199 protein-coding genes and 2 pseudogenes (2 of these 201 running past the window's edge) are annotated in these 230,686 nt (G+C 44.5%); 125 read left to right on the top strand and 76 right to left on the bottom strand.

The genetic code is table 11. The annotated features are described in order from the left end of the window. A protein-coding gene (locus V1U08_RS04040; RefSeq protein ID WP_330469979.1) for an alpha-amylase family protein crosses the window boundary here: on the top strand, positions 1-1,104 show its 3' portion. It extends 249 nt beyond the left edge of the window; the window shows 1,104 of its 1,353 coding nt (coding positions 250-1,353); its start codon lies off the left edge, out of view; it ends in the stop codon at positions 1,102-1,104. Positions 1,105-1,196: 92 nt separating this feature from the next. Here V1U08_RS04040 and V1U08_RS04035 read toward each other — a convergent pair whose 3' ends face one another. Further along, entirely contained in the window at positions 1,197-2,201 is a 1,005-nt protein-coding gene (locus tag V1U08_RS04035) for a helix-turn-helix domain-containing protein (RefSeq protein WP_330469978.1), read from the bottom strand. 256 nt (positions 2,202-2,457) lie between these two features. Beyond that, positions 2,458-4,905, bottom strand: a complete 2,448-nt coding sequence (locus tag V1U08_RS04030; RefSeq protein ID WP_330469977.1) for a glycoside hydrolase family 3 C-terminal domain-containing protein — start codon at positions 4,903-4,905, stop codon at positions 2,458-2,460. Between the two features lie 389 nt (positions 4,906-5,294). Here V1U08_RS04030 and V1U08_RS04025 point away from each other — a divergent pair, with 389 nt between their 5' ends. Continuing rightward, positions 5,295-5,588, top strand: a complete 294-nt coding sequence (locus V1U08_RS04025) for a hypothetical protein (RefSeq protein ID WP_014234702.1) — start codon at positions 5,295-5,297, stop codon at positions 5,586-5,588. An 80-nt stretch (positions 5,589-5,668) separates the two neighbouring features. Here V1U08_RS04025 and V1U08_RS04020 read toward each other — a convergent pair whose 3' ends face one another. The 5 genes from V1U08_RS04020 to V1U08_RS04000 all read right to left on the bottom strand — a co-directional run bounded on the left by V1U08_RS04020 (position 5,669) and on the right by V1U08_RS04000 (position 11,618). Then, positions 5,669-7,627, bottom strand: coding sequence for a monovalent cation:proton antiporter-2 (CPA2) family protein (locus tag V1U08_RS04020; protein WP_330469976.1), 1,959 nt, complete (start codon positions 7,625-7,627; stop codon positions 5,669-5,671). Beyond that, positions 7,624-8,241, bottom strand: coding sequence for an NAD(P)H-dependent oxidoreductase (locus V1U08_RS04015; protein WP_065298250.1), 618 nt, complete (start codon positions 8,239-8,241; stop codon positions 7,624-7,626). Before V1U08_RS04015 ends, V1U08_RS04020 begins: the two co-directional genes overlap by 4 nt. A gap of 337 nt (positions 8,242-8,578) precedes the next feature. Further along, positions 8,579-9,334 (bottom strand): DeoR/GlpR family DNA-binding transcription regulator, encoded by a 756-nt coding sequence (locus tag V1U08_RS04010; RefSeq protein WP_014234699.1) that lies wholly within the window; start codon positions 9,332-9,334, stop codon positions 8,579-8,581. Then, the gene (pdxA, locus tag V1U08_RS04005) at positions 9,331-10,317 is read right to left on the bottom strand and encodes a 4-hydroxythreonine-4-phosphate dehydrogenase PdxA (protein ID WP_014234698.1); all 987 of its coding nucleotides are present in this window, start codon (positions 10,315-10,317) and stop codon (positions 9,331-9,333) included. Before pdxA ends, V1U08_RS04010 begins: the two co-directional genes overlap by 4 nt. After that, entirely contained in the window at positions 10,317-11,618 is a 1,302-nt protein-coding gene (locus V1U08_RS04000; RefSeq protein WP_330469975.1) for a four-carbon acid sugar kinase family protein, read from the bottom strand. The genes pdxA and V1U08_RS04000 overlap by 1 nt, the downstream gene beginning before the upstream one ends. Positions 11,619-11,825: 207 nt before the next feature. On the opposite strand from V1U08_RS04000, the gene V1U08_RS03995 reads away from it, so the two are divergent. The 7 genes from V1U08_RS03995 to V1U08_RS03965 all read left to right on the top strand — a co-directional run bounded on the left by V1U08_RS03995 (position 11,826) and on the right by V1U08_RS03965 (position 19,322). Continuing rightward, entirely contained in the window at positions 11,826-12,962 is a 1,137-nt protein-coding gene (locus V1U08_RS03995) for an iron-containing alcohol dehydrogenase (RefSeq protein WP_239949697.1), read from the top strand. A gap of 9 nt (positions 12,963-12,971) precedes the next feature. After that, complete coding sequence (locus tag V1U08_RS03990) at positions 12,972-13,847, top strand: dihydrodipicolinate synthase family protein (RefSeq protein ID WP_065298254.1); 876 nt, start codon at positions 12,972-12,974, stop codon at positions 13,845-13,847. Positions 13,848-13,880: 33 nt separating this feature from the next. Next, on the top strand, positions 13,881-14,879 hold the full coding sequence (locus V1U08_RS03985) for a TAXI family TRAP transporter solute-binding subunit (RefSeq protein WP_330469974.1): 999 nt from the start codon (positions 13,881-13,883) through the stop codon (positions 14,877-14,879). A gap of 105 nt (positions 14,880-14,984) precedes the next feature. Further along, on the top strand, positions 14,985-16,868 hold the full coding sequence (locus V1U08_RS03980; RefSeq protein ID WP_014234693.1) for a TRAP transporter permease: 1,884 nt from the start codon (positions 14,985-14,987) through the stop codon (positions 16,866-16,868). Positions 16,869-16,951: 83 nt separating this feature from the next. Then, positions 16,952-18,109, top strand: coding sequence for a sialidase family protein (locus V1U08_RS03975; RefSeq protein WP_330469973.1), 1,158 nt, complete (start codon positions 16,952-16,954; stop codon positions 18,107-18,109). Between the two features lie 62 nt (positions 18,110-18,171). Beyond that, on the top strand, positions 18,172-18,642 hold the full coding sequence (locus V1U08_RS03970) for a YhcH/YjgK/YiaL family protein (protein ID WP_330469972.1): 471 nt from the start codon (positions 18,172-18,174) through the stop codon (positions 18,640-18,642). 2 nt (positions 18,643-18,644) lie between these two features. Next, a complete protein-coding gene (locus V1U08_RS03965) occupies positions 18,645-19,322 on the top strand; it encodes an SDR family NAD(P)-dependent oxidoreductase (RefSeq protein WP_330469971.1) in 678 nt (225 codons plus the stop codon). Positions 19,323-19,449: 127 nt separating this feature from the next. Here the strand turns inward: V1U08_RS03965 and V1U08_RS03960 are convergent, their stop codons facing one another. Further along, complete coding sequence (locus tag V1U08_RS03960; protein WP_014234689.1) at positions 19,450-19,875, bottom strand: universal stress protein; 426 nt, start codon at positions 19,873-19,875, stop codon at positions 19,450-19,452. A gap of 579 nt (positions 19,876-20,454) precedes the next feature. Between V1U08_RS03960 and V1U08_RS03955 the strand changes: the two genes are divergently transcribed. After that, positions 20,455-21,579 carry an OmpP1/FadL family transporter gene (locus tag V1U08_RS03955; RefSeq protein WP_330469970.1) on the top strand — a complete coding sequence of 375 codons (1,125 nt, stop codon included), beginning with the start codon at positions 20,455-20,457 and terminating at the stop codon, positions 21,577-21,579. 100 nt (positions 21,580-21,679) lie between these two features. Here the strand turns inward: V1U08_RS03955 and speG are convergent, their stop codons facing one another. Continuing rightward, the gene (speG, locus tag V1U08_RS03950; RefSeq protein ID WP_014234687.1) at positions 21,680-22,219 is read right to left on the bottom strand and encodes a spermidine N1-acetyltransferase; all 540 of its coding nucleotides are present in this window, start codon (positions 22,217-22,219) and stop codon (positions 21,680-21,682) included. A 256-nt stretch (positions 22,220-22,475) separates the two neighbouring features. On the opposite strand from speG, the gene V1U08_RS03945 reads away from it, so the two are divergent. Next, entirely contained in the window at positions 22,476-22,628 is a 153-nt protein-coding gene (locus tag V1U08_RS03945) for a hypothetical protein (RefSeq protein WP_239949691.1), read from the top strand. A 78-nt stretch (positions 22,629-22,706) separates the two neighbouring features. Here the strand turns inward: V1U08_RS03945 and V1U08_RS03940 are convergent, their stop codons facing one another. After that, positions 22,707-23,765 (bottom strand): sensor domain-containing diguanylate cyclase, encoded by a 1,059-nt coding sequence (locus V1U08_RS03940; RefSeq protein WP_024372867.1) that lies wholly within the window; start codon positions 23,763-23,765, stop codon positions 22,707-22,709. A 300-nt stretch (positions 23,766-24,065) separates the two neighbouring features. Then, on the bottom strand, positions 24,066-24,917 hold the full coding sequence (blaCARB, locus tag V1U08_RS03935; RefSeq protein ID WP_329353881.1) for a CARB/PSE/RTG family carbenicillin-hydrolyzing class A beta-lactamase: 852 nt from the start codon (positions 24,915-24,917) through the stop codon (positions 24,066-24,068). Positions 24,918-25,128: 211 nt separating this feature from the next. Here blaCARB and V1U08_RS03930 point away from each other — a divergent pair, with 211 nt between their 5' ends. After that, positions 25,129-26,463 carry a ferredoxin reductase family protein gene (locus V1U08_RS03930; protein ID WP_330469969.1) on the top strand — a complete coding sequence of 445 codons (1,335 nt, stop codon included), beginning with the start codon at positions 25,129-25,131 and terminating at the stop codon, positions 26,461-26,463. A gap of 72 nt (positions 26,464-26,535) precedes the next feature. Here the strand turns inward: V1U08_RS03930 and copI are convergent, their stop codons facing one another. The 5 genes from copI to V1U08_RS03905 all read right to left on the bottom strand — a co-directional run bounded on the left by copI (position 26,536) and on the right by V1U08_RS03905 (position 34,037). After that, complete coding sequence (copI, locus tag V1U08_RS03925) at positions 26,536-27,102, bottom strand: copper-resistant cuproprotein CopI (protein ID WP_014234682.1); 567 nt, start codon at positions 27,100-27,102, stop codon at positions 26,536-26,538. Between the two features lie 64 nt (positions 27,103-27,166). Beyond that, positions 27,167-30,307 carry an efflux RND transporter permease subunit gene (locus tag V1U08_RS03920; RefSeq protein ID WP_330469968.1) on the bottom strand — a complete coding sequence of 1,047 codons (3,141 nt, stop codon included), beginning with the start codon at positions 30,305-30,307 and terminating at the stop codon, positions 27,167-27,169. Between the two features lie 2 nt (positions 30,308-30,309). After that, positions 30,310-32,025 carry an efflux RND transporter periplasmic adaptor subunit gene (locus tag V1U08_RS03915; RefSeq protein ID WP_330469967.1) on the bottom strand — a complete coding sequence of 572 codons (1,716 nt, stop codon included), beginning with the start codon at positions 32,023-32,025 and terminating at the stop codon, positions 30,310-30,312. 2 nt (positions 32,026-32,027) lie between these two features. Further along, a complete protein-coding gene (locus tag V1U08_RS03910; RefSeq protein WP_231113103.1) occupies positions 32,028-33,344 on the bottom strand; it encodes a TolC family protein in 1,317 nt (438 codons plus the stop codon). A gap of 297 nt (positions 33,345-33,641) precedes the next feature. Further along, the gene (locus tag V1U08_RS03905; protein ID WP_329353873.1) at positions 33,642-34,037 is read right to left on the bottom strand and encodes a hypothetical protein; all 396 of its coding nucleotides are present in this window, start codon (positions 34,035-34,037) and stop codon (positions 33,642-33,644) included. Between the two features lie 189 nt (positions 34,038-34,226). Here V1U08_RS03905 and fdhF point away from each other — a divergent pair, with 189 nt between their 5' ends. Then, positions 34,227-38,495, top strand: coding sequence for a formate dehydrogenase subunit alpha (gene fdhF / locus V1U08_RS03900; protein ID WP_330469966.1), 4,269 nt, complete (start codon positions 34,227-34,229; stop codon positions 38,493-38,495). A 224-nt stretch (positions 38,496-38,719) separates the two neighbouring features. Next, positions 38,720-39,091: a hypothetical protein gene (locus tag V1U08_RS03895; RefSeq protein ID WP_014234677.1), complete on the top strand. Its 372-nt coding sequence runs from the start codon at positions 38,720-38,722 to the stop codon at positions 39,089-39,091. Between the two features lie 25 nt (positions 39,092-39,116). On the opposite strand, the gene V1U08_RS03890 is transcribed toward V1U08_RS03895, so the two are convergent. The 7 genes from V1U08_RS03890 to V1U08_RS03860 all read right to left on the bottom strand — a co-directional run bounded on the left by V1U08_RS03890 (position 39,117) and on the right by V1U08_RS03860 (position 45,082). Beyond that, entirely contained in the window at positions 39,117-40,217 is a 1,101-nt protein-coding gene (locus tag V1U08_RS03890; RefSeq protein ID WP_014234676.1) for an ABC transporter permease, read from the bottom strand. Then, a complete protein-coding gene (locus V1U08_RS03885; protein ID WP_330469965.1) occupies positions 40,214-41,140 on the bottom strand; it encodes an ABC transporter ATP-binding protein in 927 nt (308 codons plus the stop codon). The genes V1U08_RS03890 and V1U08_RS03885 overlap by 4 nt, the downstream gene beginning before the upstream one ends. A 4-nt stretch (positions 41,141-41,144) precedes the next feature. After that, the gene (locus V1U08_RS03880; protein WP_118121060.1) at positions 41,145-42,092 is read right to left on the bottom strand and encodes an HlyD family secretion protein; all 948 of its coding nucleotides are present in this window, start codon (positions 42,090-42,092) and stop codon (positions 41,145-41,147) included. Positions 42,093-42,423: 331 nt separating this feature from the next. Next, on the bottom strand, positions 42,424-43,215 hold the full coding sequence (locus V1U08_RS03875; protein ID WP_330469964.1) for a PhzF family phenazine biosynthesis protein: 792 nt from the start codon (positions 43,213-43,215) through the stop codon (positions 42,424-42,426). A gap of 107 nt (positions 43,216-43,322) precedes the next feature. Next, on the bottom strand, positions 43,323-44,378 hold the full coding sequence (gene arsB / locus V1U08_RS03870) for an ACR3 family arsenite efflux transporter (RefSeq protein WP_065301366.1): 1,056 nt from the start codon (positions 44,376-44,378) through the stop codon (positions 43,323-43,325). 77 nt (positions 44,379-44,455) lie between these two features. Next, the gene (locus tag V1U08_RS03865; RefSeq protein ID WP_014234671.1) at positions 44,456-44,797 is read right to left on the bottom strand and encodes an ArsR/SmtB family transcription factor; all 342 of its coding nucleotides are present in this window, start codon (positions 44,795-44,797) and stop codon (positions 44,456-44,458) included. A gap of 162 nt (positions 44,798-44,959) precedes the next feature. Continuing rightward, on the bottom strand, positions 44,960-45,082 hold the full coding sequence (locus V1U08_RS03860) for a hypothetical protein (RefSeq protein WP_020335323.1): 123 nt from the start codon (positions 45,080-45,082) through the stop codon (positions 44,960-44,962). A 242-nt stretch (positions 45,083-45,324) separates the two neighbouring features. On the opposite strand from V1U08_RS03860, the gene V1U08_RS03855 reads away from it, so the two are divergent. Then, positions 45,325-47,082: an SgrR family transcriptional regulator gene (locus V1U08_RS03855; protein ID WP_065301365.1), complete on the top strand. Its 1,758-nt coding sequence runs from the start codon at positions 45,325-45,327 to the stop codon at positions 47,080-47,082. Between the two features lie 24 nt (positions 47,083-47,106). On the opposite strand, the gene V1U08_RS03850 is transcribed toward V1U08_RS03855, so the two are convergent. After that, a complete protein-coding gene (locus V1U08_RS03850; protein ID WP_065301364.1) occupies positions 47,107-47,853 on the bottom strand; it encodes a hypothetical protein in 747 nt (248 codons plus the stop codon). A gap of 65 nt (positions 47,854-47,918) precedes the next feature. Then, entirely contained in the window at positions 47,919-48,248 is a 330-nt protein-coding gene (locus V1U08_RS03845) for a helix-turn-helix domain-containing protein (protein WP_014234668.1), read from the bottom strand. Positions 48,249-48,385: 137 nt separating this feature from the next. Between V1U08_RS03845 and V1U08_RS03840 the strand changes: the two genes are divergently transcribed. The 3 genes from V1U08_RS03840 (at position 48,386) to V1U08_RS03830 (ending at position 51,121) form a co-directional block, all read left to right on the top strand. Further along, complete coding sequence (locus tag V1U08_RS03840; protein ID WP_014234667.1) at positions 48,386-48,694, top strand: hypothetical protein; 309 nt, start codon at positions 48,386-48,388, stop codon at positions 48,692-48,694. A gap of 679 nt (positions 48,695-49,373) precedes the next feature. After that, positions 49,374-50,531 (top strand): amino acid permease, encoded by a 1,158-nt coding sequence (locus V1U08_RS03835; protein WP_014234666.1) that lies wholly within the window; start codon positions 49,374-49,376, stop codon positions 50,529-50,531. Positions 50,532-50,764: 233 nt separating this feature from the next. Further along, a complete protein-coding gene (locus V1U08_RS03830) occupies positions 50,765-51,121 on the top strand; it encodes a hypothetical protein (RefSeq protein ID WP_020335318.1) in 357 nt (118 codons plus the stop codon). Positions 51,122-51,187: 66 nt separating this feature from the next. Here V1U08_RS03830 and V1U08_RS03825 read toward each other — a convergent pair whose 3' ends face one another. The 4 genes from V1U08_RS03825 to V1U08_RS03810 all read right to left on the bottom strand — a co-directional run bounded on the left by V1U08_RS03825 (position 51,188) and on the right by V1U08_RS03810 (position 56,690). Beyond that, entirely contained in the window at positions 51,188-53,059 is a 1,872-nt protein-coding gene (locus V1U08_RS03825) for a methyl-accepting chemotaxis protein (protein ID WP_330469963.1), read from the bottom strand. 421 nt (positions 53,060-53,480) lie between these two features. Further along, a complete protein-coding gene (locus tag V1U08_RS03820; protein ID WP_014234663.1) occupies positions 53,481-54,845 on the bottom strand; it encodes a YjiH family protein in 1,365 nt (454 codons plus the stop codon). A gap of 549 nt (positions 54,846-55,394) precedes the next feature. Further along, positions 55,395-56,066 (bottom strand): YoaK family protein, encoded by a 672-nt coding sequence (locus V1U08_RS03815; protein ID WP_014234662.1) that lies wholly within the window; start codon positions 56,064-56,066, stop codon positions 55,395-55,397. Between the two features lie 216 nt (positions 56,067-56,282). Next, positions 56,283-56,690: a GFA family protein gene (locus V1U08_RS03810; RefSeq protein WP_443089729.1), complete on the bottom strand. Its 408-nt coding sequence runs from the start codon at positions 56,688-56,690 to the stop codon at positions 56,283-56,285. Between the two features lie 308 nt (positions 56,691-56,998). Between V1U08_RS03810 and V1U08_RS03805 the strand changes: the two genes are divergently transcribed. Both V1U08_RS03805 and V1U08_RS03800 read left to right on the top strand, forming a co-directional pair. Then, the gene (locus V1U08_RS03805) at positions 56,999-57,631 is read left to right on the top strand and encodes a hypothetical protein (RefSeq protein ID WP_268668637.1); all 633 of its coding nucleotides are present in this window, start codon (positions 56,999-57,001) and stop codon (positions 57,629-57,631) included. Between the two features lie 120 nt (positions 57,632-57,751). Continuing rightward, positions 57,752-59,035, top strand: coding sequence for a peptidoglycan DD-metalloendopeptidase family protein (locus tag V1U08_RS03800; protein WP_014234659.1), 1,284 nt, complete (start codon positions 57,752-57,754; stop codon positions 59,033-59,035). A gap of 76 nt (positions 59,036-59,111) precedes the next feature. On the opposite strand, the gene V1U08_RS03795 is transcribed toward V1U08_RS03800, so the two are convergent. Next, the gene (locus V1U08_RS03795; RefSeq protein WP_330469961.1) at positions 59,112-60,932 is read right to left on the bottom strand and encodes a putative bifunctional diguanylate cyclase/phosphodiesterase; all 1,821 of its coding nucleotides are present in this window, start codon (positions 60,930-60,932) and stop codon (positions 59,112-59,114) included. 242 nt (positions 60,933-61,174) lie between these two features. Further along, positions 61,175-62,062: a LysR family transcriptional regulator gene (locus V1U08_RS03790; protein ID WP_330469960.1), complete on the bottom strand. Its 888-nt coding sequence runs from the start codon at positions 62,060-62,062 to the stop codon at positions 61,175-61,177. A gap of 264 nt (positions 62,063-62,326) precedes the next feature. Here V1U08_RS03790 and V1U08_RS03785 point away from each other — a divergent pair, with 264 nt between their 5' ends. Together V1U08_RS03785 and V1U08_RS03780 are read left to right on the top strand one after the other, a co-directional pair. Next, a complete protein-coding gene (locus V1U08_RS03785; RefSeq protein WP_014234656.1) occupies positions 62,327-62,674 on the top strand; it encodes a hypothetical protein in 348 nt (115 codons plus the stop codon). Positions 62,675-62,803: 129 nt separating this feature from the next. Next, entirely contained in the window at positions 62,804-62,938 is a 135-nt protein-coding gene (locus V1U08_RS03780; RefSeq protein ID WP_014234655.1) for a hypothetical protein, read from the top strand. A 127-nt stretch (positions 62,939-63,065) separates the two neighbouring features. Here V1U08_RS03780 and V1U08_RS03775 read toward each other — a convergent pair whose 3' ends face one another. Beyond that, complete coding sequence (locus V1U08_RS03775) at positions 63,066-63,680, bottom strand: glutaredoxin family protein (RefSeq protein WP_330469959.1); 615 nt, start codon at positions 63,678-63,680, stop codon at positions 63,066-63,068. A gap of 578 nt (positions 63,681-64,258) precedes the next feature. Beyond that, positions 64,259-65,227, bottom strand: a complete 969-nt coding sequence (locus tag V1U08_RS03770; RefSeq protein ID WP_330469958.1) for a porin — start codon at positions 65,225-65,227, stop codon at positions 64,259-64,261. Between the two features lie 351 nt (positions 65,228-65,578). On the opposite strand from V1U08_RS03770, the gene V1U08_RS03765 reads away from it, so the two are divergent. Next, positions 65,579-66,193: a fumarylacetoacetate hydrolase family protein gene (locus tag V1U08_RS03765; protein WP_020335309.1), complete on the top strand. Its 615-nt coding sequence runs from the start codon at positions 65,579-65,581 to the stop codon at positions 66,191-66,193. Here the strand turns inward: V1U08_RS03765 and V1U08_RS03760 are convergent. From V1U08_RS03760 to V1U08_RS03750, 3 genes are all read right to left on the bottom strand, one after another. After that, positions 66,190-66,501 carry an AzlD domain-containing protein gene (locus V1U08_RS03760; protein ID WP_014234651.1) on the bottom strand — a complete coding sequence of 104 codons (312 nt, stop codon included), beginning with the start codon at positions 66,499-66,501 and terminating at the stop codon, positions 66,190-66,192. The two genes, V1U08_RS03765 and V1U08_RS03760, sit on opposite strands and share 4 nt — an antisense overlap. Further along, entirely contained in the window at positions 66,498-67,211 is a 714-nt protein-coding gene (locus tag V1U08_RS03755) for an AzlC family ABC transporter permease (RefSeq protein ID WP_020335308.1), read from the bottom strand. Before V1U08_RS03755 ends, V1U08_RS03760 begins: the two co-directional genes overlap by 4 nt. A gap of 83 nt (positions 67,212-67,294) precedes the next feature. After that, positions 67,295-68,122 carry an AraC family transcriptional regulator gene (locus tag V1U08_RS03750; protein ID WP_020335307.1) on the bottom strand — a complete coding sequence of 276 codons (828 nt, stop codon included), beginning with the start codon at positions 68,120-68,122 and terminating at the stop codon, positions 67,295-67,297. 245 nt (positions 68,123-68,367) lie between these two features. On the opposite strand from V1U08_RS03750, the gene V1U08_RS03745 reads away from it, so the two are divergent. After that, positions 68,368-69,000, top strand: a complete 633-nt coding sequence (locus tag V1U08_RS03745; protein WP_014234648.1) for a LysE family translocator — start codon at positions 68,368-68,370, stop codon at positions 68,998-69,000. Positions 69,001-69,072: 72 nt separating this feature from the next. Here the strand turns inward: V1U08_RS03745 and V1U08_RS03740 are convergent, their stop codons facing one another. After that, positions 69,073-70,767 carry a phospho-sugar mutase gene (locus V1U08_RS03740; protein ID WP_330469957.1) on the bottom strand — a complete coding sequence of 565 codons (1,695 nt, stop codon included), beginning with the start codon at positions 70,765-70,767 and terminating at the stop codon, positions 69,073-69,075. 313 nt (positions 70,768-71,080) lie between these two features. Here V1U08_RS03740 and coxB point away from each other — a divergent pair, with 313 nt between their 5' ends. From coxB to V1U08_RS03720, 4 genes are read left to right on the top strand one after another with little or no spacing between them, the layout of a single operon-like run. Beyond that, positions 71,081-72,244 carry a cytochrome c oxidase subunit II gene (coxB, locus tag V1U08_RS03735; RefSeq protein WP_020335302.1) on the top strand — a complete coding sequence of 388 codons (1,164 nt, stop codon included), beginning with the start codon at positions 71,081-71,083 and terminating at the stop codon, positions 72,242-72,244. Beyond that, on the top strand, positions 72,241-73,881 hold the full coding sequence (gene ctaD, locus V1U08_RS03730) for a cytochrome c oxidase subunit I (RefSeq protein ID WP_330469956.1): 1,641 nt from the start codon (positions 72,241-72,243) through the stop codon (positions 73,879-73,881). Before coxB ends, ctaD begins: the two co-directional genes overlap by 4 nt. Positions 73,882-73,896: 15 nt before the next feature. Then, positions 73,897-74,439, top strand: a complete 543-nt coding sequence (locus tag V1U08_RS03725) for a cytochrome c oxidase assembly protein (protein ID WP_014234644.1) — start codon at positions 73,897-73,899, stop codon at positions 74,437-74,439. Positions 74,440-74,487: 48 nt separating this feature from the next. Then, positions 74,488-75,372, top strand: coding sequence for a cytochrome c oxidase subunit 3 (locus V1U08_RS03720; RefSeq protein WP_330469955.1), 885 nt, complete (start codon positions 74,488-74,490; stop codon positions 75,370-75,372). Between the two features lie 14 nt (positions 75,373-75,386). Here the strand turns inward: V1U08_RS03720 and V1U08_RS03715 are convergent, their stop codons facing one another. Next, a complete protein-coding gene (locus tag V1U08_RS03715) occupies positions 75,387-75,623 on the bottom strand; it encodes a DUF2909 family protein (protein ID WP_014234642.1) in 237 nt (78 codons plus the stop codon). On the opposite strand from V1U08_RS03715, the gene V1U08_RS03710 reads away from it, so the two are divergent. From V1U08_RS03710 to cyoE, 4 genes are read left to right on the top strand one after another with little or no spacing between them, the layout of a single operon-like run. After that, entirely contained in the window at positions 75,622-76,389 is a 768-nt protein-coding gene (locus V1U08_RS03710) for an SURF1 family protein (RefSeq protein ID WP_330469954.1), read from the top strand. The two genes, V1U08_RS03715 and V1U08_RS03710, sit on opposite strands and share 2 nt — an antisense overlap. Next, the gene (locus tag V1U08_RS03705) at positions 76,386-76,922 is read left to right on the top strand and encodes a cytochrome oxidase biogenesis cluster protein (protein ID WP_065303851.1); all 537 of its coding nucleotides are present in this window, start codon (positions 76,386-76,388) and stop codon (positions 76,920-76,922) included. The genes V1U08_RS03710 and V1U08_RS03705 overlap by 4 nt, the downstream gene beginning before the upstream one ends. Before the next feature lie 9 nt (positions 76,923-76,931). Continuing rightward, positions 76,932-77,951 (top strand): COX15/CtaA family protein, encoded by a 1,020-nt coding sequence (locus tag V1U08_RS03700; RefSeq protein ID WP_330469953.1) that lies wholly within the window; start codon positions 76,932-76,934, stop codon positions 77,949-77,951. Then, a complete protein-coding gene (gene cyoE, locus V1U08_RS03695; protein ID WP_268668647.1) occupies positions 77,944-78,852 on the top strand; it encodes a heme o synthase in 909 nt (302 codons plus the stop codon). Before V1U08_RS03700 ends, cyoE begins: the two co-directional genes overlap by 8 nt. Before the next feature lie 61 nt (positions 78,853-78,913). Here cyoE and V1U08_RS03690 read toward each other — a convergent pair whose 3' ends face one another. Then, positions 78,914-79,387 (bottom strand): FKBP-type peptidyl-prolyl cis-trans isomerase, encoded by a 474-nt coding sequence (locus V1U08_RS03690; protein WP_014234637.1) that lies wholly within the window; start codon positions 79,385-79,387, stop codon positions 78,914-78,916. A gap of 13 nt (positions 79,388-79,400) precedes the next feature. Continuing rightward, positions 79,401-80,033 (bottom strand): thiol:disulfide interchange protein DsbA/DsbL, encoded by a 633-nt coding sequence (locus tag V1U08_RS03685; RefSeq protein WP_065303847.1) that lies wholly within the window; start codon positions 80,031-80,033, stop codon positions 79,401-79,403. Between the two features lie 275 nt (positions 80,034-80,308). Between V1U08_RS03685 and V1U08_RS03680 the strand changes: the two genes are divergently transcribed. Further along, the gene (locus V1U08_RS03680) at positions 80,309-80,932 is read left to right on the top strand and encodes an OmpA family protein (protein ID WP_330469952.1); all 624 of its coding nucleotides are present in this window, start codon (positions 80,309-80,311) and stop codon (positions 80,930-80,932) included. Between the two features lie 84 nt (positions 80,933-81,016). Here V1U08_RS03680 and V1U08_RS03675 read toward each other — a convergent pair whose 3' ends face one another. The 4 genes from V1U08_RS03675 to V1U08_RS03660 form a co-directional block, all read right to left on the bottom strand. Then, positions 81,017-81,376: a glutaredoxin family protein gene (locus V1U08_RS03675; protein WP_014234634.1), complete on the bottom strand. Its 360-nt coding sequence runs from the start codon at positions 81,374-81,376 to the stop codon at positions 81,017-81,019. Positions 81,377-81,486: 110 nt separating this feature from the next. Then, entirely contained in the window at positions 81,487-82,029 is a 543-nt protein-coding gene (locus V1U08_RS03670) for a hypothetical protein (RefSeq protein ID WP_330469951.1), read from the bottom strand. Further along, positions 82,016-82,561 (bottom strand): YaeQ family protein, encoded by a 546-nt coding sequence (locus V1U08_RS03665; protein ID WP_014234632.1) that lies wholly within the window; start codon positions 82,559-82,561, stop codon positions 82,016-82,018. The genes V1U08_RS03670 and V1U08_RS03665 overlap by 14 nt, the downstream gene beginning before the upstream one ends. Before the next feature lie 89 nt (positions 82,562-82,650). Then, positions 82,651-82,860: a cold-shock protein gene (locus tag V1U08_RS03660; RefSeq protein ID WP_005375625.1), complete on the bottom strand. Its 210-nt coding sequence runs from the start codon at positions 82,858-82,860 to the stop codon at positions 82,651-82,653. Between the two features lie 368 nt (positions 82,861-83,228). Here V1U08_RS03660 and V1U08_RS03655 point away from each other — a divergent pair. From V1U08_RS03655 to V1U08_RS03620, 8 genes and pseudogenes are all read left to right on the top strand, one after another. Beyond that, positions 83,229-83,470: pseudogene (locus tag V1U08_RS03655) on the top strand (alternative ribosome-rescue factor A). Between the two features lie 227 nt (positions 83,471-83,697). Then, complete coding sequence (locus V1U08_RS03650; protein WP_118121078.1) at positions 83,698-84,444, top strand: outer membrane lipoprotein-sorting protein; 747 nt, start codon at positions 83,698-83,700, stop codon at positions 84,442-84,444. A gap of 32 nt (positions 84,445-84,476) precedes the next feature. Further along, complete coding sequence (locus V1U08_RS03645; RefSeq protein ID WP_330469950.1) at positions 84,477-85,706, top strand: ABC transporter permease; 1,230 nt, start codon at positions 84,477-84,479, stop codon at positions 85,704-85,706. Beyond that, positions 85,696-86,931: an ABC transporter permease gene (locus V1U08_RS03640; RefSeq protein WP_330469949.1), complete on the top strand. Its 1,236-nt coding sequence runs from the start codon at positions 85,696-85,698 to the stop codon at positions 86,929-86,931. The genes V1U08_RS03645 and V1U08_RS03640 overlap by 11 nt, the downstream gene beginning before the upstream one ends. Then, a complete protein-coding gene (locus V1U08_RS03635; RefSeq protein ID WP_330469948.1) occupies positions 86,931-87,644 on the top strand; it encodes an ABC transporter ATP-binding protein in 714 nt (237 codons plus the stop codon). The genes V1U08_RS03640 and V1U08_RS03635 overlap by 1 nt, the downstream gene beginning before the upstream one ends. Further along, the gene (locus V1U08_RS03630; protein ID WP_330469947.1) at positions 87,637-88,845 is read left to right on the top strand and encodes a hypothetical protein; all 1,209 of its coding nucleotides are present in this window, start codon (positions 87,637-87,639) and stop codon (positions 88,843-88,845) included. Before V1U08_RS03635 ends, V1U08_RS03630 begins: the two co-directional genes overlap by 8 nt. A 144-nt stretch (positions 88,846-88,989) precedes the next feature. Continuing rightward, positions 88,990-90,990, top strand: a complete 2,001-nt coding sequence (locus V1U08_RS03625; RefSeq protein ID WP_330469946.1) for a HAMP domain-containing methyl-accepting chemotaxis protein — start codon at positions 88,990-88,992, stop codon at positions 90,988-90,990. 216 nt (positions 90,991-91,206) lie between these two features. Then, positions 91,207-91,683, top strand: coding sequence for a Dps family protein (locus tag V1U08_RS03620; RefSeq protein WP_330469945.1), 477 nt, complete (start codon positions 91,207-91,209; stop codon positions 91,681-91,683). Positions 91,684-91,754: 71 nt separating this feature from the next. On the opposite strand, the gene V1U08_RS03615 is transcribed toward V1U08_RS03620, so the two are convergent. The 4 genes from V1U08_RS03615 to elbB all read right to left on the bottom strand — a co-directional run bounded on the left by V1U08_RS03615 (position 91,755) and on the right by elbB (position 95,785). After that, positions 91,755-92,378, bottom strand: coding sequence for an HAD family hydrolase (locus V1U08_RS03615; RefSeq protein WP_330469944.1), 624 nt, complete (start codon positions 92,376-92,378; stop codon positions 91,755-91,757). Between the two features lie 55 nt (positions 92,379-92,433). Continuing rightward, on the bottom strand, positions 92,434-93,510 hold the full coding sequence (locus V1U08_RS03610; RefSeq protein ID WP_330469943.1) for a PQQ-dependent sugar dehydrogenase: 1,077 nt from the start codon (positions 93,508-93,510) through the stop codon (positions 92,434-92,436). 145 nt (positions 93,511-93,655) lie between these two features. Beyond that, a complete protein-coding gene (gene yiaY, locus V1U08_RS03605; RefSeq protein WP_014234621.1) occupies positions 93,656-94,804 on the bottom strand; it encodes an L-threonine dehydrogenase in 1,149 nt (382 codons plus the stop codon). A gap of 330 nt (positions 94,805-95,134) precedes the next feature. Then, on the bottom strand, positions 95,135-95,785 hold the full coding sequence (gene elbB, locus V1U08_RS03600) for an isoprenoid biosynthesis glyoxalase ElbB (RefSeq protein WP_014234620.1): 651 nt from the start codon (positions 95,783-95,785) through the stop codon (positions 95,135-95,137). 265 nt (positions 95,786-96,050) lie between these two features. Between elbB and yddG the strand changes: the two genes are divergently transcribed. Further along, the gene (yddG, locus tag V1U08_RS03595) at positions 96,051-96,995 is read left to right on the top strand and encodes an aromatic amino acid DMT transporter YddG (protein WP_329353768.1); all 945 of its coding nucleotides are present in this window, start codon (positions 96,051-96,053) and stop codon (positions 96,993-96,995) included. A 19-nt stretch (positions 96,996-97,014) separates the two neighbouring features. Here the strand turns inward: yddG and V1U08_RS03590 are convergent, their stop codons facing one another. Next, complete coding sequence (locus V1U08_RS03590) at positions 97,015-97,905, bottom strand: cation diffusion facilitator family transporter (RefSeq protein ID WP_014234618.1); 891 nt, start codon at positions 97,903-97,905, stop codon at positions 97,015-97,017. Positions 97,906-98,080: 175 nt separating this feature from the next. Continuing rightward, the gene (locus V1U08_RS03585) at positions 98,081-98,959 is read right to left on the bottom strand and encodes a LysR family transcriptional regulator (RefSeq protein ID WP_014234617.1); all 879 of its coding nucleotides are present in this window, start codon (positions 98,957-98,959) and stop codon (positions 98,081-98,083) included. A 284-nt stretch (positions 98,960-99,243) separates the two neighbouring features. On the opposite strand from V1U08_RS03585, the gene V1U08_RS03580 reads away from it, so the two are divergent. Further along, positions 99,244-99,858 carry a class I SAM-dependent DNA methyltransferase gene (locus tag V1U08_RS03580; protein WP_327194648.1) on the top strand — a complete coding sequence of 205 codons (615 nt, stop codon included), beginning with the start codon at positions 99,244-99,246 and terminating at the stop codon, positions 99,856-99,858. Positions 99,859-99,934: 76 nt separating this feature from the next. Here V1U08_RS03580 and V1U08_RS03575 read toward each other — a convergent pair whose 3' ends face one another. Next, entirely contained in the window at positions 99,935-101,908 is a 1,974-nt protein-coding gene (locus V1U08_RS03575; RefSeq protein ID WP_330469942.1) for an acetoacetate--CoA ligase, read from the bottom strand. Between the two features lie 222 nt (positions 101,909-102,130). Between V1U08_RS03575 and phhA the strand changes: the two genes are divergently transcribed. Both phhA and V1U08_RS03565 read left to right on the top strand, forming a co-directional pair. Then, positions 102,131-102,925, top strand: coding sequence for a phenylalanine 4-monooxygenase (gene phhA, locus V1U08_RS03570; protein ID WP_330469941.1), 795 nt, complete (start codon positions 102,131-102,133; stop codon positions 102,923-102,925). After that, positions 102,915-103,253 carry a 4a-hydroxytetrahydrobiopterin dehydratase gene (locus V1U08_RS03565; protein WP_014234613.1) on the top strand — a complete coding sequence of 113 codons (339 nt, stop codon included), beginning with the start codon at positions 102,915-102,917 and terminating at the stop codon, positions 103,251-103,253. Before phhA ends, V1U08_RS03565 begins: the two co-directional genes overlap by 11 nt. A gap of 67 nt (positions 103,254-103,320) precedes the next feature. Here V1U08_RS03565 and V1U08_RS03560 read toward each other — a convergent pair whose 3' ends face one another. Next, on the bottom strand, positions 103,321-105,090 hold the full coding sequence (locus V1U08_RS03560) for a choice-of-anchor I family protein (protein WP_330469940.1): 1,770 nt from the start codon (positions 105,088-105,090) through the stop codon (positions 103,321-103,323). A gap of 205 nt (positions 105,091-105,295) precedes the next feature. Between V1U08_RS03560 and V1U08_RS03555 the strand changes: the two genes are divergently transcribed. Next, complete coding sequence (locus V1U08_RS03555; protein ID WP_014234611.1) at positions 105,296-105,640, top strand: HopJ type III effector protein; 345 nt, start codon at positions 105,296-105,298, stop codon at positions 105,638-105,640. Positions 105,641-105,658: 18 nt separating this feature from the next. Here the strand turns inward: V1U08_RS03555 and V1U08_RS03550 are convergent, their stop codons facing one another. Continuing rightward, entirely contained in the window at positions 105,659-105,967 is a 309-nt protein-coding gene (locus V1U08_RS03550; RefSeq protein WP_014234610.1) for a cysteine-rich CWC family protein, read from the bottom strand. 116 nt (positions 105,968-106,083) lie between these two features. On the opposite strand from V1U08_RS03550, the gene V1U08_RS03545 reads away from it, so the two are divergent. Beyond that, positions 106,084-106,299: a DUF3820 family protein gene (locus V1U08_RS03545; protein ID WP_005375557.1), complete on the top strand. Its 216-nt coding sequence runs from the start codon at positions 106,084-106,086 to the stop codon at positions 106,297-106,299. A 78-nt stretch (positions 106,300-106,377) separates the two neighbouring features. Here the strand turns inward: V1U08_RS03545 and trpB are convergent, their stop codons facing one another. Then, on the bottom strand, positions 106,378-107,577 hold the full coding sequence (gene trpB, locus V1U08_RS03540) for a tryptophan synthase subunit beta (protein ID WP_216826667.1): 1,200 nt from the start codon (positions 107,575-107,577) through the stop codon (positions 106,378-106,380). A gap of 194 nt (positions 107,578-107,771) precedes the next feature. Then, on the bottom strand, positions 107,772-108,020 hold the full coding sequence (locus V1U08_RS03535; protein ID WP_330469939.1) for a hypothetical protein: 249 nt from the start codon (positions 108,018-108,020) through the stop codon (positions 107,772-107,774). Positions 108,021-108,226: 206 nt separating this feature from the next. Here V1U08_RS03535 and pcp point away from each other — a divergent pair, with 206 nt between their 5' ends. The 3 genes from pcp to V1U08_RS03520 all read left to right on the top strand — a co-directional run bounded on the left by pcp (position 108,227) and on the right by V1U08_RS03520 (position 111,500). Beyond that, positions 108,227-108,865: a pyroglutamyl-peptidase I gene (gene pcp, locus V1U08_RS03530; RefSeq protein ID WP_330469938.1), complete on the top strand. Its 639-nt coding sequence runs from the start codon at positions 108,227-108,229 to the stop codon at positions 108,863-108,865. Positions 108,866-109,037: 172 nt separating this feature from the next. Beyond that, on the top strand, positions 109,038-110,024 hold the full coding sequence (locus tag V1U08_RS03525) for a CobW family GTP-binding protein (RefSeq protein ID WP_065298313.1): 987 nt from the start codon (positions 109,038-109,040) through the stop codon (positions 110,022-110,024). Between the two features lie 186 nt (positions 110,025-110,210). Continuing rightward, positions 110,211-111,500, top strand: coding sequence for a DEAD/DEAH box helicase (locus V1U08_RS03520; RefSeq protein ID WP_020335264.1), 1,290 nt, complete (start codon positions 110,211-110,213; stop codon positions 111,498-111,500). Positions 111,501-111,578: 78 nt separating this feature from the next. On the opposite strand, the gene V1U08_RS03515 is transcribed toward V1U08_RS03520, so the two are convergent. Further along, positions 111,579-112,421, bottom strand: coding sequence for an arginase family protein (locus V1U08_RS03515; RefSeq protein WP_014234604.1), 843 nt, complete (start codon positions 112,419-112,421; stop codon positions 111,579-111,581). 6 nt (positions 112,422-112,427) lie between these two features. Further along, positions 112,428-113,162: an IclR family transcriptional regulator gene (locus tag V1U08_RS03510; protein WP_014234603.1), complete on the bottom strand. Its 735-nt coding sequence runs from the start codon at positions 113,160-113,162 to the stop codon at positions 112,428-112,430. Positions 113,163-113,524: 362 nt separating this feature from the next. Between V1U08_RS03510 and V1U08_RS03505 the strand changes: the two genes are divergently transcribed. After that, complete coding sequence (locus tag V1U08_RS03505; protein ID WP_330469937.1) at positions 113,525-114,991, top strand: EAL domain-containing protein; 1,467 nt, start codon at positions 113,525-113,527, stop codon at positions 114,989-114,991. 49 nt (positions 114,992-115,040) lie between these two features. Here the strand turns inward: V1U08_RS03505 and modF are convergent, their stop codons facing one another. Continuing rightward, on the bottom strand, positions 115,041-116,495 hold the full coding sequence (gene modF, locus V1U08_RS03500) for a molybdate ABC transporter ATP-binding protein ModF (RefSeq protein WP_330469936.1): 1,455 nt from the start codon (positions 116,493-116,495) through the stop codon (positions 115,041-115,043). 237 nt (positions 116,496-116,732) lie between these two features. Between modF and V1U08_RS03495 the strand changes: the two genes are divergently transcribed. After that, a complete protein-coding gene (locus V1U08_RS03495; protein ID WP_330469935.1) occupies positions 116,733-117,386 on the top strand; it encodes a hypothetical protein in 654 nt (217 codons plus the stop codon). Between the two features lie 98 nt (positions 117,387-117,484). Here V1U08_RS03495 and V1U08_RS03490 read toward each other — a convergent pair whose 3' ends face one another. Both V1U08_RS03490 and V1U08_RS03485 read right to left on the bottom strand, forming a co-directional pair. Beyond that, positions 117,485-118,432, bottom strand: a complete 948-nt coding sequence (locus V1U08_RS03490; protein WP_330469934.1) for an LLM class oxidoreductase — start codon at positions 118,430-118,432, stop codon at positions 117,485-117,487. A 48-nt stretch (positions 118,433-118,480) separates the two neighbouring features. Continuing rightward, positions 118,481-118,936, bottom strand: coding sequence for a nuclear transport factor 2 family protein (locus V1U08_RS03485; protein ID WP_330469933.1), 456 nt, complete (start codon positions 118,934-118,936; stop codon positions 118,481-118,483). A gap of 152 nt (positions 118,937-119,088) precedes the next feature. On the opposite strand from V1U08_RS03485, the gene V1U08_RS03480 reads away from it, so the two are divergent. From V1U08_RS03480 to V1U08_RS03465, 4 genes are all read left to right on the top strand, one after another. Next, a complete protein-coding gene (locus tag V1U08_RS03480; RefSeq protein WP_330469932.1) occupies positions 119,089-120,012 on the top strand; it encodes a LysR family transcriptional regulator in 924 nt (307 codons plus the stop codon). 400 nt (positions 120,013-120,412) lie between these two features. Continuing rightward, positions 120,413-121,792 carry a PTS transporter subunit EIIC gene (locus V1U08_RS03475; RefSeq protein ID WP_330469931.1) on the top strand — a complete coding sequence of 460 codons (1,380 nt, stop codon included), beginning with the start codon at positions 120,413-120,415 and terminating at the stop codon, positions 121,790-121,792. 147 nt (positions 121,793-121,939) lie between these two features. Continuing rightward, positions 121,940-123,343: a glycoside hydrolase family 1 protein gene (locus V1U08_RS03470; RefSeq protein WP_330469930.1), complete on the top strand. Its 1,404-nt coding sequence runs from the start codon at positions 121,940-121,942 to the stop codon at positions 123,341-123,343. Positions 123,344-123,532: 189 nt separating this feature from the next. Further along, on the top strand, positions 123,533-124,963 hold the full coding sequence (locus V1U08_RS03465; RefSeq protein ID WP_330469929.1) for a carbohydrate porin: 1,431 nt from the start codon (positions 123,533-123,535) through the stop codon (positions 124,961-124,963). Positions 124,964-125,046: 83 nt separating this feature from the next. On the opposite strand, the gene V1U08_RS03460 is transcribed toward V1U08_RS03465, so the two are convergent. The 3 genes from V1U08_RS03460 to V1U08_RS03450 form a co-directional block, all read right to left on the bottom strand. Then, on the bottom strand, positions 125,047-126,078 hold the full coding sequence (locus V1U08_RS03460) for a LacI family DNA-binding transcriptional regulator (RefSeq protein WP_330469928.1): 1,032 nt from the start codon (positions 126,076-126,078) through the stop codon (positions 125,047-125,049). Positions 126,079-126,259: 181 nt separating this feature from the next. Beyond that, positions 126,260-127,414, bottom strand: coding sequence for an MBL fold metallo-hydrolase (locus V1U08_RS03455; RefSeq protein WP_330469927.1), 1,155 nt, complete (start codon positions 127,412-127,414; stop codon positions 126,260-126,262). 255 nt (positions 127,415-127,669) lie between these two features. Further along, positions 127,670-129,592 carry an oxidoreductase gene (locus tag V1U08_RS03450; protein ID WP_330469926.1) on the bottom strand — a complete coding sequence of 641 codons (1,923 nt, stop codon included), beginning with the start codon at positions 129,590-129,592 and terminating at the stop codon, positions 127,670-127,672. Positions 129,593-130,184: 592 nt separating this feature from the next. Here V1U08_RS03450 and V1U08_RS03445 point away from each other — a divergent pair. After that, on the top strand, positions 130,185-130,937 hold the full coding sequence (locus V1U08_RS03445) for an SDR family NAD(P)-dependent oxidoreductase (RefSeq protein WP_330469925.1): 753 nt from the start codon (positions 130,185-130,187) through the stop codon (positions 130,935-130,937). A gap of 91 nt (positions 130,938-131,028) precedes the next feature. Here V1U08_RS03445 and V1U08_RS03440 read toward each other — a convergent pair whose 3' ends face one another. The 3 genes from V1U08_RS03440 to V1U08_RS03430 are packed head-to-tail and all read right to left on the bottom strand — an operon-like array spanning position 131,029 to position 134,536. Then, a complete protein-coding gene (locus V1U08_RS03440; RefSeq protein ID WP_330469924.1) occupies positions 131,029-132,084 on the bottom strand; it encodes a sugar phosphate isomerase/epimerase family protein in 1,056 nt (351 codons plus the stop codon). 23 nt (positions 132,085-132,107) lie between these two features. Continuing rightward, positions 132,108-133,352: an MFS transporter gene (locus V1U08_RS03435; RefSeq protein WP_330469923.1), complete on the bottom strand. Its 1,245-nt coding sequence runs from the start codon at positions 133,350-133,352 to the stop codon at positions 132,108-132,110. Between the two features lie 50 nt (positions 133,353-133,402). Further along, complete coding sequence (locus tag V1U08_RS03430) at positions 133,403-134,536, bottom strand: Gfo/Idh/MocA family protein (protein WP_330469922.1); 1,134 nt, start codon at positions 134,534-134,536, stop codon at positions 133,403-133,405. 236 nt (positions 134,537-134,772) lie between these two features. Here V1U08_RS03430 and V1U08_RS03425 point away from each other — a divergent pair, with 236 nt between their 5' ends. From V1U08_RS03425 to V1U08_RS03410, 4 genes are all read left to right on the top strand, one after another. Continuing rightward, positions 134,773-135,759, top strand: a complete 987-nt coding sequence (locus V1U08_RS03425) for a LacI family DNA-binding transcriptional regulator (protein WP_065298331.1) — start codon at positions 134,773-134,775, stop codon at positions 135,757-135,759. Between the two features lie 187 nt (positions 135,760-135,946). After that, on the top strand, positions 135,947-136,918 hold the full coding sequence (locus tag V1U08_RS03420) for a glucokinase (RefSeq protein ID WP_330469921.1): 972 nt from the start codon (positions 135,947-135,949) through the stop codon (positions 136,916-136,918). 124 nt (positions 136,919-137,042) lie between these two features. Continuing rightward, positions 137,043-137,489, top strand: a complete 447-nt coding sequence (locus tag V1U08_RS03415; protein ID WP_330469920.1) for a MarR family winged helix-turn-helix transcriptional regulator — start codon at positions 137,043-137,045, stop codon at positions 137,487-137,489. A gap of 77 nt (positions 137,490-137,566) precedes the next feature. Next, a complete protein-coding gene (locus V1U08_RS03410; RefSeq protein ID WP_065298334.1) occupies positions 137,567-138,307 on the top strand; it encodes an SDR family NAD(P)-dependent oxidoreductase in 741 nt (246 codons plus the stop codon). An 87-nt stretch (positions 138,308-138,394) separates the two neighbouring features. Here V1U08_RS03410 and V1U08_RS03405 read toward each other — a convergent pair whose 3' ends face one another. Further along, entirely contained in the window at positions 138,395-139,594 is a 1,200-nt protein-coding gene (locus V1U08_RS03405) for an MFS transporter (protein ID WP_330469919.1), read from the bottom strand. Positions 139,595-139,968: 374 nt separating this feature from the next. Here V1U08_RS03405 and V1U08_RS03400 point away from each other — a divergent pair, with 374 nt between their 5' ends. The 10 genes from V1U08_RS03400 (at position 139,969) to V1U08_RS03355 (ending at position 151,742) form a co-directional block, all read left to right on the top strand. Beyond that, entirely contained in the window at positions 139,969-141,324 is a 1,356-nt protein-coding gene (locus tag V1U08_RS03400) for a PTS sugar transporter subunit IIC (protein ID WP_065298335.1), read from the top strand. Between the two features lie 5 nt (positions 141,325-141,329). Then, entirely contained in the window at positions 141,330-143,984 is a 2,655-nt protein-coding gene (locus V1U08_RS03395) for a family 78 glycoside hydrolase catalytic domain (RefSeq protein ID WP_330469918.1), read from the top strand. 13 nt (positions 143,985-143,997) lie between these two features. Further along, entirely contained in the window at positions 143,998-144,993 is a 996-nt protein-coding gene (locus tag V1U08_RS03390) for an AraC family transcriptional regulator (RefSeq protein WP_065298337.1), read from the top strand. Positions 144,994-145,417: 424 nt separating this feature from the next. Then, the gene (locus tag V1U08_RS03385; RefSeq protein ID WP_065298338.1) at positions 145,418-146,734 is read left to right on the top strand and encodes a carbohydrate porin; all 1,317 of its coding nucleotides are present in this window, start codon (positions 145,418-145,420) and stop codon (positions 146,732-146,734) included. A 101-nt stretch (positions 146,735-146,835) separates the two neighbouring features. Further along, the gene (locus tag V1U08_RS03380) at positions 146,836-147,795 is read left to right on the top strand and encodes an alpha/beta hydrolase fold domain-containing protein (protein WP_065298339.1); all 960 of its coding nucleotides are present in this window, start codon (positions 146,836-146,838) and stop codon (positions 147,793-147,795) included. Positions 147,796-148,134: 339 nt separating this feature from the next. Then, positions 148,135-148,440, top strand: a complete 306-nt coding sequence (locus V1U08_RS03375; protein WP_239950826.1) for a PTS sugar transporter subunit IIB — start codon at positions 148,135-148,137, stop codon at positions 148,438-148,440. A gap of 204 nt (positions 148,441-148,644) precedes the next feature. Further along, complete coding sequence (locus tag V1U08_RS03370) at positions 148,645-148,950, top strand: PTS sugar transporter subunit IIB (RefSeq protein WP_330469917.1); 306 nt, start codon at positions 148,645-148,647, stop codon at positions 148,948-148,950. Between the two features lie 60 nt (positions 148,951-149,010). After that, positions 149,011-149,319: a PTS lactose/cellobiose transporter subunit IIA gene (locus tag V1U08_RS03365; protein WP_239950822.1), complete on the top strand. Its 309-nt coding sequence runs from the start codon at positions 149,011-149,013 to the stop codon at positions 149,317-149,319. Positions 149,320-149,384: 65 nt separating this feature from the next. Next, a complete protein-coding gene (locus tag V1U08_RS03360) occupies positions 149,385-150,818 on the top strand; it encodes a 6-phospho-beta-glucosidase (protein ID WP_330469916.1) in 1,434 nt (477 codons plus the stop codon). Positions 150,819-150,914: 96 nt separating this feature from the next. Next, complete coding sequence (locus V1U08_RS03355; protein WP_330469915.1) at positions 150,915-151,742, top strand: helix-turn-helix domain-containing protein; 828 nt, start codon at positions 150,915-150,917, stop codon at positions 151,740-151,742. Positions 151,743-151,819: 77 nt separating this feature from the next. Here V1U08_RS03355 and V1U08_RS03350 read toward each other — a convergent pair whose 3' ends face one another. Then, entirely contained in the window at positions 151,820-152,110 is a 291-nt protein-coding gene (locus V1U08_RS03350) for a hypothetical protein (protein WP_239950815.1), read from the bottom strand. Between the two features lie 385 nt (positions 152,111-152,495). Between V1U08_RS03350 and V1U08_RS03345 the strand changes: the two genes are divergently transcribed. From V1U08_RS03345 to V1U08_RS03295, 11 genes are all read left to right on the top strand, one after another. Next, a complete protein-coding gene (locus tag V1U08_RS03345) occupies positions 152,496-153,638 on the top strand; it encodes an iron-containing alcohol dehydrogenase (RefSeq protein ID WP_330469914.1) in 1,143 nt (380 codons plus the stop codon). Between the two features lie 461 nt (positions 153,639-154,099). Beyond that, positions 154,100-155,209 carry an alpha/beta fold hydrolase gene (locus V1U08_RS03340; RefSeq protein WP_330469913.1) on the top strand — a complete coding sequence of 370 codons (1,110 nt, stop codon included), beginning with the start codon at positions 154,100-154,102 and terminating at the stop codon, positions 155,207-155,209. A 701-nt stretch (positions 155,210-155,910) separates the two neighbouring features. Beyond that, positions 155,911-157,044, top strand: coding sequence for a GlxA family transcriptional regulator (locus V1U08_RS03335; RefSeq protein WP_065298348.1), 1,134 nt, complete (start codon positions 155,911-155,913; stop codon positions 157,042-157,044). Between the two features lie 175 nt (positions 157,045-157,219). After that, positions 157,220-158,197, top strand: a complete 978-nt coding sequence (locus V1U08_RS03330) for a dipeptidase (RefSeq protein ID WP_065298349.1) — start codon at positions 157,220-157,222, stop codon at positions 158,195-158,197. A 70-nt stretch (positions 158,198-158,267) separates the two neighbouring features. Beyond that, positions 158,268-158,801 (top strand): DUF5943 domain-containing protein, encoded by a 534-nt coding sequence (locus tag V1U08_RS03325; RefSeq protein WP_065298350.1) that lies wholly within the window; start codon positions 158,268-158,270, stop codon positions 158,799-158,801. A gap of 82 nt (positions 158,802-158,883) precedes the next feature. Further along, positions 158,884-160,947, top strand: coding sequence for a dimethylglycine demethylation protein DgcA (dgcA, locus tag V1U08_RS03320; RefSeq protein ID WP_014234592.1), 2,064 nt, complete (start codon positions 158,884-158,886; stop codon positions 160,945-160,947). Positions 160,948-160,956: 9 nt separating this feature from the next. Further along, positions 160,957-162,912: a (Fe-S)-binding protein gene (locus V1U08_RS03315; RefSeq protein WP_065301331.1), complete on the top strand. Its 1,956-nt coding sequence runs from the start codon at positions 160,957-160,959 to the stop codon at positions 162,910-162,912. Between the two features lie 9 nt (positions 162,913-162,921). Next, positions 162,922-164,160 carry an electron transfer flavoprotein subunit alpha gene (etfA, locus tag V1U08_RS03310; RefSeq protein ID WP_330469912.1) on the top strand — a complete coding sequence of 413 codons (1,239 nt, stop codon included), beginning with the start codon at positions 162,922-162,924 and terminating at the stop codon, positions 164,158-164,160. After that, a complete protein-coding gene (etfB, locus tag V1U08_RS03305) occupies positions 164,150-164,944 on the top strand; it encodes an electron transfer flavoprotein subunit beta (RefSeq protein ID WP_065303820.1) in 795 nt (264 codons plus the stop codon). The genes etfA and etfB overlap by 11 nt, the downstream gene beginning before the upstream one ends. A 244-nt stretch (positions 164,945-165,188) precedes the next feature. Beyond that, positions 165,189-166,796 carry a BCCT family transporter gene (locus V1U08_RS03300; protein WP_014234588.1) on the top strand — a complete coding sequence of 536 codons (1,608 nt, stop codon included), beginning with the start codon at positions 165,189-165,191 and terminating at the stop codon, positions 166,794-166,796. Positions 166,797-166,920: 124 nt separating this feature from the next. Then, positions 166,921-167,163, top strand: coding sequence for a hypothetical protein (locus V1U08_RS03295; RefSeq protein ID WP_014234587.1), 243 nt, complete (start codon positions 166,921-166,923; stop codon positions 167,161-167,163). Between the two features lie 407 nt (positions 167,164-167,570). On the opposite strand, the gene V1U08_RS03290 is transcribed toward V1U08_RS03295, so the two are convergent. Continuing rightward, a complete protein-coding gene (locus V1U08_RS03290; protein ID WP_330469911.1) occupies positions 167,571-168,440 on the bottom strand; it encodes an aldo/keto reductase in 870 nt (289 codons plus the stop codon). A 287-nt stretch (positions 168,441-168,727) separates the two neighbouring features. On the opposite strand from V1U08_RS03290, the gene atpD reads away from it, so the two are divergent. From atpD to V1U08_RS03230, 12 genes and pseudogenes are all read left to right on the top strand, one after another. After that, the gene (atpD, locus tag V1U08_RS03285) at positions 168,728-170,113 is read left to right on the top strand and encodes a F0F1 ATP synthase subunit beta (RefSeq protein WP_330469910.1); all 1,386 of its coding nucleotides are present in this window, start codon (positions 168,728-168,730) and stop codon (positions 170,111-170,113) included. Continuing rightward, positions 170,110-170,514, top strand: a complete 405-nt coding sequence (locus tag V1U08_RS03280; RefSeq protein WP_020335248.1) for a F0F1 ATP synthase subunit epsilon — start codon at positions 170,110-170,112, stop codon at positions 170,512-170,514. Before atpD ends, V1U08_RS03280 begins: the two co-directional genes overlap by 4 nt. Positions 170,515-170,518: 4 nt before the next feature. After that, positions 170,519-170,788 carry an AtpZ/AtpI family protein gene (locus V1U08_RS03275; RefSeq protein WP_020335247.1) on the top strand — a complete coding sequence of 90 codons (270 nt, stop codon included), beginning with the start codon at positions 170,519-170,521 and terminating at the stop codon, positions 170,786-170,788. 52 nt (positions 170,789-170,840) lie between these two features. Next, positions 170,841-171,482 (top strand): F0F1 ATP synthase subunit A, encoded by a 642-nt coding sequence (locus tag V1U08_RS03270; RefSeq protein WP_317590800.1) that lies wholly within the window; start codon positions 170,841-170,843, stop codon positions 171,480-171,482. Continuing rightward, the gene (gene atpE, locus V1U08_RS03265; RefSeq protein ID WP_014234581.1) at positions 171,475-171,741 is read left to right on the top strand and encodes an ATP synthase F0 subunit C; all 267 of its coding nucleotides are present in this window, start codon (positions 171,475-171,477) and stop codon (positions 171,739-171,741) included. The genes V1U08_RS03270 and atpE overlap by 8 nt, the downstream gene beginning before the upstream one ends. A gap of 53 nt (positions 171,742-171,794) precedes the next feature. Beyond that, positions 171,795-172,544, top strand: coding sequence for a F0F1 ATP synthase subunit delta (locus V1U08_RS03260; protein WP_330469909.1), 750 nt, complete (start codon positions 171,795-171,797; stop codon positions 172,542-172,544). Continuing rightward, a complete protein-coding gene (locus V1U08_RS03255) occupies positions 172,531-174,027 on the top strand; it encodes a F0F1 ATP synthase subunit alpha (protein ID WP_330469908.1) in 1,497 nt (498 codons plus the stop codon). Before V1U08_RS03260 ends, V1U08_RS03255 begins: the two co-directional genes overlap by 14 nt. Next, on the top strand, positions 174,027-174,878 hold the full coding sequence (locus V1U08_RS03250; protein ID WP_330469907.1) for a F0F1 ATP synthase subunit gamma: 852 nt from the start codon (positions 174,027-174,029) through the stop codon (positions 174,876-174,878). The genes V1U08_RS03255 and V1U08_RS03250 overlap by 1 nt, the downstream gene beginning before the upstream one ends. Positions 174,879-174,981: 103 nt before the next feature. After that, positions 174,982-175,473, top strand: a complete 492-nt coding sequence (locus V1U08_RS03245) for a hypothetical protein (protein WP_330469906.1) — start codon at positions 174,982-174,984, stop codon at positions 175,471-175,473. Positions 175,474-175,621: 148 nt separating this feature from the next. Then, positions 175,622-176,374 (top strand): metallophosphoesterase, encoded by a 753-nt coding sequence (locus tag V1U08_RS03240; RefSeq protein WP_330469905.1) that lies wholly within the window; start codon positions 175,622-175,624, stop codon positions 176,372-176,374. Positions 176,375-176,489: 115 nt separating this feature from the next. Beyond that, positions 176,490-176,756 (top strand): annotated as a pseudogene (locus V1U08_RS03235) (lipase family protein); the annotation flags it as partial. A 566-nt stretch (positions 176,757-177,322) separates the two neighbouring features. Then, positions 177,323-180,718 carry a prealbumin-like fold domain-containing protein gene (locus V1U08_RS03230; RefSeq protein ID WP_330469904.1) on the top strand — a complete coding sequence of 1,132 codons (3,396 nt, stop codon included), beginning with the start codon at positions 177,323-177,325 and terminating at the stop codon, positions 180,716-180,718. A 418-nt stretch (positions 180,719-181,136) separates the two neighbouring features. Here V1U08_RS03230 and V1U08_RS03225 read toward each other — a convergent pair whose 3' ends face one another. Then, the gene (locus V1U08_RS03225) at positions 181,137-182,069 is read right to left on the bottom strand and encodes a LysR family transcriptional regulator (protein ID WP_014234572.1); all 933 of its coding nucleotides are present in this window, start codon (positions 182,067-182,069) and stop codon (positions 181,137-181,139) included. Positions 182,070-182,222: 153 nt separating this feature from the next. On the opposite strand from V1U08_RS03225, the gene V1U08_RS03220 reads away from it, so the two are divergent. The 6 genes from V1U08_RS03220 (at position 182,223) to gabT (ending at position 188,837) form a co-directional block, all read left to right on the top strand. Further along, on the top strand, positions 182,223-183,662 hold the full coding sequence (locus tag V1U08_RS03220; RefSeq protein ID WP_020335229.1) for an NAD-dependent succinate-semialdehyde dehydrogenase: 1,440 nt from the start codon (positions 182,223-182,225) through the stop codon (positions 183,660-183,662). A 323-nt stretch (positions 183,663-183,985) separates the two neighbouring features. Further along, a complete protein-coding gene (locus V1U08_RS03215) occupies positions 183,986-185,020 on the top strand; it encodes a TRAP transporter substrate-binding protein (RefSeq protein WP_330469903.1) in 1,035 nt (344 codons plus the stop codon). A gap of 103 nt (positions 185,021-185,123) precedes the next feature. Continuing rightward, entirely contained in the window at positions 185,124-185,702 is a 579-nt protein-coding gene (locus V1U08_RS03210; RefSeq protein WP_330469902.1) for a TRAP transporter small permease subunit, read from the top strand. Further along, complete coding sequence (locus V1U08_RS03205) at positions 185,699-187,021, top strand: TRAP transporter large permease (protein WP_330469901.1); 1,323 nt, start codon at positions 185,699-185,701, stop codon at positions 187,019-187,021. The genes V1U08_RS03210 and V1U08_RS03205 overlap by 4 nt, the downstream gene beginning before the upstream one ends. 1 nt (position 187,022) lies before the next feature. Then, the gene (locus V1U08_RS03200) at positions 187,023-187,460 is read left to right on the top strand and encodes a universal stress protein (protein ID WP_330469900.1); all 438 of its coding nucleotides are present in this window, start codon (positions 187,023-187,025) and stop codon (positions 187,458-187,460) included. 105 nt (positions 187,461-187,565) lie between these two features. Next, positions 187,566-188,837 (top strand): 4-aminobutyrate--2-oxoglutarate transaminase, encoded by a 1,272-nt coding sequence (gabT, locus tag V1U08_RS03195; RefSeq protein ID WP_014234566.1) that lies wholly within the window; start codon positions 187,566-187,568, stop codon positions 188,835-188,837. A 115-nt stretch (positions 188,838-188,952) separates the two neighbouring features. On the opposite strand, the gene V1U08_RS03190 is transcribed toward gabT, so the two are convergent. Beyond that, positions 188,953-190,212, bottom strand: a complete 1,260-nt coding sequence (locus V1U08_RS03190; protein ID WP_014234565.1) for an aromatic ring-hydroxylating oxygenase subunit alpha — start codon at positions 190,210-190,212, stop codon at positions 188,953-188,955. Between the two features lie 326 nt (positions 190,213-190,538). Here V1U08_RS03190 and V1U08_RS03185 point away from each other — a divergent pair, with 326 nt between their 5' ends. From V1U08_RS03185 to V1U08_RS03150, 8 genes are all read left to right on the top strand, one after another. After that, positions 190,539-191,654, top strand: coding sequence for a hybrid-cluster NAD(P)-dependent oxidoreductase (locus V1U08_RS03185; protein ID WP_020335225.1), 1,116 nt, complete (start codon positions 190,539-190,541; stop codon positions 191,652-191,654). A gap of 432 nt (positions 191,655-192,086) precedes the next feature. After that, on the top strand, positions 192,087-193,349 hold the full coding sequence (glyA, locus tag V1U08_RS03180) for a serine hydroxymethyltransferase (protein ID WP_014234563.1): 1,263 nt from the start codon (positions 192,087-192,089) through the stop codon (positions 193,347-193,349). Positions 193,350-193,390: 41 nt separating this feature from the next. Beyond that, positions 193,391-194,644, top strand: coding sequence for a sarcosine oxidase subunit beta family protein (locus tag V1U08_RS03175; RefSeq protein ID WP_330469899.1), 1,254 nt, complete (start codon positions 193,391-193,393; stop codon positions 194,642-194,644). Positions 194,645-194,657: 13 nt separating this feature from the next. Further along, positions 194,658-194,942, top strand: coding sequence for a sarcosine oxidase subunit delta (locus V1U08_RS03170; RefSeq protein ID WP_014234561.1), 285 nt, complete (start codon positions 194,658-194,660; stop codon positions 194,940-194,942). A gap of 12 nt (positions 194,943-194,954) precedes the next feature. After that, positions 194,955-197,972 (top strand): sarcosine oxidase subunit alpha, encoded by a 3,018-nt coding sequence (locus V1U08_RS03165; RefSeq protein ID WP_330469898.1) that lies wholly within the window; start codon positions 194,955-194,957, stop codon positions 197,970-197,972. After that, the gene (locus tag V1U08_RS03160; RefSeq protein ID WP_014234559.1) at positions 197,965-198,633 is read left to right on the top strand and encodes a sarcosine oxidase subunit gamma; all 669 of its coding nucleotides are present in this window, start codon (positions 197,965-197,967) and stop codon (positions 198,631-198,633) included. Before V1U08_RS03165 ends, V1U08_RS03160 begins: the two co-directional genes overlap by 8 nt. 66 nt (positions 198,634-198,699) lie before the next feature. Then, positions 198,700-199,566, top strand: a complete 867-nt coding sequence (purU, locus tag V1U08_RS03155) for a formyltetrahydrofolate deformylase (RefSeq protein ID WP_014234558.1) — start codon at positions 198,700-198,702, stop codon at positions 199,564-199,566. 15 nt (positions 199,567-199,581) lie between these two features. After that, positions 199,582-200,961: an L-serine ammonia-lyase gene (locus V1U08_RS03150; protein WP_020335220.1), complete on the top strand. Its 1,380-nt coding sequence runs from the start codon at positions 199,582-199,584 to the stop codon at positions 200,959-200,961. Between the two features lie 118 nt (positions 200,962-201,079). On the opposite strand, the gene V1U08_RS03145 is transcribed toward V1U08_RS03150, so the two are convergent. Both V1U08_RS03145 and V1U08_RS03140 read right to left on the bottom strand, forming a co-directional pair. Further along, on the bottom strand, positions 201,080-202,126 hold the full coding sequence (locus V1U08_RS03145) for a GlxA family transcriptional regulator (RefSeq protein WP_330469897.1): 1,047 nt from the start codon (positions 202,124-202,126) through the stop codon (positions 201,080-201,082). A gap of 229 nt (positions 202,127-202,355) precedes the next feature. Continuing rightward, positions 202,356-203,468, bottom strand: coding sequence for an MBL fold metallo-hydrolase (locus tag V1U08_RS03140; protein WP_014234555.1), 1,113 nt, complete (start codon positions 203,466-203,468; stop codon positions 202,356-202,358). Positions 203,469-203,930: 462 nt separating this feature from the next. Between V1U08_RS03140 and V1U08_RS03135 the strand changes: the two genes are divergently transcribed. Then, a complete protein-coding gene (locus tag V1U08_RS03135; protein ID WP_014234554.1) occupies positions 203,931-204,974 on the top strand; it encodes an NAD(P)-dependent alcohol dehydrogenase in 1,044 nt (347 codons plus the stop codon). An 82-nt stretch (positions 204,975-205,056) separates the two neighbouring features. Here V1U08_RS03135 and V1U08_RS03130 read toward each other — a convergent pair whose 3' ends face one another. Beyond that, positions 205,057-206,226 (bottom strand): iron-containing alcohol dehydrogenase, encoded by a 1,170-nt coding sequence (locus V1U08_RS03130; protein WP_014234553.1) that lies wholly within the window; start codon positions 206,224-206,226, stop codon positions 205,057-205,059. 821 nt (positions 206,227-207,047) lie between these two features. On the opposite strand from V1U08_RS03130, the gene galE reads away from it, so the two are divergent. From galE to galK, 3 genes are all read left to right on the top strand, one after another. Beyond that, entirely contained in the window at positions 207,048-208,058 is a 1,011-nt protein-coding gene (galE, locus tag V1U08_RS03125) for a UDP-glucose 4-epimerase GalE (protein WP_330469896.1), read from the top strand. Positions 208,059-208,113: 55 nt separating this feature from the next. Further along, a complete protein-coding gene (locus V1U08_RS03120; RefSeq protein ID WP_330469895.1) occupies positions 208,114-209,166 on the top strand; it encodes a UDP-glucose--hexose-1-phosphate uridylyltransferase in 1,053 nt (350 codons plus the stop codon). 210 nt (positions 209,167-209,376) lie between these two features. Further along, entirely contained in the window at positions 209,377-210,537 is a 1,161-nt protein-coding gene (galK, locus tag V1U08_RS03115; protein WP_330469894.1) for a galactokinase, read from the top strand. 127 nt (positions 210,538-210,664) lie between these two features. On the opposite strand, the gene V1U08_RS03110 is transcribed toward galK, so the two are convergent. Next, a complete protein-coding gene (locus tag V1U08_RS03110) occupies positions 210,665-211,564 on the bottom strand; it encodes a helix-turn-helix domain-containing protein (RefSeq protein ID WP_014234550.1) in 900 nt (299 codons plus the stop codon). A 293-nt stretch (positions 211,565-211,857) separates the two neighbouring features. On the opposite strand from V1U08_RS03110, the gene V1U08_RS03105 reads away from it, so the two are divergent. From V1U08_RS03105 to V1U08_RS03070, 8 genes are all read left to right on the top strand, one after another. Continuing rightward, positions 211,858-213,975 carry an alpha-galactosidase gene (locus V1U08_RS03105; RefSeq protein ID WP_330469893.1) on the top strand — a complete coding sequence of 706 codons (2,118 nt, stop codon included), beginning with the start codon at positions 211,858-211,860 and terminating at the stop codon, positions 213,973-213,975. A 91-nt stretch (positions 213,976-214,066) separates the two neighbouring features. After that, positions 214,067-215,446 (top strand): melibiose:sodium transporter MelB, encoded by a 1,380-nt coding sequence (gene melB, locus V1U08_RS03100; RefSeq protein ID WP_330469892.1) that lies wholly within the window; start codon positions 214,067-214,069, stop codon positions 215,444-215,446. Between the two features lie 301 nt (positions 215,447-215,747). Continuing rightward, entirely contained in the window at positions 215,748-216,866 is a 1,119-nt protein-coding gene (locus V1U08_RS03095) for a carbohydrate porin (RefSeq protein WP_014234547.1), read from the top strand. A 744-nt stretch (positions 216,867-217,610) separates the two neighbouring features. Next, positions 217,611-219,671, top strand: coding sequence for an ABC transporter substrate-binding protein (locus V1U08_RS03090; protein WP_014234546.1), 2,061 nt, complete (start codon positions 217,611-217,613; stop codon positions 219,669-219,671). A gap of 49 nt (positions 219,672-219,720) precedes the next feature. Beyond that, positions 219,721-220,719, top strand: coding sequence for an ABC transporter permease (locus tag V1U08_RS03085; protein WP_038884521.1), 999 nt, complete (start codon positions 219,721-219,723; stop codon positions 220,717-220,719). 9 nt (positions 220,720-220,728) lie between these two features. Next, positions 220,729-221,808 carry an ABC transporter permease gene (locus V1U08_RS03080; RefSeq protein ID WP_014234544.1) on the top strand — a complete coding sequence of 360 codons (1,080 nt, stop codon included), beginning with the start codon at positions 220,729-220,731 and terminating at the stop codon, positions 221,806-221,808. Between the two features lie 22 nt (positions 221,809-221,830). Then, entirely contained in the window at positions 221,831-223,486 is a 1,656-nt protein-coding gene (locus V1U08_RS03075) for an ABC transporter ATP-binding protein (protein ID WP_330469891.1), read from the top strand. Between the two features lie 177 nt (positions 223,487-223,663). Continuing rightward, the gene (locus tag V1U08_RS03070) at positions 223,664-225,115 is read left to right on the top strand and encodes a glycoside hydrolase family 32 protein (protein WP_330469890.1); all 1,452 of its coding nucleotides are present in this window, start codon (positions 223,664-223,666) and stop codon (positions 225,113-225,115) included. Positions 225,116-225,262: 147 nt separating this feature from the next. On the opposite strand, the gene V1U08_RS03065 is transcribed toward V1U08_RS03070, so the two are convergent. Further along, the gene (locus V1U08_RS03065; RefSeq protein ID WP_014234541.1) at positions 225,263-226,174 is read right to left on the bottom strand and encodes an AraC family transcriptional regulator; all 912 of its coding nucleotides are present in this window, start codon (positions 226,172-226,174) and stop codon (positions 225,263-225,265) included. 425 nt (positions 226,175-226,599) lie between these two features. Here V1U08_RS03065 and V1U08_RS03060 point away from each other — a divergent pair, with 425 nt between their 5' ends. The 5 genes from V1U08_RS03060 to V1U08_RS03040 form a co-directional block, all read left to right on the top strand. Beyond that, positions 226,600-227,229, top strand: coding sequence for a carboxymuconolactone decarboxylase family protein (locus tag V1U08_RS03060; RefSeq protein WP_330470229.1), 630 nt, complete (start codon positions 226,600-226,602; stop codon positions 227,227-227,229). Between the two features lie 364 nt (positions 227,230-227,593). Then, the gene (locus V1U08_RS03055; RefSeq protein WP_330469889.1) at positions 227,594-228,487 is read left to right on the top strand and encodes a DUF3737 family protein; all 894 of its coding nucleotides are present in this window, start codon (positions 227,594-227,596) and stop codon (positions 228,485-228,487) included. After that, positions 228,487-229,653 (top strand): MalY/PatB family protein, encoded by a 1,167-nt coding sequence (locus V1U08_RS03050; RefSeq protein ID WP_330469888.1) that lies wholly within the window; start codon positions 228,487-228,489, stop codon positions 229,651-229,653. Before V1U08_RS03055 ends, V1U08_RS03050 begins: the two co-directional genes overlap by 1 nt. Before the next feature lie 161 nt (positions 229,654-229,814). Further along, positions 229,815-230,165 carry a cyclophilin-like fold protein gene (locus V1U08_RS03045; protein ID WP_239949363.1) on the top strand — a complete coding sequence of 117 codons (351 nt, stop codon included), beginning with the start codon at positions 229,815-229,817 and terminating at the stop codon, positions 230,163-230,165. 408 nt (positions 230,166-230,573) lie between these two features. Then, positions 230,574-230,686, top strand: partial view of a carboxymuconolactone decarboxylase family protein gene (locus V1U08_RS03040; RefSeq protein ID WP_330469887.1) — the start only. 604 nt of this gene lie beyond the right edge of the window; 113 of the gene's 717 nt are visible here — the first part of the coding sequence; the start codon lies at positions 230,574-230,576; its stop codon lies off the right edge, out of view.

The following is a 230,686-nucleotide window of genomic DNA, read 5'->3' as shown; positions in this document are numbered from 1 at the left end:
CTGGGCCGTTTTGGTGTACTTGTGTACGCAGACGTTGTGTTCAACCATATGGCGAATGAAGCGCACATGCGCCCAGATCTGCAATACCCAAGCAAAGAAATTTTACAGGAATACCAAACGAATCCAGAGAAATACCAAGCGCTCAAGCTGTTTGGGGACCTATCTGAGCCGCTATTCACTGAAGAAGATTTTGTGAAAGCGTTCGGTATTAAGAACTGGAAAGACAAATGGCAAGTACAAAATGGCCGAATTACTGGAGGACCAGCGGATCCCGGTTTACCGACTTTGCGTGTTTGTGAGCATGTTGTTGAGCAGCAACGAGCCTATTTAAAAGCACTGAAAATGATCGGGGTGAAAGGGTTCCGTATTGATGCGGCTAAACATATGACCCTTGAGCATCTTAAGCTAGTCTGGACCGACGATATTACCCAAGATGTGCACATTTTTGGCGAGATCATTACAGATGGCGGGGCGACCGTCGAAGAGTATCAGCTGTTTCTAGAGCCATATTTACAAGAAACTCGCTTAGGTGCTTATGACTTCCCGTTGTTTACCACCATTTTTAAAGCGTTTTCTAAAAACGGCAGTTTTAAGACGTTAATTGATCCGTATTGTTTCGGTGAGGCACTGTCTCCGGGGCGAGCCATTACTTTTGCTGTGACGCACGACATTCCAAATAACGATGTTTTCCTCGACTTAGTTATGGATGAAGAAGACGAATGGCTGGCGTATGCGTATATATTGGGTCGAGATGGCGGTGTGCCTCTGGTTTACACCGATTTAGACACCAGTGGCATTAAAGGTAAAAATGGCAAACCAAGATGGAAAGGCGCATGGAGTGATCCTCGGATGGCCACCATGATTAAGTTCCACAACGCCGTTCATGGTCAACCTATGAAGGTTCTCGAAGGTAACGACGACATGCTGGTGTTAGAGCGAGGGGATCAAGGTATTGTGGTCCTCAATAAATCATCTCGCCCGCAGTCTTTGTCGCTTGCAACAGAAGGAAATTGGTTAGATATGATGACTGGAAACTTAGTTTCGTCGCAAGATGAGATCAAGGTACCGGCCAAGTCGTCGATGCTACTTTTGGCCCAGTTGTAGTGCTTTAAGCTTGTTTAACGTCGATTAATCAAGGCGTTAAACAAGCTATCTATGTGTTGTGATTGCTTCGAACAACAGTATCGTGCCTTAGCTCAGGCGTGACGAGCTTGTTTTCGGTACTGGTTAGGCGACATATTGGTGTGCGAACGGAAAAATCTGGAAAATACTGATTGAGAAGAGAATCGAGTCAGTTCACTGATCTCGTTCATGCTCTTATTGGTTTCGGTGAGAAGTTTGACGGCTCTATCTAACCGGACTTTATTAAAAATATCGGTAAAACACGTATTTTCTATCGCTAACTTTTTATTAAGTGTCCAGCGACTCATTTTTAATTTGTCGCAAACATTATCCAAAATTTTTTGATCGCAAAAAACCAGTTGTTCAGATACTAAAGAACTCACAATATCTTCAACAATGAATGAAAACTTACTTTGATTAATTTCATAATTGACTTTATCTAAATTTATTTTTTGTAGCCTGTAGAGGTTCTCGTTAAAAAAGGCATTTCTTTTTTTAATTTGCGGAGATTTTACAATTAAGTAGTTTTCGTTTTGGCCAAACAAGCATTTAGTATCGAGTTTTTCGTTTGCTGTATGATGCGGAATCAAATTCGTATGAGTTAATCCTACAGAGTATTTTCCATCTGAAATATACTGGCTAATAATTTCACGAATAAAGACAAAGTTTGATAATGCACTGGAAATCATTTTATTCGGCCCAGTATCAGTATATTTTATCTTCATCGTATCTTGATCTACTTGTACTTCGCACCGGTCGCAACTGCCAATGACGGCGCGGTACTGAATATAGCTACTCATAGCCGACTCTGCAGAAGACTCATTAATGCATAAACTAAATAAATCAGGGAATAATGAATACATGCCCTCTAACCCAGAATCTTTAAAGAATCGCTTTTGATAAGGCATAAACGTTTCAAGAAGAGCATAATGCGCAGCCGAAGAGATTCGTCCATTCTTTTTATTGAGTTCATATTTGTTAATACCGCAACTTTGTATAATTTTATCTGTATCATGCCCTAATACAGATAGTTGTTGAAGCATTGTAGATGTTAATACATTAGAGACACTGCCATTCATTATTCGTCCTTTATTAATATTATAAATGAACAAAACCCAATCATTAACATGGTATATCTCTTTTGATATTTTTCCGTTACGGAAAAATGAATTAGTGATCTACTGCTAAAAATATATTTTACTTCGTGAAAAAATAGGAATCGAGATCAGATTCTTACTTCTGATGATCGATTGATGTGGATAGGTAACGTATGGACAACATAAGAACTAAAAAAAGCCCGAAATAAAATTTCGGGCTTTGATCGGTAAACGTGAATTACTCTTTAATAGTCAGAAGATCTTCTTTTGTGACGCCTTCTTCTAATGCAAGCGCGTTCGGAGTTGTTTGACTTACAACAATCTCACTGCTCACAGTAAATTGTACTGATGGTGCTTCGGTGCCAGTCACATCTGAAGACGGCGCGACATAGACGGTGTAAGCGCCTGGTTCAACGATCCATTGATTGTTTTCCGCATCAAAGCTAGCGAGGGTCTGAGCTGGGATATTGAAAGTCAATGTCTCAGACTGACCAGCGTTCAACAGATCTGTCTTATTGAAGGCTTTAAGCTCGATGGTTGGTTTTTTCAGCTTCACTTCTGGTGCATTTACGTAAACCTGAGCCGCTTCTTTACCAGCCACACTACCGGTATTTGTAATTGTGGCGCTGATGGTAATAGAGCCTGATGCACCACCTTTGGTCAACGTATTGGAGACAATCGATGGGTTGCTGTACTCAAAGTTCGTGTATGACAGGCCGTAACCAAATGGGTATGCCGGAGCCTTATCAAACGAAGAGTAATAGCGGTAGCCGACGTAGATACCTTCGTTATATAGAGACTCATCTTCTAGACCGTCCCCATCGGTATCAGCGCCTGGGAACGTATCTGCTGATGGAACATCTGCGTAGTTTACTGGCATAGTTTGCGCAAGTTTACCGCTTGGGTTAACGGCACCAGATAGTATATCAGCGACTGCATTACCGGTTTCCTGGCCACCCATGTAGGCAAGAACAATAGAGTCTACTTTCTCTGACCAACCAGTCGTTTCAACAAGGCCGTTTACATTGAGGACCACTGTGACCGTTTTGCCTTGTTCGTGGAATGCTGTGGATACGGCATCAATGATCGCCAACTCTTCATTTGTCAGGCGGTAATCACCTTGTTCTGCACTTCGGTCACCACCTTCACCAGCCTGACGGCCAATTGTGATAACGGCTGCGTCATCATTTTCAGCCGCGGCGTCGACACGTGCTTGCAAGCTAGCATCAACTTCTGGCTCTAAACAGAATTCAAAAGCACCGATTAGCGCTCCTGTCGATTGTTTGTTGGCTTCGAAGTAGTCGCTGTAGTAGTTTGTAAGTCCTTGGTTAAGCTCAAACTTGTTCGCTAGCGCCGAGGCAATATCTACGATGTAAGCAGCATTCACATCACCACTACCCGTTCCTCCTTTGAGGGTATTCACTTGAGTGGTACCAAATGAAGCCACTTTACTACCTGACGCAAGTGGAAGGGCAGAATCTGTATTTTTAAGTAGAATCATACCTTCTGCGGCGGCTTGTCTGGCTAATGCCGCATGAGCATCAAGATCCGGTGCATCGGAGTAGTTGTAGTTATTGTAAGAAGGGGTTTTCTGCACTTGCGCAAGAATTGCCACAACGCTGTTATCGATCTCTTCTAGTGTCAGCGTACTGTTATTATAAGAGTTAAGAAGATCCGTTTTTACACCGCCTGGTTCAATCAAATCGTTGCCAGCTTTCACTTGCTTGGCCGCTGACTCTACATCTCGTCCGCCCTCGACTTGGCCGGTGAAGTCACTTCTCAATCCAGATACATTACCTGCAAACCAGTCTGACATTGCCAGTCCTTTGAAGCCCCATTCACCTCTCAGGATATCAGTCATCAGATCTTTACGCTGGTTAGCGTAAGTACCATTAACCAGATTGTATGAGCTCATGATTGCCCATGGTTGCGCTTCTTCCACGGCAATCTGGAAACCTCTCAGATAGATTTCACGTAGGGTTCGTGGATCAGCCACTGTGTTATTGAAAAATCGGTTGGTCTCGGCATTGTTTGCGACAAAGTGTTTAATGGTCGCACCAATATTGTTGGACTGGAGCCCGTTCACCATCGCCGCTGCGATTTTGCCTGATAAGACTGGGTCTTCTGAATAGTACTCAAAGTTACGACCAAGAAGTGGGTTACGCTGAATATTCATGCCTGGTGCTAACAAAAAGTCGACGCCATATTCTTTGACTTCGTTACCTTCAGCTTGACCTACTTTTTGAACCAGTCCGGTATCCCATGTTGAAGCAAGCAAAGAGCCAATTGGCCACGCGGTTGCGTAATACGTGTTGCTGTCACCATCACGTAATGGTTGAATTCTTAAACCAGCAGGACCATCAGCCAGTTTCACTGCTGGAATATCCAATTTCTTGTTTTTAACACCGTTGATGTAGCCAGCTACACCTGTCACATCTTTTTCAGGATCGAGATTAATCGCGTCCTGACCTTGATAGGTGGTTAAGTCCATACCCGGGCCAGACAAGATATCCAGTTTTTCGCTGAGGCTAAGTTTTTTCAGCATGGATTCTGCTTTTTTAGTGTACTTAACGCCACTGTCCTGAATTTGTAGATTGTCTTTGGTGTTAGCTGCAGTCGCAGTACCTGCTAACCCCAGTGCGACAGCAACGGTGATTAGCTTTGGTAGAGTTTTAAAGTCAGACATAGGGTTTCCTTGTTGTTATTTGAGGTTTCTTACCTAATGAACCTAAGAACACAGTTGTAAGATGGTTCTGACAGATGACTTTAAAGATTTCAGCGCGTCGACACTTTGCATTTCGGAGAAATATTGTGCATTTTGGGGAAGCATTGAGAAATGTGATATTTATACCAGTTCAGCGAGTAGCGTTTTCATCCTTATCGGTTTAATCACAAGCGCAGCCAGAATTTCGCTTTCATCGCCCGTGCATTCGGAGAGTTTCATGCCGATATTTTGGTTTGGGAGAAAACTTGTTTGATCTGATGAGACAGATCAATCTTAACCATTTTTTCACCTGTCGGTCACATTAGGTCATCTACACTTATTGTTGAATCGGCAGGCACAAGGAGACGGCTATGATTGCAGTTCATCGAGACTATTGTTTATCCAGACGCCCGGATTTACACGCGCATATAGAAGTAAACCCAGTCGGTAAATTAAAAGTCGAAATCGTCGAACTTCAAGAGTGTCACTCGACCGCGTTTGACGATTTGTCTTTTGAAAGCCGCGGCAACGAGACGCGAATTTGCGGTAAAGACAACGCGACTCCTTGGCAATTCAAGCTTGCGGTTTCTGACGCTAGAGAGCTTTCTCATTTAGTCGAGGAAGCGAGTGAAGAATATGAGATTTTAATGAATGATCTTATGTGATTTCGACTTCTAGCGGCGTGTAGTGGTGTTCTAAATATTAAAAACCTCCCTAAATCAGGGAGGTTTTTTTGTTTAGCAAACTACTGGGTTTCTTCCTTGGGAAGGTGCAGTTCGTGAACGTTTTCACCTTCAAAAGTATCTGCATACTCTTTAGGTGGCGGAGTCCAACCACGCTCAGAACGAGAAAGATTGTCGTGGCGGTCTTTGCCCATTTCCTCTGCCATCTTTTCCTCTAACTGAATAAATAGAAGGCGATAGTTGTTATCAAAGCGTTTGCCTTCCGAGTCGTCCTCCCAGGCTTTGTACAGCATTTCTGATTTACGTTCCTCAACGCGTTTGTAGGTCGCTTTTTGCTGTTCGACATAGAAAGGGTGAATGCCGAGAACATTCATTGTTTGCCCTCCCAATTCTAACGCTGAGTGATAAGTTTCTGACTCAATGATATCTGCTCCCGCCTGCCTCAGAAGGTAGCCATGGCCTCGGTCGAAAGCGCGCGCGAGAATTTTTACCTTCGGGTAGGTGTGTTTTACGTATTTGACTAACTCAACACTGGCTTCTCGATTGTCGATAGCGACGACAAATGCTGCTGCTTCTTCGATGCCTGCGGTATGAAGCATGTCTGGACGAGTTGCATCACCAAAATAGGCACGAGTACCGATTTGGCGCAGGTTATCAACTTGATCGGCTTGGTGGTCCAGCACCACGGTATTGACCCCATTGGACACCAATAAGCGATTCACTATTTGCCCGAAGCGCCCGATTCCCGCAATAATTACCGTTCCTTTTTCTTCAATCGTGTCACTTTCTCGTTGATTAGACTGACTCTCGAATCGAGGCAGAATGACCTTATCAAACAAAATAAACAGTCCTGGCGTCAGGAACATGGATATCGCGACAACAAGAGACAGGGTTTGTGATAACTCATAAGGGATCACGTGGTTTTGTACTGAGAAGCTGAGTAGTACAAAACCGAACTCACCGGCTTGAGCCAAGCTCAGAGTGAACAACCAGCGGTTACTGCCTTTAACTCGGAAGATGATCCCAAGGCTAAACAGCACTAAGGCTTTTAACACCATGACGCTAAGTGTCAGAGCCAAAATTAGCCAGAACTCACCAAACAAAACGGAAAAGTTAATTCCCGCGCCAACGGTGATAAAAAACAAGCCCAGCAATAGTCCTTTAAATGGTTCGATGTTGGATTCAAGCTCATGGCGGAACTCGCTGTTGGCTAACACTACTCCGGCCAAGAAGGTTCCCAGCGCAGGCGATAGGCCAACCAAGCTCATCAGTGCAGCGATACCGATCACTAACATCAGGGCGGTGGCGGTAAAGATTTCGCGCAGCCCTGAGCTGGCAACGTAACTGAGTAGAGGACGGCTCAAATAGTGTCCGCCAACAACGACGATAGCAATCGAAGCGGTTATCACCAGCCCGTACGCCCAGCCTGGTAAATCGGCGACGAGATTTAAATCGTCGTGGTGCTGCGCTGCAGTTTGAGCAGTTTGTTGAGCGAGCTCCACGAGTTCAGGTAATGCGAGAAGTGGAATGAAAGCCAGCATTGGGATAACGGCAATATCTTGAAAAAGAAGCACGGAAAATGCGTTTTTCCCACCATCACTTTTCGTTAAACCTTTTTCGCTGAAAGTTTGCAGTACGATCGCCGTGGAAGAAAGGGCAAAAATCAAACCTATCGCCAGGGAAATGGTCCATGGCTGGTCAAAGTACAAGGCAATCGCCATGATAGCGCCTGTGGTTCCTACAACCTGAAGGCCACCTAAACCCATTAAGCGATTACGCATTGCCCAAAGCATTTTAGGTTCGAGTTCCAGGCCGACTAAGAACAACATCATCACGACGCCAAATTCAGCGAAGTGCTGTATGGTCGTTGTTTCTTCTCCAACTAAACCAATAATTGGGCCGATGACAACGCCCGCGATTAAATAGCCTAAGACGGAACCGAGACCAAACCGCTTAGCGAGCGGTACAGCGATGACTGAGGCAAAAAGGTAGACAAAAGCCTGTAAAAATATTCCTGTCATGAGGCTTCCTTAATCAGTTCAGGCAGAGCACTGTTGAGTTTAATCAGTGAAGCAGCTGCATCAATATCAAGCCTGTCTTCAACCAATGCGGTTAATAGCTTTCTGTAGCGTTCCACATGCCGAGGTATCCGGCCTTCTTCTGCTGCCGTGCGTGCTCCAAACATTGCCAGAGGGGCGACGTAGTTCATACCCGTCAGAGCGGACATTTGTTCAATAGGAGCCAGCAGCTCACGAATCGTGAAATGGTTATAGCCTTCCGCTTTGTAGGCTTCTTCTTTGCCGCCAGCAGAAAGCACACAAAGCATGGTTTTGCCTTGTAACTCAGTACCATCGGTCCCGTAAGCAAAACCATATTCTAAAACCAGATCTTGCCACTCTTTTAGAATCGATGGGGTAGAGTACCAATATAGAGGAAACTGAAAAATCACCACGTCATGGTCGCGCAAGCGCTGTTGTTCACGATCGATATTGATATTAAATCGCGGATATTCACCATAAAGATCAACACATGTTACGCCATGTATTTTTTGAGCTTCTTTAAATAGCTTTATATTCACTTCTGAACGATGTTGAGAAGGGTGAGCAAAGAGAATTAATACTTTTTTATTGGTCATGGGGATCCTTGCCAGCTGCTTAACCTAACTGGCTACGAGGAACAGTTAGGCGTGGGTCATGTAAAAATGTAACCCATATAGAATAGCGTTGCTAGGCAGCGATATAGTGCTGTTAGGCAAAACGGATGAGAGTCTCGATCAAGGCGCACTTAAAGCACTCTCTTGGAGTGCGTTTAGGCTTGATATAAAACTAAAAAGCCAGTAGTGATTTAGCTACTGGCTTTCTTTTTGAAGAGTCGATGTTCGTCCATATGTTGAGATAGGTTAGCTATGAAATTAAGGACAAACCTGCAGTCTAATGATTGATGATAACGCACTGTTTAAGGCTTAAATTGTTTTAAACAGTAATGAGTTCGATACCTTTTGCTCGAATTTGGGATTGAGTATCGGCTTCGAGACTGCTATCGGTGATGATATGCGTGGTATCGACTAAATCACAGGCTTTATAGAGCGAATAAGCTCCGTACTTTGAACTGTCCGCAATCAACACCTTTCTGTTGGCGTTTAGAATTATGTCTCTTTTCAAAGACGCCTTTTCTTCGGTTGGTGTTGTGACACCTTTTTCCAAGCTCCAGCTGTTACAAGTTAGGAAGGCAATATCTGGATGAATAGAGCGGAGTAGCTGTTTACCATGCTCACCAATGGTTGACTGGCTGCTATGGTCCACAGCGCCTCCGGTAACAATGACTTCTATCTGTTTAAACTCAGACAGAAACAACGCGATGTGCAGATCAACCGTAATAACTCGAAGTGGTAGATGAGTAAGGTTTTTGACCAACGCCATTGACGTGGTCCCGGCATCCAACACGATGGAATCTCCAGCCTGAACTAATTCCGCTGCTCTGTCTGCGATGTGTTGCTTTTCTCGCATACTGCGTAGCATTTTTTCATTAGTAGTTGGCTGATTGGCGACAAATCGATTTAAAGATACGCCACCATGAGTTCGGGTGATGACACCTTGCTCATCCAGTTTGATCAGGTCTCGTCTAATCGTGGCAGGTGATGCTGCCACGACTTTGACCAAATCATCCACGGTCACCAGGTTATGGTGTTTGAGATACTCAGTTATTTGCTCAACGCGGTGTTTTTTCATACATTGCTCAATTTAACCGCCAATTCGACGGACTTAATCATACTTTCAGGGTTAGCTTTACCTGACCATGCAATATCAAATGCAGTACCATGGTCTGCAGAGGTGCGGAAAAACGGCAAACCAGCGGTAATATTAACACCGTCGTAGAAGCCCATCAATTTCAGAGGGATATGTCCTTGATCGTGGTACATGGCAACGACAATATCATATTGGCCTTGTGACGCTTGTAGGAAGACAGTGTCTGGTGGGCATGGGCCATAAACGTCAACGCCTTCTTTTTTCATTGTTTCGATACATGGGTTCAGAACTTCAATCTCTTCGGTACCGAACAAACCGTTTTCGCCAGCATGAGGGTTAACGCCTGCAACTGCAATTCTAGGGGTTTCGAAACCGGCTTTTTTCATAAACTCGTCAGCGATCTTAATCACAGTGTTTACGCGGTTCTGATTCAGAGTCTCCAAGAATTTTAGCAACGCGATGTGTGTGGTTACATGGATAACACGTAGTGTATCGGTGTAAAGCACCATGGCGTAATCTTTAGTATCCGTAAGCTTCGCCAGTAACTCTGTGTGACCAGGGTAATTATGGCCTGCCAAGTGCAACGCTTCTTTATTCAGAGGCGCTGTGGCAATTGCGCTGATTTCACCATCTAGGGCTAGCGAAGTTGCTACTTCGATACAACGGTAGGCAAGGTCACCTGCTTGGGCTTGCACTGTGCCGATCTTAAATGAACCGATGTCTTCCAGTGGAATATCGATAACATTCACAACGCCAGTACTAAAATTAGCTTCACTAACCTTGTTAATAACATTGATTTCTTGAGATGGGGCAAGATCTTGCTTAAGCACTTCCTCAAGAACTTCAACACTACCGATTACCACACAGTTTGTTCCAGATAGCGAATCTTCGGCTAGTGCTTTAAGAATGATTTCCGGGCCGATACCTGCAGGGTCGCCCATTGTAATACCAATTACACCTTTCATTATTTGACCTCTTTATTTAAATGCTGAATAACTTTAGAGAAAGTGCTAGCGTCGCCAAACCCGCCTGCTTTCGTGAAGATAGGAAATTGGGTTAATTCGCTATCAAGTGTTCCCCATGGCACGCAATCAGCGACAATACCGCCGATGTTGTAGGTAGGGGCGTTCAATTTCTGCGCGGTAGCTATGGCAATGTCACCCCCGCAAAGAATCATGCCTCCGAGCTTTTGAGTGGACTCGGTTATTGCAATAATTTGTGTCGCTAACTCCGCCAAGCAGTTACGAACATGCTCAGCCAGTGCTTTTTGAGATAAATTGTGTTGCGCTGCTATCGCGCTGAGTTCATGTCGAATCTCAGGGTCTTTGCAGCTTCTTATTACGCAGTTGTGATTACTGTTCAGCCATTGGATGGCTTCTGATGATTTTGCTTGTAAGTACGACTCAAACTCAGAAGACAACAACGCTTCTATTTCCAGTTCAACAACTTGCGCGATTTCATTTTCAATTAGGAACTGTGTTTGTTTGAAAGTGGTTTGGCTCATCGACCCAATTATCGCCAACACAGGCCCTTGAGTGTGATTCGTTTCTGGCGTTGGAGTGCTTGTATTGTCGACGATTGCCTGGGTCAGTTCCCCCGTGGTGACAAAGACCGTTGGTATCGATAACTTCGCCGCTGCCTGATAGAGATCAAGCAAATTTTTGTTTGAATTTGCGTCACAGACAACAATTCTGGTACCGCTTTCATAAAATTTATTGAAATGTTGATGGTGAGGATCATTATTGTGATCTGACTGAAGATATTCACTCATTTCACTGGTAGTTTGTGAGCCCAAGATATCGACGATTCTTGAGGAAGTAATCGGCGATTTCGGATCAGAAGCAAACTCTGTCTCTGACAGTGGAGTGTCGTTGACATAACAAAGGCCGTTAACCGTTTTTCTTTTAGCGATTGGGGCGGCGATTGCGACGATGGCTAAATCATAACCGGTGTCAATTAATGCTTCGATTTCGCTTCCAACATTGCCACGCAAAGTTGAATCGACTTTCTTTATAAGCAGTGGTTGATGTTCAGCTAGATGAAAGCGTTTTGATATCTGAGCGAGCTCAGCTTTCGCGTCTTGCTTATCTAGATCTCGGGAGTCAGTACAAATGATGCGAACGGCAGTGCCTTTATCACTAAGTACTTCAGGAGTAAGCAGAACTTGCGTTTCTACTCCTGATGAAGCTAATGCGACACCTACATCGTTTGCGCCAGTGAAATCGTCAGCAACAATGTAAACAGGTTTCTCTATTCCTTCCTTCATGACGAAATTCTTACTCCAAGATTTGCAACTAAAATTATTGTAATCAAAAAATCGCTCAAATAAAGAACTTTTTGATTAAATTTAATCAAAATGATTATTTGTGAGCTAAATCTCGTCGATGGTCAGAATTTTTATGTATAAATATATCAAGTTTAATAACGGCGATGATTGAAAATAATCAGTCCTAGCGAAAGATAAGGGAAGTGAATGAATATTTTTACAACTGTGATAAGTGGTGGCATCGAACAGATGTTTCAGGTGTTATCAAGTGAACAGAATCTGTTAATAATGACAGACAGCAACGTTATTAAGCTGGACAAGGTTCAGTCGTTTGTTTCTTCACTTGATAAGCAGGGATACCACTATACGTTAGTCAGCGACTTACCTGCAGAGCCGACCAACCTTGATGTCGAAAGCCTACTCGATACATTGCCAGAGAGCGTAGATGCTGTTGTTGGTATCGGCGGCGGTAGTGTCCTTGATATTTCGAAACTGATTTCGGTGCTTTACGCATCACCTTCAGAGAACCTTGCGTGCTTTAACCGCTTATTAGAAGGTGAAACACCAGAGTCACGAATTCCTTTAGTGCTTGTTCCTACTACAGCAGGTACTGGTGCAGAAGCAACGCCAAACTCAATCATCGCGATCCCAGAGCGTGCAACAAAAGTGGGCATCATTTCTCCAGTGATGCTTCCTGATTATGTTGCTTTGGTGCCTGAGTTGACCACTTCTATGCCAGTGCACATTACTGCTTCAACGGGGATTGATGCGCTATGTCACTTAATCGAGTGTTACACCGCGAGCGTAGCGAACCCAGTTGGCGATAACTACGCGCTGATCGGCATGCAGAAGTTTTTCGCGAATATTGAGCAAGTGATTGAAACACCAGAAGACTTAATGGTTCGACTTAACCTTTTGTGGGCTTCGTACTACGGCGGGGCATCCATTTCTCATTCTGGTACCCACCTTGTGCATGCGTTGTCTTACCCACTTGGCGGCAAATATAAAATTCCACATGGTCTGGCGAACTCACTGTTGCTAGTGCCAGTTATGAAGCATATCTACAGTCACTGCGAAGAAAAGTTAGCGAATGTCTACCGACTACTGCCTTCTGCCAACCTTGAGTTGTCCGAAGCAGAAATGGCATCCGCGTTGGTAGATTACTTAGAAAACCTAGTACAAAAGCTAGGCCTACCTACTTACCTCAATGACATTGGCATTGAGCGCGAACAGTTGCCTGAGTTGGCAGCGAGCGCAATGCAAGTGACCCGTTTACTTAACCATTCACCAGTTAAAGTTTCTGAACAAGATGTTTTGGAGCTTTATCAGAGCATCACTAAGTAAGGACAAACTATGACCAGCCCAATAACAGGTCCACACGTTGCTGTTGTCACCCCTTTCGACAGTCAAGGTACATTGGACGAAGCTGCGCTAAGAGCACAAGTTCGCAGACAGCTATCAAACGGTAATAAGATTTTCTGTAATGGAACGAATGGCGAATTTTTTGTCTTGAGTGATTACGAAAAGCGTCGAGTAACAGAAATCTGTCTTGATGAAGCAAAAGATAGCAGCCTGGTTGTTACTCATATTGGTGAAACGAACCTTGCTCAAACCATTCAACATGGTAAAGACGTTGCAGCGATGGGTATTAAGGCTGTATCCGTGATTACGCCTTGGTTCTCAGCGTTACGTCCACAAGAGCTAGTTCGCTATTTCCAACAAGTTGCAGATGCGGTGCCGGTACCTGTTTACCTGTACAACATTCCTGCTCGCACCGGAAACACGATCACGCCAGAGATTGCTGCCGAGTTGGCGAAGCATCCAAACATTTATGGCATCAAAGACAGCGCAGGTTCATTGGAAAGCCTACAGGGATTTCTTGCTGTTAGTGAAGAAGCGGAAAACTTTGATGTACTGACTGGTCCGGACTCACTGATTCTGACTGGTTACAACCTTGGTGCTGTTGGTTGTATTTCGGGTATCGCGAATATTGTGCCTGAGCTTGTTAACCAGGTTTATCAAGGTTTCGTACAAGACGACCAAGAGTTAGCAAATCAAGCACAAGAAAAGATAAATCATTTACGTGCGACCCTATACCCAATTGCATTTGCTCCTGCTGTTGTTAAGAAAACGATGAATTTACTCGGTGAAAAAGTCGGAGAGAGCCGTTACCCGGTCTATTTCACTCAGGAAGATACCGACAAGATATTGTCTATTGTCAAGGCATAGCCAGACGTATACTTATAATAAGGATCCCCAGTAATGTTTAACAAAAACCTTAAATCTGCACTCAAAACCGCTGTATTGTGTTCAACTCTTGTTGCTGCAGGCGTACAAGCTGCCTCTACCGCAAGTATTATTTCTCAGCCACCAGGCAACGGCTGGTACACGTATGGCACGACATTTTCACAATTAATTCCTCGTGCTACTAACGATGAGTACAAAATCAAACTTATCCCTCGTGGCGGCGGTATGACAAACCCTGTTGTTGTAAACCAAGAGAAAGCTGACTTTGGTTTCGCAACATCTAACGCTGCTGTTTGGGCTCGCGATGGTCTGACAGACATCTATAAAGGCCGCACGAACAAAGAACTGCGTATGGTTCTAGATAATGTTCAACAAGCGTACACCATCACTGTGGCTCGTAAAGCATGGGTTGATCAGACTGGTAACGATACTTGGGAAAAAATCATCAACGCCGATAAAGTCATTATCGCGATGAAGCCAACAGGTTCTCAGGTTCCTATCATTGCTGATTACATCTTTGAATCTTTAGGTACCGATTTCGAGACCTTAAAGAAAGAAGGTAAGATTGTTCAAATGGGCAGTGGTCAAGCAAGCCAAATGATGCGTGATAACGCAATCGATGTTTATATTGATAACGTTCCAGCGATGCACCCTAACTTGACTGAAATGACACTAACAAGTGATGTAACTTATATCCCTTACTCTGATAAGACGCTTAAAGATTTGGCGAAAGTTGGTCTGCCAACAGGCACGATGCCTTCTGGTACTTATGATGGCCAAACGGCAGATTACGTTAACCCAGTTAGTGCTACTGTATTTTTAACTAACTCGAAAGTGAGTGATGACGTTGTTTATAACGTAACTAAATCACTGGTTGAAAATCAGGCTGAAATTAAGAAGTCACACTCACCTCTAAAATTCTGGCACCCAGAAGAGATTGGTCAAGCAGAGCAACTAGTTGAGCTACACCCAGGCGCAGCTAAATATTACAAAGAACAAGGCTGGATTAAATAAGTCTAGTTTGAGTAAGACAGATGCATATATAAATAATATATGCATCTGTTTCTCTAAAGCTTTAATTAAGCTTTGCTTAATGAGTTTAGTAAGTAGGGTATTGTTATGAACTACAAAAACTTTATGAAAGCACTAACTGCGGTAATTGGTATCGCATATATCGTGTTTTTACTTCGACAGTTTTTTTATCCGCTATCACCTTTAACGGCTGCAAGTATTCATGTCTTTACGGCGACAGCTTTAGTTTTATGTTTTCAACCTCTTGAGTTTAAAAACCGCGCGTTTTTATATCTCGGTAGAATAATTAATCTTATTTTTATCGGATTAACATTGTCGGTGGTCTACCACTATTATACGTCAATCCCAAGGTTAGAAACTCGCCTGGAAATGATCGACGATGTATTATTCTCTGATAAATACGCGTTTATTGTTGGCTGTTTGATGCTATTTGAAGCAGTTCGACGTTCAGTAGGCTTCTCTCTTCTCTCTGTTGTTATTGTCTTTGTTGCCTACGGTTTCTTAGGTCCATACTTCCCAGGCTGGACTGCGTTTGAAGGCTTTTCTTTAGATACAATGACAGAGTTAATCAGTATGCAAGCTGATGGTCTGTTCGGTATCACTGCAAGTACCGCTGTTAACTTTGTATTCTTCTTCGTTATGTTTGGTAGTGTGTTCACCATGACTGGCGGCGGCAGCGTATTTATTGACTTAGCAATGAAGGCCACTGCATCTCTTACTGGTGGCGCAGCAAAAATGTCACTACTTGGCTCTGCTTTGTTTGGTATGGTGAGCGGCTCTGCGGTTGCAAATACAACCTCGACAGGTGTACTTACGATTCCTATCATGAAGCGCTCTGGCTACAGTAAAGAACAAGCTGCAGCGACAGAAGCGATTGCTTCAACTGGTGGTCAGCTGATGCCGCCTATCATGGGTATCGCCGCGTTTGTTATGGCTGACATGCTTGGCATTCCTTACGCTGAGATTGCTGCTGCAGGTATTATTCCGGCTGCTGCGTTTTACTTTGCACTGTTCATTATCATCGATCTACGTGCGAGAAAAACAGGTACAGGTAATATCTCTAAAGAAGATCTACAATTTGAGCCGATTCTTCCACGCCTGCACTTATTGATCTCTCCAGCGTTCTTGGTGATTGCTCTGATTTCTGGATACTCTGCACCATACGCGGCTTTCATCGGTACGGTGTTTGCTCTGATTGCACCATTATTCAGAAAGCATACTCGCTACAGCTATAAGATTATTTACCCGATGATCATGGATGTGGCTAAGCAAATGTCTTGGGTTTCTGTGCCTCTTGCATCTGTTGGTATCATCATGGTGTTGGCTACTCAATCAAACCTAGCGTTTAAATTCGTAGAAATACTGAGTTCTGTTGGTGAGAACAACCTTTACCTATCGCTGGTTATGGTGATTGTTGGTTGTATTATCATGGGCATGGGCTTGCCTACGGTTGCGGCATACATCATCGGTTCAATTATCTTTGCTCCGGCAATGATTTCAATGGGTGTTGATGTGCTGGCTGCAAACATGTTCATCATGTACTACTGCGTACTGTCAATGGTGACGCCACCAGTTGCGCTATGTGCTTACGCGGCATCAGCAATCGGTCATAGTGACTCGTCGAAAACTGGCTTTATCGCATTCTCTTATGCACTGGTTATTTTCTTAGTACCGTTTAGCTTTATTACAGACCCTGTCGTGCTTTGGAAAGGTAGTTGGTATCTCATTCTGATTGCTTTCATGGGTATGCTTATGGCGACATTCTGCTGGGCTGTATTCCTACAAGGCTGGCTGAAGAAAAACCTGAATATTGTGGAAAGATTACTGTTCTTAGTTGCTAGCTTAGGTATTGTGTTAGATAACTCTGCATCACCGTTCTGGTTCTTCTTTATCGGTATGGCGACCATGTTAATTCTATGGTGCTGGAAGTCTTCTGCAAAAAAGGTTAGTTCAGCAACGACCCTCGCATAACTCCTCGGTTACGAATATAGCTCTCTAACAACAGAGAGCTGTATTTACTCAAGTTTTAAATTTTAATTTATAGGGCAAATTCAATGAATCAAGAAGCTATTACTGTAGAACGTGACGGTAAAGTAGTGCCAGTTGAGCATCGTGAGCAATACTATAACGCGATGCTACCTTCAGACTATCCTCAAAACCACGCATCGAATTTGCTTGTTTTACCAAATGGTGACTTGCTATGTACCTGGTTTGCAGGAACTCAGGAAGGGGTGTCTGATATTTCTATTTTGTGCTCACGCTTACGTAAAGATTCGAATGAGTGGGAACCGGCAGTCAAACTGTCTAATGACCCAGAGCGTTCTGAACAAAACCCAGTATTATTCTTGGATCCAGACAACACACTTTGGTTGCTTTGGACAGCTCAACTTGCGGGTAACCAAGATACAGCTATCGTGCGTTACCGTAAGTCTTTTGATTTGGGTGAAACCTGGCAAGATATCGATGTGTTAATCGACAAGCCTGGAACGTTTATCCGTCAGCCTATTGTTGTTTTACCTAATGGTAACTGGTTACTTCCAATATTTAACTGCACGATCAAACCGGGCGAGAAATGGGTGGGTAACTACGACACCAGCAGCGTGAAGATCTCGGAAGACAAGGGTCAAACGTGGAGAGACGTAGACGTACCAGAAAGCTTGGGTTGCGTGCACATGTCGGTAGCGTTTTTGAAAAATGGCTCTCTAATCGCGGTATACCGTAGTCGTTGGGCTGACTCCATTTACCAAAGCTACTCCCACGATAATGGTGAGACCTGGAGTGCGCCAGTTCCGACTGAGCTGCCAAACAATAACTCTTCGATTCAGCTTACCGCGTTGAACAACGGTGACCTGGCGATGGTCTTTAATAATATGAGTGCTGAAGGTGCAACGGATCGTCGTAGCTCCTTGTATGATGAAATTGAAGACGATAGCGATGCAAAAGAACCTGAAATTATCGATGGAAAAAGTGCATTCTGGGGAGCACCTCGTGCACCAATGTCACTGGCTATCTCTAAAGATGACGGCGCAAGCTGGCAAATCGTTGCGAACCTCGACGAGGGTGATGGCTTCTGTATGACCAACAATTCACAAGAAAAACTCAATCGTGAATTCTCATACCCGACGATTACTCAATCTAGCGACGGCGCTATTCATATTGCCTATACATATTTCCGCCAAGCAATTAAATATGTACGTATCAATCACCTATAAAATAGACGCAACTAAAACGGTAGCCTGATATATCGAGCTACCGGCTATTAAGAGATACTATTATGATATGTGGAAATCTATTATCACTAAACACTGCTGGTTTGCCGAAAACGTTTAAAGATATTTTATCTCATCCAGAATGCTTATTTGATTCGCTTATTCAATCAGATGACGGAAAAGTTCAATTATCTGATCAAGAGTGGTTCGTTAATATTGGTCCGGCGCAAACACAAAAACAAGAAGTAAGACACACAGAGTTTCATCATCTGTATGCCGATATACAGGTTGTATTGGAAGGTGAAGAAATTATTAATTACGGTGTTGTTGATTGTTCAGATGAAGAAGCGGAAGAAAAGAAACCGGATTTATTAATTTTAACAAATCCAACGCTGGCTCAATCGGTGCACCTCAAACCGGGCGACTTCGCTATTTTCATGCCAGGTGAGCCTCATCAGGCTTTGTGTATGGTTTCAGAGCCTAAGCAAATCCGAAAAGCCGTTTTCAAAGTCCCTCTATCTATCTTGGGAGAATGATCATGAGTCGTCATGCCGTCGTTACAGGCGCAAGCTCTGGTATCGGACAAGCAATTGCTGAAAAGTTACTTTCCGAAGGATGGAAGGTTACTGGGTTAAGCCGTTCCAAAGTTGAACATGAGAATCCTAATTTTGTCAGTCAGACCGTCGATTTGTTTGACACTGATAGCTTAATTAGTCGCTTGGAAAACTTACCTCCAGTTGATGCGGTTATCCATGCCGCGGGGAAAATGGTCGCAGCCCCTTTAGGTGAGTTGAATATCGAAGAGAGCCAGTCTGTCTGGCACCTTCACGTACACGTAGCAGAAATATTAGCCAACCACTTTGCGACAAAACTGGGCGATGGTGGGCGAATTGTGATTATTGGCAGCCGCACGTCGAAAGGGGTTGCTGGTCGTTCGCAATACGTCGCGACTAAATCTGCTTTATTTGGCATGGTACGCAGTTGGGCTGCTGAATTAGCGCCGAAAGGTATTACCGCCAACATCATTGCTCCTGGCGCGACAGAAACGCCGATGCTGCTAAACCCAGACAGAAAGTCATCCCCACCAAAGCTTCCACCAATGGGGCGATTTATTTCTCCTTACGAAGTGGCAGAGTACGTGAAGTTTATTCTTTCACCGCATGCTAGCGCGATTACAGGTCAGGAACTGGTCATGTGCGGAGGAGCGTCTCTCTAGAGGGATCGGATCTGCTTAGTCGATAGAATCAAGGTTATGTGGATGTACTTAATAAAAAGCCAGTAGTTTAAAACTACTGGCTTTTGTTTTATGCATCGTACATATCCGCGCTGGAACTTTGAAAATACTAGTCGTGAATAGGCACAACCAGAATATCGACTGGTGACTTATTTATTAGATGACGAGAGTAGGAGATAAGTTTGCTCCACAAATCCTGATGGTGACCACAGATCAGTAAGTCGACTTCTTGCTCTTTTATGGTTGTTTCTAGTTTGTCAGCTAAATCGCCAGTACCCACAAAGAAGTGTTTTAGTGGGTAGTCCATATAATCGCTGAACGTTTTTAGACACTCCATCGAATGCTCATTTAGCGGTACATGATCTGGGTTAGCTTTAATATCCACGAGCTCGCGATAAATTTCACCATGAGTACCATCCACATGGATGAATGAAATGTCGGAGTCGAGGTAGTTTGCCATTTCTACTGCTCTATCAATCAGCACTGTGCTTTCATCAGCAAGTTCTAGTGCGACAAGAATATGTTTGTATTTCATAACCACGCCCTTAAGTGGATTATATTCACCCTAAGCATAGTATGGCTTGACAAAAAATTGTGTCGACAAGATCGCGAAACCAGTTAAATGTGTAAATAAAGATCAATAAAAGTAATGAGTTGGAGTGATTTGTTAGTATTGACTGTTCGCTCACTAATTTTGCTTTCGACGATGCACTGAGCCTCATGATAGCTGCTTATTCACGGTTTAGTCGGAAAGAGCGTGAGGCGGAGGCACAGAGTGCTTTCATGTGTATAAATATTGAGACAGAAATTGATTTTTGTCGCTGTGTTTACTCTTCACTAGTAAATAGCAAATGAAAATAGACTGGCTTTAAACGGCCAGAGTAGGACCGTTTTTTACACTGACAATCTTATAGGGCATGCAGTTTCATCGCGTGTCCTTATACCAATATGAGTAAGGTTTGGGAGAGCAAAAGTAAATCTGGACTATCGATTCAATACTTTCTTCGCGCTCTACTTCATTGAGACCTATGCTTTGTAACAACGGCAGTGTTTTTCAATAACCTACATCGGTTCACTGTGGCATAGGTTCTATCTAAAAATAATAGGCTTTGTTATGAAAAATCTATCAAAAATCATCGTTGCAGGCTCGCTATTAAGCTGCGCGACGGTTCAAGCAGCTGGTTTGTACTTATACGAAACGAATACAACGGACATCGGTCTCGCATCTGCAGGGATGGCTGCAAGAGCACAGGATGCGTCAGTTATGGCAGCAAACCCTGCTGGTTTGGCAAATGTTTCAGGTCAATCTTTCTCTGGTCACTTAATCAGTCTTTATGGCGATGCACAGCTGGATACATTAGCGGGAGATGCGGGTAACGTAATTGGTTTTGTTCCTATGGGCTCTGCATTTTATAGTCAGAAAGTGAACGAAAAATGGACGTTGGGTATTGGTCTATATGGAAACTATGGTCTTGGACTGGGCTACGAAGGGTTGGTGGACAGAACCGTTGCTAAACTAGATATTCCTACCGCGATTACGCAAGCGGTAACTGTCCAGCCGAGTGCTGCTTATCGAATTAATGACCGGTGGTCGGTGGGGGCTGCGCTTGGCATTCAGTATGGTAAATATCAAGTGGAAGCGAACGCCAGCTCGGCAAATAATAATTTCTCATTCGAAGATGATGATACCGATGTTCAGGTCAATGGTCGCTTTGGGGTTCTGTACGAGTTGGTTCCAGGGACGCGTTTCGGCCTATCTTACTCGAGCGAGACTAAGTTTGAGTTTGAAAACTCAGAATCTGTTGCACCTCAACAAGTGATCTTCAGTATTTATCAGCAGATAAATGATAAGTTTGCGTGGATGGGTAACGTGAACTGGCAAGACTGGAGCGAGTACCAAACCACGTTGAATGTCGATACTCAGGATACTTATCAGGTCGCTTTTGGTACTCAGTATGAGGTGAATAGCAAAGTGATGTGGAATGCTGGTGTGGCGTTTGATAGCAGTATGTATGAGGATCAGTCGAAGGGCGACATTACTGTTCCTACTGGTGATGCATACCGACTAGGCACAGGCGTTGATTACAAGTGGGATGAGAAAAATATAGTAAGCGTCGCATTTGAAGCTGTCATCATTGACTCGTCGGAATCGACGTTGGCGAATGGTACGAAGCTAGCCGGATACAAAGACCCTACGTTGTACTTCCTAAGCTTCGGCTATAGCTGGAAAAATCAATAATAAGAATTAATCGGTACCCCGAGTTTAGATGAAATAAAAACGCAGTGATTGAACTGCGTTTTTATTTATAGCTGATTGGGGAGGCTGAAGCTGCGACGAATTAATTGCTCTCTTTCTTTTCTTCCATCGACTTTTGATATTGATGCTTCAGAATATACATACGCTTAACGTCTCGATAACCACCATTAATGAAATACTCTTCAATTAAGTGGCCTTCTTCTATAAACCCACACTTTTTATATAAGTGGATAGCAATTTCATTTTCTACTGCGACCAATAGATAAATTTTACGTAGATTGAGGATAGAAAATGAATAGTCTAACGCTCTGTGTATCATCTCCATGGCGTAGCCACGGCCTTGGTGCTCCGGCGCAATGATGATCTGAAACTCTGCGCTTCGGTGGATGTAGTTTATCTCGATAAGCTCAACTAAGCCGATAACAATACCGTCAATATCCTCTACAACGAAGCGCCTTTCTGCATCGTCATGAATGTGCTTCCGGTACAGTTCCTCTAGCTCATCGTAAGATTCGTAAGGTTCTTCAAACCAGTAAGCCATAATATTGCGGTTGTTATTTAGCTCGTGGATAAAACGAAGGTCCGATCGTTCTAACGCACGCATTTTAAGCCCTTTCGTCATGATACTTCTCCAATGGGAGCAGGTGTTGCTCCTATTCTTATGTGTGAAAATATTAACTTACTATACGGAATTTTATTACTTGTTTTTTTATGATTTAGTGAAGTTTATCCGTGTCGAAAAATAGCAAGGAGAGGGGGGGAGAAATAGTAAAAAACTTAATCCTAACGACAAAAAAGCTGATTAGGTAAACGATGCTATTTCATATTAAATACCTCGCATTGACTCATTGTCTAAATCTGAATAAAAGGTATTTTATATGTTTTCAATCGGCGAAGAAGTAGTTGCAACTAAGGGTGTTGACCTAGGTAAAATGGTCGTTACAGGTGTGAGCGGTGGCGGTGCCTACACTCACGTAAAAGTAGAAGGCGCGGCTTTGACTTACCCAACTAGAGATCTTAAGAAAGCATAATTGAATCTGCTCCTCTCGCTGGTGCCTGAGTAAGTCTGGAGTCAGCGCGAGTAGGGATAAAGGTAGCGTTTTAGGTCGCTACCTTTTTTTATTTTGGGCTTCATGGTTTATTTCAACGCGGTTTCTACCCGTTTCTTTTGCTTTATATAACGCTAAGTCAGCTCTTTTAATTAGTGGCTCAAACGAATTATCAACACTGCACACTTGAGTAACCCCAATACTGGCAGTTATCGGCATTTCAAGGCCAGAGTGTTTCATGACGGTGCTTTCTAGTGCGTTGCGGATGGTCTCTAATGTATCAAGTGCTTCCTGAGATGAACGTCGTCTAAGGACAATCGCAAATTCTTCGCCTCCAACTCGCGCAAGTAAATCGTAGTCACGCAAATGACCCTTTATGGTATTAACTACGTGAATCAGCGATTTATCGCCAGCATCGTGCCCATACTTGTCATTTAACTTCTTGAAGTGATCTAAATCCAGAATAGCTACGTGGAACTTGATTCCCTGAGTACGGTAGTCTGAAAGGCGGTTTTCAATCTCACGCATGAACTCTCTGCGGTTTGGTATTCCCGTAAGATCATCCGTTTTCGCAAGATGCTCCATTTTCATGACCTGAATATGTAAAGCGATATTCAATGCAATCCAGTTCGCGATACATTGCAGCTGCGAGGCTTGTTCTTTAGTGTAAAAGTGGGTTTGATTGTGGGCGACATTCAGCGTACCCAAACAAGCCTTGCCGTGCATCAAGGGCGCATCCATACACGTCCCCATTCCGCTTGAAGACAGCATGACACAATCGATTTCATCGGATTGGCTTAAGTCGTCACAAATGATCAATTGCTGAGTATCAAAAGCTCGGCCAACGAAAGACTGGGCAATTGGCACGAGAAAATCTGTCGGGATCGCTTTGTTTCCAGAAAAAGAGTAGACCTTCAAGAAGTCACTATTTTCATACAAAGTAATACTTGCACGATCAGACTCAAAGATTCGGTGAATCCACTCTGCGACGGTATCAAGTACCTGCTGTAAGGTTTGTGACTGAGCCAAAAAGTGAACAAAGCCGATCGGCAAACATATCGGACTTTCCATGTTTTGCGTCGATAGGTCAGTGGGGGCAAATGTTCTTTCAAGTCTCAATAGCCATCTCCTCGGGCATTCCCTTAATATAAACAATAAGTAACGCTTAGATATTTTCAAGAAAAATATTAACGCTGAATAACATGCGATTAATTTGTCGCCTATTTCACCCTAGTGTTAACGCAAAGTGAGAACTAAATCACTTTATCTGGTGATAGGAATTAATAACCCGAAAGATGTATACAGTAGGAGTAGAGTGACTGTAAATACTACTAAGAAGGTAGACGTAGGAGAAATCTTGGATAGCTTAGCGTAAAAAGTGCCCTTGTTAAGGGAGGGAAGGGCACTGCATTTTCGTTGCTAGATGTTTCGGTACTTATACAAAATTAGTTGGCTAATTTGGGCGATGAGTTGCTCTCTTGCCTGAAGCGACAGCTCGGTTTCGGCCAGATAGATACTGATGTATACCGGTTTATGGTTTTCTTTCCAGATGATGGCGTTAAAGCCAAGTGAACCGTTGCCACCTGCTCCCGAGCGATCGGCAATAGACCAACCCGACGGTAAAACGGAACGCATGAGTGGATCAGACACTTTACTGTCTTGCATCCAAATTTTTAATTGAATGCGAGATTCATAAGAGAGCGCATCACCATCGATCAGTGTTTCAAGAGTGTTTACCATAGCGTTAGGCGTTGTCGTGTCATGCTTATCGCCCGGCATAGCTTCGTTGACGCTCGGTTCCGCGCTGTCGAGTCTGGTGGCTTTGTCTCCAATGGTACGCAGGAAAAGCATGACCGACTTAGGCCCGCCGATTTCACTCAGTACGAGATTCGTCGCCGTGTTATCGTTCATCAACATCGCGGCTTCGCAGGCATGCTCGATACGGACATTCTGCCCAGCCAGTTTATCCATGATGGGAGACCACATCACCATATCTCGTTTTTCTACAGTCGCGGTGGCATTTTTTTTGAGGATACCGGTATCCATCTCACTCAGCATGGTTGCGCAAGCTAGCGTTTTGAAGGTACCGACTAAAGGAAATCGTTCGTCACCACGATAAGCCCAGTGTTTATCGGTCTGAGTATCCCAGACGGCGATCCCAATGCGTCCGGAGATCTGTTGCTCAAGAAGAGAAACGTCTTCATGTAGTTTCGATGCGTGACTTAAAGGTGAGGCGACCATCAGCGCAAGCAAAAAAAATAACTTTTTCATGAGTGATTATCTTTATTAATTTTTCTGGTTCGCATTGATGCGAAATCAACCGTGACTATAGCGATGGAGTGCGCTAACGACTGTTAAATCCCTGTAGATTTTTTGTAGAATTCCTCTCAAGTGATGCGTTTTTCTCTGCTTTACCTTTGTTTACGTTGCTTTACGTAAGGTGCACTAAACTAGAATTGTCGTCAGTGGTGGAGTAGTGAACATGAAAACAGTACGGAATTCTATATGTCTAGTGATTGCAGTTGTTTCGGTCATATGGTGTTTGAGTGAACCACAGCTGCTTTCATCAACTCAGTTTTTCTATTGGCGCTCAGCGCTGATTCAGTATTCTGGTGTTGTATCACTCGCCTTAATGTCTATTGCTATGGTGCTAGCACTGCGCTTACCTGTTGTAGAAAAATGGGTGAATGGTATGGATAAAGCCTACCGGGTTCATAAGTGGTTGGGTATTTCGGGAGTGAGTTTAGGCATTGTGCATTGGCTGCTTTATCAAGTGCCCAAATGGTTAGTCCAGTCTGGAATGCTGGAAAAACCGCTTAAACATACCGGGGAAGGGCCTAGTGGGAATAACTTAACCGCGTTGGAATCCTGGATTGTTGACTTGCGTGATGTTGGCCTTAGTCTTGGCGAATGGGGCTTCTATTTATTAGTTGTGCTATTTGTTATTTCCCTCTGGACTGTCGTGAAGTACAAGCCCTTTAAAGTCTCGCATCGTATGATGGCGGCGGTCTATTTGATGATTGCGGTTCACTCTGTGTTGTTGATCAAGCGAGCCTATTGGGGGGAGCCGATTTACTATATTTCTATCGCATTCGCCTTAATTGGCAGCGCTGCGGCTATCTATAGCTTGTTGGGTTTAGTTGGCCGAGTTAACCGTCACAATATGAAAGTGAAATCGACGCGCTTTTTCCCACAGGCTCGAGTCATGGAATTAGTACTCACCCCAACAGATTCTTGGCAGGGGCATAAAGCAGGACAATTCGCCTATATACGATTTGGCGATGAAGACCCGCATCCGTTTACCATCGCCTCCGCTAATGGTGAACCAGAGTTACGTTTCTTGATCAAAGAGTTAGGTGACTTTACGACAGGTTTATGTGAAAGGGTAAAAGCAGGCGATGAAGTCACTCTGGAAGGGCCTTATGGTCGATTAGAGTTTGATGTATCCATACCTCAGATCTGGATAGCGGGTGGTGTTGGTATTGCGGTCTTTTTTGCAATACTCGCTTCATTAAAAGAGCGTAAATCGCATCAGCCAGTACATTTATTCTATTGCACGCGAGGATTGGATAGTCAACTAGTGGATGAGTTATGGCGTTGTGCTCATCACGCGGACGTTGAATTGAGTGTTATTGATACTCAGGTTTCGCCAAGACTTAACGCACAACACATCGTTAAGCAGTGTGGTAATTTGGCAGACTATGAGCTTTATTTCTGCGGGCCTGAAGCATTTTCTTCAGCATTGAAGCAACAGTTGATGGAGTATCGATTCGACACCGAGCATCACTATCATGAAGAGCTATTTGTGATGAGGTAAGAATCCGTTTGAAAGAATAAAAGGAGCGGCAATCCGCTCCTTTTGTTTTATGGATGGTCACGTCACTGAAGGTTATAACTTCAGTTTTTTCACCATGCCAGCTTCTGCATGGCCCGGGATGTTACACGCAAACTCGACATTGTTGTCGCCGTGGAAGTGCCACAAGAGTTGCTTAGCTTTGCCTGGTTCAACCGTTACGGCATTATCAGAATCATGCATATGATTGCCAGACATGTTTTTCATCATTTCACGGTGCTCTAGCTGCTCTTTGGCTGAGCCAATGGTGAACTCATGATTTATTTTACCCGTGTTCATCACCACAAATTGGACAACGTCATTGGGTTCGATCTTCACTTCTTTTTTAAAGGTGATTTTCATGTCATCACTTAAAAGAACGTGCACGACTTTATCCGGTTTCGCTCCATTTGCAGGCATGCCGACGGCAGACGTTGCTACCATGCCTCCCATACTAGAATGATCCATGTTGGAATGGTCCATAGGCATGCTGTCGTTCTGCGCATGTTCCATAGGCATAGAGCCGTGATCCATGTTGTCATGGTTCATGGTTGAATTATCCATCTGAGCAAATACACTGCCAGAGGCTAAGGTCAGAGCAAGAGTGATCAGTGTCTTTTTCATATCGGTTTCCTTTATCGTCAATGAGGTAGTGCGCTATGGTCATCGGAACCATAGCGCTTTATGTTTATTTCTCTGTGTTTTTGTTAGGTTTTACTTCGCGCTGTTTCCAGAGCATAAAAATCGCTGGCAGTACCAGTAGAGTTAGCAGTAAGGCAGATGCCATACCACCGATCATCGGGGCAGCGATACGTTGCATTACCTGTGAGCCTGTACCGTCGCCATACATGATTGGAATCAGACCAATAATGACGGTGAGTACGGTCATCATCACTGGACGCACACGTAGACCAGCCCCTTCGCGTATCGCATTGGTCAAATCATCTAAGCGCAGTGGCTGGCGTTTTTCTTCTGCATCCAGTTTTTTGTGGTGCCATGCTTGGTTGAGGTAAACCAGCATAATGACCCCAATCTCAACAGCGACACCCGCAAGGGCAATAAAGCCAACCCCGACAGCAATCGAGAAGTTGTAACTGAGGCTGTACATTAACCACAAGCCTCCCACCATCGCCAATGGCAGCGTCGCCATGATGATCAAGACTTCTCCGATGCGACGGAAACTGAAGTAGAGCAACATCATGATGATCACCAAAGTGATCGGCACGACCACACTGAGTCGGTCTTTCGCGCGTTCCATGTACTCATACTGCCCCGACCAAGCAATAGAATAGCCTGTAGGTAAAACCAGCTGATCCGCGACGGCTTGCTGTGCTTCAATCACGTACGAACCAAGATCTCGTCCGTCGATATCAACAAACACCCAGCCATTTGGACGCGCGTTTTCTGTTTTGATCATCGGTGGACCATCTTCGTAGCGGATATCGGCCACATCAGCGAGTGCGATACGTGCACCGTTTGGTGTTACTAGTGGTAGGTTCTGCAGTTTCACCACCGAATCACGGTAGTCTTGCGGGTAACGAACGTTGATCGGGTAGCGTTCCAGACCTTCGATAGTTTCACCGACATTCATGCCTCCCACTGCGGTGGAAATCACCTGTTGAACATCTTTGATATTCAGACCGTAACGCGCAGCAACACGGCGTTTGATATCGATGGTGACGTAGCGACCGCCAGCAACACGCTCAGCGTAAACCGATGAGGTGCCAGAGACGTTATTAAGAATTGGCTCTATTTGCGCACCAATTTTCTCGATCTCTTTCAGGTCAGGGCCGGCGATTTTTATCCCGATTGGGGTTTTGATGCCAGTTGCCAGCATGTCGATACGAGTCTTAATCGGCATAACCCAGGCGTTGGTTAATCCAGGGAATTGCACCAGCTGGTCAAACTCTTTGCGCAAAGATTCTGTTGTCACGCCTTCACGCCATTCTTCACGTGGTTTAAATTGAATAACCGTTTCGATCATCGTCAGCGGGGCAGGGTCGGTTGCCGTATCTGCACGACCAATTTTCCCCCAAACCGTTTTCACTTCCGGTACGGTCTTGATCAACTTATTGGTTTGTTGGAGCAATTCACGTGCTTTACCGATAGATATACCCGGATAGGTGGTCGGCATGTACATCAAATCGCCTTCATCCAGAGGCGGAATGAATTCACTGCCCAGTTTACTGGTCGGGTAGTAGGCCGATGCCATTAGCCCAAGAGCCAGCACGATCATCGCTTTTGGATACTTCAAACTCAGGTTCAGCAGTGGACGGTAAAGTGCCACCAAGCTGCGGTTAACCGGGTTTTTGTGTTCAGGAAGTACCTTACCGCGAATAAAGTAACCCATTAATACTGGCACTAGCGTGATAGCCAAAGCCGCCGCCGAGGCCATCGCGTACGTTTTAGTAAAGGCGAGAGGCGAGAACATTTTGCCTTCTTGCCCTTCCAGCGCGAACACCGGCACAAAGCTCAATGTAATGATGAGGAGCGAGAAGAATAGGGGAGCACCCACTTCTTCGGCTGCTTTACCAATTACCTGCCAACGGTTTTTGTTTGTAAGTGGCGTCCGTTCGATGTGTTTATGGACGTTTTCTATCATCACAATTGCGCCGTCCACCATCGCCCCGATGGCAATAGCTATCCCACCGAGTGACATGATATTGGCATTAATGCCTTGATAGTGCATCACAATAAAGGCAGCCAAAATACCCACTGGCAAGCTAAGTGCAATGACTAAAGAAGAGCGGATATGGAACAAGAACAAGGCACAAACAATCGCTACCACGATGAACTCTTCGGCGAGTTTTTTCCATAAGTTGTCTACTGCTGCGTTGATCAACGTTGAGCGATCGTAAGTTGATACGATTTCTACGCCATCAGGCAGGCTTCGCTGCAAATCATCCAGCTTCTCTTTGACCTTACTGATGACTTCGCTGGCATTTTCACCGTAGCGCATCACAATCACGCCGCCGACGGCTTCCCCTTCACCATTTAGCTCAGAGATACCGCGACGCATTTGCGGGCCGAGATTGATGTCTGCGATGTCTCCAAGTAGGAGCGGCGTACCTTTGTCGGTCACTTTGATTGGCAGAGATTCAATATCTTCGATGCTGGTTAAGTAGCCAGTTGTGCGAACCATGTGTTCCGCTTCTGCCACTTCCACAACGGACGCCCCCGTTTCCTGGTTGCCGTTCTGGATAGCCATGTTGACTTGCTGCAGAGTGAGGTTGTACGCGCGCAGTTTGGCCGGGTCGATCTGGACTTGGTATTGTTTGACCATCCCGCCAACAGTGGCGACCTCAGAAACCCCATCAACGGTTTGAAGTTCGTATTTTAAGAACCAGTCCTGAAAACTACGAAGCTCAGCAAGGTCGTGTTGCCCTGTTTTGTCTTGCAGTACATAGCTGTAAACCCAGCCCACACCTGTCGCGTCCGGACCTAGTGTCGGTTTTGCACTTGGCGGCAATTTCGGCGCTACCTGACTTAAGTATTCTAAAACACGGGATCTCGCCCAGTACATGTCAGTATCATCATTGAAAATGATGTAAACATACGAATCCCCAAAGAAAGAATAGCCGCGCACTGTTTCTGCGCCCGGGACGGCCAACATCGCTGTGGTAAGCGGGTAAGTGACCTGATCTTCAACGACTTGCGGTGCTTGGCCTGGGTAGCTGGTTTTTATGATCACCTGAACATCAGAAAGATCGGGAATAGCATCAACAGGTGTATTCTTTACGCTGTAAAGCCCTGATAGCACAACCACTAAGGTGGCGATTAACACCATAAAGCGATTGTTGATAGACCAACGGATTATTGCTCCAATCATAGTTAGCCCTCAATCGCTTCGAGTTGTTTTAATACGTAGTCAGTGCCTTGCTTCTCGATTAGAAACCGAACTTTTTGGCCTTCCTTGAAACCAGATAAGCTGACTTCGTCACCTACTGTGAAGTTCATTTCACCCGCATCCCAGTTCCATTCTGCAACAGGCATGTGATTTAGCGTGATCATGCCAAAGTCAGCCATGAGCATGCTGATGTCACCCGTAAGCCATACATCGGTAGCAACGACACTGCCATCTGCTTTGTAATCAATAATTTCGTATTGGCCTGAATCGGTTTTCTGCATTTCAAATTCAATGTTTTGACCTTTTTGCAGATCGCGCATTTCCACGCCGTCGGCAAAGGTAAAGTTCATCACCATGCCCGGCCAATCCCATTCCGGTACTGGTTGATGATTGATGGTGAGCATGCGATGGTCTTTCATTACATCGGTAATTTCTCCTTTCGCCCAAGCCGTTTCCGCAGCGGATGCCCGCGGGGCTGAAATACGAGAAAGATCGGCCGTTTGGCTTGATTCTGAGTCCAGCATAAAGTGCGCGGAGGTAACAATACGATCTTCTTGGCTTAGGCCTTCTAATACCTCGGCTTTGTCATCGGCTTCGCGACCGACTTTGATTCGGGTAGAACGGTACTTTCCGTTGCCTTCAGCGAGGACAACTCGGGTCATACCGCCAGAGCGAATAACGGAAGACTTAGGAATAGTCAGCACGGCATCGTCACTGACTGGTTGTAGCGCAATGTTGGCAAACATGTTTGGTTTAAGCTCGCCATTAGGGTTTGGGAACTTTAGGCGCACGCGCAGGGTTCGGGTTTTTGGATCAAGAATGGGGTAGACGTAATCAACCGTACCTTGCCAGTTTTTACCCGGAATCGCGTCTAACGTCATAGTTGCATTGCTGCCAGCTTTCATCCAGTGAGCCTGACGCTCAAACACTTCTGCATCTACCCAAACATTCTCCAGTGGACCAGCGCTAATCACGGCTTGAGCAGGTGATAAGTAACCGCCTTCGCGCACATTTAAGCTGGCGATAATACCGTCGTCTGGCGCTTTAATTGCGATGGTTTGGGAAGCTTTGCCGCGCTGAGTTATGGCTTTGATTTGCGAGCGATCGACACCAAGCGTGACCAAACGTTCAGTCGCGCCTTTGACTAAGCCACTGCGGCCAGTACGGTACGCGTTGAGCAGCTCTTCCTGAGCTTTAACCAGTTCAGGCGAGTAGAGTGTGAATAGCACGTCACCTTTACTTACTTTTTCACCAACGGCGTTGATGTAGAGCTTTTCAACCCAACCAGCAACACGAACGTTAGTTTGCCATAACTTACTCTCATCGAAGGCAATGTAACCAACGGTCTCAATACGCGGTGATAACTTCTCTACTGAAACTTGAGCGGTTTTAACCCCAAGATTGTTTTCGACAGAAGGGTCAATGGTGACCGTGCCAGGCTTATCTTGTGCTCCGGCGAGATCTTCAGCATAAACAGGAATCAAATCCATCCCCATTGGTGACTTGCCCGGTTTATCTCGTTTGTAGTTAGGATCCATCGGGGCGACCCAGTAGAGCGGATCGTTTGAGCTATTTGACGCACTATCCTCAGCCGCCATTAGTTCATGATTGGCACTCGGATTAAAATGGCTGAAACCAAAGCCTAAAGCCCCACCTACTATTAAAGCGATGGTGGCGATTTTGATAGAATTCGAACTCATTGTTACTTCCTTAATTCCGGTGCTGATACTTGATATTCAAAACCACCTAGTAAGGTTGCCAAGTTGCTATTGACGATATTTAAATCAGTGATCAAACGTTGTTGCTCGAGCTGCAGAGCAAGCTCATCGGTACTGGCCAAAATCACATCGTTGAATTGCGCGGTGTTATTTTGGTATCCCCGTTCCACTGCCCGAATCCGAGCTTTGACCTGAGGAAGTAAAGTGGTTTGATAACGCTCCAGGCGTTGGCTTAAGTTGCTGCGGTCGACCAAAAGCGTGTTCACTTTGGCGTTCATTTGCGTCAGTAATGTGTCTTTCTGTGAGCGCGCTGCTCCTACCTGATACTGCGCCGCTGCGAGGTTTTTATCTTGGCGATTGCCAGTGAATAGCGGAATATCCATCGTTAAATACGCACTGACTAAATCTGAAGCCGGCTCACCTTTCATGTTGTTTGACTGGCGATAGGCATAGGCAACTTCGACACCAAACTGCGGACTATAAGCTTGCTCGGCAATTTCAACCTGAGTTTCATTAGTTGAAATGCTGACATCGGCCATTTTCACCATTGGGTGCTGGCTAAGTAGTTGATAGTGCTGCGTAGAATCAGCCCCAGAGGAGAGGGCCTGATTTAGATTATTCCAGTTAAGTTGGTTGCTGGCTTGTAGCGATGGAGTACCTTGTTGAGAATGATTAATCAACCAGTCAGAGCCTAGCCATTCAGAAAGCTGGGCTACCAAACGTCGCTGCATTTGAGCATTAGCCTGTAACTTTTCATCCAGCTTGCTTACTTGCAGCTGTGCGTTAAGGAGGTCCTGAGCTTCGCTTTTGCCAATTGAGTAATTGGTTTGTATGAAGTTCTCCATTTCCTTCATCAAGCGGCGGTTTTCTAACATGATCTGTTCTGCTTGTTGTTGATAGCCAAGCTCAAGCCAGAGTTGAGTCATGTTATTCGCTATATCCAGCTCTCTTGCATGCACTTGCAGAGATAAACCATCCGCTTGTTGGTTAGCTTTCTTCTGTTGAAGGTCGAGGGTAGAACCGCGCTCAAACTGCTGCATTAGACCAACTGAGATATTAGTCATCGGGTCTTCGTCGAACTTAAAACTGTCGACAGGTAGTCCGCCAACACCCACTTTTAGTTTCGGATCCATTAGCGTCGCGCTTGCAATGCCGGTCTCACGCATGGCTTCCGATTGAGCAAAGAACTGTTTGCGATTGCCATCGTTTTCAAGGGCAATATTAATCAGCTTTGCCAGTTCTTGGGTCGATTGTGCTTGAGATACATTGACTGCTTTTTCGTGTGAGGGCGTTTGTGCCATCACATTAAATGCAGGCAAAGCAATCAGGGCTAGTGAGCCTATTGATGTCACTAAGTGATTTGGGGTGAATTCCATCGTTTTCATCCAAATTAATACCAGACTTGCTCGTAAACGCACAAATAGTGTGAATCGATGCGAAAGCTGGTGATTGCCGGACGTTTGGACGTTGTGATTACTTCAGCTCTTTGACGATACAAATAATCTGAGATCGTAAGGTGTTATTTGAGTAAATAGACCAATCGTCGGGCGCAATTAAACAACCTGCAAGGTTAAGCAGGGTCGAATGCTTTTATTGAATTAAACGATAGGAGGTCGGTAGAGATCGTGACTGACTTGTACGACAGGGTCATGGTTCTCAATATTGAAGGAGGCTCTTTGTGCCAGCGGAGAAAGTCTGTTTTCGGGAACGGGTAGTGAAACAAAAACAAACGAACAGGACGTTGTACAGCAGTTATGAACCATACCCGAGTTGTCCGCACAGCTCATTGGTATGTCGGAAGGGGCTGAGCTATGAGACATCGCCATACTCATATCCATACTGTGTGACCCACAGTGCTCATCTTGCTGAGTGATTGTCTGATCTGACATCATTTTTAGGTTCATTAGTGGTGCACTGTTTACCACGCTCGATACCAAAAGGATCAGCGTTGTCAGCAGAGTCAACCAAATTGTATGCCAGGATTTAAGGTGCATACTCGTTCCAGTAAAATGAATGTATCTCGTTAATAACCCTTGAATAGTAAAGGTTACCCTAGGGGGAAAGTCAATAGTTAATATTTGACAATAAAAATGTAGTTAGTGAGCATTTTGTCACATGAACTTCCCGCGGTAGGATTTATCCTTAAATTAAGTAAGGGTTAAGTGGCTAGCTCAGGGTAGCGTATGATCGAAATTATCATCGACGGGAAGTATCGAATTGTAGAAGAAGGGCAAACTCTTCTTGAAGCGGCAAAAGTATGTGGGGTGGAAATCCCGTCGCTTTGCGGCATGAACAAAAGTAACGAGAAAGTGCCATGTGACTTATGTGTCGTTGAGATAGAAAGTGGTGGTACCAAACGAGCGTGTGAGCTCGAAGTCTATCGAGGACTTAACGCCGTTACCCAGTCAGAGCAACTCAGTGAACACCGAAGAAAAGCCCTTAACCGAATTATGACGGACCATTACGCTGACTGCGAAGCTCCGTGTAAAACGGCTTGTCCCGCTGGTGTCGATATTCAGTCTTACCTCTACCTTATCTCACAGAATGATCACCAAAAAGCGATTGAAGTGATCAAAAAAACGCTGCCAATGCCGCTATCAATTGGACGTGTTTGTCCGGCCTTTTGTGAAAGTGAATGCCGCCGTTCTTTAGTCGATGAGCCTATTGCCATTCGTCAACTTAAGCGTCACGCGGCAGACACCGATTTGGCTTCTTATGGCGCTTACGTACCGGAGAAAAAGCCGACCAAGAACCTTAGAATCGCGGTGGTAGGCAGTGGCCCGGGGGGATTAACCACCGGCTATTATCTTTCTAACGAAGGCTATGACGTTACAGTCTTTGAGTCGATGCCGAAAGCGGGCGGGTGGCTACGCTATGGCATTCCGGAATATCGCCTTCCAAAGGACATTCTGGATAAAGAAATCGAACTGATGTGTCGCAATGGCATGCAGATCAACACCAATAAAAAGCTTGGCGTTGACTTTACGCTCTCCCAATTAACTGAAGATTATGACGCAGTGTGTTTGGCTGTCGGTGCATCTCAAGCGGTGGAGATGAACTATCCGGGGAGTGACCTAGAAGGTTGCTACCTGGGGGTAGATTACCTCAAAGACTACGTGACCGAACAACGCTATGTTACTGGTAAAAAAGTGGCGGTTATTGGTGGTGGTAACACCGCGATCGATTGTGCCCGAACGGCGCGACGAGCAGGGGCTGATACAACGCTGATTTACCGTCGAACTCGAGACGAAATGCCAGCGGAAGACTACGAAATTGTTGAAGCTGAACACGAAGGCGTGAAGTTCCACTTTCTGACCAATCCTGCGGAAAATTTAGCGGATGAAAACGGGCGCGTTCATGCCGTTCGTTTAGAACGAATGGCTCTGGGGCAACCAGATTCATCAGGTCGTCGCAGCCCAAAACCGACAGGGGAGTTCTTCACCGAAGCGTTTGATACGGTGATCGCTGCAGTGTCTCAAAAGCCAGATTTAAGTTTTTTAGACAACGATGCGTTGTCGATTCCCGTAACTCGTTGGAACACTTCGGAATCTGACGCGCAAACCATGCATACCGGTACAGGCAATATTTTCAGTATTGGCGATTTCCGCCGCGGGCCTGCGACAGCGGTAGAAGCGGTTGGAGATGGACGAGTTGCCGCAAAAGCGATTGATCTGTTCCTGAATGGCGACATGGCAGATATGCCAACACCGGCTTTTAACTCTCGTAAAGAGCAAAAATTGTCGCAAGTTGATCCGCTTCACTTTGAAAATATCCAAAAAGTCGCTCGTACGATCATGCCGGAGTTAACCCCAGAACAGCGTGAGCAGAGCTTTGCCGAAGTTGAACTCGGATTTGACAATGAAGAGGCAATGAAAGAAGCGGCACGTTGTCTTGAATGTGGCTGTCAGGCGAACACAGACTGTGCCTTACGAGATTATTCAACGGAATATCAAGCTGAGCAGAAATTCGGTGATTCCTTACAAGCTAAAGCAACCAATGTCGTCGATCATCAAGGGTGGCTTGACCTGCGAGCTAAAGATCTTCGCCATAAATACGAAGTTGACCGAAGTTCGGAGTTTATTGAATTCGATGCCAACCGCTGTATCAGTTGTGGTCAGTGTATTCAGGCATGTCGGGAGCAAGCCGTTCATGGCGTGCTCAGTTTTGTGAGCGATGCTAATGGCCGTCCGGCACTGAGACCGGATGATCGACCTCGATTCCGTTCAGAACAAAAAGGGAATAAGCCTAGTGGTTTAACGCTAATGGGTGATTCCAAGTGTGTGCAATGTGGTGCGTGTGTACAAGCGTGTCCAACGGGTGCAATGGTAGACAGCCGTGATCGCTCACAAGGCCGAACTGAGGATTTGAAAGCCGTTGACACTATCTGTACCTACTGCGGTGTCGGCTGTAAGTTAACCATGTTTGTTGACGAGGCAGAGAATAAAATTCGCTATGTCAAAGGTGCTGACTCACCGGTTAACCAAGGTATGTTGTGCGTAAAAGGGCGCTTTGGTTTTGACTTCATTGGCAGCGAAGAGCGGTTAACCACGCCGCTTATTCGTAAAGATGGATGGCTGCAACCAGCAAGTTGGGAAGAAGCTATTCAATTAGTCGCGTCTAAGTTTACGTCTATAAAACAAGATTTTGGCAGCAATGCGCTGGCGGGTTTCTCTTCAGCAAAAACCACCAACGAAGACAATTACGCGTTTCAGAAATTCATTCGCCGCGAACTCGGTACCAATAACGTTGACCATTGCGCGAGACTTTGTCATGCATCAAGCGTCACTGGGCTGGAAGCCTCATTAGGCAGTGGGGCAATGACCAATGATATTCCGAGTATCAAACACTCGGATGTGATTTTTATTATCGGTTCAGACACCACTTCTGCGCATCCAATCATCGCATCTCATATCAAGCAAGCTATTCGTCATCATGGTGCACGTCTGGTGGTGGCTGATCCAAAACGTGTCGATATTGTTGAGCACGCAGAGCTTTATTTAGCACATCGTCCGGGTACGGATGTCATGCTGCTAAATGGCGTAATGCAGCTGATTATTAAGAATGGCTGGTTTGATCAGGAGTACATTGAAGAGCGAGTTGATGGCTTTGATACCTTACTGCAAGAAGTGATGTCACCCGCTTACAACCTGGACAAAGTAGAACTGGTCACGGGTGTGAAAGCCGACGATATTTTCGCCATGGCACGTATGATTGGGACTGCCAAGCGCACGGCTGTGTATTATTCGATGGGGATTACGCAGCATACCACCGGGCATGATAACGTTCGTTCGATTGCTAACCTGCAATTGTTGTGTGGAAACATTGGTATCGAAGGTGGAGGCATCAACCCATTGCGCGGTCAGTCAAACGTGCAAGGGGCGTGCGACATGGGGGCATTGCCAAACTGTTATCCGGGCTATCAAAAAGTCTATAACCCAATGGTACGACAAAAGTTTGCCATAGAATGGAATGCGCCCGATTTGTCGGCAGAGCAAGGGTTAACTTTGACTGAAATTATTGATGCCGCATGCAAACGAGAAGTTCGAGGCATGTACATCATGGGTGAAAACCCAGTATTGAGTGACCCAAACCAAGCGCATGGCATTGAAGGCTTAGAGGCACTGGATTTCTTGGTTGTGCAGGATATCTTCCTTACTGAAACGGCGCAGTATGCCGATGTGGTTCTGCCTTCTTGCTCATTTGCTGAAAAATCAGGGCATTTCACTAACACTGAGCGTCGGGTACAGCGTGTGAATGCTGTTGTTACCGCTCCGGGAGAGGCCAAAGAGGATTGGTGGATCATTCAAGAGCTGGCTAACGCGATGGGCAGTGACTGGAAATATAACTGCGTGTCTGAAATTACCAGCGAGATTGCTCGTGTGACGCCTCAGTATGCGGGTTTACGTTGGGACGCTATCACGCCAAATGGTGTGCAATGGCCGAGCAACAAGAATAACCCGAACGGCACGCGAATCATGCACCAAACCCAGTTTACCCGTGGTAAAGGGCAAATGGTCGGCATTCCGTTCCGGTATGCGGCTGAACTTCCAGATGAAGAGTATCCTTTGGTACTGACAACTGGCCGAGTGCTGGAGCAGTTCCATACCGGGACCATGACGAGAAAAACGAAAGGGTTGGATAATCTTGCGGGACCGAGAGCTATGATCAGCGTCGAAGATGCCGAAGCTTTGGGGATCAGCAATGGTCAGCGCCTGAAAATATCGACACGTCGTGGTCATATCGAAATTGATGCGTTTGTAACCAAGAGAATGCAAAAAGGGGTGGTGTTTATTCCTTTCCACTTTGTTGAATCGCCAGTTAACCGCTTAACAACTACGGCAACGGATCCGCATGCGAAAATCCCAGAATTTAAGGTTGCGGCGGTAAAAGTTGAAATAGTAGAACCCGTTAAGACTGAGAGTATAACTACCGAACACGTACATACGGATTAGGCAGACAGGATAAAACGGGCTTCGCATTGAGCCTCGAAAAGAAATGGGCAGGAATCATAATATGATCCCTGCCCTTTTTTATGTGAATTGGACGCGAGATTGTCAGAGAATTGACTGTTTCTGACGGCCCTCTGTTATTCAGGCAAGTTCTATAACCTAAAATTTGCTGAGCTCCTATACTCAGACTACAACGTTGAGTTTTTATAACAACAAGAGGCACTTGCATGACAAGAACAACCTCATTAGCAGTCGTTTTTTTATTGATGTGCGCATATTTTGGATACAACCGATTTTATGTGTACCCAAAGCAGTTGGAATCTCAAGCCGAATCAATGCTACTTAAGATGGCAAATCGAGAAGAATGGCTGGATGCGTTCGAAGTGATGAACCGAGTTGATGCACACAAAGGTTACTTAGAGCTTGCAGCACAAATCAAATCTTCCGATGGCAATCGAGCCTATAGTGAAGGCTTTATCACCTACAGCGATCGCCAAGGCATGGTCTGTAAAGAAGTTGTGTTTGATTTTAAGATAGACTCTTTAAATAACTACACAATTTCTCAAATACGTGACTGCTCTATGGGCGAGTACTATTAAACGATGCACAGCTTTTGGTAAGCTGTTAATCGAGCGACTTCTTAAACCTGAGAGAAGCAACTAAGAGACCGAGTATGGTAAATCCGACTAGCCATAACGTATCTCGCCATAAATCGAATAAGTCCGCACCACGTAGCACAATCCCTCTAATCATTCTCATGAAGTGGGTAGCGGGAAGCACTTCCGATATCCATTGTGCCGCCACTGGCATTCCTTCATAGGGAAACATAAAACCAGACAACAGAATGGATGGCAGCAGAATAAACACGGTCATCTGCATGGCTTGAAGCTGTGTTTTTGCGATGGTGGATATCATCAGGCCCAGGGTCAGACTCGCCGCGATAAAGAGCAATGTCCCAAACAGCATTTGGCTGATGGCACCGTTGATGGGAACGCCAAAAATCCAATGGCCGAGACCTAAAATGATAAAGACTTGAATCAAGCCGACGAAGATATAAGGCACGATCTTCGCAATCATCAACTCAATAGAGTGGATTGGTGTCGTGATGAGAAGTTCTAAGTTACCTCGTTCTCGTTCCCGAACAATAGCCGCACTGGTAAATAAGATCATCGTCATGGTGAGAATGACGCCGAGTAATCCCGGAACAATGTTTACCGCAGAACGGCGGCTAGGGTTGTAGTAAAGCGCAACCTCAAACGTTTTGGTTGGTCTGGATCGGATCTCGAAGTCAAAGTCTGTGAGAGGCATGGTTTGCAGCGACAATATCGCTGAGCTGATCATGGTATCTGAACCATCGACGATCCATTGGCCCAGTTCGCGCCCTTGCATCATGCGTTGCGTAAGGTCGCTCGGTAAAATCAGCACTGCTCGCACAAGCCCGTCCTGGATGGCTTGCTCTGCTTCTTGAGCAGTGGCATAGGTCTCTTTGATATCGACAACCTGAGTGACTTCCACAGACTGAGCAATGATACGCCCGGCCGTACTGCCACTTTGATCGACGACACCAACCGGAATATTGCGAATATCCGTATTGATTGCGAACCCGAACAACAGTAACTGAATAAGCGGGATCATCACGACCATGCCAAAGGTGATCCTATCTCGGGAAAGTTGACGAATTTCCTTGATCATCACGGCTTTCATTCGGGCTATTGGCTTGATCATTGGCGACCTTTCCCTGTTACAGTGACGAAGACATCTTCCAGACTTGGTCGTGCATGATTCATTTCGGCATGTTCTAATTCCGGAAATGTCTGTTTGAGCCAATTTATTGGATGCTCAACATGCTGGTGGATCAGAATGCGCAAACGAATCCCCAGCTGAGCGGCAGAACGAACCTCATCACGTTGAAGGAGTTTTTCTTTTAACTCACGCAGTTTGTCTGATTTGACTTCAATAATGTTCACGCCCATATTTTCCATCAACTGTTCCGGCTCGCCATCGGCACGAATTTCACCTGATTCCATAATAGCGAGGCGATGACAACGTTCGGCTTCGTCCATGTAATGTGTGGTTACTAAAATGGTGGTGCCTTGGTCGCATAAATCAAACAACTGCTCCCAAAACTCACGTCGGTTTTCAGGATCGACGGCGGAGGTAGGCTCATCAAGAAACAGAAGTTCGGGGTTATGCATTGTTGCAGCAGCAAGAGAAAGACGCTGTTTTTGCCCGCCACTCATGCCGCTGACTCGTTGCTTTCGTAGCTGATCTAACCCATAGGTTCTCAATTGTTCTTCAATCCGGGTTTTAAGCGCTTTGCTACCCAGACCAAAAATTTGGCCAATAAATTCGAGGTTTTCTTGAACCGAGAGATCGTCATAAAGCGAAAATTTCTGAGTCATATAACCGATCTTGAGCCGCAGCATTTCGGACTGCCTAGGAATCTCCAGCCCGAGAACATCGACGTTGCCTTCCGTAGGGCTGAGCAAACCTGTCAGTACACGAATAGTCGTCGACTTACCGCAGCCATTCGGACCTAAAAAGCCGTAGATAGAGCCCTTGGGAACGTTCAGTGTGATGTCGTTGATCGCCGTGAAATTACCGAATTTCTTGACAACATTCTTAGCCTGAATGGCGTATTCCGTCATCGCGTTACTCCACTAGGTCAACTTGAGCTGGCACACCAGAAGGCAGCGATTTTGCCGACTCAGGTAAATCGACTTCAGCCAGGTACATCAAACGCGAACGTTCTTCTTCTGTGAGCGCGAAATAAGGCGTAAATGACGGCTCGGTAGCTACCCAGCGTACGGTTCCCTGTAAAGGACTTGCCAGCCCATCCACGTTAACCGTAACGGTTTTTCCTGGGACAAAACTAAGACGAAATTTAGCAGGAACGTAAACTCGGGCGTAGGGGACCCTGCTCGCTTGTATTACCGCAACGATACCATTCACTGGCACTCGCTCCCCAAGGTTGTAGGGTAAGTTATCCAACGTTCCATCGCGTGTGGCGGTAATGGTCAGTTCTGCCAGTTTCTGCTCTTGCAACGCAACATCTGCTTTCGCTGCCATCAATTCCGCTTTAGCCTGATCAATATCTTCAGGCCGAGAGCCGGCAGTGAGTTTGCTGAACTCTTCTTTGGCGGAGTTCAACTCAGCCCGAGCTGAATCTCTTGCCGCCAGTGCGGAGTCTTTCTCCGATTGGCTGATAAGCTTCTTGCGTACCAGTTCGACTGTGCGCTGGTAGCTTTTCTGCGCTTCTGTGAGTTGCGCTTCGGCTCTTGCGACTTTTGCCGAGGCGGCAGCGATGTCTTCAGGACGCTCACCGTTAGTTAACTTCAAGAGATAAGCTTCGGCTTTGGCTTGCTCGGCTACTGTATGAGCGAGCACCGCTTGTTGGTTCTTGGTATCCAGTTGCACAAGGACTTCACCTTCACTGACTTGGCTGCCTTCCTTGACGGGTAGAGCGCGAATTATCTCATTTGAAGTTGCGGTGAAAGTGACACGGTCACGCTCTAGTGTTCCAAGTGCCTGATGTGTGTTGTCTTTTGAACATGCAGTCAGTAGAGCAATAATTAAGGTGCCAAAGATAATTCGCTTCATAGTGCGGTGCTTCCCTGAAAGATGTTTAGACAAGTCATTTTGATGCTCTGAAATTACTGGATACATTTCAGCAGTGAACGAGCTTTACTACAGCTTAGCATGGAATGAAGAAACTATTCTTTTAAAATTTAGAGGCTTAGGTTCGCAACTGAAATGCCAAGAGGTTAGTGTGCAGAATCGAGAGCATGATCGAGTTTTGTACTTCTTTATGATGTATCCGCAGGTGCGGTTAGTGAGTAAGCCAGCAATTAATCGGCTGTCGATATAACGTCTTTTGAGAACAAAGCCCAACCGCGGCTGGGCTGTATTTAGATTGTTTATTGTCGTTACGTTAAACGAAAATTTTTCCTTTCAGGTAAAGCACACCATCACCGGAAACTTCAACGCTGTTATCGTTTACTTGGCAGTGCAATACGCCACCTCGAGCCGAGGCTTGATAGGCAACAAGTGAGGTCTTGCCAAGCTCCTCTGCCCAAAATGGCGCGAGTCCTGCGTGTATAGAACCCGTTACCGGATCTTCGTCACCACCGTTAGCAGGCCAAAAGTAGCGCGAAACAAAGTCATAATCAGTGCCTTTGGCGGTAACGACGACGTCATAAGGAGCAAGTTGTTTAAGCTGCTCAGATTGATATTGAACGTCCAGCACTTCTTGTTGGTTTTCCAATATGACAAAGTACGCTTGCGGGCTTAATAGCACTCGGTCTACTTTGCAATTCAGTCCTTCTATCAGTTGTGTAGGAATAGTGCTGACTGGTTCAGGTGGTCGGGCAGGGAAGGTCATTTCGATCTTGCCCAAAGCATTTTTCACAACACTGAGTTTACCGACATTTAGTGTGTGAAATTCGATAGTACCGTCGACATTGAGTTGGTCGAATAAAACCATGGCTGAAGCAAGTGTTGCGTGGCCACAAAAGTCAATTTCTGTCAGTGGCGAGAACCAGCGGATTTCATATTGATTCTCGTTAATCTGTTTGAGAAATGCGGTCTCAGAGAGGTTATTCTCAGCTGCGATATTTTGCATGAGCTCAGTTGCTAACCATTCAGTAACAGGGACGACAGCGGCAGAGTTGCCTTTAAATTGTGCATCTGTGAATGCGTCTACAACATAAATATCTAATTCCATTTATTTTCCCTTTTTCCACGAGCTCAAACGAAGTTTCATACTCACTATACTGAAACGCCTTCCGAAAAGGGAAGGCGTTTTGAAGGATATCAGTTTAAATTTTCTAATTAGCTTGTGTATTTGGCTTTCATTCGGAGTGCGACGTTAACCAACGCGATTAACACGGGCACCTCAATCAGTGGGCCAATCACACCAGCGAACGCTTGGTCTGAATTTAAACCAAATACCGCAATAGAAACTGCGATAGCGAGTTCGAAGTTGTTACCAGTCGCTGTATAAGCAATAGAAGCATTTTTGTCGTATGGAAGACCGATTTTTTTACCGATAAAGAAGCTAACAAAAAACATCAATACGAAGTAAATAGCCAGTGGAATTGCGACTCGGAATACATCCATAGGAAGCTCTAAAATCATTTCACCTTTTAAGCTGAACATCAAAACAATGGTTGCAAGCAGAGCGACTAACGTGATCGGTGAAATTCGCGGAATGAACTCGTCTTTGTACCATTGCTCACCCTTAGCTGCAACCAGCCACTTACGGCTGAGAAAGCCAGCGAGAAAAGGGATGCCAAGGTAAATCAGAACGCTTTCAGCAATATCTCCCATAGAGATATCAACGATGAAACCTTCATAGCCAAAATAGGGTGGCAGTACCGTAATAAACAGCCATGCCATCACGCTATAAGTCAGAATTTGAAAAGCACTGTTCAATGCGACCAACGCGGCCCCATACTCTTTGTTACCGCCGCCGATGTCGTTCCACACCAGAACCATAGCGATGCAACGAGCAAGACCAATCAGGATTATCCCAACCATATAGCCTGGATGATCGCCAAGGAATGTCAGCGCAAGAATGAACATCAGAATCGGACCAACAATCCAGTTCATTATTAATGAAAGTGTGATGGCTTTTTTGTCTCTCGTCACCGTACCCAGCAAGCCGTAGTCAACTTTCGCCAGTGGCGGGTACATCATCAGGATCAAGCCAATAGCCAGTGGTATGTTGGTACTGCCGACTGACATGGCTTCGTTCCACTCGGCTACTTGAGGGAAAACGGCACCGATAGCGACACCAATTGCCATTGCGACGAAGATCCATACTGTGAGGTATCGATCCAGAAAACTCATTTTATTACTGGCACTACTTAAAACTTCAGTGGTCATCGTGTCTTCCTCGTATATCGTCGAAAGACGATTATTGAGTTTGCGCTTATTCATCTTAACGTGTAAGGCGGAATTAGTTAGTTGAAAAGGTTTGAGAATTCAGTGCTGAAACTATTCAGTGTTTCTCGCTGAATACGGTAGCAAACTTTTGGTGGATTTGGCTCGGCAGTAATAAAGCCTGCCTGTTTTAGAATTCGTAAGTGCTCAGAAACGGTGGATTGCGCCAAGCCCAGCTCAGAGACTAAATCACTATTCAAGCAGTTGTCCATTGTGTCTAACTTATGGAGGATATGCAGGATACGTATACGTGCAGGGTGTGACAATGCTTTTGCCTGTGCAGCCAAGGTTTTTTCTTTGTTCAGTTGTTGCTCAGTCGTTTCAAAAGAAACCTGGCAGGTATTATCGCATTTATCACTCATCTGTCGGTCTTTATAGTTAATCGTCGAATTGCGATTAAGTGTACGTGGTACGAGTGGGTTGTGCAAGTTGATCCTGAGGATAGCAAGTATGGAGAGAAAGAAAGCAGAACCTAAAGACATTGGGGGTATCAGGAGCTAAGGTTCTGCTTTGCAAAGGGGGAATTATGACCAGTGGAACATCTCGTTGAGGTGGACCAGAGCCATCACTTCTAGTTTGCTGTGCGACTGAATGAGGCGTTTTTGGAAAAAGTTCGCCATCGGTGCTTTATCTGGTTTTGACATCATATTTATTTCTCCTTCTGGTGCTGACAAATTCAGTATGTTGAGAAAAGGGGATTAATAAAACAGAGTGAATTTATTATTTTTGTTCCTGTTAAGGCTAAAATTAAGCGGACATAGGGCTTTTTGGCGCGAGAAAAGGCGGAAAAGAGGAACTCATTAGTTCGAGATTTTCTTATTTTGTTTCTCCTAACTTCAGTAAAATACTCCATTCCCAAAAGCCTCATCAAAAGATAAGGAAAAGCTCCGTGTCTGATCTGAATTTGTTTCGTTACTACCAACGTTTAATGCCGTTCGAAGTTGGTAAGGAAACGAAAACCACGCTTCATGAGATTGCTGAGTTATTGTTTGTGTCGCCTCGTCATGCGCGAAGTCTGTTGGCTCAAATGCAGCAGCATGAATGGTTGAGCTGGCAGCCTAAAGCAGGCCGAAATCATCGTTCTACCTTATTAATGAATGTTGAGCTGAGTGCATTGAAGGAAACGCTCGCACGAGAGCGAATTAAGTCAGGAAAATACGAAAAAGCGCTTTCCATATTAGATGAAGACGAAGCGGCTTTTGGGCGATTACTGAAAACGACTTCTGGTGCCTCACTTCAAGAAGGCCAACTCAATATACAGCTGACCTATAAGCGGACGTTTGAGCGTGTGGTGCCGCATCAACTTCAGAGAAGCAGTGAACGATTTTTGCTGCGACAAATATACTGTTGCTTAGTTGCTAGCGACAATGATGGCCAGGTTAAAGCGGAACTGGCACATCATTGGCGATATGACGAGGCCAAGTACGAGTGGACTTTCTATCTTCGTCCCGGACTGACTTTCCATAATGGCAGCCCCATCGATGCAGATACGGTTATAAGCCTGTTTAATAAGTTAAAGCTTCTCGATTACTACGAAAAAGATTTGGCCCATGTCGAAACGATAACTGCCCCGAATCCGCTCAAGGTGATTTTTACTTTGAACACGCCTGATTTGGGTTTTGCGGGACTGATTTCCGGGGTGAAATATGGCATCCAGCCTGCGAGTCAGGTCAATGAGGCAAATAATCGACTCGTTGTTGGGAGTGGTCCTTTTTCGGTGATCGAACATAATGAAAACCGTTTAAAGCTACAGGCGTTTGAAGGCTACTATTCTTGTCGAGTGCTGACCGACCAAGTGACCATATGGATTGTCGATGACGAAAAGATGGAAAATCCCTCCTTATCTTCAAACTCAGAACTGGTTGAGGCTAATACGGATGATGGCGCGTGTCTTCACTATATGTCGATGAGTGATGCACAGACATATGCGGCAAATAAAAGAAGCCGAATCGAAGACGGCTGCTTGTTTGCTTTGTTTAACCACCGGGCGAAGCACGCGTTGTCTTTGGCACAACGTCGTTATATCGCCGAATTGATTCAACCCAAGTATTTGGTTGAAATCATGAAAAGTGAAAATATCGTATTCAGTAGCATTCCTGCGTTCAATTTATTGCCAACCTGGAGACCGGTTCTCCGTCCGTTTGGTGAAGAAACCAAGCTACCCAAACACATCAGTATTGCTGGTTATAACTATACGGCTTTGCGGCGGTGCGCTCGTGCTATCTCACGCCAATTAGAAAGTACGGGTTGTAAAGTAGAGACCGTGATGTACTCATATCGAGAGTTGAGTGAGCGAGCACGTAATGGCACGCTGAATGAAACACTCGTGGTGACCAATATCAATTTGGATGACAATCGGCATGCATCGGCTTTCAGCAATTTTTATACGCATACCGTTCTGCACAATACCTTGAATCAAGAAAATGCAGTGTGGCTGGATGAGCAACTTGAACGACTTCGGGCAAATACTCAGCTCGAAGACTATTTGGAAGCACTAGAACCGATTGCTTCAACGCTGGTCAGTGAATATTGGATTGCACCCATGTTTCATCACACCCAAACGCTACGTTTTCAGGGGGTACTCGAAGACGTAGCGCTGACTAACTGGGGCTGGCCAGACATACGTTCAGTGTGGTCAGCGGATTAGCGTTAGCTCGAGATCGTATACGCGCTACAACGGTGATTCGACAACCACATATTTACGCTGATCTCGTAAAGGGAGAAACCAAGCGTTTTGATATTGAAAGTAAGTTTGTCCATTCACCACAACCGTTTTCTTAGTGCTAGGCAAAGAATCAACAATCTCTCCTTTTTTGAATGGACTGTTCGGGGACACATTAGTTGAAGTCGAGCTGGAGCTTTGTGTGACGGTCGCACTATTTGAACCGGAATAGCTTACCACTTCGTTTCCATCGATGACTGTGTAGTTTCCCGCCGGTGGACTTTCTACGTACACGTAGCGATCGCCACTTTTCTTGTAATAAGCGTCCTGAATAATTGCGTAAGTAATACCAGCAAAAATCGCGAACGTCGCGATATCGACTAAGTCTCGGTGATAGTAGTAATAATGGCCGCGGTATGGTGGGTAACGATGCCCACTGCGTACATAAATATAAGTCGAATGATGTTTAGGCGGTCTAATCACCACAGGAGGCCGGTGGTAACTCGGCGGGCGATGATAACTCGGTGGTCTGCTGACATTCGGAGGACGATGATAGCTTGGTGGTCTATGCTGAGAAGGTGGATGAGTTGGCTTTACTGTTGGACGTTGCACCGGACGGGTCTGATGCTTATTCCCTGGTTGAGTAATTGGGCGCACGGAATGTTCGTTGTGTGGCTTAGCCGACACCGATGTGCTGCCTATAAGGAAAAACGTCAAGGCTGTAACAACCCATCTGCTAATTAAACCGCGTTTCATAAAACGTCTCCGTTACATATTGGAGAGCAAATATACTCATACCTAATTATAACAGAGCATCAGGCTTAGGAAGTGTTCTTCCGTTGCTCGAGTACGAGAGACAAAAGACGTACTAATAAGGATTGAGCTTCAGGGGATAGTAAGCGTGCGATAGAAGCAAGGTCCTGTTCTGTCACATGTTCTACGCCCCTGACGTCGAGAGAGAGATCAAGATCAGTGAGCTGCATTGATCTTAAGATTGAACGGTATTGTGAAAGCTTGAGATCAGATTCACCGCGCTCAATTCTTTGATAGGTTTTTACGCTCATCCCTGCCATTTTGGCAATTTGTTCGCGGGAAAAACCCATCTCTTTTCGTCTTTTGATCAGTGCTTCAATAATAGGGTCGACATGCATAGCTTCTCCAGACAGGACTGTTTTGACCTAATTAAAGCAATTTGTGGACCAGTTTAACCAGCTGCTCTTTATCTTATTGATAATTAGGTATATGAATGGCGACCTAAAAAATACATATATTTCAGTTGGCTATAAAAATGGAAAATTATCAGTCCTATCATTTAACCACGAATGAAACAGATATTCGCAAAATGCAACGCATTTTAGATACGTTACGTAGTGAAATTGCAGACAAACAGCAGACTTTCGGGAGAAGTGTGTTGGCGTTGACGCGTGAATCTCAGTTGCGATTAATGAACTACAAGGAACTTTACTTACATCGTGAATCGATTGGTGAAGAAGAATTGCAAACCCTTTATAAGAGCATGAGCAAAACCGAAAAAGTGATTGCAGATGAAGGGATTCATGCTTTGACGTATATGATCCAGGCTTTAGACGAAAGCTGACTAATAAACTCAAAGCGTTATGTGTCGTATAGATTTGGTTTAATACCAAGGGAAATGTAAATGCTGGGGAACCGAACCCAGCATTTCGCCACTTAAGTTACCAAATTTTCGAACCGTAACTCAGTGTTTTAGAGGTATGTGAACCGAACGATGTCGGTACGCAGCGAATAATAGCGATATTGTCTGATCTAGGCTACGGCATTGGAATTTAACGTCTTCTCACAAGCTGTAAATAAAAGTGTACACTCGATATATTCCCGTGGGAGTGCCAGACATTCCTCTCTTTACTGGTTATTTTAACCGCACATGTTAGGTGTTTAGTTGCAACCACTAAAATATATGGCTGAAACTTTGACCTTTTACTTTTCATTTCTCCTGGTTATGCCGTACAATCTCGCCGAACCAATCTCATTCTATTTCGAGTGAGAGATTGATGAATTAGATGACCTATTTTGCTTCGAACCCAAAATGTGGGCATCCCATCAATCAGAATATCGCCCAAAAATGCTCGCCTACATGCCGATGAAATCAGAGTGCGTTCTGTTTTTTCAGTGCATGTTATTGCTAATTGACGCCGGTTTTCGGCCAATTTTTGCACATAGGGGACGTTTTGTTGCTTGTACTTTGGATTAAGTACGGCGGGCGAAACAAAAACGGATTGAATTTAGAGGTATTAACCGTGAATCTAAAACTTGTCGGCAGCTCCCTGATTGTTGCAGGTACTGCTCTTGGCGCCGGTATGCTTGCTATACCTATGGTGCTTGCTCAATTTGGCCTCCTGTGGGGCACACTTCTTATGCTGTTCATCTGGGCCGGAACTACTTACGCGGCGCTGCTTCTTCTTGAAGCGAGCTGTAAAGTCGGTGGTGGCGTTAGCATGAATGCAATTGCTCGCGAAACGCTTGGTAAAGGTGGTCAGTTGGTTACTAACGGCCTGCTTTATGCGCTGCTTGTTTGTCTACTCATGGCTTACATTATCGGCGCTGGCGATTTGCTACAAAAAGTTACTGCGTCGATGGGACTACCAATCTCGACAATTTCAAGCCAAGTTGGCTTCACTCTTTTGGTTGGCATCGTTGTTTCTGCAGGCACAGGCGTTGTTGATAAGCTTAACCGCGCTTTGTTCATTGGTATGATCGCCGCACTTATCCTTACTCTTTTCGCTCTTATGCCAAGCGTGACGTTTGAAGGGCTAGATGAAGTCGTGAGCGAAGACAAAGTAGCGCTGATTAAAACTAGCTCAGTTCTATTTACGAGCTTTGGTTTTATGGTCGTGATTCCGTCTCTGGTTAGTTACAACAAAGAAGCGAGCAAAACGCAGTTGCGAAACATGATCATTGTTGGCTCAACCATTCCTCTTATTTGTTACCTGCTATGGCTACTTGCAGTTGTGGGCAATTTACCCCCTCAGGAGCTGGCTCAATACTCAAATGTGACGGAATTGATTGCGGTGCTTGGTCAGCAGTACTCTGGTCTGGAGTTTATTCTGTCTATGTTTACTGGTTTGGCGCTATTGACCTCGTTCTTAGGGGTGGCGATGGCCCTTTACGATCAAAATGCAGACTTGTTACAAGCGGGTAAGCCAGTGGTATTTGTCACCACGTTTATTTTACCGTTACTGGGAGCCGTGTTTGCACCAGAGCACTTCTTAGCCATCCTTAGCTATGCAGGTATTATTCTGGTATTCCTTGCGGTATTCGTTCCTTTGTCTATGACAATGAAAGTTCGTCGTGTACCAGTAGAAGATAACAGTATTTATGAAGCTGGTGGCGGCGTAATGGGAATGAGCATGATGTTCCTGTTTGGTTGCTTCTTGCTGGTTGCTCAAGCTGTGTAAGCTTTTACAGTCAAATTTAATAGAGCCGCGCTGATAAAACAGCGCGGCTTTTTTATTGGTTATGAAATGTGTGGCTAAAGTGGGGGATGCATAAGGAGAGTAATTGTTCTGACGTAAACCTGATATATGGCAAAAACTCTGACGGTTTGGTGAAAAACCTTAGCGGTGGTCTGACATGAGTAGGATAGCTGCTGCCTAAGATTAGAGTGGTAATTTCGATGAGAGGAACTGTTGTGTCAAAACAATTATCTGTTGCCATGGCTGGCGTTATGCTGACTTTAGGCATATTTAGTGCCGACGCGATGGCGGATCCGAAGCATAAGCATCGCTATGAACGTGAGCATCATCACTACCACGATGATCATGACCATGATCGTCACCACCATAAGCACAAGCGTAAACATAAGCATAAACATCGAGATGTAATAGTGGTTGAGCATAGACCACCAAGACACCACTACTATTACCGCGATCGCGTTCCTAGTAATAGTGTCTTTATCCAAATTGGTAATTTGACCTATTTAAAAGTCGATGATCACTATTATCGTCGTTCAAATGATCGTTATGTTCACGTTGATTTAAGACTCTAGTCTGAATTTACAAGTGGATGAAACAAAAACAGCGAGCCTAGCTCGCTGTTTTTGTTGCAGATGACGTTATACCGTAAATCGGTTGAGGATATCATCTTGCTTATGAACATCCTCCTGCTGAGTTCGCATCGCTTCGTTAGTTCGATTCGCTGATTCAGCGACCTGAGTCGACAGGTCTTTAATATTAACGGTATTGTTGTTGATCTCTTCAGCAACCAAGCTTTGCTCTTCAGCCGCAGAAGCGATCTGTAAGTTCATATCCGAAATTCTCTGAATAGCATCTCGAATACGTTGCAATGAGTTATTAGCTAACTCAGCTTTTTCTACGGCTTCAACTGCGCTGCCTTTACTTTGGTGCATTGCGCTGGCAACAGATGAAGCGCCAGACTGAAGCTGCTCAATCATACTGCGAATCTCCGTTGTAGACTCTTGTGTGCGCTGAGCCAACGTACGTACTTCATCAGCAACAACCGCAAAACCTCGGCCAGACTCACCCGCTCGAGCGGCTTCTATTGCTGCGTTTAGAGCCAGTAGGTTGGTTTGATCCGCGATATCGTTAATCACTTTAAGGATCGTTTCTATATTCGCCGTTGCCGATTCAAGCACATGAACTTCTTCGACGGCCAAATCGATACTGTCTGAAAGCAAGTTGATGGTTTGTGTCGACTCGCTTACGACTGTTGAACCCTCTACCGTCGCTTGATCGGCTTCTTTCGCTGCACTTGCGGCACCTTGAGCATTGTTCGCCACTTCGGTTGCTGTAACCGACATTTCGTGCATGGCCGTTGCTAACTGTTCAAGTTCCTGTAACTGAGTTTGAATAGCGCCTGCGGAGTCTTCAGCACCTTTGGCGGTAATTTGCGTACCACTTAGGATCTGGTCAGAAATACTCTTCGATTCAATGATTTGGTGCTGTAAGTTTTCTATAAAGGTGTTGAAGTTTTTTGCAAGCTCAGAAAACTCTGGATCGGTGTTGGTTTCCAGACGTTGAGTGAGATCGCCTTTTCCTGATGCCACATCTTTAATCGCGTTGTTGAGAGTATCAAGCGGGCGCATTAATGTGCGAATCAACAGAGTTAACGCGATAATTGACGCGATAATCGCAATAATTGAATAAATGATTGCACTGTTACGTAACTCGGCCACATCCGCATAAGCGATGGTTTCGTCGATCACTGCACCCAGATACCAGTCTTCACTCGGGATGTGTTCCAGGCTGACCATGTATGGGCTGCCATCAATTTCAATCTTCTGAGTTGTGCTCTCCAGTTTTACTTGCGGCAAGTAGCTGCTGATTTTCTCGCCATGGAGCTTGCTGTTAGGGTGTGCAATTGTGGTGCCGTCTGATGACACAAGAAATAGATAGCCCGCATCAAACAAGTTTACTTGATTGACCAAATCGGAAAGTGTTGTGAGTGCTAAGTCATAAAACATAGCACCTGTAAACTGGCCGTTGTTTTTAACTGGCGTCCCAACGGAGATGATTACGCTTTTTGTAGAGACATCAACGTACGGTGCGGTCACTACCAAGTCGCCTTTGCTTTTTGCAGCTGTAAACCAAGGACGTTTACGCGGATCGTAAGTCGCATCTGGCTCCCAGCCATCGTCGTTTTCGACAACCACTCCGTTACGGTCGTAGCCTAAACCAATGGCGATGAAGCTGGATTTTAGGGTTGGTTTCTCGACAATGCTCTTAACATAGTCCTGTGAGTTTGGGTCGAGCTCTATGATCTCGGTTGTGGCGCGAGCGAGATTCTTCTTGGCTGACATTTCTGATTCTACCGTGTTCCCTACGCTCGTTAAGATTTCTTGTACGCTAGAATCGATATGTTCGCTGGTTTGAGCTCGGATCGTTATGACCTGCTCTATCGACAGTAGCGACACAGTAATGAGCAATAAAATTGAAGAGGCGGTGACAACCTTGTGTCTGAATTTCATAGTTTTCCTCTGAGTATCCCTATGGCTTATCCCTGCTTTCACCTCTGCTTACTCGGGTGAATTGACAGCAAAAGAAACCGGTGTGTTTGGTTCTTCATTACTTATCGACAATATTGTGAAAAACTTGAAAACAAACATGCGTGATTTGGATGGAAAAATGCGTAATTTGACACTCCGGTTATGGATGAAAAATAAAGTGGTTATTTATTGCTTGTATATGAATGAGTTAGAGGGTAGTGCTCGTTGAGGGGAAAATATCAAGACTGGTCTGATGAGAAAAAACGCATCTCGGCAACAAGAGAAATTACTCTTTTCTAAGGTTGATATTGTTGGCCAAGATTGGAAATAAGGAGGCCGAGGGGCGTTGTGTTCAAACAAAAAAGGCCCCGCCGAAGCAGAGCCTTTATGAGAGCAATTGACGTTAGAATATCAAGTGCGCCATACCAGCAATCACAGGTAGTGTGATTAGGGTACGTAGAATAAAGATAACGAACAATTCTACGATGTTGACCGGGATCTTACTGCCTAGTAGCAGCGCGCCCACTTCAGACATGTAGATAAGCTGAGTTACAGACATAGCCGCAATAACAAAGCGCGTCATTTCGTTGTCAATTGATGCTGCCAGAATCGCAGGGATAAACATATCAGCAAAGCCGACGACGATAGTTTGCGATGCAGCAACCGCTTCTGGGATTTGCAGCAATTCGAGGTAAGGGATGAATGGCTGGCCCAAGATCTCAAATACTGGCGTGTATTCTGCGATGACCAAAGCAACTGTACCAAGACCCATTACTACAGGTAGTACGCCAAACACCATGTCTATTGCGTTGTGAACACCTTCTTTAAATACAGACTGGAACGATGTCACTTCTGACGCGCGTTTCAGAGCCAGATCCATACCCCAAGAGAACGTTGTATGGCCTTCAGGAACTGCATCTGCATCTTTGTCTGGCTTGCTGTCATCAATGTAGCGATCTTTTTTCAGGCTTAGTGGTGGTAAGCGTGGAATGATCACTGCAGCAACAATACCTGCAAGACAGATGGTGCCGTAAAATGGCAAGAACAGGTGCTCAAGTTGAACCTGAGCGATGACGACTAAGCTGAACGTAATCGAAACTGCTGAGAAAGTGGTACCCACTACCGCAGCTTCACGTTGCGTGTAAAACTTATTTTCGTACTGTTTACTGGTCAGCAAGATACCAACACTGCCATCACCCAACCAAGATGCCATACAGTCGATAGCACTGCGGCCTGGTAGGTTAAACACTGGACGCATTATTTTACTTAGCAGTGCGCCAAACAGCTCCAACAGACCAAAGTTAAGCAGCAGAGGCAGTAATAGGCCAGCAAAGATGAATACCGCAAACAGTGTCGGTAACAGGCCTGTCAGAACCAATCCACCTGTGTTTTCTTCCCAGACCGCTTTAGGGCCGATCTCAAAGAAAGTCATCAACACGGCAGCTGCGCCAATTAAGCGAACAAGCAACCAAAGTGGGGATGGGTTAAACAAACCGTTAAGGAAACCATTACGAAGGATCGCAGCAGGCTGGAAAATTTTGCAAAGAACAGAAGCGACAGCCATAAAAGAGATGATAACGGTAATAATGGCAATCAATGTATCGCCAAGTACAGCAGGAATGACTTTAGCCATGACCGCAACTGGGATAGTAAGATCACCATCGTAAGAGATTGGTGCCATAAAAAGCAGAAGACCGATTAAGGATGGAATCAGGAACATCCAAAAGTTGCCTTTAGGTGCTTCAGTAGCATTAGTATTATTGTGCATAATTGTCTCGTGTTACTACTAGTCAATACTTGCCATAATCCATGACATAAATATTCACTAAACATCCGTATTTAATCGCAGGTTGCGGAGGGTACCCGCAAACTACATCCATTGCAATACTATTCATTAAATACATTTACTTATTCAGTCGATTTGTCGGAAAATTGATTGAATAATACATTTCTGTATAAGAATATGTTGCTCGTGTTAGAAAATTGTATCATTAATTGGCTTGTGTGAAGGTAATTCTGAGAAGCAGTGTGATTGGAATAGTAAAAACGCGGCTAAGTGTGATTTAAATCACGCAACAATTGCGGGATTTTTCACCATTACACTTTCTTAACATAAGGACTTTCTCCTGACTCTCGGCAAGTTTGAGTGTTGAACACGGGAAAGGCAAAGTGAGGGATTGTCGTCAGATTTAGGATTGGAGTTTAGCGGCGTGTTTGTGGCGGTATTCAGTTGAGTTCCTGCTTGCAGCCTAAGCGTTATGAAGCCATTTGCACTTAGGCTGCTGTGCCATTGTTACTTGACGGTTTGTTTGAATTATCAAGACGTTGGGCTATGATTTAGCCTGTACAAATACATCCAGTAAATGATGGCGGTTCCGAACGCTAAGAGCGCTGGAAATATCAATGTATGCAGACCATACACAGTAAAAAGCGCGGCACCTGCAACGCCACCGAGTAAAAATCCGGAAAAGATGAATAAGAACAATAGGGCCTTTCGACGGTCAAATTGACGTCCGCGCAAGCTTTCTCCAATCATAATGCCCAGATCAGTAATAATACCGGTCATGTGAGTGGTTCTGACTACAGCGCCGCTAAACGTCGTAATCATCGCGTTTTGCAAGCCGCAGGCAGCGGAAGCTAAATATTGGCCATAAACGTTGCCCTGTACCAAGAAGCCTAAACTAAGAAGAAGTAAGCTGCCTTCTATACACAGTGCGACCCCATAACGACGTCCAAGTTTTAATGCACTGCTTTCGATAAAGAAGCCACTGAACGCAGCACCAATCAAAAAGCTAAATACGATGAAGAGCAGGTGAATGGAGCTGTCCACACCTGTTAGTAAGCTATTCCCTAGCTGAGTTACGGTTCCGGAGATGTGTGTTATCGCTTGATGTTGAAAGCCGAGAAGACCTACGGCATTGACGCAGCCTGCAAGAAGGGCAAGTAGAAACGCGCCATATTCCACCCAACGAGGAAGTCTGGAAATCACAATAAAACCCCACTAAATGTTAGGAGCCGATTATAGCGCTCACACTGAGATACGAAACCCCTTACAGTACAACTCGGTTGATCATTCTCAAAAAAAACTCAAAAAAGCAGGGTTAGGCCAATCACAACAAATGATTGATAAGAAAACGTGTCGGAAAAACGCTTGATAACAAGCTACTTTTTGAAAAGTGTGTACCGTCCTAAATAAGGTTGCCACTCATTCGATATGCTCCATCGTGCATTCGAAACTGACCCAGCCATGCTTTCGCTCTTCATAGATAGAAATGGTCGGTTCTTGGAATTCTTTGTCACTAAAGAGTCCAACAGGCACAACACTAATGTCGGGTGCAGCGGAGAGTAACAGGCGCATGGTGGTGCCACAGGCAGGACAAAATTCGTATCGGACTTCGCTCCCGTCATCGCTGATTCTGGTATAGCTAATTACGTCACCATCTAAAATGACGTGCTTTTTGGCGAAGCGAGCCTGGACGCCAAATACACTGCCAGTTCGCTTTTGACACTCAAAGCAATGGCAAATCGATGTACGCATGGGTTCACCTAAGCAGCGAAGCTGAATCAAGCCACACGCACACTCACATGAGTGGGTTCTGTTTGGTTTTGGCATCGTTTAAATTAAATAACCTCAAACTGTCTTCATGTCCCGTGAAGCACCTGTACTGGCGATCGAATGGTTAGCGCCACGCGGGGCTAAATCTTCTCAAGTTCTCAGAGAACAGTTTAGGACATTTAAGGCCGAATACCTCATGGCAGCGATCACCTTTCCAACGAAAACTCGACGAACTTAGGCAGGCCAAGTCAGTTTTATTTTGAAACATTTGATGTATTGATTAGAAGGTTGTTTTACGGCTATGGCTCTTTATTTGGTATATACTCCGAGCGCGATTTATAAAATATAAAATCAAGGAAGTCTTCATGGCCCGCAATAGAATTCTGCCTATTCCACTTATCCTTCTTATTCCCGTTGTATTATTAATCATCGTGATTGTTGCTGGTGTTTACCGATTTAGTCTCTCTGATGACGAAATATTAGCCAAGTTTCCGCAGAGCGAAGTTCAGACTAATACGATTATTTCGGACGTGCTTAATATCAAATCTTCAAATCCGTGGACAATTCAGGTTCCCGAACAAAATGCAGTGAGTTTCATTGATGAGTGGGATAAAGAACTTGGTTATTTGATTGGTCAATACGATGCTGGGGCGACGAAAGGTAAGGTTTTGTTACCGACTGAATTTATTGTTCAACACCAGATAGAAGACGTGCCTTGGATTGTTGCCCCTATGATTGTTACCTCACAGGGAACAGGATCGTTTTATTATATTGGTCTGTTTAAATTTGATGCTGTTCCAAGCCGAGTTATATTACTTGATAGTGTATTCATTGGCGATCGTATTAAATTTAATCAACTGGAATGGCGAGACGATACAATTATCGATGCCTCCTATCTGACGCACGATGAAAATCAAGCGATGTCTGAAGTGCCTAAACAATTAAATTCTGTATCGCTGAAGCGTGTAGGCAATTTCCTACATATGCAACAAAGATGAATTTATTTTACTTATGTAAAAAATAGGTGTTTTCTGAGCTAGATCTCGAAATTTCCTAGTGATTTCTTATGCGGGAATGAATAAGCTATTAGGCCTGTTTATAAGGAGATAGTAATTCCCGTGTCTACAAATGAAATTACAAGACGGTTGCCGAATCTGACAGGTCGTAGAGCGCTGCTGTTGTACTCCTTACCTGTTTTGTTCGCGATTGGTGTTTCCCACTCTCTCAAAGAGTCACCATTAACGAAAACCATCGCTTTAAACCTGCCGGAATCGCAGGTTGTTGAAAGAATTCTTGATGCGACGACTGCAGAAGTTGTCACCCCACCGAACTTTGAGTATCAAATCCAAGCAGGCGACAATCTAAGTACCATTTTTAGTCAGCTTGGTTTCGGCTACAGCTCGTTAATGAAAGTCATGGAAACGGACTTAAACTACCTTGCGCTTGATACGCTAAAACCAGGCAATACACTGCGATTTTGGCGTGACGATATCGAAGGTGAACTGCTTAAAATGGAACTGCAATTTTCTATTGCAGACAAAGTGGTTTATGAGCTGAACCGTGACGGCAATTATGACTTTACCGACATTTCAATTCCTGGCGTATGGAATCAAGAACCACTGGTTGGTGTGATCCAAGGCAGCTTCTCTTCATCAGCGAGTCGTCTTGGCTTAACTTCGGCTGAAATCAGTCAGGTTGTGACCTTGCTGAAAGAGCAATTAAACTTTGGCAAAGATCTTCGTGCCGGCGATCGCTTTGAAGTGGTTCGACGTTCACAGAGCATCAATGGTGTCTCTACTGGTAAGAACGAAATTGAAGCGATAAAGATTTATAATCGCGGTCGTGAAATTACCGCTTACCTGCATACCGATGGTCAATTTTATAACGCGAAAGGTGAGAGCCTACAACGAGCTTTCCAGCGTTATCCTGTTAGTCGTGGTTGGCGAATCAGTTCTGGGTTCAATCCTAATCGTCATCACCCCGTGACAGGCCGTGTCGCGCCACATAATGGTACCGACTTCGCAACACCAATCGGAACGCCTGTGGTTTCGACAGGTGACGGAACGGTTATCATGACACGTAAACACCCATACGCGGGTAATTACGTGGTGGTTGAACACGGTAGTAAGTTCAAAACCCGCTATCTACACCTAAGTAAGATCCTGGTGAAGAAAGGGCAAAAAGTGTCACGTGGTCAACGCATTGGTCTATCTGGTAAAACAGGCCGTGTAACTGGCCCTCATCTGCACTATGAATTGATCCAGTATGGCCGACCAGTCAACGCCATGAGAGCGAACATTCCAATGGCGAGTTCGGTGCCTAAGAAGGAAATGGCAACGTTTGTTGCTAATCGTGATGCGATGGATAAGCTTCTGAAGAATAAAGAGAAAGCGGTTTTATAACACTTCGCTTTTCCTTTTGTGCAAAATTTAACCTTGAAAGGCCAGGCATTGCTTGGCCTTTTGTTTATTCACTTTTTTATGCGCTTTTAACTTGTCGTTTATTAATCAGCGTGAGCATCTCGCTTACACGGCTTGGTTTGGCGTAGAAATAGCCTTGTATGTAATTGCATCCCATCTCAATGAGCTTGTCTGAGGCATTCTTATCTTCCACCCCCTCTGCGATTAAGTTCACGTTGAGCAATTGGGAAAGTTGCACGATCAATAAAACCACTTGTTCAGACGTTTTGTTCGAAAGCATATTTCTCACAAACGTCGCATCAATTTTTATGATGTCGATAGGGTAGTTGTGAATATAGTTCAGGCTTGAATAGCCCGTACCAAAGTCATCCAAGGCGACTTGAAACCCGAGATAACGTAATGAATTCAGAACCATCTGTTCTTGCCCACTTAGGGACAGCAAAACGGTTTCGGTGAGTTCGATAACAAAGTCGCAGGTCGAGTGTTGGTACTTGTCTATCATGGACGTTAAATGGTTGATGTAGCGCTTAGAGTCCACCAACTCATAAGCAGAACAATTTATCGATAACTTTACGCTGTGACCTAGTTGAGATTCCAACTCTTGTTTGGCAATACAAGCGAGTTCAATAATGCGCTCACCGAGTTCCACGATTAAGCCAGATTGTTCGGCTGCTTCTATAAACTCAGAAGGGGCGATGTTGCCCAATGTGTCACTTTCCCAGCGGGAGAGTATTTCAAAGTAATCCCACTGGTCAGCGTTGATGTCCACGATCGGTTGAACAACGACATACAGTTCATGATTGTCTGTAATGCTCGTTTTCAGCTGCTGACGTATCACCTCAATAAGTTGCGTTTGTCGATGATAAAGGGCACTAAGCTGCGTGTCATAGTGCTGTATACGCGTCTCTCGGTGTTTCTTGCAATCTTTCAATGCCAGGCTGGCGTTTAGGATAAGCCCATCTGTTTTTGGGCTGTGATTGGCGGCTCGCGCAATACCAATACTCACTGTGAACGAGATGTGGTTCGATTTATCAATGTAACCCGTTTCTATGATGTCGAGAATCTGCTGGCACACCGCAACAGGGTCTTCGTCATAGGTGATAAATGCAAACTCGTCGCCAGCAACCCGAAACGCGTTTTCTGGGGAGGACAGGCTTTCTTGGATCGCATTTGCCGTGAATTTTATAATCTGGTCACCAATATAGTTCCCGTTGATATCGTTAATCGACTTGAAGTTATCGATATCCAGATAAGCAAGGTTAAAAGGGCGCGACGACTGTTGTGTTAAAGTTTCCAGAGTATCAGCCAGGCAACTGCGGTTAAGTAGTCCTGTCAGATTGTCGTGCGAAACTTCGTAACTCAGCTGGTTTAGAAGTTTATCCGAACGCTCACTGACCCATTTTTCTCGTAAACTGTGGATGATGACATTGGCGTAGAAGCGATGCAGTTCGAGCAATGCTTGCGCTTCTAGTGCGGAAAAGAGATGGGTAAAAGTAGATATCAAAATACCGAGTACATCGCCATTTTGTGTTTTCAGTGGCAATCCTAAATACGCTTCTATGCCAATTTCGCGAAACATTTTATCTTCGGATACATCACGATATACATGATCTTGAAAGAAGATATTCTCACCGATATCGTTAACCACTTCCTCGCATGGTGAGCCAGAAAGTGGGTACTCAAGGTGATCTTCGATTTTATCGTTTCTAGCAACCGATATTGTATGAGCTGAGTGCTGGAGATGAGCCACCTCGACAATACAGGTACAGTGCGTGTTCACCTGTTGATGAATATCTAAAATCACCCTGTTTAGTAGAGCACTACCACTCAGCTTCAAGATCTCATCAAGCTTTTGAAAACTGATTTGTACATGATCCATTGTACACGTCACCTAGCGTTGTTTGTTCTATATCGTGTGGCGTTGATTCTGACTAATTTGAAACGTATCAGACAAACTATCGTTTACTTAGGTGGATTTTTCAAACTTTGCCAGCGACTAAGTTACAGTATGGTTTACCTGTAAGTGTAACCAGTGGCACGATTTTTACCTCGCCAGGCCAGTGTTTGATTACTTTTCATCAAGCAAGGGACTGCTAATGGAGCGTTGTTAGTTATCTGAAATTATTCTCGTTTTTCTTCTTCTAATCGAGATTTTAGATAGTCGAGAAACAATTGAGTTCGGGTATGTTGATAGTCTAATTTAGGGTAGTAAGCGTAGACGATCGCTTCATCAGCCGTAATGTCTGGCAAAATAGGCACTAATGCTCCAGATTTTAGGTCATCTTTGATCATGACGTTGTTGGTCATGAGTATACCCATCCCTCGCTTAGCGCCATGAAATAAAGCTTCTGGATTTGTCGTTGCAAAGTTGCCGGACAAGCTTATCCGTTGATTCTTATTGGTCTTAATTTCTCTAGAGGGTTTTTCACCCCATATAAGGACGTTGTGTTGGCTTAAATCTTCGACGCGTTCTGGTGTGCCGTGCTTTTCTAAATAACTCGGGGCAGCATAAAACTGAGCTTTGTGTTTGAACAGAGGGCTAGCCTTAAAACTGAGTGAGTTGAGCTGATCTAACTCGCGGCTGATAAAGAGGTCCAAACTTAACTCAGGGAGTTGACCGGGCAATGTGGTCGTCAGTTGTAGTGTGATGTCCGGGTATTTTTCGAGAAAGTCATCCAGATAGTGGACAAGAAACTTCGAACCTACTGCGAGTGTTGCGCCAATTTTTAAAAGCCCTGCCGGCGATTGGTTCACAGAGCGAGTTTCGTCTAAAACGGACTGCCAGGAGTCTAGCTGACTTTTGGCTCGCTCATAGAATAGAGCACCAGCTTCCGTTTGGCTGATTGAACGAGTCGTGCGTTTGAGCAGCTGCACGCCGACTTTGTCCTCAAGCCATTGAATCCGCTTGCTGATGGCTGAGCTGGTGGTATTGAGTTTTCGTGCTGCACCGTTAAAGCTGCCTTCTTCAACGACACGAATATAACTTTGTACACTTTGAATCCAATCCACTGCTTCCTCCTAAGAACTAATTCATCACGATTTGAACCAATTATCAACTATGCGTGTCGAAATATACACTGTAAGGGACAAGGCTGTCATCGTATGAGAGCGTGTCTAAATCACTATCTTGCGGGGAACTTTGTTACCTTTGGCGGGAAGAATGGCTGCTCCCTAATTAGAACCGGCCAGGCGCAACGGTTTGAATCTTCTTGCAAGGGAGACACCACCTTTCTAAAATGCGCAGCAAACCGTCTTTAATCGTTAGGTGAAAGAATGCAACAAAACGAATTTGAAACGCTGGTAAAAGAAATTATCCAGCAAGAAAACATGCCTAAAGCACTTGAGATACTAAAAGCTTGTGAAGAAGAAGAGGTCGCGCAAGCGGCTCAGTCTCTTACAGGTCAGTTTGGCCTTGCGGAAGTCGATGGTGAAAAGCGTATTTACCATATGACAACTCAAGAAGATGAGTCTGGTGAAGAGCAAGAGTATGTGGAACATGTCATGAATGAAGGCGATCATTTAATCAAGTTTGCCGCTTGGTTCTTTGAAACCTTCTTTGAAATCAAACAGAAAGATACTTATGTTGCTGCAGGTAAAACCTACCAACAACCAAAACGCTGAGTTAAATGTGTGTCCAGGTTAGTTAGGGTTGAAATTTAATTACAAAAAAATGTGATTTATATCTTGTTTTTGTCCTTTTGTGGTGTAATATTACCACATAAACAAGAAGGATAACTTCAGGAGAAGGTCATGACAAACGAACTTGGTGGCGCTTACATTGGCCAAATGATTGCTAAAGATGCAATGCACAAAGCACTTCACGGTAAAGCGAAGAAGAAAAAAGCTTCTGCTCTTTCTCGTTTAGTGAAAAAGCTAGCGAATTAATACAAAAAGCCCTGATTACTTAATCAGGGCTTTTTGTTTCCATAATTACTTCAGCGCTTCTACAAACAATATCAATCACAGTCAGTGACAGAAATAGCATAGGTAAAGGTTTAAGACCAATGCCAGACTATGCAGATTGACTCGGTATCTCTACAACATTATTCGGGACTTTATCTAGCCCCTTTGCTACTAACCACTTTTCCAGACTATCAGCACCTCCAATATACTTACTTTCTAGCCAGATCTGAGGCACAGTGACGGGTGTTTTTTCACCTATGATGGCTTTGACTTCCGGGATCATTCTGTAAAGTGCGGCACTGTCTTTCACCACATCGTAATATTGGTATGTGATACCTGCATCATCAAGCAGTTGCTTGGCCATCTTACAATGTGGACACGTAGCTTTTCCGTAAACAATATTCCCTTTGAGGCTATCTCGTTTAACCCACTCAGCAATAACCGATTGTATTAATACACCTCGGTTTAATGCTTCACCTTGGCTGATCACCTTACCTTCTACTATCAGAATAGGAGCGTGCCAGGCGCCTTTCTTTAAGGGTTCCCACCAGTGGGATAACCAATCTTTGACTTCCAGCTCTACAGGCACATCTGACAGCTCATTTTCAAAAGTATCGGTTAAAATATCGTGGGTTAGCGTGCATTCTCCGCAAGGGATGTTCACTTTGAAAGGTCCCCAGCTTCCTGCCCATCGATAGAGTGTGATTTTGATTGGTAGTGTCATGCGACGCTCCTCATTTCCTTCTCTGAAAATATAGAACTCAAAAGCGGGGTTTTTCTTTCAATTCAATGGGTATTTTTACTGTTTGAACCTGTGGTTTAGGCTAAAGGTGCGGCGATTGTTTGTGAAGCCACTGGATTATAATGGATTTTTCTGCTGATTGAACTGTGGAGCATACGCGCTATTGGTCTTTACGCCAACAAAAAGCGCCAATAAAAAAAATGCCTCCCATAGGGAGGCCACATTACCAATTCAAAGGACGTGCCTGTTAAAACAGGTACAAAGAACGAGAAGCACAAACGCTGCCATGCATTTGCAATATCTATATTGCAGTTCGCGTGCCAACTTTTATCCTGTTGAAATATAAGCATATTTATTTTTAGGCTCTATACCTCTTAGGAGGTATGCACTAAGTCTGTGAAAAATTGCATTAAAACAGGGCAGGGAGAGGAAGAATATGTGGGAATAAATCGCGTAAGTGAATGAAAGTAGATAAGGAAGGATTGGGAAAACTACTTTGATGAAGCAAAAAATGGCCGACAAAGGTGCCGGCCAAGGACTCGCTCTAGGACAAGAGAGAATTAGAAATCGTAACGTACGCCTAGACGTAGCGTGTCTTCACCTTCTACAACTAGACCTTCTGCATCTTTCACTTCATCAAGTTGGTTGAAGTAGTAAGCAAGGTAAGTACGGAAGTTGCTGTTTAGTTTGTAGTAACCAACCAGTTCGAAACCATCAGTTGCGTCGTATTTGCTCGCGCCGTCTGGATCGTTTTCTTGGAAAGTGTACATACCCGCAATCGTTACCTGGCTAGCAACTTTGTAGCTTGCAACTAATTCGTAAGCAGTGAAGTCTTCAGAATCAGATAGTTGACCTTGTGAGTAAGTACCTGCAAGGTAAAGGTTATCCAGAGAGTAAGCGATACCACCAAGGATTTGGTCTTCAGAGTTGTCTGCGTCAACATCGCCACCCGAGTATGCAAGACCTAGGTCTAGACCCATTGGCAGAGAGTACATACCAGAGATACCATATTTGTCTTGGTTATCATCAGAGTTTGCTTGGTAAGTCGCTTGCAGTTGTAGAGCATCGAACTCACCACGGTATGCGAATACGCTGTCTTGCTTGTCAGAAGATGAATCGATAACTTGTTGAACACCAGAAAACTCAGTGATATCCGTCATATCAGAGATGATTACAGCAGCCATATCTTGACGACCTACTGAGAAAGCACCTGCATTTGAATCTACACCAGCGTACATGTAGCGGTTTTCAAACTCGCTTGAACCTGTATCTTGCTCAGCTTCGTATACACCAAATGCTGAAAGGCCGTTACCGATGTCTGTTTTACCTTTAAGGTTTACACGAGCACGGCTTTTATCTTTCATTGAGCCTTCTACTTCTTCACCGCCTGAACCGATGAAGTCACCGCGAAATTCAACACGACCACCAACTTTTAGCTCAGTGCCATCGTTTGAGTAAACGGTTGCTGCGAAAGATGGTGCTGTTACCAATGCCGACAGAATTGCAGTAGTGAGTGCTGCTTTTTTCATTATCTTAATACCTTATTTGTTATAAATGGGCTTTCTTGCCTGATGTGTTGATGACGCTAAGGTAAACGGTGAAAATGAAAGATAGATTTCTGTTGTGTGATGATTCGATTTCAGTTTTATTGCTAATAAATTGCTGACTTTTCTATATTTTAATCAATATCAGCACATCACTTTACTCAATATCCAAACATCGCCCTTCAAACTCAACAGCCTGAATCAAAAACGCTCTGCTTCAGATTGGTGACACAAAACTCAAAATAAGCCGAATTGCTTGATTTTAAAAAGCGGGTATGCGATCAAGTGTCGTTAACTCTTAGAATTTGTGTATGTTTTGTTTTGCAGGGACGAGCAATGGGTGAAATTCAGGTCGAAGAAAAGAAAGTTAAAGTGGGTAAAGTGCTGTGCGTAGGTCGAAACTATGTCGAGCACATACATGAGCTTGATAATGCGATACCAGAACAGATGGTGGTGTTTAATAAACCTTCCTCATCCATTTCTGCAACCTTGCATTCATTTCATCAAGAAACACTGCATTACGAAGCTGAAATCTGTTTTTTAATTCAAAATGGTCAATACGCTGCGGTCGGTTTAGGGTTAGATCTGACTAAGCGCGGCTTACAATCGACTCTGAAAAAGCAGGGGCTACCTTGGGAACGAGCAAAGGCATTTGATGGCTCTGTTGTGTTCAGCCGTTTTGTTCCTCTTGAAGGGATAGATATTAACGATCTGAATCTCGAACTTTTGATCAATTGTGTTCATGTACAAAAAGGGCACGTAAAGCAGATGCTATATCCTCCTTTTACTATTCTGGATGAACTGAGCAGCTACACCCGTTTAGAAGATGGTGATGTGGTCATGACGGGCACACCTAAAGGTGTTGGAGAAGTTCATCAAGGTGACGTTTTTCTCGGACGCCTAAAATGTGGCGACGTCACCTTGTTTGAAACTGAGTGGGTTGCTGATTAAAGCAGAACTCTTAGAAGGAGAAATGCGACCATACTTACAATCGTCGTCATTAACACGTTTTTGGTCAGATAAGCGATTAAAACGGCGATAATGGCGGCGAGCAAAAATGGATTTTGTAAGCTTAATCCGAGTTCACCTTCCGGAATAAAAACAATAGGAGCCCAAATTGCTGTCAGCACTGCTGGGCTCGCGTAACTCAAAATCTTTTGCGTGCGTACGCCGAGTCGAATTGGCAGTTTTGGCTCAAGAAACAAGTATCGGCTGGTGAATACAAGCGCCGTCATCAGTAAGATCGATAACATAATCATGAGTTTTTCTCCGTAAACTGTTCCACAAAGTATCCGGTTAGCATTGCCAAAATGCTTGAAATCATCAGACTGCCTTCGACTTGGTAATAGGCAAGAGCGACGGAACTTACCAACGCAATGACGACGCTGGCCAGTACTGCTGCATTTTTTATGGTTGGTACGACGATCGCAATAAACGTTGCAGCCACTGCAAATTCAAGCCCCATTTCATTGAGCTCGGGGATCATACTTCCCGCCACGATGCCTGTTAACGTGGCCGCATTCCAAAAAAGGTAAAAACTTAAACCACCACCAAGTGCATACCATCGGTTAAACTGCTTGTCCGAGTGATGGCCAACAATGGCAAACAGCTCATCGGTGAGCAAAAATCCGAGTGAAAGACGCCACTTTAAGGGAAGTGGTGAGATCTTACTGCGCATAGACACGCTATACAGAAAGTGTCTGGAAGTAATAAAGAAAGTCGTTAACAACATGGTTGTTAATCCAGCCCCTGCTTTTATCATCCCCATCGCGACCAGTTGTGCGGAGCCTGCAAATAGGATCGCCGACAACGCTTGTCCTTCAAGCGGAGTTAGGCCGGTATCGATTGCAAATGAGCCCGCGAGCAGCCCCCAAGGAAGGACAGCGATGCTGAGTGGCATCATGGCTATCGTGCCTTGCCAAAACAGTGCGGCTTTTGATTGTGCTTCTAAAGGCAAAGTATTTTCCATTTTATTTTCTTATTTTTCAGAGTTCAGGTTTAATCTGAAAGTAGCGTGAATATGAATCCACGCCTTGTACAAATTTGCTGAGATTAACAATAGCGAGCGTATTGGCCTGGTGTCACACCCATTGCTTTTTTAAAGTGACGATGTAAGTGGCTTTGGTCATGAAAACCACATTCTTGAGCGACATCAGAAATCTTCCCGCCTAGCTTTAGCAGTCTCTTCGCCATTCGTAAACGTTGCTGAATTTGAAAAGCATGGGGTGGGAAGCCAAACTGCTTTTGAAACTCTCTGAGCAAATGAAATGGACTTAGCGCGGCAAGTTTGGCTAATTCTTCCAGCGAGACATCAGCTTGAGGGAAATCCTCTAAAAACTCTTTCACTAATGATACTTGTTTTTGTGCTTTGGTCGACTGCTGCAGTGGCGAGCGGTGGGTACTGTGTTTACTCGCTAACTTGATGAGCGTGCCATACACCAGCGTTTCTCTCAGCAGTCTATTGTCCGACTTTTCTAATGTCTCAAATACCAGCCGTAGCTGACCAGCGAGTTCCGGATCGTACACTACTGGTTGAGGAAAGTAGGGAAGGGCAATGTTAGGAGACGCAAGCTCTTGCCCTAGAGTCTGAAACTGGTCCGGGACTGGGTACATGGCTTTGTACTCCCATCCTCCTTCTGAAGCAGAGTGGCCGCTATGCACTTCATCAGCGTTGATTAAAATGATGCTGTCTTGCGGCGCGATGTGGTTCCCCCCAGTACGGAAGAATTTTTGCGCGCCCTTTTCAATCACGCCGATGGTATAACCTTCGTGACTATGGCGAGAAAAATGCTGCTTTTCGTACTTCGCATCGAGCAATTCTAAGCCTCCGAGTTCTTGAGCAATCTTGAATGTCGCGATTTCCTTATTCTTTTTTTTCATGATGCCTCATTTACTCAGGAGTTCAGGCTGGAGAGTGTAACGGATCTATGGTGCTTATTTTTGTACAAAATTGCTATGTGTTTTAAAAACTGCTGGTTAGGCGCTAAAAGGTTAATAGGTTGCTACGTTATAACTTTGTGAATTAATGTATTGGTGAACACCTTTATCACGGAATATATCTATTGTTTTTTGTTGTCTCGTTGATATATGATCCGCCTCCTTTTTTATTGCACACCTTTTCTTCCATGATTGATTTAGTTGTACTCCCTGTTTATCTGACTGCTGTTCTGGCGTTATTGATGTTGCCTGGTCCTGATATGTTACTGATTGCCAGTTCAAGTATGAGCTATGGCAAAAAAGTTGGGCTGTTTGCCAGCCTTGGAAATGCGACCTCAGGCGTCATTTTAACCCTGTTGGCTGCGATGGGCGTCTCCACGCTTGTCGCGATGAGTCCGGTTGCGCTAAAGGTGCTGCACTTGCTGGGCGGTGCTTACCTGCTAAAAATGGGGTGGGACTGTATGAGAGCGCAAGCTTCGTCGGCTCCAGAGCTTGATCAAATGAGTAAAATGGCGACGACCTATTATCAGCGCGCTTTGATGAGCAACTTACTCAACCCAAAAGCATTAGTGTTTTTTGTTATGTTCTTGCCGCAGTTTGTTTCCAGCAACATTACGGCCACATCGGGTGAGCAAATGCTAGCGCTTGGCTTGTTACTTAACGTTATGGGCCTTCTGTTTAATCTGTTACTTGTCGCGTTGGCTGGCAGTGTGGGTAAGGGGCTGATTGAAAATGACAAATTCCGCATGGTCCAACATAAATTAATGGGATTGGTGTTTGTGATATTAGCATTGTGGATGTTGAGCAGTTTCGTTCTGTAACCTTTCAAATGCGAAGAAAACAGCCAGCAATTATTGCTGGCTGTTTTTGTTTTTGCGTCTAGAGATTTTTACTTACAAGCTTTTTTGGTGGGCGTCGATAAGTTCATTCATCTTCGCTTCTGTAGCTTGCTGGGCTTGTTCATAGCTCATGTTGTCCGGAAAATCAGAGATGACTTCGTAGTAACATTTCAATTTAGGCTCAGTGCCTGAAGGACGAACGATCACGCGTGATTGGTCTTCGAGGTGGTAGATCAATACATCACTGGAAGGTAAATCGATCGCTTCTTCAGAGCCGTCGTCATACGTTTTTACGGATGTTTTTAAATCTTCTGTTATTGCTACTTTTTTCCCTGCGATATCTCTTGGTGGCGTTGCACGTAGCTTGTCACCGATAGGTGGCGATTTTGGATCCAAAGCAATACTGCGTTGTGCGTTGAAGTAAAATCCGTGCTGACGGTAAAGCGCTTCCAGTTTGTCCCATAGCGTTTGGCCTTGAGCTTTCAGTTTTCCTGTCAGCTGAGAGAAGGCAACGATCGCAGAGAGCCCATCTTTGTCCCAGACTTTATTACCAACTGTGTAACCCAGAGCCTCTTCGTAAGCGAATAAGAATGGGTGTTGCTCTGTTTCTTTCTCCATGGCGATGTTGGTCAGCCATTTAAAGCCCGTTAAGGTTTGGTAGTATTGTGCACCATGCGTTTTGGCAATGCTGCTTAATAGGCGAGAAGAGACGATGGTATTTCCCACCAGCGAGTTTGGTTGTTGCTCCAGCAGGTAATCACCAAATAGTGAGCCGACTTGGTCACCAGTGAGCATTTGATACTCACCATCAGGACGTTTAACCGCGACTGCAAAACGGTCTGCATCTGGGTCGTTAGCACAGGCGATATCGGCGTCTACTGATTTACCCAGAGCCATCACCATGTCCATTGCACCTGCTTCTTCTGGGTTAGGGAAGTTAACCGTTGGGAAGGTACCATCCGGCTCACGCTGCTCTGTTACACTCGCCACTTTCTTAAATCCGGCATCAGCCAAAAGCGTCTCTGCCATATCGGCACCGACACCATGCATGGCTGTGTAAGCGATAGAAATATCGGTGTTGGAATCTGGTGTGAGCAACGCATTTTCGTTCATGGTTTGGCGATAACTCTGGTAGTAGTCATCTTCCAGCCAAACCAGTAATCCCTGTTGTTTCGCATCGTCTAACGACATCAGCGGTAGAGGCTTGGTCGTTGCCAGGTCGATCTCAGCGGCAATCCCCGAGTCATGCGGTGGAATAATTTGCGCACCATTCTCCCAGTAGACTTTAAAGCCATTATATTCCGGCGGGTTGTGACTTGCTGTTACGACAACAGCTGCGGCAGCGTTCAGTGTACGTACACCAAAGGCAACGATTGGCGTTGCAGCCACTTTATGAGTCAAATAAACCTTGATGCCAAGTGCGGTCAGTACAGATGCAGTATCGTGCGCAAACTGCTTTGAGTCTGGTCGACCATCGTATCCAATAACAACGCCGCGTGATGTTGCGTCTTGAACCTGGTCAATTAAGTAGTGGCCAAGTCCGGTTGCAGTTTCCTGAATAACGAGGCGGTTCATACGGTTTGGACCCGCACCGATTTTTCCTCGTAATCCTGCGGTACCAAAAGCAAGGCGTGAACCAAATCGGTCGTTGATCTCTTGCTGATCATTTGTGTCGACGAGGTGTTGCAGCTCTTCACGAGTTTTAGGATCGGGGTCTCGTGCTAGCCATTGATCAATTATTGCGGTCATGTCTGTCTTTCCTTAGGTGTGGGGGCCTACCTGTTTCGACTTTACGTCATTAATTGCAATTAATGTAAATGGTTATCAATTCCAATTCAAAGAGGGCAATCGATAAACCGAATTTATTTTTTAATTATCGAACAAAATTTATTCGCATTTTATTTCTTGAAGAACTTTAGAACTATAACTAGCCTTTTAACATAAATATAACAAACCATGTTGAAATCGCAGTTTTTGCGATTTTTCGTAAATTTGTTCGATATTTGCATCGGGACGCAAGGAAGCTCGCGTAAGCGTAGCGGCTGAGCAGAGGAGAGATCTTTTGAAAAGATTAGCGACTACTCTTGCCTTAACATTGAATGTGATTTTAATCACATTCTCCTCTTATGGATGGTCAAAAGACAACGACTACAACATGACCAAAGGGGTCACAGCGATCAGTGAGCAAGTGTATGAATTGCATATGCTGATCTTCTATATCTGCTGTGCGATTGCCCTTGTGGTCTTTGGTGTCATGTTCTATTCCATCATTCGTCATCGCAAGTCAAAAGGAGCAGTTGCCGCTCATTTCCATGAAAGCACCAAAGTGGAAATTATTTGGACTGTTATCCCTATCATCATTCTTGTCGCAATGGCGATTCCCGCAACAAAAACTTTAGTTGCAATGGAAGATACCAGCCAATCGGATCTCACTATCAAAATCACTGGCTCTCAGTGGAAGTGGCATTACAACTATTTTGGTCAAGACGTCGAGTTCTTTAGTCTGCTCGCAACCAGTCAGAAGCAGATTGACGGAATCGAAGCCAAAGGCGCTCATTACTTACTTGAAGTGGATCAACCTCTGGTTCTTCCGGTCAATCGCAAAGTCCGTTTTCTCCTCACGTCAGACGATGTGATTCACTCGTGGTGGGTACCTGATTTTGCAGTGAAGAAAGACACCGTACCTGGATTTATCAATGAAGCGTGGACAAGAATTGATGAGCCTGGTGTGTACCGCGGCCAATGCGCCGAGCTCTGTGGTCGTGCTCACGGGTTTATGCCGATTGTGGTACATGCGATGGAAGAGCAAGAGTTCGACCAATGGTTATCGGGTAAAAAAGAAGAATTAGCCCTTCAAAAAGCCGCCGCTCAAGAAGCATTAACCCAAGACTTGTCCATGGATGAGCTGATGGCAGAAGGTGAAGCGATTTACACCTCGCGTTGCGCAGTGTGTCATCAGGCGAATGGTGAAGGTATTCCAGGCGCATTTCCTGCAATTAAAGGCAGCCCTGTGGCCACAGGTAATGTAACTGAGCATATTGGAGTGGTTGTGAATGGTCGCGCGGGAACCGCGATGCAGTCTTTTGCCAACCAGTTAAGCGATAAAGAGATCGCAGCTGTCATAACCTACCAGAGAAATGCGTGGGGTAATGATACGGGCGATACCGTTCAAGCATCTGACGTCAATGCCTTTAAGGCACAAAAGAGTGCTAAGGAGGAAATATGAGTAAGCCAGCAGAAAAAGCGATAAAGTCTGCGCCGATTGAAGCGCAAACTTCGGCAAATTCAACCATTGCTCTTGATGATGATCATGATGTTCATCACGCGCCAAAAGGACTTACTCGCTGGTTGTATTCGACCAACCACAAAGACATCGGCACACTTTATCTCTGGTTTAGTTTCACCATGTTCCTGACCGGTGGTGCGATGGCGATGGTCATTCGCGCAGAGCTGTTTCAACCAGGCTTACAATTGGTAGAACCTGAGTTTTTCAACCAGATGACGACAGTTCATGGCTTGGTTATGGTCTTTGGTGCGGTGATGCCTGCCTTTACGGGCTTAGCGAACTGGATGATACCGATGATGATTGGTGCGCCAGATATGGCTTTACCACGCATGAACAACCTGAGCTTTTGGATTCTACCTTTTGCGTTTCTCATATTATTAAGCTCTCTGTTCTTGCCAGGAGGCGCGCCCAACTTTGGCTGGACATTCTACGCACCGCTTTCAACCACGTATGGCCCGGACAGTACGGCGTTGTTTGTGTTCTCTGTCCACATCATGGGTATAAGCTCGATCATGGGGGCGATTAATGTCATCGTAACCATCGTGAATATGCGTGCGCCGGGCATGACGTGGTTCAAAATGCCAATGTTTGTTTGGACTTGGCTCATCACTGCATTTCTGCTGATTGCGGTGATGCCGGTATTGGCTGGCGCGGTAACCATGGTTCTTACCGATAAGTACTTTGGCACCAGCTTCTTTGATGCGGCTGGTGGGGGCGACCCGGTTATGTTCCAGCACATTTTCTGGTTCTTTGGTCACCCAGAAGTGTACATCATGATCCTACCTTCCTTTGGCATTATCTCGGCAATTGTTCCTGCGTTCAGTGGTAAGAAGCTATTTGGTTACCATTCTATGGTGTACGCGACGTGCAGTATCGCTCTGCTGTCATTCCTTGTATGGGCTCACCATATGTTTACCACAGGGATGCCGGTGTTTGCCGAAATATTCTTTATGTATTGCACCATGCTGATCGCAGTGCCAACCGGGGTGAAAGTGTTTAACTGGGTTGCGACCATGTGGCGCGGTGCACTGACGTTCGAAACACCAATGCTGTTTGCGATTGCGTTTATTGTGTTGTTTACCATTGGCGGTTTTTCAGGCTTGATGCTGGCTATCGTGCCAGCCGATTTCCAATATCACGATACCTATTTTGTGGTTGCGCACTTCCATTACGTTCTGGTTTCCGGGGCAGTCTTCTCCATTATGGCGGCGGCTTATTATTGGCTTCCGAAATGGACGGGTAACATGTATGACCACAAGTTAAGTTTGTGGCATTTCTGGTGCTCGCTCATCTCCGTCAATGTGTTGTTCTTCCCGATGCACTTCTTAGGGCTAGCCGGTATGCCGCGAAGAATCCCGGATTACTCCATCCAGTTTGCTGATGTAAACCAAATCGTCTCTATTGGTGGCTTCGCCTTCGGCCTTTCTCAACTGATTTTCTTGTGGGTGGTTATCAAGTGTATTCGTGGTGGTGAGAAAGCAACCGCGAAACCTTGGGAGCGATCAGAAGGGCTGGAATGGACAGTGCCAAGTCCTGCGCCGCACCATACTTTCACGACACCTCCTAAAGTCGATTAAATGTAGGAGGCAAGCGTGACTCAATCTAATCCATCGAATAAGAAACTGACCATCAAGCTACTGATAGCCACAGTGCTGATGTTTGGCTTTGGATTTGCTTTGGTCCCCTTGTACGACGTGATGTGCGATGCGTTGGGCATTAACGGCAAAACTAATGATGTGGCCGCCATTCAGCCCACAGGCATGGAACCGGACATGAGCCGCACGATTCGAGTGGAGTTTATGGCGCACGTTAATCCGGATATGCCATGGGAATTTAGACCCAAAGTCATTTCTATGGATGTTCATCCCGGTCAGGTCATACAAACTGAATACCTTGCGTTTAACGAGAGCGGACGCAAATTGGTTGGACAGGCTGTTCCGTCTGTGTCGCCAGGCAATGGCGCGGCTTACTTTAATAAGATTGAGTGCTTCTGCTTCAACCAGCAGCCGTTGGAAGGCAATCAACACGCACAAATGCCACTGATTTTTTACATTGAGCCTGATATTCCCGACTCAATAAATACGTTAACGCTGTCTTACACACTCTACAAACTGCCTCCACAGGAAGGGAGTTAGCCTCTCATAGAGAGCGCAGACCAATTAACGTCTGTAAGGAGAGAACTTATGAGTAATAAACCTGGGACTTATTACGTTCCTGCTCAAAGCAGCTGGCCAATTCTTGGCGCGTTTGCTCTGTTCTTAGTCGCTGTCGGTGCAGGTATGACCGTACAGGGGACTCAAAGTGAAGGTCCGGTCGGATCGATTGGTCGTGTTGTTTTGGCCGCGGGATTTCTGTTTCTGCTGTACATGTTAGCGGGCTGGTTTAGTAACGTGATTACCGAGTCGCTGACCGGTAAGTACAGCTCTCAAATTACTCGCTCTTTTCGTCAGGGGATGAGTTGGTTCATTTTCTCAGAGGTGATGTTCTTTGGCGCATTTTTTGGTGCGCTGTTCTACGCAAGAATGGTCGCCGTCCCATGGTTGGGTGGGGCGGACAATAACTTCATGACTAATGAAGTTCTCTGGCCCAATTTTGAAGCGATGTGGCCACTGACAACTACGCCTAGTGGCGATACCACTCAAGCGATGCCGTGGCAAGGCATTCCGCTCACCAATACCATCATTCTTCTGCTCTCTTCCATCACATTGCATATGGCTCACATCAGTTTGGAACAAAACAAACGTACTGCGCTGATTGTCTGGCTGGAAATCACCATTGTGCTGGCGGGTTTCTTCCTATTTTACCAGGCGGAAGAGTACATCCACGCTTATCAGGAAATGGGGCTGACTTTGCAGTCCGGGGTTTACGGTAATACTTTCTTTATGCTGACGGGTTTCCACGGCATGCACGTTTGTCTTGGAACGATTTTCTTAATCGTATTGCTGTTCAGAATCGCGAAGGATCACTTTTCTCCAAACAACCATTTTGCCTTTCAGGCGGGCAGTTGGTATTGGCACTTTGTTGATGTGGTTTGGTTGTGCCTGTTTGTTTTCGTTTACGTGCTTTAACGCCCCACCTGAAGCTAGTAGGGGCGAGGGTTAGGGTCTATCCATCCAGACGTCAGTGCGATAAGGAGCAGGATAACAACTAGCGCAGAAAACATGACTCGTCGGCCCAAATAGTGACTCATCGGTTTATGGTCACGGTCGGGATTATCAGGATCTTCACGAACCATTTCGATAAGGGCTTTGGCGAGGTTGAATATGATGAATAGCAGCAAAAGGATGAGCGTCAATTTGAACAAGAATACGGTGGACATGGAACCTCCGGTTTCAACACTACTTTTATCGAAGCGGTTTTGGGGTGCGGTTTGTTTAACTGTGGCTGTGTTTTGTCTGTTGGTCAAACTGGGCTTTTGGCAATTAGAGAGAGGCGAGGAGAAACAAGCCCTTGAGCAGACCATTCTCTCGCGTTCTGACCAGCCTTATCAGGCAATGCATGTCGTACTCGATAACAACGATTGGCGTGAAGAAAGTGTCATTGGCGTTAAGGTCGAGGCGCAAGTGACCCCTGAACCTTTGCCTGTGATTTTGTTGGACAACCAAACCTACAACGGAAAAGTGGGTTATCTGGCGTATCAGGTGGTTTCTGTTAGCCAGCAACAGAACATATTGGCACTTATGGAACTGGGTTTTGTGGAAGGAGAGCGCTCCCGCTCTGTATTGCCAGTTGTCAAAGAGTTAGAGACGCCAGCTATGGTGACAGGGCGATTGTACCGCAAATCAATGAACCCATTGAGTTCCGAGTTGATGCCCGAGCTGGGCGATGCCATTCGTGTGCAAAATATTAATATCTCTCAATTGAACGAGATGATGAATGTCGAGTTAATGCCAGCGGTTTTGCAGCCAGATAATTTAGAAAACTGGCCATATGAATTCCCGTGGAACCCGTTACCACTAACAAGCGCTAAACACTTTGGCTATTCCGTACAATGGTTTGTCATGGCGGGTGTCTTTCTCCTACTGACTGTCGTGGTCTTTATTCGTTGGTTAAGAGCGGTCTCATCACATGGAGGTGAAAAATGACTTCGAAAGTAACAAGAGGGCGTCTAGTTTTGATCTCGTTAGTGTGTTTGTTCGCCCTACCTGCGTTAATTGCAAAGTTGATCTTGAGTCAGGGTTGGTATCAGAGTGGCGTGACTAACCGAGGTAAACTCATTGAACCTTACACTACGCTCGAACAGTTAGGTCAAACAGCCCCGCAAACGCTACATGGTTGGCAATTGGCGTATGTGGTGCCCAATCATTGTGAGCAGCAGTGCCAACAACAGTTGCATCTGCTTAAACAAAGTCATATCGCCTTAGGAAAATATCAAGAACGTGTTGTGCCTGTGCTTTGGACATTGGAATCGTCAGACTCGGTAGATACATCGCTGGAGAGGATGGTAATAAACGCGTCTGTGGCAGAAAAAGTTGAACAAGGGCAAGTGGTCATCGTTGACCCTTTGGGGCAGTTAGTTATGTCCTACACACCAAAGCAAAATGAAGATTTGGTTAAGCTTAGCAAGGATATGCTGGCTGATTTGCGCAAACTGCTTAAGTTGTCCCGAGTGGGATAGGGGGAAACCATGACACTAATTCGACTAGTGAGAATCAGCTTGTGTCTTACTCTGGTGGTGATCATGCTCGGTGCTTATACTCGTTTATCCGATGCTGGCCTAGGCTGCCCTGACTGGCCGGGTTGCTATGGTCATTTGTCGGTTCCGCATCACGAAGATGATGTCGCAAGAGCCAACCTGAATTTTCCTGAGCGTGCGGTCGATCATGAAAAAGCGTGGCTGGAGATGATCCATCGTTATTTTGCTGGGACGCTTGGAATCATCATCTTAGCGATGGCCGTTATTGCATCACGCTCAGAACGGGTTAACGCTTCGATACCGATCATGCTTTGCATACTGGTTGTTGGGCAAGCGATGTTGGGTATGTGGACGGTTACCCTCAAACTGATGCCTGTTGTAGTCATGCTTCATTTACTCGGTGGTTTCACATTGTTGGCACTGCAAGCGGTATTTCATTGTCAGCTTAAGGCGCAAGGCAATCTCTATTTTTCACCCTCCACCAATACGGTGCGTTTATTCTCTATGGTCGCATTTGCAGTGGTGCTCTTGCAGGTGCTGCTGGGCGGTTGGACTTCTTCAAACTATGCCGCGTTGATGTGTACCACATTGCCCATTTGTGAAGGCGATTGGATGAGTTACCTATCCTGGAAAGAAGCATTTTCATTGTGGCAAGCCGGATTCGAAAATTACGAATTTGGTGTTTTGGAATATCCGGCAAGAATGACCATACACGTGAGCCATCGAATTGGAGCCATTGTGACGGCGCTGGTGGTTACATCGTATTGCGTACTTTTGTTCAAACAAGGCTCTCATTACTCTCGGGCGTCAGGCTTGTGGATTGGCATTGTGCTTATCTGCCAAATCATGCTCGGCGTAAGCAATGTCGTGTTTCAGTTGCCTATCTACGTCGCAGTGGCCCACACACTGGGCGCTGCAATTATGTTGAGCTTGATTTGTGTGAGTCAATTCTACTTGTGGCAAGGAAAAACACAGTGGAGTCATCAAGCGAAAGGAGTTCGCTATGAATAAAGAAATTGCATTGTCTTTAGAGGGACAAAAGCGAATTGGTTCTACTTACCTAAAACTCACCAAGCCAAAAGTGGTCGCACTCATGCTGGTGACCGCTGTTGTTGGTATGAGCCTGGCGCCTGTGACTGTTTTCCCTTGGCTACAAGCTGCGATAGGGCTAGTCGGGATCGGTTTGATGGCAGGTTCTGCTGCCGCATTTAATCATTTGATCGATCGTCATATAGACGCGCGAATGGCTCGTACTCATAAGCGTCCGTTGCCCTCTGGGGACACCAACCCGAAGTCTGTGGTGACATTTGCCGTTTGTTTAGGCGCAGTAGGGTTTGTTCTGCTGTACGCTTGGGTAAACCCGTTGACCGCATGGATGACACTATTGAGTTTGCTTGGCTATGCGGTTGTCTACACCATGTATCTCAAGCGGGCTACGCCACAAAATATTGTGATAGCCGGCATAGCTGGTGCGATGCCACCACTATTAGGATGGACAGCGGTAACTGGCGAATTGCACGGTAATGCATGGCTTTTGGTGATGATCATATTCATCTGGACGCCACCCCACTTTTGGGCTCTGGCGATTCACCGAGTGGAAGAATATCGTAAAGTGGATATTCCTATGCTTCCTGTCACGCATGGGATCGAATACACCAAAACCTCAATTCTGTTGTATTCCGTACTGCTTACTTTGGTATGTGTGATGCCAGTGCTGGTTGGTATGGTCGGCTTTATTTATCTATTTACCTCACTTCTGCTTAACGCCGGATTTATTTACCACGCTTGGAAGCTGAAGTTTGCACCGGAAGAACGGAGCGCGATAGAAACCTTTAAGTTTTCTATCTATCATCTTTTTGTGTTGTTTATCGCTTTACTTGCAGATCACAACCTCAATTTATCAATGATGTGAACCTTTGTGACATTCTGAATAGAAAAACGCCGGATTGTAGTCATCCGGCGTTTTTAATTTTTTATTGAATTTCTAGCAACTCAATATCAAAGATCAGCACACTTGCTGGTGGAATTGGACCCGAACCACCTTTGCCGTAACCGAGAGTGCTTGGTACGAACAGGCGAATCTTCTCACCTTCTACCATGTACTGAACACCCTCTTGCCAGCCTTTAATCACTTGGTTCAGACCGAATGAGATAGGCTCGCCGCGGTTTACTGAACTATCGAATACCGAACCATCAATCAGTGTGCCATGGTAATGCACTTTTACTTTGCTTGTTGCTGTTGGGTGAACGTCACCCGTACCTTTCTCTAGCACCATATATTGCAGGCCACTTTCTGTTGTGATGACCCCGTCTTTCTTGGCGTTCTCTAGTAGGAATGCTTGTCCCTTGGCAAAGTTTTCATCGGCCACTTTATGGTTTGTCCAAGTGCGATAAATGAAAAATGCCGCAAGAACAAAAATAATAATAGGAAACAAAAATTTAGACACGTTGGCTCCTTGTCTATTTAGGTTGCTTTAGTAAGTAGTTAATTGTTTCAGCCATAGCTTCAATACTGTCATGACCGCCGCTAATCACCTGATATTTACCGTTGACGATAAAGGTTGGCACTGAGTTGATTTGCCCTTTAGTCGTAATTGCATCAGCATTGTTTATGTACTCGAAAAGCTGTTTTTGCTGTGCTTCGTCAAGTTGATAAGGGCTGATCAGGTTACGAGCTTCAAACGCTTTTTCTACCGCAGCTTGGCGTTCATCAGCGGTGGCTTCAGGTGCCATTTGAACCGCAGCGAACAGGTCAGCCATAAATGCCTTATCTGGAGTCGCCTCTAGCTGCATTACCGCCGTATAGAAAATGATAGCGCTGATCTGAGCACTTTCGTTAAACGTAACATGCACTTTTTCAACGTCTTGCTCAGTCAGAGACTCCAGTTGAGGGACAAACTCTTCCATCGAGCGACAGTGACCGCAGGTCAGAGAAAAAGCTTCGGTAACAGGAGCGAGTTGGTACTCCTGAAGTGAGGCTGGCAGCACTTCATACTGTTTGCCTTGTAGCGGCTGTGAATTGCCGTTGTCACATGCTGAGAGTGCTGTCACTGCGGCAAAAAAAGCAAATCCTTTCAAAATGTTTTTGAACATATTAACGCTCGATTGAGAAATTTTCGCTAGTTTATCGGTTAACGATGACGACTAAAACCATTAAAACCGATTGTTACACTAAAGTGAGATGATAATGCCCAAATAGAAATCAAACTCGCTGCTAAAAGCATCATATGGCTGGCACGAACAGTGCATTTGTTTCGATGTTTTAATGTCATTTGACGTTATGCCTGATATTGAACTGACGAAAGCGCTAAAGACAATGCGTATTGAGTCGACATAATGAATAAGAGTTTTTCTACGTTGGGAACGGTATGAAGCAGTGGTTTTTAATTGTTTGTGGCATTCTTGGAGGGTGCGGCAGTATCAGTCAAGACATAGTGCCTGGTGGGAACATGTTAGATACAGCCCCGAAGACGAACACAGAGCTAAGACACCCTGAGTGGGGGTATGGTAATTCATCGAGTGTCATGAACATCGCTGCTCAGCCGACTACGAACGCTGCTGTGAACGAATCCTATTCCATAACTTCACTGGAGATGTTTTTAGATCGGCACAATATTGCCCATGAAACCATCAGTGGGGGACACTTGATGGTACGCTTGAAAGATCAAGTTCACTTTCAGACTGGTTCTGCCCAATTATCCGCACAATCTCAAGGCTGGCTGAGCAGTCTAGGGCACTATCTGGCAGGACGTACTGATGTTGACGTGGTGATCGATGGGCATGCGGACAGCACCGGGGCGGCAAGTTTTAATGACACATTGTCCGAACGACGAGCTCGCGAAGTTGAAAAGCAGTTGCTGGCAACCAGTATTCCACGTCAAAGGGTTTTCTCGCGTGGGTTTGGTGAGCATGCTCCCCAATGCAGCAATGCGACCGCCAGCGGAAAAGCATGTAATCGCCGTGTGGAACTGATGCTGATCGTCAGCGACTAATCGTCGTTATTTGTTCTGATAAATAGAAAAGAGGCACCAATTGATTGGTGCCTCTTTTACATCCGCCAATGTTCTTAGGGGGAACTAGGCAAATTCTTTTTCAATATGTGCGACGATGTCTGAAGACTCGTAAAGCCACTGTGTCTCACCATCTTTTTCGATTCGAAGACAAGGAACTTTAATTCTACCGCCACCTTGCTCGAGATCTTGGCGATGAGCAGGGTCGTTCTTCGCGTCACGTAGTTCGATTTTTACCGACTGTCGTTTCATTGCACGGCGAACTTTCACGCAGAAAGGACAAGCTTCAAACTGATAAAGCGCATATTGCTTCGCTTTGTCGTCAACGCTCATTTGTTCATTAGCATCACGCTTGATTCCACGAGGTGAAAAAACAGCGTTAAGCAATAATATGATTTTTCCTAAAAACCAACGAATAAACTTCATAATGAGTCCCTGATGTTCAAAGGATGATGTCCTTTACGAATACAATTACGACAAGTGTCGCGCCGGAGACGCAGTCTATCAGTTGTTTACTGTAGATAAAACCATGCTTTTTATATGGAAAAGAGTCGTTTGAACCAACCTAAAAAGCCGCCACTTTTGGCTGGATTTGCTTCTCGTCCCAAATAAAAGCTACGCATCAACTCGGTTCTAAACGCGTCGACATCAATACGTTGAATCACCAGTTCATGTTGGAGCGTGTTCTGAGTTTGCTCTGCATGATCGTGAGCCAGGCTGAAATCCATATTCAGATACCCTTGCGTAAAGAGCCACAGGTGGGTAATCAGAATAAGGTTTTCAGCAGATTGATTGGTGAACTTGCTCGCGTGTTCGTCACCCACTGACTCACTGATCGCTATCTGCATTTGTTGGCTAGCGTGCGCGTTTTGCTCGTAGCTAGCACTAGCTTCAATGTGTGATTTAGTCAGCAATCCCAGCAGATGAAGTGCCGGGGCTGTTGATGGCTTATTCTCACACACTCTAGTGAATAGCGCGTTCTGTTCGTCCAGCCAACGTTTCTTTGCCGTCTTATGCTCGGTTACAAAGGGAATCGTTTTGAATCCCATCTCTTGAAACAGTGTATTAAGTGGCGTCATGACTTTGCAGTTCCCTCACCGTTACTTCGATATGTTGATCGTTAATATCAACAAATATAGACGTACCAGTGATCATAACAGAAAGGCTTGCGCCACGGTCAAGGTGCTGACAAATTGTGTCAATGGAGTCGTAGTCAAAACTTTCTACGCTTACCGGAAGCATGGAAAACTTGCCTGATACTTTCTCCCACCATACCGAAGCCTTAGTGTTATAGCTGTAGACTTTGACCTGCTTTGAAAGGCGAGTGGCTTTTTTGATTCGATCTGCGTCTGGTTCACCGATTTCAATCCAGTGTGTGATGCTTTGATCGTCTTCGATGTGCCAAAGGTCAGGCTCTTCAATGGTTGATAACCCTTTTGTAAACTCTAAATCGCTCGTCGCATTGAGGCAATAAGCCAAGACGCGGGCGATCATACGTTGTGGTTTTTCCGAGGGATGAAGAGCGATGGTCAGTTTGTGCGAATTATAATAGTCGTTGTTCATATCGGAAATATCGATACGAAACTTATAAATGGTTGGTTTTAGCGCCATGTTGTTATCGGTGACCGGAGAGAAAATTTCGTTATAGATAAAAAAATAGCCAGCTTAAAAGCTGGCTACAGTATCAAATTCTTTAAGAATTAAAGTACTTTGATTTGCTCTGCTTGAGGGCCTTTTTGACCTTGAGAGATAACAAATTCTACTTTCTGGCCTTCAACTAGAGTACGGAAGCCGTCACCAGTGATTGCAGAGAAGTGAGCAAATACGTCAGGACCGTTTTCTTGTTGGATGAAACCGAAGCCTTTAGTTTCGTTGAACCACTTAACTGTGCCAGTAGCTGTGTTAGACATGTCTATTTTCCTAAATATCTAAATTTGTGTAATCTTTCGCCTCAACGGCGCTTATAGCGTGGAAAAATAAATTGCTATTGCGTACCACAGGACGACGGAGTTACAAGTAATCCAACGAAATGTGAAAACAAAGAACTTTCTTTCTAGCCGTGTTTGAGTCTAGGTTAAATACGATAAGAGTCAACAGATATTAGTACTTTAAGGGGAAATATTTGTATGCAGTCACTATTTAATCTGCTTGTTTTAGAGTAATTTTCAATTAAATGACGTCGCTGTGAATTTTTCACGCATAAAATTTAATTTACTCAATTAAATTGACTTATTTTTCTAATTATTGTCCAATCTGGCCCGACCATTAAGGAGGATTTATGGCAAAGTTAAAAGCTAGTCCTCAGTCGAATGAGTTTCAGCATGATACCGAATTCGGCAGAGGTAAAATAAAAGATAATGCGCTTAAAGCAGTTGTTACGAGTCAGTTATTTAAAACGAGAATCGTTAACGCCAAAAAAGGTAAAGGCAGCTTCAGTCGGAAAATGAAGCATAGAGGCAAAGAGCCCTATTCAAAGTACTCACATTGTGGATTTTGAATAGGGCTTTTTCTTTATCCTAATAACCTGCACTCAAGTTATTAGGTTTGATTCTGCATGATTATTGATGCTTGTTGATTCTCGTTCTTATTATCTATTTCGTCCTAATCTCACTACATATCACACACCTGAGTTTTTCTACTTCACATCACCTAAGCGCAATGAGTTCCTTGCTATACTCAATTGAATTTCATGTTTTTATTGTTATTTGTGTTGTCGACGTAAAGCCAATATGAGTGAGAGGAGCATTATGTTTAAAGCGTTTGTGATCCTGCTATGTATTATCACTTCACCGCTGGCTTTGGCGGCAACTGCGTTTGAGATAGTTCAGAAGTCGGATCAAACCATGCGAGGTGAGTCGAGCTACAGTGAAGCGACGATGGAGATTATCCGGCCAGATTGGCGGCGCTCAATGACGATGAAGAGCTGGACTAAAGGAACAGAGCTTTCGTTAGTGCTGGTGACTGCTCCAGCAAAAGATAAAGGCAGTGCATCACTCAAACGTTACCGGGAGATGTGGAACTGGGTACCAAGCATTGAACGAATTATAAAGATTGCGCCATCGATGTTGAGCCAGTCGTGGATGGGTTCTGACTTCACGAATGACGATCTCATTAACCAATCCTCTATCGTTGTAGATTACCAACATACTCTACTCGGAGAGGATACCTTTGACGGAGATAAGGTTTGGCGGATTGATGCCTTAGCTAAGCCTGACGCGCCAGTCGTCTGGAATAAAGTCACCTTGTGGATTTCTCAGGCGACTTACTTACAGCGAAAAATCGAGTTTTATGATGAGTTTGATGATCTAGTCAATGTCATGACCACTTTTGATATCAAAACCTTAGGAGGAAGAAAGGTTGCTACCCGCCTGGAAATGCGTCCAGTTGATAAGCCGGGTAACCGAACCGTGTTGACTACACATCAAGCCCAGTTCGACTTTAAGATTGATGATGACTTTTTCTCTCAACAGCAAATGAAGTTACTCCGGGATTAGGTCGTGTGCATGAGTAGGGACGGCAATAGCGTATGCTGATGAAACTTGCTTGGCGAAATTTATGGCGGCAAAAACGGCGGACGTTACTAACGGCCACAGCATTGGCATTAGTACTTTTCCTTTCCTTGATAACACGCGCTTTTCAAGAAGGCAGTTATACGTCGAACATAAAAAATGCGGCAAAGTTCTATACGGGGTTGATCCAATTACAAAATCCTGTGTTCAGCGACACTTTGAGTATTGATGATGTTTTGCCACAAACCGAGTCCTTTATCTCATCTGCGAAAGATAACCCAAACATTGATGTTGTTCTGCCAAGAGTTGAGTCGTTTGCTCTCGCTGCTAAAGATGAACATTCAAAAGGGGCTTTGGTGTTGGGAGTAGACCCCGAAGCCGAAGACGACTATTCCCGTATCAGTGACAAAATAGTCAAAGGAACTTATATCGCTGCTGGAGAAAATTCAGTGCTGGTGGGGGGACGTCTGGCCCAATACCTACATTTAGACGTTGGTGATGAATTGGTTTTGTATGGCATGGGCTATCATGGGCAAACCGCAGCGGGCTTGTATCGAGTCGCGGGTATTTTGCATTTCCCGCTGCAGCAACTCGACTCTCAATTAGTATACATGCCGCTCGATACCGCTCAGGCTCTGTATTCCCTGGATAAGCAAGTGACAGCTTGGGTTCTCAATACCGAAAACTTACGTGGTTTATCGAGTGTTGTTGATCAACTGCGCCGGGATTATGGTCGAGATGTCGCGGTGAAAGACTGGAAGGCCTTATCGCCTGAACTCTCGCAACAGATTGCGCTCGATAAAGCTGGGGGAATATTTCTAATTTATATCCTTTACGGCATTGTTGGGTTTGGCCTGTTTGCCACAATTCTGATGACCACGTTAGAAAGGCAGCGTGAGTTTGCGGTTATGTTGGCGACCGGGATGCTCAGAGGCAAACTAGTTTCTCTACTGGTTATTGAGTCTCTGTTTATATCGGTCATTGGCGTATTGCTTGGCTTGATGATCAGTGCCCCGATTTTGGCTTATTTTTATTTTAACCCGATTGAAATTACCGGAGAGGCCGCTGAGGTGATGCTAGAAACGGGGTTTGAGCCAATCGTGCCTGTTTCGCTCGACCCGCATTTGGCAATGACTCAAATTATGGTTGTGCTTTTTATCCTCTTCTTATGTCTTTTATACCCTATGGCGCGCTTATTACGCCTTCCTATCGCAAGTGGTCTCAAAGGAGGCTCGCATGTTGATTAAGTTGGCGTGGCGGAACTTGTGGAGAAACAAGCTCAGAACATCAATCATGATTGGGGCAATGGTGTTTGGTCTGATGGGTGTGATTGCCATGATCGGATTTATGAATGGTTTGGTTGATAGCATGATCAAAAATGCGATTTCCTGGCAAACCAGCCACTTGCAGATCCATCAAAACCAGTACTTGGTTAACCCTGAACTGGAGCAGACCATTCCAGACGCTCATGTGATCGCGGCGACCTTAGCCAATCAGCAACAAGTGAAAGCGGTGGCTGAACGTTTTCTTGTGGACGGAATGATCGCCTCTGCTCGGAGTACACGCGGTATTCGCATCAATGGTATCGACATTGTGCAAGAGCCATTAATCACGCCTTTGGCGCAACACATACAGCAAGGGCAATGGTTGGATGAAGACGGTAGAAATCCTATTTTAGTTTCCCAGAAAACCGCCAAGAGATTAAATCTGCGTGTCGGTTCCAAAGTGATTGTGACGCTTTCCGATATTAATGGGGATGTCTCGGGAGCGGCGTTTCGCGTCAGAGGGATATTCAAAACACCGTCGAGTACGTTTGATGATGGTAACGCTTATGTGCGCAAACTGGATTTAGAGAAAGTCGCAGGGTTAAAAGGCGCCCACGAAATTTCTATCCTTCTTAATTCAAACGACGAGAAAGTGTTAGAGAAAACAAAACGGTTTACACAGACGCTGCTGTCTAACACAACGAAAGATAATTTAGTGGTGAGGAAGTGGGAAGAGATACAGCCTTTACTCTCTACGATGATGAGTTCCATGGACATTTCGAATCAGGTCATGCTTGTGGTGTTTGTGCTGGCGATGATGTTGGGCATCATCAATATCATGCTGATGTCAGTATTCGAGCGTACCAGAGAATTTGGCGTGCTGATGGCTGTGGGCATGCAGCAACACAAAATCCGCTTACTTATCATTTTAGAGACGCTGTTTCTCGGGCTGTCGGGCTGCATGTTTGGATTGATAGGAAGTGCCATCATGCTGAAAATTTTGAGTATCACAGGGTTGTCGCTTAGTGGCCTTGCCGACGGGTTAGGCGCTTATGGTGTGGATACCTTGCTGTTCCCAAGAGTGTCTTTTTATGAGTACCAGATGATCATTGTGGCGATTTTTGTCGCGAGTCTGTTTGCTGCTTGGTACCCATCGCGACAAATACTCAAACATCGACCTGTGGATGCCATGGCGGAGAAAACTTGATGACGATTAAACTCGAACATTTAACCAAAACCTACAATCCCGACAGTGATTTTCCGGTGCATGCCGTTAAGAGTGTTGATTTGGAAATCAAACAGGGGGAGTTTGTCGCTATTATGGGGCCGTCTGGTTCGGGAAAAACCACGCTACTCAATATGCTTGGGGGCATTGATGCACCGACTGCAGGTCGAGTGGAAATTGATGGTTGCCTTATTTCCGAAATGTCGGAGAAAGAGCTGATTGCATATCGCAGGGATAACATTGGCTTTATCTTTCAGGACTACAGCCTATTGCCTGTGTTAACGGCATTAGAAAATGTCGAGTTCGTAATGCAACTTCAGGGGAAAAGCGAAAGAGAGTGCCGCGAGCGTGCTTCTTCATTACTTGAGCGGGTTGGATTGGCTGAGCAAATGCATAAACGCCCGAGCAAAATGTCGGGCGGGCAACAACAACGTGTGGCCGTCGCACGAGCACTCGCACCTAAACCTCGCTTTGTTATGGCGGATGAACCAACGGCTAATTTAGATGCGAAAAGTACCGCAGAACTTCTCGATATCATGGAGCAGTTAAGTGAACAAGAGGGCACGACGTTTATCTTCTCCACACATGATCCCAGAGTGATCAAGCGGGCGCATCGAATTATCGTTTTTGAAGATGGGCGTTTAGCGAGAGATTTCAGTAATATTGGTAATCATGCGGAGAGATCTCATGCCTAGGTGGAGGTCAAACGGTTCAAAGCCGAATATCAAAGTGAGCCGCTATCTTGCGTTGAGTTTACTGTTTATAAACTCGCAAACTTCCGCCTCGATTCCGGGTGTCGAGCCTGAAAAAGCATGGGACTTCGATGGTTATATTAAGTACATGGCCACTTATAACATTCCGGATAGTCACAGTAATACGCTCGATCACTTGATTCATAATCGCTTCAATCTTGAATATCGATTCTCACCAAACTGGCGTATTAATGTCGGGATGAGAAACCGTGCTTTGTGGGGGGATTCACTCGATTTCGACCAATATGCAGATCTGGTCGCATTGGATAACGGATACTTTGATCTGAGCAAAAACTGGCGAGATGACAGCGTAATTCTCAATACTCAGTTTGATCGACTTTATATCACCTGGCGTGAGGAAGACTGGAGCGCAACGGCGGGTCGTTTTCGTGTCAATTGGTCGATGAACACGATCTGGAACCCAAACGATATCTATAATGCTTACTCTATTTATGACTTTGATTATGAAGAGCGCGCAGGTACCGATGCGCTAATGGTAAGCAAGAAGCTAGGGTTTGCCGATGGCATCGATTTAATTTTCGCGCCAGCGGAGTCGCCAGATAAGAATAGTATTTCGCTACGCTATTTTGCCAATCAATCAGGCTGGGATTATCAGGTGATTGCTGGGCGGACAAAACGAGACTTTGTACTTGGAGCCGGGTTTGCAACGGACATCCACGAAGCGGGTTTACGTGGTGAATTATCCTGGTTTGATCCGATAGAAAAGCAATACCAAGGCGAATTGACTCAATCATCCATGGTAGGAAGCCTCGAATCGGACTACAGTTTTGGAGGAAAACGGAGCTGGCTTGGGCGTGTGGCGTGGTTATTCATTTCAGAGCCAGTTGATGCTTCTAGTGCCGTCGCTTATCTAAACTTACCTCTCGATGCGAAAACCCTCAGTTTTACCCAGCACACACTTTATGCTGATGTAAGCTTTGATCTGACTTCCCTTAATCGCCTGACGGCATCCGTAAGTTATTACGATGATGGCTCTTATTTTGCGGGTCTTTCGAGTAATTACTCACTTGCTAATGACTGGCAGTTACTCACGGTTGTTCAATGCTTTACCGGTGAAAGTGACAGCTTGTTTGGTGAGACGCCTGCGACACTATTGTTTGCGAACATTCGCTACAGCTTCTAGCAAGCGCATTCATCTAGTCATTGTCTCTAAATACTTTTGTTAATAGCAAATAAAACCTTGTTTTTATGGCGTTTTCGTCCATTAGGGTTAATCTTTTTGTAAAAGTCGTTATATTTGTGGTTCATCGTTAAAAGGAGTTTATGGATGAACCTTACGATTTCAGGAAAGTTACAGCTGAGTTTTATGTTGTTGGCTGTTCTTTTTATTGCGTCTGCGATCTTTACTTATCGAAATATCACTACCGTCGAGCAGCATGTCTCTTCGCTTCTTACTTCCGATCTGCCGACAGTGGATACCAGTAGAGGTATTCAGCAATCTGTTCAGGCTTCATTATCTTCTATTCGTGCTTATATGCTACTCGGGGCCAATGAGACGACCGGAGCACAATTAAGTCAAGATGTACAAAATATCATGGCTTCCACCGATGAATCTTTGCCAACTTTGCAAGCGTTGATCCCTGAGCAAGACTTTCTCACAATCCAAAATCAATGGGAGGCAATGAAAGCCTCTCTGAATACATTGCTTGAGTTAAGTCACAGCGAAGAAAACCTGCCAGCACACAGTTTATTTATTAACGAAGCCGCCCCGATTGCAGAAGTGGCGCTTGATCAGATCCAAAGCTTGATAAATGAAGAGTCAGGAAATCAGTTTGGTGGCGAACGTAAGCGACTTTTCAAAGTCTACGCCGATAGTTACACGTCACTTGCGAACGCATTATCGGCATTGCGTGACTTCCTGTTGTACGGCCAGCAATATCACCTTGAAAAATATCAGGACCTTCTCAAGTTCCATAATCAATCCGTCGCTGAAATTGATGGCAAGCTCGACATGCTCTCAGACAACGACAAGTCGTTATGGGCATTGTTCAAAGAGATGCAAGCACTTTACTTTCCGCTCGCCGAGCAGGTGATTTCATTGCGACGTTCTCCAGAATGGAACGAAGCCAACCTTATGATGGCGAATGAGTTATTACCAGCAGCGAACGCACTCGACGCAAGTTTAGAGTCCATCGTATCTGTTCAACAACGTCGGGCAAGTCAAAGTGGTGATGGCATCAGCCAGTCGATTAAAAATGTACTGACTTCAGTACTGATAGCGGCAGTATTTGTCATTGTTGCTGCCGTCGTGATCTCAAAATATATGGGCAACACGATTGGTCGCAGAGTGAAAAATTTATCACAGCGTGCGCAGACCATCGCCTCTGGTGATATTTCACAACCTCCGCTTAACGTTGTCGGAAATGATGAACTCGCCGTCCTTACCGAGTCTATCAACCGCATGAATGAATCTCTGGCCAATATCGTTGTAGGTGTAAGCAGCAAAGCGTCGCAAGTTGACAGCAACATGGTAGCGTTACTGGAGTCCGCTCAGGTTACATCAACCAATGTTGAGAGGCAGCAAAGCAACATCGTTGAAATGGGACGTCAACTTGAAGAGATCGCTATTGCCGCTAGAAATACTCTTGAACAAGCACACCAGTCTGTACAAAAACTGTCTGACTCGAAAGGTGAAATAGAACAAGGTCATGACGCGTTAGAGCAGAATAAAGGGACGATGGAAAACCTGCATGGCAGCATTGAAAACGCAAGCTCTCGAGTAATGCAGCTAAGTATAGAAAGTGATGCAATTGGTCGGGTGACCGAAGTGATCGAAGGTCTCGCAGAGCAAACCAATTTATTGGCGCTGAATGCAGCGATTGAAGCAGCAAGAGCGGGAGATCAAGGTCGAGGCTTTGCAGTTGTCGCGGACGAGGTGCGAATGCTGGCAACCAGAACCACGCAATCTACTACGGAAATAAACGATATCATCCATGCCATTCAACGCTCAACACAGTCGGTTGTTCAGGAAATTGAGCATAGTCAGTCACTGGCAGAAACTGGTGCAGAACATATCGAGAATGCAGTGATCAAGTTAATCTCGACGACAGAGCAAATCAACTCGTTAAACGGACAGATGGCAGAACTGGCTGCAGCAGCTGAACAACAATCTCACGCCACCCACTCAATTACTGGATTGATGGATGAGATAACGCATTCCGTTAATGAGGTGTCCAGCAACAGTCATCATGCTTCTAAAACTTCGCTTCAGGTTAAAGAGCAGGTAACAGAGCTTAATCAACAAATGGCAGCGTTCAAAACCGTGTAACGATTCAAGCCATCTGCACATACTTAAACAGCAGCCCAACCATTTACTCTTTGTCGTTAAGTGGTTGGGCTTTTTTATGTGGCTGCGGTAACTATAGAATTTACTTATCAAAGCTATAGCTAGAACCGAATTTCGTTACTCAATGCTTCGATCTAATATAACTCCATCAGCAGAAATCACTGCAAATATATTTTTAATTACGTACAGGAGCAAGATATGAGCACACAAGTAAGCCTAATTGGTCTAGATCGCGAACACTCTGAGCAACTAGCACAACAGCTGAATCAGCTACTTGCCCATTACCAAGTGTTGTACATGAACACACGCGGTTATCACTGGAATATCAAAGGACATCAGTTCTTTGAGCTACACGTGAAATTTGAAGAAATTTATACCGAACTGCAAGTAAAAATCGATGAACTGGCAGAGCGTATTTTGACATTAGGTCACACGCCAGCACATGCATTCAGCCACTATCTGGAATCAAGTGAAATAAAAGAGCACCAAAACGCAACATCGGGTGACGATTGCGTCAAAGGTTTGGTTGATGGCTTCGGCATCCTTCTGCTTAATCAGCGTGAAATTCTATTCAACGCTGGCGAAGCGGGAGATGAAGGTACGGCTGCATTGATGGGCGACTACATTCGTGAGCAAGAAAAACTGATGTGGATGCTTAACGCTTACCTTCAATAAGGCGTGAATAAGAATCGGGAAATAAGACAAAAGAGCACTGAGGTGCTCTTTTTTTATTTTTGTAAAGTGGGCTAACTGCTTTGTCTTAAAAGGGATGATTCTAAGTAAATCAACAAATCAGTGAGCTCTTTTACCGCAATAGACGCGCAAGAGTGAAACTCAGTTAAGTTTCCATGATGGACAAGACAAGAGGGCATTTGTGCGTTATAAGCCGCTTGTAAATCATATAAGTAGTCGCCGACGTAAAGTACTTCATCGGGCATCAACCGCCACTCTTTTGCTAAAACTTGCAAAGACAAAGGGTCGGGTTTGGGCGGGTAGCATTCGCGCGTGATCACTCGCTCAACTTCGATTTGGTTATGCTCAAGTTTACGTTGGGTGGCAATCAGGCAATTACGTGTCACGATGGCTGTTTTCATCGCTTTTTGATTCAGGAAAGCCAAAAGTTCGTGACAGCCTGTCATGGGTGCAGATTGCTCGGCATCGGAGATTTCGTGATCAAAAATCACATTGTGCGCATGCTCTTTGTGGTGAGGATGTTCCAGTTTTTCTACAAAGTCTAATAAGTCTTCCGATTGCGGACACCCTAGTTGTTGGCGCAGAACTTGAAAGTTCATATCGGAGCTCACAAGGGTGTTATCTAAATCAAAAATAACGGCTTTAATTTTATCGACGACTAGTGGAAAAGGAACCATTCTGACCTCATAAAATAACTTTAAAACAACAGCTTAATTATAAGCTAAATTTGATTTACTTCTGCTCCAGACGAAATATTTTCCCGGTGTCGGTCGAAAAATAGAGATAACCATCGGGACTGATCGTGACGTCTCTGATTCGCTCGCCAAGATCGTCCATTAGGCGTTGATATTCGGTTAGTTTTCCATTCTCGATAGAAACCACATTGAGGTGCGTAAGTTTAAGAGCTCCTGCAACGATTTTTCCGTTTAGGTCAGGGTATTTGTCTCCGCGGTATACCACTAGGTTACTTGGGGCGATAGAAGGAATGTAAACCAGTTTGGGATCTTCCATACCCGGCAGGGATTTCGCTTCGCCGACATCAAGAGGGCCCCAATATTCTTTTCCTTGGGAGACTCTGGCCCAGCCGTAGTTCGAGCCTTTCTTTATCAGATTAATCTCATCGCCACCCCTTGGACCGTGTTCGATTGACCAAAGCTGATTCGTCGCTTGGTCGAAGTACAAACCTTGAGGATTACGATGACCATAACTCCAAATCTCAGGCTTTACGTCAGACTCTGTGAAAGGGTTATCTGCCGGGACAGTGCCGTCCAGATTTAAACGTAGAATTGACCCTGCATGAGTTTGTCTGTTTTGCCCGTTATCACGATCCCCTCGATCCCCAATCGAGAAGTAAACTTTATTATCGACAAACGCTATACGGCTACCAAAATGTCGTCCGGTATCAGTAATCGCATCAGCGACAAAAAGGTCTTTCCATTGTGTCAGTTGATTGTTTTGTAAAGTCGCGGTCGCGAGAGCCACCGTGTTTCCTTTGCTGGTTCGCTTACTGTAGGTAAAGAAAAGCGTTGGCTGGGTTTTATCTGTATTGGGTGCAAGGGCAACGTCAAGTAAGCCCGCTTGACCAGTCGTGCTCACGCCTGAGACTGAAAACAGTTTTTCACGTTGACCCGATTCGACATTCAGCAAAGAAATGGTACCGTTTTTCTCGTTAACGACGGCCTGCTTCTCATCGATAAATTCTATTCCCCAAGGAACATTGAATCCATTCGCCACTTCTTTTGCCTCATAGTCGGCAGCATGGCTGGAAAAGGTAAAACAAACGAGCAGGGTGGTGATAACGGTTCTCATGGCGGTGTCCAATTTAAAGCGTGTCTGTATTTAAAGCTAACACTGAATTCCTATGTTTGTTAGGCGTTAAACTGTATACAGATGTAAAAATCCCCGACACGAGATCGGGGATTGTATGACTTTGCGAGAGTGAACTCTGATTCGATTACATTGCCGCTTCGAATATTGCAGAGATCTCTTCGTGAGTCGCTTGTTTAGGGTTAGTGAAACCACACGCGTCTTTAAGTGCGTTATCAGCCAGCGTTGGAATATCTTCTAGTTTCGCGCCAAGCTCCTTGATGCCAGCAGGAATACCCACGTCTTTCGCTAGTGTAACGATCGCGTCGATCGCGGCTGCTGCACCTTGCTCTGCTGACATGCCTTCCACGTTAACGCCCATTGCTTTCGCCACATCAGTCAGACGTTCAGGGCAGACTTGCGCGTTGTAGCGTTGTACGTGAGGAAGCAGGATGGCATTGCACACACCGTGTGGTAAATCGTAGAAACCACCTAACTGGTGAGCCATTGCGTGGACGTAACCTAGTGAAGCGTTGTTAAACGCCATACCCGCCATAAACTGCGCGTACGCCATTTGTTCACGAGCTTCCAGATTTTCACCGTTTTTCACTGCTGTGCGCAGGTGCGCTTGAATTAACTCAATCGCTTTAATCGCAACTGCATCCGTAATTGGTGTTGCCGCAATAGAAACGTACGCTTCAATGGCGTGAGTCAGCGCGTCCATACCCGTTGCAGCGGTCAGAGACGCTGGTTTTGCAAGCATTAACTCAGCGTCGTTTACTGAGATCAATGGCGTGGTGTGCTTATCTACGATTGCCATCTTAATGTGACGTTCTTCATCGGTGATGATACAGAAACGAGTCATTTCCGATGCAGTACCCGCAGTCGTATTGATGGCGATAAGTGGCAGCATTGGTTTTGCAGATTGATCAACGCCCTCGTAGTCAGAAATGTGTCCACCGTTTGCAGCCACAAGTGCGATACCTTTCGCACAGTCGTGTGGTGAACCACCGCCAAGTGAGATTACAAAGTCACACTCGTTTTCTTTTAATAGTGCTAAGCCGTCGTTAACGTTGTTAATCGTTGGGTTTGGCTGAGTGCCATCGAACACTACGGTTGCGACGCTTCTTTCGTTAAGAAGGCCTTGAACCTGCTCAACCACACCGATTTGGTTAAGGATTTTATCGGTAACGATCAACCCTTTTTTAAAGCCTTGTGATTGAATACTGTCCGCGGCGTCTTTAAGACAGCCTGCGCCCATGAGGTTTACCGTAGGGATAAAAAATGCACTAGTCATATTGGATTGCTCCGTCGTTCTTTATAAGTTGTTATTAATTGGGAATTACTGTCGCACACCTTTTTCGGGTTCCAACTTGATCCAGAACAAATTAAGCCAGTTGGTACTCGTTTCACTACAGGAACTGTGACAGCGATCTTGTTGCACAGCATGTAGGTGCAACATAAATATAACGTAGCTTAAATATGAAACTAGTAACGTAAAAAATTGTTAATAATGAAGATCTATTGATGATTTATATCTAAATTAGACTAAAGTATAAGAAATCCCCATTGATATTAGATTTATCAATGGGGATGAATGAAGTGTTTTTAACTTATCTATCAATAATTATGCTATTTCGACAAGTTTAGATACGAGTTTTTCGATGCCTGAAGCTGCTTGAGAGATATTCTCGGCTAACATATAAGCCGGTGTAGAAAGAACCTTATGTTGCTCATCAAAAACAAACTCATCAACGGTACATTCGATGTGCTCACCACCCATTTGATTAAAGGCGGCAGAAGTCGCTTCATCATTGCCTATTGTTCCTTTTACACCCTGCTCATAAATCATTGGGATAATGATAGGTGCGATGCAAAGATAAGCTGCGGGTTTGTTGGCATGAGCAAATGCACGGCAGGCTTGAGCAACGTGTGTGTTGATTGAGCATTCCGCCCCAGATACCGCAAAGTCAGTTAGGTTTTTTGCTGCGCCAAAACCACCAGGTAGAAGTAAAGCGTCGAAATCTTCGACATGCAATCGCGCCACATCTTCAATATTTCCTCGCGCAATGCGTGCTGATTCCACCATTACGTTCCTGGTCTCATCCATTTCCTCGCCAGTCAGGTGATTGATCACATGCAACTGGTCGATATTAGGAGCGAAACAATGCCAGCTAGCGCCTTCTTTCTCAATAGCGTGGAGTGCCAATACAGCTTCGTGCAACTCTGTTCCATCATAAACACCAGAGCCACTGAAGATAACCGCAATTTTTTTCATTTGAGAGTCCCTTTAGTCTGAGTATTCTGTCTGTTGCTCTTGCATTTACAGACTGATTATTCTCCACAATTTCACTTGTGAGTTCTTTTCATCATAGTCGCTGACTAAAAAGGGGTTAAGCAGAATTTGTAAAAAGTGTTTTATATTTGTTCCAAACTCGTAACGGAATAATTTCTATACTGATTTTTTATAAGATTGACTGTTGTAGCCGCTCCTTTTTGCGTTAATCTGATGGCTACTTTCGCATTCATAAGCTGTAGGTCACATGAAATCTGCGCAATTTCAATTCACTCTTTATGGTTGTATCGCCATTATTTCCTGGAGCTGTTTACTGGGTATCGCCAGATTGGTGACGGAAAGCCTGGGAACAGTCGGAGGGGCAGCCATGTTGTATTCTGTCAGCTCAATTTTTCTGATTGTTGTGGTGGGGATCCCAAGGCTTTCTAACTTCTCTGCTAAATATCTTATCTTCGGCGGAGCACTGTTTGTCTGTTATGAGATTTTTCTCGCTTTGGCGCTGGGATATTCAAACTCACGGGCGCAGGCAATTGAAGTTTCCATCGTAAATTACCTCTGGCCTGCATTGACGGTGTTATTTGCGGTGTTAAGCAGTAATAAAAAGCCAAGCTGGTTACTTTATCCAGCCGTAACCCTTGCGTTCTTAGGCGTTGCGTGGACGGTGAGTGGGGATAACGGCTTATCAGTGCAGCAAATAATAGACAACGTTAACAGTAATCCATTGGTTTACTTTATGGCTCTGACTGGCGCAGTGATCTGGGCGGTATACTGTAACCTGACTCAAAAGCAACAGTCCAAACACAACGCGATTACGCTGTTCTTTATTGCCACGGCAGTGTCTTTGTGGGTGAAATTTTTAGTAACGGATCAACCAGCAATGACTTTCTCTTGGTCGGCAATGGGCTATTTGCTAGCTTCTGCGGCTTTGATGGCGGGAGGCTATGGGTTGTGGAACATTGCGATTGTAGGCGGAAATATGGTGTTTCTTGCGACACTCTCTTACTTCACACCAATCTTTTCGGCTCTGTTTTCTTCCGTCATTCTTGGAGTGACCTTGAGTCAGAGCTTTTGGCATGGTGTGATGATGGTAACGGTTGGCTCATTATTGTGTTGGCTAGTTACAAAAGAGAAGCGAGCCTCTGCAGTGGAAGAAAATATCGACCCCGTAAATACAAAAAAGCTCCCAAATTAGGGAGCTTTCTTTATCTGTTCTAAGCGACGTTTAGCTGTAGCTGCAGCTTGAATCTGTGCTTCGACAAGCGTGTTGTTAGCTGTTTACGCGTCTTCTCCAACGTATCCAACTCTAGCGTGTCATCGTCGACATGCAGATCGATGTTTACTCGTAGCTCTTGTCCAACTTTGGTGATGCCAGCAACTTTTAGCTGGTGGTCTGATACTTTCTCGATCTCTAGTACATCGTTACCAACCACCTGACAAAGTTCTTTGCTCGGTGTCATCATCAGCAGCTCGCGTAGTGCGCCACATAACATATCAAACGGTACTTTTAAAAAGTAGAAGCCCATCAACAGCATCATCAGTGGATCAGCATAAGCCGCATATTGAGCGAATGGAGACAGCGACACCAACCACGCGGCCACAAAACCTACCGTGACAGCAACACTTAACAAGGTGTCCATTTGCCACTGTTTTGTCTCTGCTTCGATTAGACCTGATGAGTAGTTTCGGCTTCTTTTCGCCATAAACCACCATGCGTAACCACAACCCAAAACGTTTACAACACCAAAGATTGTCGCAATAGACGCATCGACTTCTCTACCGCCTGTCATCAGTGCGGAAATCGCAGAGTAAAGAGAAAATAGCACAACAATCAAAATAACTGTTGCCTTGATCGCAATAACGATTGGCTCTAGTACGGCTTTACCAAATGGAAACACTGACTTCGATGGTTTGCTAATGTAATAAGAGGCTGCCAGTGACAATAATGTTAACAGTAAGCTGACTAAAGAGTAGACACCATCAAAAACGATCACAATTGAGCCAACAAGCAAGCCTAGTACCATACCACCAGCAGCGAAGCCTGAAGCTAAAAGGGCTGAAATGGTTAAAATATGGTTTTCGTTTCTGCTTGTCCTGACACACATGAGATATACCTTGTAGTTTTTGTTCCGCTATATTCTTTGCTTACAAGGCTATTTAGGCAACCAGAATTTGACCAGTAACTTGTTGAGTGAGAGGGGTTTAAAATATTTTATAATAAAAACAATATGATACAGCAGAATCTTGCTGTCACAAAAATTGACACTCAGTGCAAAGTGTTTAGAAGTCAAATAAATAATCGCTGAGTTTGTCCGCTAACCACGTCATAGCAGGGTGCTCAATTTGACCATTTGTAGAAAACATACAGTAGTCTTCTTGTGTTAAACCGTAGGTGTGTTTAATTACCGCCAACTTTTGTTGACGTAGATAGTGACGAATTAGGGGCTCAGGTAACACGCCCCATGCATCTTCTTCTAAGATAGTATTTAACATGTAATCGAAGCTAGAGAAGCCGATGTAGCGTGTTGAGAAAGGCTGGAGTTCTGGGTTGTCTTTCTCATTTAAGTAAACCATCAGCGCTTGCATTTGGCTGCGCAGCTCTTCATCCGATACGCGACGCATTTTGCTTAAACGGTGATCGGCGCTGCACACAGACATCATGCGTATTTTACCTAGTGGGTTATAGACGATATGGGGATCGTCGACTCGCTCGTAATCAACACCAAAGGCAAAATCCACTTGATGCGTGCTCACCAGGTTGGCTAAGTCACCACTTGATGCGAGGATGATGTTAAATGTGGTGGAAGGGTAACGGTTGTTCAGCTTGTGTGATAAGTCTTGCCACAGGTCGTCGGGTAGGGAGTCGTCTCGTGCAACCCATACCTCGGCGTTGAAACCCTCTGAAATTTGGCCACACGTTTTGCGAATACGTTGTGCTATGACTAAAAGGTATTCACAGTCTTTGTAAATCGCTTTTCCCGCTTCAGACAACGTGAGTTGATTGCCGGTTCGGGTAAACAATTCGACATCGAGATCCTTTTCCAGCGCTTTTATCGACATGCTGAGTTTGGTTCGGTTACAGTCCAACTGCCTTGCAGCTTCGGACACCGATCCACAATCAGCGATAGTACAGAAGGCTTCTACTTGCGTTAAGTTCATGATTTGACACAACCGAAAAGTAATTTGAAATCAAAAGGGATACGGTACAGATCGATTCCCAAAGCTGTGAAAGGTTAACGAAAAAAACACGATTTCGCCAGATAAGTCTATGGTCTTTTTGTGGTTTTGGGGTACCCTATACCAAGTATGCGTTGATATAGGTCTGACGCTCAAAAGAAGTCAATCATTGTTAGACTTCTTGTGTCACGCTAAAAGTGTTTTTCGCTTTGTAATAGAGAATAGAACCGTTCTCTTTGTAACTAAAGCACTTTCGGCGTCACACGGTGAGATGTGAGATATCAGAAGTGAACATGGAGGCCACGATGGCACAAGATTGGGACGGCTTAGCAAAGAGTTGGGAATCAAATCCCGCAACCACGCAATTTGCTCAGTCAGTGTTTGAACAGTTACAACAGTTAACTCAGCTTGATGGCATTAAAGTACTAGATTTCGGATGCGGAACCGGGCAGTTAAGCCAGTTATTGTCTCCATTGGTTAAAGATATCGTGGCACTAGATGCATCTGAAGAGATGATCGAAGAGTTAGATAAAAAAGAGCTGGCGAATGTAGAGCCAGTTGTTGATACCTTATCTCGAGGTCTTGTTGCGCAGCATCCTGCGTTCCGTGGGCAATTTGATTTGGTCGTTGCATCATCAGTTTTATCCTTCTTGGATGATGCCGATTCAGCATTAAGCATTGCGCATTCATTACTTAACCACGGTGGTCATTTCGTTCATTTTGATTTTGTATCAGAATCCGGACAAGATGGCTTTACAGAGGCGAGTTCAGAAGCTGCCCTCATTAAAGCGGGCTTTACTGACGTAGAAACAAAGAATGTGTTTGAAATCACATCAGATGGTAAATCGATGTCAGTAATAATGGGTGTTGGGCGCCGGTAATCCCTAATAAGAACATCAAAAAGCGAGCTTCAAGGCTCGCTTTTTGTTTGCTTGCAACCTTTCCATTAAGACCTAATCAGGCTGACACCAGCTTTTTTATCTCTTCCAAAACATGTGCGTTTGCGATGGCACCAATGTTTTCCACCTCTCTGCCATTGATAACTTGTTTGACAGCAAGCTCGACTAATTTACCAGATCTCGTTTTAGGAATGTCACTGATGGCAAAAATTTCACTTGGAACGTGTCTCGCTGAGCAGGCAGATTTCAACTGAGCTTTAATTTTCGCGATCATATCATCGTTCAATTTTTCGGTAGTGGCTAGCTGAACAAACAGCCAGATTTGCTCGTTTCTATCTACCTCTTTTCCGACCGCGATTGAGTCAACAATGCCTTCAATCGAATTAACCTGCTGGTAAATTTCTGCTGTGCCAATCCTAACTCCACCAGGGTTTAACGTTGTGTCACTTCGCCCGTAAAAGAGATAACCGCCCGTTGATGCATTTCTTTCAACATCATCGCCGTGGTGCCAAACGTTCTCGAACTTGTCCCAATAAGCGTTATGGTAACGCTCACCACTGTCATCCCAGAATTTAGCCGGGAAATTAGGGATGGAATTGGCACACACTAGCTCGCCTCGGTTACCAATAATATCTTCGCCCTGTGGACTGAAGACTCTTGTATCGACACCTAAACCTGCACACTGACATTCGCCACGGTAAACCGGGGAGATTGGGTTACCTAATACGAAGCAACCACAAATATCTGTGCCACCAGAAATAGAAGCTAAATGAACGTCCTCTTTCAAATGTTGATAAACGTAATCAAATTGCTCCGGGTAAAGTACAGAGCCCGTGGAACATATGGTTTTTAGTGATGGAAGCGGGTCGCTTCCTTGATTGGAATAGCCCGCTTTTTCCATGGCTTCCAAGTATTTTGCCGAGGTGCCAAAAAGTGATACATCAGCGCGTTTAGCCAAATCCCACAACACCTTGTAATTTGGGTACATCGGGCTGCCATCAAAAATGACCAAACACGCGCCACTGGCTAGGGTGGAAACATGCCAGTTCCACATCATCCACCCACAAGTGGTGTAATAGAATACGCGATCTTCTGGCTGAATATCGCAATGAAGCTGATGCTCTTTAACATGGTTAAGCAGGGTGCCGCCTACAGAATGCACAATACACTTTGGTTTCCCAGTTGTGCCGGATGAGTAGAGTATGAATAAGGGATCATTAAAGTTGATACGCGTGTAAGTGACGGGCTGCGGTGGGTATTGATTTAATATGTATTGCCAGTCTTGGGTGCAAACATCACATTCGTAGCTGCGAGGATTGAGATAGTTGATCTGGCAAACGTGCTTTAGACCATCCAAGTGATCGGAGATATGATGGTTTTTATCTGTCATATCGAACACTTTGCCGTTAAATGTGTAGCCATCGCAAGTGAACAGAACTTTAGGTTTTACTTGGCCAAATCGTTCCAAAACGCTTTCTATGCCGAAGTCTGGCGATGTCGCAGTCCAAGTCGCACCAAGGCTGGTCGTGGCTAGCATTGCAATCACGGTTTGAGGCAGGTAAGGAAGGTATCCAGCAACCACATCGCCTTTTCTTACACCGCAATCTTGCAGCCATCGCTGTATGCTAGAGACTTCATCACACAGCTCTTGCCAAGTATAAGTTTGTCTCTCTCCACGCTCGTTCTCAAACCAAATCGCAATATCATTAGGGTTGTGATAGGCAAAACTAAGAAGGTTTTCCGCATAATTAATTTGGGCGTCAGGAAACCAGCTTGTGTCGCGGTTAGGAACCGGCTGCTGCCATTTACTCTCAGATTGGCATTTTACCGTGTCACCCGAGTTTCCGATTACATCACAAAACAGCCAGACTTCTTGCCAAAACTGTTCGGAATGATCCAGTGACCATTGATGGAGTTCGGCATAGTTTTTTATGTCATTTCCTTGCCTGTTTATGTGTTCAATAAACTGGGTGATATTGGCTTCTTCGATGCGGCTTTCGCTCGGTTGCCATAATTTGTTGTACTCGCGCATAGGTTCCTTCTATAACAAGCTGGTAACACATTAAGTCTGAAAGCAATCACTAACAATGTCAAACTTGCGTGAAAGTATTTGATGTTAGCAATATCATAGTCTTACGTGTAAATGTAAATAATTTGTTACACTCAAATGCGTGGGCGAAAATGGTTTAGGGATTGGAAGCAGTCAGGAGTACAGATAGGCTTAATGTAAAGGATTTGTTAATGGAGAAAGGTCATGACGCAATATCATTCTAAACCCGTTGACCAGGATGGAAGGGTAGAATGGAGCCTCGAAGAAGATGCAATTTGGCGAGATTTAGTCACCAGACAGATGAGTGTTATTCATAACCGCGCTTGTCAGGCTTATCTACAAGGTTTGACATTGCTCGATTTGCCCGAGGATCATGTGCCACAACTTCCTGATATCAACCGTGTATTGATGGAAACGACAGGATGGCAGGTAGAGCCTGTTCCAGCACTTATCGATTTCGATCGTTTTTTTAATCTGTTAGGTAATAAACGCTTCCCCGTTGCGACATTCCTGCGTAGTCGTGAAGAGTTTGACTATCTGCAAGAACCCGATTTCTTCCATGAAATATTTGGCCACTGTGCCATGTTGACCAACCCTGATTTTGCCGCGTTTACTGAGCATTATGGGCAGTTGGGCCAAGCCGCGACGCCTAAACAGAGAGCGTATCTTGCACGACTATACTGGTTTACCGTCGAGTTCGGCCTGGTTAAAGAAGGCGATCAAACCAAGATTTATGGCGGAGGCATTCTCTCTTCTCCGGGAGAAACCATCTATTCGCTAGAAAGTGAAGATGCGATTCGTGAAGGTTTCGATTTACAAACCGTCCTGAGAACACCTTATCGCATCGATATCATGCAACCGAAATACTATGTAATCGACGATTTTTCACAGCTTTATCAAATCAGTCAATTAAACCTATTAAAGCAAGCCGATATGGCTATTGGGGCCGGATTGTTGCCACCACTATTTGAACCAAAGGAACCTGCTCATGTTGAATGAACAAAAATGCGAAGCTTGTAGTCTTGATGCCATTGCGCTGAGTAAAGAGGAGCAACAGTCACTGCTGCTGCAACTTACTGATTGGCAGATTTTTGAAAGAGAGGGGATTCCTCAGTTAGAAAAAGTGTATAAGTTTAAAAACTTCAAACAGGCTTGGGCGTTTAGTAATAAAATTGCTGAACTGGCAGAAGATGAATTTCATCACCCTTCGATTTTACTAGAGTGGGGTAAAGTCACGGTGACATGGTGGAGCCATTCAATAAAAGGGCTGCATAAGAACGACTTTATCTGCGCATCGAAATGTGATGGTTTAGCTCTTACCGAATAAGAGGTATTTAGCTTTATACTAGACGCCCGAACATAAGTTCGGGCGTCTTTTTTAGAGCAATTGGGCCTTAGAGCTCGATACGATAGACAGAAGTCGTGCCAGAAACTTCATTCCCAACTGCGATAAAGTGACCACTGTTACGGGTGAAGTAATTAATCGATTCTGGTCCGAGATCGCCAGCTTTTGGATTGTAGGTATCATTCGCGCACTCGCTCTCTTCCACTTGTGTGCAAACCGGCTGCTCGTAGTTACGGTGGTTCACATAGTGAAGGAAGACCGCTTGGCTTGGCTCACTAATATCGTAAACCATGATCCCGCCTTGGCGCTCAAGGCCAATAAATGCGTAGTGACGTCCGTTTATTTCTGCGGTTTCGATTGCTTCAGGTTCAATACCTTTGTCATCACTGCGATCATCACCGCTACTATTGCTGTCGTTGGTGCTGTTAAAGTGTTTGCCTTCATTCATTAAAGCGATGGTTGCAAAGTCATCACCACTGTCGAAAACCAGTTCACCATCTTCATCCCATATTGAAAAAGAACGAGCACCAAACGCTTGTACATTATCCGTAGCAGTTAATGTCTGTTCCGGTTTGATGACTTTTAGTCGCGCTAGAAATGAGTTGTCTTTTAGTGCTGCTGCCAGTGGATGATCGCTCGCGACTTTAAGCTTTTTACCACGAACCTCATCAACGTGACTGAGACAAGTGCCTTCTTTGCTGGCGTAGTCGCTTGTACCTTGATAGTCATCTTCATCCCACTTAAAGTTGACCTGCTCACAACGCTCTTGTGTGGTTTTGATGCCATACTCACGACCGTCTCCTTCGTTGGCAGAGACTATGTAGCTTTTACCATTCACTGAATAGCTGTCGAGGGTGTCTGGCATATATAAGCCAACCAATTGCGGGTAGCTCTTAAAGTTGCCGACTATTTTGTCTTTGTTGGATGCATCCAATTTAGCGTCAGACCATGATTTCTCGCCTAACCCGACAATTTTCTCAACCGATTTGCTTTCAGGATTAATGATTGCCATGGCATTGTTTTCTTGTAACGCTACGTAAATTTTACCGTTGTCAGCAAAGGTCAAGTATTCTGGTTCTAAGTCTTGAGCCACGCTTGCGTTCGGTCCAGAAATACGCACGCTATCAGATAATTCACTGGCACGAGGACCATCAAATTGCTCGAAACCAATTTGCGTGACTTCGGCGTTGGTGAGCCCTTGGCCTAAATCCACTAATGTAATACTGCCTTTTGGGTCAACACGGTAATCACCGCTTGGCTCTCCTTCATTGGCGGTTGCGATGTAACGGCCATCCTTGGAAAACCCGACCATATCTGGCAGCGCGCCAGCAGGATAGGTCGTTACAAGAGACAAGTTATCCGATCGATAAAGCGCGATAATGCCGTTTTCTTGTTTGTTGCTGTTCTCAATAGCAACCGCAACGAGGCCATTGGAGACAGCTACACTGTTGGCAGCACCGATATCAATCGAAGCGGCTTCACCGGCGCCATTTAAATCTATAAACGCGGTTTTCGATGGGCGGCTGTTTTCGTCCATGGTTAGGACATCGATGCGTTTTGTCTGAGCATTGACCACATAAAGTTTATCTGTACACCCATCATAGCTAACAATCTCTGCTGCTGATGTATCAAAAGGTGTATCCGCGATAGACGTTCCTACTAGCGTCAGCCCTTGAATAGAGGTTTCGCCAGCAATCGGTGCAGTGGTCGCTTTACACTGAGCACGGAAGGATGCCAATGTATCCTCTGGCTGTGAAGAACATGCGATGGCAAGTGACGAAAGTGCTAAAACACCTATTGCTTTAAATGGGGTGGACATGATATCTCCTTATCAATCCGATACAATGTGGCTCAATGCATAATTTTTTAATAAATATTCACTAATCTTCGTGAATGCTTTTGAAGCATTGATTGACGTATGTTTTGGTAAGGCTATGAATATATGTATGATTAATGACTCTTATATTGGCTTTTTATTAAACAAATATGTCATCGGTATGATGGCATAACAAATTGGAATGAAAATGGAACTACAACAATTTTTAGATGCAGTAGCGTCGACACCAGAAAAGATTGAATTTGAAACGACCATCGCGGTGATAGAGGCGAACTACGAGTTCACACCAACTGCATTTACTAATGGTGCGACCGAAAATGGAGCCGGTGAAAACAATGGCTCATGCAAAATCTTTGCATTTGGTTTGCTTAATAACTTAGACAAGGAAGCCACACTGGCCTGTTTTGGACGTTTTTACCGTGAAGATGTTTTACAACATCCAGAAAACGATGATCATCAGAACATTCGTAATTTTATGGTGAGCGGCTGGGATGGTGTTAAGTTTGAATCGCCAGCACTAAAAGCTAAGTAATCAAATAGAGCCAGTCGATTAAGCGACTGGCTTTTTTTCCAAACATTTTCTACACAAACACAATTGGCCTTCGTCAGGCTTGGGTAAATCTCTGGTCTCGACACCGAAACACCAACAAGTCTCTTTTCCTGCTGAGATGTCACAGTGTGCTTGAGTTCCGCATTCTGGGCATGAATGGGTAGACGCACCACCGGCAATTTGATTGATCAGACTATCTCGTTGTTCATCCGTTTTGTCTTTCCACTGGATGATCTCTTCTATCGTTCTGTGACAACCAGAACAGATGCCGCCATTGTTTTTACAGGCAGCACGACAAGGTGACTTCATTACTTTCTCGTTCTATTTTCGAATGCGGCCTACTTTAGCATAAAGCACAGTGAAACTGGTCGGGAGATCGCACCAGTGATACCCTAAGGATAATTACGTTAACCACAGTCCGACTTATGTTAGAAAAAGAAAACCTGATAAAACTAGCAAGAATGCAAATGCCTTTTGGGAAATACGCGGGAAGAGTGTTGATTGATCTTCCAGAGGAATATTTGCTGTGGTTCGATAAAAAAGGGTGGCCAAGCGGTGAGCTTGGGGACTTGCTCAAGTTGTGTTTAGCGCTAAAAATCGAAGGCTTAGATAGCGTCGTTAAGCCGCTAAAGCGAATGTAAGCCCAAAAAGTCTATTCACAGATGCTAAATACAACAAAGCCACCTAATTTAGGTGGCTTTACGTTAATACAAAAAGGTTTAGATTAGCGATTCGATACCGTATTTTGCGCCGTAGTTTTCGACCACAAAATCAATATCTTTGTCACCTCGGCCAGACAAGTTGATGAGAATCGACCCTTTTTCTCCTTGTTTCGCCAGTTTTATCGCGTAAGCCACTGCGTGAGAGGACTCTATCGCAGGGATAATGCCTTCCTCTCGTGATAGTTCAAAGAAAGCGTCTATTGCTTCGTCATCAGTGATCGAACCGTAATTCACGCGGCCGATATCTTTTAGGTAACTGTGTTGCGGGCCAACAGATGGGTAGTCTAGTCCACTTGCCACAGAATAAACTTCTTGAGGTTCACCTTGTTCGTCTTTCAGCATGTAAGATTTAAAACCATGCATGATGCCAGGTTCGCCCAAGCTAAGCGTTGCCGCGTGTTCCCCCACTTTCTCTAAAGAACGACCCGCTGGCTCAACACCGTGAATCGCGACCTGTTCGTCTTCTAAAAAGGCACTGAATAAACCCATAGCATTGGAACCACCGCCCACGCATGCCACGAGGTTGTTCGGTAGTTTGCCCGTCATTTCTTTAAACTGAACTCGTGCTTCGTTACCAATAATCGATTGGAAGTCACGAACCATTTTAGGGAATGGGTGAGGGCCTACTACAGAGCCAATGGCGTAAAGCTGAGTCTCTGGATCTTTTAAATAAGCTTCAAATGCTGCGTCTACCGCTTCTTTCAGCGTTTTGCGTCCATGCGTCGCAGGAATCACGTTGGCACCTAAAATTCTCATTCGAACCACATTTGGGTGCTCTTTAGCGATGTCCACTTCGCCCATGTAAATATCGCACTCTAATCCGACAAGAGCCGCTGCTGTCGCTAACGCAACGCCATGTTGACCTGCGCCTGTCTCTGCGATCAATTTCTTTTTACCCATCTTTTTAGCGAGAATTGCTTCCCCTAAACAGTGGTTAATTTTGTGCGCGCCAGTGTGGTTAAGATCTTCGCGTTTCAGGTAGATATCCGCGCCATACTTTTTGGACAAATTCTCAGCATGGAAAATCGGACTTGGTCGACCCACAAAGTGTTTGTAAAGGCGTGCCAGCTCAGTTTTAAATTCTGGGTCTTTACAGCATTCTTCGTAGGCAGCATTGATGTCTCGCATGATTTGCTCAAGCTCTGGTGGTACAAAGCTGCCGCCATATTCGCCAAAGAATCCTTCATTGTTGGGCATTGTGTAGTCGAAAGAGTTATTCATTTTTCACGTCCTAATTTTTATGATTAGTACGTTATACCCAAAATCTTATGCGTATTGTGTGATCAGTTGCCTAAATCTTGATGTTGTTATCGTGAACTAGTTGATTAGTACGTAGTTAATACAAAAAAGCTTGCTTATCAAAAGCAAGCTAGTGGTTAGCCATATTCACATTAATGGGTACGACGTGGGCCGTTTTGAACGATATCTTTACCGTTCTCGTAAACGTGTGCTGAAACCCAACGACCCAGAATAAGCTGGTGGTTGTCTCCTAGAACCGCGACAAATGGGCGGCCATCGCTATTGGTTTTAGCAAGTGCAATACCTGCCACACCTTCAAGGCCAAGAGCACCGCTTTCAACCAGGTGCAAAAAGGCTTCCAGCTCTTCAATAGTTTCGATCACTTGATCATCAATGTTCATTGTATTCAATCTCTTCGAATCGCAGATATTTTGTGGCGCGTACTCTACCTAAGTTAAGACGAGAAACCAAGTTTCTGGTACTTTCGGTAAAACTTTCTACGGTCTTCACATAATGTTTAAGAGTGAATAGGCCAACCAAATTAGTATTTGGACTAGCGAAGCAGGAGTGCAATAATTTTGCTATTCCCAATTAATTGAAAACGCACATGAAAAAAGTATTGATTACTGGCTTTGAACCTTTTGGCGGTGATGCCATCAACCCTGCTTTGGAAGCGGTCAAGAGGTTAGAAGGAGAGGCCATTGATGGAGGTTTTATTGTCACTTGCCACGTGCCTGTCACGCGATATGACTCAATTAATACAGTGATAGAAGCGATAGAACAGCATCAGCCAGATTGTGTGATAACCGTTGGGCAAGCGGCTGGCCGTGCCGCCATTACCCCTGAGCGCATTGCTATCAACGTGGATGACTTTCGAATTCCTGACAATCTAGGTCATCAGCCGATTGATGAGCCCATCATTGCCGATGGTCCTGACGCCTATTTCACAACTTTACCGATCAAGCGTATCGTTCAGACTTTGCAACAACAAGGGATTCCTTGCCAAGTTTCTAACAGTGCGGGAACGTTCGTTTGCAATCACCTTTTTTATGGTTTGCAACACTACCTTAGAGATAAGCCAGTACGACATGGTTTTGTGCATATTCCACTGTTACCCGAACAAAACACACTCGGTAACCAGCCTACAATGTCATTAGATACCATAGTGGAAGCGCTGCGGTTGATGGCGCAAGTGGTTGTTCACCATGACACTGATATTACTGTTACTGGCGGAAAGATTTGCTAACCACAGCTTAACGTTTACCGCTTGAAGATTTTTCGAAGAGATATTTATCATTAATATAATCAACGTGAGTGATTCGCTGTTGTATCTGCTCTACAGCGACAAAATTATTGAAGCACATCACGTTGTCCGTATACTTTGCCAGAGTATGAATGCACTAACGTCGGAGAAAAGCATGTCAAATCGAGTACCTACCAATATACTGACTGGTTTTTTGGGATCAGGTAAAACGACGACGATCTTAAACCTGCTAAAGAAAAAACCAGCAGACGAAAATTGGGCAGTCTTAGTGAATGAATTCGGTGAGATCGGTATTGATGGCGCTTTGATGACTGACCAAGGTGCGTTGATAAAAGAAGTCCCTGGCGGTTGCATGTGCTGTACCGCAGGCGTTCCTATGTCGGTGGGAATTACTGCGCTGTTGCGTCAAAAGCCCGATCGTTTGCTTATCGAACCGACAGGGCTTGGTCATCCAAAACAAGTGATTGCGACATTAACGTCTGAGCAGTATCAGCCTTATGTTGATCTTAAAGCGACCATCGCATTGGTGGACCCACGTAATCTGAGTGATGAGAAGCACCTTTCCAATCAAAACTTCCGTGATCAACTAGATTGCGCGGATGTGGTTATTGGTAGCAAAGTAGACCTTTGTTCTAGCCATGACATCGATGTATTTAGCGACTGGATCACCGATCAGTCTCCATCAAAAGTGTTTAGCAAGTTGATTCATGACGGCGATCTACCTATTGAAGTTTTAGATATTGAACGAGTTCATGGCAGTGCTTCTTCACATATTGAGTCTCACCATCATGAACACGCGCATCAAGAACCACAATTCCAACTGCCACCGGGCGAAGCTTTCATTCGTAAAGAGAATAAGGGGCAGGGGTATTTCAGTTGTGGTTGGCTATTTGGCGCAGAGCATACGTTCGATTTCGATCAGCTATTCTCTATGCTATCGGCCTTAACGGCAGAGCGAGTAAAAGCTGTAGTGAATACAGACCGGGGATGTTACGCATTTAATGTCGCGAATGCGGTAGTTACGGTGAATGAAATCAGCCTTGAAGGGTTTGAATCGAGATTAGAAGTGATCGACTCTCAGTTGCTCCCTTGGGATGAGTTAGAAAGTGTTTTACTTAAACTTTCTGGGATAGAGAAGTAACGAGTTACCTGGTTATCTCCCTTAAGCGGTCAAGCAATGTGGCGTTAGTGTTTGCCGCTTAATCTGTTTGCACAGACTTAAAACTGAAAAAAGAGAGAAAAGTGAGATAAATCACTTAAATTCGGGTATAGTGCACGGCTGAATTTTTAACGCTATTTTTAGTGGTTTGTTTAAGGAATACGCTCAATGTCATTTTCATCTCAAGGTTTTGCACCAGAAGTGGTAAAAGCGCTGGCAGAATGCGGTTATGAAAAGTTAACGCCAATTCAACAGAAGGCGATTCCAATGGCTCGTAAAGGCCATGATATTTTCGCTACAGCCCAGACTGGTACTGGTAAAACTGCAGCGTTCTCATTGCCTATGATTCAGCGACTGCTAGACAGTGATCACAGTGCTTCACGTAAGACGGCGCGTGCGCTTATTCTTGCTCCAACGCGTGAACTGGCAGAGCAGATTGCTGACAACATCAAAGCGTACACCAAATATACCGACCTATCGGTGGTGGCAGTTTTTGGTGGCCGTAAAATGTCTTCACAAGTCTCAGCGCTTGAAAACGGCGTCGATATTCTGGTCGCCACACCGGGTCGTCTGGAAGAGCACATTGAGCAAGGTAATGTCTCAGTTGCCAATCTAGAGTTCCTCGTTTTTGATGAAGCTGACCGTATTTTGGATATGGGCTTTATTCACGCGGTGCGTAAAATCATGCTTGATGTGGACACGGATCCGCAGATCATGATGTTCTCTGCAACGACGTCCAGCCAGCTTAACCTATTAGCAAAAGACATTTTACGTAAACCAAAACGCATTGAAGTTGAACGCGCAAATACAACCGCACAAACCGTTGCTCACGTACTTTATCCGGTTGATCAAGAACGTAAAACAGAGCTGCTTTCTGAACTGATTGGTCGCAAAAACTGGCAACAAGTGTTGGTGTTTGTGAACTACAAAGAAACCGCGAACGAAGTGGTTAAAGAATTGAAGCTTGATGGTATCAAAGCGGCAGTTTGTCACGGTGACCGAGCGCAAAGTGCTCGACGTCGTGCGCTTGAAGAATTCAAATCAGGCAAAGTACGCGTAATGGTAGCAACCGATGTTGCCGCTCGTGGATTGGATATCGCGGATCTGCCACATGTTGTGAACTACGATATGCCGTTCCTTGCTGAAGACTACGTTCACCGTATTGGCCGTACTGGTCGTGCTGGTAAGCAAGGGCACGCGGTTTCTTTCGTAAACCGAGATGAAGAGCTGACTGTTGTACAAGTTGAAAACTTGATTCAACAACGAATTCGCCGTATTGAACTCGCTGGTTATGAACCAAAGCAGCGTGAATCGTACATCGAAAAGCTGAACTCCAAACCGGCATTTAAAAACCGTCAAGGACGTCGTAATAACCCTAACCAATCTGCAACCGACCAAGGGTCAGCAGAACGCCGTTTGGCAATGGTGAAGCGTTTGAAAGCACGTCGAGCGAAATAACCAATATTGACGAAATGAGTTGAACAAAAGCGCCCTTCAGTTGGAGGGCGCTTTTATTTTATCGGTTCCATCTTGCTATCAGGCAGCGTGATCGAGAAGTGGCGCTATTTGATACAGCTCCTCAATGATCGTTTTCGTTTGTCTTGAATAGACGAGACGGTCACGATCACCAACCAACTGTATGGCTTTTACTTTGCCCGATACTAAACATAGCCTGATGGTTCTCAGTACCATTTGAATATCTAAAGACATATCACCATCAAGGTCGTTTTTGGCGATAAGTGAACCTAAATCAACCGAAATAATCACTTGGTCGCAATGGTCGAGATAATTGCCTACTTGTTGTTTGACATGATTACGGTGTCGAAAAGTAAACTCTTTATCGGTGATCCAGTCACAGCCTTGGTCCTCAGCATATTCCCATGTCTCTTGCTTGGTATCATGTTGGTTAACACCCGCAAAAAGCAGCCTAACGTTTGGGTAGCGGGAAAGCGCAAAATGAAATGCTGACCCTACCTTTGGCTCTAATGTCGGCTTCAAATGCATTTTTTGACCAATATGCAAAATACCCACATCATCCTGACAGGCAGCGACCACTGGCAGCATAGACAAGATGGCTTCCGTGCAATTGGTTACCAATACTGGAATAGAGTGACGGGAAAGTGCCAAGCTAAGTGCTTCCTGAAAATCCCCGTTCTCTAATTGAGCATGAGTAAAATGACCACAATGCGCAGCTGTAGTTTGATCATGTTGCTGATAAAGCCATTCGCTCGCACTTTCTAAGCTTTGATTCGCTAATTCAAACGCGCCTTTTGACATCGGAGCAACGTGCTCACAAACCGTCATAAATGAAAATGGGTAGTGCTGAACTGGTGTATGTGTTGTTTGATGAAATTTATATCGTTTGAAAAAGCCCAACATGATGAATTACCTTTCTGGTGGTAGTGCCCTTGCCGCCTGCAACACGTGTAAAACGATACGTTGCTTGTCCTTCTCGACCCTGTGAGCTGGAGCCATAACCGAAACTGCGCCAACGAGTTTACTTCCTTTCATGACTGGTGCGCTGATACCAGAGACACCTGGGTCAATTTCGGAAGTACTGACGGCGTATCCGTGTTTTCTGATCGTGGCAAACTCTTGTTCCCATTCATCAAGACAATGGTCCTGTTTGAAGTAACGTAAGATCTTCTCGCCACGACTCTTAGGCATATAAGCCAGCATCACTTTGGATGAGGCGCCACGAAGCAGGGGTTGACTTTGACCCTGGACGAAGCTGCACCGTAGCGCCTGCATACTTTCTTTTTGTCTGACACACAATGCCCGATAACCAGAAGGAACCATATAGGCCGCCATTTCTCCGGTCTGCTGAACTAAGCGAGCCAAGATGGTTTCAACCATATCAAGACCGTGTTGTGAGCTTTCATAACTGTGCATCAAAAGTAGCGCAGCTGGCCCTACTACAAATGTCTTGTCGTGGACGCTTTCTTCAATCAAATTCCATTCTTTTAGCAGTTTCAAATGCCGATAGAGACTGCTCAATGGTACGTTTAATTGCTCACTTAGTGTTTTCGCAGATACTGGGAATTGGCTTACCGCTACTTTCATTAATAATTGCAGCGCCTTTTCGTTTACCTGATTAGCGTTTGCTTTGCTTGTTGTCATGTATAGGTTGTAACTTGTTGGATGATATAGGACAACTATAATTCTTAATCACTGAGAAAATAAAAATAATTTTTGTGGGCAATTCTTATTGGGTGAGAAAAGCTTGGGCCGGGGTGAAACTCATGGTTTTGTCTCAAAGGTGAGTCGGCTGAGCATTCGTTGCGCATCAAATGGTAATTACCCGCAAATCACCTCAAGATATGAGTTGATTTACGAATAAACAATCAACTCATTGTTTTGTTTGCGGTCCTACCAGGTGAGTAGCATACTCACAGTATCTTATGAAAAACCTGTATTTCGTTAATCTTCCAAGGAAGGTTTTTCTGGCACCAGATAGGGTCGGTTGATAAAGGTTGTCTTACATGCTTAATAAAGCGCTTTTAAACAAACTCATTATTATTTCAATCCCTATTCCTCTGATGATTTTTAGCGCGATTTACTTCGCGCGAGAGAGTGTGCAAAGCGAACTTGAGCATCTTTTAGATCGAAACATCTCTATTGCCGATGAAATTTTGTATCAGGTTGAAACTGAAAATAGAAAGGCATTACTTCACCCGGAAAATTGCGAACAACTCCAGCAGAACTTGATGTTTGAGCGAGATATTGATGAGATGCTTATCGTCAAAGGAAATGACATTATTTGTTCTTCAAAGCTTGGTAAGGTAAACAAGCCTTTGGCTGATTATCTAACTTTTCCTCAAGGCCAGAAACTGGCTCTTGGCAGAGTAGAAAATTTACCTGAGCCATTCCTGTTTATGGTTACTCTTGGCGCTCATAACGATCAGGTTGTGACAGTTATTGATCGAGATTATTTTGGAGTGACGATAGGTTTTAACAACGACCTACGTTTCAAACGCTCAGCGCTATTTATTCATGGTCAGGTTACCCCTCCTGATGCCACAAGAAACGGCACTAATCCTATAGCGACTAAGTCTTCAACCATGTTCGACTATGAAGCCTTGAGTGAAGCAAGTGACCTGTTTGTAAACCAAAGAACGCTGTCTTATCTGGTGTACACAGTGCCTGTCATATTAATGATTTATCTGTTGTTTTATATGGTTCGCATGCTTTTTGATCCTCGTCGTAGCTTGGTTTCGCAGTTAAAAAAGGCGTTAAGAAGAGAGGATTTGACGCTGTATTACCAACCTCAGATAGATGCAGAGAGTGGGGATGTGTTTGGATATGAAGCGTTGGTACGTTGGGAACACCAACAAAAAGGTTTTATTGCACCGGACAAATTTGTTCCCGCTGCGGAGCAGAGTGGGTTGGTATCGATCCTGACAGATTTTGTGTTAGAAAAAGCAGCGGAAGATTTCACTAAACTGAGATTTACTCACCCTGTGCACTTAAGTGTGAATGTTCCTCCGGGATATCTCGTCGAGCCAAACGTAATAAGGAAGATCCAACTTATCCATAGACAACTAAACAATAATAACGTGTCTCTGGGAATAGAAATTACAGAACGTCAGTTAATTGATGATGAGGCGCGCAAATGCATTGCCGCACTGAGAGTATATGGTATCGATGTACTGATTGATGATTTTGGAACGGGGCAGACCTCGTTAGCTTTTCTGCAACACATGCGCATTGATTATCTGAAAATCGATAAATGCTTTGTCGACACAATCGGCATCCAAAGCGTGAGTTCGTCAGTTTTGAATGCGATTGTTTACTTTGCCGATGAGTTAAAGGTTAAGCTCATTGCCGAAGGTGTCGAAACGCCTGAGCAAGCGGAGCACCTGAAGAAATTGGGCGTTCAATATCATCAGGGCTACCTCTATTCCAAGCCGTTACCATACCGTCAACTCGCGCGACAGCCAGTCACCTGAACGGATACTGTATTCAGGATCCATAGTTCAGGAACTATTGTTGTGCTCGTTATGACTGAAGAATTTGAGTTCGATAGCATTGCACATCATTATCGAATACAAACTCTAGATCGTTTTTAATGCTGTCTAAACGGTCTTCCTGATAATGAGAGACATAAAGTAACTGACTTAAGTTTTCGCGCGCGATGAGCTCTAAGGTATTCTTGACCAGACGTCGGCCTAAAAAGTCTAACCCTTGATATGGCTCATCCAGAATCAGCAAGGTTGGCTGTTTTACAATCGCTCGTGCAATCAGTAACAAGCGTTGCTGTCCGTACTCTAATTGTCGGAACGATGTTTTCTGGTATTGGCTCATATGCAGGATTTCAAGCCACTCTTTCGCGACTTCCAACTCTTTGCGTGTTGGTTGATGGTACAAACCAATCGAGTCATAGAACCCAGACAAAATCACTTCTAATGCGCTGCAGTTAACACGGTACTGCAGGTGCAACGCGGAGGAAACCATACCGATGTGTTGCTTGATCTCCCAGATGGTTTCACCCGAGCCGCGCTTTTTACCAAAAATATGGATGTCGTTGCTGTAACATTGCGGGTGATCGCCGAAGATCATCCCTAGTAACGTACTTTTACCACATCCATTTGGTCCTTTTACCTGCCAGTGTTGGCCTTTGTCGATGCGCCAGTTCAAGTCTGTAAAAATCTTTTTATCGGTATATTCGACGTGACCATTTTTCAGCTCAAAGATTGGGTTTTCAAAATGGGTAGCGTGTTGATGCTGGCGTATAAGTGCCATCATTTCTTCACTTTGTTTCTCCGACTGAGATTTTATTTGCTCAATGATTGGGTGTTGATCCCAGCTTTGTTTATCCATGGTACTGTCGAGTTTGCCAGCGTTAAACAGAGCCACGCGGTCAATCCACTCTGGCATATCGGATTCACGAGAAAAGGTGATCAGCATTTGTAGCGACTGAGATAATGTGTGCAAATAGTCGGCCAGTGCTGCTCGATGACTGACATCCAATCCGGTAAAAGGGTTGTCCAATAAGACTAAATCAGGCTGTGTGGCCAAAGCGCGTGCCAGCATCACTCTTCTGGTTTCGCCAGTAGACAACACACGGAAACCACTTTGCTGAAGGTGCGAGAGATCGAGCTCTTCGATAAGTTTTAGAGTCAGCGCTTCATTCTGGCAGCGTTCAAATATTAACGCATAGACGGTGCTGCCCTGGTCAATTCGGTCGAGAAAGTCGGTGTCATCTTTTTTGAGTTCAGAATCGAGCAGTCGCTGTTGTTCAGACAAAGAGACTTGGGCTACTTTTAATCCGCCAAGATCTAACGTGCCATCGATTGGCAAAAGCTCCCCACAAAGTAAGTCCCCAAGCAAAGAACCGATATCTCCTTCGGCACTGAAAATGCCCCAGCAATGTCCGCTTTCTATTTTCCAATGCTCAATGGTTAAGTTGGAGGTGTTCCCTTTTGCAATTACGTTGTCTAAACAAATCTTCACTGTGCTTCCTTTCTTGTATGAACTTTATTTCTTTTTCTTTCTGTTGTTATACCAAGCCTGAGTGACTGGCGTAAATAGATGAATCTCAGAGAAGCGGCTTTAAACATGATGCAAATGGCTTTCTCGACAACTTGGTTTAATTGCCCAATAGGAGGCTAAGAACTATTCTTTTTTTGTTTCTGGGAGCGCGCTCATCGGTCATTAGCGTGGATTAAGTAACAAATTGTAGGAGGTATTATGAGAGCTGGTCTTATGTTATTCACCCTTGTAGCTGGCTTAGCCACGAGTTCGATCTCGTATGCTGATTCAGCCGAGAGCCGTTGTGATATCTACAAAGCAGGCGATGACAATGCGGAGAAGATGATCGCTTGTACTTTTAGTCAGCGCAGTGGTTACATAACAATAAATCGCAGTGATGGCGTTGTGCATGAACTTTCACCAAAAGGCGACACCCCCGGGGAGTTTACCGATCAGAATAGCAACATGGTTTATCGCCAGAGTGATTTGGGCGATCAGGGCTTAATTTTTCGTTTCCCTGAAGAAAGTGTTTACGTTTACTGGAATACAGATGCGTTAAATCCGGACACGAATAATGCGACGTCTCCTTTCTCGACTGATGACTACGATGCAACAACATTATTGCGTTGCCGTGCAGAAGGGCAGGAAGATTTCGGCACGTGTCCTGCGGGTATCTTACGCATGGAAGACAATCAAGCCAGTATCGTGGTGCAAAGTCCGGCAGGCGAGCAGTTTACGATTAACTTTATGACCGATTACGTAAACGCAACCAACCGAGAAGTGAAAGCGGATTTGGAAGGCGACACCTGGACGGTGGTCATTAATGGTAAAGAAGTTTATCAAGTTCCACTGGCGGCTATCGAGGGTGGTTGATTTTTTATCGAGTGTTTTTCTCTGAACACTAAAGTGCCGAAGGTTGACTCCAATAATGAGCAATGCATTCAGAGTGCATTGCTCATTTTTAACTGCCTTTAGTTCTGATTGATAGCGGGTAATATGAACTCACCCATTTCCTCTATGACCTCGTTCGCAGGTCGACGTGAAGGTTTGAGATTCAGGGCAATATGACGAACACCCAACTCTCTGTGTTTCTTCAATCGTTCTATCAGTGCATTTCGACCAATGCGTACCACATTGTAGAATCTTTGGTATGGCGCATTAGGGTTAGCGTCAAGGTCAAAGAAGGTTGCGTAACCGTATTTAGGTGCAGGGCGATCTCCCGCTGCGACTTTTAAGGATGCGATGATCTCAGTGATTGCTCGTTCATCATCGACGGACCAAATCCAAGCATCGACGTTGCGAGCCAACCAGTCAATTGGCTGACAAGATCGACCTACCGCCATCATCGTTACTTTGCCATTTGCTGGTTTAGGATGCATGTCTAAATTGCCAGTGAGATTGCCGTAATGACGGCTTTGCATCCTTGGAAAGGAGTCACTATGCAGTGTTTTAATCATTTCAACTGATTCGCGATATAACTCTGCACGTTGGTCAAAGTCTACACCAAATGCTGGGTATTCTATCGGGCGGTCTCCAGTAGATAGTCCAAGTACGAATCTTCCTCCCGTTAAGTAATCCAAAGAAGCGGATTGTTTAGCAACGGAAATAGGATCACGCAATGGGAGAACAATTCCGGCAGTGCCCAGTGTAATCGACTTAGTGGCTGCCGCCATGTATCCCGCATAAACGAATGGGTCGAGCATCTGTGCTGCATCACCAAAGTTTGGATCGTAAAAAGGTACATCTCGTAACCAAATACTGGCAAAGCCTGCTTGCTCTGCTAACTGAGCGGTATGCTGGTGGTCTGCCAATGTAGGAAATGGTGAGCTAGGATAACCTTCCAACGGCGTCAGCAGTCCGATCGTGAGCTTGTCTTCGGAAAACACGCGCGTAAAACTTGGATTCAGTGTCTCTGTCATGGTTGTCTCTTTTTAATTCCTTCAGTGTATTCGTAGTGCGGGCGAGGATTACTCAGCGTCGGGCCAAAGAACATCAAGCTCAGAATGGGAAATTCGCCATTCACCATTTACGCGAATGTATGTATCCAAGTAATGGCCAAGCAGTAAAAATGGGTGCTGTGCACTTTCTCTGTCTGTAACGAAGTCGAGCAGGTAGCAACTGCCTTTCGCGTGATTTTCATCGATAAGCGTAATGTCATGATTAGTGACTGCATGGATGAAAGGGAAGTGCTTGCGATCTTTGGTGTCGAACATTTTATAAGCGTCAGCAAGGCTTTGCTTAATTTCATCCAGGCCCTGCATAGAGCCGACGGTTACTTTGACTTCAGCGTCTTCAGTAAAGACTTCATCCATACGTTCTGCTTGTCCGCCGTCTAGAAGTTGGCTATAGCGCAAACGCAAGGCTCTGATTTCTTCACGATCTAATAGCGCCTGAATACGTCTCATATCAATTTGGTCAGTCATGGAATATCTCCGTCTGCGAGTTGAATTAGGTTCAGAACCGTTGCTGCGGAAATCAAACCGTGCAATTTCATCTGGTATGGAAGTATTCTATTGACTTGTTTAAAAATGATAATACAGTTTAAATTCCATTTATTTAGTCCTTGGATTCCACAATGAAATTGTATGAGACTCAATTTTCCGGTGTCGTTGAATATGTTGAAACACTCAAAACTGGCTCTTTCACTGCGGCCGGAGAGAGGTTGGGGCTGACTGGGTCGGCGGTGGGTAAAAGCGTGACCCGTTTAGAACAAAAACTCGGAACCAAATTGCTGCACAGAACAACTCGCAGTTTGACGCCAACCCCGGAGGGGCAACGGTTCTTCGATGGCTGGGTGGCAATATTAGACGAGATTGAAAGCCTCGAATCCGGGGTGGTTGCGGGCAGTAGTCAAATTTCGGGGCGTTTGAATATTCACCTGCCGGCGGCCTTTGGACGAAGACATGTGTTACCAGTGTTATCACGTCTTGCGACTGACTATCCGAGTCTGGACATGTCGGTTAATTTTACGGAAAGACGAATCAACCTGATCGACGAAGGGGTAGATTTGGTGGTACGCATAGGCACGCTGGAAGATGATGCGGATTTGGTTGCGCGGAAACTTGGTCGCCAACGTTTAGTGGTGTGTGCCAGCCCCAGTTACTTATCGCGCAAAGGTGCACCCGAAACGCCAACTGAGCTGCTCGATCACGATTGTATCATTGGTAGTAGGCGTAGCACTCAGCCAGCTTGGCTATTTTGTCAGCCAAACGGCGAGTCATTTTCTCAGGTAATCCGAGGTCGTTATGACTTTAGCGACGGCGATGCAATGGTGGATGCCACGCTAAGTGGGCTGGGGTTAAGTCAACTGCCTACGTGGCTGGTCAATGAGCACTTAGCAACGGGCGCTTTGGTTACCGTGTTGGATCAGTGGGCGGGGGCGGAAATGCCGATACATGCTGTTTGGCCGCGCTCTCGTTATTTGAAACCGCGTCAACGCGTCGTGATTGATGCGTTACTTGAAGAGTCACAGTCTCCTACGTCTGTCTATCACTTATAAATATTGTTTAAGCCAATTAATCACCTCACTAAAAAGGGCTGACTCTTTGCCCTTTTTTCTTACAAATTCTAATTCGAGCCTCTCTCTTTTATTAATTAAATCAGACCATTAATTAAATGAGAAACCGATTTCCTTTGTTTGGTTTTTTATAATTAGTTATAGAAAATAAAAATATCTCTAAAGTTTAGTTAACCATATGAATTTAAATGGTAAATTATATTTTTAGAGAGAGGTTTTCTAGTTGATAGATAACTCATTGTATTTTATTTGCTTATGATTTTGTGTGTGAAAGTCGTCACGAATTATAAATTACACACTTTTGGGAAACCGGTTTCTCAGTTAGTTTACTCATCAAAGGAGCTCCTACTTTTTATAAAACTAACGATATTGGGGTAATGAAGTGAACTACTCGAACCTTGCTAAAAACCTGCTACACCTTATTGGTGAAAAAGAAAATGTGGATGCATTGACCCATTGTGCAACCCGTTTACGTTTTACTTTGAATGATAATTCTCGAGCTAAAAAAGATGATATTCAAAACCTGGAAGGGGTTCTGAGTGTTGTTGAAAGTGGTGGTCAATTCCAAGTGATCATCGGTAATCAGGTATCTCATGTACATTCTGCTCTTCAGGAACTGTTATCCGGAGATATCAGTGACACGGACGCAACCGCTAAAACGACAACGAATACAGCAAAGCAAAAGGTTGGCGTTGTTAGCAAAGTTTTTGAGGTTATCTCGGGAAGTTTGTCTCCGTTGATTGGAGCACTTGCTGGTGCAGGTATGTTAAAAGCGCTAATTGCCGTTTTAGTGATGTTTAATATGCTGGAAAAAACCGAATCTACTTACTTGATTCTGTCTGCTGCCGCGAATGCCGTTTTCTATTTTCTACCGATCCTTTTAGGTATTTCAGCAGCGGTAAAGTTGGGAGCAAATGGCTATGTGGGTGGGGTAATCGGTGCTTCATTATTAGAGCCTAATTTTACCGGCTTAATTGATAGCGGAACGGCTGATTTCTTTGGAATCCCTGTGATTGCAATTAATTACTCTTCTAGTGTGTTTCCGATTTTTATCGCCATTGCGTTGCTGTCTTTGGTTGAAAAATATCTAAAAAAAGTCTGCCCGAACAGTATTCAAATGTTCATGGTTCCAATGGCCAGTATTCTTGTCGTTGTCCCTTTGACCATGATTATTTTCGGTCCTTTCGGGGTTTATCTGGGCAACTGGATTGCCGATGGACTCAACTGGCTAATTGCGCACAGTAGTATTCTGACGGGGGCAGTTGTCGGCGGGTCGATGATGTTTTTGGTGGTCTTTGGTCTGCACTGGGGCATTGTGCCGATCATCATCGCCAACATTGGTTTAGGCGGCGATCCGATAGCTGCAATGTGGGCTCCGTGTACTTTCGCTCAAATCGGTGTTGCGGCTGCATTCTGGTTACGCTCTAAAGACAAAAACATTAAAGCAATTGCTGGTCCGGCAGCGATGTCAGGGTTCCTTGCTGGCGTAACAGAGCCTGTCATTTACGGAATCATCATGCGTTTCAGAAAAACGATTCCAGTGGTGATGGTAGCTGGGGCTGTTGGTGGGGCATTTGAAGCAACGATGAAAGTTAAAATGGTTGGCTTTGCATTCCATAGTATTCCAGGCATCCCATTATTTGAGCCTGTTATCCCTTATGTCATCGGTATTTCAATCGGTTTTGGCTTGGCGTTTATCGGCACACTGCTTCTAAACCCAGAAAAGCAGAATGGCGCGAATGCCGTTACAGCTAAAGCCTGAAACTAAATCCAACACAATCATTTTCGAGCAGTGAGGCAATCCACTTACAAAGGTTTTTGCACCGGCCTCACTGCCTTAAACAGGTGACAAGCGATGTAAGCGTTATTCACCAATTTTAATTACAGAACAATTAGAGGAGAGATCGTTATGAGTTTTCGTTTTCCAGATTCTTTTTTATGGGGTGGCGCAATTGCTGCAAACCAGGTAGAAGGTTCACACGTTACTGATGGGAAAGGCCTGTCAACTTCCGATGTACAACCTAAAGGCGCGTTTGGCGATCCGGTAGAAAGGGTTGATGGCGATTTTAACATCAAGGATGTTGCCATCGATTTTTACAATCGTTACCCAGAAGATATTGCGATGTTTGCAGAAATGGGCTTTACGACATTGCGTCTTTCGATTGCCTGGACGCGTATTTTCCCTAATGGTGACGATGCAGAGCCGAACGAAGCGGGTCTGGCGCATTATGACAAGCTACTTGATGAACTAGAAGAATATGGCATTACACCACTGCTGACCTTGTCTCACTACGAGATGCCTCTTCATCTGGCCACAGAGTATCAAGGCTGGGCGAGCCGTGATGTGATTCCTATGTTCGAGAAGTATGCACGTACGGTGTTTGCACGCTATGGGCATCGAGTGAAACATTGGCTAACTTTCAACGAGATTAACGTAACGCTTCACCAACCTTTTACTGGTGCAGGCCTGCCTCGTGAAGTTGATGAGCAAACCCGTTATCAGGCAATTCACCACCAACTTGTGGCGAGTGCGAAAGCGGTGAAAGCGTGTCATGAAATGATCCCTGACGCGAAAATCGGCAACATGATTTTAGGTGCTGTTTTATATCCGTATACCTGTCATCCAAGTGATGTGATGAAAACCCTACAGCAAAACCGCGAATGGTTAATGTTTGGGGATATTCAGGCGCGTGGTTACTACCCGACTTATATGACTCGTAAGTTTAAAGAGCTGGGTATCGAAATCGACATTACAGAAGAAGATAAAGAAGCGTTAAAAGAAACCATCGACTTTGTTTCTTTCAGCTACTACATGTCTGGTTGTGCAAGTGCTGATCCAGCAATTTCTGATAAAGCGGACGCTAACATGTTAGAAATGGTGCCAAACCCACACCTTAAAGCGTCAGAGTGGGGCTGGCAGATTGACCCGGTTGGCCTGCGTTACCTACTTAACTTCTTGTACGACCGTTATCAGTTACCTCTATTCGTGGTGGAAAATGGTCTGGGTGCGAAAGATGTTCTTAACGCAGAAGGTGTGGTTGAAGATGACTACCGCATTCAGTACCTGAACGATCACTTATACCAAATTGGTGAGGCAATTCAGGACGGCGTCGACGTGATGGGTTACACCTCTTGGGGACCTATCGATTTGGTCAGTGCTTCAACTGCGCAGTTGGCTAAACGTTATGGCTTTATTTATGTCGACCGCGATGACAACGGTAATGGCACGTTAGAGCGTAAACCGAAGAAGAGTTTCTATTGGTACAAATCGATTATTGAATCGCAAGGTGAAAAGCTTATTCCTTCCGAATAATGATTATTTAATATCGGGAGAATACAGCAATAAAAATAAAGAAATAGGGACGGTGTCAATAATTAACCTCCCTATCTAAAGCAGCAATAAATTAATAATCCCCCAGAGTTGAGAGAGCCCCTCCATGTTTTTCCTGAGCATGGAGCGGGTTCCTTCAACCCAAATAAAGTGAAACTAAGTGGTAATAATATGAAATCATCTACTCCTTTATATTTGGTCAAATCCCCTCTAATTAAATCTTTTACTATGACAGCTTTGACATTGGGCTTATGTGGTCAGGCAGTGGCTGTGGAATCCATGGGTGCCAAACCGTTGCCAGAATTTACTAATTACGACAATGGAAACACGGTCTATTCTGGCTATTTTCGTGGTGGTTGGTCGACTAGTACTCAAGGCTCACCAAAGCAATACGCGATAGGCTCTTTGGGTCGATTAGGAAATGGTTACACATTCGCTGGTTGGTATGATCTTCAGGTCGCTCATCGGGTTTACAATGAAAACAACCGCACCGTAAAAGCAGTCGCTATGATTGATGGCAACGTCGGTCAGGAGTACGCATGGGAAGGGTTTGGCTACGATAACCAAAGCGCGCTGCAGTTTTCTGATCTTTACGTTGATACAACTGGATTTATTCCTGGCGCACCAGATGTGTCACTTTGGGTGGGCAGACACAAACAAGTCGACTACGAAATTCAACTTCTCGACTGGAAAGGTTATAAAGGCACCGGAGGCGGCGGTGTAGGTCTGGATAATATCGATCTTGGTTTCTCGAACTTAGGTATTTCTTTATTACGTGAAGATTTTGATGCAAGTAATAGCGTTATTGATCACTCATATGTAGATATTAATAACGTTGTGCATGATGTGATGAAAACAGAAAAAGAAACACTCAATACCAACGCGCTGGATATTCGCTTTAAAGCCATTCCAGTGACCGAGAATATGACACTTGATTTCTATACCAAATATCAGTTGCCTAATGATGAATCAAAAGTCGAAGAGTTGGTTGGCTATGAAGTGGCTGACGCGTTGAGCTCTGTACTGATGTTGACGCAAAACTTTTCTGAAGGCGGCTTCAATCAGTATGGATTGCACTATGCGACAAACTCTATTGCGAGTACTTTTGGCAGTATCGATGGACCTAACCCTGAATATGTTTTGAACGACAGCAAAGGGGCGCAAGCGGTACGCTTTTTCTCTCAGGGCGAAATGTATTTTGCTGATAAACAGTTCATTATGGCACATGCTTTTGTTCTGACTCACGGGGACGATCTTTACACCTATGTGGCTAATGGTGGTGCAGCGAATGTAGAGACAGATAGCGTTCGTGCGGTAATTCGTCCAGCCTACATTTGGGATCAATACAATCAGACCGGCGTGGAGTTGGGCTACTTCAAGCAGAAAAATGTACTGGATGGAGAAGACTACATTGAAAGTGGTTATAAAGTAACGGCTTTCCATACTTTCAAAGTGGCAACCAGTATGTTGCGTTCAAGACCAGAAATCCGCTTCTACGCAAACTACATGGAGTCGCTAGATAACGAAATTTCAAACTTTACTTTCAACGATGGAGGCACCGATCAGCTTAGCTTTGGTGTACAAGCGGATATCTGGTGGTAATGCCAAACGTAGAAAACAACTGAACTTTTCTTAGCTCTTTTGCCACACTCTCGGGTGTGGCTTTTTTGTTGTTCTCACGTGGCTTAGAGTAGGTCTTGCGTAGATTCACGCACGATCAACTTACCCGTTAATGATTCTTTTAAGGTAGGTGGCGTATCGTTATTCATCAATTTGAACAACATACTACCTGCCGTATCGACAATCTCATGAACAGGCATGGCGATAGTCGATAAAGGTGGGTCGATAAAACTGCTGACATCGTCATTATCTAGGCCAAATACCGATACCTGTTCTGGCACGGCAATGCCTTTTTCCCGAAGTGCCTTGATTGCTCCGATGGCAATCGCATCGCTGAAACAACAGATGGCGCTAAACGGAACGTCTCGCTCTACTAGGCTAGTACAAGCGTCATACCCCCCTTGATACAGACAATCAAATCCTTCAGCAATCAAAAGAGGATTTAATTCGATACCAGCGCTTTTTAGTGACTCTTGATAGCCTTGTAACCTTAGGCGAGAGGTTAACAACTGATACTTACCTGCAATGTAAGCGATGTCTTTGTGTCCATGATCAATCAGATAGTCAACAGCCAGTCGTGCAGTGGCCGCCTGATCAAACCAGACACAATGATCGGGTTTATTGATTAAGTGATGGTTGAGCACCACCAGAGGAATTGGTAATTCGTCAATTAAGCTTTCTAACTTGTCACCGATGTCGCTGCCTTCAATGCGGGAGCTTTTGTAATAGATAATGCCATCACAGCGGCGATCAACTAATTTGCGAATCGACTGAATACTGGATTCGATATCATTACCATCGACTTGAGATATCATCAGAAATTTGCCCGATTTATTCGCAAGTCGCTGAGTCATGTCGATTAAATTATTGATGTATTGCGAAGAATTATGCGCGTCAGGAATAATAAGGCCTATGGTATCGGTCGTTTGCTTAGACAGCGAGCGCGCAAGTACATTAGGGCGGTAATCCAACTCTTTTACTGCTTCAAACACTGCTTTTTTAGTTGCTTCAGATACTCGGCCGGTACCATTCAGAACTTTGGAAACCGTGGATTTAGATACGCCGACCCGACGAGAAACATCCAAAATTGTCGCCATGCTTTTTTAGTCTCGAAAAAGAAAAATTACTAGTGAGTAATGTAAAGCAATACTGGTCTAAAAACAATTTACCAGTTGTTTCAAGTTGCTATCAAACGCTTTCAACTTTTTATGTTTTGGGCTGGGGGAATATCGAAAATAATCCCCCCAGTTATCTGATTTTGATCTATTGAGACGGGTATTACTGTTTCCACCACTCAGAAAACGTCTGGTTGTTGTCCTCTAAGCCAACGATTTCTCCAATCATTGGCGTCATTAAGCGGTAATCCTGTTTCTGGCTCGCCAGAGTAATGCGCTCTAGCGGTTCATACCAGGCATGTTTAGCCAGCTTGAATTTACTATTGTGCGAAGGTAATAGTGCTTTTGCGTTGAGATCTTTGGCTGCCTGAGCGACTTCTTCCGGCATCATATGAATGAATGGCCAGTTTTCGTTGTATTGGCCAGTTTCAAGTACTGCGACATCGAAGCTGCCAAACTCCTCAGCTATTGCCTTGAAGTGCTCACCATAGCCACTGTCGCCGCCAAGGTAAATCTTATGCTGACCGGATACGATAGCAAATGAGGCCCAAAGCGTGCGGTTTCGCTTTAGCAATCTGCCCGAAAAGTGTTGTGCTGGAAGGAGGTGAATTCGGCCTTCTTGCGTTGCGATCGAATCATACCAGTCGCCTTCTGTGATCTGCTCCGGCTTGAATCCCCATTGCGTGAAATAAGAGCCGACACCAATAGGCGTCACAACTTGGTTAATTTTATTTTTAAGTGCATTGATGGTTGGGTAATCGAGGTGGTCCCAGTGATCGTGAGAAATCAATAAGTAATCTACCTCTGGAATATCATCGGCGGTGTAAACATTGCTGCCAGGAAACGCCACATTGGTGTAGGGAACCGGAGAAGCGTTGTCGCTGAAGACTGGGTCAATTAAGTAGCGAATGCCGTCTAACTGGATAAAGTAGCTGGAATGGCCCATCCAGACCATAACATTGTCACGCGGATTCAGCCCCAATAAGTCCGACTTTACCGAAGGCAAATTGGTGACCGGAACGGCATCGACAACCTGTTCGGTTAAGAAACGATAGAATCCAACTAATGCCCCTTCGCTTGACGTGGATACCGGAACCTCTTCAATATTGTGAAACTTCCCGTCGATATACTTACCTTGGTAATTGTCCACTTTTACCTGAGGGGAGGCAAACTGAGGTTGTAGCATATAGGTGTAGATACCCGCGGCAACAATAGCAAGTAAAGCAACAATAACCTTGAGTAACTTGCGTAGTTTTGGCCACAGCCTTTTGCTCTTTAGGTACGATAGCTCTATGGTTTGAGTTTCAGCTTGGCGCATTGGGTCTCCACATTCTTATTAGGCGTGTTTAAGGTGGCGTTACATTGAAATTGTGCTGAATCTGATTGATTAGACACTTAGTCGTGCGCATCTTAGATTCATATGCATAAATTTGAACCGCCTATTCTCATCAATTCACCGTCGAGAATAAAGACCCATTCTTATTTTATTTTTGCCTATTTGTTTTGATATCGTAAAAAGCCACGGTCTTCAACCAAAAAGACCGTGGCTACAAGGTTGGGACTAAGACTTAGATTACAAGGATAATCCAGCCAAATAGCCTTCTTCGACTGCTTCCATGGCTTTTCTTACTTTCTGTGCATCACCAATAGTGACGATCTCAGAGACATGTTGCTCTAGATCTTCGACAGAGAAACTCACAGGGCGTGAACCGATAGCCATCACGACATTGTCAATAGCAGCCAGTGTCTGAAGTTGTCCGTCATTCTCAACGACCACCGCATCGTTATGGATTTCTTTGACCTGAGTGTTGGTCAGAATCGCTACATTGTGATGCTGCAAATCCTTCATTAGATACTGTTTGGTCGCGGAAGGAGTACCGACAAAGATATCGCTGTTCATTTCTATGATAGAGACATCATGCCCATGGTTTGCTAAGTGTGCTGCGGTTTCTGAGCCGACCAGACCACCGCCGATAACCACAACACGCTTACCTGCCTGAGCACTACCTTGAAGAATATCGTTTGCGGTCAATACATGGTTTAGATCCTTGCCAGGTATATTCGGTACAAACGGAGAAGCTCCGGTCGCGATAATCACGCTATCTGGTTGGCTATCTCGGATCATGTCCAGTGTAAGCTCGGTATTGAGATGAACAATAACGCCCAGTTTATTAAGCTGATTAACCTGCCAAACGGTGAATGAACCCAATTCTTCTTTTGTCGGTGGGATTGCTGCCAGCACCCATTGTCCGCCTAAACGGCTATTTTTCTCAAAAATTTCTACCTTATGACCACGTTGTGCGGCAACAATGGCGGCTTCCATCCCCGCGATTCCGCCCCCGATGATGAAGACTTTTTTCTCGCGCGATGCTGGAGTAATTTGTCGTTCAGATTCGTGACCTGTCATCGGGTTAACAAGACATTTAATCGGCAGTTGCTGCGCGTTACGTTGAATACAGCCTTGTAAGCAGCCAATGCAGCGAATGATGTCATCAAACTGACCAGCTTGTGCTTTGTTTGGCAGATGTGGATCCGCCAATGATCCGCGACCCATAGAAATCATATCAGCTTGCTTAGAGCGCAATACCGATTCCGCGATTAATGGGTCATTAATACGACCTACAGCAATAACGGGAATTGAAACCACTTTCTTCAATTCTTCACTGATATTTGCACTCCAAGCGTGACCAACAGCCGTTGGTGGAATAATGGTTTCCGTGCTGGCATACACACCGTTAGAAGCATGAATGAGATCAATGCCTGCATTTTCAAGTAACATGGAAATGACTTTACTGTCTTCGGTTGTCAAACCACCTTCCACAAACTCGTTGACTGACATACGGTAGATAAGCGGGAAATCTGTGCCGACTTTGGATCTGATATTGGCGATGATTTCGAGTGCGAAACGAGCACGGTTGAGAATGGTACCACCATATTGGTCGATGCGTTTGTTGGAAAATGGCGACATAAACTGGTTCACCAGGTAACCATGAGCACCATGAATTTCGACCGCATCAAAACCAGCTTTTTTTGCACGTAGAGCGGTATCACCAAACTGTTCAACCAGCTGTTGAATTTCCTCGACAGACAACTCGCGTGGCATTGCGTTAACGACTGGGTCAGGGATAGCGGAAGGCGCGACAGGTTGAACACCAGTAATTTCTGCACAGGTTTCACGACCAGCATGATAAATTTGCGCCGCTATTTTAGCGCCGTGCTGGTGGACACGCTCAGTCAGTTGTTGGTGACTTTCGATTTGAGAATCATCCCATAGGCCTGGTAGTTTCACAAACCCACCCGCTTCAGGGTTAATTTTGTAGTCTTCTACAATGATGAGTCCCCAGCCACCTTTGGCTTTTTCTTCGTGATAGCTAATGAACTGCTCGGTACAAGTTCCGTCCTCGTTGGCGTAATTTGAAACCATAGGAGGCACTACAAGTCGGTTTTTCACCACCATATTACCGATTGAGATCGGTGAAAATACATGATTCAACATAGTTTGGTCTCGCAGAATTAAATATTAATTATTTTGTCTGAGATCAAAAAAAATAATTAATATCTAATATGTAGCAGTAAGAGGGAATATGCTCTTCTTAGCCGTTGACGTGGAAATAATATATGGCGTCAATAAAACAATCCACATTAATTATATGGTTAAAAAGCGATAGTATTGTTGCTCGTTTGTAGGCGCATGTAACGTGTTAGTTTGTTTGTATTTAATATAAATGTTTATTAAACAATAATTTAAGATTAAAAGGCTATCTCTCATCACATTAACATTTTTGCTGTTTTAATGCTTATTGTGGAAAAATATTCCAGAGTGTTCATCATTTTTGTTGGGATTAATTTGTGCTAGATGACGGGTAGAGATAGGGAAAATGGAGTGAAACCAGAATGATTTTCAATTAAGTCGTAGTAACTCCGTTATTATGGATTTTGATTCCAGACAGATAGGAATTTAATTCTCTTTATTTACTTATTAACAATGCTCATAGTGAGGTTAAATAATATTAAAGCGAATCCCGTTGGTTAATACCGTGGGGGAGTGGGCTTGATATAGAAAAAGAAAATAACAAAGGATACAAAGAATGAACAACGTTGTTATGGTGACCGGCGGCACACGTGGAATTGGCTTTGAAACCGCGAAAAAATATCTGACTCAGGGTGACAAAGTCGTCATCGCTAGCATTGATGCTCCAGAAGTGATTGAGCTGGCAATGACAGAGCTCTCAGCATTGGGTGAAGCGGTGTTTATTGAGTGTAACATCGCCGATGTAGAGCAATGTCGCCTGGCCGTGGAGCAGACGGTAGAAAAATTTGGCACCATTGATGTACTTGCAAATGTAGCCGGTGTTGTCGGGCAGCGTGTCTCTCTGATTGAAGCTGAACTCAGTGACATTTTTAACACCATTCAGATCAACCTGATGGGTACCATTCAGTTATGTCACTACGTCGGTAAAGTAATGGCAGCGAATAAGTCGGGTGTTATTGTCAACGTAGGTTCTATTTGTGGTTCGATAGCGAATACGGAAAATATCGGCTACCACGCCAGTAAAGGTGGGGTGCGAATGGTGACTCAAGCCCTTGCCAGAGAATTGTCTCCGTACGGTGTGCGAGTCGTATCTGTTGCGCCGGGCTGGGTTAAGACAGGTATGATTGATAAGCCAATTGAAGAGATTGGCAGCAAACTGCACATGAAAGGTCGCATTATTAACCCGGTTGAAATCGCCAATGCGATATACCTAATGTCGTTACCGGAAGCGAGTGCGATTAACGGTTCCACTATCATGGCCGATGACGGTTATTCGTCATTTAAAGGGGTTGATGGTTACCAAGCGTAGAACTGAAATTTCAATCCAGACAAACAAAAGCGGCGCTAAAATTAGCGCCGCTTTCAATTGGATCGGAAGATTAATGACTTTGGTTACATTCTCAATCTAAGCCCATCAGGCTGCGGTTTAGATTCTTTTCTTGTGCACCAGAAGCGAAGTCATCAAACGCTTTTTCGGTACGATTAATTAAGTGCTGTTGGATAAAAGGAGCACCCTCAGCTGCGCCTTGTTCCGAGTCTTTAAGGCAGCATTCCCACTCCAGTACCGCCCAACCAGAAAATGCATATTGGGTCAGCTTGCTGAAGATTTGCACGAAGTCGATCTGACCATCGCCCAGTGAACGGAATCTTCCTGCACGATCAACCCAGCTTGCGTAGCCGCCATAAACGCCTTGCGAAGCACTGGCGCGAAACTCGGCGTCTTTGACGTGGAAGGCTTTGATACGATCATGGTAACGATCGATGAAGCCTAAGTAGTCCATGCCTTGCAGTAGCATATGGCTTGGGTCGTACAGAATGTTGGCGCGCGGATGGTAGTTAACGCTCTCCAGGAAACGCTCGAAGCTTGTACCATCGAACAGATCTTCACCCGGATGGAGTTCATAACAAACATCAACACCAGCCGCGTCAAATGCATCCAGAATTGGAAGCCAGCGTGCTGCTAGCTCCGCAAATCCTTCTTCAACCAGACCTTGTGGACGCTGTGGCCATGGGTAAACGTATGGCCACAGTAGCGAACCAGAAAACGTCGCATGCGCGGTCAGACCAAGGTTGGCAGAAGCTTGAGCAGCCAACATGAGTTGTTGCGTTGCCCACTCAGAGCGAGCCGTAGCATCACCACGCACCGACTCTGGAGCGAACTGGTCCATCAAGGGCTCATAGGCAGGATGAACTGCCAGAAGCTGACCTTGAATGTGAGTAGAAAGTTCACTGATTTGCAGACCAAACTCAGCAAGAGTCAGTTCAATTTGCTTACAGTAGTCTTTATCTGTTGCCGCTTTTTCCAGATCGAAGATCTCAGGATTCAGTGTTGGCATTTGCAGCGCCTTATAGCCCTTCTCTGCAGCCCATGTTGCCAGCCCTTCAAGTGTGTTGAATGGTGCCTGGTCAGAAATGAACTGCGCGAGGAAAATAGCAGGACCTTTAATTTGTTGCATAATCAATTACCTTAAAATTTAAATTAGGCGTTTGCAGTTTGCGTTGAAGTAGAGCGATTCTCTTTGAAGAACAGGATGAATAGCAGTGCTACGCCAGCCGCGAACATTGCTGGAATCCACCAGAAGCTTGCCCAGTTATCAGGTGTTAACTGATTTGCGCCTTGTAAGAATTCGTTGTAAACCATGCCGGCGATTTGCGCGCCAACCAGCATACCGACACCGTAAGTCACCAAAACAAGTAGACCTTGCGCCTGGCCGCGGTTGCTATCGTTACATTGTTTATCAATGTAGATTTGGCCTGTGACAAAGAAGAAGTCGTAACATACACCGTGTAGTGCGATACCAGCCATGATCATCCAAACCACTGAGTCAGGAGCGCTGATCGCGAATAATGCATAGCGAAGGACCCAAGCACCCATACCAACAACCAGCATCCATTTCACGCCCAGACGACGGAAGAAGAATGGCATCAGTAGCATAAATCCAAGTTCAGAAACCTGACCTAGTGTCTGGATACCAGCGATATTCGCCATGTCCATAGAGCTTAGGAAAAGCTGAGTAAAGTTGTAGTAGGCTGCTAGCGGGATACAGATTAGGAACGAAGCCAGCATGAAGACAAAGAATGCTGGGCTTGCTAGCTGCTTAAATACGTTGATGCCGGCAATTTCGGCGAATGATGTTTTTGTTCCTTTTGCTGCAGGTTGTGTGTCAGGTAGCATGAAGCTAAAGATACCAAGAATCACACTTGCCGTTGCTGCTGTGTAAAGTGGCATTGCTGTTTGCTCTGCGGCTACGCCGAACACACCGCTTAATCCGAAGCTGATAAACAGACCTGCAATGATCCAACCAATGGTACCGAACACTCGGATCGTCGGGAATTGTTTCTCCTGGTCTTCGATGTTTCTAAATGCCAAAGAGTTAGACAAGCCTAATGTCGGCATGTAAGCCAAGTTATAAGCCAACAGTACCACTATAAACAGGGTTGGATTCTCAATGGTCTGAGGGGCTGCGAATAAAAATGCTGCGCCTAAAAGGTGTAGCGTGCCTAAAACTTTTTGCGTGGCGAAATATTTATCAGCAATCAGACCAATGAAAAATGGTGCAATAACCGCCGCCAGCGGGTTAACCGTATATGGCCAGTGAGTCAGATCACTCATGCCTACCTGAGACATGTATACCGCGATAGAGGTGTACCACGCCCCCCAGATGAAGAATTGCAAAAACATCATGGCGCGCAAGCGAGGAACAATAAAATTGTTTTTTTTCATAATATTATCCATTTATTGAAGTAGGGGTGTTTCACAAATTGGTTATTCTGTTAGTCGATAGTCACCCAGCGTCTTTCTTTGCTTGAAGTCAGAGCGGCATCGATAAGTTTGGCGGCGCGAAGACCGTCATCAAAAGTCGGTAAACCTTCTGGTTTCTGGCCGAGTAAGGTGTCATAGAAATCACTAATGAAAGCATCGAAACAGTGGCTGTAGCCTTGTGCATGACCAGCAGGGGTCAATGACAAGCGTTTTTGTTCAGCACTACCTTGGGTCGGATCTCGAACCAGTAAAGTGCGCGAATCACGTCGACCAACCCATAGTTGCTCTGGCGTTTCCTGGTCAAATTCAAGGCTGGCGTTGCTACCATCAATTTCAAACCAAAGGCGGTTCTTACGACCTGCAGAGACCTGGCTAACTGTTAGTGTTGCCGGTGTGCTTTTATCGGTAATTAAAAGTAAGTTAGCGATGTCTTCAGTGGTTACAGCTGAACTCTCTGTTGATACTTCAGTTTCAGTACGCTCGCTGAACGTCTCAGTTGCGTTGGTTGAACGCTCTTTCTGCGCAGTATGGAAATGGCTGGTTAAATCTGTGAATCGCTCACCCGTTACCCATTCTACTAAGTCACACCAGTGGCTACCTATATCGGCAAATGCGCGTGATGCACCGCCTTGTTTCGGGTCAACACGCCAGTTGTTATCCGTTTGTTCAAGTAACCAATCTTGCAGGTAGCTGCCGTGAATTAAATGCAATAGGCCAATTTCACCGCTTGCAATGCGCGCTTTAGCTTCACGCACCATTGGATGGTAGCGGTAAACGAATGGCACACCAGTGATTAAGTCTTTCTCTTGCGCCAACTGTTGAAGCTCGATGGCGTCTTCTAAATTAGTGGCTAATGGCTTTTCACAAATAACATGTTTTCCTGCCTCAAGTGCTTGTTTAGCCATTGGGTGATGAAAACGGTTTGGAGTGCAGATGTGCAGTACGTCTACTTGTTCACTTTGTAACGCTTGCTCTAAGTCGTCGAATACCATCACGCCCCATTTCTCTGCGACCGCTTGAGCTTGCTCTGGGTTGGCATCTACTAATCCAAGTACGTTCACTCCAGCAGTTTTCAGAGATCGGAAATGCACATGGGCAATCATTCCCGTCCCCACGATTACTGCATTAATACTTGATTTACTCATTCTACGCTCCGTTTATGTCTTCTTGTGTAACATTACATTTCATTACATTAAGCTATATCAAAATGAATTGGTGGCTAAATAATTCCTGAATTTCCTGCTTGTTTTTATGCCTTGAATCACAAACTAAAAGTACTTTGAGAGTTAGATCACGGTGGGTTATTCACTCGAAAACATAGAGTGAAAATGCATTACGTGTTACATTTGTTTCATTGCGTTTTATATAGGTATGAAAATCTATGCGTCCATCTGTCGCTGATGTGGCTAAATATGCTGGTGTATCCACAGCAACGGTTTCGAGGGTACTTAATGACAGCCAGTCTATTCGCCCACACACCCGGGAAAAGGTGAAACAAGCCATTGAAACTTTGGGCTACCAACTGCCTGAAAGTAATCCGGTGATGAAATTAAACGGGACAAAACTCGTGATGGTACTTGTGCCTAACATTGAGAACCCTTTTTATAGCGGTATCGTAAATGGCATTGAAGCAGCTGCCAGAGAGCACAACTTCTCCGTCATTCTGACTAATACCGAAGGGGATGGATGGGAAGAACTTAAGTATCTGGACATGCTGGAGCAGAAGCAGGTTGCTGGCGTTATTAGCCTAGATCCAATGACTGCGCAGTTAGAGTTGCCTGAGCGTATTGTTCACTTGCCTTGGGTTGCTTGTTCTGAGTATGTGCCAGATTCGCAGGTTGCTTACGTAAGTATTGACCACAAACAAGCGGCTGAAGATGCGGTGTTATATCTGGTATCTAAAGGCCATAAACGCATCGCGTTAGTGAACTCTGACGAACGCTATATCTATGCTCAACAGCGTCGTGAAGGTTTTATCAGCGCTATGCAATCGTCCGGATTAACGATCGAAGACGGTTACATTCAGTCGATGGGCGGCATTGATTATCCATTAGGTGAGTTAGCGGCGCGACGTTTGTTGACTTTGCCTTCACCGCCAACCGCTATTTTTGCCGTTTCAGATATGCTGGCGATTGGCGTTATGAAAGCGCTATTCCGAATGGGCAAGGCGGTACCTCAAGATGTTGCGGTAGTTGGTTTCGATGATATTCCAATTTCAGATATGTTTGAGCCATCACTCACCACAATCCAGCAGCCAACATTCGAAATGGGTCAGGCGGCAATGAAAATGCTGACTCAACGTATTGAAGGCAACACTGCAACATCGAAAATCATCCACCATTCGTTGATGGTAAGACATTCAGCGTAACTACCTGTTTCCCTCTGCTATATTTAATTGCGATTATTACGTTGCAACGCTCACGATATCGGATTGTTGAGCGTTGACTAACTTGCGTTTTGTATGTAACGTTTCATTTCGTTACATGGTTGTGCTCTGAGAGCGTTTATCGCCATAAATACACGTGATTGTTTTTGAGTATTATTAAGGAGAAGTAATGTCGGAACAGTATGCCTTGGTTGGGGATATCGGGGGAACCAACGCGCGTCTAGCACTTTGTGAGTTAGCGACAGGGACGATCAGCGATATCGTGACTTACCCTGCTGCCGAATATGAAACGCTGGAAATCGTGATTCGCAAATACCTTGAGCGTCATGACACTCCAATCTTATCGGCCTGTATTGCGATTGCTTGTCCGGTAACGGGGGATTGGGTTTCCATGACTAACCACCACTGGGAGTTCTCTATTCAGGAATTAAAATCCCAACTCAACCTTCAGGTTTTGGAAGTCATTAACGATTTCACAGCGGTTTCCTTTGCTATCCCAAGCTTAAATCTTGAGGACAGAGTTCAAATTGGTGGTGGCGAGCCAATCGCAAATAAACCAATTGCGGTTTACGGAGCGGGGACGGGGCTTGGTGTTGCTCAGTTAATCCATGGTGGAAACCTTTGGCACAGTGTACCGGGAGAAGGTGGACATGTTGACTTGGCTGCTTGTACTCCAGAAGAAGACGATTTGATCGTTTACCTACGTAACAAGTTCGGTCGTGTGTCTGCGGAACGCTGTTTGTCTGGCCAAGGTATCCGAAACATATACGACTTTGTGGTGTCACACCGTGGTGCCGAGCCTGAAGATTACACTCCGGCAAAGATTGCAGAGAAAGCACTTAAATCTGAATGCAAAGATTGTGAGCGCGCACTCTATCTGTTTTGCATTTTGATGGGGCGTTTTGGCGGTAATCTTGCTCTGACCAATGGTTCATTTGGTGGTGTGTATATTGCTGGTGGTATTGTTCCTAAAGTTCAAGACCTATTCATCAAGTCTGGCTTTCGAGTGGCTTTTGAAGATAAAGGCCGTTTTAAAGAGTACCTTCAATCTATCCCTGTATTCTTGATCACTCATTCCGATCCTGGGCTGCTTGGTGCGGGCACCTACATCAGACAATCTTTAAGTATCTCTATTGATTAATATTTTATGTTAACCCGAATCCATAAATTGGATTCGGGCTTCTAATTAACTAAATGACAATCATTGACAACTAACTATATAGTTGTGTATACAACTATATAAACAACAACGATCGTGAGTAAAAGTGAACAACTACAGTCATCAACAATCACTTGGACATTTAACTGGCTTAGCAAGCCGGCTCTTTAATCGATTATTAACGATGCGTTTTAAAGACGCAGGCATTGATATGACCGCGGAGCAGTGGGGGGTGATTCTGGTTCTTAAAAACAGTGAGCCTATGACTCAGAGTCAGATCAGTGAGCTGTTGTATCTGGAAAAGTCCAGTGTCAGTCGTTCAATAGACGGACTTGAGAAACGTGGCTGGATTGAGCGTCAGCGCTCTCCTTACGATAGTCGCAGTAAAATCGTTATTCTGACTGAGAAATCGCTTGGTGTTGTTGAACAGTGTGAAGTGATTGCGACGAGTGTTTTGCATGATGCTCAACAGGGCATTGATGAAGCGAACCTACAAACAAGCAAACAAAATTTATCAACAGTGATTACCAGTTTAAGACAACTGAATAGCTGAAAGCTTAGATTGATAAAAGTAATGTGAGACAGCCACAAAACGCTGTTATTACCTAAGTAAATTCATAAGGAAGGAACATGACAAAACGTAATGCATTAGTGACAGGCGGTGCGCGTGGTATTGGCGCAGCTACAGCAAAAGCGTTGGCAGAAGACGGATATCGTGTATTTATTAACTATGTGAACAGCTCAGCCGTTGCAGAGCAATTAGCCGAAGAGATCCGTAGTAAGGGTGGAGAGGCATACACGATTCAAGCGGATGTTCGTGATGATGCAAAGATTGAAGCGATGTTTGAAAAAGTGCAAGAGCATGGTGGTGTTGATGTTTTAGTTTCGAATGCCAACATGAACTTTACCGCTAAGCCATTTATCGAGCAGAGCTGGGATGAGTTTGCACAAAAACTGAATGATGAAATGCACGCAGCATATAAGACAGCTCAGCTAGCCGCGAAGAGTATGAAAGAAAAGCAATTTGGTCGTTTAGTCTTTATTTCTAGCACCTTGTCAGAAGTTCCTGCACCGAACTTTATTGCTCACGGTACAGCAAAAGGTGCGCTCGATAGCTTTAATAAATATCTGGCTCAAGAGCTTGGTCCACTGGGTATCACATCTAACATTGTGGCACCGGGCCTTGTTGAAACAGACGCAACGAAAGATGCGCCAGCTGAATTCAAAGAGATGATCCGCTCATTTACTCCAACACAACGCGTAGCGACACCTGAAGATGTGGCCAACACAGTGCGTTACCTTGCGAGTGAAGCGAGTTCTCACATTACAGGAACCTATAACCCAGTATGTGGTGGTGCGTACATCCAGTAATCTGATGTGCCATGTGATTATGAATACGAAAAAGCGAGCGGTTTTTCCGCTCGCTTTTTTATCTTAAAGGTAGTTTAAGAAACTATTTTAAGATGTTTCACCTGCAGTTTCTTTTGGGTTACTCGTCATACGGCTAACTAGCAGGACGGCTGAGCCAAATAGAGCCAAGACGCCGTAGCCGCAGGCGATCTGAAGCAGAGTAAATTGATCTGATAGCTGACCCGAAATAAATGTCGGTAGCGCGGCGCCGATATAGGACGTTGCGTAAATCACGGAAAAGACATTTGCACGTTCGTGTGGTAATAGTCCTGAAACCATCGTCCCGATACTGCCAGTTAACACCAGACCCTGAGCGATACCCGCACAAACACTGGCGGCCAGGAAGGCACTCAAAATTCCTTGTTGCAGAGCTAGCAAGATACCGCCCACAAACACGGTAAATGAAAGCATACCTGCAAATTGAGCTTTTGATGGTGTCATCCGGCCTGCAATAGAAGCGCCAATAGAACTTGGTGCCATAATAGAAGCGAAAACCAATGCTGCCGCTACCGCACTCTGAGAATGCAATTGTTCATGCGCCATTGCGGGGCCAAAGGCCTGAAAGAATCCACCCAGAGCCCAGGTACAGACAAATGTGCACGCCGCCAACGGAAACGCTTTTTTAGCGGAAGGCGGCAGTGTGAAGTTTGGTTTCAGTGACGACAAAGCACCTGGCTTGCGTTTCATGGTCTCCTGACTTTTCAGGACTAACACCATACAGCAAGCGATAAGACAAAAAGCGATACCGAAAGGTAATAAACGCGGGTAAGGCGCGTATTCGATCAAAAAGCCCGAGCCGACACCACCAAAGGTAAGGCCTGTCATTGGCCCGCAACTGATTACGGCTGGAGGAATCCACGACGGGACCGAAGGGGCGTGATCAACCAGCCACGAAGCCAACGCTGTCGACGCTAACCCACAAGCAAGGCCTTGCAATAAACGTCCTAAAATGAGTGGCGCTGCACTATGTACATTAACGAATACAGCCACGGATAGTGCCGCCAGTAATAAAGAGATAACGGAAACGCTCTTTCGTCCCCAATGGTTAGATAACCGACCAAATAGAACCAGCGCAGTTACTGCACCGATAAAGTAGACCACTGAGCTTAACGACAGTTCAAGATAGCTAACATTGTCTTGAAGCTGGTAAGTACCATAAAGCGGGATAGGAACTGCGGAAGTTACATAGGTCACCATCAGAGACAGTGAAGCTCCCACAAAAGAAAATCGATTAACGTTTTTTTGCACGGGAATATCCTTTCGACAACTTAGATCATCTAAGCCAATGCTGTATGACGAGATAATAGAGTGGCGGTCAGTTTGACCGTCAGGTTAATTGTAAGGGGGATGTGTCGATATGCTGTTGCCCGATCTTCCGCAAACCTTGCCAGAAAATGTCTAATCGTTGTGCCCGTTATAACGAGAAAGTGTTCAGTAATGCATCAATAGCCTGATGTTGTGCAAGGATGGTCAATCTCGTTTGCAACATTCGATATGTTGGAGGTTTGCCTTTTTCTCTAACATTCGAGTATGGGTTTTCTGTACTACACCCTGATCTTTATTGTCGATGGTATGACAATAAACCGGTGTTTAAGATATTAATAAAAAAATGGTCTGAAGTTATGAAATTTGATGCTAATGTAATGCAAGATAGAATGATGACTATCATGCAAAAGATCGGACAAAACCGATACTTACAAGCGATCATGCGCGGAATGATGCTGGTGTTACCGGCAACAATCATGAGCTCGTTCGCAACACTCTTAAAAGTATTTCCTCTCGGTGTGTATCAAGACTTTATCACACAGCATAATCTGGCTCCTTTTTTCGATATTCCTATCAACTTTACCAACAACTTTCTTGCCGTTATCGTGTCGTTTTCTGTCGCTTACACCTTAGCGAAAAGCTTTGATGTTGATGGATTTACCGCCGGGCTGATTTCCATGATTTCGTTCTTTATCCTTACTCCGTACGAGTTAGGTGAGTTCGGCCCACTTGGTCAGGCATACAGCATTCCTAGTCAGTGGCTTGGTTCTATGGGTCTATTTACCGGGATCATGGTTGCGTTTATTTCTGCACGAATATTCGTCGCGATAACCAAAAAAGGCTTGATAATAAAAATGCCGGAAAGTGTGCCGGAGTTTATTTCTAAGTCGTTCTCAGCTCTGGTACCAGGCATCATTATCCTAACGGGTTTCACTGTCCTTTCTGCGACGATTACGATTAATGGTTTAGGCAGTGTCCATGACATCATTTACGGTATCATCCAAGCGCCACTGACCAACTTAGGGTCTGGAATTGGCTCTGTGATTCTGGTTTCGATACTTGCACAAACGCTTTGGTTCTTTGGTTTACATGGCCACGCAATTACACTGGGTATTGTGGCGCCAATCTGGTTTGCCATGGACGCTGCTCAGCTTGCTGCATTCTCTTCTGGCGCGCCAACACCAAACATTACTGGCTTTGCCTTCTTCATGACGTACACTGCTGGTGACTTGTTACCACTTGCATTCATGCTAGCCTTCATGGCGAAAAGCCAACGCTTTAAGACTCTTGGTCGTATCTCTGTAGCACCTGCGGTGTTCACTATCGGTGAACCTATGGCTTACGGTGTTCCACTGGTTATGAACTTTGCGTTAGCAATTCCATACATTCTACTAAACAGCATAATGCTAGGCGCTGCTTATTACCTGACGGTTGCAGGTATCCTTCCAGCAGTCGCAGGTGTAATGACGCCAGCGGGCATGCCAGTTATTGTCTCTGGTTTCATGCAGGGTAGTTGGAAAATAGCCGCCTTCCAGTTCTTGTCACTCTTTGTAAGGTTTGCTGGCTGGTATCTGTTCTTCAAGGTTGCAGACAGAATTGCATTCGCTGAAGAAAAAGCCGAAGAACAACAAATTGAAGAACAAAAACGCGCTCGTGCTCAATTTGAAGCTGAAGAGTCACTAGAACTCGCAGAAGCATCAACTAAGAGTTAATTACCATGAATAACTTAACAGTAAATGGAAAAAGTGAGGCTGCTGTTTTAGATGAAACACCAATCAAGCTAAGATGGCAGGCAGGATTTACACAGTCACATTTTACTATTCAAGTTAGCCAAAAAAACAAAACAGTCTATTTTAAAGAGATGGTTAGCAACGAAAGTTGCTATACCATTCAAGAAATTGAGCTTCAAAAGAACCACAAATATGAAGTTGAAGTGATTGTTTTTGGTGCTAACGGTGAGGAAAGACGTTTATTAAGCTACTTCATCACCGGTAATTTTGGTCAATTCGAAGCAAAATGGATTACTTCTAAAAATAGTAGGGTAGTTGATGATGATTATTATAATTACCATCGAAATCCTATTATTAAAACATCAGTCAATATTTTAAAATCTGTCGATGAAGCGTATATAAACCTGGTTGGTTTGGGTTACTACAACCTTTATATTAACGGCAATAAAGTGTCCAATTATGAATTAAATAACGATTGGACGAATTATAGTAAAATTGTTTATTACGATACGTTCGATATTCTAAATTATCTACATGAAGGTGATAACGAAGTTCTGGTTGAGCTGGGAAATGGTTGGTATAACCCATCACCATTAACTTTATTTGGCAAGTATAACTTGCGCAGAAATTTGACCACAGGTGAACCAAAGCTACTCGCGGATATTATTATCAGAGGTAGTGGTGAAGAGAAAATTACTTCGAGTGATGAAAGTTGGCTAACTGCACAAGGGCCATACTTATTCAATAATATGTATTTGGGTGAAACCGTTGATTTACGCCTAATAAAACAAACTCGAGGTAGCAACGCCTATCTGGATACCTCATGGGATAATGCAATTACAACCCACAGTCCAGAAGGCGTTCTGAAACCGAGTTATATTGAGAAAATCACACGTGGTCGAGAGCTAACGCCAGTTAACGTGATATCGACTGACAATATGCGTCATATCTTCGATTTTGGCGCCATGGTGAGTGGTTTCATTAACTTAACCTTTATGGGTGAAGATGGCGCGTCTGTGGAGTTGCTCTACAGTGAAGAAATAAACGCTGATGGCACTCTTAATACGGATTCGACCTTGGCTGGCTTTGTCGGCAAAGAAGTCGCTGAGGGGGTGATTGTTCCTGGCGGTGAAGGTGCGCCTGTCCGAGCGGACCAGCGAGATAAATGTATTTGTCGCGATGGGCTGAACGAATACACCAACCAGTTTGTTTATCATTCGTTCCGTTACGCTGAAGTCACGGGGTTAACACTTGAGCAATTACACGATATTAAGGCTGTGTATGCGCATACTAACTTGGCTGAAACGGGGAACTTTGAGTGCTCTGATAAGGAGTTAACCAAGCTATATCAAGCGGCTAAGATAACCAAGCTAAACAATATCCATTCTGTGATCGAAGACTGCGCCCGTGAGAGACTTGCTTACGGCGGAGATATGGTTGCTTTGGCACAGTCTCAGGCGATGATGTTTGATTCAGCGAAGCTGTACGAGAAAACCATTGAAGATTTTATTGCAGACAGGATGGATAACGGTGGTTTTCCAGAGACGGCACCCTTTATGGGAATTCAGACCAAAGGGACTGGTGATGGAGCGGGGCCTCTTGGTTGGCAGTTAGCGGTACCATACCTGCTGAAAACGCATTACCAGTTTTACGGTGATATTGAGCTAGTTAAACGTGTCTACCCTTATTTGGAAGAACAGTTACAGCACCTCAACGACATTAAGCTCGATGAGATCGCCAACTTCTGTCTGGGAGATTGGGGAAGCAAAGTTGCGGATAAGAAGAACGTAAAATCAGGTTCCCCGGCATTAAGCTTTACCGCAGCCTGTTTTTACTATTATCACCTGCTGTTACTCGATGAATTCTCGTCAATCTTAGGATTAACGGCAAACTTGGAGCGTTATCAGAAGCGGGTAGCAGAGTTAAAAGCAACCCTGATTGACGTGTACCGTAACGACGATGGCAGTTATGGCGATCGAAGCCAAACCAGCTATGTATTTGCGCTTTACTTTAAACTAGAGGACAACCCTGGCTCCTTGATAGCGTCGCTCGAAAAGTTGGTTATCTCTGCAGGGTATGACGTTGAGTGTGGCATATTTGGACAAAGCTTCTTCTATCAGCTCGCTAACCAGTATGACTTTAACCATCTTGTTTACCCATGGCTGCAGAGTGAGGCTGGCATAAGACACATGCTTCGGGATAATAGTGGTGCGTTGAAAGAGTTTTTTGGTGATAACCACAATGGCTCATGCAACCATGCAATGTTTAGCTCTTATGTTTCATGGCTTTATAACGGTTTGGCTGGCATCACTGTCAAAGAAGATGCGTGTGCGGCGAATAAAGTACAAATAAAGCCGTATTTTGATGGCCATGTCTCTCAAGTAAAAGCGAGCTTTAAATCGGTACAAGGAGAGATTAGTTGTCATTGGTACAGAGAGGAAGAGTCCATAAACCTGACCATTGAAATCCCACATGGCTTGGACTTGTGTGAACTGATTCTTCCGAAGTCACAGACTAACTCTATCAGCGGATATTTAGTCAAAAGCTTAAATGAAAAACATGTTTACATCGACATATCTGACACTAAGCAGTTGAACCTAACATTGAATACTGGTTTAGTGTGCGCCAAAGAGAGTTGTTGATGTAAGGCAGAGCATGTTGAACGCTGAAGTGCATGAAAAGTTACTATCATACACTGATAAAGAGTTAGAATTATTAGAGCAAAGGCCTGATTTTAATCATATATTTACTAAGCGCGTCAAGCGTGAGTTTTTCCGAGACAGACATATTTTTATTGAGAAGCAAACCCGATTTATTGGTGTGCCGTTACATTCGCACGACTACATCGAATTGGTCTATGTTTATCAAGGTAAAATGCGTCAAGTTGTAAATGGTAAAACAATTGAACAAAATCAGGGTGAAATTCTTTTATTAAATCAATTCGCTCAACATGAAATTGAGGCGGCTGGTGAAGACGATATAATAATTAACCTTATTATTGAGCCGGAATTCATCGGACGCCTTATTTCTTTATTTGATAATGAAAATCTAATTACAGAGTTTATATTAGCTTCGATTAATGGCCGTAATAGACTTGGCGAACATATTCATTTCAAAGTCGGAGACAATGAAGATCTTCAGAACTCCGTGTTTAAAATCATTAACGAGATTTACAGTGACAACTCGCTAAAGCAGATGAGGGTTCACTTTCTGGTAGGGCTACTGATTACTGACCTTTTATCTAACATTGATAAGAGTGATTACTATGTCAGTGTTAACTACTCAGAGTCACTGGCATTAATGGTTTTGAAGTATATTGACGATAACTACCAGACCGCGAGTCTGAAAGTGATAGCTGATAAACTCAACCAGCCGAACTACAAGATCAGTCGTTTACTTAAAAAGTTTACTGGCAAGACGTTCAGTGAATTGGTTCTTGAGAAACGGTTAGAGAGAGCGGTTTACTTGCTGAAGTACACCAATCACGCAATCATCGATGTTATTAACATGACTGGCTATGAAAACGCATCTCACTTTTACCGAGTTTTTAAAGATAAATATAATGTCAGTATCAAAGAATATCGTGACAAGTTTAGATTTACTAAAGATCCTTCGATGATTGAATACATCAACAAGATAGACGAAGATTAATAACGCTATTAACTATTAAGAAAGCCCCTCCTAATTAGGAGGGGCTTTTTGTTTTGTGATGTTGCGCATTGATATTTACTTAGGTTATAGAAAACTAGTCGCTAAATACCACTCAAGTCACAAAATAAACTTAGATTGTTAAATGGATAAAATGTGAACTATCGCAGTAGCGCAATATCCGACAATCATGAGTGCAACAACCGATATAATAATACTCCCGTGAATTTAGGAAACTATCAGTGTTGGGTATATAAGTAAGAAACAGGGGTGTTTCACTGTGTGCTCTACATATAAACAGATTTACGTGGGTTACTTTCTACGATACCAGTTTCTCGATTATTGTATTTAATTGAAATACATACACTCTATCGACGATTTAAGTAGCTATTCCGTAAATGATAAATATAAACACGGAGTATAATAAATGAAGAAGTTGAACTTGGTGGTGGCAATTTCAGCAGCGCTTGCCGCAACCGCTTCCGTCCCTACATTTGCTGATGATAGTTTCACATTCCACGGTTATGCAATGGTGGCGAGTGATTTCCACGCAGAAACAGGTAAAGCCAAAAACCTAGCATTCCATATTGATCCAACCGGTCCAAACCAAGACCCTCGCGGTAAAATGGGTGACATGGCAAACAGCTACTGGCACGACATGTTCACTGCACTTGCAATGAATAAGCGCTGGGAAGGTGTAGCAGAAGAGGGCCAATGGGCTGACCTGACTTTTGAAATAGTTGGGTACGGAGACAAAGGCGTCGAAGCGCAACAACTCTACGCACAATACGGCGGCCTCGACTTTCTACCGAGTGATGCGGTTGTTTGGGCTGGACGCAAATATACCGGTGAGCGCATTCGTATTTTTGCCTACAACATCCGTGAAATTAACGCAGATGCGGGTTTTGGTTATAACAGTGACAACTTTGACTTAACTATTGGTTACAACCAGGATGAACCATCAGGTTGGAGTGATGAGTTTTACAAAACAGCCGAGCCTTCAAGATACCTGGTTGATTTTGCATATCGAATTGGTAACGCAGAATTTGGTGCAACTTACGTCAAAGAACTGAGTGATAGATTTACGTATTTAGATGATAAAGGTGTGCCAAACCTTCCTCATTACGGAACTAAGCGTGACGCATTCAGTGCATTTGGTAAGTACAAATTTGGTTCTTATGTGGGTATGGACGGTAGCTCTACTTTTATCGTTCAAGCAGGTAAAGGCGTGATTGCTCCATACTTGAACACCAACCGAATTACAGTACTGAGTGAAGAAGGCGATGTATCAATGCGCGCTTCTTACTACGGTATGATTAACCAATTTAAAGGTTTTACTATTGAGCCTGCATTAACTTATGAGTACACCGATCGAGAAGACGAGCGTGGTGTCACTGAGTTGATGGATATCAACCCATATCTTCCTTCAAAATCATACTACTATGGTGGAGCAACTGAACAAAAAGCTTTTGCTGGTGTAAATGTTTATCAACCTTTAACTAATCATCTTTCTATGCAATATGAAGCGATTTATGCACACATGAGCAACCGAAATGGTGTGGAAGGTGATACGGGTAATATGTATAAGATCGCTGTTGGTCCTTCTATTCAGCTAAAAACATTGCCATGGATCGCTCCGATTACTAACTTCAGTGTGGCATATGTTGGCGGTGACCAAGAAATCACAGATTTAGATGTTGATAATGAATGGCGTATTGGTTTCCGCATGGAAGCGTTCTTTTAAGCGCTATTAGGGCTCAGTGACCACCTATCAAAGTGGTCACTGAGTCATTGCCAAGCTTACTTCGAACTAACAACAACTTCTGTTGTTTATAAGGAAAAATGATGAAGAAAATGAAGCAATTTCTGTTGGTGTCTGCATTTTTAGTCTCTTCTTCAGCGGCCGTATCCGCAGAAAAAGACAGTATTGAACTTGCAGTAGACATGTCTGTTCCACCAATTCGACTCAATTCTGATTTTGTTTATTCAGAAACATTCAATAACATGGGTCGCCCGATCAAGCTTTCTATGGATGTCATCCAGCCATTCTCTCCTGATCCTTTGCCTGCGGTTTTATTTGTCACGGGCGGCGGATTTATGGATGCACCCAAAACAAAATTCATTGGTCAGCGTGTCGATATGGCGAGAGCAGGGTACGTAGTAGCGAGTATCGATTATCGCGTGGTTCCGATGGTCACATTCCCAGGAATGTTGGAAGATGTGAAATCAGCAGTTCGTTATATGCGTGCAAATGCTCAAAAATTCGGAATCGATCCTGAGCGTATTGCTATCATGGGAGAGTCGGCGGGTGGATACCTGGCAGCGATTGCCGCGACAACGAACGGTATGAAAGATTTCGATAAAGGCGCAAACTTGGATTACAGCAGTGATGTACAAGCTGCGATCGATCTTTACGGTTTGTCTGATCTGACTCGAGTGGCCGCTGATTTTTCACCAGAACGTCAGAAAAAACATCAATCGGAAGCGATTCCTGAAGCCATGTTAGTGAATGGCGTTCCGTTTATGGAAGGAGGCTCAATTCAAAGTAACCTTGAAAAGGCGGCTTATGCAAATCCGTTGACTCACATCTCCGACAAAACTCCCCCATTTTTGTTGATGCATGGTGATAAGGATCCAATTGTTTCACCGAGTCAGACCAAAATCTTGCATGAAGCTTTGATCGATAAAGGTATCGATTCTACGCGTTACGTGGTTCAAGGTGCTGATCATGCTGGTTTCCTATGGTATCAACCTGAGATCATGGAAAAAGTAATTGGTTTCCTTGATGACAACTTGAAGAAGTAACCACACTTAAACTGACTAAGAGGTCATTTGAGTATTCATTGACCTCTTTTGAAAGTTAAAGAAACACTTACATTTTAAGCTCTATTTTTGCCAATGTTTATTTTATGTAAGCATTGGCCTTTTTTATTAATAATAAAATAACGTTGACTTACAAAATTAATATCTATTAATTTTGTAATCTTAATTTTTATCGCGACTAAAATTTGTGTTTTTATATATAAATGATCTTTTTGAATTAAATCACACTTTGAAGATCATATTTAAATAGTTTATTTCTCTGTTAGATAAAAAAGAGTAATATATACGTATAGAATAAAATGAAACAAAAAGGTGTATAACATGACTAAAATTCTTCTTTGCTGTGCTGCTGGTATGTCTACAAGTATGGTAGTTAAAAAGATGCAGCAAGCCGCTGTTAATAAAAATATCGAAGTTGAAATTAATGCTGTTGGTCTGGACGAATTTGATGCGAACCTATCAAAGTACGATTGCTTCTTATTAGGTCCACAAATCAAATACAAACTTGGTGAATTTAAAGCAAAAGCTGACAGTGTTGAGAAGCCAATTGCGGTTATCAATCAAATGGATTATGGCATGATGAAGGGCGATAAAATCCTTGATGAAGCTTTGGCAATGCTTGCCTAAAATTTTTTATTGAAATGTTACCGGTTTTATTTGTATAAATAACAACAAGTTAGTGACTTTTGTTGTTCTCTTAAGTTTTTGATACTCGTTTGGCACCTTTCTCCTTTTCTAAACAGATTCGGTGCTACAACTATTATTTATACCTTTAAATGTAACCGGTTACTTTCTAGGGTGAGAGGCTTTAATTTAAATATAGAGAATATTATGAAAAGAATATTGCTATGTTGTACCTCAGGTATGTCTGCAAATATGGTTGTAAATAAAATGAAATTTGCAGCGTTTGCTAAAGATGTAAATGTAGAAATTAAACCAATATCAATTGCAGATTTTGAAGACTATATATTTAAATTTGATTGCTTCTTGCTCGGACCACAAGTTAAACATAAATTATTAGAATTAAAAAATAAGACAGAATCGAAAGATAAGCCTTTCGGAGTTATTGACTCTCTAGATTATGGCTTGATGAATGGCGAAAAAATACTTAATGATGCCCTTCTTCTTATGAACTGAATTATTTACTTCTTATATTTATAAAGTTATTAAAATTAATTAGATTTTTAGGATGTTATTATGGATCTAGAAGCTACAGTAATGGAACTTATCATCAATGCCGGTGAGTCTAAAAGCCTGGCAATGCAAGCTTTGATGAGTGCTAAACAAGGTAAATGGGAAGATGTCGATGATCTTTTAACGCAATCTACCGAAGCTGCTAAACGTGCTCACGGTGTGCAAACTGAACTCATTGGTATGGATGAAGGTCAGGGCAAGGTACCAGTGAATCTAATTATGGTTCACGCGCAAGACCATATCATGACATCGATGTTAGCACGTGAACTGATCGAAGAACTGATCAATATTCATCGTAAATTACAGGCATAACGCGTAATTAAGCAGCTCTAAGTGCTGTTCAAAGCTTGGTTTTATTATTGTAAGAGATGTTATAAATGAAGAATGTATTTCCAAAAGACTTTCTATGGGGTGGGGCAGTTGCTGCTCACCAGGTAGAAGGTGGGTGGAACAAAGATGGTAAGGGACCTAGTGTCGTTGATGTACTCAGTGGTGGGGCGGTAGATAAAGAACGTGTTGTTACAGATGGTGTACTAGACGGAACTTTTTACCCAAACCATGAGGCGATTGATTTTTTCGGTAACTACAAGCAGGACGTCGCTTTATTTGCGGAGATGGGGTTTAAATGTTTCAGAACCTCAATTGCGTGGACGCGTATCTTCCCACAAGGTGATGAGATTGAACCCAATGAAGCTGGGCTTCAATTTTATGATGATCTGTTTGATGAGTTGCTGAAATACGGTATTGAACCAGTTATCACGTTATCTCACTTCGAAATGCCAAATCACTTGGTAAAAGAGTATGGCGGCTGGCGCAGCAGAAAAGTTATCGATTTCTTTGTTCATTACGCTGAAACAGTAATGAAGCGCTACAAAGAGAAAGTAAAATACTGGATGACTTTCAACGAAATTAATAACCAGAAGAACTACAGCTACCCTCTGTTTGGTTATGCGTGTTCTGGTGTGATCTTTAATGACGATGAAAAGCCAGAACAGACAATGTATCAGGTTGTTCACCACCAATTGGTTGCGAGCGCAAAAGTGGTAAAACTGGGACGTGGAATTAATCCAAATTTCCAAATTGGCTGCATGATTGCGTTTATTCCAATCTATCCATACTCATGCGATCCAGAAGACGTGCTGTTTGCTAATCAGGCAATGCGTGACCGTTTCCTATTTAGTGATGTACATATCAGAGGTGAGTACCCGTCTTACATTGAGACCGAGTGGGAATCTAAAGGTTATCACATTGAAATGGACCCGAGTGACGAGCAGACCCTGAAAGATGGTTGTTGTGATTACATCGGTCTTAGCTACTACATGTCTGTAGCCGTTTCAGCAAGCAATAAGAGTGAAAGTAAAGGCCTGACAGGGTTCCCAGGTAGCTTACCTAATCCACACGTTAAGTCTTCTGATTGGGGCTGGCAGGTCGATCCGGTTGGACTGCGTTACTCTCTAAATACGCTGAATGAGCGTTACCAAAAACCACTATTTATTGTAGAAAATGGCTTTGGTGCGCTGGATAGCGTTGAGGAAGACGGCAGCATTAATGACGATTATCGTATTGCTTACCTCGAAGCGCATATACGCGAGATGAAGAAAGCAGTCGTGGAAGATGGCGTACAGTTAATGGGTTATACACCTTGGGGCTGTATCGATTGTGTCTCGTTCACCACGGGTGAATACAAGAAGCGTTATGGCTTTATCTACGTGAATAAACATGATGATGGCACTGGTGATTTGTCACGCTCCAAGAAAAAGAGTTTCCATTGGTACAAAGACGTGATTGATACCAACGGAGACAACCTTTAAGTCTCGAGATTGTTCAACAGGGGGGCAGTAGTGCCCCTCTATTTACCTGGCTCATGGAAGATTTCTCAATGCAGAATTTGTCTGAAGGGAACGGTTATGATTTATCTAAAGTCCTCTGAGTTTTTTTCTAGTTCTGCTCTTCCTATCGCAACGGAGTTAAGAGCGCCACAGTCTGCTTATCCGGAGCACGCCCACTCGTTTGAAGAATTAATTATTGTCTCGGGTGGAAGCGGAACTCACGTTGTTAATGACGTGCCGATGAACTTGAGTAAAAATTATGTATGTTTCGTAAAGCGAGAAGACAGGCATCTATTTGAGAATGTTAATGACCTTCACCTTAGCAACGTATTGTTTGATCAAACCAAACTTTCAGTAGATTCATCGCTGCAGAAGTATTTACCTAAGGGGTCTCAGAATTCTAATGGTTGGTTTCTCAATGAAGCAAGTAGCCAACATGTGAATCAAATTATCGCAAGACTGGATACCGAGTCACACGCGATATCTGCAGAGTCAAACATCATTTGTCAGTCACTGTTTAACCTACTTTTGGTCGAGTTATCGCGTGGAAAAGTGTGCAAAATTACTGGAGACAGCGGTGAAGAGAAAGTGATTTCTATCATCTCTTATCTGCAGCAAAATTATTCAGAAGCAAACGGGTTACAGGACCTTGCTGACAAAGCGAATATCTCACCAAAACAGCTGACAAAGATACTCAATCGCTTGACGGGTCTCAATTACAATAGTTACCTGAATTACGTTCGGGCAAGTAAAGCGCTTGAAGAGTTACTATACAGTGAGCGATCAATTACAGACATTGCTTATCGCGTGGGTTATCAGGATTCTAATTATTTCTCTACCAAGTTTAAAAAAACGTTTAATGTATCTCCTAGAGATGTTCGTTCTGGCTTAAAAGTTAATATTTAATTGGGCTAGCAGTAAAACTTTGCCCTAATAAATAGGGCAAAGCATTAGTAGCACATATATTACGGGCTAAAAGTCGATTACATATTAAGTTGCGTGATCGCAGCTTGATACTTTCTTTCGACCATATATCTTGCCATTTCTTCTCGAGCACCAATCGGTGCACCATCATGTTGGAATTGTATCATTCTGATTGAGTCGATTTTAGACAACTCATTAGCTTTCCATTTATCAAGCACTACGCGCACTTGCTCTGAATTTAGGGTTTGTGCACTGGACTCTATACTGACGGCTTCTATCGGGCTACTGGCCATTGCGTTTACAGAGAACAAAAACGCTAATGTGGTAATCCACTTAAATACCTTTGTCATTTCAACCTCCTTTTCATGTGGTACCACATTTATTTTAGGACAACTCTAAATAATGTGATCAAGATCTTTTTATTTTCGAGGTAATTAAAGTTAGAAGGTCTTAACGGTATTTTTCTTTATTAGAGTCTTGGTTTAGCCACGCTATTTGGTTAACAATTTTCCAGTCATATTGTGTGCTTTGAAAGTGCAATTTGCCTGTTTTTCAATTTGTGAACTTCGGCTCTCTAACCTTAAAAAAATCCCCTTATTCATGCGCTGACAGGCAAAAAAGCAAAGTTATTTGGAGCAAAAAAACGCTTTAATAACCTTATAAATAAAAGGGTAAATCGATAGCAAAAAAAGATCGGCACCCTCAACAAGATCTTAACTTATAAGGATAAACACGATGAGCGTATTTAAACTGGCGTTTCCTAAAATCAATTACTCTGGTGTAGGCGCGATTGAAGCCTTAGTCGAGCGTTTAGCGAATGAACATGGCTTGGAAAAAGGTTTACTTATCTGTGACCCAATGCTTGTTGAGTTGGGGTTTGCCGAAAAACTACTTTCGAGCTCGTTAGAGCTTACTTTGTTTAAAGATGTAAGACCTAACCCTGATACCGACACGGTGAAAAATGCGTATGACATGTATGTGACTTCTGGTGCACAATACATTATCGGTTTTGGTGGTGGTAGTTCGATTGATACGGCAAAAGCGATCAAGATCCTATCCGCAAACCCAGGACCAATCGCCGCTTATAACGGTGTCGAGAAAGTCGAACGCTTAGGGGCGCCGCTTTATGCGATTAATACCACTGCGGGTACGGCTGCAGAAGTCACCAGTAACGCGGTTATTACGGACACAGCAACGCATGTAAAACACGTCATTATCTCAGATAAAATTATTCCAGAAATTTCAGTCAATGACGCAAGCGTTATGTTGGGTATTCCTAAAGCCACCACAGCTGCGACTGGTATTGATGCGTTGACACACGCACTAGAGTCATACGTCTCTGTTGGTGCACATAAACTCACCGATTACATTTCTCTGGAAGCAATACAAACCATTGCAGAAAACCTTCCAGCAGCGGTAGATGATGGCACCGATATTAACGCGCGCGAAATGATGGCTTATGGTCAGTTTATTGCTGGTCTTTCTTTCAACAGTGCCGGTTTAGGTATGGTTCACGCAATGGCTCACCCTGCTGGTGCACATAAAGACTTACCTCACGGCGTATGTAACGCAATCTTGTTACCTATCGTGAGTGAATTTAACCGCCCGCACCGTGTAGAAAAATTTGCCAAGGTTGCTGAAGTATTGGGCGTAGATACCTCTGACATGACAGCAGAACAGGCAAGTTTGGCTGCAATTGACGCGCTTCATGCACTGAACCGTCGAGTTGGCATACCAGCAGGTTTTGGTGAGCTGGGTGTGACTGAAGAGGATATCTTGAGTTGGGTCGATGACGCATTAGCCGATCCATGCGCTGGTGGTAACCCATGTCCAATGACAAAAGATCAAGTGATTGAGTTGTATAAGAAAGCGTTATAGTACCGATTCGAATCAGTGAGTTAAGAACAAGCCTAGTCACATGTTGACTAGGCTTTGTCGTTTTTGTCGCCTAAGGCAAGTTAAAGTAGAAAATTAGGCATTAAATAGCGTTTACGTAAGCAATAGGTAATGGAATGCTCATTGGTTGAGATTTAGGTTTATTATTTTTTATATCAAGTGTTTATTGTTTGTTTTTAGGTGTTTTTGCTTGCTGGTCTAGGTGGGTTTTCCTACATCTCAAGGTTCAACTTGGAAGATTGTGCAAGGAATTCGTAGTATCCGGATAACGGTAAATTGGTGACTTGTCGCATTATAAATAGCAGAAACGTCGTTAGGAGAGACACTCTCCTAAACGGTGCACGCTCTTAAGCTAGTCATGTTGTCTCAAGTTGGGGATGACTAATTTGAGCAAATTCCGAAACTGAGATGACAAGCTTATCAGGCTTACTAGGAGAAACTAGATGAACAAACACAACGATACCAACAACACAAACGCTAGCCACGACTTGCCAGACGCTAGTCGCCGAAATGCATTGAAAATGGCAGGAGCAAGCGCGGTTGCTTTAGGTGTTGGTGCGCTTTCAGGAGGCCAGGCCATGGCAAGCACGACATTAGAATTAGGTAATAGCTGGGATAAAACTTTCGCTAAAAGCGACAAGGTTGAGCACAAAAAAGTCACGTTCAAAAACCGTTACGGTATTACGCTTGCCGCTGATCTGTATCAGCCAAAAGAAAGCACTGGCAAGTTAGCTGCTATCGTTCTGAGTGGCCCATTTGGTGCAGTGAAAGAACAGTCATCTGGTTTGTATGCGCAAACAATGGCAGAACGTGGATTTGTTACGCTAGCATTTGATCCATCTTACACTGGTGAAAGTGGTGGTGAGCCACGTAATGTTGCTTCCCCAGATATCAATACTGAAGATTTCAGTGCTGCAGTCGACTTTATCGGTTTGCTAGAAAATGTTGACCGCGAGCGAATCGGCGTTATCGGTATCTGTGGTTGGGGCGGCATGGCATTAAATGCAGTTGCAATTGACAAGCGCGTTAAAGCGGTTGTGGCTAGCACTATGTACGATATGACTCGAGTTATGTCTAAAGGCTACAACGACAGTGTTACTCTTGAACAACGTACTCAAGGACTAGAGCAATTGGGTCAGCAGCGCTGGAAAGACGCTGAAAACGATGAGCCAGCTTATGGTCCTGTGTCTCTTGAACTGCAGGGCGGCGAGCCACAATTTGTGGTTGAATACGCGGCTTACTATAAAGATCCGCAACGCGGTTTCCACCCAAGAGCAATCAACTCTAATGCTTCATGGACCATCACGACGCCGCTGTCGTTTATGAACATGCCGATCTTGACGTACATTGCAGAAATCTCACCACGTCCGGTTCTGCTTATCCACGGTGAGAAGGCACACTCGCGCTATTTCAGTGAAACGGCGTATGAAGCAGCTGCTGAGCCAAAAGAATTGATGATCATTCCTAATGCAACCCATACCGATCTTTATGATCAGATGGATGTGATTCCATTCGACAAAATGGAAGGTTTCTTTAAGGAGCATTTAGCTTAAGAAAGAAGCCAGCCCACTAAGTAAGCCAAGGTATAAAGGTCAAAATAGAAATATCTGACCTTAAAGTATTGAGGCTGAAAACCAGTGAAACACCCCCTAAAAGAAGCCAGCATCGTATGACCACAGATGTTGGCTTCTTTGTTTCCATCCTGCATAGTTATTTATCCCGGAGTGCAATGAATTTTTTCGTCAAGAAGGCTATTTCTGTGTGCAGATTCACTGAATTACCACTTTATTAACTGTAATGTTACGGGCGTGTAACGTTTAAAGCAATTAGTTTACCGCCTTGTTATGCCAATACATTTGCGGTTTTTCCTAGCTATATCATTGTTTTAAATGGAACCGAATAATTGCTCTAAGCCTCTAAGTTGTAAGGTTTTTATTGGGTCAATTATGTTGAATGTTTGTTTAACTTTGCATCGTTTTGGTGCGTGAGATTGCAGTCGATTGGTAAGAGGCATCTTTAGGATGCTACGGAGATAAAAATTGTTTCCGGCTTGCCAAAAAATAAGCAAGCTATTCAAGCAGATATATTGACTCTTGTAGTTTTAAACTTGATGTTGCAAAAGTATGCGCTGTGTTTGTATATGTAGGCATGGTTGTTGCTTAGACAAAAGTGCTCGATTCGGTGCGCTAAGCCAAAACAAAAAATAGCTAGTGCTACCGGTTAATAATAAATCTCCTTTACATTGGAGTGCGCTATGTCAGTCTCAATAAATCAGTTCGATGGCTCGTCGAACAAGGAAGTAAACCGTATTGGTTTTTTGTTGTTAGATAATTTTACTATGCTCGCGTTTTCATCAGCGGTGGAACCGATGCGCATGGCAAACCAACTGACAGGGAAAGAACTGTATGATTGGTATGTGATATCAGAAGATGGTGAGAACGTTGAAGCTAGTGACGGTATCACCATACAGCCAGACTGCTCGATGGCTGATGCTCCCCAACTAGATACACTGATTGTTGTGGGTGGAGTAAATATCACACGCAGTTTTACGCGTAAACAAGTAACGTGGTTACAGTCTTTAGCCCGTAAACATGTTGGCCTTGGTGGGGTATGTACGGGGGCTTACGTGTTAGCGGAAGCGGGGTTGCTGGACGGCTATCAGTGCAGCGTTCACTGGGAATGTCTTGCTACGCTGCAGGAGCGTCATCCTCGTGTTAATTGTCTCAACCACTTATTCGTTATTGACCGAGATCGAATGACATGCAGTGGTGGTTCTGTGCCGTTAGACATGATGATTACCATGATCCAGAAAGATTATGGTCGTGAACTTGGTTCAAGCATTTCAGAAATGTTCATTTGCGACAATATTCGCGGTGAAAGTGATACACAGCGTATTCCGCTTAAGCATACGATTGGTACGGCTCAGCCTAAACTAGTCGAAGCTATTATTTTAATGGAAGCGAATATAGAAGAGACTATCGAACTGGATGAATTGGCAGTGTATGTCGGATTATCCCGTCGTCAATTAGAGCGTCTGTTCCAGAAATATTTGCAATGCTCACCATCAAAATACTACCTCAAGCTAAGACTGAACCGCGCAAGACAGTTACTAAGACAAACATCGATGTCAATTATCGAGATCGCAACTGCATGTGGCTTTGTTTCTTCACCACACTTTAGTAAGTGTTACCGCGTGCACATTGGTATTTCACCGAAAGCGGAAAGGTTGGGGACACATTCAGCAGCGGTGGCTAATGTAAGTGTCGCTCCTCCGGCTTTAGAGTCGAATACCATCGTAGATTTGATGCAATTTGATGCTCCATTACGCTCATCGAAAGCGCTATTTGAAGCGCAGCATGAGCCTACCTACGGCTCAATCTCCATCTAATCCGTTTGTTCTAAAAAAAGACCGCCATCCAGCAGGATGGCGGTTTTTTTTGGTTTGCATTTTGTCGCTTAGCGTTACGCAAAAGGGATTCAGAATGCCGTTTTTAGAACACTTTTAATCGACCGTAATACCTATTCTGGAGACTAACGAGGAAAGGGAAGAATAGGGTTTAAAAATGAACGCAACGGACTTGCATGATGATTCAATAGTGATTGATGGCCTGGTTATCGCGAAGTGGGACCGAGCACTGTTTGAAGACATGCGCAAAGGCGGCATCACTGCTGCAAACTGTACAGTTTCTGTTTGGGAAGGCTTCCAGAATACGGTAAACAATATCGTAGAAATGAATAACCTTCTTGAAGAAAACAATGATTTGGTTATTAAAGTTCGCACTACCGACGACATCCGCAAAGCAAAGCAGCAGGGTAAAACCGGCGTTATGATGGGCTTTCAAAATGCCCATGCTTTTGAAGATCAGCTTGGCTATGTGCAGGTGTTTAAAGACCTTGGCGTTGGCGTTGTTCAGATGTGTTACAACACACAAAACCTAGTTGGTACTGGTTGTTATGAGCGCGACGGTGGCTTGTCTGGTTTCGGCCACGAGATTGTCGCGGAAATGAATAAAGTGGGCATCATGTGTGACCTATCGCATGTGGGCGCAAAGACTTCCAAAGAAGTCATTCTCGCTTCTGAAAAACCAGTTTGTTACTCACACTGTCTGCCTAGTGGTTTAAAAGATCACCCGCGCAATAAGTCAGATGAAGAACTGAGATTTATTGCAGACCATGGTGGCTTTGTTGGCGTAACGATGTTCGCACCTTTTCTTAAAAACGGCATTCATTCAACGATTGATGACTACGTTGAAGCGATCGCTTACATCTTTGACCTGGTTGGTGAAGACCAAATCGGTATCGGTACTGATTTCACACAAGGTCACGGTCAGCCTTTCTTTGAGTGGTTAACGCATGATAAAGGCTATGCACGCCGACTAACCAATTTTGGCGAAATCATTAACCCTGAAGGCATTCGTACTTTAGGTGAGTTCCCTAATTTAACAGAAGCACTGTTGCGTCACGGTTTCTCTGAAACTCAAGTTCGCAAGATCATGGGCGAAAACTGGCTTCGCGTACTAGGCGAAGTCTGGGGCGAATAACAACAGTGTTTCACCATAAAAATATAAATAAATAACGAGTTAGTTAATTGTATAAAAGGAAGAATACGATATGAGTACACACGCACCTGAAATGCCAATCTTGGTCGATGACGAAACAGGGGTTTGGACAACGGATGCCTTACCAATGTTGTATGTACCGCGTCACTTTTTTGTAAATAACCATATGGGTATTGAAGAAGAGATCGGTGCGGAGCGTTACGCAGACATTCTATACAAAGCTGGCTACAAGTCCGCTTACTACTGGTGTGAGAAAGAAGCCGAAGAACACGGCCTTTCTGGCGATGCCGTATTTGAACACTATATGAAGCGCCTATCTCAACGCGGCTGGGGTTTCTTTGTCACTGAGCACCTTGATATTGCGAAAGGCGAAGCTCGAGTTCGTTTGGAAAATTCATGTTTCGTATACCAGTACGGAAAAGTTAACCGCAAAGTGGATTACATGTTTACAGGCTGGTTCGCTGGCGCAATCGACCAAATCGCTGAGAGCCTGGGTCTGTCAGTGAAAACCAAAGCGGTACAAACACAAAGTGGTGCTGAGGAAGGGTGTGATTACGGCGTCTTCGAAGTAACACCAATCGGCTAAACACCAACATCAATCCATTTGTAAGTCAGTCAAGGAAGACAGCCTTGCTTGTTCGCAAGCGAGGCTGGTACAGGGGTAAATCATGTCTCAGTTCGATATTCTATTCCAACCATTAAAAATTAACAAAACGACCATCCGTAACCGCGTTGTTAGTACAGCGCACGCAGAAGTTTATGCCACAGACGGTGGTATGACGACCGACCGCTACGTAAAATACTACGAAGAAAAAGCCAAAGGTGGCTGTGGTCTGTGTATCTGTGGTGGTTCAAGTGTGGTTTCAATTGATAGCCCACAAAGCTGGTGGAGCTCAGTTAACCTTTCAACCGATCGCATCATTCCTCATTTCCAGAATCTAGCCGATGCTGTGCATAAGCATGGCGGCAAAATCATGATCCAGATTACTCACATGGGACGTCGTTCTCGTTGGGATGGTGAGCATTGGCCAAACCTAATGTCTCCGTCTGGCGTACGTGAGCCAGTGCACCGCGCAACATGTAAGACCATTGAAGAAGAAGAAATCTGGCGCATCATCGACGACTTCGCGAAAGCAGCCGTTCGTGCGAAAGAAGGTGGCTTAGACGGCGTTGAACTGTCTGCTGTTCACCAGCACATGATCGACCAATTCTGGTCTCCACGTGTTAACAAACGTACTGACCAGTGGGGCGGAACGTTTGAAAACCGCATGCGCTTTGGTATGGAAGTACTGAAAGCGGTACGTGAAGCGGTTGGTCCTGACTTTGTTGTTGGTATGCGTATTACGGGTGATGAGTTCCATCCTGATGGCTTGAACCATGACGACATGAAAGAAATCGCGGCGTACTACGATGCAACTAAGATGGTTGATTACTTCGGCGTTGTTGGTTCTGGTTGTGATACGCACAACACACTAGCAAACGTTATTCCTAACATGAGCTACCCGCCAGAGCCATTCCTGCACTTGGCGGCTGGTATTAAAGAAGTGGTTTCTGTACCGGTTATCCACGCGCAAAACATCAAAGATCCAAATCAGGCTAAGCGTATCCTTGAAGCGGGTTACGTTGATTTTGTTGGTATGACTCGTGCGCACATTGCGGATCCACACTTAATCACCAAAATCAAACTGGGTCAAACCGACCAAATTCGTCAATGTGTTGGCGCAAACTACTGTATCGACCGTCAGTACATGGGTCTGGATGTATTGTGTATCCAAAACGCGGCGACATCCCGTGAGCACATGGGTATGCCTCATATCATTGAAAAAACAACCGGACCTATCCGTAAAGTTGTTGTAATTGGTGGTGGCCCTGGTGGTATGGAAGCGGCTCGCGTTGCAGCGGAACGTGGTCATAAGGTTACTCTGGTTGAAAAAGCGAGTGAGCTTGGCGGACAAATCACCATCGCAGCGAAAGCCCCTCAACGTGACCAGATGGCGGGTATTACACGCTGGTTGGCAATGGAATTAGACCGTCTTGGCGTTGAAGTTATTCTAGAGACAGCTGCTAACGCAGACATGATTCGTGAACTTAAACCTGACGTTTGTATCCTTGCAACTGGTGGTACGCCATTCATCGAGCAGAACCCTGACTGGGGCGCAGAAGAAGGATTGGTTGTGTCTTCTTGGGATATCCTCAACGGCACAGTGGAACCAGGAAAGAATGTTCTGGTTTACGACACTATCTGTGAATTCTCTGGTATGTCGGCGGCAGATTACCTGACTTCTAAAGGCTCACAAGTTGAACTTGTTACTGATGATATCAAACCAGGTGTTGGTATCGGCGGTACGACTTTCCCAACTTACTACCGCAGTCTGTATGAGAAAGAAGTCATCATGACTTCGGATCTTGCTCTGCTGAAAGTATACCGTGAAGGTGACAACCTGATCGCTCTCCTAGAGAACGAATACACGGGTGCGAAAGAAGAGCGCGTTGTTGATCAAGTAGTCGTAGAAAACGGTATTCGTCCAAATGAAGCGCTGTACTACGAGTTGAAAGCAGAGTCTGTGAACAAAGGCCAAATTGACGTTGAAACCTTGTTTGCATCACAGGCGCAGCCAGTCCTATCTCAAGACAACGACGGCATGATCCTGTGGCGTTTGGGTGACTGTGTTTCACAACGTAATACTCACGCTGCACTCTACGACGCACTACGTCTGTGTAAAGATCTGTAAGGGGGGCTTATGTTCCTAGAGTCACTACTTCCTATCTTACTTATAACAGCCGGAGCCCTGGCTGTTATAGGGATGCTCCGCCGCATTATGATGTGGCGGAGAGGGCAAGCCGAAAGTGTTGCCTTTTTTGCAGGGTTAGCAGCCATGCCTCGTCGTTACCTCGTGGACCTGCACCACGTGGTAGCGCGCGACAAAGTGATGTCTAACACTCACGTTGCAACGGCAGGTGGTTTTGTCCTGTCCGTTGTGCTCATTTTCGCGGTTCACGTGTTTAACCTGGAGCCGCAAATCTTATCTTGGGTACTGCTTGGCTCACTTGGCTTAATGTTTTGCGGCGCATTGTTTGTCGCAAAACGTCGACTAAACCCTCCATCGCGCCTGTCTAAAGGCCCTTGGATGCGGTTGCCGAAAAGCTTGATCATGTTCTCGGTGAGCTTCTTCATCGTGACACTGCCAGCTACTCAGTTAGTTGGCGATGTGTTTAACGTGGTTGCTGCGGTTGTTCTCCTTGCTGCTATCGTATGGGGCGTCGGTGAGATGTTCCTTGGTATGGGCTGGGGCGGACCAATGAAGCACGCGTTTGCTGGTGCGCTACATTTGGCATTTCACCGTCGTCCAGAGCGTTTTGGTGGTGGTCGTTCAACCGGTTTAAAACCAGTAGATCTTGATGCTAAAAAGCTGGGCGTTGAAAACCCAAGTGATTTTAAATGGAATCAGTTATTGGGCTTTGATGCGTGTGTTCAGTGTGGTCGTTGTGAAGCGGTATGTCCGGCATTTGCGGCAGGGCAGCCACTAAACCCGAAAAAGCTAATTCAAGACATGGTTGTGGGACTTGCTGGTGGTACGGATGAAAAGTACGCTGGTAGCCCATATCCAGGCAAAGAAACTGGTTGTGCAAAAGGCGACCCGCACAAACCAATCGTGGGCGGTGTTCTAAACGCAGAAACACTGTGGTCATGTACAACTTGCCGAGCTTGTGTAGAAGAGTGTCCGATGATGATCGAACACGTGGATGCGATTGTTGATATGCGCCGTTTCTTAACGCTTGAAAAAGGTGAAACACCAAACAAAGGTGCGGAAGTACTGGAAAACATCATCTTCACTGATAACCCGAATGGTCATAACCCGAACAAACGTTCTAACTGGGCAGCAGACCAAGATCTTAAACTGATGTCTGAAGTCAAACGTGCAGACGTTCTGTTCTGGGTGTCTGACGGTGCGTTTGATATGCGTAGCCAACGCATTCTCAAGTCGATGGTGCAGATTCTTAAAGCAGCCAAGATTGATGTTGCTATCCTGGGCGATGAAGAACTAGATTGTGGTGACGTTGCGCGCCGATTAGGTGACGACGTAACTTATCAGCGTTTAGCAAAACGTAACATCCAAACGCTGATGAAGTACGACTTTGACTGCATCGTGACAACAGACCCTCACGCATTCCACTGTTTGAAGAACGAATACCCGGACTTCTACCCAGAGAATGAAAAACCAAACTACCAGGTTTGGCACCATACAACCTTTATTAACCAATTGGTTGAAAAGGGGTTAATCGGTCTTAAACCATTGTCAGTCGGTAAAGTTACCTACCATGACCCTTGTTACTTAGGTCGTTACAACGGCGAATATGAAGCGCCTCGTTCGGTGCTAAAACACCTCGGTGTTGAAATTGCTGAAATGGAACGTTCTGGTTTCCGCTCACGTTGTTGTGGTGGCGGTGGCGCGGCTCCGATTACCGATATCCCTGGCGAACGTCGTATTGCGGATATGCGTATGGACGACATCCGTGAAACAGGTGCCGATCTTGTGGCAGTAGGTTGTCAGCAATGTACTGCGATGCTTGAAGGTGTTGTTGAGCCAAGACCTGAAGTGAAAGACATTGCTGAACTTGTTGCTGAGATGCTGGTTGAGATTAGCGATGATCAGGTGGACGTATGGACACCAGAATCTGAAACCGTCGGTGTGTAGGAGAAGATCATGGGAGAATTTATTTTACGCCGTGACCCTCGTGTCGAGTGGATTAGACGAAACAGGCTACACCCACAGCATGATAGCTTGATGGTACAGCCAGTTGAAGAGATTGGACCAAGCGGCTTAACCAGGCGTTATCCACATCGAGTTGGTTTTATTGGACCGAACGGCATTAAGCGCATCGATCGCCTGAACAATAATGCTGCAACCTCGATGATGGGTGCTCGCCAAAGCAGCCAAGCAAGTGTCGAGCTGCCGTTGCACAAGGTTGAGTCTCCAGACTTTTACATTGTGGTTGTGCCCGATATGCCAGGTGGTCGCTTGAGCAGCCATGATAAAGACGTTCTTGGCCAAGCCCATCAGCTGGTTAAACAGTCTGACGGTGAGGGCGCTGTGATGGCAGTGGTATTCGGCGCTCACAAAGAAGAGCAGTTTGATCTTGCAGGCGTCGACCGATTGCTAACGATTCCGGATGAAGTGTTTGATCACTACAGCCCAGAACAGCGAGCTGAGGTTCTGGCGAGTATCGAAGCCCAATATTCGCCTAAGCACTGGCTATTCCCGGATAGCATTCAAGGTGGATTTGAACTTGGTGCGCGCTTGTCTGCGGCGATTAATGAACGTCCTGCAACACAAGCGTGGCAAGTCGATAGTGAGCATGCGGTATGTCGAGCAGCAGGGCTTCGTCACGACATCAAACGTGTGACACCTCGAGTGCTTCTGCTGGCTCAAGAATGTGCGCTACCAATTGATGAAACCCGACACGAAGTGCTGCCGGTTGAATTTGAAGGCACATTCAGCATTGAATCTCGCATCGAAGATCTTGGTCCAGTCGCGGTCGATCCTCAGGCGATTCCACTTACCGAGGCTGAATTCATTCTGTCTGCAGGTAACGGCATCCATGATTGGGAGAAATTTCACGAAGCAGCGAATGTTCTGGGTGCAACCGAAGGCGCGAGCCGCGTAGCCGTCGATGATGGCTTTATGCCTCGCGACCGTCAGGTTGGTGCTACCGGTAGCTGGGTGACCGCTCGAGTCTATGTGGCTGTTGGTATCTCAGGGGCAATTCAACACCTACAAGGTATTGGTGCTTGTGAAAAAGTCATCGCCGTAAACACAGATGCGGGTTGTGACATGGTCAAGCGCGCGGATCTGAGTGTGATTGCTGATAGTAATGAGTTTTTAAGAGAGTTGATTTCTCTTATTCAACAACATCAATCAAAGGAGCTGAAGGATGCCGCATAATCAAACCGATACACTGCGTGTCAGTACGTTAGTCTCCATTGGTGCACACCCTGATACAGGACGTGCGCGCCGTTCAGCGACCGATGCACGTGCTGTTGAACTGGCGATGAACTTAGAAGGTTGTGAGTTAGAGGTGCTTCACGCAGGCAACCCACAGGATCCAGCACTGTCGTACTACAGCGGGATGGGACTTTCTCAAATTCGCGTTCTGGCTCAGGACGAACAGGACGATGCGGTTAACACTTTGTCTTCGTACTTTCGAGATGACATGCCCGACATCGTTCTGACAGGAATGCGTGCGGAAAATGGCGAATCTTCAGGCACGCTACCTTTCTTTCTTGCTCAAGAGTTGGATTGTCCGATTGTTATGGGCGTCGCGGAAATTCTATCCGTCGAAAATGGTACAGCGCGAGTATTACAAGCGCTACCAAGGGGACAGCGTCGAGCGCTAAACGTATCTCTGCCATTTATCGCTAGTGTGGACTTTGCTGCGCAAGAACCACGACAAAGTGCATTTGGCCGAGCTCGAAGATGTGACATTGTCACGGAAGAAGTGGAAGGCAAGCAACTGGATAAAGAGCGACTAACTTGGGAAACAAGTATCGCGAAGCCAAAAGCGAAGCGTTTGAAAGTCGTGAAAGCTAAAAGTGCGGCTGACCGTTTTAAAGCGGCGACAGCAAAAGCAGAATCGACAGGCGGTAAAGTCCTTAAAGACCAGCCTGTTAGTGAAATGGCTCAGGTAGTCTATGACTTACTGCTTGAAGAAGGAGTGGTAAATAAATAACTAAAAAATTGACTTGTTAGGAATTCAACTTATTGAACCCAGTTAGGTTCATCTAAGGAATATATCCACGTTAACGGTACCGACAATTAGAAGAAAAGTTCGGTACCTACGTGGTTAATACCAACGTTAATAAGTACTTGAACAATTACTTATCCAACTAGGTATGACTTACGACGAAGAACGATTCAGGGAAAGGAATTACTGAATACTGTTCAATATATGTTAATCACTAAAGAGGGATCGCATGAAAAGCATAGTGAGTAGTCGAAGAAGATATAAATCCGTTCATACCGTTAAATACGAAACGGATTATTGTGCTGGGCAAGACAATGTCAAAATCTTTGGCATGGATATCCATAACCCCGTGTTTGGTATCAGCGCTAGCTTAATTTTATTGTTCATCATTTTGACGTTAATTTTTCCTGAAGGAGCAAAAGACGCACTTATTGCCGCTCGGAGCTGGTCTATCAACAATTTTGACTGGTTCTTCATGGTCGGGTGTAACTTGTTTGTAGTGTTTTGCTTATTTTTGCTTGTTTCTCCAATGGGCAAAATTCGTTTGGGAGGCGCAAACGCCACACCGGAATTCTCTACCGTATCTTGGTTTAGCATGTTATTTGCTGCAGGTATGGGGATAGGGCTGATGTTCTGGAGCGTTGCTGAACCTGTCGCGTATTACACCGACTGGTACGGAACGCCACTTAACGTGGCAGCCAATACCGAAGAAGCAAAACAAATGGCGCTAAGTGCGACGATTTACCACTGGGGTTTACACCCTTGGGCGATCTATGCCGTAGTTGGCCTGGCTTTGGCTTTTTTTGCACATAATAAAGGCTTGCCACTTACTATCCGTTCTGCATTTTTCCCAATTTTAGGTGAGCGTTGCTGGGGTCCAATTGGTAACTTCATCGATATTCTTGCCGTTCTGGCAACCATCTTTGGTCTTGCAACTTCTCTTGGCTTCGGCGCTCAACAAGCCGCTGGTGGTCTTAGCCATCTGTTTGGTGTCTCAAGCGGTATTTCAACTCAAATAGCATTTGTGGTTGTGGTTACCGGCATTGCTGTCATCTCAGTGGCACGAGGACTGGATGGCGGTGTGAAGATATTGAGTAACATCAATATGCTAATCGCGGCAGGTTTAGTTGCGCTACTGGTTGTAATTGGACCGACGCTATCTATTTTGCATACATTTGGCGATATCACGCTGGGCTATGTTGATAACTTTGTGCCACTTTCTAATTGGATCGGACGTGAAGATTCAGACTGGTTCCATGGTTGGACTGTGTTTTACTGGGCGTGGTGGGTATCTTGGTCACCATTCGTAGGTATGTTTATTGCGCGAGTTTCAAAAGGACGTACGGTTCGTGAGTTCGTGACGGCTGTATTACTTATCCCAACCTTAGTCACTATGGTTTGGTTGAGTGTCATGGGCGGAACGGCAATAGAACAGGCTACGACAGGTGTCGGTGAGCTAGCAAATGGTATCAGCGATGTGTCTCTGGCGATGTTCCAAATGTTTGAGAATTTGCCATTTTCTACGTTGTTATCCGTTGTTGGTATCTTGCTTGTACTGGTCTTCTTTGTAACGTCTTCAGATTCGGGTTCACTTGTAATCGACAGTATCACTGCGGGTGGTAAAGAAGATGTGCCAGTAGGTCAGCGTGTGTTCTGGGCTATTGTAGAAGGTTTTATCGCGATAGCACTGCTACTTGGTGGTGGTTCGGAAGCACTGACAGCATTGCAAGCTGGCGCGATAACAACTGGTCTGCCTTTCACACTTGTTTTGGTACTGATGTGCTGGAGCTTGTACAAAGGGTTAAAAACTGAGATTCACCTTTACCGTAAAGCATAAATGCTACGCAACTAACATTTTTGGCTGTGTGACATAAAAATAGATCACAGCCTATTTTTTAATCGTCTATTGTAGGCTTGTTGGGGGGAAGGAATCCCCTCTTATTTGGTAGGAGTAAGTAGTTATGATGCACGTAGATCTTGTAGATATGGATGACTTTATTACTGATCTTAGCCAGCTTGGCATTGAATGCCCAAGTGCAGATGTGGATAGTGTAAAAAGCAGTATTGATGAGTGGTTACAAACGGTCGACAGCTCTCAGCGTGACCGATTCTCGAAGCTGTTATTCTGTATTGAGGAAAAAGGTATTTTGTTACCAGATATCGAAAATGTCGTTCGATGGGGCGCTCAACAACTACCTCGATGAGACAAATCTTCGCTTCTTGTGCAAATCTTGAAAGCATGAGGACAAGTTCAGTATTCTGAACAAAGCAGTATAGCGCTGAGCGGTTTTGCTCACATTAATCGCTGAAGGGGAGTCGATATTATCTACTATAAGTCGTAGTGGGTAATACCTACTCCTATACCGACGTAAAGCTAATCTTAAGCATGAGCTGAAACGTCAAAACTTCCATCTGAATCAGTAAATAAAACCTTGCCGACTATTTCGTATATAGTGTTGCTGCAAGCGAAAGAACTCACAGCATCATCCCAAAAACAAAAAATCCCTCTTATGTTCAGAGGGATTTTTTATTGGGGTACGGCACCGACGAGAATCTTCTGATACACACTAACCAACGGTGTTTCTGTTTTCTTCTCGCCGGAACCGTGTTTTTAGTCGTGGATTTTCACGCCGAGACAGCCACGTACAAAATCAGGGTTGAAGTGCTTAACTGCATCGCCAACGTAACCTAAATCAAGGCTGCTGATTTTCTCCATCTCTTCATCTGAAAGCGTGAAATCCCAAATATCGAAGTTTTCTTCAATACGTACTTGTTTTACAGACTTTGGAATAACGGTGACGCCACGCTGTAAATTCCAGCGCAGAATAACTTGAGCCACTGTTTTTCCATGTGCTTCTGCAATGCCTTTTAGCATCTCGTCTTCAAAAGGTTTATGACGACCACCACCTAATGGTGCCCATGCTTCAGGCTGAACGCCGTAATGCTTCATTGTTTCTAGCGCGGCCGGTTGAGCATGATATGGGTGCAGCTCAATCTGGTTTACCATTGGCTTAATTTTCACTGTTTCACAGAAATTCGCCAATACATGTGCGTAGAAGTTAGACACGCCAATCGCTTTGAGCTTGCCTTCTTCGTAAGCATCTTCCATCGCACGCCAAGCGCTAAAGTAGTCACGCATTGCCTGGTGTAGTAGATACAAATCGAAATACTCTAGACCAGATTTTTCCAGTGACGCTTCGATACCTGCTTTAGCGGTATCGTAATTTGCCATGTCCTGAACCCATAACTTTGACGTGATAAATAGTTCTTCGCGCGTACAAATGCCTTCTTCAATGGCTTCACGGACAGCTTCACCGACGGCATCTTCATTACCGTAGACTGCGGCAGTATCAATGAGGCGATAGCCAGCACGGATAGCACTGAGTACTGACTGTTTGCATTCTTCTTTATCGGTAACCTGAAAAACACCAAAGCCTGCCATTGGCATCTCTAGGTTGTTACTTAATGTTGTATATTCCATTGTAGAATATCTCCATTGCGCTGATTGGACGTAAGACAATGAACTCTATTGGTGCTTAATCCTTTAAAATCAGTGGAGCTCATGCATTTCCCTTATCACGGGGTGGGGTAATTATGGCACGCAATAGCCAACATCGAATTGTTCAATATTCGCTATTGTTTGCCTAAAACTTCAATTCACGCTCACTCAACGTAACTACTTATAAGCTACACTAAAAAACAGAAGTTGGTGCTCTTCCGTTAATAAAATTGCTAAAAAGCAGATATGCCTTTGCAGGGGTGTAAATAATGGAGCTAGGAAGGAAACAAGTCCCGGTTGGTGTCATTACTGAAATACATGGCCCGGTAACCGTAATTGCCTGTGATACCTTGCCTCCCTTGCATCAGGCTTTATGTGCGAATGTCGATGATGAAACCTATCTGTTTGAGGTTCATCAACATCTTGATAAGCGGCATATCCGCGCAATTATTCTCCACAAAACCTCCTCCTTGCATCGTGGGCTCACCGTTTATGATACCGGGGCTTCACTTCATGTTCCGGTCACGCCGAATTGTCTCGGTCGTTTGCTCAATATCTTTGGTGAGCCATTGGATGGCGGGAGCAGACTGAATACGTCAATGTTTCGCAATGTTCACAGTGCGCCAGTCCCGATTCATGAATCTGTCGGTGCCGGAAACGTATTAGAAACGGGTATTAAAGTTATCGATCTTCTCTGTCCTTTCATTGAAGGAGCGAAAACAGGATTACTCGGTGGTGCAGGGGTTGGTAAAACGGTGTTAATTATGGAGTTCATGCACGCGATGGCTTCATTACATCAGGGGGTGTCGGTTTTTTCCGGTATAGGTGAACGCATACGCGAAGGTCATGAACTTTGGCACGCTATCCGAGATGCAGGGGTACTGCCACAGACATTAATGGTGTTCGGGCAAATGGACGAGTCGCCGGGCGTTCGTTTTCGGATAGGACTATCGGCTCTGACCTATGCGGAATACCTGCGCGATACCCTGAAAAAAGATGTTCTGTTTGTCATGGATAATATTTTTCGTTTTGTGCAAGCGGGAAGTGAAGTATCCAGTTTGCTCGGGCGGATGCCAGCTACGGTAGGCTATCAACCGACACTGTCGACAGATATCGCAGAGATTCAGGACCGCATTCTTTCAACCAATAATGGCACCATCACTTCGGTACAGGCTGTCTATGTTCCGGCTGATGATATGACTGATCCAGCGGTCAGTACCATCCTGAGTCACTTGGATAGCACGGTAATGTTATCCCGGGCACAAGCTGGTAAAGGGATTTACCCTGCGGTCGATGTCTTGCAGTCCAGCAATAAGCTTATGGACAGGCATACTTTAGGTGAACGTCACTACAGTATTGCTGAAGGTGTCCGGGAACATTTAGCTCGTTACCATGAGCTGGAAGATATTATCACCATGTTAGGAGTCGGTGAGTTGTCTCAGGCTGACCGCACCATCATCATGCGTGCCCGCAAACTTCAGCGTTATTTGACCCAGCCATTTTGTACAACAGCGGCACATACCGGCATACCAGGAGTGTCCGTGCCGCTGGAAACTGCGCTAAATGACTGTGAACATTTTCTGCTTGGTCATTACGACGAAATACCGGAAGAGCGCTGCTATATGCAGGGAAGTATGGAGAGCCAGCTACGATGAAAAATTTTGTGATCAGCCTGCTGGATGCAACGCACTCTACAGAGATTGAGGGCGTCACTTCGTTTATTGGCGAGGACCAAACGGGTAGCTTCGGGTTGTTGGCGAATCACAGTCGTTTTATGACGGTTCTGTCTACGGGAATTGCGAAGTACCGCACGGGGGAGAGTGACTGGAAATACCTGGCAGCGGCTGGTGGGGTGCTCTATTTTAAAAATAATCACCTGACATTATGTACTTACCGCTTTTTGCTCGATGATGACTATAGCCGTATTAGCCAGGCATTGGAGCAACAATTAGTGATAGAAGAAGAAAAATCACAGACGTTTAAACAGAGCCTACGCCACATGGAAGAAGAGGTATTTATGCGGCTGTGGAAAATAGGCAAAAGAGAGACACTTTAGTGCCATGCGTAAACTTGATGATTTGAAAAAGAAAACTGAGCGTCAGGTTGACCGTATGAAGAAGGCTGAGCGCGAACGACATACCCTTATCGGCCAAACTATTTATCTTGGAACCCTGGGGCTATTGCTTGCGTTACCCATTGTGGGAGGCGCTTACCTTGGTCATTGGATAGACAGCATGATAGAGGGATATTCGGTTCGCTGGACAATAAGTTTTATCTTGCTTGGCGTGATCGTTGGGATGATCAATGTCTACCTTTTAATTCGGCAATAGTGCTATGGGTTTTAACTGGGATTAAGTAAACCGACTCAGTGGGACGGTCATTATGATAGATAATACGGTAGTCACAACATGGGGAATCATGGGCGTGATCGGGTTGTTTGCCTGGATTTTGTCACATCAGTTATCTATAAAGCCCGGGCTGGTACAGACTGCCATTGAAGGTATGATTGCCAGTATTGAAAATGTGATTAGAGAAGTCGCTCCTCAGCATGTTAAAAGCCTGATGCCATTTATTGGCAGCCTATGGATATTTCTCGTTATCGCCAACCTGTGTGGGCTTATTCCGGGCGTTCACTCTCCAACACGCGACTTATCTGCTACCTCTGCACTGGCAATCATTGTATTTCTTTCGACACACTGGTACGGCATTCGCCTGCAAGGAATAAAGCTTTACTTAAGCCATTATTTAAAACCCAGCCCGATTCTATTGCCGTTCCACATTATCGGGGAAATAACCCGTACAGTGGCTTTAGCGGTGAGGTTATTTGGCAACATGATGAGCCTGGAAATGGCAGCCTTGCTATTTTTGTTAGTCGCGGGATTTTTGGCGCCAGTTCCCATTTTAATGCTCCATGTCATTGAAGCCTTAGTTCAGGCTTATATCTTCGGCATGCTCGCTCTCATATATATTGCGGGTAGCCTACAATATCAACAACAGCAACAAGAAGGAGCCACTCATGAATGAGTTATCAACCTTTGTTCTGACTTCAACCGCTGTTGCCATTATCGGTATTTCGATTGGTGTCCTCGCTCCAGCGATAGCCATGGGGTGGGCTGTGAGTCGGGCAATGGATGCTCTTGCACGTCAGCCTGAGGCTGAAAAGTCAATTATGCGGACGCTTTTTATCGGGTTGGCAATGATAGAGTCACTGGCCATTTATGTGCTCGTTATTGTGTTGATTGTGCTATTCCGTAATCCATTACTTGAATACCTTATCAAATAGCGTCTGCTAGCCACTCTATGATGGTTTATCACCCACGTTGAGGAGCAATTACTGTGGAGTTTAGCTGGACTACTTTTGTTCTGGAAATCATCAATTTTTTGGTGTTGATCTGGATTCTCAAACGCTTTCTGTTTAAGCCAGTAAAGGCGGTGGTTAGTCAGCGCCAGGCGGATATTGATAAACAGTTGCTTGAATCCCAGCGGCTGAATGATGAATCGGCTGCACTGAAAGATGAGTATGAAAATCGTCTGGTTAATTGGGAGCTCAAGTGTCAGCAGGCAAGAGAGGCACTGCGCCGGGAAATTGATGCAGAGCGGGCATCCCAGTTAGATCTATTGAAGCAGTCGATTGAACAGGAAAAGAAAAAAGCGCAAGTGGTTGAATCTCGCCAGCGTATAGAAGCGATTCGTGATAGTGAACAACAGGCGTTACACCAGAGCGCTCAATTTGCTGCTTCTCTGCTTAGCAGGGCTTCTGGACCTGAGCTGGAGGCTAGGTTGCTGGATATTCTGTTGGAGGATTTATCTTCCCTTTCTGAGGAGCAAGCGGCCAGTTTGTTACATCAATGGGGAGTCATGCCTGAAGTTATTGAGGTAAGCAGCGCTTATCCAATACCTGAACAAAAACGGCTAAAGCTGGAAAGCGCCCTGAAGACCGTCAGCCAATTATCCATCCCTGTGCAATATGATGAAAACCCTGAGTTGATCGCTGGGTTGTTTATCACAATAGGTGCCTGGTGTTTGCGTGCCAATATAAGAGATGATTTAAAAGGGTTTATGGAGTTTGCCTATGTTACCCGATGAAGACAAACTCAATAGCCCGTTGACCCAGCAGGCTATGTGGCTTAAGGACTATAAACCGGGGTTACGCCTTGAAGAGCGGGGCGTCGTGTTGTCCATCGGGGATGGTATTGCAAGGATCTCAGGGCTTCCTTCGGCGGCGATGAACGATATCTTAACCATGGAGGATGGCAGTCAGGCAATGGTGTTTGACCTGACGGAAGAGCTGGTCAGTGCGGTGCTCTTGCATGAAACCAGCTTATTGACAGCCGGAACCTCCGTACATCATTCCAGTCATTCTTTAAGTGTCCCGGTGGGTGACAATTTGCTTGGCCGGGTTATTGATCCGCTGGGTAGTCCACATGATGGGGAAGCGGCTCCAATCCCATCAGCATGGATGCGTCTCGATACATTGTCACCGCCGATAATCAGCCGTGATTTTGTTAATGCACCTTTGTATACGGGCATCAAGATCATAGATACCCTAATCCCGATAGGTAAAGGGCAGAGACAGTTGCTTATTGGTGACGAAGGCCTAGGGCGTAGTGCTCTGGCACTTGATACCGTGATTAACCAACGAGGCAGAAATGTGCGGTGTGTTTATGTGCTCATTGGGCAAAGGCGCTCGACGGTCATTAAGACGATTGAGATATTACGAGAGTTTGGTGCGCTTGAATACACCACTGTCGTTGTCGCGGAAGCGAGTAGCTTGCCAGGATTACAGCATATAGCGCCTTTTGCCGGCTGTGCTATCGCTGAGTATTGGATGCAACAGGGGCACGATATTCTTGTTGTCTATGATGATCTCAGTACGCATGCCAAAATCTACCGAGAACTGTCATTGCTTCTTCGTCGTCCTCCCGGGCGGGAAGCTTATCCTGGTGATATTTTTTCAGTCCATGCTGGGTTATTGGAAAGGACTACCTGCCTGAGTCCGTCTCATGGTGGTGGTAGCATGACGGCTTTACCAATCGTTGAAACCAAACAGGGAGAAATAGCCGATTATATCCCGACTAACTTAATATCCATTACTGACGGGCAAATCTATTTGGAACGCGGATTGTTTTCAGCCGGTTTTCGTCCGGCCATTGATATCGCTCGATCGGTGTCGCGTATCGGCGGACAAGCGCAACATCCCAGAATCAAGGAAGAAGCCGGAAGTATGAAATTACACTATCTTCAGTTTCTCGAGCTGGAGAGTTTCACTCGTTTTGGTGCCCGTCTTGAAGCTTCTATGGAGCAAGCGATTCAACGTGGTCTGGTATTAAGGGAGATTCTCAAGCAAGAGCAATTTTCTCCGCTTCACGAGACGTTTCAACTGGCATGGCTTGTCGCTTTTAATGATGGACATTTCAAGGACTGCGAACGAAAAGAAGTGGCCTCACGTCTCAAACTTCTAGAACAGGAGGTGAAATCTTCCAGCCTAACCCTTGATAGCCCTAAAGATGAATGGAGTGTAGCGGTCGCTAAATGGTTATCACCTAACAACATACAGGGCAGTAAGTGATGAGCCGACGCCTCGATCTGGACAATCACCATCATAGTCTGAACGAAATTATAAAAATCTTAGATGCGATGAAAATGTTAGCTTACATGGAAACGCATAAGTTGGGAGCATTCCTTGACACTCAACACCAAGCGCTGGATGCCATCAGTTCAGCAGCTAACGATTTTCTCAGTTTTTATCCCGGAGTCCAACTAAAAGAGTCCGAAGTCTTCCCTGTTTATCTTTTAATTGGATCTGAGCGCGGGTTCTGCGGTGACTTCAATCAGGAGCTGGTGGACTATATTGAGCAGCTCTTAACGATTCCTTCCAATCTAAAGCCCACTTTAATTACGGTTGGCCGCAAGCTCTATAACTTAATGCAAGACGATGGTCATGTATATGCGCAGATTGAAGGGCCAAATGTTGTCGAAGAGGTGCCTAACGTTCTCGAACAAACCGTTCAGGTACTGACAAAGATCCAGAGGGAACAGCCGTTGATGGGCTTATACAGCGTTTACCACAGTGGCGAACAGGGGATTATCACAAAAAAACTATTGCCGCCGTTTCAGCAGAAGGATCAACAACCCGCTAATTTTCAGTACCCTCCGGAGCTAAACTTACCGCCAGCAGACTTTTTGCTCAAAGTAGCCGAGCAGTTTCTTTTTACTGCTCTGCATGAAATTGTTTATACCTCTCTGTTAGAGGAAAATCACAATCGAATCATGCACCTTGAAGGCGCGGTTAAACATCTTGAAACTAAAGCGGATGAATTGACCCAGCAATGCCATATTTTACGCCGGGAAGAGATTACTGAAGAAATTGAAGTAATTTTACTTAATGCCAGTAGTTTTGATGATTTGCCCACTGGTTAAATTCACATGTGGCATCCATGCTTGAGCCTGATATTTGTGTTTCCATAAATAAAAATGCTGTCGAAACGGATAGTGACTGTCAATTCACTTAAGAGGGACGTAAATGATTTCTACAAAACATAAGGTGACACTACTTACGGTAACACCTGCGGTCATGCTGCTCTTTGTCCACCTGGGAGCCTTCGCACAAACCAAGCGAGAGCAGGTGCATCATATGTCGCATCAGGTAATGCCCTTCGACATGTCTAAAACTATTCACGTGTTCAAAATGACGGATTCAGGTGGCGTCCAAAAGGTTTTGGTGAGGAACACAGAAGAAACTGAACAAATCTTACTTATTCGGCAACATTTAGAGCACGAAGCGCAAATGTTTAAACACGGAAATTATTCAGACCCAACAAAATTACATGGCGCTGACATGCCTGGAATTGCGAAACTTAGCGCTAATCCCTCAAAAGTTAACGTGTCATATTCAGAACTTCCTGAAGGTGCACAGATCACCTTTGAAACTAAAGAGTTAAGTATGGTCACCGCAATACATAGATGGTTTGGTGCTCAGCTTTCCGAGCATGGAGCTGATGCAAAATCGGAATGATGGATACAGATAAGGCATAATGCGAGTTTGTTTTCGAATGTGTTTAAGTACGCATTAAATTGATTTTAGATACTCGGTATCTGTTCTCGTTGACCAATTATTGCCTGCGTTTATTATTATCCTAACGGCTTTTAGCGGGGGAAGTGTATTGAAAATCTGTCACCTTTCGGATCTCCACTTGGAATTCGGTTCAATGGAAGTACCTCAATCTGATGCCGATGTGATAGTACTGAGCGGCGATATTCACATAGGGACTCAGGGTATCGATTGGGCTTCGCAGTTTGATGTGCCCGTGATTTATGTTCTGGGCAACCACGAAGCCTATGGAGCTTCTCTAGATTCACTGATAGGTCAATGTCGCGTTAAAGCGAACCAATATGAGAATGTCCATTTATTAGAAAATGACAGTATCGTTATCGAAGGCGTTCGTTTTCATGGATGCACGTTATGGACAGATTTTTGTCTCGATGGCAGCACCGATGTTTCAATGAAGATAGCAGAAGGTCGAATGAATGACTTTAAGCAAATTCTTTATCATGGAAATGTTTTTACTCCCCAAGATAGCCAAAGCCTCCACCGTGAATCGAGACGATGGCTCTATCATTCTGTAAAGCAGTCGCCAGAGCAAAAAAACGTCATTGTTACCCACCATCTTCCATCAAGAAGTCTGATTCAGGTAGAGTACCTCGGAAGCCCACTCGGCCCTGCTTTTGCGTCACACTGTGATGAGTTTGAAAGTATTGCGAATAAAATTGCAGTTTGGTGTTACGGGCACAATCATGATTGCAATGAACAAATAGACTTCGGCATAAACTTCCATACAAATCAACGTGGATACGTTGAACATGAGTTAGTTTCTGGTTTTGACCCTCAAAAAATAATTACTATTGATACAAAATGAATCGGGAGCAAGCCTGTGATTATCAAGTATTGTGATCACATTAAATGACGATCTTCGCTAATGCGTTTTTGTCCAGAAACGTGTTTCAGCGGATGTTCAAGACAGCGTGGATGGTCAAGGTAAGCGAACTACGATTACTGGTCACTCCTCTGGAGTCGCGATCGGCAGAGTATTCGCCGACTATATTGAGTGAAAGTATCCAAAAAGAATTAAACGCGTAGTGACATTCGGGCAACCAGCCATTGGGGATTGGAGGTTTAAACAGCATTATTGTTTGGGGCACAAAACCTACCGTGTCTGCTGCGATATCGACATTGTCACCTTCATGCCGCCAGTACCGTTTGTTTCTTGGCATGTAGGGAAAACATTTTGGACAATCAACAAACACTAGCCACAAGCTTAATTCTCATTTTTAATACTTCCTCATCAAATACGTGTTGATCTAACACCTCTGCGCTCTTGCCTTAAAAAATGGCACGCAAAACTGTAAACCAAGTGTTCACCTGTACACGTAGTACATCTACAAAATGCAATGCTTTAACTCTATCCCAACCTATTGAAGTTAAATGTATATTTTCAACTCCGACGAATATCGCATAACACCAGGCTAACAAACTGTTCACCCATGGCAATATGAAACACTCCGCTTTAAAAATATTTTATTTACATATCAGACAGATAGGTTTTGGTTTATTTATTGCTTTCATGTGTGCAACTGACAGCGAGTTCCAGTCTTAAACGTTGTACTCACAACTCTGGATGAAGCTGTCTTGGGACGGGGGTAAAAAAGTTTAGTGTGTTCAATGATGCCGGATCCAGTGTTGGCATCAGTGAATACTCACATAGCCCTTTTATCAACTTTCAATGAAAAAGAAGGTAGATGATGGAACATTTAATAAATAGCCGACATAAAAGGTTGCTCAAAGATGAAATTCAAGGAGTAACTTTATGAAATCGTATACTAAACTTTCGGACGCAGCAGCAAGTCCGAGAACATTGGTGAGTGGAACGCTAGTAGCCGCTGCGTTGACCGCTTTTTCTCTCTCTTTTCCCGCATTCGGTTTTATCGAACCACCTAATACCGTCAATCTAACTCATGAGGCCTGTCGTAACAATGGTGATATTGTCTTGCCTAATGGCGACGATAACTTCATTTGTCCTGATGCCGCCTATACCACTGGTAATTTAGGTAAAGGCTGGAATGAACTCGACCTTGTGCCCCACAGAATCACGCTCAGAAATGGTAACAGTAATGGCAATATTACTTATAACCTTCGAGCTGCAGCGAACAATATAGATCAAGGTAAGTTAGGATATGATGCCTTTTCTCCTGCTGATGATATTGTTGTCATCGGGGATTGTACGGTATCTACAGCCTTCAATGATCCACTGCAACCGTGGGGCATCACTAATGAAAACCTTAATGGGGCAGATCAAAGCCTGTTCCAGGAGTTTGAAATCACCCAAGGCCCAAATACCTCTTGTGAAATTAACTTTTATTATCGCCTTGCGGTGGGTGCCAACGAATATCCAGGCTCATCATTGCAATCCTACCTTGCAGATCAGAGCGTATTTCAAGGTGGCCTTCGCACTATTTCACTTCCTGTAAAAGAAATACTGCCGCAAGATATCAGTAAAGACATGGATGCTAGGCAAGATACCGACTTTACTTGGAACCTTACCAAGGAATCAGACAAGGCCAGTATCAACCTCGGCGATACTTGTGATGTCGAAAATCCTGCATCTAAGGATGTGGCCATCAAGCTAAAATGGCAACTTCTTGAGGGGGTCCCTGGCAAGGTAACGGTGAAAACCAACATCACCTTAACCAACCCAGCCAGTCGCCCTATCGATGTTGATGTCACCGATGTTATTCGCGGTAACCTTGGCGGTGGAATAATCGATCTAGATATCAAAAACTTTAATACCGTCACTGTACCTGCCAATACCACGCTGCCACTAACAGTGCATATGTATATAGCTGAGTCTGATGTCACAGAGTTAATGGATATCGCCACTGCCACCTATACAGACCAAGCAACAGGTATTCCTGTGCCTGGAGAAACAGTCGCGGAGTTTGATCTTACTACCGATGGTTTGGGCATTCAGCCAGGGGCTTCGACCAATACTACGGCCGTCGTCACCGATGAAGAATACATCACAGGTAATTATTTGCAGTACAGTGCTGGCAGTACGGCAAGTGGCAGTGCAACAGGTAATTTCACCGTTGACGGACTCGAGTACACCTTTAATACTCTGCTAAACAAAATGTCACCTAACCTACTGTGGACATCTGGTACTCAGCCAGAGGCGCCTGCAACCTGTACTATCGCGGGTGAATGTTTTGTCACTATTAACAAAACGGTTTCTGTTACCCAAAGACCTATCGTGACCAGTGGTACTTTGTCGGATCAAGCACTCTTAGTTGCAAGTGATGGCTTTAGCGTAAGTTCGCCTACTTCAGGTCCACTTAACATTGAAATTACATCTGGTGCTTTAGTGGATTACAGCATTAAAGGCACCTTCCAAGATGATATATTACAAGGCAACGAGGAGGTCACCTGTCAGGTTGTGGTGAAAAACAGCAGCAATGAGGTGGTGTTAGACACAGATTACACTTTTAAAGAGGGTCAATTAGAGATAGATAAAACCTTTGAAAATATCCTTCCCGACAAATACGCTGTCACTGTCGGTCCCTGTGATCCTAATATCTTCCAAGCAGACTTTGATCCAACTACTCCTGAGCTTGATGCAACGACCACGATAGATCTTACTCTAGGTCCTGACTCAACCTTGGATGATTGTAGTAAAGGCGTAGTCTTCATTGCACGTACGTCTGTACCTCTTGGGGCTGTTGCAGAGGTTAATAAGGTAACGGAGCCTGCTGGTTTGGAAGATGACTGGACGATGACTTTACAAGGTCCTGGCCTACCTGATGAAGGCCTATCTCTCGTAACCAGCGATAACGATGCTGTTGCGTTTGAACGATTCCAGAAAGATCTAGCAGACTTCTTGTTGCAAGAGGGCACATATACCATCACGGAAACCCTGAAAGAGGGCTGGACACAAGTGAGTGCCGTCGGTGATTGTGAGTTTACTATCAACTATCCTGCCGATTACGGCTTAGTGAAAAAATGTGAATTTACTAACCGAAAACTAGGAACAGTGATCATCAATAAAGAAACCCTACCTGATGGAGATACAGCCACAGCCTTTGCCTTTACTGATGATATCTCTGAACCTAATACCTTCGAACTCATGGATGATGGTACCAAAACCTTCTTGAATATTGCTCCTGGTGAATACACTGTCGCTGAAACCGATCCTAATCCCGATTATGATCTCAGTGCGCTGGTATGTACCGACGATGCAACCCAAGAAGGCTACAACGTGCTTGACTCTGGTGTCGATGTCGCCAACCTCACAGCAACCATTAACTTAGATGCAGGTGAAACGGTTGAATGTACCTTTACCAATACCAAACGCGGTATGGCGATGGTCAACAAATTAACCGACGGTGTTGCCAATACCAGTATAAATTGGGTATTCACGTTAAGCGGCCCTGAGGTCAATGCTAGCGACCAAACGATCCCTCAATCTGGCCCAGCCGATACCTTGCTTGACTTTAATAATGCCAAGTTGATTCCTGGTGAAACTTATCGTCTCTGTGAAGTCGATATCCCTGTTTCTTGGACAACGGTTTGGACTGTGGGTGATGTAACGATTCCTAAGGTACTAGATAATGCCGATCCTGATCTCCTCTCAGGTGAAAACTACAGCCCTGTGTTTAACCCTAACTATGTTGCAACGGGAGAAGCTGATAACTCCACCTTGTGTGTGAAATTTGTTGTTGAGCCAGGTCAGACTCTATCGTTTGAAGTCAATAACATCTCACCACCAGGAGGTGATCAACGTACTATCGGTTATTGGAAAAACTGGAACACCTGTAGTGGCGGTAGACAGCAGTTCAAGGCTGCAGATAATGGCTTCTTCTTGTTAGAAGATGCACTACCACTCACTATTGGTAACCTAGTTGTGAGTACTTGTGACGTTGGCCGTAGCTTGTTGGATAAACGAGATATCTACAGTGGGAAAAAACGTGCGGGTGATCCTGCTTATGGTTTAGCTGCACAGCTTCTCGCTGCTAAAGCGAATGTAGCTGTTGGTGCTGGTACTTGTGCTGCCGCTACCAATGCAATAGCAGAAGCTGATGGATTACTCGAATACATTGAATTTGAAGGTAAAGGCGATGAGCTTAAGAAAGGTAATCGTCAGCTTAAGACCCAAGCCAATGACTTAGCAAGTAAACTGGATGATTACAACAATGGATTGCTATGTCCGTAATCTGAGTTAAAGGCTCATATGAGTAATGCCAGTCAGTTATGCTGACTGGCATTTTTCTTATTGAACGGCTGAATAAAACACACCTACCCTAGCTTTGATAAATAAGGAAGATTGAACTCTTGATTAGTGGTTTTGTCATACCCTTGATAATTAATTAAAAGCTAAATTAGCAAAATCACTGACTCATAAAGGTCCAATAACGGCTTAGCTCAAGTCGCGACATTAACGTCCATGACCAACTGTTCTTGTTTGCATTATAAGTGTCCCTATATGTGGGTCAGCGACTATCCATTGACCCACTCAACTTAATATTTCATTATCTATGAATGACTAATGTTATTTTCTGGGATGAAATGATGAAAAAACCTCGTCATTCGAAGAGGCTTTGGTTAGGGGGCAAAGCTAATTATAACTTTTCTTATGCACTCTGCTTTCGGTAAAAGTCGCGCATGGTTTTTATAAACAATGAGCGCACCTTATTGATTGAATGGGTCTTTTTGGTGATCGCCATTATTTCTACATAATAGTGTCTTGTATCTGGGGCGATCGGCACTAGTTCTCCATTATCGACATAGGGCTTGGCGTAGTTTTCTGGCAAGTAACCAATAAATCTGGACGAGAGTATCAACGCCATTCGAGATTCATAGTTATACGCCGTGGCTTTTAAGTTCATTTTAGATAAAGGAGAGTGGAGGAGCTCCTGTGGCTTTAATCCTGCGTAAACGACAGGGAAGCCGTTGATGATGTCCTCAGAAAGCTCTTTCTCGGAAAGTTTGGCAAGCGGGTTATCTTTGCTGGCATAAAGGTAACAAATATCGGTATAGATGTGTTCGTATTCCAAGCCATCAAGCTCACGGTGAAAAGGGATAAAACCGATATCGGCTTCTTCTTGCAGCACTTTGCGTTCTATTTCCGTCATACGAGCTACTTCGGCCGTTAGGTAAACTTCTTTGGCGATGCTGGAGAAGTTACGGATCACTTCAGGCATCTTCGCCCTATTATCCAAACTTATGTTATCGCTAAATAGCACTTCTAAGCTGCCAGACGGTTGAATGTCGAGATGGTTAATGGTGTTACGAAAGTCCTCCAGCTCCCCCAGTAGCTTTACTGTTGCCTCGTAGACTACGGCGCCTTCTTCCGTTAAAGCAAACCCGGATCGTCCACGACGACATAAGACAAGATTTAATCGAGATTCGAGATTAGATATATGAATACTGATTGTAGAGCGGCTCACGTTGAGCTCAGTTTCTGCAGCGGAAAAACCACCGCAATCAGCGACGACTTTAAAAATTTTCAGTTGTTTTATTTCGTAGTCACCAATGTGACCAATAGGTACGGCGTTTCTGGTCATTGTTTTATGCTCGTAAAACTTTATGTTTATCGAGGAATATTTATATGCCTCAATAGATTGTTATCATTAGGTTAAGTTCCATCGCTATTTTGCGCGATTTGGCTTTTTATATCTTTGACATTGTTAATGTTTATAACAGTAGGAATAGAACTAATGACAGATTTGATCTTATCCCGTGGTTTTATCAATGGGGAGTGGGTTGAAGCGCACGATGGCAAGCAAGTCGATGTAATAAACCCATCCACAGGTGCGTTAATTACTTCTGTCCCTGATATGGGGAAGGAAGAATCGGAAGCCGCTATCATGGCCGCTCATTCAGCATTTAAAGAATGGCGCACTACCACCGCGAAACACCGTGCTGGATTACTTAAAAAGTGGTTCGATTTAATTATCGAAAACGCAGAGCAACTCGCTAAGATACTTACGACAGAGCAAGGTAAGCCATATAAAGAGGCTTATGGTGAAGTGCTTTATGGCGCGTCGTTTATTGAATGGTTTGCCGAAGAAGCGAAGAGAATGTACGGCGATGTGATTCCGTCAGGCAATCCAAATAACCGCTACATGACTATCAAGCAACCTATTGGTGTCGTTACTGCTATTACGCCATGGAACTTTCCAGTCGCAATGATCACTCGTAAAGTTGGCCCAGCCCTGGCTGCGGGTTGTACTGTCGTGATTAAGCCGGGTGAAGACACACCGCTATGTGCGTTAGCAATGGTAAAACTTGCCGAGCAAGCGGGTATACCAAAAGGTGTGGTTAACGTTGTGACAACTTCTCGTCCTGCTGAAGTCGGCGATGTACTGTGTTGCCACCCTTTAGTAAGCAAAATCTCTTTCACAGGATCAACGGCTGTTGGAAAGCTCATTCTTCGTCAAGCCGCTGATACGGTCAAAAAAGTGTCTTTAGAACTCGGTGGCAACGCGCCATTTATTGTTTTTGATGATGCAGATATTGATAAAGCGGTTTTGGGTGCCGTGATTTCTAAATACCGTAATGCAGGGCAAACCTGTGTCTGCACCAACCGATTCTACATCCATGATGCCGTGTACGATGAGTTCATGGATAAATTCACTTCAGCAGTGAAAGCACTCAAGATAGGTGATGGTTTAGTCGAAGGTACTGAGATCGGTCCGCTAATCAATCAAAAAGCGTTTGAAAAAGTATCGAGTTTGGTAGAAACAGCAATAGAGCAAGGCGCGACGTTAGCGTTAGGTGGCCAGGGGCTGGAGAACGGTCAGCAGTTTTATCAGCCAACCATTCTAACCGAAGTGACTGAAGCGATGGATATTGCTCATCAGGAGCTGTTTGGTCCGATTTCAACCATCTTCCGATTTAATGACGAACAGGATGTGATTCGTCGTGCCAACGACACGCCATATGGCTTAGCAGCTTATTTCTATACACGAGATCACAGCCGCGTATGGCGCATGAGTGAAGCGCTTGAGTATGGGATTCTTGGTATCAACGAAGGCATTATTTCGACGGAAGTTGCGCCATTTGGTGGTGTGAAGGAGTCGGGATGTGGGCGTGAAGGTTCTAAATATGGCATTGAAGACTATTTGGAAATCAAATACCTATGTCACGGAATTTAACGAGTCCTCCACTCAATGTGAGAAACGCTCAGTCTTTATTTTAAATGATTTACCCTAAGCAGTTCTTTTCCATATATTTGATAAAAATATTTTGCAGCACTTCGAGTGCTGCTTTTTTTTGTTTTAAAAACAGGTAATTCACCGTGATGTTGTTATCCCATCTCATTGGTTTGATGGCTGTAAAACTTTAGGTGAAAAAATATGAATTTAACGAATGTGATTAAAACGTAACAATGCTTAACGTGACTGTAACAAGGAGTGACGAGTCACTTCTCATTGTTTCTGGCTGAGTCAGAGCAAAAAATAATCCAAGGAGAAAGTTTATGTTTAAAAACTTAGGAAAGCTGAACAAAGGAAGCCTGGCAAAGATTGTTGCTGCTTGTTCTCTTGCAATTTCAAGCACTTTATTCACGGTTCCTCAAGCGTTTGCAGCTGAACATAATTGGCGTTTTGTAAACCTATACCCACGTGGTACGGCATACGGTGAAGTGTACAAAGACTTTGCTGATAACATTGAAGCGATGTCAAACGGTCGTATTTCTGTTCAGGTCATGTACTCAGGTGAAGGTGTAGGGCAAACGGGTGTTCTTGGCTCAGTAAAATCAGGCTTGATAACAATGGGCGCTCCTTTCCAGCCAATGCATGCTGGTGAATTCCCAGCGGGTGTTGTGGAAGTTGGTTTGCCAGGTATGACCGATGATGTTGGTGAACTTAGCGCGCTGTTTCATGAAAAAGGCTGGGGAGAAGTCCTGGAAGAAGCATATGACAAGCAAAACCTAGTTTGGCTTGAACCTTACATCCAGCTACCCGTTTATGTCCTAACGAAAGAACCAATCAATTCTATTGAAGATTTCCAAGGTCTGAAGATTCGTGCTCCTGGTGCATACGGCAAATTCTTACGCAATTTGGGCGCATCTCCTGCGTCACTCTCTTACAACGAAATTTACACCAGTTTAGCAACGGGCGTTATTGATGGCTCGATCGGCAGTAATATTATTGACCACCGTGACGGTAACCACGTTGAAGTAGCGAAATACATGTACCGCCTGCCAATTGCTGGCGCGCAAACTTTACCGATTGTGGTTAACAAGGGTGCATGGAACAAACTATCTGACGATTTGAAAGCGATTGTTCGAGCGGCAAGTTCTGTTCATGCCCGTGAGCAGATGACTAAATCTCGTCTTTGGGAATCACAAGCTATCGCTGAAATGGAAGCGAAAGGTATGAAGTGGAGCCCTGAGCCGAGCGAGCAAGACAAAGCGAAATGGAACGAAAGTGCAGGCTCACTTTGGAAAGAATATGCAGATTCTGACAAGTACAGCCAGCGCCTAATTAAGATCGTTCAAGACACCCAATAACGCACTTTAGATGATTTCGCTGGGGGAATCTCTCCGGTTGAATCAGCACTTAAGGGGGAAATGCCTTCCCCCTATCTCTTTCACATTGTTATAGGTGATGTCTATGTTGATTAGAGTATTAAAAATCTACTGTCGCGGTATTAATCAGATAATTTATTGGATTGGCCTTTCTGCCTCCATCTTAATGCCTGTTCTCGCTGCTACCGTTGCCTTCGAAGTCTTTTCTCGTTATGTGCTCGGCAGTCCAACTATTTGGGCGTATGACGTTTCACTTTTCTTATTCGGGTATATAGCGGCGTTGGGTGGGGCACTGGCTCAACAAAATAAAGCTCATATTAATGTGGATGTGCTGTACCTGTCGGTATCTAAGCGTGTCCGTTCGTTATTTAACCTTGTGTCTTATTCATTGGCCATATTCTTTCTCTGTGTGGTTTTAATGATGGCACTGGGCAAATTTGAAGAAGCTATCGAGTTTAATTATCGTCGCCAGTCTGAGTGGGCGCCTTCTATGGCACATTTCTGGGTGATGATGATCGTCGCGTGTGGGGCGTTTATCGTGCAGTTTACCAGCGACATTATTCAAGACCTTTACTACCTGGTAACAGGTAAAGCGCTTATCGAACAAGTTCCTGAAGAACGTGAACAAAAAGAGACACTAGTAGACTCAGCGGAGGTCATATGAGTATTGAAGTTCTTACGCTGTTATTGGTCGGTTGTATTCTATTTACCTTTGCTCTAGGTGCTCCAGTCGGCCTTGCTTTGGGCGGAATTGCGATGGGGATAGGTTACCTTACTTGGGGTGAAGGTATCTTCAACCTGGTTCCAACAACCATTGAGAGCAACTTTTTTAGTTTTATTCTGCTGGCCATTCCTCTGTATATCTATATGGGACAATTGCTGACCCGTTCCGGAATTGGCGACGCGATGTTTAACGCCAGTCAAATGGTTATTGGGCGTATTCGCGGCTCACTTGCGGTGAGTGTGATCGGGGTGTGTTCCATGATTGGCGCTATGGTCGGTATTATCGGGGCAGGGATCATGACGTCAGGTAGCATTGCGTTAAAACCAATGCTCGAGCGTGGCTATGATAAAAGGCTGGCTCTTGGTGTCATAATGGCTGGTGGTGGATTGGGAATTTTGATCCCACCGAGCATACCGATGATTATGTACGCAGCGACGACACAAAACTCGGTCGGTCGTATGTTCTTAGCAGCAATCATTCCAGCTATTATCTCTATCGTTTTGCTGATGTCTTACGTGATCATTAGCTGCAAGCTTAATCCGAAAAAAGCACCGCTAGGCACGGGCAGTGAAAGCAAAATGACGGGTAAAGAGAAATTCACGACGGCACGTGATGGTCTTTTTTCTCTGCTACTGATCGTGGCGGTATTGGGCAGCATTATTACTGGTATTGCTACGCCAACAGAGTCGGGTGCTATCGGGGTTGTTGGCGCGATCATACTTGCGATTGTTTTTAAACGATTCCGTTTCGAGATGTTCAAATCATCAGGGTTTGAAACTGCAATGCTGGTCAGCGTGTCGATGTGGATCATTTTAGGCGCGTCGCTTTTTAGTAACTTCCACATGTTAAGTGGGGTGCAAAATATGGTGGCGCAAATCACTGAGGATTTGGGCTTACCGCCTTGGGGTGTGATTATCTTAATGCAGGTGATCATGTTACTGCTTGGCTTCATTATTGATGAATTGATCATCGTTTTGATGTGCGCGCCGTTGTTTACGCCTATCGTCGTGTCTCTGGGTTATGACCCGATCTGGTTCGGTATTTTGATGATCCTAAACATCGAAATCGCAGTGCAAACGCCGCCTTATGGTTTCGCGCTGTTTTATCTGAAAGGAATTTCACCTCCTGGCGTCAGTATGATGGACATCTATCGCTCGATTCTTCCGTTTATCGCTCTAAAGCTGTGCGTATTGATTCTGTGCATGATGTTCCCTGAAGTGGTGATGTGGTTACCAAACACAGTGATGGGAGTAAATTAATATGAGCCTCAAGCGAATTCTAATGCCAGTTGACCTTTCGTATCCTGATGTAGTGAAAAAAGAGGTCGACATGGCGCTTAAGCTGATAGACGAACAAGGTTTCATCGACATGTTGTATGTCGATGATGCACGGGTGCATCACAGTATGGTACCGACTGCATCTGGAAGTGCTTTTTCAGCTCAACATCAAAGTGCCTTTGATTGTGTGCAGACGATGTTAGAAACCTACGTGCCAAAACAACATCGTGGCAAAGCGATTGTTCGTAATGGTGTGGTGTTTGATGAAGTGTTGCTGCAAGCCAAATATTCTCAAGTGGATGCCATTGTTATGGCATCTGCAAATCCGAATTTTCGCTCATATTGCTTAGGTTCTAATGCCGCAAAGATAGTTCGCCATTCTCACTGTTCAGTGTTTGTGGTGAAAGGCGATCCTACTTAACGATTCTTCGCGTTTAGCTAACGCATACAACAATAAATAGAAACTAAAGTCGCCAAAGGGAATCATTCCTGGCGGAGGTATATGTACAACTCAAGGAATACAAAAATGACTAACCAACAACTACACGAGAGAAGAAATCAGGTATTTTCTAACGGTATGGGCGCACTTTACCCACTGTATGTTGCCAAAGCTGAAAACGCCCTAATCTGGGATGTGGAAGGCAATAGATATATCGATTTTGCGGCGGGTATTGCGGTAAACAATACGGGTCACGCCAACAAGCGTATTACTGAGGCAGTAAAAGCACAGTTAGATAACTTTTCTCATACCTGCGCTTTGGTGACACCTTATGAATCGTTTGTAGAGTTGGCAGAGAAGTTAACTCAAATCGCACCGGGCGACTCAGAAAAGAAAGCGATTTTCCTGACTACAGGCGCAGAAGCCGTGGAAAACGCGGTAAAAGTGGCTCGTGCACACACTGGTCGTAGCGGCGTGATTGCATTTAAAGGTGCTTTCCATGGTCGTACTAACCTGACGATGGCACTAACGGGTAAAGTTGCGCCGTACAAAGCGAGTTTTGGTCCGTTCCCTGGCGAAGTCTTCCATGCACCGTACCCGAACGAGTTCCACGGTGTATCTGTAGAACAGAGCTTACAAGCACTTGAGGACCTATTTGCTTGTGATATCGAAGCAGCACGTGTTGCGGCGATCATTTTCGAACCAGTACAAGGTGAAGGCGGATTCTACCAAGCGCCAGTTGCCTTCGCGCAAGGCTTACGTGATATCTGTGATAAATATGGAATCATGTTGATTGCAGATGAAATCCAAGCGGGTTTTGCACGTACGGGTAAAATGTTTGCAACTGAGTACTTGGGTATCGAACCAGACATGGTGACCATGGCAAAAGGCATTGCTGGTGGCTTCCCAATTTCAGCCGTGGTTGGTAAAGCTGACGTTATGGACTCAGCACCAGCAGGGGGCCTTGGTGGTACTTATGCTGGCTCTCCGATGGGCTGTGTTGCTGGTCTGGAAGTGTTAAAGATCATTGAAGAAGAGCAGTTGTGTGCAAAAGCGATCGGTATTGGTGAAGTTGTTAATGCACGTATGACCAAGCTACAAGAGACGGTTCCACAAATCGGTCAGGTACGTACGATTGGCGCGATGATGGCAATCGAGTTCACTGATCCGGAATCTGGCAAGCCACTACAAGATCTTACTAAGGCAATCATTAGCAAGGCGCAAGAGAATGGTGTGATATTGCTTTCTTGTGGCGTAAAAGCGAACGTAATTCGTCTTCTTCCAGCACTGACCATCGAATCTGAAATACTAAGCGAAGGCTTGGATAAACTAGAGAAAATCATCAAAGAACTGGTTTAAGTTGCTCAAATTTCTGAGCTCTTTTTATTCAGTTCAAGAGAGGCAATAGTATAAAAAAGCCCCATCGTGAGATGGGGCTTGGGTTATGGAGCACGGTATAGACAAGTATTGTAGATTACAACTTTTCCTGGATTCGTTCTGCGTACCAGTTGATGAAATCAATAACACCAAACTCAAAGGTTTCCGAGTAAGGTCCTGGCTCGTAACTTAGCGAGTTGATACCACGTTGGTTCTCTTCGCCAAGTCGACGATCTTGTTCGTTTGTTGCGTCCCAAACACGACGCAGGTTTTCCGGATCGTAATCCACACCTTCAATCGCGTCTTTGTGAACAAACCACTTAGTCGTTACCATCGATTCTTGCGCTGAGATTGGCAGAACTCGGAATACGATAAAGTGATCACTTTGCATGTGGTTCCACGAGTTAGGCAGGTGCAAAATACGCAAAGAACCTAACTTATCATTCTTGATACGACCCAGCATTTTCTTCGAACCAGCCGAACCATCGATGGTCATTACAGACGTCCCTTCTTTCAAAGGCATACGCACCAGGCGGTTTCTGCGACCGTATTTTTTATGCTCGTGCGGGATAGATTCTGCATCCCACTCTGCAGCCATACGCTCGTAGTAGTCTAAGAATTCTTTTGGAGCACGTGGATCGTTCGTGTCATCCCACTCCAGAAGTGTGTTTAGCAGTTCTGGGTGGCTACCGCTGCAGTGGTAACATTCACGGTTGTTTTCTAGAACAAGTTTCCAGTTCGCTTTTTCATACATGTTCGACTCAACGGCAAGCTTGGTGTTCTCAACGTCGTACGGTTCCATGTATTCTTCAAGTGTCGCCAGGAACTCATCAAAATCTGATTCTGGTGGTTGTTCACCAAGGCAGATAAAGATAAAGCCACCCGCCGTTTTGCAGTGAACAGGTTTAAGTTTGTGCTTCTGCATATCAAACTCATCGCCCATCTCAGTGCCAGCGAATAGCAAGTTACCTTTCGTATCGTATGTCCACTGGTGATAAGGACAAACTAAGTTGGCCACTTTCCCTCTGTGTTCCAAGCAAATACGAGAGCCGCGGTGACGACACGTATTGTGGAACGCGTTGACTTGTCCATCAGCGTCGCGGACGATAAGGACAGGGCTTTGCGCGATCTCTACCGTAAAGTAGTCACCTTTTGACGGTATTTCACTCGTCATGCCAACGAATAACCATTCCTTCTGAAAGATCTCTTCGACATCAATTTTGAATAGAAGTGGATCGTTATATAACGGACGTGGTAGTGAATAATTAATACGACGCTCTTCGAGCATTTTTTTCATTTCTGCTCGTGCTACTTCTAAGCTCGAGTAACTGATGTTGAGAATATCGTTTTGTGTCATTGTCTATCTTCTTCTAGAAAATGTGGACGATACGCCCTACTAGGGGGCTTCCATGCGTTTTTGGCCAACAGCCTTACTAAAAGTGGGTAAATGTTTGGCTCGCAGATATCCTGCCATTATTGGCATGTTAAGAAGTGGTCTAAATGCGACATTGAGTGAGCCTATTTGAGACACGCAATAAACTATTTTCCCTTACGTGACCGTTTTGGATAACTCCGTGTCGTTAATGGATAACTCGAATAGTCAATAATACCCAAAATAAGCACAACCCATGGAGGGAATCCACCAAATACACCGTTGCGGAGAAGCCGGATATGAATACCCCAATGAACTCTCTAGCCACCAGTGGCTCTTTTATACCTGTTGAAACTCAAATTTGGGATAACGGTCGTCACGCAGTTCGTTGCGTAAAAACCATTCAAGAAACTTGGGACACCAAAACTTTTTGTTTTATGGCTGAACAGCCGACCATGTTTTTCTTTAAGCCTGGCCAATTTGTCACGCTTGAGCTTGAAATCGAAGGTGAGCAAGTTTTCCGCTCTTATACCATTTCGAGTTCGCCTTCAGTCCCTTACAGTTTTTCGATCACGGTAAAACGTGTTCCGGGTGGATTTGTGTCTAACTGGATCCACGACAACCTGGAAGAAGGTTCTGAACTGGCAGTTCATGGACCAGTTGGGGCATTCAATAGCATCGACTTCCCGGCAGAGAAAGTACTTCTGCTATCTGGTGGGGTAGGTGTAACGCCACTCATGTCTATGGCTCGCTGGATTTATGATACCAATAGCGACGTTGATGTGACTTTCGTGCACAGTGCTCGAACGCCACGCGACATCATCTTCCATCGTGAGCTTGAATTTATGTCATCTCGCATCTCCAATTTCCACTTGCATCTGATTTGTGAGCGTTTGGAGTCAGGACAAAACTGGTCGGGATACCGTGGGTATTTAGATGACATCAAACTATTAATGATCACACCTGATCTGCATGAACGCGAGATTTTCTGTTGTGGTCCAACGCCATACATGCGCGCGGTAAAATCTATCCTTGTCAAACTAGGTTTCAACATGGAGCACTACCATGAAGAAGCATTTGGTGAGGCTCCAGCTGGCGTAGAAGAACAAGCGGTTCAAGATGCTGAAATTGCAGCAGAAGAAGCGGAACTATTGACTGAAAGCGATTTAATCGAAGTCATGTTTACCGAAAGCGACAAGCAAGTTCAGGTTGCGCCGGGTGAAACCGTCCATGCTGCCGCAGCTAAAGCAGGGCTTACTATTCCAAAAGCTTGTGGTATGGGTATTTGCGGTACATGTAAAGTTAAGAAAGTCAGTGGTGATGTTGAAATGAGCCACAACGGTGGTATCACTGATGAAGATGTCGCAGACGGCTACATTCTTTCTTGCTGTAGTGTTCCTAACGGAAACGTTGTTATCGAATGCTAATCAATTAGCAGAAAATTATTACCTTAATTTCAGTGCTTAATTCAAACAATAAGTGGTTATAAATTTATTTTATAAAATTTATTGCGCTCATTTATTTGAATTAAGGACTGAAGCCCTGCGCTCTAAATATCATTGTTAATAAATGTATTAATAGTGATATTTTGGAATATGGACAAGGAGGTGTATATACAAATAGTCATTGATTTTTATCGGGATTTTGGCAGAGCGCAAGCTCTGCTTTTTTTATTTAAAAATAAATTAAATGATGTCGCAAATCCGCAGATTTTGTCGTATTTACGCAAGCGCAATATTACGAATTAATTACTATTGAGTTGTCGATTAGGTTTTCATTGTAACGATTTTGAATTCAATGTCGTGCGGCAAACCTGATGCCTAAACAGGGAAGCGAGATTCCAGTATCAAGGAGAAGATATGTTTAACACTACTCAAAACATCGAAGCGTACGACAGTGAACTATGGTCGGCGATTGTAAAAGAAGAACAGAGACAAGAAGACCACATTGAGCTGATTGCTTCTGAAAACTACACCAGCCCACGAGTGATGCAAGCTCAAGGTAGTAAACTAACCAATAAATACGCTGAGGGTTACCCGGCAAAAAGATACTACGGTGGCTGTAAATTCGTTGATGAAGTAGAAGTATTGGCGATTGAACGTGCAAAACAACTGTTCGGTGCGGAATACGCGAACGTACAACCACACTCAGGGTCACAAGCAAACGCTGCCGTGTACATGGCTCTTTGTGAACCAGGTGACACAGTACTAGGCATGAGCCTTGCTCACGGTGGTCACTTGACTCACGGTTCGCACGTTAACTTTTCAGGCAAAATTTACAACGCTGTTCAATACGGTCTAAACGCTGAAACGGGCGAAATTGACTACGAACAAGTTGAACAACTAGCTCTTGAGCACAAGCCTAAAATGATCGTTGCTGGTTTCTCAGCATACTCACGTGTCGTTGACTGGCAACGTTTCCGCGATATCGCGGACAAAGTTGGCGCTTACCTATTCGTTGATATGGCGCACGTAGCGGGATTAGTTGCAGCTGGTGTTTATCCAAACCCAGTACCTTTCGCGGATGTTGTAGCAACCACAACACACAAAACGCTACGCGGTCCACGCGGTGGTTTGATTGTTTCTCGCGACGCTGAACTAGAGAAAAAGATCAACTCTGCTGTTTTCCCTGGTGGTCAGGGTGGCCCTCTAATGCACGTGATTGCGGCAAAAGCAGTAGCGTTTAAAGAGGCGTTAGAGCCAGAATTCGCTGAATACCAGAAACAAGTTGTGGCTAATGCTCAGGTAATGGCGAAAGTATTTATCGAGCGTGGTTTCGACGTTGTATCGGGTGGTACAGACAATCACTTATTCCTGTTGAGCCTAATCCGTCAGAAATTGACAGGTAAAGCGGCAGACGCAGCACTTGGCATGGCGGGTATCACCGTAAACAAAAATGCTGTACCGGACGATCCACAATCTCCATTCGTTACTTCAGGCCTGCGCATTGGTACGCCAGTGATTACAACGCGTGGTTTCGGTGAAGCGGAATGTGAAATGCTAGCAGGTTGGATCTCAGACATTCTTGATGTCCTTGATGACCCGCAAGCGCTGGCAAGCACGATTGAAGTCGTAGGAAGCAAAGTGCAGTCACTATGCCGTGATTTCCCTGCATACCAATAGAAAACGGTATTTGACTTTAGCTGAAATGAAGGAATAGACAAATGCAGCATTATTCAGGTTTTGGTCTACTTAAACACTCTCTTTCCCATCACGAAAATTGGCAAAGTGTCTGGCGCAATCCTACGCCTAAGAAAAAGTATGACGTCATTATTATTGGTGGCGGTGGTCATGGATTAGCGACCGCTTACTACTTGGCAAAACAACATGGCATTACTAATGTTGCTGTCATTGAAAAAGGTTATTTAGGTGGTGGTAATACCGCGCGTAATACAACCATCGTTCGTTCTAACTACTTGTGGGATGAAGCTGCATTTCTATATGAACACTCGCTGAAATTATGGGATGGTTTATCACAAGACCTGAACTACAACGTGATGTTCTCTCGTCGTGGCTGTCTCAATCTGGGACACACGCTGCAAGACATGCGTGATATCGAACGTCGTGTTGCAGCAAACCGTCTGAACGGTATCCAAGGTGAAGTACTTGATACACAACAGGTTAAAGAACTTGTTCCGCATATGGATTGTTCTGAGAACACTCGTTACCCAATCCTTGGTGCGTCATGGCAGGCAAACGCTGGTGTTGCGCGTCACGATGCCGTTGCATGGGGCTTTGCTCGCGGTGCAGACAGCATGGGTGTTGATCTGATTCAGCAAACTGAAGTGGTCGACATGATCATCGAAGATGGCGCGATTGTTGGTGTGAAAACGAACCGTTACGGCAGCATCATGGCTGACAAAGTGGGTTGTGTGGTTGCAGGTAACTCAGGCGTGCTAGCGAAAATGGCTGGCTTCGAAATGCCATTAGAGTCTCACCCTCTGCAAGCGTTGGTATCAGAGCCGATTAAACCAATTCTGGACACCGTTGTGATGTCGAACCACGTACACGGTTACGTCAGCCAATCAGACAAGGGTGACTTGGTTATCGGTGCAGGTATCGATGGCTACAACGGTTACGGTCAGCGCGGTTCTTACTCGACGATTGAGCATACCGTACAAGCGATTGTTGAAATGTTCCCAATCTTCTCCCGTGTACGCATGAACCGTCAGTGGGGTGGCATTGTTGATACAACAGCGGACGCTTGTCCAATCATGACCAAAACACCGGTTGAAAACTTATTCTTCAACTGTGGTTGGGGTACGGGTGGATTTAAAGCGACTCCAGGGTCAGGCAACGTATTCGCAGCCAGCTTGGCTAAAGGCGAAATGCATGAACTGGCTAAACCTTTCTCAATGTTCCGCTTCAACAATGGTGCATTGATCGACGAACACGGTGCTGCGGGCGTAGCGCACTAACAGGAGAAGAATTATGTTTCTGATTTATTGCCCTCACTGCTGTGAGTATCGCGAAGAAGAAGAGTTCCACCCAAAAGGTCAAGCTCACATTACACGTCCAGTCGATGCGGACAGCTGCACAGATGAAGAATGGGGCCAATACCTATTCTTCCGTAAGAACCCAAGAGGCCTTCACCACGAAATGTGGGTGCACTCAGCGGGGTGTCGCAAGTTTTTCAATATGACGCGTGATACACAGACTTACGAAATTAAAGAAGTCTACAAGATTGGAGAGCAACCTTCACTGGCTGCAGAGTAAGGAGTGTTAAGGATGACACAAGTAAATCGTATTTCATCACAAAGTCGAGTTGACCAGTCGAAGTCAATCAATTTTGAATTCAATGGTAAGTCGTACCCAGGCTACGCGGGTGACACACTGGCTTCAGCGCTATTGGCAAATGGTGTTGATGTTGTTGGCCGTAGTTTTAAATACAGTCGTCCTCGCGGCATCATCGCAGCAGGTGCAGAAGAGCCAAATGCAATCTTCCAGCTTGGTGCGACAGAAGCGACGCAGGTTCCTAACATTCGCGCGACTCAGCAAGAGCTTTACGATGGTCTTGTTTGTCAGTCAACCAATGGCTGGCCGAATGTTGATAAAGATGTAATGGGCGTTTTAGGTAAAGTCGGCGGCGGCATGATGCCTCCAGGCTTTTACTACAAAACCTTCATGTACCCAAAATCAATGTGGGAAACCTACGAAAAATACATTCGTAGCGCTGCGGGATTAGGTCGCTCACCACTAGAGAACGACCCAGACCGTTACGAAAACATCAACCAACACTGCGACGTTTTAGTCGTTGGTGCTGGCCCTGCAGGTCTAATGGCTGCATTAACAGCAGCACGCAGCGGTGCTCGCGTAATTCTTGCAGACGAACAAAGTGAGATGGGCGGCAACCTACTTAACACGAAAGAACAAGTAGATAACCGACCAGCGACTCAGTGGGTGCAAGAGGTTCTGGCTGAGCTGGAAGCATGTCCGGAAGTGAAGTTACTACCTCGCTCAACTGTGAACGGCTACCATGACCATAACTTCTTAACTATCCACGAGCGTTGTACTGATCACCTGACGGATCTTGCGCCCAAGCATACTGCTCGTCAGCGTTTGCATCGCGTTCGTGCGAAATGGGTAGTGTTGGCATCAGGCTCTCACGAGCGTCCACTTGTATTTGGTAACAACGATTTACCAGGCAGCATGCTTTGTAGCGCAGTATCTACATACATCAACCGCTACTCAGTGGTACCAGGTCAAAGCCTTGTGGTTATGACGACGAACGACAGTGGCTACCAGACAGCATTGGATTGGCATAGCGCAGGTCGTAAAGTTAAAGCGGTTGTTGATACCCGAGCAAATGCGGACAGTGCAATCATCCAGAGCGTGATTAAAGCGGGAATCCGTGTCATCAAAGGCTCTGCGGTTGTTGAAGCGCTGGGAAGCAAGCGTGTGACTGGCGTACGTATTAACAAACTCGATGCGAGCGGTAAGAAAGTTGAAGGCTCAAGCGAGACAATACAAGTAGATACGGTTGCAACATCTGGCGGCTACAGCCCAGCAGTGCACCTATCTTGTCACACAGGCAGCCGTCCAGTATGGAACGAAGAAGTTATCGGTTTTGTTCCAGGTGAAACAAAACAGAAGCAATTGATTGCAGGTGCGATTAACGGCAATTTCACCACTAAAGGTGCGATGCAAGAGGGTATTGAAGCGGGTAATAAAGCGATTCAAGAACTAGGTCTGAGTGCAGTGGATGTTACGCTTCCAAAGACTAATGAGTTACCAGTCGCGAAACCAATGGCATTGTTCCATATTCCGCACCCTAAAAAGACGTCGAAAGCACCGAAACAGTTTGTGGATTTCCAAAACGATGTAACAGCGGCTGGTATTGAACTGGCATGTCGTGAAGGTTTTGAGTCAATCGAACACGTTAAACGTTACACAGCGATGGGCTTTGGTACTGACCAAGGTAAGCTAGGTAACATTAACGGTATGGCTATCGCCGCTAACGCGCTGAACAAGTCAATTCCAGAAACAGGTACGACGATTTTCCGTCCAAACTACACGCCGGTTACCTTTGGCGCGATTGCGGGACGTAACTGTAAAGAGCTGTTTGACCCTAAACGTTACACCGCAATGCATCAGTGGCACTTAGACAATGGCGCATTGTTTGAAGATGTTGGTCAATGGAAACGTCCATGGTACTTCCCTAAAGCGGCAGAGACCATGCAACAAGCTCTCGACCGTGAGTGTCTCGCAGTACGTAACTCTGTCGGCATTCTGGACGCATCAACACTTGGTAAGATCGATATTCAAGGTAAAGACGCGCGTGAATTCTTAGGCCGTATTTACAGTAACGCTTGGGCAAAACTGCCTGTTGGTAAATGTCGCTACGGTTTGATGTGTGGCGAAGACGGTATGGTGTTTGACGATGGTGTAACGTCATGTCTTGGCGAAAATCACTTCTTAATGACTACCACAACTGGCGGTGCTGCACGCGTACTTGAGTGGCTTGAGCTTTACCATCAAACAGAATGGCCGGAACTGGAAGTGTACTTTACTTCGGTTACCGATCACTGGGCGACAGCAACAATTTCAGGTCCAAACAGCCGCAAGCTGCTTCAAGAGCTGACAGATTGCGATCTAAGCAAAGATAACTTCGCGTTTATGGACTGGAAACAAGCTACGGTTGCTGGTGTACCAGCGCGTATCTTCCGTATCTCTTTCACTGGCGAACTGTCATTCGAAATCAACGTTCAGGCAAACTACGGCCTACACGTTTGGAAGAAGTTGATGGAACACGGTGCGAAATACGACATCACGCCTTACGGTACTGAAACTATGCACATCTTGCGTGCAGAAAAAGGTTTCATTATCGCAGGTCAGGATACAGACGGAAGTGTTCACCCTTACGATTTAGGTATGGGATGGTGTGTCGCGAACAGCAAACCATTCAGCTTTATCGGTAAACGAGGCATGGCACGTGAAGACTGTGTAAGAGAAAACCGTAAACAACTGGTTGGCTTGAAAACCATCGACCCGAATGTCGTTATTCCTGAAGGTTCACAAGGTGTTCTCGATCCAAATGCGCCGATTCCTGTGCCAATGGTTGGACATATTACGTCTAGCTACTGGAGTGCAAACCTGAATCGCAGTATCGCGATGGGCTTTGTAAAAGGTGGTCTGGACCGCATGGGCGAAAAGGTTTACTACCCACAAGTAGACGGTAGCGTGATTGAAGCTGAAATCTGCAGCACTGTATTTTTGGATCCAAAGGGAGAGCGCCAAAATGTCTGATACAACATTGATTGAACAAGAAAACAAACAACCATTGGTTGACCTAATGAACCAGGTTCCTGGTGGAGAAATTTTCGGTGAATCTCCTTTGCATCATGCAGAGTTCGATAAATTGGCAAGTATGCCGCCAGATCGTCAAGGTGTGGTTCTTAAAGAAGTGAAGTTGATGGGGCATCTAACATTACGATGCAACCCAGAAAATGAAGAAATGCTCAAAACAGTGTCTTCAATTCTTGGCTTCTCACTACCACTTGAACCGTTGACATCAACGTCGAAAGGCGACTTTGCCGCTCGTTGGTTAGCGCCGGATGAATGGTTGATTACGGTTCCAGGACTAGCAGCATTTGACGTGGAATCAGCGTTTCGTGAGCAAATGAAGGGTCATTACTCTCTGGTTAACGGTAGCGGCGGTTCAACGATTCTGGAGCTCTCTGGTACTCATGCTGTTGATGTTCTGAAAAAGTCGACGCCGATTGATGTTCACTTGAAGGAATTCCCAGTTGGCAAAGTTGTGTCAACCGTATTTGCGAAAAGTGGCGCGATCATTCGTCGCCTTGAAGAAGATAAGTTCGAGTTGGTTGTTCGCCGTAGCTTCTCTGACTACCTATGGTTGTGGATTCAAGATGCAAGCCTAGAGTTTGGTCTGTCGATCGCTAAGTAAAGAGCTAGCTAAGTTGTAATCGAGCCGGTACGGGATGTACCGGCTATACCATGAGTAGAGGGAACTATGGAAAATTCAACACAAACTTGGATTCTTACCGCACATTGTCCGAGTGTAAGCGGCACTGTTGATGTCGTTACGCGTTATTTGGCGAGCGTTGGTCATTACATCAATGAAATCCAGTCTTTTGATGACAGAGCAACAGGGCAGTTTTTTATTCGTATTGAGTTTATTCCTGCTGAACCAGATTTTGATCCGCAGCAATTTGACTCAGAGTTTGGTGTAAGAGCGAAAGATTTCTCAATGGAGTGGAATCTGACTGCCTCTGGTCAACGCATGCGTATGGCTATCCTGGTTTCAAAATATGATCACTGTCTAAACGATTTGCTTTATCGCTATCGTACAGGTCAGTTAAATGTTGAAGTGCCGGTTATCATCTCAAACCATCCAGATTTGGAAGACTTGGCGAAGTGGCACGGTATTCCTTACCACCATCTGCCGATTACTCCTGAGACCAAGCCAGAGCAGGAAGCGGAAATTGTTCGCTTGTTAGATGAATACGACATCGAATTGGTCGTACTGGCGCGCTACATGCAAATTCTTTCTCCTTGGCTTTGTGAACGCTTAAGTGGACGCGCAATCAATATCCATCACTCCCTGTTACCAGGCTTTAAAGGCGCACGTCCGTACCATCAGGCATGGGAAAAAGGCGTGAAGATGGTAGGTGCAACGGCTCACTACGTAAACAACGATTTGGACGAAGGTCCGATCATCTCTCAAGGGCTTCAGGAAGTAGGGCATGCTCACTATCCAGAAGATTTGATTGCTAAAGGTCAGGATGTTGAACGAATCACGTTGTTTAATGCTGTAAAACATCATGTTGAGAGACGGGTATTTTTATCCGGTACTCGCACAATTATTCTAAGCCATTGATAGGAGTAGCAAGGGATGTCTATCAGTGTTTTCGATTTGTTTAAAATTGGCGTTGGGCCATCAAGTTCCCATACTGTTGGACCTATGGTTGCCGCCAATCGATTTGCCAATGAGTTAGATGAGTTAAATTTCTTAGAATCGACTCAGCGAATCGTGGTTAAGTTAATGGGCTCCTTGAGTGCGACTGGCGTTGGCCATGGCACGGATTCTGCCATTGTCGTTGGCCTAATGGGAGAGCTACCGGATACCGTTGATACGGCAACGATCCCTGTCATCACACAGGAATTAAAGCAAGGTGGTGACTTATGGCTGAAGAGTAAAAAGCTGGTCCCTTTTGACTGGTCAAACGACATGAAGTTCTTGCGTGAAGTCCATCCTTATCACCCGAACGCAATGGAACTCATCGCCATCGACGAATCCGGTCATACGTTATACCGAAACGTTTATTTTTCTGTGGGCGGTGGCTTCATTTTAGATAAGAAAGAAGCGCTGTCTGAGACCTCTGCAGCGGATTCTGTCGCGCTACCGTATGATTTCAATAGCGGTGAAGAACTTCTCCAGCTATGCCAGAAAAACCAAATGAGTATCAGTGAACTGATGCTGGAAAATGAAAAGGTTTGGCGTTCAGAACAGGAGATCAGAGACGGATTGCTGAATATCTGGTACGCGATGAAGTCTTGTATCTCTAACGGCCTCAGTGCTGAGGGTGTGTTACCAGGCGGGCTAAACGTTAAACGCCGTGCAAAGAAACTATTCGACTCGCTTGTCTATTGTGCCAACCCGAATGTCATTAGCTCCACACTTAGCGGCATGGATTGGGTCAATTTATACGCGTTAGCCGTTAACGAAGAAAACGCGGCTGGTGGCCGAATGGTAACGGCACCGACAAACGGTGCGGCGGGTATCATTCCAGCCGTATTAATGTACTTCAAAGAGTTCACGCCGAATTGCTCTGATGAGCAGGTGGTTGATTTTCTTTTAACGGCCGCTGCGATAGGTATTCTCTGTAAGAAGAATGCGTCTATCTCTGGCGCGGAAGTGGGTTGCCAGGGTGAAGTTGGCTCTGCTTGTGCCATGGCTGCTGCGGGTGTTTGTGCCGTTCTAGGGGGAACGCCACTACAAATTGAAAACGCAGCAGAAATCGGCTTAGAGCATAATCTTGGATTGACCTGTGATCCGGTAGGCGGACTTGTTCAGGTGCCTTGCATCGAACGTAATGCGATCGCTGCAATGAAGGCTATCAATGCAGCTCAAATGGCATTGCGTGGAGACGGAGAGCACTTTGTGTCTCTGGATAAAGTTATCAAAACAATGCGCGATACTGGCCTGGATATGCAGGATAAATACAAAGAAACATCAACAGGTGGCTTAGCTGTTAATGTGATTGAGTGTTGATATTTTCTATCTCTCGTCCTTGGTGTTGACACTCACTTACTAAGCCAAAGAAGACACAGCGGGCTCTGTGTCTTCTTTTTTTATTGCTAGCTTCCATTTTTTATTGGAACTTGACTGGTTAGCGTGTCGAATGCGTTGAGTTTTTGTTCTTCATATTTTGACGCAGTTGAGTCGGGGTGTAACCAAAGAAGTCTTTAAAACAGTTACTGAAGTGACTGCTACTCACAAAGCCACAGCTTAAGCCAATCTGAATAATAGGTTCTTTATTCTTTTCCAACTCTTTATAAGCAGCTAACAAACGTAGCTTCAGATAATACCTCGATGGCGAGATATCGAGATGGGTTTGAAATAGCCGTTCTAGCTGTCTGCGAGACATCGATAAAAATCGCGCGAGTTCGTCGGGCGTTAAAGGCTCTTCAATGTTTGATTCCATCAGGACAATGGCATCTTGCAGTGCCTCGGGGCGGGCCAGAGTATCGACTGACGGCTTATTCGGCTGGCTGTGTAAAATTGTCTGTCTTCCTTCTGACGCTTGATCACAGCTTAAGATCTCGCGTACTGCCCGCACTAACTTCTGATCAAATTTTGCCTCAATAATACTCAGCATCATCTCCATGGCACTATTTGGTCCCGCACAGCTAGCACGATTGGCCGACACTTCATACGTGTGGGAGGATAATTCCAGAGCAGGGAAAGTGGTATGAATAAACTGATGACTGTTAGGATGCACAGCGGAAGCGGTATTTTCTTCAATGGCGTTCGCATGAGCTAATGCAATGGTCCCATTCCAAATGCTGCCTAGATTGATCTTTTGATTGTTGGCAGAGGTCAGGCATTCCGTTAGTGGCTGGGATGCTTGCGTACTGCAACGATAACCGCCACACACAAACAGCCAATCCAGTGAGCCTCTTTTGTGTAGATTTAGCGACTCAACCGTTGCATCTGTTGCGATATCGATGCCTATATCACTCAATACTTTACGCGAATCGATACCAAAGGTTTGAATCTGAAATAAGCTGGTTTCATGGACTAGGTTTGCCGTAATAAGCGCATCCATGGCAGCAGTAAATGCCATAAGAGAAAAATGTGGTTGGAGAATAAAACCGATTCTGATTGGTTCAGGACAAGGATTACGCTCAATAGATTGCGGCTTTTTTTCCTGCATTTACTTCTCACTTTCTCTTAGGTTGGGGCATACGTTTGGATATGGATATTATTCCTATATTTAGGCATAAATATCTCCCGACGGCTAATCACTTTGACTTAGATTGTGAAGGTGTGTGAATGGGAGTCACATAAGTGTTTTCATGTTTGGATGAATCAATCCCGGATAGTCGAGAATATAAAAGAAACCGCATCAGGCAAAGCTTAACACGGTTTTTTTGTGATTGGATTTAGTGGCTTGGCTTGTCATTCCACCACTGCTTGGATGGCGTTTGGAGTAGGTTAGAGAACTCCGTCGCTTCACCAATTAATGGCGTAAACAATTGATATGGTTTATCTGAGCTCAATGCAGCAATGCGATTGAATGGTTCTCTCCAGTCATGCTGAGCGAGAGTAAATCGGCCAACATGAGCAGGCAGCAGTGCTTTTGCATTAAGGTCTAAAGAGGCTTGAGCAGCTTCATCAGGTGTCATGTGAATATATGGCCATCTAGGATCATATTGGCCCATATCAAGAGCGACTAAATCAAACTCACCGAACTTGTCGCCGATTTCCTGAAAGTGGGGACCATAACCTGAATCTCCACCCAGCAGAATTCGTCTGTCTTGAGATTCTAAAACAAAGCCACCCCAAAGAGTCTTATTGTTACCAAACCCTCGTCCCGAGTAGTGTCGTGCTGGGACGCAGTGAATCGTTAAGGCGTCATCCAACACGAGAGAACCATACCAATCTGATTCATTGATTTGATCGACGGAGTATCCCCATTTTTCGAAATGAGCGCCAATACCTAAAGGTACAAAAATTTTATCCACCTTGGATTGAAGCGCAGTGACAGTGTCGTAGTCTAAGTGGTCCCAGTGATCGTGAGTGATCAGCAGTATGTCAATTTCTGGTAGTTCCTCACTGTTGTAAAGTGAGGTGCCGTCAAAAGCGGGTATAGCAAAGGAAACAGGGGAGGCATAAGGGCTAAACACTGGGTCAACTAAAATACGTTTGCCTGACAACTGCACGTAAAATGACGAGTGGCCGAGCCAGATGATGACGTCTTTTTCTCGTGGAAGCGATTTAATGTCCGTCTTAGTACTTGGTAGTACATGGTTTGGACGAAGGTTCTGCGCAGAACTAAAAATGTTGCTGACAATGATAGAAAGCTTACTTTCACCTTCCTTCAGTACCGGGGTGGTTATTTGATTGTGGAACCTGTTGTTCGTATAGTTCGGTGAACGTGAAATTTGTTCCAGCCTTTCATCTTGCGGCTCTGCCCCAAATCGACTCTGCTGCATGAAGGTACAACCGCCTAAGATCAGCAGTACGCCAATGACTATGACACTTGTATAAATCATTGTTCGCTTCTTTCTCATTCTCTTTCTAACTATTTCAATCCGCTTTTGGCAAAGAGGTTAAGGTCAGGCCGTAAAATCTCTCAAGAAATGAATGTACCGAGCACTTGTCATTTCAGGTAGCAGGATAGTACGAAATGCTTGCCTATTAGTCCTAAGTAAAGAGGTTGTGCGAGCTGTGCCTGATTCAAATTATGAACATTTTTTGTCTCAGGGATCGATATGCGTGATAAGTCGTAAATTAAGTTGATGGTCACGGGATAAGAATGTGTTTTGTGCGCAGACTACACTATATGAATGATTATCGTTGAGCCTCGCTTAATCTGAAGCCCCGTGATTACTATCGAGCAAGGATAAAAGATTATCGGGCAAGAACTGTGATCTCTAAGTGTATAAGGTGATAGTGATGACTTGTGACTGATAGTCATCCTAAATTAGCAATAGAGAATAAAAGGATATTGTGACATGAAAACAATTGGGTACGCGGCACAATCAGAAAATACGGATCTTGTACCATATCATTTCGAACGCAGAGAGTTACGTCCAAATGATGTCGCGATTGAAATAACCTATTGTGGTGTATGCCACTCAGATTTACATACCGTTAATGGTGACTGGGGACCTCAACCATATCCACTGGTTCCTGGCCACGAAATTGTTGGTATCGTTACCTCGGTAGGTGCGGAAGCATCTCGATACAAAGTAGGTGACCGCGTTGCCGTCGGTTGTATGGTGGATAGTTGTCAGGAATGTGACCACTGCCACGACAGCGAAGAACAGTACTGCCGCAACGGCATGACGCCGACTTACGGTGCACCAGATCGTCATACCGGTGAAATCACTCAAGGTGGTTACTCTAAACACATCGTGGTTCGTGAAGAGTTTGTATTAAGCATTCCAGACTCGTTGGATATGTCTCGTACCGCGCCAATTCTTTGTGCAGGTATTACAACATACTCACCACTACGTACTTGGAACGTAACTGAAGGTTCGCGAGTTGGCGTCATTGGTTTGGGCGGTCTGGGCCATATGGCAGTTAAACTTGCTGTGGCAATGGGCGCTGAAGTAACGGTAATCAGCCGTACAACAAGCAAGGAAGAGCAAGCAAAAGCATTGGGAGCTAAAGCTATCCTGGCGTCAACAGACGAGCAGGCAATGCAAGCTGCGGCTTCTTCGTTCGATCTCATCATCGATACAGTACCAACCAAGCATGATGTCAACCTATACACGCCATTGTTGGATCTAGACGGATCACTTGTCATTGTTGGTCAGGTTGGTCCATTAGACGAGCTAATGAGCGTGCCTCTAGTATTTGGTCGTCGTCGCGTTGCTGGTTCGTTGATCGGCGGTATCGCTGAAACGCAAGAACTTCTGGATTTTTGTGCTGATCATGACATCTACCCAGAATGCGAAATGATCAAAATGAATGAAATTAACGATGCATTTAAGCAGCTCGCTTCTGGTGATTTAGCGCATCGATTTGTTATCGATATGTCTTCATTAGGCTAATCAATTAACTTCGCAAAAGATTAAAAAAGAAAAAGCGAGCTATGAAGCTCGCTTTTTAGTTTCAGCTAGTCAGGAAAGACCGTTAGAAACAATCTTCCAGAATGCTCAGGACTTCTTCAGTGGTCAGTTTTTTGTAACCGTTGCCAATGATGATGGTAGATTCTGCAATTTTAGGTAGCATCTCTTTGGTTGCTCCCAGCTCTTGCAGAGAAGTAACAATGCCACACTCTTTAGTGAATGCTTCTAGTGCATCAATACCTGCAAGTGCAATTTCTTCTTTGGTTTTGCCTTCAGTTGATACGCCCCAAACTTGTGTTGCGTAACGTACGAATTTGTCTAAACCAAATTTGTAGATTAGGCGGTAGTAAGGCAGAGATACTGCAGCCAGACCCATACCGTGAGCACAGTCTGTGTAAGCACCTAGTTGGTGCTCGATCATGTGAACCTGCCAATCCTGAGTTTTAGAAAGACCAGTAATTGTATTCAGCGCTAAAGTTGCGTTCCACATGATGTTACTGCGAGCTTCGTAATCTTCTGGATCTTTCAGAGCTACACGTAGATTATCGATTGAAGATTTTAGTAAGCTTTCAATAACATAGTCTGTTGTGTTTGCACCTTGATCAGAGAAGTATTGCTCCATCAGGTGAGACATAGTGTCAAATACACCACTTACCATTTGGTATTGAGATACAGTAAACGTGTATTCTGGGTTCAGGATAGAAAACTTAGGGTACGCAACTGGCGGGAATACACGGCCCGCTTTGTTTTTCGTTTCTTCATGAGTGATCACTGAACCACCGTTCATTTCTGAACCAGTACCTACCATAGTAAGAATAGAAGCAACAGGCACGACTTCGTTTGAGATGTCTTGCCATTCTACCCAGTATTTTTGGAATGGGTCAGCATCGGTACAGTGTGCTGACACTGAGATACCTTTCGCACAGTCAACAACTGAACCACCACCAACAGCAAGAATAAGGTCTACGTTGTGCTCACGAACAAGCTCAACACCTTCCATCATTTTCGCATAAGTAGGGTTAGGCATAACACCAGACAGCTCAACGACTTTTTTACCTGCAGCTGTCAGGCTAGCGATGACTTTATCGTATAGACCGTTTGATTTAATCGCGTTGCGTCCGTAGACCAACATAACCGTTTCGCCGTAGTTTGGCAGTTCGCTGTCTAGTTTTGCTAAAGAATCTTTACCAAAGTGAATGGTTGTTGGGTTGTAGTATGAGAAGTCTAATTGCATGGTCACATCCTTCTAAGGTGTTAGCACTTATGATTTATGGTCGCAAAACCAGACAGTCACAAGCCGTTTGTTTTTCGCTCACAACTTGAATCGCAAACGTGTTTAATATAGGGCGTATTTTAGAAGAGGATAGGGTTTTCGTGAATGTCGGATCGTCTCCGAGTATTGTCTATTATTCCAATTTTTTATATCGAAGCAAATAAATCGACAAATTAAGCCTTTCTGATTATGTTTTAACCTATTGAAATATATTGATTATATTTCACCCTCATGCATTTCCTATTGTTTGAAAGTTGGTTTTGAATTGCTTAATAGTAAGTAATTTTTGAACAAACAAACCTTAGTTTAATTGTGGGAAAGAGCGGGTGAGGCGGAGAGATTCACGGAGCTTGAGAGAGTCTTCCACCGGTTTTTTGTCAGCAGAGGAGTATGCCTTTTTCTGCTTGTCTTGGCTGATCTATTGCTTGTTCAAAACAAACTGTAATCAAATGGTAACGATTACACTATTGCCGTGGTTTTTAAATTATTCATCTAAGTTGAATTTTTGATTCAGTTAGATTGAGACTTGATAAATCCTGATGGATATCAATATATCGAGAGCTTAGGCGTAACTCCTCTCTGTAAGGACAAACTATTTTCTTTTTTGAAATTTGTGGAAACGTTTACACTAATTTGAGTTTGATCACGGATCTAAATCGGTTTTGGTTGATAGAATTTTAATCAGCGAAGAATTGGGCGTATCGACTTGGTGTGAATAACGCTGGCTTAGTGAGCATCAGGTCCGGTAACGAGCAGGAAGCAGCAACAGCGGAGAAGTAAAAGTGAGAGTACTTGTCACAGGTGGTATGGGTTACATCGGCAGTCACACATGCGTTCAGATGATTGAGGCGGGCATGGAGCCCATCATTGTCGATAACTTGTGTAACGCCAAAACAGAAGTATTGAGCCGTATTGAAGCGCTAACTGGCAAACAGCCAACTTTTTATCAAGGCGATATTCGTGATGAAGCGTTTTTGGATTCGGTATTCGCTGAGGATGATATCCAAGCGGTCATTCACTTTGCAGGTCTGAAAGCGGTAGGTGAGTCAGTCGTCAAGCCATTGGAATATTACGATAACAATGTCAATGGCTCATTGGTGTTGGCGCGTAGTATGCGTAAAGCGGGTGTGAAGAGTATCGTATTCAGTTCCTCTGCAACCGTCTATGGCGATCCAGAAATCGTTCCGATCACAGAAGACTCACCAACAGGTGCAACCACTAACCCATACGGTCGTAGTAAATACATGGTGGAAGCGTGTTTGAGTGATTTGTTCAATGCTGAAAGCGATTGGAGCATCACTTTGCTGCGCTACTTTAATCCTGTTGGTGCGCATCCATCAGGCACCATGGGCGAAGACCCGCAAGGCATTCCAAACAACTTGATGCCGTTTATTGCACAAGTCGCGGTTGGTCGTCGTGAAAAGCTCTCCGTATTTGGTAACGACTACCCAACGCCGGACGGTACAGGTGTGCGTGATTACGTCCATGTAATGGACCTGGCTGATGGCCACATTGCGGCACTGAAAGCTGTGGGGCAGAAAGCGGGCTTGCACACATACAACCTAGGGACAGGTAAAGGTTCTAGCGTACTTGAAATGGTGGAAGCTTTCGGTGCCGCCTGCGGTAAACCTGTGCCTTACGAATGGTGCCCGCGTCGTCCGGGTGATATCGCCGAATGTTGGGCGAGCACAGACAAGGCAGAGCGCGAGCTTGGTTGGAAAGCAACACGCAGCGTTGCTGAAATGACTGCCGATACTTGGAATTGGCAATCTAACAACCCACAAGGTTACTAATTTTCATCCGGTGCAGTGAGCCGGACTAGTAAGAAGAATAAGTTGAGTAAGTAAAATGTCGAACGTTGAATTTAACCCAGTGGATCACCCACACCGCCGTTACAACCCACTAACGGGTCAATGGATTTTAGTTTCACCACACCGTGCAAAACGTCCTTGGAGTGGGGCGGATGAGAAAGCTGCGATTGATGAGCTACCAAGCTACGATGAGAAGTGTTTCCTGTGTCCGACAAATGAGCGTATCTCTGGCGATGTTAACCCAGATTATCAGGGCACGTACGTGTTTAATAACGATTTCGCTGCGCTGATGGTGGATTCACCAGATGCGCCAGAATCAGACAACCCACTATTCAAAACCCAAGGTGTACGCGGTTTGAGCCGAGTGATTTGTTTCTCTCCTGACCACAGCAAAACCTTACCTGAACTACCGGTAGACAAAATCCGTGGCGTGATTGATACGTGGAACGAGCAAATTGAAGAGCTAGGTAAAGATTACGTTTGGGTTCAGGCGTTTGAGAATAAGGGTGAAACCATGGGCTGTTCTCAGCCTCACCCACATGGTCAAATCTGGGCGAACAGTTTCTTACCAAATGAGATTGAACGTAAAGAGCAAAACCTAAAGGCTTACTACCAGGAACACGGTAGCAACCTGCTGGTGGATTACGTACAAGCTGAGCTAAAAGATGGCTCCCGAATCGTCGTTGAAACCGAACATTGGGTTGCGGTTGTCCCGTACTGGGCGGCGTGGCCATTCGAAACCATGCTGCTACCGAAAACACACATCCGCCGTATGAGCGAGTTAAGTAATGAGCAGCGTGACGACTTGGCTGTCGCTATTAAAAAGCTGACTAGCCGTTACGACAATTTATTCCAATGTTCTTTCCCTTACTCAATGGGTTGGCACTACGCCCCTTTCTTTGAACAGGGCACAGACATCGACCATTGGCAGCTTCACGCATTGTTCTACCCGCCACTTTTACGTAGCGCGACAGTTCGTAAGTTTATGGTGGGCTACGAAATGCTGGCTGAAAGCCAACGCGACTTAACCGCAGAGCAGGCGGCACAGCGTCTGCGTGATGTAAGTGATTTGCACTACAAAGAACAGTAACCCCGTCATATTTGAAACCGCAGCGTTGTTGCCTGCATAAATCCACCGGATCGCAGGCCGCCCTAATCACATAGGAAATCTATGCTCATAGGGCTGAATTTACTTGTCGCCTAGCTGCAATTCCAAATATTTAGGGCTTAACAAAATTTTCTCGGACTATCTGCCAGTTAAAGAGAAATTGAAAAGAATTTATGAGATTAGGAATTCAATATGTCTGATTTAATCCAAAATGTGAAAGCGTCTTTTGAGAACGTGTTGGGCTATGCGCCAAGCCATATTATCCAAGCGCCTGGTCGTGTAAACCTGATTGGTGAACACACCGACTACAACGATGGTTTTGTACTGCCATGTGCAATTAACTATCAAACGGTTGTTGCGGCAGCAAAGCGTGAAGACAACCTAGTACGCGTGGTATCGGTTGATTACGATAACGCGGTTGATGAATTCGATGTCACTCAAGAAATCACATTCCAAGAAGACAAAATGTGGGCAAACTACATTCGCGGTGTCGTGAAGTGTCTGTTGGCTCGTGGCTACCAGTTTACCGGTGCTGATATCTCTGTCAGCGGCAATGTTCCTCAAGGTGCGGGGTTGAGCTCATCAGCGGCACTGGAAGTCGTGATTGGTCAGACGTTCAAAGTGCTCTTCAACCTGGAAATAAGCCAGGCGGAAATCGCATTAAATGGTCAGCAAGCCGAGAACGAATTTGTTGGTTGTAACTGCGGCATCATGGATCAAATGATTTCGGCAGAAGGCCGTGAAAACCACGCCATGCTATTGGATTGTCGCAGTCTGGAAACACAAGCGGTTTCTATGCCTGAGGACATGGCAGTCGTGATCATCAACTCGAATAAAAAACGTGGTCTGGTTGACAGCGAATACAACACTCGTCGTGAGCAATGTGAAGAAGCGGCGCGCATCTTTGGTGTTAAAGCTCTACGCGATGTCACCATTGAGCAGTTCAACGAGAAAGTTTCTGAGTTGGATGAATTGGTGGCAAAACGTGCGCGTCACGTGATCACTGAAAACGATCGCACAGTCGAAGCGGCAAAAGCGCTCCGTTCGCATGATATTAAACGAATGAGTGAACTGATGGCTCAGTCTCATGCATCAATGCGTGATGATTTCGAAATTACCGTCAAAGAAATCGACCTCCTAGTTGAGATGGTGAAAGAAGTGATTGGCGAAGAAGGAGGTGTGCGCATGACCGGTGGTGGCTTCGGTGGCTGTATCGTCTCTCTCGTTCCACCTGCATTGGTGGACAAGGTGAAATCGACGGTAGAAGCTAAATATGAAGCTGCGACAGGTTTAAAAGCATCGATTTATGTGTGCAAAGCAAAAGATGGTGCAGGTCTGGTTGAGGCGCTGTAAGCAGCTAGAGCAAGTGATGACGCAAACACCTCGATTAACGAGTGTTTTCTAGCCGTTTGCGTTTTAGAGAGCATCTGGGGTGGGCGATATGCCCACCTTTTTGTTTTGTTGAAAGGATCTAAGCTACTTAGATTATTTGAGTTTCGGACCTAAATTGTTGAGGAGTTAAACCTGTATGGCTCTTAAACGCAGCAAAAAAGGAACCGGGGTGCTTAAAGCCACTATCATTAGCGATATTCTTTATTGGATTTCGAGTGTTACTCAATAAGACTTTGGCGTGGTTGATGCGCATAATAATTAAATACTGTTTTATTGAGACACTCAGCATATTCTTAAATAGCCCCATAGCATATTTTGGATGCAGTTTTACATGGGCAGCAATGTCATCGACTTTGATGTCTTTGTTGTGGTTTTTAGCAATATAATCGAGCATGAGCTGCACGTTTTTATAACCCGTATCATTTGGGTGGCGAGAGGAGCCGTTACGCAGGAAGCTGAACATTTCCACATTATAGTCGAATGAGCAGAGGCGGCGTAACATTAACCAGACCTCGTCACTGACGATTCCACTTCTCACATTACTGTCACTGTGATAGCAGTTTAGCCAACGGTTACTTTCGGCAAGGCTGACAACCCCATCTATTTGAGACGTAATAACCCCGCCATGCATGACTTGCTGGACAAACTCTTGGGGTAACACCCAACCGAGAAATGCACTTAAAGGTATATTGATGATGCCAAGCAGAGCGTCGTCACTAACTTTACTCACTCGATGTGGCGTCACCGCCCAAAATACCGCCATTTCTCCGGCCGATATTTGCACGTTGGCATTATTAATCGCGTATTCGAGCGTTCCTTTATGCAATACATTGATTTCTACTTGCTGGTGCCAATGATAGTCCGCCATGTAAAAAGGTTTGCGCTGCTCAAAACTCAACTCGGTGTCGACATCAATTAGAGGTGCTGAGCGCATATCATTGACTAAATAGCTGATGTTTTCAGACTGAAATACTTCTAATTTATGCATGTAAATTTGTCCAAGTAGCGTTTGATTGGGTGCCATAAAGTAAGTTTTCGAGATAAGACTATCAGATGGTGCTTATTTGAAATGTGATCTGTATTGGCTTTGTGGTCTTGTTTATAGGGGGTTGTGAGGTTTTATGCTTGGGGTGGAATATGCCTTTTGGTTTTGCTTTTTATCTAAAGACTCTTAAAAGGTAAGGTTTGGTGACGTGGGTGTTTATTTCGATTTGATGACAAAAGAAGAGTCGTTTAATTTGACTGCAAGTTAATCGTTTGCCACATGTCGAGTAAGATGGAATGAAAGAAAAAAAGTTAGTTGAGTTAAGCGGAACGGAGTCCCAACTTATTATTGAGGTTGGTGACTTTGCAGAAATTCTACACTGGGGTAAGAAACTAAGTGGCAGCTTAGAAAACTTTCGCTCCGCTTTGCATCGTCCTGTACCTCATGGGCGCTTAGATAAAGACGTAGCCATGACAACGTTACCTGAACTTGGTCGTGGTGTATTCAGCAGCCCGGGTTTAGAAGGTCACCGCAATGGTCAGGACTGGGCACCAGTATTCTTCTTAAAAAGTATTCAACAATGTGATAACCAAATCAGTCTTACGAGCGAAGATGAACGTGCTGGTTTGCAACTGTTGACGGAAATTTGCTTAGATGAATTTGATGTGGTTAAAACTCGTCATACCTTAACTAACCTAAAGTCCGGGCAATATTTCGTCAATCGCTTTGCTAACTCAATGCCATTACCTGTAAGAGTTAATGAGCTGATGACGTTCCACGGCCGTTGGGCAAGAGAATTCCAAACACAACGTCAGCCACTACTGCATAATGGATATCAGCAAGAGAACAGACGCGGCAGAACTTCCCATGAACACTATCCTGCAATGGTTGCTGGTGCGTCTAACTTTAGTGAGACACACGGCGATGTTTGGGGATTCCACTTTGCTTGGAGCGGTAACCATCGATTACGTGCCGATGTAAAAACGGATGGTCGTCGTATGATGCAAGCTGAAGTGATCTATTTTCCTGGAGAAGTCGCGCTGGAAAAAGGGGAAAGCATCGCTACGCCATGGTTGTATGCAAGTTACAGTGAGAACGGACTCAATAAGATGAGTCATCAATTCCATTCGCATGTAAGACACTCGATCATCGCGGAAGACTTTCAGAAGAAGTTACGTCCGGTGCATTTGAATACATGGGAAGGGATCTATTTCGACCACGATCCTGAATACATCATGGAAATGGCCTCGCAAGCAGCAGAAATGGGTGTGGAGCGTTTTATCATTGATGACGGATGGTTCAGAGGTCGCGATGATGACACAGCGGCATTAGGGGATTGGTTCTTGGATGAGCGCAAATACCCAAATGGCCTTGAGCCAGTTGTCGATCACGTTAATGCATTAGGCATGGAATTTGGTTTGTGGTTTGAGCCAGAAATGATCAATAAAGACTCAGATTTATACCGCGAACATCCGGATTGGCTACTTGCTGTCGATGGTTATGACCAACCGACAGGCAGACATCAACATGTTATCGATTTGCAAAACGATGATGCATTCAACTTCCTATACGAACGATTGGATCATTTCTTAAGCACCTACAATATTCGCTACATCAAGTGGGATATGAACCGAGAAATCGTTCAGCCTGCGCATGATGGCGTGGCATCTGGACGCAAGCAGACAGAGCGTTACTACCAGTTGGTCGATAAGGTAAGAGCCAAATTCCCTCACGTCAGTATTGAGTCCTGCGCGGGCGGCGGTGGCCGTATTGATTACGAAATTTTGAAACGCACTGACCGCTTCTGGCCCTCGGATAATAACGATGCGTTAGAAAGGCAAGGGATCCAGCGTGGTATGAGTTACTTCTTCCCGCCAGAAGTGATGGGCAGCCATATTGGATCTGATAAATGTCATTGTACTCGCCGCCGTCATAGTATTGAGTTCCGTGGATTGACGGCACTGTTTGGCCATATGGGAATAGAGCTTGATCCGGTGAAAGAAGATAGTGATGAAAAAGCGAACTTTGCTCGTTATGTCGCGCTACACAAGCAGTTACGTGATCTGTTACATACTGGGAAAATGTGGCGTACCCCGACCGATGATAGCTCGCATCAAATAATGTCAGTCGTATCGGAAGATCAATCCGAAGCGGTTGTGATGGTTGCTCAATTGGATATGCCAACACATTCACTAAGTGGCAACCTGAGAATATTAGGCTTGGATGATTCAGCAACTTACCGTATTTATGTTTTGGACGCGCCGGCAAATTACAACGACATTGTCGTATTCCAGCCGCCTTGGACTGAAGCTGGTTGCGAACTCAGTGGTGAGTGGTGCAAAGAGGTTGGTTTAAGCATGCCGCTACTCGATCCAGAAACTGCGATGTTAATTAAAGTCGAGAAGATAAATTGATTCGGTATCTCGGATAAATAAAACGGCTTTGGCTATCAATGAAATGTCGTTGGTAGCCAATTATGCCGAAGACAAAGAACAGGGTAGTAACATGTCTAATCAAATAACGATAAAAACCAAAGCATCCTACGGACTTGCTGCATTAGGTAAAGATTTCGCCTGTGCACCTATTTATATTTTTTTAATGTTTTACTTTACCGATGTAGCCGGTCTCTCGGCAGGCTTTATCGGCACTATCTTTTTAGCTGCGAGAATTATCGACGCTGTGACAGATCCCATGATGGGGATGATAGTAGACAACACCCGCTCCAGATTTGGTAAGTTCCGTCCTTGGATTGTCATTGGAACACTTTTGAATGCCGTCGTTCTGATCGCTTTATTCCGCACTCATACGTTTGAGGGCACTCCTCTTTATATCTATGCCGCAGCGGCTTATATTTTGTGGGGCTTAACTTACACAATCATGGATATTCCGTATTGGTCGATGATACCAGCACTATCCAGCTCCCGAGAGGAAAGAGAGAAATTAGTCATTTGGCCGCGTATGTTTGCCAGTCTTGCCTGGTTTCTAACTGGTACTTACGGTCTGACTATCATTGGCAAGTTAGGTAACGGCGATCAGGGGGAAGGTTTTTCCAATCTCGCAATGCTAATAGCCGTGCTGTTTATTATGAGCGCATTCTTAGTCGCAAGAAATGTTAAAGAGAGTGTGACTGTTGATAAAACAACGGAAAGATTTAACTTAAAAGATGTGGCTAATATTTTAAAGTCTAATGACCAACTCAAAGTATTAATCAGTTCTGTACTGACATTCCAGATTGCCAATATGATATTTGGAGGCTTTGCAATCTACTACTTCACTTATGCTTTGAATAAGGCTGAATTGTTTTCTACCTATATGATGGTGTCAGGGATTGCTGAATTCATCGGTGTTATTACTTTTCCTTATATAGCAAAGTTATTCCCTCGTAAAAACCTATGGCTAATTGCATGTGGTCTTGCGGTCTTATCTTGCGTTCTATTGTATGTAATGCGTGCTTTTGTTCCTGGTAGCGTACTTCTGATAGCCATAGGAGCTGCCGCGAAATCATATGGTGTGGGCATTGTAAATGCACTTCAGACCGTAATGTTAGCTGATGTTGTCGATTATGGGGAATATAAGACAGGTCACCGAAGCGAGAGCGTCATTTTCTCGGTACAAACTATGTTGGTTAAGTTTGCAGGCGCAGCGGGCGGATTCGTTGTCGGTGTTGGCCTGTCATTCGTTGGGTATATCCCCAATGCAGTTCAAAGTAGCGAAACCATTGCAGGCTTGGAATTTATGATGATTGGGCTTCCGGCATTATTAATGATAGCCAGTATCGTTGTTTACCGAAAATTCTATCGTCTTCATGACGGTTTCGATAAAAACAAAATTGAAACGGCGATGGAGAGATATGGCTTTAAACGACCAATATTGCTTAGCAACTAAGTAAATAAACCGTAAATTTCCCTCTGATTAAATAATATTGAGGAAAAGGATAACAATTTTATAATCGAGCGAGTACCTTACCTAAACTAACGAATAGTGAATTATCACTATATTAACACTGCTTCTTGTTTATTATTAATTAACTTGTTGGATAACAAAATCACTAAGTTATTTAATTTAAAATAAGATAATAAAAGTAACAGAATTTGATTCAGTAACGGAAAGATTGTCTTTTTACGAAAGGGCGGGATTTATATTTTTTAAATTCCACGATTTAATAAAAACAAATATAGGTAAAATTATGAACAGAACATTTAAACTATCTCTGGGCGCTGTCTGTGTATCATTTGCACTATCAGCAAATGCTGGTGTTAAGATCATTGATAATGAACTAGGCAACTTTTCTATTGCTGGTAATGTTGAATTAAACTTTAACTACCGCGATCGCGAGTCGAATGCGTCAGGTGACCAAGAGTTTAACCAGGACGGTCGTGTGCTGATTGAATTTGCAGGCGAAAAATACACAGATAAAGATTACTTTGTCGGTGTTAAGGCACAGCCACTATTTGAAAGCACTGGTAAGGTTGTATTGGATGATGCTTACTTTGAGTTTGGTAAAAAGGATGGCTGGGCAATAAAAGCTGGTCGTTTTGAAGGGGCAGATATGTTCCCTGTAGGGTTGGATGTATTTCTCGAGTACTCAGGTGATACCTCTAATGACCTTTACACAGATGGCTGGGCATACACTTATCAACTGAAAGAGGCTCGAGGCCGTGGGTCTGATGGCCAATTGATGTATCACCAGACGTTTGGCAACCTCTATGTTGAGCTGGGTTCGATGATGGGCGACCGCTCCAACCTGTTTAGGGATGGTGTTGATGGCACCTATCATGGAAATGAAATCGATAAAAGCAAAGACTCATTTTTAGTTCGTCCTCTTATCGCTTACGATTTTGGCCAGTTTCGCATAGCCGCTGCGATGGAAACAAATTTAGTTTCTAATGCAGTTGTGGCCAATGGTGTCGATATCTCTGACCGTACTGGCTATGGGGTAACTGGTAACTGGTCTAACGATGGTTGGTCAGTTAACGTCAATGTTGCTTATTTGGACGCAGTTGATGAGACCAACTTTAGTACTGGCGTCAACGCGCTCTGGAACAATGTCGGTATTGGCTATGTGTATGCAGACAACGAATACGACAACAAAGAGCTTTCAGGATGGGTGGATGGCAATGTTGAAGTATCAACCATTTACGCATCATATGCTTTGAGAGATGTATTAGACGTTAAGGATTTCTCAATCCTGTTAGGTTCGTACTATACCTGTATTTCGAATAAGCTAACTCAATCACAATCTGATGAATATTTTAAAGAAGATGACGATTTTGGTGCTCGAGTACGTTTGTTCTACGCGTTCTAAACTAACATAACCTTAGCCATAGTTAATACCAGCTTGGATATTAGCTATGGCTTGTCCATCTTATATCTGGTGGTTTACCTGTGTTCAAGTACCTCATAGCTTATACAACTCCTTCCTCTGCTTAATAATCGTCAATACTTACACTGTTTATCTACACGTTAATATTTTTCATCAACTAACACTCTCCTTTGCTTAGATCTTTTCTTCTCTTCTTGAGCCCCTTAATTGATTCATCATTTTAATTGACTAAAAGCCCTGTAGGTCAAAATCGCACACGAACATTGCATGATTCAGGCGTTATCCATGAACAAATATGAATGTATAAGTATCAAATACTCATCGTCGGTCTATTATTTTGTTAATAACTAATACAAATCTTGTACGGGAGCCAAGGAGGGGCATTTTTCTACATAAAAAACCTGACTATTCCAGATAAATAATATTGTGATCTACATAATATTTTTATGGTGATTAATGTTAAAAAGTAAGAATGAAAAGGTGAAGTAAACACGGTTTGTAGGTATTGGAGTGTGCGATTGTTTTGAGTCTATATCTTGCATAGTATCGGTTTTTTCGTGGTTGCTTTTGATTGTGTAAGGAATTAATCCATTTACTCTGGAAAAGTAAGAATTGGTGATGTGAGGGCAGAACTGGATTTGATGATAATTCAAGAGTCGGATAATTTGAATAAACAAAAAGAAATAACACGTACTCTACCATCCATATATTAAAGGACCGTGCATAATGAATTATAAGAAGCATCTATTAGGACTCTCAATTGTATGCATATGCTTTCCTGCATTATCGGAAACGCTGCCAGAAGGTGCGACGAAAATTCCGAAGGCTTCGGAAATACCAAATCGTTTATCTATTGAATATTTTTCTCCTGATCAAATTGTCGAGTTCAAAAAACTTGACCACTACTCTGAGCCTCAATGGCTCACCGATAATTACGTGAAAACAGGCAAATTGCCGCCGGTTGAACAGCGCTTACCCGACGTTCCTATGGTATTAAAAACGGCGTCTATGCCTGACGGCGTCGGTGTTTACGGCGGCGTTCTTCGTCATGTTATTGGTGGCCGACCTCAGGGTTGGAACTGGTCGGCTGCACACTCTCAAGGGTGGGGTGGTATCAATTATACCGTGCAGCAATGTTTAACACGCACCGGTCCGATGTATCAGATCAAACCTGATGAGCTGGAAGTGCTGCCGAATCTGGCGCAAAGCTGGGAATGGTCCGAGGATGGTAAGGCGTTAACCATGCATCTGATTAAAGGGGCTAAATGGTCAGACGGTGAACCATTTACTTCCGAAGATGTACGCTTTTACTGGGAAGATACGGTTTTAGAACCAAGAATTCCGTCATTCTCTTCGCAAAACGCATTGGGTGAAGGGGCGAATCTAGAAATCGTTGACGAATACACCATTCGCTGGCATTTCGAGAAAGCATTTCAGAATCAGGCACTTTACAACATGGCCTTTATGACATTCTGTCCAGGCCCGGCGCATATACTCAAACCACTTCATCCTAAATATAACGATAAAGTTACGTTTGAAGATTTTAGCAACGCGTTACCTGCCAATGAAGTCCCTACTGTAACGATGGGACCATGGGTTCCAGTAAGCTACAAAGACGATCAGATTATTGTTCTGCGCCGTAACCCTTACTACTGGAAAGTGGACGAAGCGGGTAACCAACTGCCTTATATCGACGAAATGCGTTACAAGCTTTCTACGTGGGAATCGCGAACATTAGAGACCATGTCAGGCAGTGCGGATTTTTCCAATATGGAAAACCCGCCAATATATATTGAAACGTTACGCAAACTCGCTGCGCCTAATTCACCAACTCGAGCCATGTTTGGGCCGCGTAACCTGGCGTTCCAGATTCAGATGAACATGAACCCGACTTTATCTGTAAGCGATGACCGAGAAGCGGCGATTAGACAACTGAATCGAGACCTCAAATTCCGTAAAGCAATTTCTCATGCCATAGACAGAAAAAGCCTAGGGCAAGCACTGGTTAAAGGTCCGTTTACTGCCGAATATGCGGGTGGCTTACACCCAGAAACAGCATTTTACCGAGAAGATGATGTCGTTTATTACCCATACAACCCAAGCTTGTCTAAGCAATATTTAGCAGAACTAGGGCTGGTTGATACTGACGGCAATGGTGTTGTGAACTTCCCTAAAGAGGTGAATAACGGCGATGACGTTGAAATTGTACTAAACAGCGGCAACGGTACTGCGGACGGAGTCTTCAATGAAAATCTGGTTTCTATGATGTCTGACATTGGTATCAAGCTGATCCCAAGGTTACTCGATAGCGTTCAGGGTGACTCATCGCGTGATGCGGCAGATTTTGACTGGCGCTTAAATCGCAGTGACAAAGAATTAATCGTTCCAATGCAACGTATGGAGTGGTTAGCGCCAATTGCGCAGAGCGGTCCGGTATGGCACCGAGGTACCGAAAATAAACCGCAAGTACTTCAGCCGTTTGAAGAAAAGATGGTGACCTTAGCTCATCAGATATTCGCTGAGCGTGACACGGCGAAACAAGCGGATCTTATTGGTCAGTTAAACCATGAAATGACCAAAAATGTGTACCACGTCGGCTTGGTCGCCTATCCAGGGGCTTTACTCGTTAACAAGCGTATTAAGAACGTGCCTAACGCACCAATCACGGCATACCAGTGGGCCGAAGATGCCGTCATGCGCGAACGTTTTTGGGTACCACAAGATCAGCAGCTAAAAGAACTGCAGCCACACACGGTTCCTGAGTACAAGCTTGATACTAAGAAGTAATACAAGGATAAGGCGGGAAGCAATCTCCCGCCTGAATATGGGATGTAACATGATTGAATTTATTACTAAACGGATACTTAGCACTATCGGTTTACTGCTTGTGCTTAGTGCTATCACTTTCGTCATCATCCAACTGCCAGATGGAGATTACGGCGATTTAATTAAAAACCAAGCGATTTCTATGGGCGGGGCTTCTCCGGAGCAGGCTCAGCAGTTAGCGGATGCCGCCAGGGAGCGTTATGGCTTAAACGAACCAGTTCTGACTCAGTACGCGAATTGGTTAAAAAATATCGTTTTCCACTTTGATTTTGGCTACTCGTTTGCTTACAACAAACCCGTTATGGACGTTGTTGGAGAACGTTTACCAAGAACGATTTTTATCGCGCTGGGGTGTCATATAGGAGCGACTTTATTAGGGGTGTTTGCGGGGATTTTCGCTGCGACTAACCAAAATAGAATCGGGGACAGAGTGGCGACGTTATTGTCCTTTATCGCTATGACTGTGCCTCGATTCGTTATGGCCATCATTATCGTTTATTTCATGATATTCGCCTGGGACATTGGTTCGATAGGCGCGATGAACTCTCCCGAATATCTATTTGAACCGATGTCCTGGAATAAGTTCTTCGATACCTTGGTTCACATCTGGCCGGTAATCTTTATTGCAGCCTTCGGTGGTATGGCATTCAACCTTCGACTGATGCGCGGTAACTTGCTCGATATTCTAAAAATGCAATACATCGAAACGGCACGTGCAAAAGGGCTACGTGAAAGCAAAGTTATTTATAAACATGCAGTACCGAATGCCTTACATAGTTTGATTTCTTATCAGGGTGTTGCATTGCCTTACATGATTACCGGCGAGATGGAAGCGGCGATGGTTCTTGGTATACCAACCATTGGTCCTCTGATCATTTCTGCAATGGCAGAGCAGGATACGTATGTTATCGGCACGATTATGTTGCTGGTCGCTGCTTTGCTCATTATCGGCAACCTAATCTCCGATTTATTGTTAGCCATCTTAGATCCAAGAATTCGTTTATCGTAGGTAGTACTCATGAAACAATCACAAAGTTACTCGAGCTTAGTTTGGATACGTTTCAAACGAAATAAAATGGCATTGATGAGTTTAGTTCTGCTTACTCTTCTTGGCCTGACGTCTATTTTCGCCCCGTTTTTTTCGTCTAACGATCCAACGGTGCGCTTTAGTGAAAATATTTATGACGCGCCAGCAAATATTCACTTTTTCGATTCAGAAGGTAATTTCCATTTACGTCCATTCGTCTACGAAAAAGTCGTGGATCTCGACCCTGTTACGTTTTTACCCGTCGTCACAGAAAATAAGGACAGTCGCATTCATTTAGAATTCTTTAATCAGGGCTGGGAATACGAATTTTTGGGTATGAGCTTTAACACTCATTTAGTTGGGTTAGAAGACGGCTCACCACTTTTTCTACTTGGTTCAGACAACTTAGGGCGCGATCTGCTTGCTCGTTGTTTCTTCGGTAGTCGAATCACGTTGATCTTTGCGATTACGGTTGTGTTCGTTGTGGTCTCTGTCGGTACGGTTGTCGGTATTCTGTCTGGTTATTATGGTGGCCGATTCGATTTCGTTGTACAGCGTATTGCAGAGCTGGCTTTAGCATTCCCTGCGGTGCCACTCTATCTAGCGCTGATCGCGGTGTTACCAAAAACAGCCGATTCACTGAGTGTCTTTATCATGCTCATCGTTATCCTGTCGTCACTGCAGTGGGCATTTGTTGCTCGTCAGGTTCGCGCGCAAGCCCTATCCATGCGAAACCTGGACTACATCCGTGCCGCTAAAGCGGTAGGTGCAAAAGATATGCGTATTGTACTTCGTCATATTTTGCCTAACGTCACCAGTAACGTAGTTGTTCTTGCGACCATTATGCTGCCAACCATCGTACTGACCGAAAGTTTCTTCAGCTTTTTGGCAGTAGGGGTAAAAGCACCCATGTTTAGCTGGGGTTCATTGCTTAATGCAGCCGGACAATTCCAAACCATCGGTTCTTATCCATGGCTGCTTTATCCCGTTGGTTTCATCTTAATTGCTGTATTAGGTTTTAACGCACTTGGTGACGGTCTGCGTGACGCCGTTGACCCGTACTCTAATTAACCGCTGATGTTGAGGAAAGATTATGCAAGATAGAAATACACCTGATAGTCAAGCGGCTAACAGACAAACCATTGCGAGAGTGGCAGGCCTTAATGTGAGCTTCAAAACCGAAGATGGTTTGGTGCAAGCACTGAAAGGCGTGAGTTACAACATTAAAGCGGGTGAAATGGTCGCGCTGGTTGGTGAGAGTGGATCGGGTAAATCGGTCTCAGCCCGATCGCTAATGGGGTTATTACCTAAACATGCTCAAGTCGGAGCCGAGAGTAAGGTAACGTATCGTGATGTGGATATCACAGCAGCAAACGAGCGTCAGTTGTTGAAGCTACGCGGAAATAAGATCTCAATGATCTTTCAAGAACCGATGACTTCGCTAAACCCGCTTTATACGCTTGGTGAACAAGTCAGTGAAGCGATATTGGTCCACCAGAAAATATCCAAAGCTGAGGCGAAAAAGCGAACCATTGAGCTTTTTGAAGCAGTTCAACTTCCTCATCCGGAAGAACGTTTTGACCAATATCCTCATCAGCTTTCTGGTGGCCAGCGTCAGCGAGTCATGATCGCGATGGCGCTGACCAATAACCCAGACTTACTTATCGCCGATGAACCTACGACTGCACTGGATGTGACGGTTCAGGCCAATATTTTACGCCTGATTAAGAACTTGCAAGAAAAAACGGGTATGAGTGTGTTGTTAATTACCCACGATTTAACCATTGTTCGTCAGTTTGCGGACTACATCTACGTGATGAAGCGTGGCGAAGTGGTGGAGCACGGATTAACCGAGAATATCTTCACCAAAGCTGAGCACCCTTACACTAAAATGCTGATCGATTCTGAACCAAAAGGCGTTGCGTCACCTGTGCCTCAGGCTTCTCCGGTCATTTTGCATGCTGAAAAGATGCGAGTGGAGTTTAAATTAGGTAAGAAAGGTTGGTTTAGTCGTGAACCAGAGAAAAAACTGGTCGCTGTGGATGATATTTCCGTTTCCCTGAAACGGGGTGAGACACTGGGTATTGTTGGCGAGAGTGGGTCAGGCAAAACGACCCTCGCAATGGCGATGTTCCAGCTACTCAATTCTGGAGACATCAACGGTAAAGTCAATTATGACGAGCAGTGCCTGAACAGCATTACCAACGAACAGCTTCGCGTTTTGCGCAAAGAGCTGCAAGTGGTATTTCAGGACCCATTCTCATCGCTAAACCCTCGTCTGTCGGTGAAGCAGATTCTTGAAGAGGGACTGATCGTCAATGGCCTATATCCTGATCCGAGTGAACGTTTACTCAAACTGGAAAAAGCGCTATTGGATGCAGGGCTATCCGCTAATATTCTCAACCGCTACCCACATGAATTCTCTGGTGGTCAGCGTCAAAGGATTGCCATTGCAAGAGCCCTTGTTCTTGATCCAAAAGTGATTTTATTAGATGAGCCGACATCAGCTCTGGATTTAACCATTCAGAACCAGATCGTCCAGTTACTTAAGCAGCTTCAGCAAAAACGTGGAATCTCTTACTTATTCATTAGCCATGACTTACGAGTAGTCAAATCGCTTTGTCACCGAGTACTAGTGATGAGGCATGGCGAAGTCGTAGAGGAAGGCTTAACGATTGATGTGCTAGAAAATTCACAAATGGAATATACGCAAAAACTGATAAAAGCAGCTTTTGAAATAGCGGCTTAACAATTAATTATATTTTACATCCTGTTTTTATATTCAAGATGATCGTTATTCTGTACGTTGAATTTATTTAAAAGATAAATTCAACGTACACTTATTCCTTAAATAAATTTAAGAATGACTTGGATGGCTATTCGATTTTATTTAAATAGTAAAGGTTAAACCCTGGAAATAAATAACATGCAACAACTAGCAAAAGATATTTTTCGTCCAACAATGCACTTTACGCCACCGTTTGGTTGGATGAACGACCCAAATGGTTTGGTTTACATCAATAATGAATACCACTTATTTTATCAGTTCTATCCCTATGCGAATAAGTGGGGCCCTATGCATTGGGGGCATGCAGTTAGTGCTGACCTGCGAAATTGGCAACACTTACCTCCGGCGTTGGTTCCAGATGAAAAAGGCATGTGTTTTTCAGGCAGTGCTGTGGTGGATTGGCGTAATACCAGTGGCCTGTTTGACAACGAAGCACAGCCAGGTGTGCTGGCATTTTACACCGCGTGTATTGCCCATGATGACGGCAGAGACAGTGAACAAATGCAGAGCCTCGCTTACAGTAAAGATGGTGGTTTTAGTTGGAATAAACTTACTGACAATCCGATATTACCTAATCCAGGTTTAAAAGATTTCCGCGATCCGAAGGTAATTTGGCACGAGCAAAGCCAGCACTGGGTGATGGTGGTAACAGAGGGGCAGGAGATAGGCTTTTATCGTTCCAAAGACCTTAAGCAGTGGGAGAAAACCTCTAACTTTGGATTGAAAGAGGGTAAACATGACGAGATGCCTTGGGAGTGTCCGGATCTTTTCCCCATCCAATTGGAAGGTTCTGATGTCTGCTATTGGGTTTTGATTGTAGGTGTACAACGCTGCAGCCATGCTGGTGGCTCAGGCACACAATATTTTATCGGTCAATTTGATGGAGAGCGCTTTACCAACCATCACGATGCAGAAACGGTACTCTGGCTTGATTATGGCCGAGATTATTATGCCGCCCAAACTTGGTCTGATGTGACAGATGGTCGTCGTACCTCAATCGCTTGGATGAGCAATTGGTTGTACGCTAACGACGTTCCAACTCAGGCATGGCGAAGCGCAATGAGCGTTCCTCGAGATTTAAAACTGTCACGAACTCAGTCGGGTTTGCGCCTTTTATCTTCTTTACCTAAACCATGGCTCAATGAAAGAGATAACATTATTTCTCACGACAAAACACTCCATTCGGGAGATTGCTTAGTTGTATCTCAGAACTATCATGCAGGGATATTAGATGGCAAGTTGTATTTGCATAGAGGAAGTTCCATTTCTATTTCGCCTTTAGGTAATAGATGTTTAACATATAATATTGAACGTGACGAAAAAAGTATTGTTATAACTACGATTAGAAAAGTGGGTGCTGAGGGTGAAGATAATTATAATAATATGTTCAGTCACGAAACCAGTTTAACTATTCCTGATAGTGACTGTTTGCAATTTACATTAATTGTTGATCGTTGCTCGAGCGAACTTCTTCTACAAGATGGTGAATACTGCTTTACGGAGCTCAGCTTCCCTATGGAGGTTAAACCGATAGATATTTACTGTTCATTTGGTACGGGAATGGTAGAAAGCTTAACGTTCTTTAAATGAAAAGAATTTCAATGATATAGAGAAATGGTACAGGAAATTATTGTTGTACGAAAAATCTAGAATAAATCAAACATAACTTGAAGCAGGTGACAGGTTTAAATTGTCACCTGCTTTTGTTATTTGATAACCGGTTGAGTAGAAACAAGTTTAAGAGATGTTGGCTTCTTTCAGCGCTTTAATGTCTTTTGAAGGTGGCGCACCAAACAAGCGACTGTATTCGCGGCTAAATTGGGAAGGGCTTTCATAGCCAACTTTAAATGTTGTTGCCATTGCATCTAAGTTTTCTGTCAGCATCAATCGACGTGCTTCACTCAATCTCAACTTCTTCTGGAACTGTAATGGCGTCATCGATGTCATTGAACGGAAATGCGTGTAAAAAGCAGATTTACTCATACCACTGTACGCTGCAAGGTCGCCTACGCTTAATGGTTTGACAAAGTTGTTCTTTAGCCAGTCAATGGCTTTGGCGATTTGGTGACTATGGCTACCTGTCGTCACGATTTGGTTTAATCGTGCGCCTTGCTCAGTCATTAATAATCGGTAAAAAATCTCTCGTTTGATTACCGGAGCCAAGATCTTAATGTTATCAGGCTCGTCTAGTAGCGTCATAAGGCGAATAAACGCATCTTGTAGCGAGCCTGACAGTTCTCCTACAGCAATACCTTTCTGTGCTTCCTTGTTGGTCTTAAAAGAAAACTCACTATCTACAATGAGTTGGGAAATCTCTTGTAAATCCAGCTCCATTATCAGTCCAAGGTAGGGTTCATCTTCGCTTGCTTCCATTATGTTGGCAGTGATAGGGAGATCAACTGACGAGATCAGGAAATGATTGGCATCATACGTGAAGCTATCGTCACCCAGAAAAACACGCTTTTTTCCTTGAGCAATCAGACAGATGCTTGGGTTGTGAGTGTAGCTGGTTGGTGGTGTAGGCGTTGTCCAGCGACTTAATCTAAGCCCTGGGATTTCAGTATCAAATTGTGTGGCATCACCGGTCCATTTTTGGATTTTTTCAGCAAGGATTGATGCTGCTACGTTTGTGTTTTGTGAATCGTTCATTGCTACTCCACGGGCAACCAAAGGGTTGGACTACTTCTGTCTTCGACTATTTAGTTATAACAGCTATTTTCCTTATGTAAAGATTATTAGGCAATTTGCTATTGATAGTTCAATCACGATTTTTTCGATTGCTCTCTCGGTTTATCATGCACTTATTGTTCGTTAAATTAGTATAAATATTTTATATAACAATCTATTACAGTTTATTTTCTTAGGGTTAAGCATTGGCTAAACCTCCTCTTTAGCTCTCTTGTCAATATTGGTGTTTGGATAATTAGGCAAGTATTGGCAATCATTAGGCTAACGGGTTTTTAAATTTAGGCGTAGATTTAGACATGTTGTTACCTTCAACACAACCTGCTGTCTTGTTATCCAAAGGGTATCAGGACATTGATTCGCCTTTTGATTCAAACTTCGGAGGAACCATGCAAGAACACTTTTCTGGTAAAGAACAAGCCATCATTCCAGTAGCAGCATTCACTGCAAGTGGTGAGCTTGAAAAGCTGAAGATGAGTTTGGTCGAAGGGTTGAATGCTGGCCTCACCATCAGTGAAACCAAAGAAATACTGGTACAGATGTACGCATACACTGGTTTTCCCAGAAGCCTCAACGCGCTTGGGACATTTATGTCTGCTATAGAAGAGCGCAAGCAGCAAGGAATCTTTGATACAGAAGGCGAGCCTGCAAGCCCTCTACCAACAGACGAAAGCAGTTTAAGTTTTGGTACTAAAAACCAAACCCAGTTAGTTGGGCAAGTTGTCTCTGGCCCTTTGTTTGATTTTGCCCCCGAAATTGACCAGTACCTAAAAGCACATCTGTTTGGTGACATTTTCCAACGTGATGTACTGACATGGAAAGAACGAGAGCTTGCGACGATAGCAGCCTTGGCAAATATGCAGGGTGTTAATGGCCAGCTTCAGGCACATTTTGGTATCAGTTTAAATAATGGTATCACGCCAGCCTTGTTGAAAACGTTTATTGGCGAACTAAAACAGCACTGTGGTGAGGATGTTGCATTAAATGCCGATCAAGTTCTGGATAATATTTTAGGCTAAAGGAAATGAGTAATATTTGCGACGTTTATATTTGGTAGCAAATATTATAATCCAGCATTGAAACACTCCCACTTTACAAATTGATGGGAGATTATCTTAGGAAAGATTGTCAGTGACGTAGTCATCACTTTTTAAAGTTTCGCGTAAGGTGTACTGATCCACTGCCTTTTTGTATTCCTTACCTTTTTATTCAGTTATTAGAGTGGCTGAGAGTATATTTATTTTCTTTCGCTCTACATTAAATAATTTGACGAGTTTTATTAATGTGCCCGCTTGGTTTCCAAGCTATTTACTGTTCATTTATAAGTAAGCACTGGCAATGTTTGCCAACGTTAATTCCTTAATTTCTAAGTTCAGGTGTACCATGACACTATCGAAAACAATCCAAGACCAACTCTGTCAGCAAGAAAAATTATGCGACACCTTCTTTGAAGGTGAGAGACCATTATACGCTGAAGAAAACAAATATCTGCATAAAGTGCGATTTTACCCGGGCGAATCAGCGTTAAAACATTCGCAAAATATCATGGTTAAACACTGTGAGTTTATGGGTAAATATCCCTTCTGGCATAGCAATGACATCTTGATTGAGCAGAGCCTGTTTACGGTATACGCACGAGCTGCTATCTGGTACTCCGAGAACCTGACGATGAATAACTGCGTGATCGAAGCGCCTAAAATGTTTCGCCGTGTCTCGAATCTTACTATCGAAAATACGAGATTCCCGAATGCGGGAGAAACCTTGTGGATGTGTGATAACGTCAATTTAAACAATGTTGAAATGCGCGGCGCCGACTATGTTTTTATGAACTGTGAAAATGTAGAAATTGATGGCTTCAAGCTACAAGGAAACTACTCGTTCCAAGACGCTAAAAACGTCACTATTCGCAACGCGTATTTGGACTCTAAAGACGCATTTTGGGGCACAGAAAATGTCACGGTATACGACAGCGTCTTAGATGGTGAATATTTAGGTTGGCACTCAAAAAATTTACGCTTGGTTAATTGCATCATTCGCGGTGAGCAGCCGTTGTGTTACGCGCAAGATCTAATCATGGAAAATTGCGTCATGGAAGAGACGGATCTGTGTTTTGAATACGCGACATTGAACGCTGAAATTGTTTCCGACATCATCAGTATCAAGAATCCTTTATCTGGCTGTATTAAAGCACGCTCAATCGGAGAAATTATCTTTGATAAGAACTGCAAGAACCCAGGAGGATGCACAATTGAAACGGAATTTGAGGTGAGAACATAATGTCATCTTTCAACTTTGATCAAATTGTTGAACGACAAGGGACTGGCAGTGTTAAGTGGGATAGCATGGGGAACAGCTCTATTCTTCCGATGTGGGTCGCGGATATGGATTTCCGCACTGCCGAACCTATTGTAAGTGCATTGAAACAACGTGTTGAGCATGGCGTTTTTGGTTACACCAAAGTCCCTGACGCTTATTACGCCGCGGTTATTAACTGGTTCGGTAAAAGACACAACTTTCACATCCAACGTGAGTGGATTCAGTACACGTCAGGCGTAGTTCCTGCGTTATCAGCTATCCTGAAAGCACTGACCAATCCGGGTGATGGCGTTATTGTTCAAACTCCCGCGTATAACTGTTTTTTCAGTTCGATTCGCAATATGGAATGCCACCTTGTTGAAAATCCGCTGGTGAATCGTGATGGTTATTACGAGATGGATTTTGACGATCTTGAACGAAAAGCTTCTCGATCTGATGTGAAGGTTCTGATTCTATGCAACCCCCACAATCCGGTTGGCCGTGCGTGGACACAAGAAGAGCTGACCAGATTGGGTGAGATCTGCTTTAGACATGGTGTCAAAGTGATTAGCGACGAAATCCATTGTGATCTTACGTTTCCGGGAGTTCAACATCAGCCTTTTGCTGCCTTGGGGGATGAGTTTCTTGCTAACACAGTGACGACAAATTCTCCGAGTAAGTCGTTCAATATCGCGGGGCTACAAATCGCCAATATCATCACTGCTGATAAACAGCTACGTGACAAAATCGATCGCGCATTAAATATTCATGAAGTTTGTGATGTGAATCCTTTTGGCGTATCAGCATTAATGGCGGCATACAACGAAAGTGAAGCTTGGCTAGATGCTTTGAGAGAGTATCTTCATCAGAACTATTTGGTTGTCGTTGAATTTATTAACCAGCACTTACCACGTTTGAGTGTCATCCAGCAGGAAGCCACGTATTTGGCATGGATTGATTGTCGTCAGCTAGATTTGCCTTCCGCAGAAATCGGCGAAAAACTGATAACTGAAGGCGCTCTTATGCTCAATCAGGGCGCGGTTTACGGCACCCAAGGCGAGGGTTACATTCGTCTCAATATGGCTTGCCCGAGAGCGCAACTACTCGATGGGCTTCAGAGAATGGCACGCGTTTTAGGTAACCTCTAAAACTGTCACTTAACTAAAAGGGAATCACTACTATGTTGTTAAAGAAGTGGCACAAAACCATTTTATCCACGCTTACAGTGTTGCCCGCATTACTTATTAGCCAAATTTGTTTCGCTTCCGGCAACGTGACCGAGAGCGGAGTTATTACCGGGGAGAGTACAATGAAGATTCGTTTTGTATTTGATGATCGCACCGTCACTGCGACGTTAAATGATAGCCCGAGCACACAAGATTTTATCGCCCAACTACCATTAACTTTAGAGTTGGAAGATTACGCCAGTACTGAAAAAATAGCCTACCTACCATCGAAGTTAACCAAGGAAGGGGCACCAGCTGGCGTGAGTTCCAAAGCGGGAGACATTTCTTACTACGCGCCTTGGGGGAACTTAGTCGTGTTTTATAAAAACTTTGGCTATGCATCTGGATTGATTAACCTCGGTAAAGTTGACGGCGATTTATCGCGCTTTACTTCTGGTGGCTCAATGAAAGTCACTATCGAGGTTAGTGAATAATATATTGAATTTTGTAAATAAAGGCCTGTTAATCAAACAGATTAACAGGCCTTTATACGTTAATCAGTGAGACGGGATATAAATGAAATTACGCCTGATTATTACTATTTAATTAAATAGACGATTTTTACTTCTACATTTAAATGACTAGCTAGTATAAATAACGATTAATTGTTTATTGAGTAGTTTTTATATTTTAATAGTCAAGTCAATGGTCGCGTTATTATTGTTTCCAAATGTAACATGATGTTTTTATTTATATCTCAATTCTAGTGGAGTTTGCCTAATAGAAGATTAGGCAATAATTAAACTCTTCTAGGCAAAGTAGTATGCAGATTTTGCGATAACTTTATATTTAGACAGTGCAATTGAAGTACTCATAAATGCAAAGGGAATAGGGAGACACAAATGTTTCGTATAGACAGATATTTCAGTAAATGGTCCATTTTGGTGGCGAGTTTGCTAGCGGTATTGACTATGAATACCGCAACGGCGGCAGAAGGTTTTGATACTAAAGAGAA

This window comes from Vibrio sp. YYF0003 (assembly GCF_036350715.1).
Lineage (GTDB): Bacteria > Pseudomonadota > Gammaproteobacteria > Enterobacterales > Vibrionaceae > Vibrio > Vibrio natriegens.
Note: the sequence above shows the minus strand (reverse complement) of the source record. Positions and strands in the feature narration are given on the sequence as shown.

Coding starts and splice junctions, on each gene's coding strand:
- V1U08_RS04035 (WP_330469978.1), bottom strand. CDS start 2,201: ATGAATGGCAGTGTCTCTAATGTATTAACATCTACAATGCTTCAACAA.
- V1U08_RS04030 (WP_330469977.1), bottom strand. CDS start 4,905: ATGTCTGACTTTAAAACTCTACCAAAGCTAATCACCGTTGCTGTCGCA.
- V1U08_RS04025 (WP_014234702.1), top strand. CDS start 5,295: ATGATTGCAGTTCATCGAGACTATTGTTTATCCAGACGCCCGGATTTA.
- V1U08_RS04020 (WP_330469976.1), bottom strand. CDS start 7,627: ATGACAGGAATATTTTTACAGGCTTTTGTCTACCTTTTTGCCTCAGTC.
- V1U08_RS04015 (WP_065298250.1), bottom strand. CDS start 8,241: ATGACCAATAAAAAAGTATTAATTCTCTTTGCTCACCCTTCTCAACAT.
- V1U08_RS04010 (WP_014234699.1), bottom strand. CDS start 9,334: ATGAAAAAACACCGCGTTGAGCAAATAACTGAGTATCTCAAACACCAT.
- pdxA (WP_014234698.1), bottom strand. CDS start 10,317: ATGAAAGGTGTAATTGGTATTACAATGGGCGACCCTGCAGGTATCGGC.
- V1U08_RS04000 (WP_330469975.1), bottom strand. CDS start 11,618: ATGAAGGAAGGAATAGAGAAACCTGTTTACATTGTTGCTGACGATTTC.
- V1U08_RS03995 (WP_239949697.1), top strand. CDS start 11,826: ATGAATATTTTTACAACTGTGATAAGTGGTGGCATCGAACAGATGTTT.
- V1U08_RS03990 (WP_065298254.1), top strand. CDS start 12,972: ATGACCAGCCCAATAACAGGTCCACACGTTGCTGTTGTCACCCCTTTC.
- V1U08_RS03985 (WP_330469974.1), top strand. CDS start 13,881: ATGTTTAACAAAAACCTTAAATCTGCACTCAAAACCGCTGTATTGTGT.
- V1U08_RS03980 (WP_014234693.1), top strand. CDS start 14,985: ATGAACTACAAAAACTTTATGAAAGCACTAACTGCGGTAATTGGTATC.
- V1U08_RS03975 (WP_330469973.1), top strand. CDS start 16,952: ATGAATCAAGAAGCTATTACTGTAGAACGTGACGGTAAAGTAGTGCCA.
- V1U08_RS03970 (WP_330469972.1), top strand. CDS start 18,172: ATGATATGTGGAAATCTATTATCACTAAACACTGCTGGTTTGCCGAAA.
- V1U08_RS03965 (WP_330469971.1), top strand. CDS start 18,645: ATGAGTCGTCATGCCGTCGTTACAGGCGCAAGCTCTGGTATCGGACAA.
- V1U08_RS03960 (WP_014234689.1), bottom strand. CDS start 19,875: ATGAAATACAAACATATTCTTGTCGCACTAGAACTTGCTGATGAAAGC.
- V1U08_RS03955 (WP_330469970.1), top strand. CDS start 20,455: ATGAAAAATCTATCAAAAATCATCGTTGCAGGCTCGCTATTAAGCTGC.
- speG (WP_014234687.1), bottom strand. CDS start 22,219: ATGACGAAAGGGCTTAAAATGCGTGCGTTAGAACGATCGGACCTTCGT.
- V1U08_RS03945 (WP_239949691.1), top strand. CDS start 22,476: ATGTTTTCAATCGGCGAAGAAGTAGTTGCAACTAAGGGTGTTGACCTA.
- blaCARB (WP_329353881.1), bottom strand. CDS start 24,917: ATGAAAAAGTTATTTTTTTTGCTTGCGCTGATGGTCGCCTCACCTTTA.
- V1U08_RS03930 (WP_330469969.1), top strand. CDS start 25,129: ATGAAAACAGTACGGAATTCTATATGTCTAGTGATTGCAGTTGTTTCG.
- copI (WP_014234682.1), bottom strand. CDS start 27,102: ATGAAAAAGACACTGATCACTCTTGCTCTGACCTTAGCCTCTGGCAGT.
- V1U08_RS03920 (WP_330469968.1), bottom strand. CDS start 30,307: ATGATTGGAGCAATAATCCGTTGGTCTATCAACAATCGCTTTATGGTG.
- V1U08_RS03915 (WP_330469967.1), bottom strand. CDS start 32,025: ATGAGTTCGAATTCTATCAAAATCGCCACCATCGCTTTAATAGTAGGT.
- V1U08_RS03910 (WP_231113103.1), bottom strand. CDS start 33,344: ATGGCACAAACGCCCTCACACGAAAAAGCAGTCAATGTATCTCAAGCA.
- V1U08_RS03905 (WP_329353873.1), bottom strand. CDS start 34,037: ATGCACCTTAAATCCTGGCATACAATTTGGTTGACTCTGCTGACAACG.
- fdhF (WP_330469966.1), top strand. CDS start 34,227: ATGATCGAAATTATCATCGACGGGAAGTATCGAATTGTAGAAGAAGGG.
- V1U08_RS03895 (WP_014234677.1), top strand. CDS start 38,720: ATGACAAGAACAACCTCATTAGCAGTCGTTTTTTTATTGATGTGCGCA.
- V1U08_RS03890 (WP_014234676.1), bottom strand. CDS start 40,217: ATGATCAAGCCAATAGCCCGAATGAAAGCCGTGATGATCAAGGAAATT.
- V1U08_RS03885 (WP_330469965.1), bottom strand. CDS start 41,140: ATGACGGAATACGCCATTCAGGCTAAGAATGTTGTCAAGAAATTCGGT.
- V1U08_RS03880 (WP_118121060.1), bottom strand. CDS start 42,092: ATGAAGCGAATTATCTTTGGCACCTTAATTATTGCTCTACTGACTGCA.
- V1U08_RS03875 (WP_330469964.1), bottom strand. CDS start 43,215: ATGGAATTAGATATTTATGTTGTAGACGCATTCACAGATGCACAATTT.
- arsB (WP_065301366.1), bottom strand. CDS start 44,378: ATGACCACTGAAGTTTTAAGTAGTGCCAGTAATAAAATGAGTTTTCTG.
- V1U08_RS03865 (WP_014234671.1), bottom strand. CDS start 44,797: ATGAGTGATAAATGCGATAATACCTGCCAGGTTTCTTTTGAAACGACT.
- V1U08_RS03860 (WP_020335323.1), bottom strand. CDS start 45,082: ATGATGTCAAAACCAGATAAAGCACCGATGGCGAACTTTTTCCAAAAA.
- V1U08_RS03850 (WP_065301364.1), bottom strand. CDS start 47,853: ATGAAACGCGGTTTAATTAGCAGATGGGTTGTTACAGCCTTGACGTTT.
- V1U08_RS03845 (WP_014234668.1), bottom strand. CDS start 48,248: ATGCATGTCGACCCTATTATTGAAGCACTGATCAAAAGACGAAAAGAG.
- V1U08_RS03840 (WP_014234667.1), top strand. CDS start 48,386: ATGGAAAATTATCAGTCCTATCATTTAACCACGAATGAAACAGATATT.
- V1U08_RS03825 (WP_330469963.1), bottom strand. CDS start 53,059: ATGAAATTCAGACACAAGGTTGTCACCGCCTCTTCAATTTTATTGCTC.
- V1U08_RS03820 (WP_014234663.1), bottom strand. CDS start 54,845: ATGCACAATAATACTAATGCTACTGAAGCACCTAAAGGCAACTTTTGG.
- V1U08_RS03810 (WP_443089729.1), bottom strand. CDS start 56,690: ATGCCAAAACCAAACAGAACCCACTCATGTGAGTGTGCGTGTGGCTTG.
- V1U08_RS03805 (WP_268668637.1), top strand. CDS start 56,999: ATGGCCCGCAATAGAATTCTGCCTATTCCACTTATCCTTCTTATTCCC.
- V1U08_RS03795 (WP_330469961.1), bottom strand. CDS start 60,932: ATGGATCATGTACAAATCAGTTTTCAAAAGCTTGATGAGATCTTGAAG.
- V1U08_RS03785 (WP_014234656.1), top strand. CDS start 62,327: ATGCAACAAAACGAATTTGAAACGCTGGTAAAAGAAATTATCCAGCAA.
- V1U08_RS03780 (WP_014234655.1), top strand. CDS start 62,804: ATGACAAACGAACTTGGTGGCGCTTACATTGGCCAAATGATTGCTAAA.
- V1U08_RS03775 (WP_330469959.1), bottom strand. CDS start 63,680: ATGACACTACCAATCAAAATCACACTCTATCGATGGGCAGGAAGCTGG.
- V1U08_RS03770 (WP_330469958.1), bottom strand. CDS start 65,227: ATGAAAAAAGCAGCACTCACTACTGCAATTCTGTCGGCATTGGTAACA.
- V1U08_RS03765 (WP_020335309.1), top strand. CDS start 65,579: ATGGGTGAAATTCAGGTCGAAGAAAAGAAAGTTAAAGTGGGTAAAGTG.
- V1U08_RS03760 (WP_014234651.1), bottom strand. CDS start 66,501: ATGATTATGTTATCGATCTTACTGATGACGGCGCTTGTATTCACCAGC.
- V1U08_RS03755 (WP_020335308.1), bottom strand. CDS start 67,211: ATGGAAAATACTTTGCCTTTAGAAGCACAATCAAAAGCCGCACTGTTT.
- V1U08_RS03750 (WP_020335307.1), bottom strand. CDS start 68,122: ATGAAAAAAAAGAATAAGGAAATCGCGACATTCAAGATTGCTCAAGAA.
- V1U08_RS03745 (WP_014234648.1), top strand. CDS start 68,368: ATGATTGATTTAGTTGTACTCCCTGTTTATCTGACTGCTGTTCTGGCG.
- V1U08_RS03740 (WP_330469957.1), bottom strand. CDS start 70,767: ATGACCGCAATAATTGATCAATGGCTAGCACGAGACCCCGATCCTAAA.
- ctaD (WP_330469956.1), top strand. CDS start 72,241: ATGAGTAAGCCAGCAGAAAAAGCGATAAAGTCTGCGCCGATTGAAGCG.
- V1U08_RS03720 (WP_330469955.1), top strand. CDS start 74,488: ATGAGTAATAAACCTGGGACTTATTACGTTCCTGCTCAAAGCAGCTGG.
- V1U08_RS03710 (WP_330469954.1), top strand. CDS start 75,622: ATGGAACCTCCGGTTTCAACACTACTTTTATCGAAGCGGTTTTGGGGT.
- V1U08_RS03715 (WP_014234642.1), bottom strand. CDS start 75,623: ATGTCCACCGTATTCTTGTTCAAATTGACGCTCATCCTTTTGCTGCTA.
- V1U08_RS03705 (WP_065303851.1), top strand. CDS start 76,386: ATGACTTCGAAAGTAACAAGAGGGCGTCTAGTTTTGATCTCGTTAGTG.
- V1U08_RS03700 (WP_330469953.1), top strand. CDS start 76,932: ATGACACTAATTCGACTAGTGAGAATCAGCTTGTGTCTTACTCTGGTG.
- cyoE (WP_268668647.1), top strand. CDS start 77,944: ATGAATAAAGAAATTGCATTGTCTTTAGAGGGACAAAAGCGAATTGGT.
- V1U08_RS03685 (WP_065303847.1), bottom strand. CDS start 80,033: ATGTTCAAAAACATTTTGAAAGGATTTGCTTTTTTTGCCGCAGTGACA.
- V1U08_RS03680 (WP_330469952.1), top strand. CDS start 80,309: ATGAAGCAGTGGTTTTTAATTGTTTGTGGCATTCTTGGAGGGTGCGGC.
- V1U08_RS03675 (WP_014234634.1), bottom strand. CDS start 81,376: ATGAAGTTTATTCGTTGGTTTTTAGGAAAAATCATATTATTGCTTAAC.
- V1U08_RS03670 (WP_330469951.1), bottom strand. CDS start 82,029: ATGACGCCACTTAATACACTGTTTCAAGAGATGGGATTCAAAACGATT.
- V1U08_RS03665 (WP_014234632.1), bottom strand. CDS start 82,561: ATGGCGCTAAAACCAACCATTTATAAGTTTCGTATCGATATTTCCGAT.
- V1U08_RS03660 (WP_005375625.1), bottom strand. CDS start 82,860: ATGTCTAACACAGCTACTGGCACAGTTAAGTGGTTCAACGAAACTAAA.
- V1U08_RS03650 (WP_118121078.1), top strand. CDS start 83,698: ATGTTTAAAGCGTTTGTGATCCTGCTATGTATTATCACTTCACCGCTG.
- V1U08_RS03645 (WP_330469950.1), top strand. CDS start 84,477: ATGCTGATGAAACTTGCTTGGCGAAATTTATGGCGGCAAAAACGGCGG.
- V1U08_RS03640 (WP_330469949.1), top strand. CDS start 85,696: ATGTTGATTAAGTTGGCGTGGCGGAACTTGTGGAGAAACAAGCTCAGA.
- V1U08_RS03635 (WP_330469948.1), top strand. CDS start 86,931: ATGACGATTAAACTCGAACATTTAACCAAAACCTACAATCCCGACAGT.
- V1U08_RS03630 (WP_330469947.1), top strand. CDS start 87,637: ATGCCTAGGTGGAGGTCAAACGGTTCAAAGCCGAATATCAAAGTGAGC.
- V1U08_RS03625 (WP_330469946.1), top strand. CDS start 88,990: ATGAACCTTACGATTTCAGGAAAGTTACAGCTGAGTTTTATGTTGTTG.
- V1U08_RS03620 (WP_330469945.1), top strand. CDS start 91,207: ATGAGCACACAAGTAAGCCTAATTGGTCTAGATCGCGAACACTCTGAG.
- V1U08_RS03615 (WP_330469944.1), bottom strand. CDS start 92,378: ATGGTTCCTTTTCCACTAGTCGTCGATAAAATTAAAGCCGTTATTTTT.
- V1U08_RS03610 (WP_330469943.1), bottom strand. CDS start 93,510: ATGAGAACCGTTATCACCACCCTGCTCGTTTGTTTTACCTTTTCCAGC.
- yiaY (WP_014234621.1), bottom strand. CDS start 94,804: ATGACTAGTGCATTTTTTATCCCTACGGTAAACCTCATGGGCGCAGGC.
- elbB (WP_014234620.1), bottom strand. CDS start 95,785: ATGAAAAAAATTGCGGTTATCTTCAGTGGCTCTGGTGTTTATGATGGA.
- yddG (WP_329353768.1), top strand. CDS start 96,051: ATGAAATCTGCGCAATTTCAATTCACTCTTTATGGTTGTATCGCCATT.
- V1U08_RS03590 (WP_014234618.1), bottom strand. CDS start 97,905: ATGTGTGTCAGGACAAGCAGAAACGAAAACCATATTTTAACCATTTCA.
- V1U08_RS03585 (WP_014234617.1), bottom strand. CDS start 98,959: ATGAACTTAACGCAAGTAGAAGCCTTCTGTACTATCGCTGATTGTGGA.
- V1U08_RS03575 (WP_330469942.1), bottom strand. CDS start 101,908: ATGCGCGAGTACAACAAATTATGGCAACCGAGCGAAAGCCGCATCGAA.
- phhA (WP_330469941.1), top strand. CDS start 102,131: ATGACGCAATATCATTCTAAACCCGTTGACCAGGATGGAAGGGTAGAA.
- V1U08_RS03565 (WP_014234613.1), top strand. CDS start 102,915: ATGTTGAATGAACAAAAATGCGAAGCTTGTAGTCTTGATGCCATTGCG.
- V1U08_RS03560 (WP_330469940.1), bottom strand. CDS start 105,090: ATGTCCACCCCATTTAAAGCAATAGGTGTTTTAGCACTTTCGTCACTT.
- V1U08_RS03555 (WP_014234611.1), top strand. CDS start 105,296: ATGGAACTACAACAATTTTTAGATGCAGTAGCGTCGACACCAGAAAAG.
- V1U08_RS03550 (WP_014234610.1), bottom strand. CDS start 105,967: ATGAAGTCACCTTGTCGTGCTGCCTGTAAAAACAATGGCGGCATCTGT.
- V1U08_RS03545 (WP_005375557.1), top strand. CDS start 106,084: ATGTTAGAAAAAGAAAACCTGATAAAACTAGCAAGAATGCAAATGCCT.
- trpB (WP_216826667.1), bottom strand. CDS start 107,577: ATGCCCAACAATGAAGGATTCTTTGGCGAATATGGCGGCAGCTTTGTA.
- V1U08_RS03535 (WP_330469939.1), bottom strand. CDS start 108,020: ATGAACATTGATGATCAAGTGATCGAAACTATTGAAGAGCTGGAAGCC.
- pcp (WP_330469938.1), top strand. CDS start 108,227: ATGAAAAAAGTATTGATTACTGGCTTTGAACCTTTTGGCGGTGATGCC.
- V1U08_RS03525 (WP_065298313.1), top strand. CDS start 109,038: ATGTCAAATCGAGTACCTACCAATATACTGACTGGTTTTTTGGGATCA.
- V1U08_RS03520 (WP_020335264.1), top strand. CDS start 110,211: ATGTCATTTTCATCTCAAGGTTTTGCACCAGAAGTGGTAAAAGCGCTG.
- V1U08_RS03515 (WP_014234604.1), bottom strand. CDS start 112,421: ATGTTGGGCTTTTTCAAACGATATAAATTTCATCAAACAACACATACA.
- V1U08_RS03510 (WP_014234603.1), bottom strand. CDS start 113,162: ATGACAACAAGCAAAGCAAACGCTAATCAGGTAAACGAAAAGGCGCTG.
- V1U08_RS03505 (WP_330469937.1), top strand. CDS start 113,525: ATGCTTAATAAAGCGCTTTTAAACAAACTCATTATTATTTCAATCCCT.
- V1U08_RS03495 (WP_330469935.1), top strand. CDS start 116,733: ATGAGAGCTGGTCTTATGTTATTCACCCTTGTAGCTGGCTTAGCCACG.
- V1U08_RS03490 (WP_330469934.1), bottom strand. CDS start 118,432: ATGACAGAGACACTGAATCCAAGTTTTACGCGCGTGTTTTCCGAAGAC.
- V1U08_RS03485 (WP_330469933.1), bottom strand. CDS start 118,936: ATGACTGACCAAATTGATATGAGACGTATTCAGGCGCTATTAGATCGT.
- V1U08_RS03480 (WP_330469932.1), top strand. CDS start 119,089: ATGAAATTGTATGAGACTCAATTTTCCGGTGTCGTTGAATATGTTGAA.
- V1U08_RS03470 (WP_330469930.1), top strand. CDS start 121,940: ATGAGTTTTCGTTTTCCAGATTCTTTTTTATGGGGTGGCGCAATTGCT.
- V1U08_RS03465 (WP_330469929.1), top strand. CDS start 123,533: ATGAAATCATCTACTCCTTTATATTTGGTCAAATCCCCTCTAATTAAA.
- V1U08_RS03460 (WP_330469928.1), bottom strand. CDS start 126,078: ATGGCGACAATTTTGGATGTTTCTCGTCGGGTCGGCGTATCTAAATCC.
- V1U08_RS03455 (WP_330469927.1), bottom strand. CDS start 127,414: ATGCGCCAAGCTGAAACTCAAACCATAGAGCTATCGTACCTAAAGAGC.
- V1U08_RS03450 (WP_330469926.1), bottom strand. CDS start 129,592: ATGTTGAATCATGTATTTTCACCGATCTCAATCGGTAATATGGTGGTG.
- V1U08_RS03445 (WP_330469925.1), top strand. CDS start 130,185: ATGAACAACGTTGTTATGGTGACCGGCGGCACACGTGGAATTGGCTTT.
- V1U08_RS03440 (WP_330469924.1), bottom strand. CDS start 132,084: ATGCAACAAATTAAAGGTCCTGCTATTTTCCTCGCGCAGTTCATTTCT.
- V1U08_RS03435 (WP_330469923.1), bottom strand. CDS start 133,352: ATGAAAAAAAACAATTTTATTGTTCCTCGCTTGCGCGCCATGATGTTT.
- V1U08_RS03430 (WP_330469922.1), bottom strand. CDS start 134,536: ATGAGTAAATCAAGTATTAATGCAGTAATCGTGGGGACGGGAATGATT.
- V1U08_RS03425 (WP_065298331.1), top strand. CDS start 134,773: ATGCGTCCATCTGTCGCTGATGTGGCTAAATATGCTGGTGTATCCACA.
- V1U08_RS03420 (WP_330469921.1), top strand. CDS start 135,947: ATGTCGGAACAGTATGCCTTGGTTGGGGATATCGGGGGAACCAACGCG.
- V1U08_RS03410 (WP_065298334.1), top strand. CDS start 137,567: ATGACAAAACGTAATGCATTAGTGACAGGCGGTGCGCGTGGTATTGGC.
- V1U08_RS03400 (WP_065298335.1), top strand. CDS start 139,969: ATGAAATTTGATGCTAATGTAATGCAAGATAGAATGATGACTATCATG.
- V1U08_RS03395 (WP_330469918.1), top strand. CDS start 141,330: ATGAATAACTTAACAGTAAATGGAAAAAGTGAGGCTGCTGTTTTAGAT.
- V1U08_RS03390 (WP_065298337.1), top strand. CDS start 143,998: ATGTTGAACGCTGAAGTGCATGAAAAGTTACTATCATACACTGATAAA.
- V1U08_RS03385 (WP_065298338.1), top strand. CDS start 145,418: ATGAAGAAGTTGAACTTGGTGGTGGCAATTTCAGCAGCGCTTGCCGCA.
- V1U08_RS03380 (WP_065298339.1), top strand. CDS start 146,836: ATGAAGAAAATGAAGCAATTTCTGTTGGTGTCTGCATTTTTAGTCTCT.
- V1U08_RS03375 (WP_239950826.1), top strand. CDS start 148,135: ATGACTAAAATTCTTCTTTGCTGTGCTGCTGGTATGTCTACAAGTATG.
- V1U08_RS03370 (WP_330469917.1), top strand. CDS start 148,645: ATGAAAAGAATATTGCTATGTTGTACCTCAGGTATGTCTGCAAATATG.
- V1U08_RS03365 (WP_239950822.1), top strand. CDS start 149,011: ATGGATCTAGAAGCTACAGTAATGGAACTTATCATCAATGCCGGTGAG.
- V1U08_RS03360 (WP_330469916.1), top strand. CDS start 149,385: ATGAAGAATGTATTTCCAAAAGACTTTCTATGGGGTGGGGCAGTTGCT.
- V1U08_RS03355 (WP_330469915.1), top strand. CDS start 150,915: ATGATTTATCTAAAGTCCTCTGAGTTTTTTTCTAGTTCTGCTCTTCCT.
- V1U08_RS03350 (WP_239950815.1), bottom strand. CDS start 152,110: ATGACAAAGGTATTTAAGTGGATTACCACATTAGCGTTTTTGTTCTCT.
- V1U08_RS03345 (WP_330469914.1), top strand. CDS start 152,496: ATGAGCGTATTTAAACTGGCGTTTCCTAAAATCAATTACTCTGGTGTA.
- V1U08_RS03340 (WP_330469913.1), top strand. CDS start 154,100: ATGAACAAACACAACGATACCAACAACACAAACGCTAGCCACGACTTG.
- V1U08_RS03335 (WP_065298348.1), top strand. CDS start 155,911: ATGTCAGTCTCAATAAATCAGTTCGATGGCTCGTCGAACAAGGAAGTA.
- V1U08_RS03330 (WP_065298349.1), top strand. CDS start 157,220: ATGAACGCAACGGACTTGCATGATGATTCAATAGTGATTGATGGCCTG.
- V1U08_RS03325 (WP_065298350.1), top strand. CDS start 158,268: ATGAGTACACACGCACCTGAAATGCCAATCTTGGTCGATGACGAAACA.
- dgcA (WP_014234592.1), top strand. CDS start 158,884: ATGTCTCAGTTCGATATTCTATTCCAACCATTAAAAATTAACAAAACG.
- V1U08_RS03315 (WP_065301331.1), top strand. CDS start 160,957: ATGTTCCTAGAGTCACTACTTCCTATCTTACTTATAACAGCCGGAGCC.
- etfA (WP_330469912.1), top strand. CDS start 162,922: ATGGGAGAATTTATTTTACGCCGTGACCCTCGTGTCGAGTGGATTAGA.
- etfB (WP_065303820.1), top strand. CDS start 164,150: ATGCCGCATAATCAAACCGATACACTGCGTGTCAGTACGTTAGTCTCC.
- V1U08_RS03300 (WP_014234588.1), top strand. CDS start 165,189: ATGAAAAGCATAGTGAGTAGTCGAAGAAGATATAAATCCGTTCATACC.
- V1U08_RS03295 (WP_014234587.1), top strand. CDS start 166,921: ATGATGCACGTAGATCTTGTAGATATGGATGACTTTATTACTGATCTT.
- V1U08_RS03290 (WP_330469911.1), bottom strand. CDS start 168,440: ATGGAATATACAACATTAAGTAACAACCTAGAGATGCCAATGGCAGGC.
- atpD (WP_330469910.1), top strand. CDS start 168,728: ATGGAGCTAGGAAGGAAACAAGTCCCGGTTGGTGTCATTACTGAAATA.
- V1U08_RS03280 (WP_020335248.1), top strand. CDS start 170,110: ATGAAAAATTTTGTGATCAGCCTGCTGGATGCAACGCACTCTACAGAG.
- V1U08_RS03275 (WP_020335247.1), top strand. CDS start 170,519: ATGCGTAAACTTGATGATTTGAAAAAGAAAACTGAGCGTCAGGTTGAC.
- V1U08_RS03270 (WP_317590800.1), top strand. CDS start 170,841: ATGATAGATAATACGGTAGTCACAACATGGGGAATCATGGGCGTGATC.
- atpE (WP_014234581.1), top strand. CDS start 171,475: ATGAATGAGTTATCAACCTTTGTTCTGACTTCAACCGCTGTTGCCATT.
- V1U08_RS03255 (WP_330469908.1), top strand. CDS start 172,531: ATGTTACCCGATGAAGACAAACTCAATAGCCCGTTGACCCAGCAGGCT.
- V1U08_RS03250 (WP_330469907.1), top strand. CDS start 174,027: ATGAGCCGACGCCTCGATCTGGACAATCACCATCATAGTCTGAACGAA.
- V1U08_RS03245 (WP_330469906.1), top strand. CDS start 174,982: ATGATTTCTACAAAACATAAGGTGACACTACTTACGGTAACACCTGCG.
- V1U08_RS03230 (WP_330469904.1), top strand. CDS start 177,323: ATGAAATCGTATACTAAACTTTCGGACGCAGCAGCAAGTCCGAGAACA.
- V1U08_RS03225 (WP_014234572.1), bottom strand. CDS start 182,069: ATGACCAGAAACGCCGTACCTATTGGTCACATTGGTGACTACGAAATA.
- V1U08_RS03220 (WP_020335229.1), top strand. CDS start 182,223: ATGACAGATTTGATCTTATCCCGTGGTTTTATCAATGGGGAGTGGGTT.
- V1U08_RS03215 (WP_330469903.1), top strand. CDS start 183,986: ATGTTTAAAAACTTAGGAAAGCTGAACAAAGGAAGCCTGGCAAAGATT.
- V1U08_RS03210 (WP_330469902.1), top strand. CDS start 185,124: ATGTTGATTAGAGTATTAAAAATCTACTGTCGCGGTATTAATCAGATA.
- V1U08_RS03205 (WP_330469901.1), top strand. CDS start 185,699: ATGAGTATTGAAGTTCTTACGCTGTTATTGGTCGGTTGTATTCTATTT.
- V1U08_RS03200 (WP_330469900.1), top strand. CDS start 187,023: ATGAGCCTCAAGCGAATTCTAATGCCAGTTGACCTTTCGTATCCTGAT.
- gabT (WP_014234566.1), top strand. CDS start 187,566: ATGACTAACCAACAACTACACGAGAGAAGAAATCAGGTATTTTCTAAC.
- V1U08_RS03190 (WP_014234565.1), bottom strand. CDS start 190,212: ATGACACAAAACGATATTCTCAACATCAGTTACTCGAGCTTAGAAGTA.
- V1U08_RS03185 (WP_020335225.1), top strand. CDS start 190,539: ATGAACTCTCTAGCCACCAGTGGCTCTTTTATACCTGTTGAAACTCAA.
- glyA (WP_014234563.1), top strand. CDS start 192,087: ATGTTTAACACTACTCAAAACATCGAAGCGTACGACAGTGAACTATGG.
- V1U08_RS03175 (WP_330469899.1), top strand. CDS start 193,391: ATGCAGCATTATTCAGGTTTTGGTCTACTTAAACACTCTCTTTCCCAT.
- V1U08_RS03170 (WP_014234561.1), top strand. CDS start 194,658: ATGTTTCTGATTTATTGCCCTCACTGCTGTGAGTATCGCGAAGAAGAA.
- V1U08_RS03165 (WP_330469898.1), top strand. CDS start 194,955: ATGACACAAGTAAATCGTATTTCATCACAAAGTCGAGTTGACCAGTCG.
- V1U08_RS03160 (WP_014234559.1), top strand. CDS start 197,965: ATGTCTGATACAACATTGATTGAACAAGAAAACAAACAACCATTGGTT.
- purU (WP_014234558.1), top strand. CDS start 198,700: ATGGAAAATTCAACACAAACTTGGATTCTTACCGCACATTGTCCGAGT.
- V1U08_RS03150 (WP_020335220.1), top strand. CDS start 199,582: ATGTCTATCAGTGTTTTCGATTTGTTTAAAATTGGCGTTGGGCCATCA.
- V1U08_RS03145 (WP_330469897.1), bottom strand. CDS start 202,126: ATGCAGGAAAAAAAGCCGCAATCTATTGAGCGTAATCCTTGTCCTGAA.
- V1U08_RS03140 (WP_014234555.1), bottom strand. CDS start 203,468: ATGATTTATACAAGTGTCATAGTCATTGGCGTACTGCTGATCTTAGGC.
- V1U08_RS03135 (WP_014234554.1), top strand. CDS start 203,931: ATGAAAACAATTGGGTACGCGGCACAATCAGAAAATACGGATCTTGTA.
- V1U08_RS03130 (WP_014234553.1), bottom strand. CDS start 206,226: ATGCAATTAGACTTCTCATACTACAACCCAACAACCATTCACTTTGGT.
- V1U08_RS03120 (WP_330469895.1), top strand. CDS start 208,114: ATGTCGAACGTTGAATTTAACCCAGTGGATCACCCACACCGCCGTTAC.
- galK (WP_330469894.1), top strand. CDS start 209,377: ATGTCTGATTTAATCCAAAATGTGAAAGCGTCTTTTGAGAACGTGTTG.
- V1U08_RS03110 (WP_014234550.1), bottom strand. CDS start 211,564: ATGCATAAATTAGAAGTATTTCAGTCTGAAAACATCAGCTATTTAGTC.
- V1U08_RS03105 (WP_330469893.1), top strand. CDS start 211,858: ATGAAAGAAAAAAAGTTAGTTGAGTTAAGCGGAACGGAGTCCCAACTT.
- melB (WP_330469892.1), top strand. CDS start 214,067: ATGTCTAATCAAATAACGATAAAAACCAAAGCATCCTACGGACTTGCT.
- V1U08_RS03095 (WP_014234547.1), top strand. CDS start 215,748: ATGAACAGAACATTTAAACTATCTCTGGGCGCTGTCTGTGTATCATTT.
- V1U08_RS03090 (WP_014234546.1), top strand. CDS start 217,611: ATGAATTATAAGAAGCATCTATTAGGACTCTCAATTGTATGCATATGC.
- V1U08_RS03085 (WP_038884521.1), top strand. CDS start 219,721: ATGATTGAATTTATTACTAAACGGATACTTAGCACTATCGGTTTACTG.
- V1U08_RS03080 (WP_014234544.1), top strand. CDS start 220,729: ATGAAACAATCACAAAGTTACTCGAGCTTAGTTTGGATACGTTTCAAA.
- V1U08_RS03075 (WP_330469891.1), top strand. CDS start 221,831: ATGCAAGATAGAAATACACCTGATAGTCAAGCGGCTAACAGACAAACC.
- V1U08_RS03070 (WP_330469890.1), top strand. CDS start 223,664: ATGCAACAACTAGCAAAAGATATTTTTCGTCCAACAATGCACTTTACG.
- V1U08_RS03065 (WP_014234541.1), bottom strand. CDS start 226,174: ATGAACGATTCACAAAACACAAACGTAGCAGCATCAATCCTTGCTGAA.
- V1U08_RS03060 (WP_330470229.1), top strand. CDS start 226,600: ATGCAAGAACACTTTTCTGGTAAAGAACAAGCCATCATTCCAGTAGCA.
- V1U08_RS03055 (WP_330469889.1), top strand. CDS start 227,594: ATGACACTATCGAAAACAATCCAAGACCAACTCTGTCAGCAAGAAAAA.
- V1U08_RS03050 (WP_330469888.1), top strand. CDS start 228,487: ATGTCATCTTTCAACTTTGATCAAATTGTTGAACGACAAGGGACTGGC.
- V1U08_RS03045 (WP_239949363.1), top strand. CDS start 229,815: ATGAAGATTCGTTTTGTATTTGATGATCGCACCGTCACTGCGACGTTA.